Genomic DNA, 230686 nt, shown 5'->3' with positions numbered 1-230686 from the left:
GCCCCGGCTCAGGTCAAGATCGACCCGGACAGCGAGTTCGTCCTGGTGTCGACGAAGGCCGCCAACGTCATGTTCAGCTACGAGATCGGTCGCCACGGCGAGCTGTCCCGCAACCCCGTCATCAGCGACGCGGGGAACGCCCCGTTCGGCTTCACCTTCGACACCAGGGACTCGCTGCTGGTCACCGAGTCGGGTGCGAACGCGGTCAGCCGGTTCGAGCTGGAGGACGACGGCGCGCTCGACCAGGTCGGGCCGTCGGTGCCCAACGGTCAGCAGGCGCCGTGCTGGATCCAGCGCGTCGGCGACTACTTCTACGTCGCCAACGCCGGTAGCTCCACCATCAGCTCCTACCGGGTCAACGACGACGGCAAGCTCGAACTCGTCAAGGCCGTCGCCGTCGACACCGGCGGCGGCTCGATCGACATGACCACCAGCGACGGCTTCCTGTACGTGCAGAACGCCACCGCCGGCAACGTGCAGGGCTACGAGGTGGACGAGGACGGCTCCCTGAAGCTCGTCACCACCGTGGAGGGCCTGCCGAAGTTCGCCGACGGCATCGGCATGGAGGGCATCGCCGCCTCCTGAGCGCACCACCCGCTGGTCCCGGTCGTTCGTCGATCGGGACCAGCGTCGTCTGGTCGGTCGCCGGCCGACGTCGTCGTCTGGTCGGTCGCCGGTCGACGGGTCGTGCTGCGCCGGCGGCGGTCGAGACTACGAGGCCAGCCGCTCGCGCGTGGTGCGAGCTGGGCGGGGGAGTTCGGCGCCGCCGTCCGACGTGTTGATCTCCGACCAGACGGCGTCGAGGGAGAGGCCGAGAACGTCGGCGATCGCCGCGATCGTCGGAAAGGCGGGGGTGGCGATCCGGCCGGACTCGATCTTTCGAAGGGTCTCCGGTGAGACGCCCGCGTCCAGCGCGGTGAGGAGCATCGAACGCTCTCCGCGGGCTCGCCGCAGGAGAGCGCCGAGGCGCTGTCCGCGTTCGACCTCTGCGGGGGTGAGCGGCAACCTGACCATGCCCCGATTCTAGTACCGGGATAATATGGCCGGGATACTTATTGGTCGCCGAAGGAAGGCGCTGCATGATCGAGATCCTGAGCCCCACCGACGTGCTGCGAGCGAAGGACACCGGCGCTCTGGTCGCCGGCATCCTGCAGACGCTGAAGAGCCGCTGCGTGGTCGGCACCAACCTCCTGGACATCGACAGGTGGGCGCAGGCCATGATCACCGAGGCCGGGGCGCAGTCCTGCTACGTCGACTACGAGCCATCCTTCGGGCGCGGGCCGTTCGGCCACTACATCTGCACGTCGGTGAATGACGCAGTGCTGCACGGGTTGCCGTACGACTACGCGCTCGTCGACGGCGACCTGCTCTCGCTCGACCTCGCCGTCTCCCAGGGCGGCGTCGTCGCGGACTCGGCCATCAGCTTCATCGTGGGCGACGTACGGCACCCGGAGAGCGTCGCGCTGATCGACGCGACCGAACGCGCGTTGCAGGCGGGAATCGCCGCCGCCGGCCCCGGCGTCCGCATCGGCGACATCTCCCACGCGATCGGCTCGGTCCTCAACGCCGCGGGATATTCGGTCAACACCGAGTTCGGCGGCCACGGCGTCGGATCGACGATGCACCAGGACCCGCACGTCTCCAACACCGGGCGTCCCGGTCGCGGATACCGGCTGCGCCCGGGGCTGTTGCTGGCGCTGGAGCCGTGGGTCATGGCGGACACCGCGTCGCTCGTCACCGACGCCGACGGCTGGACCCTCCGAAGCGCGACGGGCTGCCGGACGGCGCACAGCGAGCACACCATCGCCATCACCGACGACGGCGCGGACGTGCTCACCCTGCCGGCATCCTGATTCGCGCGGCACGGTCACCGTCCCTGCGGTCGGCCGGGCGGCGAACTGTGCCCACGGTGGACGAATAACCGGCCGTTCCAGGGGCACGTCCCTCTGTGACACCCGCGGGGTCGCGTTCAGAATGAACCGATCGGTCATATTTTCCGTGATGACGGTCAGGGTCACCCACCAGAGTCACGGAGGCACGATGTCAACGGTTCGAACTGGTCCGGTCATCGGACTGCTCGTGCAGATCGTCCTGCTGGCGGTGCTGGCGGAGACAGTCGGTCTGGGCGCGGCGGGCTGGCTGGCGGGGCTGGCGTACGGTGTGCTCCTGTGCGCCCTGCTCAGTCGGGGGATGTCCCGCTCCGGCGCGCGTGCGCTGAGCCCGGCCGACCGGGTGACCCTGAGCAGGGCGATCCTTGTCGGCGGTGTGACGGCCCTGGCCGCCGACTCGTTCGGCCGGCCGGCGCCGATCACGCTGATGGTCGTCCTCACCAGCGTGGCGTTGGCCCTCGACGCCGTGGACGGGTACACGGCCCGCCGCACCGGGACCACCAGCGAGCTCGGCGCGCGCTTCGACATGGAGATCGACTCCTTCCTGGTCCTGGTGCTCTGCCTGCACGTGGCCCCCTCGGCGGGTGCCTGGGTGCTCGCGATCGGCGCCATGCGGTACGTCTTCGTCGCCGCGAGCTGGGTGCTGGGATGGATGCGCGGATCCCTGCCGCCGCGCTACTGGCGCAAGGTCGTCGCCGCCATCCAGGGCGTGGTGCTGACGGTGGCGATGGGCGACGGGCTGCCCCGGGCACTGACGACAGTGGTGCTGGTGGCGTCACTGGCGCTGCTGGTCGAGTCGTTCGGGCGTGACGTCGCCTGGCTCTGGACGACCCGTCACCTCCGCGACACCGTCATCCACGACGCCCCGACCGCGATGGTCCACGCGGCCAGCCCGGTGAGCCACAGCGCTCCGAGCGCCACAGCGGCGCTGGGCCAGAACAGGACGGATGGGCGGCCCTGGGCGGACCGCTCCACGGTCTCCGTGGCCCGGCGCGGGATCGCCCGCGTCTGAGCCGCCCGGATGCCGCGCACAACAAAGATCATGGAAGGATGCCCGGGTTGTCGCTCTTGACGCGCGTACGTCAGCTGCCGAGCCAGGGACGGAGGGCGATGAGGGACGAAGTCCCGGACGTCACCACCACCGACGGCGGCGAGGCCGAGGGCCGCCCTAAGCGCACCATCGTGGCCCGGCTGGCGACGGTCCTGGCCGCGCTGCTCGTGCTGCTCGTCCTCACCGTGCCGTACGACTTCGGCCGGCTCAGCCCGGCGGGGTTCGTACGGATCCCACTGGAGGCGCTGGTGGTCGTGGCCCTCCTGCTGGCCCTGCCGTCTCGTGGTAGCCGACTGGTCGCGACGCTCGCCGGAGTGGCGCTCGGTCTGCTCGGTCTGCTGAAGCTGCTCGACCTGGGGTTCTCCGCCTCGCTGAGCCGGGCGTTCGACCCGGTGCTCGACTGGGCGCTCCTCGACGAGGGGTTCGCCTTCCTCAGCGAGTCGTACGGTCGGCCCGCCGCCATCGGCGCCGCGATCACCCTGGCGGTGGTGGTCGTGGGTCTGCCCACACTCGTCACGCTGTCGATGCGGCGACTGCGGCGGCTGGTGGTCTGGCACCGCACCGCGACCACCCGGATCGTGGCCGCGCTGGTGGTCGTCTGGGTGGCCTGCGCCGCGTTCAACGTGCGGGTGGTCGAGGGCGTCCCGGTCGCCGACACGTCCGCGACCACCCTGGCCAACGGGCACGGCTTCCAGGTCCGCCTGCGCCTCGACGACCGCGAGACGTTCGGCGCCCTGATCGAGGCCGACAAGTTCGGCGACACCCCGGGTGATCAGCTGCTGACCGCGCTGCGCGGCAAGAACGTGGTCGTCGCCTTCGTGGAGAGCTACGGCCGCGACGCCGTCGAGGACCCGGAGTTCGCGCCGCAGGTCGGTGCGGTCCTCGACAGTGGCGCCGGCGAGCTGAGCGCCGCGGGTTTCGCGGCGCAGAGCGGCTTCCTCACCTCGCCGACCTTCGGTGGCGGTAGTTGGCTCGCGCACGACACCCTGCTCTCCGGCCTCTGGATCGACAACGACCAGCGCCACTACACCCTGCTGGCCAGTGACCGGATGACCCTCAACGGTGCCTTCCGGCGGGCGAGCTGGCAGACCGTGGGCGTGATGCCCGCCGTCACCAAGGCGTGGCCGGAGGGCTCCTTCTTCGGCTACGACCGCTTCTACAACGCCAAAACGCTCGCGTACCGGGGCCCGAAGTTCAGCTTCGGCACCCCGCCCGACCAGTACACACTGGCCAGCTGGCAGCGCCTGGAGCAGGCGAAGCGCGACGGCAACGTGATGACCGAGCTGGCGCTGGTGTCCAGTCACGCGCCCTGGACCCCGGTTCCGCCGCTGCTCGACTGGGCCGACGTCGGCGACGGCGCGGTCTACCGCGGGGCCGGCGCGGGTAGGTCGGACGACAAGCGCCGCAACACCACCCAGATCCGGGCGGACTACCGCAAGTCCATCGAGTACACCCTCGGTACGCTCATCTCCTACGTGCGGACCTACGGAGACGACGACCTGGTCTTCATCTTCCTCGGTGACCACCAGCCCGCCGCTGTCGTCACCGGCGAGAACGCCAGCCGCGACGTCCCGATCTCGATCATCACCCGGGACCGGGCCGTGTTGGACCGGATCTCCGGGTGGGGCTGGCAGGACGGGCTGAAGCCCGGCCCGCAGGCGCCGGTCTGGCGGATGGACGCCTTCCGGGACCGGTTCCTGACCGCCTTCGGACCGTAACCCCGGCCACCTCTCTCACGGACTGGACCCAGACAGATGACGGCTACCACCGCCACCCGGATCGCCGCGCTCCGGACCGATCCGGCCCTGTCCCTGCTGCACCGGTCACTGGACGTCTACTACGGCGACCCCGAACGGGACGCGCGAATGGACGCCTTCTACTCCCGCTTCGTCAGCAGCGGAGACCTCGTCTTCGACATCGGCTCCCACGTGGGCGACCACATCGGCAGCTTCCGTCGCCTCGGCGCCCGGGTCGTCGCCGTCGAACCGCAGCCGCTGTGTCTGCGCGCCCTGCGGGCGATCTACGCCGAGGACGACCAGGTGACCCTTGTCGACGCCGCGTGTGGCGCGCTGCCCGGGCGCACCCGGTTGCACGTCAACTCCGCAAACCCCACGGTGTCGACCGCCTCGCCGGAGTTTGTGCGGGCGGCGAAGGGCGCGGGCGGGTGGGAGAGCGAGGTGTGGGATGCCGACATCGAGGTCCCGGTGGTCACCGTCGACGCGCTGATCGAGACGTACGGCGTGCCGACCTTCGCCAAGATCGACGTTGAGGGCTTCGAGGCCGAGGTGCTGGCCGGCCTGAGCCGCCCACTGCCCGCGCTGTCGTTCGAGTTCACCACCATCGCGCGTCCGGTCGCCTACCGATGCCTCGATCGCCTGACCGCGCTCGGCTTCGACGGCTTCGACGTCGCGTTGGGCGACGACAAGTCGATGACCTTCCAACGCCTGGTATCCGCTACCGACCTGGCGACGTACCTCCACGACCTGCCGCACGCCGCGAACTCCGGCGACGTGTACTGCGTGTCCGGAAACGGGGTGGCCACCACCGACTGATCGGGTGCTGGCGGTGGTGCGGATCCGCGCGGGATGATCGATGTTCGTCTCGACGCCGAGCCGAGCCACGCGATCGGGCGGGGAGAGGTGACGCCGATGACCCCGACGCAGCTGCGCGCGTACGTCGCCGTGGTCCGGTTGGGCTCGGTCAAGCAGGCCGCCGCGGAGCTTCAGGTCTCCGAGCCGGCGGTGTCGCTGCACATCGCCCAGTTGCGCAAGGAGTTCGGCGACAAGCTCTTCGCCCGGACGGCGGCGGGCCTCGCGTTCACCCCGGGTGGGCTGCGGCTGGCCAGTCGCGCGGCGGAGCTGCTGGGCCTGCAGGACCGCACGATGTTGGAGGTGAGCGCCGCGAAGCGGGGCCGACGGTTGCTGCGGGTCGCCGCGTCGAGTCTGTTCGCCGAGTTCGCCGCGCCGGGGCTGATCGAACTCTTCGCGAAGCGGGCCGCCGACCTCGACGTCGAGTTGAGCGTGCGCAACCCCGGAACGTTCGGGTCGCTGCTGTCGACCCGCGCCGCCGACATCGCGATCGGGCCGCAGCCGTCGGTCGTCGACAGCGCCATCGGCTGCCGGCCGGTGATGAACTACCGACTCGTGCTCGCCGTCGGCCCGGAGCACCCACTGGCCGGCCTGGCGGCGTCCCCGGGGCAGCTACGGGAGCAGACCTGGCTGCTCGGGCCGTCGGCCGCCACCGAGTGGGGCGCGGTCCCGGCGCTGCTGCGTCGGCTGGCCGTACCGGACGAGCGCCAGCAGATCTTCCAGAGCCACGCGGCCGCGCTGGGGGAGGCCAAGCGGGGCAGGGGGGTGGCGCCGGCCCTGGCGTTCACCGTCGCGCCCGACGTGCGTCAGGGCCATCTCGGGCAGGTGATGGGGCCGCACGCGACCACCGAGGCGGTGTGGCACGCGCAGGTGCTCGCCACCCCCGACGCGATGTCGGCCGCCGAGGAGCTGTCGCGCTTCTCGTCGACGCCGAGGGCGATTCAGGCGATGATGCGCGGCGCGGGAGTCAGCGTCGGCCACTTCCGGCCGTCGGTGCACGTGACGCTCTGGAGCTGACGGGCGACGACCAGCAGGTCCTGGAAGGTGCCGGCCGGCAGCATCCGATCGCAGTAGGGGAGTGCGGCGGCCATGCCGCCGACCCGGGGGGCGAAGCCGGGCGCTCCGGCGCGGGGATTCAACCAGACGATCCGGTACGCGCGGCGGCTCAGCCGGGCCATCACCGCCGCCAGGTCGGCGGGTGGATCGCTGTCCCAGCCGTCCGACCCGATCACCACCACCGCCCCGCGTACGGCCTCCGCGTGGTGGGAGGTGAGCAGGGCACGCAGGTTCGTGGCGATCCGGGTGCCCCCGTACCTGTCGGTCACGGCGGCACTTGCCTGCGCGACCGCCTCGGCCACCGAGGTGTGCCGGAGCACCACGGTGAGTCGGGTCAGCGTCGTGGCGAACGCGAACACCTCCGCGTCGGCGACCACCGCGAACGCCCGCATCAGCTGCAGGTACGCCGTTGCCTGCGCCCGCATCGACTCGCTGACGTCGCAGAGCAGCACGACCCGGCGGGGCCGCCGTACCGGGCGCGCGCGGACGACCTCGACGGGCTCCCAGCCGGTGCGCCGGGCCCGGGCGATGGTGGCCCGCAACGCGATCCGGGCACCGGCCGGGCCGACGGTGTGCCGACGGGTGCGTCGGCTCGGCCAGTCGGTGACGGCCGCGTGCAGGGCGTCGCCGAGCTGCGTGACCTGTGCCGTGTCGAGTTCGTCGAACGGGCGGTCGGCGAGCCCGGTGTGGGCGCTCGGCCGCCGCTGCGGCAGTCGCAGCGCGGTGTCGTGTTCGGATGTTTCCGCGACCGCCGGCGGCAGGGTCGCCCACGGCAGGCCACCGCCCGATCCCGCGTCGTCGGTGTCGGCCGGCACCCGGACGTACACGTCGTCGTGGCCGTTGGTGGGGGGCGCGGACCGCTGTGACCGGGGCAACGGTGGGGGGTCCGCGAAGACCGCCGCGAAGACCCGGTCGAACGCGGGCAGGTCGGTGTGTCGGCGCACCAGGCTGATCCGAGCGCTCCAGTAGAGCGACGACATCGAGTCGGGCGGGCTGGCGGCGAGCGCCCGGACGAAGTCGTCGACGTCTGTCAGTCCGGCCGGGACGCCGGCTCGGCGCAGCCGGCCGGCGAGCGCCACCGCGAACGCGGCCCGGTCGACACCGCGCAGCACGCCCGTGCTCACCGGCGCGCAACCAACCAGGCGATCACCGCGCCGACCGCGACCAGACCGACGAGCACCGGTACAAGGCGCCTGGTGACCGACCCGCCGGCGATGCTCAGCAGGTCGAGCGCCTCCGGCTCGACGGGCGAGGGTGCGACGGGCGAGGGCGCGACGGCAGCGGTGCTGGGCGTGGGTGCGACGGCAGCGGTGCTGGGCGTGGTCGCGACCGCCGTGGCGGGCGCGGCCGGCATGGGTTCGGCGTTCGGCTGCGGGCTCGACGGCTCGGCGTTCGGCTGCGGGCTCGACGGCTCGGCGTTCGGCTGCGGGGTCGGCGGCTCGGCGGCCAGCTTGGCCTCCAGGTTCGCGACGAACTGGGCCAGCAGCTTGCCCGACACCTCCTTGATCATGCCGCTGCCGAACTGGGCCAGCTTGCCGGAGATCTTCAGATCGGTGTCCACACTGACCACTGTCCGTTCGCCGTCCGGCCGCAGGTGAGCGGTGACCAGCGCGGACGCGGTGCCAGTCGAGCGGGCGTCCCGGCCCTTCGCGTCGATCACCCCGCGCCACGCGGTGTCGTCCTTCTCGACGAACCGGGCGGTGCCCGCGAACTCCGAGACGACCGGACCGACCTTGACCCGCACCCGGCCCTGGTAGACGTCGCCGTCGACGCCTGTCAGTTGGGCTCCGGGCAGGCACGGCGCGAGCCCTTCCAGGTCGGTGAGCACCGCCCAGGCCCGGTCGATCGGGACGGTGACCGCGAACTCGTTGGTGATCTTCATGGCTGACTCTCCTGGTAGGCGCCGAGCGCGGCGGCGACCACGGCGCGGTCGTCGGGGGTCTTGGCGATGGTGCCGACGGTCTGCGCCACGCCGTCGGCGGCCAGGTCGGTGACGCCCAGCACCGACAGGGCGCCCACCCAGTCGATGGTCTCCGCCATCCCCGGCGCCTTCTCCAGCTCCCGGTGGCGTACGCCGCCGATGAACTGCACTGCCGTCTGGATCAGCGGCTCGGTCGCCCCCGGTACGGCCCGGCGGACGATCTCCACGGCGCGGGCCGGCTCGGGGAAGTCGATCCAGTGGTACAGGCAGCGGCGGCGCAGCGCATCGTGCAGTTCCCGGCTGCGGTTCGAGGTGAGCACCACGACGGGTGGGGTGCGGGCGGTGAAGGTGCCGAGTTCGGGGATCGTGATGCCGGCCTCGCCGAGGAACTCGAACAGCAGCGCCTCGAACTCGTCGTCGGCCCGGTCGATCTCGTCGATCAGCAGCACCGGCGGGACCGGCCCACTGTGGCGTACGGCCCGCAGGATCGGGCGTTCCTGGAGGTACTCGGCGCTGAACAGGTCCGCGTCGGTGAGCCGCGTGTGGTGCGCCTCGGCGAGTCGGATCGCCAGCAGTTGCCGCTGGTAGTTCCACTCGTAGAGCGCCTCGCCCGCGGTGAGCCCCTCGTAGCACTGCAACCGGATCAACTGTGTCTCCAGCGCGCGGGCCAGCGCCTTCGCGGCGGCGGTCTTGCCGACCCCCGGCTCACCCTCCAGCAGCAGGGGCCGACCGAGACGCAGGGCCAGGAACAGGGCCATCGCCATGCCGTCGTCGACCAGGTAGTCGACGGCGTCGAGGCGGTGCCGGACAGCCTGGGCGTCCTTCATGCCTCGCCCGCCAGCAGGCGCTCGTAGTCGGCCCGGGTGTCCACGTCGATCGGCACCGGCCCGTCGACTGTCACCTCGGTCACCGGGTGCCGCCCGGAGTGCAGGAGCTTCCAGACGGCCTTGTCGCCGTGCAGGTCGTACAACTCGGGCAGGACTTCACGGCCGAAGCGGAAGGGATGGCCCAGGCCGTCCGCGTACCGGCAGACGGCCAACGGGGTGGCCGCCGCGGCGACCCGGCGGACGTCCGCGGCGCGGACGCCGGGCTGGTCGCCGAGGAGCAGCACGAGCGCGTCGGCGCGCGGATCCACCGCGCGGGCGGCGGTGCGCACCGACGACCCGCAGCCGGTGCTGAACGCCGGGTTCTGCACGACCTGGCACCCGGTCAGGTCCACCCGGTCGCGGATGCCGTCCGCCGCACCGCCCACTGTGACGAGCAGTTGGTCGAAGCCGCACGAGCGGGCCAGGTCGAGGGTGGCGTCGAGCAGCGTCCGCCCCCGGTACGGGAGCAGTTGCTTGGCCTCGCCGAGTCGCGCCGACGCGCCGGCGGCGAGCACCACACCGGTCAGGAACACCTGTCACGCAGCCGTGTAACTCGCGAGGCAACCGGCGCAGCAGAACCAGAAGTCCTGACCGTCGACGCGCGCGTGCGGGGTCTCCGCCCCGACCAGCACGGTCATCCCGCACACCGGGTCGACTGCCTGCTGCGGTCGGGCAGCCGACGCGCCGGCGGCCGGCGCCAACCCGTCCACCCGGATGGCCCGGACCACCTCACCCATGATCGCCAGAGCGATCTCGGCCGGCGTACGCGCGCCGATGTCCAGCCCGGCCGGGGTGTGGACGCGGGCGCGTTCGGCGTCGGTCAGGCCCAACTCGTCGAGCAGGGCCGTGCCGCGCCTGCCGCTGGCAACCAGCGCGATGAACCCCACGCCGTCGTCGAGCGCCGCCCGGATCGCCTCCTGTTCGCCCCTGCCCAACCCGGCCACCACTGCCGCGGTGCAGCCGATGGTGTCGTCGGCCGCGACGACGTCGAAGTCGAGGAACGCGGCCAGCGTCGCCACTGCGGCGCTGATCGGGGTGTCACCGACCACGCGCACTGCCGGTGCCGGCAGCATCGGTCGGAGGAACACCTCGATCGCGCCACCGGAGTGGCACGGGTTGACCACCACCCGCGCCCCCGGGGTGTCCGGGAACGGGGTCGCGCCCTCCGGCAGCACCCGCAGCAGCAGGGCGGTGCCGTCGCGCAGGGTGTCCAGCGCGGCGGCCCGCACCGAACTCTCCGCGCACACCCCGCCCACGAAGCCCTCGATCGAGCCGTCGAACCGGATCACCGCGTCGTCGCCCGGTCGGGCCGACGTCGGGTCCTGCGCGCGGACCACTGTGGCGTGGACGAACGGCTCCCGGGTGTCGGTCAGCTCCCGGACGCGCTCCGCGATGGTCGTCATCTCGGCTCCCTCAGACCGGCGGCCGGGCCTGGCCGCGCATCGCGTCCCAGACCCGCGACGGCGTCAGCGGCATGTCGGCGTGTCGGACGCCGAAGGGCTTCAGGGCGTCGATGACCGCGTTGACGATCGCGGGCGGCGAACCCACCGTCGCCGATTCGCCGACGCCCTTCGCGCCGATCGGGTGGTGCGGTGACGGCGTGACGGTGAAGCCGGTCTCCCAGTCGGGCACCTCCAGCGACGTCGGGATCAGATAGTCCATCAGGGACGCGCCGAGGCAGTTGCCGTCCTCGTCGAACGCGATCATCTCCATCAGCGCCATGCCGACCCCGTCGGTCAGCCCGCCGTGCACCTGCCCCTCGATGATCATCGGGTTGATCCGGGTGCCGCAGTCGTCGACCGCGATGAACCGTCGCACCGTCACCTGCGCCGTGCCGGGATCGATGTCCACCACGCAGATGTACGCGCCGTGCGGGTAGGTCAGGTTCGACGGGTTGTAGCAGATCTGCGCCTCCAGGCCACCCTCAATGCCCTCGGGCAGGTCGCCCGCGCCGTGCGCACGCAGGGCGATGTCCTGGATCGTGACGGACCGGCCCGGGTCGCCGGCGACGTGGAACGCGCCCTTCTCCCACTCCAGGTCGGCAACCGACACCTCGAGCATCCCCGAGGCGATGATCCGGGCCTTGTCGCGGACCTTCCGGGCCACCAGGGCCGCCGCCGCGCCCGAGACGGGCGTCGAGCGGCTGCCGTACGTGCCGAGGCCGAACGGGGTGTTGTCGGTGTCGCCGTGCAGCACCTCGATGTCCGCCGGCGGGATCCCGATCTCCTCGGCGACGATCTGCGCGAACGTCGTCTCGTGCCCCTGACCCTGCGACTGCACGCTGAGGCGTACCACTGCCTTTCCGGTCGGATGGACACGCAGCTCGCAGCCGTCCGCCATGCCCAGCCCGAGAATGTCCATGTTCTTGCGCGGCCCGGCGCCGACGGCCTCGGTGAAGAACGCGATGCCGATGCCCATCAGCTCACCCCGGGCCCGCTTCTCGGCCTGCTCGCGGCGCAACTCGTCGTAGCCGGCCATCTCCATCGCCAGCCGCATCGTCGGCTCGTAGTTGCCCGAGTCGTACACCCAACCGGTCTTCGTCGTGTACGGGAACTGCTCCGGCTGGATGAAGTTCTTCAACCGCAGCTCAGCCGGGTCCATGCCGAGTTCGTCGGCGAGGCAGTCGACGATCCGCTCGACCAGGTAGACCGCCTCGGTGATCCGGAACGAGCAGGCGTACGCGACGCCACCGGGCGCCTTGTTGGTGTAGACCGCCGTCATCCTGCAGTACGCGGCCTCGATGTCGTAGCTGCCGGTGAAGACCCCGAAGAAACCGGCCGGGTACTTCACCGGGGCGGCGGTGCCGTTGAACGCGCCATGATCGGCCAGCACGTTGGTGCGGATGCCGAGGATCCGGCCGTCGCGGGTCGCGGCGATCTCCCCCCGCATGATGTAGTCGCGGGCGAACCCCGTGCTGATCAGGTTCTCCGAGCGGTCCTCCATCCACTTCACCGGCTTGCCGGTGACGATCGAGGCGACGATCGCGCACACGTACCCGGGGTAGATCGGCACCTTGTTGCCGAAACCGCCGCCGATGTCCGGCGAGATCACCTGGATCTTGTGCTCGGGCAGGCCCGCCACGATGGCGTAGAGGGTGCGGTGCGCGTGCGGGGCCTGGGTGGTCGACCAGAGCCGCAGCTTGCCGTCGACCGCGTCGTAGTCGGCGACCGCCCCGCACGTCTCCATTGGCGCCGGGTGTACCCGGGGGTAGACGAGATCCTGGCTGACCACGACGTCGGCGCGGGCGAAGACCGCCTCGGTGGCGGCCTCGTCGCCGGTCTCCCAGTCGAAGCAGTGGTTGTTCGTCTTGCCGTCCAGGTCGTCGCGGATCAGCGGGGCGTCCGGCTCCAACGCCCGCCGCGCGTCGATCACCGGGTCGAGGACGTCGTACTCGACGTCGATCAGCTCCAGCGCGTCGCGCGCCGCGTACCGGTCCTCGGCGACGACGAACGCCACCTCCTGGCCCTGGAAACGGACCTTGTCGGTGGCGAGCACGGCCTGCACGTCGTTGGAGAGCGTCGGCATCCAGGCCAGGTTCTGCTGTGCCAGCGCGGCCCCGGTCACCACCGCCCTCACCCCGGGCGACGCCTCGGCGGCGCTCGTGTCGATGCTGACGATCCGGGCGTGCGCCACGGGCGACCGGAGGATCGCGAGGTGCAGCATGCCGGGCAGTTGGACGTCGTCGACGTACCGGCCGCGCCCACGCAGGAACCTCGGGTCCTCCTTGCGCAGCATCCTCCCGTACCCGACGGGCTTCTGGTCGTTGTCGTGGAACGTGTCCACGCGCTCGTGCACAGTGGTCATGCGACAGCCTCCGCGGGCTGACCGGCGTTGTCGATCTCGCCGGCCTCTGTCGATTCGGTGGTCTCGGTGACCTGGGCCCCGGCCTGCGCCTCGGCCACGGCGGCCCAGCGGACCGAGCGCACGATGGTGGCGTAGCCGGTGCACCTGCAGATCTGACCCGAGATCGCCTCCCGGATCTCCGTCTCGCTCGGGTCCGGGTTGCGATCGAGCAGCGCCCGCGCGGTCATCATCATCCCCGGCGTGCAGAAGCCGCACTGCAGTCCGTGGCACTGCATGAACCCCTGCTGGATCGGGTCCAGTTCGGTGCCCTTGGCGAGACCCTCGACGGTACGCACCTGATGGCCGCCGGCCATCGCGGCGAGCACCGTGCACGACTTCACCGGCTCGCCGTCCAGCCAGACCACGCAGGTGCCGCAGTTGCTGGTGTCGCAGCCCCAGTGTGTGCCGGTCAAACCCAGCACGTCCCGCAGGAAGTGCACCAGCAGCAGCCGGGCCTCGATCTCCCGGGTGACCTCGACGTCGTTGACGGTCATGGTGACCTGCATGCTCAGCTCCTCGCCCGTTCGACGGCCCGGCGCAGGGTCCGTTGGGTCAGCTCGGCGGCCAGATGCCGCTTGTAGTCCGCGCTGCCGCGCTGGTCGGTCACCGGGTCGCAGTTGTCCGCAGCGATCGCCCCGGCCTGCTCGTAGAGACTTTCCGAGGGTTCCTGCCCGCGCAGCGCCGCGGAGATCGCCGGGATGCCCGTCGTGTTGGGGCCCACCGCCGCGAGCCCGACCCGGGCGTCGACGATCGCGCCGCCGTCGAGCCACACCGCCGCGCCCGCCGACACCACTGCCCAGTCGCCGGCCCGGCGTTCGACCTTGGCGTACGCGCTGCCGCAGCCGGGTCGCACCGGTAACCGGATCTCGACCAGGATCTCGTCGTCCGCGACGGCCGTCTCGTACGGCCCGACGTGGAACTCCTCCATCGACACGACCCGTTCCGCGCCGCCCGGACCACGGATCACGCACCGCGCGTCAAGCGTCGTGCAGACCGCCGACAGATCCTCGGACGGGTCGGCCTGGCACAGCGAGCCGCCCAGCGTGCCCCGGTTGCGCACCACCGGATCGGCGATCACCCGTTCGGCGTCGGCGAAGATCGGGAACGCCGCCGCCAGCACCGGCGACTCGAGTAGCTCCCGATGTCGGGTCAGCGCACCGATGCGGACCTCGTCGGGGCCCGCCTCGACGTAGCCCAGCTCGGCGTGCAGGTCGTTGATGTCGATCAGATAGTCGAAGTTGGCCAGCCGGAGCTTCATCATCGGCAGCAGGCTGTGCCCGCCGGCGATCAGGCGGGCCGTCCCGCCCAGCCGCTCCAGCAGGCTGATCGCATGGTCCACACTGGTGGCTCGCTCGTACTCGAACGGTGCCGGCACCTGCATGTCGCACCTCCGCAGTCCGGCAAAATCTCTGCCCGACGGTGGCCAAAGTCAACGGCGACCTAAGCAACTGCTTAGGTCGCCGTTGACGGTGCCGCCGGGGCTCCCGGATCGTGCGACCATGCGGGACATCGTCGACGGGCTGGCCGGCTGGCGTGCTGCGGGCGTCGCGTTCGCCGTCGCGACCGTCGCGCGCACCTGGCAGTCCGCGCCCCGGCAACCCGGCGCGGCGATGGCCGTCTCGGCGCACGGCGACGTGGTGGGCAGCATCTCGGGCGGCTGCGTTGAGGGCGCCGTCTACGAACTCTGCCGGAGTGCGGTGCAGAGCGGCACGGCCCACACCCAGACCTTCGGCGTCAGTGACGACGACGCGTTGGACGTCGGCCTCACCTGCGGCGGCACCATCCAGGTCCTGGTCCAGCCGAGCGTCGCGATGACCGAGTTCGACGAGGTCCTCGCCGCGATCCGCGACGGCCGCCCGGTCGCCACCGCATCGGTAGAGAACGCCCAACTGGTGATCTGGGCCGACCGGGTCGCGGGCAGCCTCGGCGCACCCGACCTGGACGACGCGGTGTCCCGGCAGGCGACCGGAATGCTCGCCCTCGGCGTCACCGGCACGATCCACCTGGGCCGGCAGGGGCAGCAGCGCGGCGACGAGGTGGCCGTGTTCGTCCAGTCGTACGTGCCACCTCCCCGGATGATCATCTTCGGTGCGATCGACTTCGCCGCCGCGATGGCCCGGATCGGCACGTTCCTCGGCTACCACGTCACGGTCTGCGACGCCCGCCCGTTGTTCGCCACCCGCGCGCGTTTCCCGGACGTCGACGACCTCGTGGTCCGGTGGCCGCACGTGTACCTGGAGTCGACGACAGTCGACGACCGCACCGTGCTCTGCGTCCTCACCCACGACCCCAAGTTCGACGTGCCGCTGCTCCAGGTCGCCCTCGACACGCCCGCCCGTTACATCGGTGCGATGGGCAGCCGGCGTGCGCACGACGATCGGATGCGCCGGCTGCGCGAGGCGGGCGTCCCGGAGCGCGCGCTGGCGCGCCTCCGCTCGCCGATCGGGCTGGACCTGGGGGCGCGGACACCGGAGGAGACGGCAGTGGCGATCGCCGCCGAGATCACCGCCCAGACCTGGGGTGGCTCGGGTCGCCCGCTCAGCGACCTGGCCACCCCGATCCACCACACCTGACCGACCTGGCACCTCCGACCATCCGGGTACCCTCCGCGGATGGACCTCGATGATCTTCCACTCGCCGAGTTCGCGTTCCCGGGGCTACTGCGGGACAAGCTCGTGGGCGCGATCCTGTCCGGGGCGAAAACCTCGACGACCGGCCTGCTGATCGGTTACGAGTGCGCCAACGAGCCACTGCCCGAGGCGGGTCAACTGTCCGCCGTGGTGGACTCCGCCGGCCGGCGGGTCGCGGCCATCGAGCTGACCGAGGTACGGGTGATCCGGCTCGCCGACGTCGACCTGCCACATGCGGTGGCCGAGGGGGAGGGCGACGAGTCGGTGGCCCAGTGGCGTGCGGGGCACGAGTCGTTCTGGCACAGCGCCGAGGTGCGCGACGAGCTGGGCGACCCCGACTTCACAGTGGACGACGACACCCTGGTCGTGACCGAGCGCTTCCGGCTGGTGCACGTCGTCTGAGTGTCACGCGGCCCACCCGCGCCCTGGATGACCGGCTGCGGAGTGCGGGATCGCCATGTCGATCGGTGGCAGCTCAGAAGGGCACGGCTCGGCGTGTCGAACCGCTGAGCTACCAACGATCAAGCAACGAGCGTCGCCTACAGCAGCGCGAGCTGGCCCTCGACCTCATCTGTGTGCGGCTCCCGTAACTGCCAGAGCCGGACCACCCCGCCTGCGGCCTCGTCTATCTGGTAGTCGTCGGAGTCGCCGAATTCCGGAATGTCGTCGTGACGGCACTGACCCCGCGATGTCGGTCGGGGTCTGCGCTCGGAAAGGCCGTTCTGATTCGACTGGAGGTGGCTTAACCTCGGCTCGTGGATGACGGACTCCTTCGCCGACTCCGGGCCGAACAGGCCCGAGCGCTGCTCGACGACGCCGACCCGCACCACGCGGTGATGCTGGCCTGCGACCTGTTGATCGCCGGCGTCACCGGTGACGCCGTGGTGGCGCTCGCAGCGGAGTCAGCTCGGACACTGCCGGCGCATGACGCCAGCCGGCGCCTGGCGGCAGTCGTTGCCGAACTCGGGCTTCCGGAGCCGGACCTGCCAACCGCAGTGGCGTTGATCGCGGCCGACACCTGCGAGCGGATCCTCGACGGAAGCATCCCGGCCGAGGTGGGAACACACCGTCTCTACGTTGTCGGAGATGAGGGCAGCCGACTGGACGACCTGCTCCCGGCGGTCGCCGCCCTGGCCAGGCATCTTGAGGACGACCTCGGTGGGCGGTCCGACGACGACCTGCGCACCCGGCTCGCCGCGCTGGCGCGGACCATCCTGAACAGGCTGGCCAAAGATCCAGCTTGAGGCCGCGACTGTCGGCTTGCGCGGCTTCCGGCACGCACGTGCGGAGTAGTCAGGATCGCGGTGCCGGGGCTGGTCTTCGTAACCTTGGTCCGCCAGACTGCGCGGTATGCGTGATCGCTGGCGCCGGTGGGCGTGGGTCGTGGTGCTCGTTGTCGGGCTGATCCTTTACATGGCGGTGCTGCGAACCCTGGTCAGCACCAAGAATCCGAACTTCGTGCCGGCGTTGATCCTGCTCGGGGCGACACTGGTGCCGTTGACGTTCCTGACGTTCGCGCAGGCCCGTACCGGTCGGTGGCAGGTGCCGGCATCGGTGTTGGTGACGTCGGCGTTCTTCGGCGGTGTGATCGGCACGGTGGTCGCCGGGACCCTGGAGTACGACACCCTGCGCGGCCTCGGCACCCTGCCGATGGTGTTCGTGGCGCTGATCGAGGAGTCGGCGAAGCTGATCGTCCCGGTGGTGCTGCTGTTCACCGTGGTGGCTCAGCATCGGCGTCGGGTGCCCTCGGACGGGTTGATCATCGGTGTCGCGGCCGGCATGGGTTTCGCCGCGTTGGAGACGATGGGCTACGCGTTCAGCGCGCTGCTGAGTTCGCAGGGCAACATCGGTGCGGTGGAGCAGACGCTCTTCATCCGGGGTCTGACGGCGCCCGCCGGTCACACCGCCTGGACGGGGCTGACCGCCGGTGCGCTCTGGGCGTTGTTGGCGAGCCCCAGCGTCCGCCGGCTGGTCGGGTTCATCGGCACGTTCGTGGGTGTCGTCGTCCTGCACACGCTCTGGGACACGTTCTCCGGCTCCCTGGTCTTCGTCGTGGTGGCGATCATCAGCATCGGCTGGTTGTTCTGGGAGCTGCACCGCTACCGGACCTTCAATGATCACCCCGTCGGCCAGTTGCCACCGCGCTGACCATCGCCGTACTCCATGCCTCTTCCGGCCTGCACGAAAGGCCGGGGGGAGGCATGACTGTTGGTGATCCCGCTGCGACCGGGCCGGCACCTCATCTACCGTCAGAGTGTTCATATTTGGCGGGATTGGTCGGGAAGGTGCGGCGATGGGGGTGCGGAGCTGGTTCGAGGGTTGGCCGGTCTACCGCCAGCTCACCGGCACCGACCCGCTGGGCCGGGGCGCTGCGGCGAAGTCTGACGGGTCCCGCGCGCTCACCGCCCGCACCGATGCCGCCGATTCGGTGGCCCGGTCGGTCTGCCCGTACTGCGCTGTGGGTTGCGGCCAGCGGGTGTTCGTGAAGGACGGGCAGGTCAGTCAGATCGAGGGTGATCCGGACAGCCCGATCTCGCGGGGTCGGCTCTGCCCGAAGGGCTCGGCGAGCAAGAGCCTGGTCACCAGCCCGTTGCGGCAGACCACGGTCCGCTACCGCCGGCCGTACGGCACCGAGTGGGAGGACCTCGACCTCGACACGGCACTGAACATGATCGCCGATCGGGTCTTGGCCGCCCGGGACGAGACCTGGGAGGACGTCGACGCCGAGGGCCGACCGCTCAACCGGACGCTGGGTATCTCCAGTCTGGGTGGGGCGACGCTGGACAACGAGGAGAACTACCTCATCAAGAAGTTGTTCACCGCGATGGGGGCGCTCCAGATCGAGAACCAGGCCCGTATTTGACACTCCTCCACCGTCCCCGGTCTGGGGACCAGCTTCGGCCGTGGCGGCGCCACCCAGTACCAGCAGGACCTGTCGAACTCCGACGTCATCGTCATCCAGGGTTCGAACATGGCCGAGGCACACCCGGTGGGTTTCCAGTGGGTGATGGAGGCCAAGCGCCGGGGCGCGAAGGTCTTCCACGTCGACCCGCGGTTCACCCGTACCAGCGCGCTCGCTGACTCGTACCTGCCGATCCGGGCGGGCACCGACATCGCGCTGCTCGGCGGGGTGATCCGCTACATCCTCGACAACGAGCTGGACTTCCGGGAGTACGTCGTCGCCTACACCAACGCCGCGACCATCGTGACCGAGGAGTACGCCGACACCGAGGACATGCACGGCCTCTTCTCCGGCTTCAACGACGACAACGCCACCTACGACCAGGCCAGTTGGCGCTACGAGGGCCACCCACAGAGCCAGACGACCCGCGACAGCGAGACGCAGCGGGAGACGGCGGCCGGGCTGGAGAACGAGTCGCACGGCGCGCCCGTCGGCGGCGAGACCGAACGTGACGAGACGTTGCAGCACCCGCGCTGCGTCTACCAGATCCTCAAGCGGCACTTCGCCCGCTACACCCCGGAGATGGTGGAACGGGTCTGCGGCATCCCGCAGGAGAAGTTCCTCGAACTGGCCCAGGCGTGGACGGAGAACTCCGGCCGGGACCGGACCGGCATGCTCGTCTACTCGGTGGGCTGGACGCAGCACAGCGTGGGGGTGCAGTACATCCGTACTGGCGCGATCATCCAGCTCCTGCTGGGCAACGTGGGCCGCCCGGGTGGCGGGGTGATGGCGCTGCGCGGGCACGCCAGCATCCAGGGGTCCACCGACATTCCGACGCTGTTCAACCTGCTTCCGGGCTACCTGCCGATGCCCCACCACGCCGAGCACCCGACCCTCAAGAAGTGGGTGGACAGTATCGCGCACCCCGGGCAGAAGGGCTTCTGGGGCAACGCCCGCACCTACGGCGTCAACCTGCTCAAGGCGTACTGGGGCGACGCCGCCACCGCCGAGAACGACTACTGCTACGGCTACATGCCCCGAATGACCGGCGACCACGGCACCTACCAGCAGGTGCTCGACATGATCGACGGGAAGATCAAGGGGTACTTCCTGCTCGGTCAGAACCCGGCAATCGGCTCCGCGCACGGCCGCGCGCAGCGGCTCGGCATGGCGAACCTCGACTGGTTGGTGGTCCGGGACCTGTTCATGATCGAGAGTGCCACCTTCTGGAAGAACGCGCCGGAGATCGAGACCGGCGAGATCATGCCCGAGGAGTGCCGCACCGAGGTGTTCTTCCTGCCTGCCGCGTCGCACGTGGAGAAGGAGGGGACCTTCACCCAGACGCAACGCCTGTTGCAGTGGCGGGAGAAGGCCGTCGAGCCGCCGGCCGACGCCCGCTCCGAGCTGTGGTTCTTCTATCACCTCGGACGCGTCATCCGGGAACGGCTCGCGTCGTCGACCGCGCCGCGCGACCGGGCGCTGCTCGACCTCACCTGGGACTACCCGACGCACGGTCCGCACGCGGAGCCGAGCGCCGAGGCGGTGCTGCGCGAGATCAACGGGTACGACGTGGCCACCGGCCGCCCGCTGTCGTCGTTCACCGAGATGAAGGACGACGGCTCCACCGTCGGCGGCTGCTGGATCTACACCGGGGTGTACGCCGACGGCGTCAACCAGGCGGCCCGCCGCAAACCCGGTTCAGAGCAGTCCCTGGTGGCGCCCGAGTGGGGTTGGGCATGGCCGGCGAACCGGCGCATCCTCTACAACCGCGCGTCCGCGGACCCGGACGGCAACCCGTGGAGTGAGCGCAAACGCTACGTCTGGTGGGACGCGGACAAGAGCGAGTGGACCGGCTACGACGTGCCGGACTTCGAAAAGACCAAACCGCCGTCCTACCGACCGGAACGCGACGCCTCCGGCGTGGCGGGCATCGCCGGCGACGATCCGTTCATCCTTCAGGGCGACGGCAAAGGCTGGCTGTACGCGCCCACCGGTGTGCTCGACGGCCCGATGCCCACCCACTACGAGCCGGTCGAGTCGCCGGTGCGCAACCCGCTCTACCGACAGCAGGCCAACCCGACCCGCAAGGTCTACACCCACCCGATCAACACGCTCAACCCGAGCCCGCCGGAACCGTACAGCCAGGTGTTCCCGTACGTGTTCACTGTCAGCCGGCTCACCGAGCACCACACCGCAGGTGGGATGAGCCGGACCGTGTCGCCGCTGGCGGAGCTGCAACCGGAGATGTTCGTCGAGGTGTCACCGGAGCTGGCGGCCGAACGCGGGCTCGATCATCTGGGCTGGGCGCACCTGGTGACCGCCCGCGCGGCGATCGAGGCGCGGGTGCTGGTCACCGACCGGCTCACCCCGTTGCGGGTGGACAACCGGATCATCCACCAGGTGTGGTTGCCGTACCACTTCGGTTTCGAGGGTCTGGTGACCGGTGACTCGGCCAACGACCTGTTCGGCATCAGCCTGGACCCGAACGTCCTGATCCAGGAGAGCAAGGTCGGCACCTGCGACATCCGGCCCGGACGCCGCCCCAGGGGACTGGAGCTGCAGGAACTCGTCATCGACTACCGGCGGCGGTCCGGGGATCTCAGCCCGCACTACCCACCGCAGGTCACGACCGACTCCGCCGACAGCGGCCCGGACCAGGAGGTCTGACCCATGCCCCACGCCAACGCCCTGTACGGCCCGCTCGACCCGGCGCCCGACGCCGGTTACGAGGACGCGCCGCCGAGGATGGGGTTCTTCACCGACACCAGCGTGTGTATCGGTTGTAAGGCCTGTGAGGTGGCCTGCAAGGAGTGGAACGGTGTGCCGGAGAGTGGTCTGGACCTGCTCGGCATGTCGTACGACAACACCGGGGCGTTGACCGCGAACTCGTGGCGACACGTCGCGTTCATCGAGCAGCCCCGCCGGGCTGGCCTGGCGACCCCGGCGTTCGAGGAAAACCCGGACGGGCCGGCGATCAGCCCGGTGACCGCGGCGATGGGCGCGCGCACCCACGCCGACACCGGCACCGACCCCGGCCTGCCCCCGGGCTCGCCCGCTGCGGCGGCCCGGATGTCGGCCGGCCCGGAGTTCCTGGGGATGCCGGGAGCGCAGCCGCCGGGGCGGGGGTCCGGTGCGGAGGGTCGTACTGATTTTCGGTGGTTGATGATGTCGGATGTCTGTAAGCACTGCACGCATGCGGCGTGTCTGGATGTGTGTCCGACGGGTTCGTTGTTCCGGACGGAGTTCGGCACTGTGGTGGTGCAGGAGGACATCTGCAATGGGTGTGGGTACTGCATTTCGGCGTGTCCGTACGGGGTGATTGATCAGCGTAAGGATGATGGTCGGGCGTGGAAGTGCACGTTGTGTTACGACCGGTTGGGTGCGGGGATGACGCCGGCGTGTGCGCAGGCGTGCCCGACCGAGTCGATCCAGTACGGGCCCCTCGACGAACTGCGGGAGCGGGCTGCGACCCGGGTGGCGACCTTGCGGGGGCGGGGGGTCTCCGAGGCGCGTCTGTACGGGCACGATCCGAACGACGGCGTGGGTGGTGATGGGGCGTTCTTCCTGCTCCTTGACGAGCCGGAGGTGTACGGGCTGCCGCCCGACCCGATCGTGACCACCCGCGACCTGCCGGCCATGTGGAAACACGCAGGCCTCGCCGCGTTGGCGATGACCGCCGCCACTGTGGTCGCGTTCCTGGGCAGGCGGTCATGACCCGCGGCGGCGAGCAGCTCACCGTGCCGGCGGCCGACTTCGCCTCCTACTACGGCCGGCCGATCCTCAAGCCGCCGGTGTGGAAGCGCGACATCGCCGGCTACCTGTTCACCGGGGGTCTCGCCGCCGGGGGAGCGTTGATCGGTGCCGGCGCCCAGCTGACCGGCCGGCCCGGTCTGCGCCAGGTGGGACGGTGGACGGCCCTGGGCGGTGTCACCGTCAGCGCGTACCTGCTGGTGCACGACCTCGGCCGTCCGGACCGGTTCCACCACATGCTCCGGATCGCCAAGCTGACCTCGCCGATGTCGGTCGGCACCTGGATCCTCACCGCGTTCGGCCCGGCCGCCGGTGTGGCCGCTGTCGCCGAGCTGGCGCCGCGGCTCCCCGAGCACGGTGTTCTCGGCCTCGCCCGCCGGCTGGCGCCACCCGTCGGCGACATCGCCGGCCTGGCCGCCGCTGCCGCTGCCCCGGCGCTGGCCACGTACACCGGGGTGCTGCTCGCCGACACCGCCGTACCTGCCTGGCACGAGGCGTACCCCTATCTGCCGTTCGTCTTCGGTGGCAGCGCGCTCGCGGCCGCCACCGGGGTCGGCCTCATCGCGGCGCCCGCCGCCCAGGCCGCTCCGCTGCGGCGACTCGCCGTCGTCGCGGCGACCATCAAGTACCTCGGTGGTCGCCGGATGGAGCGGTTGGGCCTGATCGGTGAGCCCTACCGGCAGGGTCGCAGCGGTCGTCTGGTCCGTGCTGGCGACGTGCTGCTCGGCGTGGGCACCGTCGCCGCGCTGTTCAGCCGCCGCAGCCGGATCCTGTCCGCGATCTCCGGCGCTGCCCTCGTGGCATCGTCGGTCGCCACCCGGTTCGGCGTCTTCGAGGCGGGAGGAGTGTCGGCACGCGATCCGAAGTACACGGTCGTGCCACAACGGGAGCGGCTCGACGAGAGTCGGTCGACGACCCGGCCCTGAGCGGATCGGCGAAACGGAAGACGCCCCTTCAAGGAGCGCCTTCCGTCGCTGGCGCGACACGTCAGCCGGTGAACAGCTTCGCGGCGGTGATGGCGGTCTGGACGATGCCGTACCCGAGTAGCACCGCGACCAGCAGCCACGACAACCAGAGCCGCCCGGTCTGACTACCGACGCGCGGCGGCGCGGGCGGCTGGCTGTCCCGCCCGAGAGCGACGGGATCGGTGACGGTGGCCTTCGCCACGGGCGAGGTCGGACCTCGGTTCGGTTCGTGGAACCGCTCGGGCACGGAACGGACCAGCAGGTTCGCGATGAACCCGATGGCGAGGATGCCGACCATGGTGAACAGCGCGGGCCGGTACGCCGCAGCGGTGAGGGTGCCGGGCTTGCCCTGCGTGTCGAGGATCCCGTTGACGATCAGCGGGCCGGCGACACCCGCGGCCGACCAGGCGGTCAGGATGCGGCCGTGGATGGCCCCGACCTGGAAGGTGCCGAACAGGTCACGCAGGTAGGCGGGCATGGTCGCGAAGCCACCGCCGTAGAAGGAGATGATCGCTGCGGCGATCAGCACGAAGACCGCGGTCGCGGAATGGCCGGCCACGGCGAGCAGGACGTACAGCACCATGCCGACGCCGAGGTAGACCATGTAGATGGGCTTGCGGCCGATGAGGTCGGACGTTGTCGACCAGACGAACCGCCCAGCCATGTTGAACAGCGACAGCACCCCAACGAACCCGGCCGCCGCCGTCACCGAGACCGTGGTGGTGGTCCCGTTGTCCCGGAAGAAGTCCTGGATCATCGGGCTTGCCTGTTCCAGGATGCCGATGCCCGCGGTGACGTTGCAGAACAGCACGATCCACAGCAACCAGAACGACCGGGTACGCACGGCGTTCGACGCGGACACGCTCGCTGTTGTCACCAGAGGTCGGGCGGCGACACTCGCGGGGTCGAAACCGGCGGGGCGCCAGTCCGGCGCCGGAACCCGGACGTTGAACGGGCCGAACATCATGATCACGAAATAGCCGATGCCGAACGTGACGAAGAGCGCCACGAGGGCGGATCCCGATGCGATGGCGGCGGGGTTGTCGGGGTTGTAGCCGGAGTCGTAGAGGGAGAGCAGTTGGCGCGCGAGCGGGCCGGCGACCAGGGCGCCACCGCCGAACCCCATGATGGCCAGCCCGGTGGCGAGGCCGGGGCGGTCCGGGAACCACTTGATCAGTGTGGAGACGGGCGAGATGTAGCCGATGCCGAGCCCGATGCCGCCGATGACGCCGTATCCGAGGTAGAGGAGCCAGAGTTGTTGGGTCGCGATGCCGAGCGCGCCGACCAGGAACCCGACGGCCCAGAAGCAGGCCGAGGCGAACATCGCCCGGCGTGGTCCGTTCCGCTCCACCCACCGGCCACCCACCGCCGCGGACGAACCCAGCACGACGATGGCGATACTGAAGATCGCTCCGATCGCCGTCTGGCTGGCGTCGAAGTGCGCGATGAGGGAGTTCTTGTAGACACTCGTCGCGTAGACCTGGCCGATGCAGACGTGCACGGCCAGTGCCGCGGTCGGGATCAGCCAGCGGCTGTAGCCCGGGGGAGCGACCGTGTGCCGGGGATCGAAGACCGACAGCATGGGCATCGTCCACACCTCCTGCGGCTGAGTAGGCCGCGACGCTACCGAGCTGTCCGACCCGGTAGTTGGCCGAGCGGCGCCGCCGCAGTGGCGGCCCGGCGCACGTCTGGCGTCAGCCGTTCACCGGCTCAATCTCACGTTACGTGGCGACGGGTTCACACTTTGTCGTTACCGAGAAACGCGGGTAGGCGCACAACGGGGGGCGGGCCAACCGGCCCGCCCCCCGTTTGTGCTGGCGTACGGCTCAGTGAATCGCGACCTTTGCGGCCGCCTCCTCCTGGGCGCGTCGTTCGTCCCCGCTGAGGGTGTGCAGCGGCTTCTCCTTGATGAACAGCACGACGATCAGTGCGAGCAGCGCGATCGGCGCGCCGACCAGGAAGAGGTCCGCGGTGGCGATGCCGTACACGTCCTGCACGATGCGCAGCACCGGCTCGGGCAGGGTGGACAGGTCGGGCACCTCGGCGGAGCCGCCTCCGGCGGTCGCCGCCGGGCCGAGCCGGTCGGTCGTCAGCGAGGTCACCCGACTTGCCAGGACCGCGCCGAGGGCGCTGACTCCGATCGCGCCACCCATGCTGCGGAAGAACGTCAGCACTGAGGTGGTGGCACCGAGTTCGTGGGCCGGCACGTCGTTCTGCGCGGCGAGCACGAGGTTCTGCATGAGCATGCCGACGCCGACGCCCAGCACAGCCATGTAGATCGACAGCACGACGACGCTGGTGTTGGCGTCGATGGTGCCCAGCAGCACCATCCCGACGGTCATCACCGCTGCGCCGGCCACCAGGTACGCCTTCCAACGGCCGTACTTCGTGATGAGCTGACCGGCCACCGTCGACGAGACGAGCAGACCGAAGATCATCGGAAGGCTCATCAGGCCCGCCACGGTGGGCGACTTGCCCAGCGAGATCTGGAAGTACTGGGACAGGAAGACGGTGCCGCCGAACATCGCGACACCGACCAGCACGCTGGCGACCGTGGCCAGGGAGACCGTGCGGTTGCGGAAGATGCTGAGCGGGACGATCGGCTCCGCCGCCCGCGACTCGACGACCACGGCCAGCGCCAGCAGAACCAGACCGCCGATGACCATCAGGGCCGTCCAGCCGGAGGCCCAGTCGAACTTGTTGCCGGCCAGGGACGACCAGATCAGCAGCGTGGAGACGCCCGAGGTGATGAGCAGAGCGCCCAGCCAGTCGATCTTCGCCTTGCGGCGGACGACCGGCAGGTGCAGGGTGCGCTGGAGCAGGGCGATGGAGATGATGCTGAACGGAACGCCGATCAGGAAACACCACCGCCAGCCCAGCCACGACGTGTCGACGAGCAGGCCGCCGATCAGCGGGCCGGCGATGGTGCCCACGCCGAAGACCGCGCCGAAGATGCCCGCGTAGCGGCCCAGCTCACGCGGCGGGATCATCGCCGCCATGACGATCGTGGCCAGCGCCGTCATGCCGCCGGCGCCGATGCCCTGGACGACCCGGCTGAGCAGCAGCACCTCGACGTTCGGCGTGAAGCCCGCGATGAGTGAACCCACCACGAACAGTCCCAGCGACAACTGGATCAGCAACTTCTTGCTGTACAGGTCGGCCATCTTGCCCCACAGCGGCACCGTCGCCGTCATGGCGAGCAGTTCGGTGGTGACGATCCAGGTGTAGACGGTCTGGCTGCCGTTCAGGTCCGCGATGATCCGCGGCAGCGCGTTCGCCACCACCGTGGAGGCGAGGATGGACACGAACATGCCGACCATCAGGCCGGAAAGGGCCTGGAGAACCTCCCGACGCGACATGCGCGTGCCGACGTCGGCGGTGTCGGCGGGCGGGACGGTGGTGGTCATTGACGCTCCCTTGTCGGGTCTGTAGCGGGGTGCTGGCCCCGGCGCTGATGCGGCGGGGCGGGGATTTGCGGGTCAGGAGGGGGACGGCGGATCCGGCAGGCCGGCGGCGATCGCGGCGAACGCCTCGTCGACGAAGTCGTGCAGGGGCCGGGCGTCGTCGTCGGCGGCCCAGCGCAGCATCGCGGTGCGGAAGGCGGCACCGGTAACAGCGATGACCAGCGGTGGGTGGCCGTGGTCGAGGCCGACGCCGAGGCGGGTGGCGACGACCGCGACCATGGCCTGCTCGGTCGCGCTGTTGCCGGCCACCAGCCGGGGCAACAGCGCGGGGTTCTGGGCGATGACCGTCAGCCGCAGCCGCCACAGTTCCCGGTCGGCCTGGATCGAGTCGATCGACTCGTCGAGGGCGACCCGCACGGCCTGCAACGCTGACACCTGCGCGGGGACGGCCGCCAGTCGCGCCACGACCGGGTTGCCGTCGAGCGCCGGATCGTCGGTGAGCGCCTCGTCCTTGCAGGTGAAGTAATTGAAGAAGGTCCGGGAGGAGACGTCCGCGGCCTCGCTGATCTCCTCGACCGTGACGTGCTCCAGGCCGCGTTCCGCCACCAGCCGCAGCGCGGCGGCGGTCAGCGCGGCCCGCGTCTGCGCCTTCTTGCGGTCGCGACGCCCGGGCGCAGCTTGGTCGGTGTCGGTCACGCGGGCGAGGTTAGGAGCAATCTTGCACAGCCTGCAAGTTTTTAGAGTGTGAAGTGATTTTCCTGACCAGGAACGGCGTGGAGCGGGCCGAATCCGACCCGGCCCCACGCCGCCCGTGTTGGCTCACTCGCTGCGGGCGAAGCCGCCCTTCGGCGAGATGATCTCCAGGTTCGTCCCGTCCGGGTCGTTGAAGTACGCGACCTCGGTACCGAGCGCCGCCGCCGGCTCCACCTCGCCGGACGCGAACGTGTACGGCTGACCGAGGAACTCGAACCCGGCCTCGCTCATCCGGTCGTAGACCGCGCGCACGTCGTCCACGTGGAAGCACAGGTGCATCGTGCCGGGCCGGTTGGCCGCCACCTGGGCGGCGTCACCGACCGGCTCCTGGAACTGGATCAGGTCGATCCCGAGGTTGTCGAGGTTGAACGTGGCGTACCGCAGCTTCGTCGTCGGCAATCCCTGCGACTGCGCGAACCCGGCGCCGTGCATGCTTTCGTCCCGGACGACCGGTTCCGCGCCGAGCAGGGCCTGGTAGAACGCGACCGAGCGGTCCAGGTCACTCACCGCGATCCCGACGTGCGCGGCCTTCTTCAGCCCGATGGACACGGTCGAGGGGTTGGGGAATGCCATGCTGACTCTCCTTACCAGCGTTCTTCGTCGCCTGTGTTGGTGCTGATCTTCAGGTCCTACCCCGGCCGAGATCAGTTCATGCGACGTTGCTGTCAGGCCCGTTCGACCCGCACCTGCTGGTGGTCGGTCAGCCGCAGCCCCACACCGCGAACGACATCGATGGCGGCCCCGGTGCCCAGCTCGTGCAGCTTGCGGCGCAGCCGCTTCACCAGCGACTGCACGTCCGCCTTGCGTTCGCGCCCCTCGTCACCCCAGACCGACCGGTGCAGCTCGGCGTAGCTCCACACCCGGACCGGCTCGGTGATCAGGCAGGTCAGCAGGTCGTGTTCCAGGCGGGTGAGGTCGATCTCGCGTTCACCGCAGCGGGCGGTGGAGCGGGCCGAGTCGATCACCAGAGCGGCGACCGGCGCCGGTTCGGACGGGGCGGCGACCTGCTGCGGAGCGGCGATCAGCCGGCGCAGCTCGTCGAGGTCGGCGACCAGCAGCAGCGGTGCGATGCCGTCGAGAAGCTCCGCGAGCCGGATGCGCTCGGCCGGCGACGGGGTCACCGCGATCAGCAGTGGGAACGGCTCGCCGGCCGAATCACCCCTGTTCACCGTTGCCTCGTCCTCGGCCACCGCACCACCCGGGATCGATGGGCATCCCTGCCCAACTCTCGTCACGGTCCTGACAATGATTGGCAAGCGCGCCGCCAGCCAGGGCAACTCTTAGCGACAAGTTGCTCACGGCAAGTTCTTGATCGTCCGTTCTTCTCGATCATAGTGTCCACTCGGGCAACCGGCGTGACCCGCGCGGTGCATGGGGGAGGTCCACCATGGCCCATTACACCCTGGGTCGTTCTGAGGGAGGCAGCACCGATGTTCAGACGTCCACAATGGCGGCGCGCAGCCAGATCACTGGTGAGCGCCGGTGCGGCGACGGTCCTCGTCGCGACATGCTTGGCCACGATCGGCTCGGGCGCGCAGGCCGCGCCGGGCGGTGCGATGGGGGCGGGCGCCCCGAGCGGGGACAAGATCCGACCGGAGCTCGCCAAGCAGCTCCAGGCCAAGAGTGAAGGGGACTTCTGGATCCGGTTCAAGGACCGGGCCGACCTGAGCAAGGCCAGCGCCATCAAGGACTGGTCGAAGCGTGGAACGGCAGTGGCGGACGCGTTGCGCAAGACCGCCGCGGACAGCCAGGGCAAGATCCGGGCCGACCTCGACAGCTCGGGTACCAAGTACCAGACCTTCTGGGCCACCAACGCCATCAAGGTGAACAGCGGCTCGCTGGCGATGGCGCAGAAGTTCGCCGGGCACTCGGAGGTCGAGGGCCTCTACGCCCCGGTCGTGTACAAGGTGCCGGAGACGATCAAGGGCTCCGACGAGAAGACAGTGAACGCCCTGGAGTGGGGCGTCGCCAACATCAACGCCGACGACGTCTGGTCCCAGTACGGCGTCAAGGGCGAGGGCATCACCATCGCGAACATCGACACCGGTGTGCAGTTCAACCACCCGGCGCTGGTGAACTCCTACCGGGGCAACAACGGCGACGGGACGTTCGACCACAACTACAACTGGTTCAACGCCGCGGAAGCCACCGGGGCCTGCGCGACCGCCCCCTGCGACGGCGATGGCCACGGTACGCACACCATGGGCACCATGGCCGGCTCCGACGGCGCCAACCAGATCGGTGTCGCCCCCGGGGTCAAGTGGATCGCGGCGAACGGGTGCTGCCCCAGTGACGCCGCTCTGGTCGAATCCGGTCAGTGGATGCTCGAGCCGCTGGACCTCAACGGTCAGAACGCGGACGCGAGCAAGCGACCCAACATCATCAACAACTCGTGGGGCACCCGGGACCCGTCCAACGAGCCGTTCATGGAGGACGTGACGGACGCCTGGGCCGCGTCCGGGATCTTCGGCACCTGGTCCAACGGCAACAGCGGGCCGGCCTGCCAGACCAGTGGCTCGCCGGGCAGCCTGGCCAGCAACTACTCGACCGGCGCGTACGACGTCAACAACAACGTGGCCGGCTTCTCCGCCCGCGGTGTCGGTCAGAACGGCGAGATCAAGCCCAACATCTCGGCACCGGGTGTGAACATCCGGTCGAGCATCCCGGGCAGCGCCTACGGCAGCATCAGCGGCACCTCGATGGCCGCACCGCACCTCGCGGGCGCGATCGCGCTGCTGTACTCGGCGGCGCCGTCGCTGGTCGGCGACGTCAACGCGACCCGCGCGCTGCTCAACGGCGCCGCGATCGACAAGGCCGACGACCAGTGCGGCGGCACCGCCGCCGACAACAACGTCTACGGCGAAGGCCGACTGGACGCCCTCGCGTTGCTCAACGCCGCCCCGACCGGCGACATCGGCACGCTGGCCGGCACGGTCACCGACGCGACCTCCGGCGCCCCGATCGCCGGCGCGACCCTGACGCTCACCGGCCCGTCCGAGCGTGAGCTGACCACCGGTGCCGACGGCAAGTTCTCGACCCAGCTCCCCACCGGCGACTACCAGGTCGCCGTCGCCGCGTTCGGGTACGGCAGCACCACCAGGACGGCAACGGTCGCCAAGGGCGCGACCACGACGCTCAACGTCGCCCTCACGGCGGTGCCGAGTGTCAACGTCACCGGCGCGGTCACCGACGGCTCCGGCCACGGCTGGCCGCTGTACGCGAAGGTGACAGTCACGGGTGTGTCAGGCGTCTACGACTACACCACCCCGTCGAACGGCCGCTACAGCATCAAGCTGCCGGCCGGGCAGACCTACACCCTGAAGTACGAGCCGCAGTACCCGGGCTACCAGACCGTCACCAAGCAGGTCGTGGTCGGCTCGGGCAACGCCACCGCCAACGTCGCCGTGCCGGTCGACAACACCGTGTGCACCACCGCGCCCGGATACACGTTCGGCTCCGACGGTGAGTACGAGACCTTCGACGCCACGACCACGCCGGCCGGGTGGACCGTCGTGGACAACGCGGGCAGCGGTCAGGTCTGGAAGTTCACCGACGACGGCGACCGGGGCAACCTGACCGGCGGCAGCGGCAACTTCGCGATGATCGACAGCGACGCCTACGGAGCGGGCACCAGCCAGGACACCTCCCTGGTCAGCCCGGTGGTCGACCTGACCAGCGTCACGGCCCCGGTCATCCGGTTCAACCAGGACTTCAACCAGCTCAACGACGACACCGCCGACGTCGACCTGAGCATCGACGGCGGTGCCACCTGGACCAACGTGCTCCGGCAGGAGACCGACGTCCGGGGACCGAAGCTGACCGAGATCCCGATCCCGCAGGCCGCCGGTAAGGCGCAGGTGCAGGTTCGCTTCCACTACTACGACGCTTCGTACGAGTGGTGGTGGGAGGTCGACAACGTGCTGATCGGCAGCCAGGTCACCTGCGTTCCGGTCGACGGCGGTCTGGTGGTCGGCAACGTCCGCGACAAGAACGACGACAGCTACGTCAACGGCGCGACCGTCACCAGCAAGGACCGGCCCGCCGAGAAGGCCGTCACCGTGGCGACCCCGGACGACCCGGGCCTGCCCGACGGCTTCTACTGGATCTACTCGTCGCTGACCGGCGAGCACCCGTTCACGGCGACCGCCGGCAACTACGTCAGCCAGACCAAGTCTGTCGACGTCGAGGCCGACTGGGCGACCACCGCGAACTTCCAGCTCGCGGCCGGTCGGCTGTCGGTGACGCCGACGCAGCTGAGCGCGACGCTCCAGATGCCCAACGGCAAGACCAGCAAGACGTTCACGGTGACCAACACCGGCGGCGCGCCGGTCGAGGTCAAGTTCGGCGAGCGGGACAACGGTTTCGAACTCCTGCGGGCGGACGGCTCCAAGGTCACCCGTCAGCAGGTGCTCGGGTCCAGCGGCGCGCCGGAGCAGCGGCTCACCGTACCGACGTCGTTCGCCGCCAAGGCGTCCGGCAAGGAGACCAAGGCCGCCGCCGCAGCGGCCGGTCCGCAGGCGGCGCCGTGGACCGACATCGCCAACTACCCGGCCACGATCATGGACAACCGGGTGGTGAACCTGGACGGCAAGGTGTATTCGCTCGGTGGTGGCGACGGTGAGGCCTCCACCACCAAGAACTACGCCTACGACCCGGCCGCGCAGACCTGGACGGCGATCGCCGACCTCCCCGGCGCGCGCAACGCCCTGACCGCGGGCGTGGTGAACGGCAAGATCATCGTCACCGGTGGCTGGGCCGACGCCGGCCCGGACTCCGCCACCTGGTCGTACGACCCGGGGGCCAACACCTGGACGGAGCTGGCCGACAACCCGGCACCGCGGGCCGCGGCCGGTCAGGCCGTCGTCGACGGCAAGCTGTACGCGGTCGGTGGCTGCACAACGGCGGCCTGCCTGCCGATGTCGAACAGCGTCGTCCGGTACGACCCCACCGGTGACAAGTGGGAGACGCTGGCCAACTACCCGAAGTCGGTGGCCTTCGCCTCCTGCGGCGGGATCGACGGCATCCTCTACTGCACCGGCGGCAACGACGGTTCCGTCGCGCAGAAGTCCACCTACGCCTTCGACCCGGGTGCCAACACGTGGACCGCCGTCGCCGACGCGCCGACCGACAACTGGGCCAGCTCGTACGCCGTCGCCAACGGCAAGCTCCTGGTCGTCGGTGGTTCGCAGGGTGGGGCCATCAGCAACGCCGGCTTCGCCTTCGACCCGGCCGCCGGTTCGTGGTCCAACCTGCCGAACGCCAACACCGCGCGGTACCGCGGCGGCGCGGCGTGCGGCTTCTACAAGATCGGTGGCTCGTCCGGCAGCTTCAACGCGGCTCCGGACAGCGAGGTGCTCCCGGGCTTCGAGGGGTGCGCCGAGTCGGCTGCCGACGTCAGCTGGATGACCATCGACAAGACGGCGGCCACCCTCGCGCCGGGTGCGAAGGTCACGGTCACCGTCGGTCTGACGGCGAACGTGGACCAGCCGGGCACCTACTCCGGCGGGGTCGCGATCTCCGAGAACACCCCGTACGCGGTGGCGCCGGTCGCGGTGACCATGACCGTGAACCCCCCGAAGACCTGGGGCAAGCTCATGGGTACGGTCACCGGCACCAGCTGCCAGGGTGCGACCTCGCCGCTCACCGGCGCGGTCGTGCAGGTCGACTCGTGGGCGGCGTCGTACACCTTCGCCACCGACGCCGAGGGCAAGTACGCCTACTGGGTGGACCGCCGCAACAACCCGCTCACGATGATCGTGGCCAAGGACGGCTGGAAGCCGCAGACCCGTCAGACCAGGATCGACACCGCCACTCCGACGGTGGAGAACTTCGCGTTGGCGCCCATCAAGTGCTGACGCCTGAGCGCTAGACGAAGAAGTCCGGCCCGCCTGGTCACCGACCGGGCGGGCCGGACCGCGTCCGGGGTGATCAGACGGGGGCGAGCCGGAAGCCGACGCCGCGCACCGAGTGGATCGTCGCCGCGGCGTTGAGCCTGGCGAGCTTGCCGCGCACCCGGCGGACCACCGAGTGCATGTCCGAGCCCCGGCCGAGGTGCCGGTTGCCCCAGACCTCAAGGTGCAGGCGCTCGTAGGTCCAGACCTGTCCGGGCGCGTGCACCAGGCAGAGCAGGACGTCGTGCTCCAACCGGGTCAGGTCGATCTCCTGGTCGCGCCACCGCAGCACCCGGCGGTCGGAGTCGACGGCCAGATCCGGTGGCGGTGGCTGCGGGCTCGGCGCGACCTCGGCGAGCGCCGCCCTGGTCGGGGGAGCCGGGGTGGGAGACGCCTCGACCACCCCGAGGAACTCTCGTGCCTGGTCGACTGTCGAGACGATCAGGAAGGCGTCACTGCCGCCGAGCAGCCGGGCCAGGTGTCGCCGCTCGGCCGGCGAGGATGCGATGCCGATGACCAGGCTGGCGACTGGAATTCCCTGCATGTGCCAACACCTTCCGGTTCCCCAACTCACTCCGGATGGATTTTTCGCGCCACCGACCGAAACATCGATCGGCGTCCTGACCCTAGTGGTGGCTGATCTCGGCTGGGTAAAACATAGTTGCATGTAAGCATGTGAATCCCGCCGTGCCGTCCAGGCCCACCGCCGACGATGCGCTTTTCCGGAAGCGGTGGGGGTGGTTGTGACAGAACCAAGACAATTCGAGGACGGCGTACGGACCTGCCGGGGCGAGCATGGTCGCCATGTCCATCGGATCGTTGTACTCCGTCGGGCGGTCGACGCCCGGTCCGGCGCGACCGCTGCCCCACGCCCGGGCGGCGGTGCCGCTGGGGCTCCGGCTGCTCGCGGCGGCGCTGTGCGGCCTGTTCGCAGTGATCCTCACTGCGGCCGTCTTCGTGCGGACGTACCCCGGGCAGTGGTTGGACGGGGCGCTCCTGCCGCGCGCCGAACGGGGCGGAGGGTACGAGCAGCAGACCGTGCTGGTGGGCCCGGCCAAGACCGTGCTGGCCACCTTCGGCAGCCCGACGCTCATCGCGGCCCTGCTCGGCCTGGTGCTGCTGGTGGGTGTGCTGCGCCGACGGCTGGTGGCGGGGGTGGTCGGCGTGGGCATGGTCGTCTGCGCGGTGCTGGTGGCCGGCGCGGTGAAGTCGCAGTTGCCCCGCCCGGATCTGCAGATCGAGAGTTCCACCACCCACAACAGCTTCCCCAGCGGTCACGTCGCGGCGGCGACCGCCCTGCTGCTGGCGTTCATGCTGGTCCTGCCCGGGTGGGCCCGGCGCTGGCTGGCGGTGCCGGGCGCGGCGGGTGTCTCGGTGATCGCCTCCGCCACGATGATCGCGGGCTGGCACCGGTTCAGTGACGTGCTCGGTGGCGTACTGCTGGGGGTCACCCTGTTCTGCCTGGCCGCGGCCGCGTTGGCGGCCTGCCGGAACGACCGCGACGCGGCCGGTGGTTCGCACGGCGGCGGCCTCTGGCGCAGGCTGGCCGAGGCGGGGGTCGGGCTGGTCGTGCTGGTCTGGGCGCTGGTGGTGGTCGTGCCCGGTCTGGCCGCGTCGGTGCAGCGTGGGGTGCTGGCCGCCATCGTGGCCGCGGCCGCGTCGACGATGTTCCTGGTGGGCGCGGTGGTGTTCCTGGTGCGTTCGACGGATTTCGCGGTCCCGCTCTCCACGCGGAGCCCCGAGCAGCCGCAACCGTCGACCGAAACCCGAAACATCTCATGATGGGATACTTGACGACATGTCCCAGGTGCTGCTGATCGAAGACCACCAGACGGTGCGCGACGGACTGCAGTTGGCGCTCACCCGACAGGGCCACACGGTGCACGCCGTAGGCACCGGTGAGCAGGGGTTGGAGCGGCTGCGCACGACCCCGTCCGATGTCGTGGTCCTCGATCTCATGCTGCCCGGCATGGACGGGTTCGAGGTCTGCCGCCGGATTCGGCAGCTCGGTGACCTGCCGATCATCATGCTCACCGCCCGCAACGACGACATGGACGTGGTGGCGGGCCTGGAGGCCGGCGCCGACGACTACGTGGTCAAGCCCGTGCAGGCCCGCGTCCTCGAGGCCCGCATCCGCGCGGTGCTCCGCCGCACCGGCGGCGACTCGCGGCGCGGCGGCGACCGCGCCGGCCTGGAACAGCACGGCGCGTTGACCATCGACCGGGCCGCGCTGGTGGTCAGCAGGGACGGGACACCGGTCAGCCTCGCCCCGACGGAGCTGCGGCTGCTGCTCGAACTCTCGCACACGCCGGGTCAGGTGCTCAGCCGCCAGCAACTGCTCGAGGCCGTGTGGGAGCACGGATACCTCGGCGACTCGCGACTCGTGGACGCGTGCGTCCAGCGGGTACGCGCCAAGATCGAGGCCGACTCGTCGGCGCCGGTCTTCATCCAGACCGTGCGGGGTTTCGGATACCGGTTCGGGCCGCTGTGAGGTTCTGGCGCTCGGTCGCCGCCCAGGTCTCGGGCCTACGGGTCCGGCTGCTCCTGGCGTTCGCGCTGCTGGGGGTCACCACCACGGCCGTCGTGGCCAGCGGCAGCTACGTCCAGGCCCGGACAGTGATCCTCCAGCAGGCGCAGGACGCCGCGGTGATGTCGCTCACCGATCAGCTCACCAAGGTCTACCCGATAGCCCAGGTCCCGCCGACCCAGGACGACCTTGGGCTGTTGGCTCAGCGCCTCAGCGACCGGGAGAGCTTCGGGGTGGTGGTCTACCGGGACATGCGGGCACAGGGCGGCTCCACACTCGCCGACCCGCTCACCCCCGAGCTGCGGCAGGAGGTCCGTGACGGTCGCCTCGCCTGGCAGCGCGTCTCGCTGGGCGGACAACCCTGGCTGCTCATCGGTACCCAACTGAAGCTCGACCGCCCGGACGGCACGTCCCGACCGTCCGGGCTGGAGGTCTACTCGGTGCGCAGCCTCGTGCCCGAGCAGCAGAGCATCGACCGGCTCGCCACCAGGGCGTGGCTGACCGGCGGGTTGTCCCTGTTCCTCGCCGTCCTGCTGGCCCTGCTGTCCGCCCGCGGAGTGCTGCGACCGGTCCGCGACCTGGGCCGGGCGGCACGCCGCCTCGGCGAGGGCGACCTGACCACCCGGCTGACCGTCCGGGGCGTCGACGAGCTGGCCGACGTGGCGCGAACCTTCAACGACACAGCGGGCACGCTGGAGCGGCAGGTCGGTGAGCTGCGGCGGATGGAATCCGACGCCCGCCGCTTCGTGGCCGACGTCTCGCACGAACTCCGTACGCCGCTTGCCGCGATGACGGCGGTCGCCGACGTGCTCGACGAGGAGGCCGACCACCTGCCCGGGGACGCGGGCCGGGCCGCCCGGCTGGTCAGCCGGGAGACGCAGAACCTCACCCACCTGGTCAACGATCTCATCGAGATCAGCAGGTTCGACTCCGGCACGGCACGGCTCGCCCTCGACGACGTGGACGTGGCCGCTGCGGTGACCGCGACCCTGCGGATCCGCGGTTGGGCCGATCGGGTACGCGCGGACCTGCCGCCCGGTGTGGTGGCCCGGCTCGATCCCCGCCGGTTGGACGTCATCGTCGCCAACCTGGTCGGCAACGCCTTCCGGCACGGCGCCGAGCCGGTGTCCGTGCGCCTGAGCGCCGACCCGGACTGGGTCACCATCGAGGTGGCCGACCAGGGGCCGGGGCTGGACCCGGAGGTGTTGCCGCACGTCTTCGACCGCTTCTACAAGGCCGACACCGCGCGGACCCGCTCTGAGGGCAGCGGCCTCGGCCTCGCCATCTCCTGGGAGAACGCGCGGCTGCACCGCCACGGCGAGCGGCGGGGGGTCCTCGTCGCCGGCAACGGCCCGGGTGGCGGCGCGGTCTTCACGCTCCGGCTGCCCCGCGAGACGACCGACGCCGCAGGTGCCCGGTGACCGGCCGGCGCACCGGTCACGCGCTGCTCGCCGGCGGACTGCTGCTCGGCACGCTGCTGGCAGCGGGTTGTGGGGTACGGCCGAGCGCCGTGATCACCGGTCGTCCCGCGGTCAGCGGCCCAGGGCAGGGCGTCGCGCTCTACCTGGTCGGGCAGGGTGAACTCGTGCTGGTCCTGCGGTCGGCGACGGCGGAACCCGCACCCGCCAACGTCCTCGCCCTGCTCGCGGCCGGCCCGGAGGAGACCGAACGCCGCCAGGGCCTCACCAGCGAGGTGCCGGCCGGGCTCGACCCGGTCACTGTGACGTCCGCAGCCGATCAATCCGGTGGCCTCACCGTGCGGACGACCACCGCGGCGCGGGCGTTGTCGGTGAACGCGGTCAACCAGATCGTCTGCACGGTCGCCGACGCCGCGGCGCAGACCGGCTTCACCAACAGCTCCGCCCCGGTCACCATCGTCGGGCCGGACGGCGCCCGGCCGCCTCAACGGTGCCCGATCAGCTGACCGGGCACCGGCCACCGCCTCAGACCAGGTCGACCGCCCGGGCCTGCCGGGGCAACCCGCTGTGGTGGCCGTGATCCTGGTCGGCCAGCGCGCCGGCGATCAGGATGTCGATCAGGGCGGCGAACCCGATGCCGGCCTTCTGCCAGATCTGCGGGAACTGTGACGCGGCGGTGAAACCGGGGAACGTGTTGACCTCGTTCACGATGGGCTCGGGCGACCCCTCGGCGGGCAGGAAGAAGTCGACCCGCAGCAGCCCGCGGCAGTCGAGGGCCTGGAAGGCGCGGATCGCGCGGTCCTGGAGCACCTCGGTGGTCGCCGCGTCGAGCGGGGCGGGAATCTGGAAGATCGCCCCGCCGTCGTACTTCGCGTCGTAGTCGAAGAAGCCGGCGCCGGTCACCCGGATCTCCAGCGGCGGGCCGGCCTGCACCCGGCCGTCCGGGTGCTGCAGGACTGCCACGTCGATCTCGCGCCCCCGCGCCCCCTGCTCGACGAGCACCTTCGGGTCGACCTGGCGAGCCTGCTCCAGCGCGGCGGGAACCCCCGCCCAGTCGGCCACCTTGAGAACGCCCAGGCTCGACCCGGCCCGGGCCGGCTTCACGAAGACCGGCAGCTCCAGCCGACGCTGGTCGTCGGGCGACAGGTCCTCGCCGGGGCGCAGGGTCACCCCCGGGCTGACCCGTAGGCCCTCCGCCGCGAGGAGCCGCTTGGTGACCCCCTTGTCCATGCCGGCCGCGCTGGCGAAGACGCCGTTGCCGACGTACGGCACGCCGAGCCACTCCAGCAGCGACGAGACGGTGCCGTCCTCGCCGTACGGGCCGTGCAGGGCCGGGAACACCACGTCCTGGGCGCGCAGCACGCGCAGCGCCGCAGGAAGGGGCGTCGGCCGGCCGCCGACATGCCATCCGCCGTCGCGGTCGATGAGCACCTCGGTGACCTGGTACCGCTCACGGTCCAGGTGGGCCAAGATGCTCGCCGCCGAGCGGCAGGACACCTCGTGCTCGCCGCTCTGCCCGCCGTACAGCACTGCCAGTCGGATCGTCATGAAACCCGTGCCCTTCCGTGGAGGTGGTCGCGGGCCACCCGGGCCCCGATGCCGGTCAAGATCTCGTGTGGGTTGGTGTCGGCCCAACGGGCCCACTCGACGACCGTCGGAGGGCGCTGGTCACCCTCGGCCGGGCCGAACACCACGACCGGGTCGCCGACCGTCACGGGAAGATCCCCGACGTCGACAACGCACTGGTCCATGGCGATGCGTCCGACGATCGGGCACCGCCGGCCGGCGAGCCACACCGAGGCGCGGCCACCCGCGGCCCGGGGCAGCCCGTCGGCGTAGCCGAGCGGCAGCAGCGCCAGCGTGGTCGGTGCGCCGGTCACGTGCTCGGGCCCGTAGGAGACTCCCGTGCCGGCCGGCACCCGCTTGACGTTGACCACGCTGGTGCGCAGGGTCATCGCGGCGTGCAGCCCGAACTCGCCAGGACCGCTCGCGCCGAACGGGTCCACGCCGTAGAGGGCGATCCCGATCCGGCACAGGTCGTAGCGGGTCCGTGGTGCGGACAGCGCGGCCGCCGAGTTGGCGAGGTGGACGAGATCGGGGTCCAGACCGGCCGACCGTGCGATCCGCAGAGACTCCTCGAAGATCGCCACCTGCCGGGTGAGCGCGGGGGCACCCGGCAGGTCCGCGTCGGCGAGGTGGGACCACACCCCGCGCACCCGGATCCCGCCCTCTCGTTCGTACTTGCGGGCCCAACCGACCAACTCGGGCCAGTCGTCCCCGGCGGCCCCGTTGCGGGACAACCCGGTGTCCGCCTTGAGCTGCACCATCGCCGGTACGCCGAGCAGACGGGCCGCGTCGGCGACCGCGTGCAGGTGCGTCGTCGTGGACACGCCGACGTCGACGCCACCCTTGATCAACATACCGAAGTCGTCGTTCGGGCCGTGCAGCCAGCTCAACGTGGGCGCGGTCACACCCGCGTCGCGCAGGGCCATCGCCTCGGCCGTCGAGGTCACCCCCAACCAGGCGGCACCGGCGCGCAGCGCGGCTCGGGCCACCTGGACCGCACCGTGGCCGAACCCGTCGGCCTTCACCACGGCCATCAGCCCGGTGCCGGTGACCGACGCGATCGTCCGCACGTTGCTGGCGATCGCTTCCAGGTCGACCAGGGCTTCGGCGAGCGTGCTCATCCGGCCGCCTCCACCCGACGCGGGCCGGGGAGCGCGAACAGCCAGCCGGCGTGAACCGCCTGCAGCCCGCGGTGGACGGCCAGGCTCAGGCCGATCACCAGGCAGGTCAGCAGAATCGGATAACCGAGCACGATCACGACCTGAGCGGACCGACCCAACCCGGAAACCGGTACGAGCAACAGCCGGTGCAGCAGGGCCAGGACCGGCATGTGAACGACGTAGATCGGCAGGGTGATGCGGCCGAGCCTAGCCAGCGGTTTGCTGAGCGCCGACCATCGGACCAGCCGCGCAGCGGCGGTTATGCCGAAGATCACTGCCAGCACGGAGACCGCCGGCCACACCCCGAACCACTGCTGGGCGCCGGTCACCGCCATCGCGGCGAGCGCCAGGCCGTACGCGCCCGAGGTCAGCAACAGCCGGCGGCGGCTGGCGGTGGCAGCCCACTGCTGGATCTGCGGCCGCAGGTACAGACCGGCGAGGAAGAAGACCAGGTTCTGGTAGAGCCCGGCGCGGTTTCCCGGGGTGTCGAGCAGGCCGGCGGCGGCGACGGCGGACAGCGCGGCGGCGGGGACCAGGACCAGCGCCCGCGGCACCCGACGGGTCGCCTTGGCGATCGTGAAGTACACCGCCAGGGCGTACAGGTACCAGAGGTTGGACGGCGTGATGGTGAGCTGCTCCAGCAGGCCGAGAGCCGAGGTGGCACGGTCGGTCGGCAGTCCCGGGGCGGCGGCGAGGGCCACGGTGTGGATCAGCAGCCAGACGGCGTACAGGTAGAGGAACCCGGCGATCCGGCTGCGCGCGACCACCCGCCACGGCCGCTGTGCGGCGTTCGCCGCGAAGACGCCCGAGAGAACGAAGAACAGTGGCATCCGCAGCGGAAGGAACTGCTCACCGAGCGTTCCCCAGAAGCCCGGCACCGGCACACCGACGTGCCAGTCGATCTGGAGGTAGTCCTTCACGACGACGTGCCACAGGACGACGAGGATGATGCAGACGCCCTTCGCGGCATCGGCCCACTCGGCCCGCTGTGGTCGTCCCACGGCGGGGGTGTTCCCGGCCCGGTGACGGAATCGGACGCGCGTCACGTCGGACTCCACGTCGGCGGGCCTGGACTCGGTGCGGGACAGCTGTTGGATCACCCGTCAGAAGCTGCCAGCCGCATATCCGCACGTGATCCACGAATTGTCATGGTCCGGTAATGGACGCCGTCGGACCCGATCCGTCGGCAGTTCCGAGCCGCCTCCGGCGGACGCCGGACGGCACTAGGCTCGCTGTGGAGGTGCCGAACATGAAGCTCGGGCTGCACTACTGGAACTACTCGACCCCGGCCGACCCGGCCGCGATCGCACCGACGCTGGCGCAGACGGCGACCACCGCCGAGCAGGCCGGCGTCGCGTCGTTCACGGTGATGGACCACTTCTTCCAGATGGACGCGGTGTTCGCGGCCGAGGAGCCGATGCTGGAGGCGTACACCACGCTGGGCTACGTCGCGGCGGCGACTCAGCGGATGACGCTGGGTGTGCTGGTCACCGGTGTGATGTACAGGTATCCGGGGTTGCTCGCCAAGACCGTGACGACCCTCGACGTGCTCTCCGGCGGCCGGGCCCGCCTCGGCATCGGCGCCTCCTGGTACGAGCGGGAGCAGCTCGGGCTGGGTGTGCCGGTCGTCCCGGTGGCTGAGCGGTTCGAGCGGTTGGAGGAGACGCTGCGCATCTGCCGGCAGATGTGGAGTGCCGACGACGGCCCGTTCAACGGCAAGCACTACCAGCTCGCCGAGACCATCAACTCGCCGCAGCCGTTGAGCCGCCCCCACCCGCCCATCATGATCGGTGGCGGGGGCGAGAAGAAGACACTGCTGCTGGTGGCCCGGTATGCCGACGCCTGCAACCTGTTCGGCCGCGGCGGCATCGACGACGTCGCGCGCAAGCTGGATGTGCTGCGCGGGCACTGCGCCGCCGAGGGCCGTGACTACGACACCATCGAGAAGACGGTGGTCGCCTCCCAGGCCCCGCTGGACGACACCGACGCGTTCCTCGCCGAGGTGTCCGAGTACGCGGCGCTCGGTGTGAGCGAGGTGCAGGTGACGCCGGATCGGCACCCGGTGGAGTTCGCCCAGCGGCTCGGCGACGAGGTGCTGCCCCGATTGGCCGACATCGGCTGATTCCACCCGACGGGTGCGGGCGGCACTGTGAACAACTGGCCAATTCCAGGTGGATCAATGGTGCGCCCGCACCGCGTCGGGCTCCACAAACGACGGCTCCGGCGAGGATGAGCCGGATCACAAACGGTGATTCGCCTCGACTGCCGGAAATTGTTCGGCGGCGTGCCAGGTAGCCTCTCCGGGTGCCGCAGATGTTACCGCTTCTTGTTACCGATCGGTACGACGTTGTCCAGCTCATCGGCCAGGGCGGAATGGGTCGAGTGTGGAAAGCCCGCGACCGAATGCTGCAACGGGACGTCGCCATCAAGGAAATCGTTCCACCGCCCGGTCTGACCAATGAGGCGCGACAGGAATTGCGGGTCCGGTCACTTCGAGAGGCCCGGGCTATCGCGCAACTCGACCACGTCAACGTCGTCCGGGTCTTCGATGTGCTGTTGAGTGCCGACGGTGACCCGCAGATCGTCATGGAGTACGTGCCGTCCCGGTCGCTGCACGACACCATCACCACCGACGGCCCCATACCGCCGGTGCGGGCGGCCGAGATCGGGCTGGCCGTGCTCGGCGCGCTGCGCGCCGCCCACCGCGCCGGGATCATGCATCGCGACGTCAAACCGGCCAACATCCTCGTCGGCGTTGACGGCCGGATCGTGCTCACCGACTTCGGTCTGGCCACCGCCGTCGAGGACGTCAACCTCACCCTCAGCGGTGTGGTGCTCGGCTCACCCGCGTACGTCTCTCCCGAGCGGGCCATGCGGGGCACGGTCGGTCCGGAGGGGGATTTCTGGTCGCTCGGCGCGACCCTGTACGCCGCCGTCGAGGGTCAGTCGCCGTACGCGCGACCGTCGAGCCTGATGAGTCTCACCGCGCTGGTCACCGAACCACCACCCCCGGCGCGACACGCCGGACCGCTCGAGCCGGTGCTGGCCGGTCTGCTGCGCAAGGACCCGGCCGAGCGGATGGACGCTGACACGGCCGAGCAGTTGCTCCGAGCGACGCTGGACGGTACACCGAGGCCGCCCATCGCGGTGACGTGGCGTCCGGCGCCCACCGCGCCTGCGGCAGCGGCGATCATGTCCCATCCGGTCGGCGCGCGCGACGTACCCCGGTCGCCGATCGCAGCGGCGGCGAACGGTGCCGGTCCGGGACCGGCCCGCCGACGGCGGACCTGGCTCCTCGGTGGCCTCGCGGTCCTGGTCGCGCTCGGCCTGGCGGTCGGGGTTCCGCTGGCCACCCGCCGTGCCTCGGGGCCGACCCGCGGCGCGGCCGAGCTGGTGGACGCCGCCGTGCCGGGTGCGCCGTCGACGCCCGGTGCCGCACCGACGACCGCGACGCTCCGGCCGATCTCCTGGACGGTCTACCGGGACAGCAGCGGCTTCTCGGTGCCGGCGCCACGCGACTGGCAGATCGTCCGACGCGGCCAGCAGGTCGAATTCCACGAGCGGGACGGCGAACGGATGCTCGTCGTCAGCCAGACGGACTCGCCGCGCAGTGACCCGCTGGCCGAACTGGGCGGATCGGCAGTGAGCGAGCGGTACCGCGACTACCGCCGGGTCGAGCTGCTCGCCGTCAACTACCAGCTCAAGGCCGCTGACCTGGAGTGGGTCTACAGCAGTGACGCGGGTACGGCGATGCACGCCCGTCAGCGCACGTTCACGACCGGGAAGCGTCAGGGCTACAGCATCGTGTGGCTGACGCCCGAGTCCGCCTGGGCGGGGGCCGACGCGTTCCGGGAGATCACCACTGGCTTCCGGCCGGCGTCGCCCACGGGCGGGGCCACCCCGTCCGCCACGCCGGACCGTCCCGTGTCACCGACGCCGAGCGCGCCCCCGACGCGGTCGGGCACCCAGCTCATCGGGGTGGCGAGCAACAGGTGCCTGGACGTCAGCGCGCCGGACTCACCCGACCCGGTCCGGCTTCGGATCTGGGACTGCCGGGACGACCGCGCCTCGCACCAACTCTGGTCGATGCGGTCGGACGGGAGCGTCCAGTTGGGTGGGCGCTGCCTGGACGTGCTCGTCGCGTCCAGCGACGCCGGGGCGGCGATCCAGCTCACCACCTGCAACACGACCCCGGCTCAGCAGTTCACCCTGAACGAGGCCCGGCAACTCGTCAACGCGCACAGCGGGATGTGCCTGGGTACGGTCGGCCAGAGCACCGCGAACGGCGCGCTGATCGAGCAACGTAGCTGTAGCGCCGGCACGAACCATCTGCAGTGGACCCGGCGATAGCGCCATGACCCCGGCGAGGGCCGTCCTCCCGCTGCGGCGGAGGACGGCCCTCGTCACTGGCTGGGTCAGGCGACCGAGGCGGGGAACCGTTCCCACACCCGGTGCGCGGCCATCAACTGCTGCACCGCCGTCAGGGCCTCGGCCCCCGAGCCCGCCACCACGACGCCCGGGGTGCCGGCGACGCCGGCCTGCTCCAGCACGCTGACACCGGCGCCCCAGGCGCCGATCGCCTTGGCGTGCCGCCAGCACTCCTCGACGAGCAGCCGCACGCGGGGATCCACGGCTGCCGCGCCGGGCCTGCCCGCCTTGTCGTCGCGGGCGGGCAGAGCGTCCGGTGCGGGTGCCGGTGCCCCGGCCAGCAGGACCGCGTCGAACTCGACCGACCGGCCGGTGGCGAAGGTGCGCTGCACCGGCAGGTCGCCCACCAGGCCTCCGTGCGGGGCGATCAGCAGCGGCACCATGCCGGCCTCGAACACGGCCCGGCGGACCTCGTCGACGCCGTCCAGGTCGCCGTCCGGGTCGACGACGATCCCGATGGTGCGACCGTCGCTCGGCCACTCCCGACCGACCTGCGACAGCGCCGGGCTGGGCGTGACGTCGGCGAGCGGCACGGTCGGCTGCGGCGCGGGCAGGCCCAGGCCGTTGGCGACCTGCTCGCACAGCACCGGGTCGATGTTGGCGAGGCTCTGCAGCTGCCGTTCCTTGATCGCCTGGTGGTAGCACTTGCCCAGCTCGAAGGTGTACGCCCGGATGATGTGCTCCTTCTCGACCGGCGACATGCTCAGCCAGAACAGGCGGACCTGGCTGTAGTGGTCGTCGAACGACGCCGGGTTGGCGCGTACCTTCGGTGCCTGCGCGACGGTGACCGGCACGTCGACGACGGCGTGTTCGGCGTCCCCGGCGGGGAACGGGTTGCCGCCGTCGAGCGAGTTCGGTCGGTACGGCGCGACGCCCGCGTGTACGGCGTGCTGGTGGAAGCCGTCACGCAGCATGTCGTTGACGGCGGTGTGCGGGCGGTTGATCGGGATCTGCGAGAAGTTGGGCCCGCCCAGGCGGGTGAGCTGGGTGTCGACGTACGAGAAGAGCCGGCCCTGCAGCAGCGGGTCGTTCGTGACGTCGATGCCCGGGGGCAGGTGACCGAGGTGGAAGGCGACCTGTTCGGTCTCGGCGAAGAAGTTCGTCGGCGTCCGGTTGAGCACCAACTTCCCGATCGGCTGCACCTCGGCCAGCTCCTCCGGCACCATCTTCGTCGGGTCCAGCAGGTCGATCCCGTCGAAGGTCTCCTCGGGAGTGTCCGGGAAGACCTGGATACCCAGCTCCCACTCCGGGTACGCGCCGGCCTCGATGGCGTCGTAGAGGTCGCGGCGGTGGAAGTCCGGGTCCATGCCGCTGAGCAGTTGAGCCTCCTCCCAGGTCAGCGAGTGCACGCCCAGCTTCGGCTTCCAGTGGAACTTGGCCAGCACCGTCTCGCCCGCCTCGTTGACGAGGCGGAAGGTGTGCACGCCGAAGCCCTCCATCGTCCGGTACGAACGCGGAATGCCCCGGTCGGACATGTTCCAGATGGTGTGGTGCTGCGCCTCGGTGTGCAGCGACACGAAGTCCCAGAAGGTGTCGTGGGCGCTCTGCGCCTGCGGGATCTCCCGGTCGGGGTGCGGCTTGCCGGCGTGGATGATGTCCGGAAACTTGATCGCGTCCTGGATGAAGAAGACCGGCATGTTGTTGCCGACCAGGTCGAAGGTGCCCTCGTCGGTGTAGAACTTCGTGGCGAAGCCACGGGTGTCGCGGACCGTGTCGGCCGAACCCCGCGAACCGAGCACGGTGGAGAACCGGACGAAGACCTCGGTCTCACGCCCCTTCTTGAGGAGGCCGGCTCTGGTGACCGCCTCGGCGGCGCCGTACGCGGTGAACACGCCGTGTGCGCCGGCGCCCCGGGCGTGCACGACGCGCTCAGGGATGCGTTCGTGGTCGAAGTGCGTGATCTTCTCGCGGAGGTGGTGGTCCTGCAGGAGCACCGGGCCGCGCGGCCCGGCCTTGAGCGAGTGGTCGGTGTCGCGCAGTCGCGCCCCGTTCGCGGTCGTGAGGTAGGCCCCCTGCTGACCGTTCGCGGTCGTCGGCGCACCGGTCTCCGCGCCGGTCGGCGTACGTGTCTGCGGTGCGCCCTGTTCCGGCTTCGGCGGCAGCGGGTCGTGCGGCGTCGTCGGCTCCTCGACGGTCGGTGGCGCGCTTCCCGGCGCACCGGGGACGTCCGGGGTGAGGGCGTCGGCGATCTTTTCTGAGGCGGTCTTCACAACGTTCTTGACCGCCTCGGCGGGCTTGCTGGAATCCACTGAATGAACCTCTCCATGGCGCGTGGGCGGGCCGGCGCCTGGCCTGCTACCCCTGGTCAGAGGGTCGAAACACGACTCATCCCGGCATCCTGCGTCGGGACTGGTGATTTCGCCGATGCCGGGATCGGGGGCCGCAGCCAAAACTGACACACGTCGATATCCCTCGACTCTAGGGAGTGCCCGACGTGTCCTCACCAACCACCACCCGCCCCCGTTCCGTCGCAGCCCGCGCCACCCGGCTCGCGCTGGCCGCCGTCCTGGCCGCCGGCGGCGTCCTGGCCGGATCGTCCGGCGCCGCCCAGGCCGCTGGCCCGTACGAGCGGGGCCCGGACCCGACCACCGCGATCCTGGAGGCCAGCCGCGGCCCGTTCTCGACGTCCTCGCAGAGCGTGTCCTCGCTGAGCGTCACCGGTTTCGGCGGCGGCGTCATCTACTACCCGACCAGCACCAGCGAGGGCACCTTCGGCGCCATCGCCATCTCGCCCGGTTACACCGCCGCCTGGTCCAGCATCAGCTGGCTCGGACCGCGCATCGCCTCGCACGGCTTCGTGGTGATCGGCATCGAGACCAACACCCGCCTGGACCAGCCGGACAGCCGGGGCCGGCAGCTGCTCGCCGCGCTGGACTACCTCACCCAGCGCAGCTCGGTGCGCACCCGGATCGACAGCAGTCGACTCGCCGTGGCCGGCCACTCCATGGGTGGCGGGGGCAGCCTGGAGGCGGCCTCGTCGCGGCCGTCGTTGCAGGCCGCGGTGCCGCTCGCGCCGTGGAACACGGACAAGAGCTGGTCCGAACTGCGGGTGCCCACGTTGATCATCGGGGGTGAGAGCGACACCGTCGCGCCTGTCGCATCGCACTCCGTGCCCTTCTACAACAGCATCCCGGCCTCCGCCGAGAAGGCGTACCTGGAGCTGAACGGGGCGAGCCACTTCTTCCCGCAGACCACCAACACGCCGACCGCGCGGCAGATGGTGGCCTGGTTGAAGCGGTTCGTCGACGACGACACCCGCTACGAGCAGTTCCTCTGCCCCGGCCCGAGCGGTTCGCAGATCGAGGAGTACCGCAACACCTGCCCCAGCGCCTGACGGCGGTCACCGGGGCGGTCGCCGCTGGCGGCCGCCCCGTCCTCGTGTGCACAGGGGCATTGAAGGTCTTGACGCCAAACCCGAGAAACGTACACTGCGAGTGTAAATAAACACCCGCCAAGACAGAGGGATGGGTGATGGAGCGCGGCCTCGAACTGCACCACATCGGCGTCCGTTTCGGCGGCCTCACCGCCCTCGACGACGTGTCCCTGCGGGTGCCACCCAACCAGGTGGTGGGCGTCATCGGGCCCAACGGCGCCGGTAAGACCACGTTGTTCAACGTGATCTGTGGCTTCGTCACACCGGAGACGGGTTCACTCACCCTCGACGGCCGGCCGCTGCGGCCACGACCGCACCGGCTGACCCGGCTCGGCATCGCCCGGACGCTGCAGGGCACCGGGCTCTTCGCCGGGCTCAGCGTGCTGGAGAACGTGATGACCGGCGCCTCGCACACCGCCCGTGCCGGCTTCGTCCCGGCGCTGCTAGGCCTGCCGGCCAGCGACCGCGACGAGCGCCGGCTGCGCGGCGACGCCCTGGCCCTCCTCGACGAGCTGGGCATCGCCGAGCACGCCGGGGCCGCGCCGACCACACTGCCCTTCGCCGTACGCCAGCGGGTCGCCCTGGCCCGCGCGCTCGCCGCCCGACCCCGGCTGCTCCTGCTCGACGAGCCGGCCGGCGGCCTCGGCGCCGACGACATCGCCGAGCTGGCGGAGCTGGTCCGGCAACTGCCCCGGCGGGACACCGACCCCTGCGCCGTGCTCCTGGTCGAGCACCACATGGACCTGGTGATGGCCGTCTGCGACGAACTCGTGGTGCTCGACTTCGGCCGGGTCATCGCCGCCGGCACCCCGGACGAGATCCGTGACGACCCCGCGGTCACCGACGCGTACCTCGGCGCCGCCGTCGAGGAGGTCAACCCGTGAGCGGGACCGACATGCTCGTCGTGCGGGGGCTGGTCGCCGGTTACGGCGCCGCGCCCGTGCTGCGGGCCATCGACCTCACCGTCCCGGCCGGCACGATCGCCGCGGTCGTCGGCGCGAACGGCGCCGGGAAGACCACCCTCCTGCGCGCGCTCTCCGGCATGATCCGTCCGGCCGCCGGCCAGGTGCTCCTGGCCGGGGAGGACCTTCGCGGTACGCCGGTGGAGCAGCTCGTCCGGCGCGGCATGGCGCACGTCCCGGAGGGCCGAGGCGTGATCAGCGAGCTGACCGTCGACGAGAACCTGCGGCTGGGCGGGCTGTGGCGGCGCGACCGGGCCGACGCGGGGCGTGCCCTCGACGAGGTCTACCAGCTCTTCGAGCCCCTAGCGCGACGCCGCCGGCACCTCGGTCACCAGCTCTCCGGCGGCGAGCGGCAGATGCTCGCGCTCGGTCGGGCCCTGGTCGGTCGCCCCCGTCTGCTGCTGCTGGACGAGCCGTCCCTCGGCCTGGCGCCACGGGTGGTCGCCCGGACCATGGCCCTGCTCCGCCAACTGCGCGACCGCACCGGCCTGACCGTCCTGCTGGTCGAGCAGAACGTGCGCAGCGCGCTCGCCGTCGCCGACCAGGGCGTCGTGATGTCCCTCGGTCGGGTGGTGATCGCCGCCCCGGCGGCGCAGCTACGCGACGACGTCGACCTGCGCCACGCGTACCTCGGTTTCTGACCACCACCTCGTCCCCCGGAGGGAGGACTGTTGGACCGCTTCGTCTTCCTCACCGTCGACGGCCTGTCCCGGGGCGCGGTGTACGCCGCGTTCGCGCTGGCCCTGGTGCTCATCTGGCGGGCGGCGCGGGTCGTCAACTTCGCCCAGGGGGCGATGGCCGTCGCCGCCGCGTACGTCGCCTACACCGTCAGCACCGCTACCGGCTCCTACTGGCTCGGCTTCCTGGTCGCGATCGTCGGCGGCCTGCTGCTCGGCGCGCTGGTGGACCGGGTGGTGATGCGGCACGTCGATCACGCCTCGCCGCTCAACCCGGTGATCGTCGCGCTCGGGCTGGTACTGCTGATCCAGGCCGTGCTGGGGATGGTGTACGGCAGTGAGTTCCGCCCCGCCGAGGCCCCCTTCAGCCGGTCCGCCCTCACCGTGGGCGGGGTTGCCGTGCTGTCCCCGTACGACCTGTTCGTCTTCGCCACGATCGGGGTGGTGGTCAGTGGGCTGGCCTGGATGTTCGCGCGTACCCCGGTGGGGTTGCGGATGCGCGCGGCGGCCTTCGCGCCGGAGGTCTCCCGGCTGCTCGGGGTCAACGTCGGCGGCATGCTGACCCTCGGCTGGGCGCTCGCCTCCGGGGTGGGCGCGCTGGCCGCCATGCTGGTCCTGCCGACCGAGCTGGGCCTGCACCCGCACGCGATGGACCTGGTGTTCGTCTCGGCGTTCACCGCGGCGGTGGTCGGCGGGCTGGACAGTCCACCGGGGGCGGTGGTCGGCGGCCTGGTGGTGGGGCTGCTGCTCTCCTACGTGAGCGGCTACGCCGGCAGTGACCTCACCCCGCTCGCGGTGCTGGTCCTGCTGCTGGCGGTGCTGCTGGTCCGACCCGGTGGGCTGTTCGCCCCGGTCGCGGCGAGGCGGGTGTGAGCGCCACGAGGGCGGCAGTGCCGCCGAAACACCAGCTCGACGCCCCGGGCGGCCGACCGGCCGACCGGCGACAGGGCTCCACCCTGCTGCGCCACCTCGCGGTGGTGCTGGCCGCCGGGTTGCTGCTGGTGGCGGTCAGCTACTCCGTCGAGCCGTTCCGCAACTTCCAGCTCGCCACCGTGGCCGCCTACCTCTGTGCGACCGCAGGGCTGACCGTCCTCACCGGGCTCAACGGTCAACTGTCGCTCGGGCACGGCGCGCTGATGGCCACCGGGGCGTACACCGTGGCGCTGTGCCAGAACGCGTTCGCCGACCGGGGGATGACCGGCGGCTGGCTGTTGCCGCTCTCGCTGGCTGCGGCGATCGTCAGCACTGTCGCGGTCGGCGCGGTGGTCGGTGTGGCGGCGGCCCGGCTGCGCGGCCCCTACCTGGCCGGGGTCACCCTCGCGGTGGCCGTGGTGGTGCCGGCGTTGGCCGTCACCTTCGACGGCGTGTTCAACGGCGAGCAGGGGCTGTCGGTGCCGGTGGAGCCGCCGCCGCTGTCGCTCGGCCCATACTTCCCGTACGAGCGGTGGCAGCTCTGGGTCACCGGCGCGGCGACCCTGCTGGCCCTGCTGCTGTTGGCGAACCTGGTCCGCAGCCGCTACGGGCGTACCTTCCGGGCGGTCCGCGACGACGAGGTGGCCGCCCGCCTGGCGGGCATCCACGTGGCCCGCACCCAGGTCCTCGCGTTCGTGGTCAGCGCCGCCACCGCCGGGCTCGGCGGGGCGCTGCTGGCGGTGCTCGCGCAGAGCGTGTCCCCCGGGGCGTTCTCGCTGACCCTGTCGCTGTTCCTGCTGATGGCCGTGGTGATCGGTGGCCTGGGTCGACTGACCGGCGCGCTGTGGGGGGCCGTCCTGCTGGTCGCCCTGCCCGACCTCACCCACTCGCTGACCGAGATGCTCACGCTCTCGCCAGCGGTGGCGCAGCGGCTGGAGGGCAACCTTCCTCTGGCGATCTTCGGACTCACCCTGATCGTCGTCATGATCGCCGCCCCCGGCGGTGTGCAGGGTCTGCTGTCGCGTCTCGGCCGGGCTTTGCGGGCCAGGCGGCCGACCCGGCGTTCCTGAGCTGTCCTCGGTCCGGCCTCGGCCGGGCGCCCCACCACCACACCGTTCCCCAGAAAACCGGACCGAGAAAGGTCGGTGTTTCCCATGCACCGTAAAGCGCATCGCGGCCTCGCGATCGCCAGCACCATTGCCCTACTCATCACCGCGGCCGGCTGTAGCGGCGACGACGGTCCCGGCTCCGGCGGGGCGTCGGTGCCGGGCGTCACCGACACCGAGATCACCGTCGGTACCCACATGCCGCTGACCGGGCCGGCCTCGGCCGGCTACTCGAAGATCGCCCCGGCGACGAAGGCGTACTTCGACTACGTCAACGCCAACGGCGGAGTGCACGGCCGGAAGATCACCTACAAGATCATGGACGACGGCTACAACCCGGCGAACACCCAGCAGGTGGTCCGTCAGCTCGTCCTGCAGGACAAGGTCTTCGCCATCCTCAACGGCCTGGGCACTCCGACGCACACCGGCGTGCTCGACTTCCTCAAGAGCAACCGGGTGCCGGATCTGTTCGTCGCCTCCGGCAGTCGCAGCTGGGACCAACCGGACAAGTATCCGGGCACGTTCGGGTTCAACCCGGACTACACGGTCGAGGGCAAGATCCTCGCCAACTACGCGAAGCGGGACCTGGCCGGGCAGAAGGTCTGCTTCCTCGGTCAGGACGACGACTTCGGCCGGGACAGCCTGGCCGGCGTGGAGAAGGTGCTCGGCGCCTCGGCCGTGGCGGTCAAGCAGACGTACGTCACCAGCAACACCAACGTGGCGCCGCAGATCGGCGCGTTCAAGGCGGCCGGCTGCCAGGTCGTCGTGCTCGCCACCGTGCCCGGCTTCACCGCGCTCTCCATCGGCACCGCGGCACGGCTGGGCTTCAAGCCGCAGTGGCTGGTCTCCAACGTCGGCGCCGACCACCCGACCCTGGCCAAGCAGCTCGGCGCTGCCGCGCCCCTGCTGGAGGGCGTGGTCGGCACCAACTACCTGCCGATGCAGAACGACACCGCGAACCCGTGGATCCAGCTCTTCATGAAGGTCAACAAGGAGCACAACGGGGACGCGCCTTTCGACGGCAACACCGTCTACGGCATGTCGGTCGGCTACCTCTTCGTCCAGACGCTCCTCGCCGCCGGCAAGGACCTCACCCGGGAGAAGGTCATCGACGCCGTGCAGAAGGGCGGCTTCCAGGGCCCCGGGCTGGTGCCGCTGCGCTTCTCGGCGAAGGACCACTCCGGGTACGGCGGCCAGCGGTTGAGCCGGGTCACCGGGGGAGTGCAGAGCTACTTCGGGCCGGCGTACGAGACGGACGAGGCGGACGGGGCTGTCAACGAGTACACCGCCACTCCGGCCGCGCCGCCGGCGAACGGGGTGCCGACCGTCTCCTGAGGCCCCGTACCCCCGACGTCCGACCGGGCGTGGCCCCGCGTGGCCGCGCCCGGTCGGACGGCTGCGCGCGTGCTGCTGGCGCGGCCTGCCGGCCGATCGTCCGAGGCGTTGACCGATACCGATCGACGCTCCTACTATCTGCACCGTGAATGCATATTCGGGCCGGCTCGCGGGCCGGGTCGCCATCGTCACCGGTGCCAGCCGGGGGATCGGTCTGGCCGTCGCCCAGCGCCTGGTCGCCGAGGGCGCACGGGTGGGTCTGACCGCCCGCCGCCCCGAGGGGCTGGCCGAGGCGGTCGCCAGCCTGGGCGGTCCGGCACACGCCCTGGCGGTGCCGGGTCGGGCCGACGATGCCGGGCACCGGGCCGCCGCGGTGCGCCAGGTGAGCGCGGCGTTCGGGCCGGTGGACCTGCTGGTGAACAACACGGGCATCAACCCCGTACACGGCCCGCTGGCCGAGCTGGACCTGGCCGCCGCCCGCAAGATCCTCGACGTGAACGTGGTCGCCGCGCTCGGCTGGGTGCAGGAGGTCTGCGCCGCCGGCATGGCCGAGCGCGGCGGCTGCGTCGTCAACGTCTCGTCGATCGCCGGGCTCGGCCCGTCACCCGGCATCGCCTTCTACGGGGTCAGCAAGGCCGCGCTCAACCACCTCACCGCCGGCCTCGCCGTGGAGCTGGGGCCGACGGTCCGGGTCAACGCGGTCGCCCCCGGCGTGGTGAAGACCCGCTTCGCCGCCGCCCTCTACGAGGGGCGAGAGGGCGAGGTTGCCGAGCGGTACCCGCTCGGGCGCCTCGGTCTGCCGTCGGACGTGGCAGGCGCGGTCGCCTTCCTCGCCTCCGACGACGCCACCTGGATCACCGGGCAGACCATCGTCTGCGACGGCGGCGTCTCGCTGACCGGCCGGGCCGGATGACGACGTCGGCCGAGCGTCCGGGACCGCTGATCAACGCCTGTCTAGACTCGGCGGTGCGTCGGGGGACGCCATGGCGGTGAAGGGGCGGGGGCGGATGGACGGGGTCGATGTGGCGGGCCGGGTCGACGGGCGCACCGCCCGCGCCGAGCGGACCCGCGCGGCCATCGTCGAGGCGCACCTCGCGCTGATCTCCGAGGGCGACCTCCGCCCGACCGGGGAGCGCATCGCCGAACGGGCCGGCATCTCGCTGCGCACCCTGTGGACCAACTTCAAGGACATGGAGACGCTCTTCGAGGCGAGCGGCGCGGAGGTGCTGCGCCAGCAGGACGCCGCCCACCGGCCGATCTCGCCCGGGCTGCCGTTGGCGAAGCGGGTCGACGCGTACTGCCGGCAGCGGGCTCGGCTGCTCCAGCTCATCGCACCGTCGGCGCGGGCCGCCCAGATGCGCGAGCCGGTCTCCGAGCAGCTGCACCGCAACCGTCTCAAGCACATCGAACGGGTCCGCGACGAGGTCGAGGAGCTCTTCGCCGTCGAGCTGGCCGAGGCCGGGCAAGGTCGGGAGCAGTTGCTCAACGCCCTGGTGGCGGCGAGCACGTGGCAGGCCTGGTCGATGCTGCGCTACGGGCTCGGTCTGGGCGTGGACCAGGCCCGCGCGGTGATGTCCCGGACCGTGGGCGCCCTGCTGGCCGAGGTCGCGCCCGACTGATTGCGGCCCGGCCCGATATCGCCCCCTCTTTCCATTCGGTTTCCGATGGGTAACACTGGCAGGCATGGTTACTGCATCAAGAGTGCAACTAACCGTGCTGCGTGGCCGGGACGACGAGTGCCGGGCTGTCCGGAGCCTTCTCGACGGAATGACCAGCGCCGGCGGTGCTCTGCTGTTGCGTGGAGAGCCCGGATCGGGCCGGACCGAGCTGATCGGCTACGCCCATCGGCACGCCGAGGGCTGCACCGTGCTCGCCGGCAGCGGGCTCGCCGAGGAGGCCGCGCTGCCGTACGCCGGCCTGCAACGTCTGGTCGACCCGGTGCTCGACCGGGTCGCCACCCTGCCCACCGAGCAGCGCCAGTTGCTGCGGCGCGCGCTGGCCGGCGAGGGTTGCCCTTCCGACCGGCAACTGACGCTGTCGATGGCGGTGCTCGGGCTGCTCGCCGCCGCCGCCCGGGACCGGCCGATGCTCGCCACCATGGACGACATCGACCGAGGTGACCCGCAGACCGCGCAGGTGCTGGCGTTCGTGGCCCGCCGACTGCGGCACCTGCCGCTCGCCGTCCTGCTCACCGCGGACGTCACCGCCAACCTGGACGGGATACCGGCACACCGTCTGCGCGCGCTGACCGAGCACGAGAGCACAGGCGTCCTCACCGACCGGCTCCGTCGGCTGACCGAACGCGAGGCTGTCGACCGGCTCCCCGAGCGGCCCGCCGCATCGGCCCTGGCCGCGGTGGCCACCATCGGCGGCGGCAACCCGCAGGCCCTGGTGGACCTCGCCGAGGTGCTCAGCGCGGGGCAGTGGCGGGGGGAGGAGTCGTTGCCCGCCGCGCCGCCGGCGGACGGAGCGCTGGCTCGCGCGTACCGCGCCCGACTGGACCGGCTGCCACCGGAGACCCGACGGGTGCTGCTGCTCGCCGCGCTCGACGAGGACGGCGAGCCGGGCACCCTGATCCGGGCCGCGGCGGCCGCCGGCGCCGAGGTCGAGGCGCTCGCCCCGGCGGAGGTCGCCGGGCTGGTCCGCGTCGAGCAACGGGGTGTCACCTTTCCGCAGCCGCTGGTGCGCACGATGATCGCGGCCAGCGCGCCGCTCGCGGAGCGCCGTGCGGCGCATCGACTGCTCGCCGAGGTGCTGGTCACGGACGGGCAGCGGCTCCGCCGGGCGATGCACCTCGCCGCCGCGACGGCCGGTGCCGATCCGGCCCTCGCCGCCGAACTGGAACAGGCGGCGGTCGGCGGTTCCGACGGCTGGTCCGCCGCCTCGGTGGCCCTGCGGTGGGCCGCCGAGTTGAGCGATCATCCGAAGCTGGCCGCCGCCCGTCTGCTGACCGCCGCCCGGTACGCCTGGGCCGGGGGACAACCCGACGCGGCCCGGCTGCTACTCGACCGGCTGCGCGCGGTCTGCGCCGACCCGGTCGTTCGCGGGGCCGCCGACCTGCTCCGCGGTGAGCTGGAGCTGCGCTGTGGTACGGCGTCGAATGCGTCGGTCATGCTGCTGGCGTCCGCCGCGACGGTGTCCAGCACTCACCGCGCCCTGGCGCTGTCCGGGTTGGTCCGGGCCGGCGAGGCCGTCTGCTTCGCCGGTGACCAGTACCGGTACGCCGAGGTCGGCCGCCGGGCGCTGGCGTTGCGGCGGGCGAACGACCCGCCGGCCCTGGAACTCATGGGCTGTCTGATCTCCGGGGTGGCGGCGACCCTGCGGGGCGACCACGAGCGAGCCGGCCCCGCGCTGCGCCGCGCCGTGGTGCTGGGGGGCCGGCTGACCGGTTCGGCGTTGACCCCCACCGCGCTCAGCTGCGCCGCGACGGCCGGACTGCTGGTGGCTGTGGACGGCGCGGCCCACCGGCTCGCCGAGCGCGCCGTCGAGCTGGCCCGGGAACGGGGCGAGCTGTCCATGCTGCCGCGCGCGTTGGAGTTGCGGGCGGTCGCCGAGTACTGGCTGGGTCGACACGAGGCGGCGGCAGAAACCTCCCGCGACGGGCTGCGCGTCGCCCGTGCCACCGGCCAGGTCAACTACGCCAATGTCCATCTGGGCATGCTCGCCGTCCTCGCCGCGATCCGGGCCGACCGGGACACCAGCCTGCGGCGGATCCGCGAGATCGGCGAGTCACCGACGCCGGGCAGCCGTCCGCACGCGCTCGCCGCGTGGGCCCTCGCGGTGCTCGACCTGGTCGACGGCCGGCACGCCGAGGCCGCGGACCGGTTGGCGTCGCTGGCCCGGCTCGGCACCGGTCGAGGTCAGGTCCTCGTACAGGTGATGGCAACCCCGTACCTGGTGGAGGCGGCGGCGCACCTGGCGCACCGGCCGGCGGCGACGGCCGCGCTCGCCGCGTTCGACAGGTGGGCCAGCAGCACCGCGAGCCCGCTGCGCCGGGCCCTGTCCGCGCGGTGCCACGCGCTGCTCGCCCCCCGGGGCGGCGCCGAGGCGGAACGGGACTTCCGGGCGGCGCTGCGCCTGCACCCCACGGAGGCCGGCACGTTCGAGCGGGCCCGCACCGAACTGCTCTTCGGCCAGGAGTTGCGCCGCAGTCGACGCCCTCGCGACGCACGGGCGCACCTGCACCAGGCCCGCGAGATGTTCAGCCTGCTCGGGGTGGAGTGCTGGGCCGAGCAGGCCACCACGGAGCTGCGGGCGGCCGGGGAGTCGATAGGTCCGCCCGACCTGCCCGCGGCACGGTTGCTGACCGGCCAGCAACTGCGGATCGCCGAGCTGGTCGCCGAGGGCGCCACCAACCGGGAGATCGCCGCCCGGATGTTCCTCTCCACCCGTACGGTCGACCACCACCTGCGCAACGTGTTCCACCGGCTGGGCATCCGTTCGCGTACCGAGCTGGCCCGCGCGTTCACCGCCGAACGGCACGTCGGTCTGGCCTCCGACAGGTGACCGTCCGGTCTGGACGCGTTAAACTATCACCGCTAGTTTGAGCGTCATGGACCTCACCCTCTCCGCCGAGCAGGCGGCGGTCCGCCAGTTGGCCGCCGAGTTCGCCGACCGCGAGCTGCTGCCGCACGCGGCCGCCTGGGATCGCCGCGAATCGGTCGACCCCGCCATCGTCGGCATGCTCGGTGACCTGGGCTTCCTGGGGCTGACCATCGCCGAGGCCGACGGCGGTTCCGGCGGCGACCACCTCGCGTACTGCCTGGTGCTGGAAGAGCTTGGCCGGGGCGACTCCGCGGTGCGCGGCATCGTCTCGGTCTCCCTCGGCCTGGTCGCGAAGTCGATCGCCGCGCACGGGACAGCCGAGCAGCGGGCCGAGTGGCTGCCGCAGCTCTGTGCCGGCAGCGCGCTCGGCTGCTTCGCGTTGACCGAGCCGGACAGCGGCTCGGACGCGGCGGCACTGCGTACCCGCGCGGTCCGCGACGGCACCGACTGGCTGCTCACCGGCACGAAGACGTTCATCACCAACGGCACCACCGCCGATGTCGCGCTGGTCTTCGCCCGCACCGGAGGCCCCGGGCACCGGGGAATCAGCGCGTTCCTGGTGCCCACCGACAGCCCGGGGCTGACCCGACGGGAGATCCACGGCAAGCTCGGCCTGCGCGGTCAGGCCACCGGCGAGCTGGGCTTCGACGAGGTGCGTGTGCCCGACACGGCCCGCCTCGGTGCCGAGGGCGGCGGATTCCGGCTGGCCCTGGCCACCCTCGCCAAGGGTCGGATGTCGGTGGCGGCCGGGTGTGTCGGCATCGCCCAGGGCTGCCTCGACGCGGCTGTCGGTTACGCCGGGCAGCGCACCCAGTTCGGCAAGGCGATCGCTGGGCACCAACTCGTCCAACAACTGCTCGCCGCCATCGCGGTGGACACCGCCGCCGCCCGGCTGCTGGTGTGGCAGGTGGCCGACCTGATCGACCGCGACCAGCCGTTCGCCACCGAGGCGTCGATGGCCAAGCTCTTCGCCAGTGAGGCCGCGGTCCGCGCGGCCAACAATGCGGTCCAGGTGTTCGGTGGGTACGGCTACATCGACGAGTACCCGGTCGGCAAGTACCTGCGGGACGCCCGGGTCGCCACGCTCTACGAGGGCACCAGTCAGATCCAGCAACTTCTCATCGGACGCGCGCTCACCGGCGTCAACGCCTTCTAGCTGCAGGGAGACCCGGCATGAGAGTGTTCACCTCATTCGAGGAGTTGGCCGCCGCGACCGGTGAGAGCCTCGGACCCGGTCCGTGGCAGCGCATCGAGCAGAGCCGCGTCGACCTCTTCGCCGACGCCACCGACGACCACCAGTGGATCCATCTCGACCCGGTTCGCGCCGCGGCGGGGCCGTTCGGCGGGACGATCGCACACGGGTATCTCACCCTGTCGCTGCTGCCGGCGTTGGCCGGCGGGCTCTACCGGGTCGAGGGGGTGGCGATGGGGGTCAACTACGGGCTGAACCGGGTGCGTTTCCCCGCGCCGCTCCGGGTCGGCGCCGCCGTACGCGCCACCGCCACCATCGCCGACGTGTCGCCGGTGAGCGGCGGCGTGCAGTTGGTCGTGACGGTCACCGTGGAGAGCGACAGCGGCGGCAAGCCCGTCTGTGTGGCCGAGACCGTGAGCCGGCTCTACCACGCCGTGGAGCAGTGACCAACCAACTCGCCGAGGGCTGGCCGCGCTGCCGCGCCACTCGATAAGCGTTGCGAGACAAGTTCCGGAACTTGCGGTGCCCTGCTGCTCGATGGATCTATCCGACGATGCGGCAGGGCACGCTGCTGTGTGCCAATAAACCGCCGTCTGGGCAGCCACATCCTGCGCCGCTACCCGGCCCGGCCCGCTTCTCGAAATTCTTCCGGAAATTCTTGCTCGTCGATCAATGGCGCTGACATACTCCACATCCACCAAGGTCGATTACCACAGTTGTCGCCGCCCCGTTCGGTTCGGTCTGCGGGATCAGCGGGGCAGCGGGGCGGTCCGGGTCCGAGAGCCCGCGGGAGCGGCGACGCGCACATCGGAGCCGGCCCCGCGGTGGTGGACGCCCGCCGAGGGTCGGCGTTGGCGGGCGTCCACCGTCCCGCGCCGCGCCCGGTCCGGCCGGCGTCGGTCAGCGTTCACCTCCGCGCTCCGGGTGCAGCACCGTGCCCAGCCAGCGCAGCTGACGTCGGACGTGGACGGCCTCGCCGCCCTCGTGGCCGTTGAACGGGTAGACGTGCATCTCCCGCTCGGGTGGGACCGGCCTCCCGTTCGCGGCACCGTAGTGGTTGTAGGCGGCGAAGGCGGTTCGCGGTGGGCAGACGGTGTCGCGCCGGCCGACCCCGAAATGCGCCGGTGCCGTCGCGCGGCGGGCGAAGCTCACCCCGTCGACATAGGGCAGGGTGCGCCACACCGCCTCCTCGGCTTCCCGGTGCACGGCCAGGTACCGGGCGATCTCCCCGTACGGCGCGAGGTCGGTGAGTGCGACGGCCCGGCGCATGTCGCAGAGGAACGGGGCGGTGGTCAGCACCGCGCTGAGATCGTCGACGAGACCGGCCACCGCCAGGGCGATGCCGCCACCCTGGCTGTTACCGACGACGGTGACCCGGTCACCCGCGACCCCCGGCAGCGCGCGGACCGCCTCGACCGCCCGCACCGCGTCGGTGATCAGACGGCGGTAGTGGTAGGTCCGCGGATCGAGAATCCCCCAGGTGACCGGCGAAGGCCCGCCGGGCGCGCCGTGCGGGTCGGCGGTGTCCCCGGCGCCGTACTGCCCCGCCTGACCCCGGTTGTCCATCAGCAGGTGCGCGTACCCGGCCACCGGCCAGGTGAGCCGTTCGTGGGGCAGGCCGCGGCCGCGGCCGTAGCCGGCGTACTCGACCACCGCCGGCAGCGGCTCTCGAACGCCGGCCGGCCGGGTGTACCAGGCGCGTACCGGGTCCCCGCCGAAGCCGGCGAACGTGACATCCCAGGAGTCGAGCAGCCGCAGGTCGGTGGGCTCGGGATGGACGTCGACGAGCACCGGCACGTCGGCCGCCTCGGCGAGCGTGTCCCGCCAGAACTGGTCGAAGTCGTCGGGCTCGGCGATCTCGGGCGCGTACCGCTGGAGCTCGTCGAAGGTGAGGGCGGAGTGGGGCACGGGTCCTCGCAGGGGCCGGGTCAGTGCGGGTTGGCGGGCGGAGCGGTGCTCTCCCGGACGACCAGCTCGGTCACCAGGTCGATCCGGCTGGTCGCCGGCTCGTTGCCCCTGGTCAGGTCGAGCAACATCTGGGTGGCGATGCCGGCCATGTCACGCAACGGCTGGTTGATCGTGGTGAGGGCCGGGTCGGTCCAGGCGGAGACCGGCAGGTTGTCGTACCCGATCACTGAAAGGTCCTCGGGCACCCGCAGGCCACACTGGCGTGCGGCCCGGAGCACCCCCATGGCCTGGATGTCCGACCCGGCGAAGATCGCCGTGGGTCGGTCCGGCCGCTGGAGCAGTTGCAGTCCGTGGGCGTGCCCCGCTCCGGCGGAGAAACTGCCGTAGCGGATCAGCTCGCGGTCGACGGCGATCCCGGCTTCGTCGTGGGCCGACTGGAAGCCGGCGGCGCGGGCGCGGCTGCACAGCACGTCGGGTGGCCCGGAGATGATGGCGATCCGGCGGTGCCCCAGCTCCAGCAGGTGCCGGGCGGCGAGTAGGCCGCCGTTCCAGTTGTTCGACCCGACGGTGGGCACGGAGGCCGAGGTCGCGCTGTCGGTGTCGACGACGACGAACGGTATGCCCTGCCGGCGCAGGTGCTGCTGTTGGGCCTCGGCGAGGTGGGAGAGGACGAACACCACGCCCAGGGGACGGTCGGCGAGTAACGCCTCCAGCCAGCGTGCCGGCGGGCGGTGCGCGCCGTCGAGCTGGGCGACCGGCAGCCCGATGCCGGCAGCGGAGGTCACCGCCTCGACGCCCCGCAGGATCTCCATCGCCCAGCCCGTGTCGAACTCGTGGAACACGAGATCCACCCGGCCGCCGCTGGTCGCGTGTCGCCGGGCACGGCGCTGGTACTGGTGGCGATCGAGACTCGCTTCCACGCGGGCTCTGGTGCCGGGGGCGACATCGCCGCGTCCGTTGAGGACCTTGGACACGGTCGCGACCGAGACGCCGACATCGTTGGCGATGGTCGCGATGGTGGTGGAGGCGGGTGGGTCGAGCGGGCGGTGCTCTGTCATCGCAGCCTCATACAACATCCGAAAGTTTCGGCGACCTTAACACGATGAGACGTTCACGCCAGCCGGTGTCGCAGTCGGCTTGCCCATTCGCGGGTCCCCGGGCGGCTCATCGGCGACCGAGCGCTGATTGTGGAGTCACCGTGTGCAGGAAACACCCCCTGGCAGTCCGATTGAGACTCTTGACAGGCATCGATGGGGCACTTAGGTTGCCGAAAAGGTTACGCAGGTTTCCGGAAAGTTTCGGATCGTGAGAAACGTCCGCCACGGAGCTGGTTCCACGAGGGCACGGGGATGTGGCCGGAGCTAAGGGGTCATGGCATGAGAAGTCAGTCGCTCGGGGACGGCGGCGTCGCGCCGTGGCGTGATCAGCGGCTGTCGCCGATTGAGCGGGCCGAGGCGCTCCTGCCATTGATGTCGCTCGAAGAGAAGATCGCCCAGCTCGTCGGGGTCTGGGTCGGTGCCGAGGCCAGCGGCGAGGGCGTCGCACCGCACCAATCGGACATGATCCGCGAGTTGCCGCAGTGGAGCGCCGTCATCCAGCACGGGTTGGGCCAGCTCACCCGCCCGTTCGGCACCGCACCGGTCGACCCGGTGCTCGGTGCCCGGTCGCTGGCGGCCTCGCAGGCGCAGATCGTGGCCGCCAGTCGGTTCGGCATCCCGGCGCAGGTGCACGAGGAGTGCCTCACCGGGTTCGCGGCGTATCGGGCCACCGTCTACCCGACGCCGCTCAGCTGGGGCGCGTCCTTCGACCCCGACCTGGTGGAGGCGATGGCCGACCGGATCGGGCAGTCGATGCGCGCCGCCGGAGTGCACCAGGGTCTCGCCCCGGTCCTGGATGTCACCCGGGACTACCGCTGGGGCCGTACCGAGGAGACGATCGGCGAGGACCCCTACCTGGTCGGGACGACAGGTGCCGCGTACGTGCGGGGCCTGGAGCGGGCCGGCGTGGTGGCCACGCTGAAGCACTTCGCCGGCTACTCCGCCTCCAGGGGCGGACGCAACCTCGCGCCGGTGCCGATGGGCCGCCGCGAACTGGCCGATGTCATCCTCCCGCCGTTCGAGATGGCGCTGCGCCTCGGCGGCGCCCGCTCGGTGATGAACTCCTACGCCGAGATCGACGGCCTGCCCGTCGCGGCCGACCGTGGGCTGCTGACCGGGCTGTTGCGCGACGTGTGGGGCTTCACCGGCACCGTGGTGGCCGACTACTTCGCCGTACGGTTCCTGCAGACCCTGCACGGAGTCGCCGGGGACGCCGCCGACGCGGCCCGGCTCGCCCTGCGGGCCGGGATCGACGTCGAACTGCCCACTGTGGACGCCTTCGGCGAACCGCTGGTGGAGGCGGCGCGCCGCGGCGAGGTCGACGAGGCGTTGATCGACTGCGCGCTGCGTCGGGTGCTGATCCAGAAGATCGAGGTCGGCCTGCTCGACGAGGGCTGGCAGACGCTGCCCGACGACGTGGCGTCCCTGCGCTTCGACGACGAGGCCAGCCAGGACATCGCCGTACGCCTGGCCCGGGAGTCCGTCGTCGTACTGCGCAACACCGGCGTCCTGCCGCTGCCCGTGGGCAGCCGGGTCGCCCTGGTCGGCCCGGCCGCCGACGACCCGATGGCCATGCTCGGCTGCTACTCGTTCCCCAACCACGTGGGCGTCCACCACAGCGAATTCGGGCTCGGCCTGGACATCCCCTCACTGCGCGACGAGTTGGCCCGACGCGTCCCGATGCTCACCCACGAGCCGGGGTGCGCCATCACCGGCGAGGACACCTCGGGGATCGCGGCCGCGGTCGCCGCGGCCGCCGCCGCCGACCTGTGCGTGCTGGCCGTCGGCGACCGGGCGGGAATGTTCGGCCGGGGCACCTCCGGTGAGGGCTGCGATGCCGTCGACCTGCGACTACCCGGCGTGCAGGCCGACCTCGTCCGGGCTGTCCTCGCCACCGGCACGCCAGTCGTCCTGGTGTTGATGACCGGCCGCCCCTACGCGCTCGGCCCGGAGTTCGACGGCGCGGCGGCCGTGGTGCAGGCGTTCTTCCTCGGTCAGCTCGGCGGGCAGGCGCTCGCCGAAGTGCTCACCGGCGCGGTGAACCCCTCCGGGCGGCTGCCGGTGAGTGTTCCCCGCGACGCCGGCGGCATGCCGAGCACCTACCTCGCACCACCGCTCGGTCAGCGCAACAAGGTCTCCTCGATCGACCCGACCCCGGCGTACCCGTTCGGCCACGGCCTGAGCTACACCGCCTTCGAGTGGTCCGACGCGACGGTGGTCGAGCCGGCGGACGAGACGCGCGACGCACCGGCGAGGTGGCCGGTAGACGGCGAGGTGCGGGTCCGGATCACCGTCGCCAACACCGGCGAGCGGGCCGGCACCGAGGTCGTGCAGCTCTACCTGCACGATCCGGTCGCGCAGACCACCCGTCCGGTGGTCCGGCTGATCGGCTACGCCCGACTGCCGCTGGCGCCCGGCGAGGCGGCGCACGTGACGTTCGGCGTACCGGCCGACGTCGCGTCGTTCACCGGGCTGTCCGGCCGGCGGATCGTCGAGCCCGGCGACGTCGAGCTGCGGTTCGGCCGGTCGAGTGGCGATGTGGCGGCGGCCCTGCCGCTGCGGCTGGTCGGCACCGAGCGCCAGGTCGGTTACGACCGGGAACTGCTCACCTCGGTGCGGGTCGAGCCCCTCGTGGCTGTTCGACAGTCGGCATAGGAGGTCGAGGATGACATCCACCCTGCGCCCTCCACCGCCGGCGCCGCCGCGTTCTCCGCAGGAGCCGCACAGCCCTGCCCCGCGCTCACCCCGGCGCGGTCGCAGCTGGCGGCAGGCACTGCGCCGGGACTGGCAGCTCTACTCCCTCGCCATCCTGCCGCTGCTGTTCTTCCTGGTCTTCCGGTACCTGCCGATGCTCGGCAACATCATCGCCTTCCGCCGGTTCAAGCCGGGCGGCAGCATCTTCGGTGAGTACTGGGTCGGGCTGCGCTACTTCCGGATGTTCCTCACCGACCCGACGTTCTGGGAGGTGTTCACCAACACCCTGGTACTCGGGACGCTGACCCTGCTGTTCTGTTTCCCGCTGCCGATCGTGCTGGCGCTGATGCTCAACGAGGTCCGGGCCCGCCGCTTCAAGCGGTTCGTCCAGTCGGTGTCCTACCTGCCGCACTTCCTGTCGATCGTGATCGTGGCGGCGATGGTCATGCAGTTGACCTCGATCGACGGCACGGCCAACCAACTCGTCAACCTGTTCGGTGGCGACCCGGTGGCGTTCCTGCAGAAACCTGAGTGGTTCCGCACCATCTACGTCTCGTCCGAGGTCTGGCAGACCGTCGGGTGGGGCACGATCCTCTACCTCGCGGCTCTCACCACCATCGACGAGGACCTGTACGAGGCCGCCCGGATCGACGGCGCCAGCCGACTGCGGCAGACCTGGCACGTCACGTTGCCCGGCATCCGTCCGACGATGGTGACCCTGCTGATCCTCAACATCGGCAGCTTCCTGGCGGTCGGGTTCGAGAAGATCCTGCTGCTCTACAACCCGTTGACGTACCCGACCGCCGACGTGGTCTCCACCTATCTGTTCCGGATGGGCTTCCAGTCGAGCAACTTCAGCTACGCGGCCGCCATCGGCCTCTTCGAGGCGGTGATCGGGCTGATCCTCGTCCTGTCGGCGAACGTCATCTCCCGTCGCACGGTGGGGACGAGCCTGTGGTGACCCTCGGTACGAAGATCGACGCCCCGAAGACGCGCGGGCCGGTGGACAGCCGGGGTTACCGGATCTTCCGGGTGGTCAACACGGTCGTCCTGCTCGGCGTCGTGGTCGTGACGCTGTACCCGTTCCTCAACATCGTGGCCCGCTCGCTCAGCGAAGAGGCGTACATCATCGCCGGCAAGGTGAGCGTCGTCCCGCGCGGGTTCGACCTGACCGCGTACAAGCTGCTGATGTCGGACGCGATGTTCTGGACGAACTACCGCAACACGGTGGTGTACACGGTGGTCGCCACTCTCATCTCGATCGTGCTGACCACGTGTTACGCGTACGTCCTGTCGAAGCCGCAGCTCAAGGGGCGCCCACTACTCATCGGTGTCGCGCTGTTCACCATGTTCTTCTCCGGCGGCCTGATTCCCAACTACGTTCTGGTCACCAGCCTGGGGATGAAGAACACCATCTGGGCCGTGGTGATCCCCAATGCCATCAGCGTGTTCAACCTGCTGGTCATGAAGGCGTTCTTCGAGAGTCTGCCGAGCGAGTTGGAGGAGGCCGCGGCCGTCGACGGGCTGAACACGTACGGCATCCTGCTGCGGATCGTGCTGCCGCTGTCGAAGGCGATCATCGCCACGATGGTGCTGTTCTACGCCGTCTCCTTCTGGAACTCGTGGTTCACCGCGTTCCTCTACATCGACCAGCAGGATCTGCTGCCGGTCACCGTCTACCTCCGCAACCTCATCGCGGGCGCCACGAGCGCCGAGTCGGCTGCGGCCGACGCCGACAAGGTCCAGGCGGCGGCCACCCTCCAGGCCGTGACGATCGTGCTCACCACCCTGCCGATCCTGGCGATCTACCCCTTCGTCCAGCGGTACTTCGTCCGCGGCGTGATGCTCGGCGCGGTCAAGGGATGACGCCGGCGCCGCACCGCTTCCCCTTCGAATCCCCACCACCACCGAAAGGACGAGCCATGCTCCACAAGACGTGGCGCCGCGTGGCGTTAGCCACCGCGGGTCTGCTTGCGCTCTCCCTCGCCACCGCCTGTTCCGAGGACCCAGGTGAGTCGACCGACCTCTCCGAGAACCGGGTCGGCGCGATGGCCAACTACGGCGTCGGTGACCAGTTCAAGGCCACCGAGGCGCTCTCGTTCTCCACCCTCTACAACAACCACACGTTCTACCCGCTCAAGGAAGACTGGCTGTTCTGGTCCGAGCTCACCAAGCGGACCAACGTCAAGATCGATCCGGTGGCCGTGCCGCTGAGCGACTACGAGCAGAAGCGCAGCCTGCTGATCGGTGCCGGAGACGCTCCGCTGATCATCCCGAAGACGTACCACCCGCAGGAGAACGCGTTCGTGTCCTCCGGGGCGATCCTCCCGGTGAGCGACTACCTGGACCTGATGCCCAACCTCAAGGACAAGATCGCCAAGTGGAACCTCAAGCCGGAGATCGACAACCTGCGGCAGTCCGACGGTAAGTTCTACCTGCTTCCCGGCGTCCACGAGAAGCCCACACAGGACTACACGGTGCTGGTGCGCACCGACATCATGCAGGAGCTCAACCTGGCCGTGCCGAAAACCTGGGACGAGCTGTACACGGTGCTCAAGGCCATGAAGGCGAAGTACCCGAACGTCTACCCGTACTCCGACCTCTTCAGCAAGCCCAACCCAACGGGCGCCCTGCTGAACATCCTCGGCTCGGCGCACGGCACCCAGGCGGGCTGGGACTACCAGCACGCCACCTGGGACTCGGCGGCGAAGAAGTTCAACTACACCGGCGGGTCCGAGCAGTACAAGCAGATGCTCACCTACCTGCACAAGCTCGTCGCCGAGGGGCTGCTCGACCCGGAGAGCTTCACCCAGACCGACGACCAGGCACGCCAAAAGCTCGCCAACGGCAAGTCCTTCGTGGTCACCGGCAACGCGCAGACCCTTGTCAACAACCACCGGCCCGACCTGGCCAAGACCCTGCCGAACGCCAAGATGGCCAAGATCCCGCTGCCGGTCGGCCCGGCCGGTGAGGTCAACCCGTTCCCCCGGCTGGAGAACGGAATCATGATCTCCACGAAGGCCCGCGAGAGCAAGAACTTCGTGGCCATGATGCAGTTCATCGACTGGTTGTGGTATTCGGACGCCGGCCTGGAGTTCGCCCGCTGGGGCATCGAGGGCACCACCTTCACCAAGGACGCGTCCGGGAAGCGCTCGCTCAATCCCGGCGTCGACTTCCTCGGCCTCAACCCGAAGGCGCCCAAGCACCTGCAGAAGGACTTCGGCTTCCAGAACGGCGTCTTCGCCTACGGCGGAGCCCCCGACCTGGTCCGTGGGTTCTTCTCACCGGAGGAGCTGGAGTTCCAGAAGGTGATGGACGCCCGCAAGCCGAGGGTGGTGGCCCCGCCCGCTCCGTTGAGCGACGAGGAGCGCGAGCAGGTGTCGCTCTGGGAGACCCCCTTGAAGGACTTCGTCACCCAGAACACGCTGAAGTTCGCCCTGGGCCAGCGCCCGCTCAGCGAGTGGGACGCGTACGTGGCCGAGCTGAAGGCCAAGAACTCGGACCAGTACATCGACCTGGTCAACAAGGCGTACGAGCGGTTCCAGAAGAACAACGGCTGATCAGCGGGGATCCGGTCGGGCGCCCTGTCGCGGCCCGACCGGACACCCCGCGACCACGGGTCAGCTACGTCGACCGGAGGGAGCGACAGTGGGGGGCGCGGCCCAGACCTGGCGACAGTTCGGCGACGGCCCACTGTCGCGGATCACCTCGCGCGTCTACATCCTGCTCGTGGTCGAACTGCTCCTGCTGCTCACCACAGTGCCCGCCCTGCTCCCGCTGCTGTTGCTGGGCCGCGACCCCAGCAACCTGCCGCTGGTCGCGCTCTTCCTGGTACCGGTCGGCCCGGCGATTTCCGCGGCCCTGTACGCAGTGCGCCACCAACGAACCGACCTGACCGACCTGCGGCCGGCCGCCCTGTTCTGGCGTGGCTACCGGGCGAACGTGTTCGGCGTGCTGCGCATCTGGGTGCCGACACTGCTGTGGTTGACAGTGCTCGCCGTGAACCTCGCCTACCGGGGCGCGGTCGGCCTGGCGAGCTGGTGGGCGGTGCCGCTGGTGCTGATCGGAGTGGGCGTGACACTCGGCGCGGCCAACGCCCTGGTGATCACCTCGCTGTTCGACTTCCGCACCCGCGACGTGCTCCGGCTGGCGGTGCACTTCCTCGTGCGTACGCCCGGTGTTCCCGTCGGCAACGCCCTCCTGCTGGCCGCGGCGGCCGGGATCACCGCGGTCTTCTCCGAGGCGGTGCTGATGCTGTTCGCGTCGGTCGCGGTGCTGGCGTTCCTGCGCATCAGCGATCCGATGATCCACCTGATCCGGAAGGAGTTTGTCGCATGAGCCTGCCCCTCAGCGCCAAGGTGCCCTTCGGGGGCGACTACAACCCGGAACAGTGGCCCGAGGACGTGTGGAAGCAGGATTACCGTCTCTTCGACACCGCACGGATCGACCTGGTCACCCTCGGCGTGTTCGACTGGGCGCTCACCCAACCCGCCGAGGACACCTACGACTTCGCGCTGCTGGACAGGATCGTCGAGCGGGCCAGCGCCGAAGGCCGCGGAATCTGTCTGGCCACCGGCACCGGGGCCCACCCGCCGTGGTTGGCGAAGGCGTACCCCGAGGTGACCCGGACCGACTTCGAGGGCCGCAAGCACCGGTTCGGTCAGCGGCACAACTCCTGCCCCAGCTCGCCGGTCTTCCGCCGGCTCTCGACCGAGCTGGCCCGCCGGGTCGCCCGCCGCTACGCCGACACCCCGGCGGTGCTCGCGTGGCACGTCGGCAACGAGTACGGCGGCGCCTGCTACTGCGCGCTGTGCGCGGCCGGCTTCCGGAACTGGCTGCGCCACCGCTACGGCACGCTCGACGAGCTGAACGAGGCCTGGTACACCACCTTCTGGTCGCACACCTTCACCCACTGGGACGAGATCGAGCCGCCGTCGGCGCTGACCGAGCACTGGCGCGGCCCGGACCACACCGCGTTCCAGGGCATCACACTGGACTACCTGCGGTTCACCTCCGACGCGATGCTCACCAACTTCCGCGACGAGAAGGCCGCCATCCGGGAGTCCAGCCCGACGCTGCCGGTGACCACGAACTTCATGGGCATGTACCGGCCGATCGACTACCATCGCTGGGCCCCTCACCTGGACTTCGTCTCCTGGGACAACTACCCGCCCGACGACGGGTCGGCGGCCCGGATGGCACTGACCCACGACCTGATGCGCGGGCTCAAGGACGGCCAGCCGTTCTGGTTGATGGAACAGACCCCGAGCTTCACCGCGTGCCGCGACGTCAACCCGTTGAAGCGCCCCGGTCTCATGCGTCTGTGGAGTTGGCAGGCCGTGGCACACGGTGCCGACGCGGTGCTCTTTTTCCAACTGCGGGCCTCCCGCGGGGCGAGCGAGAAGTACCACGGAGCGGTCATCGGCCATGCCGGGCGCTCCGACACACGGGTGTTCCGGGAGGTCGCCGAGCTGGGCGCCGAACTGGAACGGCTCGGCGACGCGTCACTGGGCGCGCGGACCCCGGCCCGGGTGGCGCTGCTGTTCGACTGGGACAGTTGGTGGGCGTTGGAGTTGTCCGACGGCCCGTCCCGACTGGTCCGCTACCAGCAGGTCGTGCTCGCGTACCACCGGGCGCTCTGGGACGCCGGTGTGGATCTGGACGTCGTCGCGGTGACCGCCGACCTGTCCCGCTACGACGTGGTCGTCGCCCCGGCCCTGCACCTGCTCAAGGGTGACCTGCCCGAGCGCCTGGAGGCGGTGGCGACGCGCGGCGGGTCGGTACTGTCCACCTACCTGTCCGGCCGGGTGGACGAGAACGACCAGGCGTTCCTGATGGACGTGCCGGGTCCGCTCGGGCAGCTCATGGGTGTCCGGGTCGACGAGTGGGACGCGCGCGGCCCGGAGGTGGTCAATCCGGTGCGTCTCGGCGACGGCGCGGACCAGGTCGACGTGGGCGCGCGGCTGCTGTTCGAGCTGGTGATCCCGCAGGGCGCGCAGGTGATCGGCACCTACCAGGCCGACTTCTACGCGGGCACCCCGGCGGTGACCCGCAACTCCTTCGGCGCGGGCGACGGCTGGTATGTGGCCGCCGGGCTGGACCAGGCCGGGGTGTCCTGGGTGGTGCGGCAGGTGCTCGCCCGGCACGACCTGCTCGGGCCCTACCCGGACGTACCGGACCTGGAAGCCGCCGTGCGGGTGGCGGCGGACGGGTCCCGGCTGCTGTTTCTGCTCAACCACCGTGCCGAGCCGGTCGAGGTGACCGCCCGGACCGGCGGCGTCGACCTGCTCACCGGCGACCGTACGGTGGCCGGCGCTGCCCTGCGGCTGCCGGCGTACGGAGTTGTCGTGCTGGAGGAGGACCTGTGAACGCCGAAGAGTCCGTGGAGTTGGAGCAGCTGATGTTCGTCGAGGAGCCGACGGATGGTGACGAGCCGCGCGTCCATCCGGCTTGGCTGCCACCGGAGGCGTTCCGGTCGCTCGGCGCACGTCGCATCCTCCTGCACGGTGAGGGATTACTCGTCGACACCGTCCTCAACGAGGTCTCGCGTGCCTGCGCGCGTTACGGAGGCCGGGTGTGGCATTCCCCGTCCTGGGACGTCGACGTCGACCTGGTGCTCGCCCTGCGCGACGCCGGTGAGCTGCCCAACCCGGCGGTGGAGGCGGCGCGCGCCGCCGGAGAGGCGGCGCTTGTCGAGCTGGGCGACGGCAGGACGCTCGGCGACGAGGGTTTCGTGTTGGCGCGGGCCGGAGACGTGACGGCGGTGCTGGCCGACGCGCCCGCCGGCCTGCTGTACGGGCTCTTCCACGTGGTCCGGCTCTGCGCGGCGGCCTTCGACCCGGCCCGCCCCCCGGAGTGGCACCGGCCGGCACTGCGCCGGCGAATGCTGAACCACTGGGACAACGTGGCGGTGCACCCGGTGATGGGCCAGGTCGAACGGGGGTACGCGGGCGGCTCGATCTTCTGGCAGGACGGCCGTCCGCGCGGCGACCTGGCCCGGGTGCGGGAGTACGGGCGGCTGCTGGCGTCCTGCGGGGTCAACGCGATCTCGGTGAACAACGTCAACGTGGCGCGCACGGAGGCGCTGCTGCTCACCGACCGGCTCGGCGACGTGGCCGAGATCGCGGACGTGTTGCGCCCGTACGGCATCCGGGTGCACCTGTCGGTCAGCTTCGCGGCGCCGGTGGTCCTCGGTGGCCTGCCGACCGCCGACCCTCTCGACGAGACCGTGCGGGTCTGGTGGGCCGCGACCACCCGGCGCGTGTACGACCGCATCCCGGACTTCGGCGGTTATCTGGTGAAGGCCGACTCGGAGGGGCAACCCGGCCCGTTCACGTACGGCCGTGACCACGCCGACGGGGCGAACCTCCTGGCCGAGGCGCTCGCCCCGCACGGGGGAGTGGTGCACTGGCGGGCGTTCGTCTACAACCACCGCCAGGACTGGCGGGACCGGTCCACCGACCGGGCTCGGGCCGCGTACGACCGCTTCACCCCGCTCGACGGGCGGTTCCGCACCAACGTGGTCGTCCAGGTGAAGTTCGGCCCGGTGGACTTCCAGACACGTGAGCCGGTCTCACCGGTGCTCGCCGCGATGCCGGGGACCCGGTTGGCGGTGGAGTTGCAGGTCACCCAGGAGTACACGGGCCAGCAGCGACACGTGTGCCACCTCGGCCCGTGGTGGAGTGAGGTGCTGCGCTTCGCCCCCTGGGGGCCGGGCGGGCGGACGATCGCCGACGTGGTCACGGGAGAGGCGGCAGCGGGTGGCGGGATGGTCGCCGTCGCCAACGTCGGCGACGATCCCTTCTGGACCGGGCATCCGTTGGCGCAGGCGAACCTGTACACGTTCGGCAGGCTGGCCTGGGACCCTCGGCAGGACCCGACGGAGATCCTGGACGAGTGGATCACGCTGACCTTTCCGCCGTCGGCGACCGCCGACGCGGAGCTGGTGCGGCGGACACTGCACGAGATCATGGACGACTCGTGGCGCACCTATGAGCGCTACACCGCCCCGCTGGGCGTCGGCTTCATGGTCAACCCCGGCGACCACTACGGTCCCGGCGTCGACGGGTACGAGTACACCAGGTGGGGCACCTACCACTTCGCCGACCGCGACGGTGTCGGCGTCGACCGTAGCCGCGCGTCGGGCACCGGCTTCACCGGCCAGTACCCGCCGTACTGGGCCCAGGTGTACGAGTCACCCGAGAGCTGCCCCGACGAGCTGCTGCTCTTCTTCCACCACGTGCCGTACGGGCATGTGCTGCACAGCGGCTCGACAGTCATCCAGCACATCTACGACACCCACTTCGCGGGGGTGGAGGAGGTGACGGCGATGCGGCGGAGGTGGCAGACGTTGAACGGCATGATCGACCCGAGCGTGTACGAGCGGGTCGCCGAACGCCTTGAGGAGCAGGTGCGCTGCGCCACGGAGTGGCGCGACCAGATCAACACGTACTTCTTCCGCAAGTCCGGGGTGCCGGACGAGCGAGGGCGGGACATCTACTGAGTGGCGGCGAGGGCGGCCCGGCCGTCCGGTCGGGCCGCCCCTCACGCCGTGCTCACCAGAGGTCTGGCAGGTTCCGAAAACGTCCCGATAATTTCTCGGGACCCATCGCCGCCAGCGATACCCGTTGACGCCCATCACTGCGCAGGTGACCGCCGGAACCGTTGCGGCGAAAGGTTTCCGGAAGCCTTGACAATCGAGTGTGCTCGATTGAAGCTGGCATGGTCACGCGAGCCGCGGTCAAGGTCGGGCGAAGGGCAGTCCTCGACTTAAGTCCCCTTCCACGCGCCTTTTTCGCAAGGGATCGCGACGATGACACTGAAGACAAGGACGCTTGGCGTCGTCATGGCGGCCGTGACGCTGGCCGCCGCCGCGTTGACGTTCGCCACCCCCGCGTCGGCGGCGACGCTCACGCAGGTGACCAACTTCGGCACCAACCCCACCAACCTCCAGATGCACCTGTACGTCCCGGACCGGGTGGCGACCCGACCGGCGATCCTCCTGGCCATGCACTACTGCACCGGGACGGGTCCCGCGTTCCACTCGGGCACCCAGTACGCGTCGCTCGCGGACCGGTACGGGTTCATCGTGATCTACCCGTCGGCGACCCGCAGCAGCAAGTGCTGGGACGTCTACTCGCCGCAGGCGTTGCGTCGTGGCGGCGGCAGCGACCCGGTCGGGCTGATGTCGATGGTCGACTACGTGAAGCAGCGTTACTCCGCCGACCCCGCGCGGATCTTCGCCACCGGCACCTCGTCCGGGGCGATGATGACCAACGTCATGCTGGGCGTCTACCCGGACGTGTTCGCGGCGGGCGCCTCGTTCGCCGGGGTGCCGTTCGCCTGTTTCGCCACCGGCGGCACCTCGGAGTGGAACAGCCAGTGCGCGAACGGGCAACTCATCCGGACCGCGCAGCAGTGGGGTGACCTGGTCCGGGAGGCGTACCCCGGTTACACCGGCCAGCGGCCCCGGATGCAGATCTGGCACGGCACCAACGATGAGACGCTGCGCTACCCGAACTTCGGTGAGCAGGTCAAGCAGTGGACAAACGTGCACGGGCTGAGTCAGACCCCGACGTACACCGACTCCCCGCAGTCCGGCTACACCCGCACCCGGTACGGCAGCAGCGGCCCGATGGCGCCGGTCGAGGCGGTCAGCATGCAGGGTGTCACGCACAACCTGCCGGTCGACGCCGCGCAGGTGATCCGTTTCTTCGGGCTGGACGGCACCACGCCGCCGACGACCCCACCGCCGACGACTCCGCCGCCGACCACCCCACCTCCGACGACCCCACCGCCGACGACTCCGCCGCCCACCGGGGGCGCCTGCCGGGTCGGCTACACGGTCAACGCCTGGAACAGCGGTCTCACCGCGAGCGTGGCGATCACCAACACCGGTGCCACCGCCGTGAACGGCTGGGCCCTGACCTTCACGCTGCCCACCGGGCAACGCATCACCAGCGGCTGGAACGCCCAGTACTCCCCGGCGAGCGGTGCGGTGACCGCCCGCAACGTCTCCTACAACAACACCATCGCACCGAACGCGTCGGTCGAGATCGGCTTCCAGGCCACGCATGAGGGCGGCACCGGCAAGCCCTCGTCGTTCGCCCTCAACGGTGCCGCCTGTTCGGTGTCCTGATTTTCCTTTCCACTCCACCACCCAAAAAGGAGTCACACGATGAGAAACGCGAGATGGAAGGCGGCGTCCAGAGCCGCCATCGCGTTGACCGGCGCGGGCACCCTCGTCGCCGGTATGGCGCTGTTCCTGACGGCGCCGGCCGCCGCCGGGACGACGCTCGGCGCGTCCGCCGCCGAGAAGGGTCGCTACTTCGGTACGGCGGTGGCGGCGGGCCGGTTGTCCGACAGCGCCTACACGACGATCCTGAACCGTGAGTTCAACTCGGTGACGCCCGAGAACGAGATGAAGATCGACGCGACCGAGCCGCAGCAGGGTCGGTTCAGCTACGGCGCTGCCGAGCAGATCGTCAACCACGCGCGTAGCCGCGGTATGACCGTGCGGGGCCACACTCTGGCGTGGCACTCGCAGCAGCCCAGCTGGATGCAGGGCATGAGCGGCAGCGCGCTGCGCTCGGCGATGCTCAACCACGTGACGCAGGTGGCCACACACTTCCGTGGTCAGGTCGTGGCCTGGGACGTCGTGAACGAGGCGTTCGCCGACGGCAGCTCCGGCGGACGCCGCGACTCGAACCTCCAGCGCACGGGCAACGACTGGATCGAGGCGGCGTTCCGGGCAGCGGATGCCGCGGACCCGAACGCGAAGCTCTGCTACAACGACTACAACACCGACAACTGGACGCACGCCAAGACCCAGGGCGTCTACAACATGGTGCGCGACTTCAAGGCTCGTGGCGTGCCGATCGACTGCGTCGGGTTCCAGTCGCACTTCAACAACGACTCCCCGTACGTGAGCAACTACCGCACCACGCTGTCGAGCTTCGCGGCGCTCGGTGTGGACGTGCAGATCACCGAGCTGGACATCCAGGGCGCGTCGGCCAACACCTACCGCAGTGTGGTGGAGGACTGCCTGGCCGTGTCCCGCTGCACGGGCATCACGGTCTGGGGCATCCGCGACAGCGACTCGTGGCGGGCGTCGCAGACCCCACTGCTGTTCAACAGCAACGGCTCGAAGAAGGCGGCTTACGACGCGGTCCTCGCCGCGTTGAACAACGGCACCACGCCGACCGACCCGCCTACCGACCCGCCCACCGACCCGCCGACCGACCCGCCCACCACGCCCCCGCCGGGCACGGGTGGCTGCACGGCGACGGTCTCGGTGAACCAGTGGACGGGTGGCTTCGTGGCCACAGTGAGGGTGACGGCCGGCTCGTCGGCGATCAACGGTTGGACGGTCACGATCGGCCTGCCGTCCGGCGCGACGGTCACCAACGCGTGGAACGCCAACCGCAGCGGTAGCACCGGCACGACGAACTGGACGAACGTGGCCTACAACGGCCAGGTCGGCGCCGGACAATCCACCGAGTACGGCTTCCAGGCAAACGGCACCGCCGGTAGCCTCAGCCCAACCTGTTCAGCCGGCTAAAGCCCCACCGGCCGGTCCTCAGCCCTCGGTGATCAAGAGGTTTGCGTCATGACACGCCAGACAGGGTGACGCAAACCTCTTGGTCACCAGGAGGGGGGGTGGGTCAGCCGTCGATGCGGGTGATGTTGCGGATCTTGTTGGACGCGTCCAGGGCGGCGACCTTGTACGCCTCGGCCAGCGTGGGGTAGTTGAACACCGTGTCGACCAGGTAGTCGATCGTGCCGCCGCAGCCCATCACCGCCTGACCGATGTGGACGATCTCGGTGGCGGCGGTGCCGAACACGTGCACCCCGAGCAGCCGGCCGTCCTCGGGGGAGACGAGCAGCTTCAGCATGCCGTACGAGTCGCCCACGATCTGGCCCCGGGCCAGCTCGCGGTACCGGGCGATGCCCACCTCGAACGGAGTGGAGCTCTCGGTGAGCTGCGCCTCGGTCTGCCCGACGAAGCTGATCTCCGGGATGGTGTAGATGCCGATCGGTTGCAGGCCGTGCATCTCCCGGATCGGTTCGCCGCAGGCGTGTTGTGCGGCCAACCGGCCCTGCTCCATCGAGGTGGACGCGAGCGCGGGAAAGCCGATCACGTCGCCGACGGCGTAGATGTTCTCGACCGAGGTGCGGTAGTTGGCGTCGACGGTGATCCGGCCGCGTCGGTCCGCCTCCAGCCCGGCCGCCTCCAACGCCAGGTCGTCGGTCTGACCCTGCCGCCCGGCCGAGTACATCACCGTGTCCGCGACGATCTTCTTGCCGCTCTTCAGGATGCACAGCGCCGCCGTCTGGTGCTTCTCCACGGCGGCGACCTCCTCGCCGAAGCGGAACGCCACGGACAGATCGCGCAGGTGGTACTTGAGTGACTCGACGACCTCGTCGTCGCAGAAATCCAGCATCCGCTCGCGGCGCTCCACCACAGTCACCTTCGTGCCCAGGGCGGCGAACATCGAGGCGTACTCCATGCCGATCACGCCGGCGCCGACCACGACCATGCTGCGGGGTACGGCCTGGAGGTTGATGACGCCGTCGGAGTCCACGATCGTCCGGTCGTCGAAGTCGACGCTGTCCGGGCGGGCGGGGCGGGTGCCCGCAGCGATGACGATCTTGTCGAAGGTCACCTTGGACTCGCGACCGGAGCCACCGTCCACCCAGATCGCGTGCGCATCGGCGAAACGCCCGGTGCCGGTGATCATCGCGACCCGGTTGCGGGCCAGTTGGTTACGGATGACGTCGGTCTGCCGGGTGATGACGTGCTGGGTCCGGGCGGCCAGGTCGCTGACCGTGATCTCCTCCTTGACCCGGTAGCTGCTGCCGTACAGGTCCCGCTGGCTCAGGCCGGTCAGGTAGAGCACGGCCTCGCGCAGTGTCTTGGAGGGGATGGTGCCGGTGTTGATGCACACCCCACCGATCATGTCGCGGCGGTCCACGATGCCGACCCGCCTGCCGAGCTTGGCGGCGGCGATCGCGGCCTTCTGACCGCTGGGTCCGGAACCCAGCACCAACAGGTCGTAGTCATACACGAGCGTTAGCGTCGCAAGATGTCGCGGCCCGCGCCAGACTTCGTACGCGAGTGTTACTCGTCTGCCACCGCGCAGACACCACCGTTGACGGTGACCTCCTGCGGTGTCTGCGAGCCGCTGGCGACGACTCCCAGCGACACCGTCCCGCCGGGCGGGATCAGCGCGTTGTGGCGCACGTCGCGCACCCGCAGATAGCTGCTGTCGCGGTCGACGACCTCCGCGCCCCACAGGCTGCGCAGCTGCTGGCCCGCGTAGAACCGCCACCTCATCGTCCACCCGTCGATCGGGGTCGTGCCGGTGTTAGTGACCGCGAGGCGCGCCACGAAACCGTCGGACCACTGCCCCACTGTCGACCGGACCGAGCAGCTCGGCGGTGGCGGCAGGGTGGTCACGGTGACCGACGCGGACAGTGGCGACAGGTGGCCGGCCTCGTCCCGGGCCTGGACCACGAAGGTGTACGTGGTGTTCGGTGCCAACCCGCTGATCTGGGTGCTGTTCCGTCCGGGCGGATACTGGTAGACCTCGCTGACCCGGGTGAGAGCGCCGCCGGCGTCGACCCGGAACACCTCGTACCGCTCCAGGGCGACGTTCTCCACCGAGTGCGCCCACCGCAGCCACACCAGCGTGGCCGCGACGTCGTACGCCACCGGTTGACCCGGTGCGCTCGGCGGTTGGTCGTCCCCCGGTGGCATGGTCAGCCGCAGGGTCGGGTTGGACACCGAACTGTTGCCGGCCGCGTCCAGCGCCCACACCGAGAAGGTGTACGTGCGCGACGGCCGCAGGCCGGTGATCCGGATGCTGTTCGTGTCGGTCGAGTACTGGGCGCCGAAGTCCTCGAATCGCGCGCCGACCGGGTAGCGGACCACTCCCACGTTGTCGGTGGAGGCAGCCCAGGTCAGCTCGATCCAGGTGGTGTCGACGGCGACGACGGTGATCGGGCCGGGGGCGGTGGGTCGCTCGGTGTCGTCGACGGCGTACGCCGGGGTCGCGCCGACGGCGACCAGGGTTGTCGTCAGTGTGCAGACGGCTAGCGCGGCGGCCCTGGACCGAATTCCTCGGAACGGATGATGCACGATGAATTCCTCGCTTCCGACATCACCGCAGCGGACCAGCCATAGACTCCCATTGATGCTAAGGCAGTTGCGGCCAGGTCGGTGTCCCGTCAACCGACCACACGGCGTTCCCAGGCCCAGGCGGCGATCTCGACCCGGTTGCGGGCCTTGAGCTTCATCTGCACGCTCGCCAGGTGGGTCTTGACCGTGCCCACGGCGATGAAGAGCTGGCTGGCGATCTCGGCGTTGGTCAGACCCCGGGCGACGAGCTTCACGACGTCGAGTTCCCGCGGTGACAGGCCGCCGTCGTCGCGCGCCGGGGCCGGTGAGCTGAGGTGCTCCAACAGCCGTACCGTGATCGAGGGGCTGATCAGCGCGTCGCCGGACACGGCCGCGCGGACCGCCTCCACCAGCAGGGCCGGGCCGGAGTCCTTGAGCAGGAAACCGCAGGCGCCGTTGGAGAGCGCGGTGTGCACGTACTCGTCGAGGTCGAAGGTCGTCACGACGACCACCCGGATCGGGTCGGCGACGCCCGGCCCCGCGAGCAGCCGCAGTGCCTCCAGACCGTCGAGGCGGGGCATCCGGATGTCCAGCAGCACCACGTCGGGGCGTAGTCGTCGGGCCAGTTCGACGGCCTGGACCCCGTCGGCGGCCTCGCCGACCACCTCCATGTCCGACTGGGCGCCGATGATCATGCCGAAGCCGGTCCGGACCATCGCCTGGTCATCGGCGATCAGCACCCGGATCACCTGGCCACCGCCACCTGCAGCGGGAACGCCGCGTCGAGCACCCAGCCACCGGCGACGCCGGGCCCGGCGGTGATCGTGCCGCCGAGAGCACGTACCCGCTCGGTGAGGCCGATCAGGCCGAAGCCGTGCCCCCGGGCCGGCGCGGTGCGCGGCGACGCGCCGTCGTCGGCCACCCGGACCAGCAACCAGTCCGGGGTACGCCGAACGGCCACGTCCACGGCCCGCGCGTCCGGTGCGTGCTGGCGGGTGTTGGTCAGCCCCTCCATCACCACCCGGTACGCCGACGTCGAGACCTCCACCGGCAGTCCGTTCAGGTCGCCGTCGACGTGCAGTCGTGCCGGCGCGTTCGCCGCGCCGTTGAACCCGGTCAGCAGCGGCTCCAGCTCGGTCACCCCGGCCAGTGGCGCCAGCGGCGCGTCCGGCGGGGCGTCCGGGTTGCGCAGGATGCCGACCATCCGTCGCATCGAGGCCATCGTCTCCGCACCGGCCCGCTCGATCTGCTCCAGGGCGACGATCACCCGCTGCGGGTCCTGCTCGGCGACGAACCGGGCACCCTGTGCCTGCACCACGATGCCGGTGACGTGGTGGGCGATGAAGTCGTGCAGATCCCGGGCGAACTCGGCGCGCTGCTCGGCCCGGACCAGCGCGATGGCCCGCTCCCGGCCGGCGGCCACGATGCGCAGGTAGAGCCCCACCCCGGCGGCGCCGGCCGCGGCGAGGACCTGGAGCAGGCCGAAGATCACCAGGAGGCTCTCGGTGCCGGCGCGCAGCGGCAACGCGGCGACGGCGAGCCCGGCCGCGACCGCCGCCCACGGGGCGAGCCGGGGCGCGCCCCACCGGGCCACCACGAAGACCACCCCGATCAGGCCGGCCGACTCGGCGAGCCCCCAACTGCCGCCGATCAGATAACTGCCCTGGGAGAGGACAAGGATCGCCGCAGTCACGGCCAGTGAGGCGCAGGCGAGCACCAGCGCGGCCAGCGGCAGTACGCGGGAACCGAGCCGGTGCACCGGCAGCCAGAGCGGCACCGTCGCCACCGCGAGGCCCATCCGCACCAGCAGGAGCAGGAGGGCGGCCATGCTCTCCGGCGCGCCGAACCGCAGGTCGAAGAGGGCGAGCAGCCCGATGGCCACCAGCCCGGCGGCCTGGGCCAGGCGTACCCACCATCGTCGAAGATCCGGCGTGCTCATGGTGACCCAGCGTAGCCAGCCGGGTGGAGGTGACGGATCGGCCGAAAGGCAGACCCGGCGTCGGCGATCCCCGGCCCCGGGCCGATGCGCCGGCCCGTCGGTGGCGGCGACGCTCTCCGGGTCACCACGCAGCCACTGGAGGAACGATGACAACCCACGCCCCGCCGCAGACCAGCCACGCCGCAGTCGCTGCGGTCGACCTGGTGAAGGTGTACGGCAGCGGCGACACCGCCGTCCGTGCCCTGGACGGGGTCTCGGTCGGCTTCGGCCGGGCCGAGTTCACCGCGATCATGGGCTCGTCCGGGTCCGGCAAGTCGACCCTGATGCACTGCCTCGCCGGCCTCGACACGGCCACCTCCGGTCGCGTCCTGCTCGGCGGCACGGAACTGACCGGCCAGTCGGACCGGACGCTGACCCGGGTACGCCGGGAGCGGATCGGGTTCGTCTTCCAGTCCTTCAACCTGCTGCCGCAGCTCACCGCCGCGCAGAACATCACCCTGCCGCTGGACCTCGCCGGTCGGCACCCCGATGCTGAGCTTCTCGCCCACCTGACGCGGGTGCTGGGCCTCGGCGACCGTCTGAACCACCGGCCCAGCGAGCTGTCCGGCGGCCAGCAGCAGCGGGTCGCGCTGGCCCGGGCGCTGGTGGCCCGCCCCGAGGTGGTCTTCGCCGACGAGCCGACCGGCAACCTCGACTCCCGCTCCGGCGCGGAGGTGCTCACCATCCTGCGCGACTCGGTACGCGACCTCGGCCAGACCGTCGTCATGGTCACCCACGACCCGATCGCCGCCGCCTACGCCGACCGGGTGGTGCTGCTCGCCGACGGGCGGCTGGCCGGCGAGATCGACAAGCCGGACCAGGTGTCGGTCACCGACGCGCTGCGTGATCTGGCGGCCCGGGCATGAGGGCGACGGTGCTGCGTACCCAGACGGCCGCCGCGGCCCGGCGGCCCGGCCGGCTGATCCTGACCGGCCTGGCGATCCTGGTCGCGTCGTTCGTCGTTTTCGGCACCGTGCTGGTGCAACAGATCACCGAACGGACCGTGCGGGACAACCTCAGCGGCACCCCGGCCGTCACCGACCTGGTGATCGGTAGCACCGACGTGCCGCCACCCACCGTGACGGACGTTCAGCGGGTCCGGACCGTGCCCGGTGTCGCCGAGGCGGTGGCCCGGGCCTCGACCGGGGTCGCCATCGGCGAGGGGTATCTCAACCTCCAGTCCGATCCGGGCACCGGCCCGCTGACCACGGTCCGGGTGATCGAGGGCAGCTACCCGGACCAGCCCGGCGAGATCGCGATCACGCCACGTACCGCCGAGCGGCTCGGACTCTCGGTCGGCACCACCACCAGCGGTACCGGAGGTGAACTCACCACGCCCGCCCCACTCACCGTGACCGGCATGGTCGAGACCGGCGCCGACGCCGGCTACGACGCGTACGCCCCGGACAGCGCCGTGATCGCGTGGGCGCACCTGACGGCCGTGGAGCGAGTCGATGTGCGGGTCGCTCCCGGCACCTCGACGCAGGCCGTCCGCCAACGGGTGACCGCAGCGGTCGCCGGCCAGCCGATCCGCTCCGGCGCCGAGGTGCGCGAGGCCGAGGCCAACGCCGCGGCCGAGGAGGTCGGGAAGCTCTTCATCCTGGTCGGCATGTTTGTCTCCATCGCGGTCGTCGCGGCGGCGCTGGTGGTCACCTCGACCTTCCGCATCGTCTTCGCCCAGCGGATGCGGCAGCTCGCGCTGCTGCGGGCGGTCGGCGCGAATCGGGGCACCCTGGTGCGGGCCCTGATCGCCGAGGGAGCCCTGACCGGGCTGGTCGCCGGCGTCGTCGGGGTCGCCAGCGCCCTCGCCCTCGGCTACGCGCTGCCGGCGATCCTGCGCGCCACCGGCCACGCGGTCTCCTCGCCGGGCCTGCCACTGCCGGCGGCGGTCACTGTGGTGATCGGCGCCGTCGTCATCACCGTGCTGGCTGTGCTGGCACCGGCGCTCTCGGCCGCCCGGGTCTCCCCGCTGGAGGCGCTACGGTCGGCGAGCACCACCGCCGGCCGGCGCGGCATCGGGGTGCTGCGGCTGGTCTGCGGGCTGCTCCTGGCCATCGGGGCGATCCTGGCGGCGGTCGCGACGATCAGCCAGTTGCCGAAGCCGGACCAGTTGAACTACGACCCCTCGATGCCGCTGCTCCTGCTTGTCGGGTCCGGCGCGCTGGCCTTCTTCGCGCTGGTGGCCCTCGGTCCGCTGCTGGTGCGCCCGGTGCTGGCCGTGGTGGGTTGGCCGCTGCGCCAGCTCGGGCCGCTCGGGCGGATGTCGGTCGGCGGAATCGGCGGGGCGCCGCGCCGCGCGGCAGCGGTCTCCGTCGTGGTCGCGCTCGGCGTGACCCTGATCTCCGGGGTGGTCATCGGCGGCGCGTCGTTGCAGATCCTCGCCGACCGCGAGATGGCGCTCTCGGCCCCGACCGACTTCGAGGTCACCAGCAACGGTGGGACGTTGCCGCCGGCCGTCGTGACCCGGGCCGAGGCCGCCCACGGCGCGCTGGCCCGGGTGGTGCCGTACCGGATGGTCGGCGACGCCGTGCTGCTGCGCGGCGTCGACAAGCTCGGCGACGTCGAGTCCGGTTACCCGACGAGCGACCTGGACCTTGCGGCGTTGCCGAGCACCGGTGACCTGGACGTGGCCCAGGGCGCCCTGGCCGATCGCGGCCCCGGTCGGATCGTGCTCAACAGCTGGGTCGCGCGGGACGCGGGTCTGCGGGCCGGAGACACCGTCACGCTCGCCGTCGCCACCCGCACTGTCGACGTGCGGGTGGCCGCTGTCCTGCCCGGCGACGGGCCGCTGCACGCGGGCATCCTCGCCGATCCGGCCGACCTGGACCGGCTCGGCGTGCCGGCCGCGTACACAGGTCTGCTGGCCGACGCAGCCGGCGCCGGCGAGGACGGTCGTACCGCAGGCGTGCGGGCGCTGCGGCAGGCGATCGGGGGCAGCGACGGGGTGGGTCTCGCGGTGCTCGCCGACGAACGGGACCGCAACGACGCGTTGGTGCGCACCCTGGTGTGGATCGCGGTCGGCCTGGTCGGCCTGACCGTGCTGATCGCGGTCGTCGGCGTGGGCTCCACGACCGCGCTCTCGGTGGTCGAGCGGGTACGTGAGTCCGGGTTGCTCCGGGCGATCGGGCTGTCCCGGACCGGCCTGCGCACCATGCTGACCGTCGAGTCCGGTCTGTACGGGGTGATCGGCGCGACCATCGGCCTGGTGCTCGGCATCCCGTACGCCTGGTTGGCGGTCCAGACCCTCGGGATCAACGCACCGCTGACCGCGCCGCCGCTGCCGCTGGCTGGGCTCTTCGTGGCCCTGGTCCTGCTGACCGCGCTGGCCGGGGTGCTGCCGGCCCGTCGGGCGTCGCGGGTCAGCCCGGTGGTGGCACTGGGCTCCGACAACTGAGCACCGTCGTGGGGTGGCGCCGCGCATTCGGCGCCGCCCCACGACGGCCTGGTCAGTTGGGGTTGCTGGCGTGGGTCAGCGTCTCCCAGGCGACGAAGAGGTTGTTGGTCCCGGCCGGACGTTGTTGCAGCGTGAGGGTCTGGGTGTTGGTCATGACGTTGCCCAGCCGGTTGCTCATCGCGTTGAAGCCGACCTCGGTGATCGGGCCGAGGCCCCGGGTGAGGCTGCCGCCGCAGAGCCAGGAGGGCGCCGCCTCGCCGAGCTGGTAGCGCGAGTGGAAGCCGAGCGCCTGACGCAGCCGCTCACCGACCTGTGGGTACAGGTCCCGTCCCTGGATCCGGGAGGTCTCCGCGACGTGCGAGATGGCGGAGATCCCGTACCCGGTGTGGACGAAGTCGCGGCAGGTCTCCTGGGCCAGGCCGGCGACGAAGGTGGACTGACCCTGCCAGTACCCGATGATCTCAGCGCTGGTGTCCAGGCCACTGCCGGGCATCGTGTACGGCAGCGCGCCGTCGCTGGGCAGGTAGACGAAGGCCCTGGTGCGATTGAGGAACCGGGTGACCGCCGCGTCGTAGGCGGTGCGGTCCTCCAGGAACACCGCGATGCCGACGGTGGCCTCCATCATTGTCAGTTCCCAGTTGCCGTTGCTGTTCGAGCCGTTTCGCACCACCGGCAGGTAGACGTTGCGCAGCATGGTGGCGAAGCGGTTGGCGTTGGGCCAGCTCGTGTAGGTGTACTTGATGATCTCGGCCGCCCGGGGCCAGACCGACGCCGCCCAGCCGGTCTGCAGCGGGGCGTTGCTGCCGGTGTGCGCGGTGATGGTGGCAGACCAGGCGTCCATGATCTGGATCGACTTCTGCGCGTACCGGGCATCGCCGGTGAAGTACCAGGCCAGCGCGTCGGTGTACGCGGCGATCGCGTCCTCACGCTCGTCGGTGCAGCCGTTGTTCGGGTTGGAGTAGGAACCGCACTCGACCACCGAACGGGGCGCCGGGGTGCGCGAGAGTGAGGCGTACCGGCTGCCCATCATCTGGTTGTAGGCCGCTGCCCACGGCTGCGCGCCGGCCTGCACCCGGCCTCGCACGAAGTCGAGCTGGCCTCGGCTGACCAGCACGCCGGGGTGGGTGAAACCACCCGATGGCGGCGGTGTGGTGCCGCCGCCGGGCAGCGCCCAGGTCTGGTTGGCGGCGCCGGTGCAGCTCCAGATCTGCAGCGGCGTGCCGTCGGCCGAGCTGGTGCCGGTCGCGTCGAGGCACTTGCCCGAGGCCGGGTTCACCACCTGCCCGGCGTTGGGCGACCACTGCTGCGCCCCGGTGCCGTTGCAGTCGTAGATCTGCACCCGGGCGCCGTTGGCGGTGCCGGCGGCGGCGATGTCGAGGCACTTGCCCAGCGACCGGATCGTGCCGTCGTCGGCCACCGTCCACTGTTGCGCGGTGGAGCCGTTGCAGGTGTAGAGCTGGACCGGCGTGTTGTTGGCCGGGTTCGCGGCGGCCACGTCCACGCACTTGCCGCCGTACCCGGTGATGGCGCCCGTCGTGGCGGCCAGCGCGGGCGATGTGCCGACGACCAGACCGGTCGGTACGGCGAGCAGGGCCGCGGCGAGCGCGGAGATCAGTCTGATGCGGGGACGGCGGGGCGCGGGCCCGGCCAATCGTCGCGCCATGTGGGGGTCCTTCCGGGCGGCGAAACAACTGTAAAGTCTGTTAATCATTACAGCCATAGACACCGATATCAATGTCTTCGTCGCCACGGATGCCGTTACGGGTGCATGGAAGCACCCTTGAGCACCTTGTCCACCACGTTGCGTGGCGCGTGCAGCGCCAAGCCCACCAGGTCGAGCTTCTCCCGACCGACCGCCTGCACGGCGGCGCGATTGTCCCGGTCGTTGCCCGTGGCGAACAGCTCGGACGTGAAGATCGCCAGCCGCAGACCGCGGCCGAGAGCGCGCGAGTGCGCGCCGACCAGCGCCGCCCGGTCCCCGGCGAAGATCAGCACCGGTTGGCCGAACATCGGCAGGTAACCGGTGCCGTCGGCGTCGCGGTACTCCTCGCCGAGCAACTCCGGTAGCGCGTTCGCGATGCCGCTGACCAGAAAGGCGGTGACGTTCAGCCGTTGCCAGCTCGCCAGGTCGTTGCGGAGCAGTACGGCGATCTTGGTGGGGAAGCGGATCGGTTCGGTCATGGCGTCGAGCCTGCCGGCCCCCACGCCGCCCGGTCTTGTACGTTCTTAGCGTGGCCACCCGCCCGGCCGGCTCGCACGTCAGCGCGTGGCGACCCGCGGTAGCCGGGATCGCCGAGGTCTTCCACGCCCATTTCGTGGACCACGCCTACCCTCGGCACATCCACGAGGTGTGGACGCTGCTGATCGTCGACGACGGCGCGGTCCGCTTCGACCTGGACCGCCACCGGCACGGCGCGCTACGGACGTCGGTCACCCTCCTGCCGTCGTACGTGCCGCACGACGGCAGCTCCGCCACGCCCGACGGCTTCCGCAAGCGGGTCCTGTACCTCGACACCTCGGCGCTCGACGCCGACCTGGTCGGCCGTGCGGTCGACGAGCCGGACCTGGCCGATCCGCAGCTACGCGACCGGATCCACCACCTGCACCGGGTGCTCGCCGCACCTGGCGACGAGTTCGAGGCCGAGAGCCGACTCGCGCTCATCCTGGACCGGCTGCGCCGCCATCTCCGCCAGCGCTCCCCGGCCGGTGGCCAGCTGGCCGGCCGGGGCCTCGCGGTGCGACTGCGGGAGCTGCTGGACGCCCGGATCGTCGCGGGCGTAACGCTGGGGGAGGCCGCACTGCTGCTGCACGCCCACCCGACCCACCTGGTCCGGACGTTCACCCACGTGCACGGGGTGCCACCGCACTCGTACCTGACCGGCCGCCGGGTGGAGCTGGCGCGTCGACTGCTCCTGGAGGGGCAGCGGCCCGCCGAGGTCGCCGTCGCGGCCGGGTTCTTCGACCAGGCGCACCTGACCCGCCACTTTCGGCGGTACCTGGGCGTCAGCCCGGCCCGCTATCCCGCCCGGAGCTGATCGCGGTCAGACGAGTTGGGCGCCGATGACGGAGAGCAGCCGCAGTTTGTCGTCGCTCGGCGACCCGGGCACGGCGGTGAAGACCAACAGTGTCTGTGACTGGTCGGGGTCAACAAGCGTCTGGCAGTGCAGCTCCAACGCCCCGACCTCGGGGTGCACGAAGTGCTTCGCTGGGCAGTAGCCGGCCGGCACCGGGTGCTCCCGCCACAGCTGCGCGAACTCCGGGCTCCGGGCCAGCAGGTCGTCGACGAGCGCCGCGGCCCGCGAGCCGCGCCCGTCACGGGTGTACGCCGCGTGCAGGTGCGCCACGAGCAGGCGACTCTGCGTCTGGTGGTCCTCGGCCGGGTGCAGCTGCCGCGCCGTCGGGTCGACGAACCAGCGGTGGTGGGCGCTGCGCGCCAGCCCGGTGTACCGGGTCTCGTCGCCGAGCAGGGCGACGGCCGGCGCGGTCTGCGCCAGGGTCTCGCCGAGGTGGTTCACCACCTGGGCGGGAGTGTCGTGCATCCGGTCGAGGATCCGCATCATCCCGGGGTTGACGTGGTCGGCCCGCACCGCGCGGTGTGGAACGGCGTGGCCGGCGAGTCGGAACAGGTGGTCCCGTTCGGCGAGGGAGAGCCGCAGGCCACGGGCCAGCGCGGCGAGCATCTGCTCCGAGGGGTGCGGCCCGCGCTGCTGCTCCAGCCGGCTGTAGTAGTCGGTGGACATTCCGCTCAACGTGGCGACTTCCTCGCGCCGTAGCCCACCGGTGCGTCGACGCGGGCCCCGGGGCAACCCGACGTCCTCGGGCTGGAGGGCCTCGCGTCGGGTGCGCAGGAAACTGGCGAGTTGGGCGCGGTCCACGGTGTCTCCGATCACTGCGTGCCGGCAGAGGCCGGCCTGTTCACTGCAACAGGCCGGCCCGGGGGCGGTGTTCCGGCTCCTCAAGATTCTGAGGAGAGCGGGGCGGGTGGGGCGGGTGCGTACCGCCTGGTGCGGTCAGCGCTGGATGGACTTGGTCTCCAGGAACTCCTCCAGGCCCATCCGGCCGAACTCGCGGCCGTTGCCGGAGTGCTTGTAGCCGCCGAACGGGGCGAGCGGGTTCCAGTGGCCGGCGTTCACGTCGACCTGGCCCACGCGCAGCCGCCGGGCGACCGCCAGCGCGTGCTCCGGCTCACCGAAGACGCCGCTGGTCAGGCCGTACAGCGTGCCGTTGGCGATGGCCACGGCCTCCTCCTCGTCCGCGTAGGGGATGATCGTCAGCACCGGGCCGAAGATCTCCTCCTGGGCGATCGCGGAGGCCGGGTCGACGTCGGCGAAGATCGTCGGCTGGACGTAGGCCCCGACGGTCAGCCCCTCGGGCCGATCCGGGCCGCCGAACACGAGCCGGGCGCCGTCGGCGATGCCGCGCTCGATGTAGCCGACGACCTTCTGCCGGTGGGTCTCGGACGCCATCGGGCCGATCCGGGTTGCCTCGTCGCCGGGGTCGCCGACGGTGTAGTGCTTCGCGGCCTCCACTGCCAACGCCACGACCTCGTCCTGACGGGAGGCGGGCACCAGCATCCGTGGCCACGCGCCGCAGACCTGACCACCGTTGGTGAACGCCATCATGAGGCCCCGCTCGACCGCGGCGGGCAGGTCGGCGTCGTCGAGGATGATGTTCGCGCCCTTGCCGCCCAGCTCCAGCGCGACCCGCTTGACGGTCGCAGCGGCCACCGAGGAGATGCGCTGCCCGGCGCGGGTGGAGCCGGTGAACGAGATCATGTCGATGTCCGGGTGGGCGGAGATCGCCTCGCCGACGGTCGCGCCGGTGCCGTAGACGACGTTGAAGACGCCCGCCGGTACGCCGGCCTCGGCGGCGACCTCGGCGAGGATGCGCGCGGTCAGCGGGGCGTTCTCGGACGGCTTGAAGACCATCGTGTTGCCGGCGAGCAGGGCCGGTGCCAGCTTGGAGACGATCTGCTGAAGCGGGAAATTCCACGGCGTGATCGCGCCGACCACGCCGATCGGCTCGCGGACGATCAGCGAGTTGCCGATCTCCTCGGTCCAGGCGAAGTCGTCGGCCAGGCCGGCGATGGACTCGACCACCGCCGCCGGGAACGCCACCTGGGCGGTCCGGGACATACCGATCGGAGAGCCCATCTCGGCGGTGATGGCCTGGGCGATCTCCTCCGTACGGGCGGCGAGGCCGGCGCCGAGGCGGCGCAGCACGTCCGCCCGGTGCTGCGGGGTGGTCGCGGACCAGGCCGGGAAGGCCGCGCGGGCGGCGGCGACGGCACGGTCGACGTCGGCGGCGGTGCCGGCCGGGGTCTCGGCGACGACCTCGCCGGTGGCCGGGTTCACGACGGGGAGGGTGCCGGCGGAGCCGGTGACGGTCTCGCCGCCGATCCAGTGGCCGGCGACGGTGTGGGTGGAAGGTGTCATGGACCGACCGTCGCACCGCTCCGGAACCCCAACCAGGTGCGGTTTATCCAGGGTTCGGTGATCCCTGGCTGGGGCCCGGACCGGTCAGAGCGCGAGGACGATCCGCCCGGCGGTGGTGCCGGCGTCCTGCCGCGCCCAGGCGTCGCCGATGCCGTCGAAGGGCACGATCTCGTGGTCGACGGTGAGCCGACCGGCCGCCGCGTGCCCGGCCACCACGGTCAGCGCAGCGGCCCGCTCGTCGGTCGACAACCCGTTGTTGGTGTAACCGATCATCCGCAGCGCGTTGCTGCGCAGCACGGCGGACTCGATGGGCGCGGTCGCGCCGGCCGCGCTGCCCAGGTTGACGAGTCGCCCGCCCGGTCGCAGCACCCGCAGCGCCGCTGCGGCCGGGACGCCGAAGACCGGGTCGAGGACGAGGTCGACCGGCCCGTCGGCGGCGTGGCGCAACCGGTCGGCCACCGACGTGACGTCGTCGTCGGGGAGCAGCGGGATCGCGACGGCGGCGCCCAACTCCTCGGCGCGGGCCCGTGCCGAGGCCGAGCGGGCCACGGCGATGACCCGGCGGGCGCCGCCGAGCAGGGCGAGCTGGACGGCGGCCTGGCCGACCACACCCCGGCCCCGAGCACGATGACCTGGTCGCCGGCCGCCAGGCCGCCGGCGTGGGTCAGCGCCGCGTGCGCGGCGACCGCGGAGAGACCGAGGGCCGCGAGCAGGGTCAGCGGTACGCCGGCCGGCAGCGCCACCACGTCGGCGGTGGGCACCGTGACAGTTGTCGCCATGCTGCCGTCGACACCGGACCGCATCCCCGCCGCCGTCCCGAACCAGACCGGGGAGCCGTCGGCGAGCCGACCGACCCCCTGTACGCCCGGCACGTACGGGGTGGTCGGCCTGCCGAAGTAGCTGGTGCCGCTGGCGCAGAGCACGTCCAGCGGGGTGATCGGCACGGCTTCGACGGTGACCGCCACCTCGCCGTCGGCCGCCACGGGCTCCGGCCGCTCGGCGATCGTCGGTCCGGTGCCGCAGGTGGTGAGCAGGGCCGCGCGGATCACGTCGCGATGTCCGGGTAGGGCATCGAGAAGTGGGCCAGCCGCGCGCCGAAGGACTTCTGGTATTCCAGTGGCTCGGTGTTGTCCCGCTCGAAGAGGGCGATGAAGAGGGTCAGGGTGAGGAACGGGTGCGCGCCCAGCTCGAAGAGCTTCACGTGGTCGTGGGTGGCCAACGCCTCGCGCTCCACGTCGTCGAGGCGCAGCCAGGTGCTCGCCTCGCCGGTGTGGCAGTTCAGCACGGTGTTGGCGCACTCGGCCTCCCACCAGGCGACCAGCTCGCGCGGCTCGCTGCGGTAGCGCTCGACCAGCTCCGGGTCCCGGTCGACCATGAAGAGGAACTTGTTCAGCAGATATTTGCTCATGCCGTCGGCGCTCCGTTCGGGTACCAGGTGAAGTACGCCTCCATGGTGTGGAACAGATCGAGGGTGTCCACGTAGTCGGCCTTCACACCGGCGCCGGCCACGCCCATCATGAGCATGAAGTCCATGAAGCCGTGGGTGGCGTTGCCCGGTGAGTGCAGGCTGTCCAGGGTGACCTCGCGCAGGCACTCGTCCAGGTCGCCGTTGGCGATCCACTCGACGGCCCGCCTGTCGAACTCCGGGTCCGGGCCGTGCGGGCCGAACTGTCGGGGGCCGCCCAGCTCCAGCGAGAGGTGGCCGGTCCCGATGACTGCCACCCGCAGGTGCGACGGCCACGACTCGACGATGTCCCGGATGCTCTGGCCGAGCTGGACGAAGCGCTTCGGCTGCGGCAGCGGCGGCGCGAAGATGTTCGTGTAGATCGGCACGATCGGCAGGTCGGCCTCGGGCCGCAGCGTGATGATCGGGCAGGTGATGCTGTGGTCGATGCGCAGCTCGTTGCTGAACGCCAGGTCGAACCCGGCGTCGAGCCCGGCCCGCAGGATGTGCCCGGACAGGTCCTCCTGGCCCTTGAGCAGCATCCGGGGCAGCCCGAACTCGCGCTCCTCGTTGTACCAGTTGGCGTCGTAGAGGGGCGCCTTGCCGACCAGGAACTGCGGCATGTTGTCCAGCCAGAGCTGGTGGAAGTGGTCGGACCCGACCATCACCAGCACGTCGGGTCGGGCCCGGGTCAACGTCTCCCGGAACGCCAGGATCTTGCGGGTCCACTCGTCGGCGAACGGTGGTCGCTCCTCACCGGTGGCGGTGCTGGCCCGGTAGTAGAAGGGGTGGTGGGTGGAGGCGATGACCGCGACGATGGAGGCCATTCCCGCTCCTTTCGGGGGTGCGGAGGGGATCAGGGTTCGTAGACGGCGTTGCGGTCGACGGTGCGGTAGATGTCCATACCGAGCGGCCGTCGTCGCTCCTCGGCGAGGTGCCCGAGCAGCCCCGCCGCGCGGGCCAGCAGGGCGAAACCGCGCAGCATCTCGACGGGGAGTCCGAGGTCCGCGAGGGCGGCGCCGCAGACCCCGGCCCCGTTGAGCGGCAGGGTGCGACCGAGCACCTGCGGGTGTACGCGTCCGATCGCCTCGAAGAGCCGCAGGTGCGGGCCGTGCAGACCCTCCTCGGTGGCGATCCGGACCAACACGGGGGTGCGCGGGTCCTGCTCCTTGTGCACGGGGTGTCCCAGCCCGGGGACCAGCCGGTGCTCCTGCTTGACTCGGGTGACCGCGTCGAGCGCCACCGCGTCGTAGTCGGTCACCGCGCCGGCCCGGGCGAGCGTGTCGGCGAGGAAGCGTCCACAGTCCTCGGTGACGCCGAGGAAGCGGGAGCCGCCGCCCAGCAGCCCGGCGGCGAGCGCGCCCTGCAACGACTCGGGCGCGGACAGGTACGTCAGCCGGGCGGCGATCGCCGTCGGGGTGAAGCCGTGGTCGGCGAGTGCCACCAGCACCGCCTCGAAGACCCGTACCTCACCCGGGGTGGGGCGGCGGCCGGCGACCAGCCAGTACGCCAGCTCGCCGAAGCCCACAGTGCCCATCAGGTCGGCGGCCAGGTCCTGCCCGAGCAGGGAGATGGTGGTCGGGTCGGAGGTGCCGATCCCGGTCGGGAAGCTCAGTTCTTCAGCCACGCGCGGATCTCCTCGCCGTGTTCGTCGAGCCCCGGCGGCGGCAGGTCGTACCGGGCCGGGGTGTCGGAGAAGGTGATGGGGTTACGGACTCCGGGCACGTCACCGACGGTGACGACCGGGTCGAGCCCCAGCTCCTCGGCGAGCGCCACGCCGCCGTCGATGGTGTTGATCGGCGCGCACGGGACGCCGGCGGCGAGCAGGTCACGGAACCACTCGTCCTTGGTCCGCTTGGCGAGGCGTTCGACGAGCAGGGGCCGCAACTGTTCGCGGTTGGCCGTGCGGTCCTGGTTGCGGCCGAAACGGCTGTCGTCCGGCAGGTCGGGCAGGTCGAGCACCTGGCAGAGCTTGCGGAACTGCCCGTCGTTGCCGGCGATGACGATCAGCTCGCCGTCGGCGGTGGGCAGCGGCTCGTACGGGAAGAGGCTGGGGTGCGCGTTGCCCATCCGGAAGGGGACGGTGCCGCCGGCGACGTAGCCGCTGGAGTGGTTGACCAGCCCGGACAGCGCCGAGCTGAGCAGGTTGACCTCGACGTGTTGACCTCGTCCGGTTTCGCCGCGGTGGTGCAGCGCGGCGAGGATGCCGATGCTCGCGTGCAGCCCGGCCATGACGTCGAAGACGGAGATCCCGGCCCGGTACGGCGAGCCGTCCGGGTCGCCGGTGAGGCTCATCAGGCCCGAGATGGCCTGCACCATGAGGTCGTAGCCGGGGAAGTCCTTACCGGCGCCGGTGCCGAAGCCGCTGATGCTCGCGTACACGATCTTCTCGTTGTTCGCGGTGACGCTGTCGTAGTCGAGGCCGAACCGGGCGAGGCCACCGGGCCGGAAGTTCTCGATCAGCACGTCGGCGCGGCGGGCCAGCTCCTGCGCGGCGGCGAGGTCGTCGGGTTTCTTGAGGTCCAGGGCGACGGACCGCTTGTTGCGGTTGATGCCGAGGTAGTACGTCGAGACCCCGTCGCGGGTGGGCGGCATCCAGGTGCGGGTGTCGTCGCCACCGGGGCTCTCCACTTTGATCACCTGGGCGCCCAGGTCGGCCAGGAGCATCGTCGCGTACGGCCCGGCGAGGATCCGGGAGAAGTCCGCGACGAGCAGGCCGGCCAGGGGGCCGGTCGAATGCAGCACCATGTTTCCGCCCGTTCTGCGGACACCTGTCCGCCGGGACAGCTTGCGATACCGCAGGGTGCCTGTCAACGGGCTGTTTCGTGAGCGGGATTGCGCTCTTGACACCAATGGTGACCGGGACCACACTTGCGCCACTCGGGCTGGCCGCACAGCGGACAACAGTCCGTACACCCCTCGTACCCCGAAAGGAATGGGTGGCGATGAGCGCAACCGACCGGCCGGTGGTCTTTCGTAACGGCCTCGTTCTCACCATGGACGACGCGCACACGGTCCTGCCCGGCGCCGACGTGCTGGTCATCGGCGGCCGGATCGCGGAGGTCGGCGTCGGCCTCACCGCACCCGACGACGCCCTGGAGATCGATGCCACCGACGGCATCCTCATGCCCGGCATGGTCGACACCCACCGGCACCTGTGGCAGACCGCGATGCGTGGGTACGGCGCCGACTGGACCCTGACCCAGTACTTCGTCTGGTACTACCTCGAGTCGGGCAAGCTGTTCCGGCCCGAGGACGTCTACGCCGGTAACCTGCTCGGGGCCATCGAGGCGATCGACGCGGGTGTCACCACCACTGTCGACTGGTCGCACGGGTTGCAGACGATCGAGCACGCCGACGCCGCCGTGGACGCCCTGGAGGCGGTGGACGGGCGCTTCGTGCTCGCCTACGGCAACATCCAGCAGGGGCCATGGGAGTGGGCCACCTCGCCGGAGTTCCGCGACTTCCACCGCCGCCGGATCGACGCCGGCAAGCTGGCCGGCTTCCAGATGGCGTTCGACGTCACCGGCGACCCCGCCTTCCCGGAGCGGGCCGCGTTCGAGGTGGCCCGGGAGTTGGGCGCCGCGGTGACCACCCACGCGGGCGTGTGGGGCGCCACCAACGACGACGGCATCCGCCTGATGCACGAGAACGGGTTCATGAACCCGTCGACCGTCTACGTGCACGCGGCGACACTCACCCACGACTCGTACAACCGGATCGCCGCGACCGGCGGCTCGGTTTCCGTCTCGACCGAGAGTGAGCAGAGCGCCGGCCAGGGTTACCCACCCACCTGGCAGCTACGCCACCACGACATCCCGGTGTCGCTGTCGATGGACACCAGCGTGTGGTGGAGCGGCGACCTCTTCTCCGCGATGCGGACCACGCTGGGCGCGGACCGCTCCCGCGAGCACCTGGAGGCGCACGCCAAGCAGGAGACCATCACCCACTGCCACCTGCGTGCCGAGCAGGTCGTCGAGTGGGCCACCCGGGGCGGCGCCCGCGCCCTCGGCATGGATGCCACGATCGGCGCGCTCACCCCCGGCCGGCAGGCCGACGTCGTCCTGATCAAGAACGACGCCTCGCCGGTGATGTTCCCGATCCTGAACCCGCACGGCCACGTCGTCTTCCAGGCCCAGCGTGCCGACGTGCACACAGTGCTGGTGGGTGGCCGGGTCGTGAAGCGGGACGGCCGCCTCGTCGGCGTCGACCTCGCCGCCGCACGGGCCAGTGTGGCGTCGACCATCGACCACCTGCGCGAGACGATGGGGGAGCAGGCGTGGCAGCGGGGCATGAACCCGGACATCCCCGAGACCGCGATCCTGGAGAACCCGTACCAGTACACCGAGTGGGACGCCGGCTCGGCGCAATGGAAGCATTGAGGAATGAGTGACAACGGAAGGGGCGCCGGGCCCGACTTCATCGAGGCCCTCGCCCGTGGCCTCGACGTCCTGCGCTCCTTCCGTCCCGCCTGCCCCTCCATGACGCTCAGCGAGCTCGCCGCCGCCACCGGCCTGGCCCGCCCCACCGTCCGGCGCATCCTCATCACGCTCGAATCGCTGGGCTACGTCCGCGCGGTCGGCCGCGGCCACACCCTCACCCCGCGTGTCCTGGAGCTGGGGATGGCGTACGTCAACGCGCTGAACATGTGGGATGTGGCCCGGCCGCACATGGAGAAGCTCGTCGCGCAGACCAACGAGTCGACCTCGATGGCGCAGCTCGACGGCAGCGACATCGTCTACGTCGCCCGGGTGGCCGTCCCCAAGATCGTCACACTCGGTGTCACCATCGGCACCCGCTTCCCGGCCCCCGCCACCTCGATGGGCAAGGTGCTGCTCGCGGCCCTCCCACCGGACACACTGGAGGCCGTCCTCGCCGAGCCCAGCCGCTCCGGCATCACGCCGCGCTGGCAGCCCGCGCCGGGTGACCTCGACGCCGTGCTGCGCGAGGTCCGGGCGAAGGGCTGGGCGCTCGCCGACCAGGACCTGGCCCCGGGAATCCGGTCCGTCGCCACCGGCGTACGCGACGGCGACGGGCGGGTCGTTGCCGCCATCAATGTGACGGTGCACGCCGCCGAGACCTCACTGGAGACCCTGCGCGAGGAGCACCTTCCGAGGCTGCTGCGCGCGGCGGCCGACATCGGGCACGACTGGGCGCTCACCGCCGCCGTGCCGGTGGTCACCGTCGGAGGCTGATCGCCACCCCGACGAGCGGCTGTAATTGGGCGGCCGTTCGGATACGCGGCCGGGCGGTCACGAAATCCGGCGGCGAATCGTCACAACTGGCGGTTAGTCTGCCTCCGCGCGTCGCTGCCCCGGCACGTCGCGCCCCGCGCCCGGTAGGCGCGGCATCGCCGCCACCGCCCACCCTCGGCCGGCTCAATCGACTACGGGAGAGTTAGTGACACAGCAATCCGTCGCGACATCGGACAAACTCGACGGCGCGGTGCTCAAGGTGGCGGGCGTCGTCGTCCTTGGCGCGATCATGTCGATCCTCGACGTGACAGTGGTCAGCGTGGCGCTGCCCAAATTCCAGAGCGAGTTCGACGCGTCCTACGCCCGCGTCGCCTGGACCATGACCGCCTACACCCTCGCGCTCGCCACCGTGATCCCGCTCAGCGGGTGGGCGGCGGACCGGTTCGGCACCAAACGGCTCTACATGGTGGCGCTGGCCCTGTTCACGATCGGGTCGGGGCTCTGCGCCATGGCCGACACGATCGGCGAGTTGATCGGCTTCCGGGTCCTGCAGGGCCTCGGTGGCGGCATGCTCATGCCGCTGGGCATGACCATCATGACCCGGGCGGCCGGCCCGCACCGGATCGGCCGGTTGATGGCCGTCCTCGGCATTCCGATGCTGCTGGGGCCGATCGGCGGCCCGATCCTCGGCGGCTGGCTGATCGACACCGCGAGCTGGCACTGGATCTTCCTGATCAACCTGCCGATCGGCGTGATCGCCCTGATCTACGCGCAGTTCGCGCTGCCGAAGGACGCGCCCGAGCCGTCCGAGTCGTTCGACTTCGTCGGCATGCTCATGCTCTCGCCGGGTCTCGCCCTCTTCCTCTACGGCGTCTCGTCACTGCCGGAAACCGGCACCTTCGCCGAGGCCAAGGTCTGGGCCCCGATGCTGGTCGGCGGCGCGCTGGTGGTGGCGTTCGTGCTCTACTCGTTCAAGCCCCGGCACCCGCTGCTCGACCTGCGGCTGTTCCGTAACCGCAGCCTGACCATCGCCTCGGTGACGATGTTCGTGTTCATCATCGCGTTCATGGGCGCCGGCCTGCTGTTCCCGAGCTACTTCCTGCAGGTGCGCGGCGAGTCGACGCTGGCCGCCGGCCTGCTGATGGCCCCGCAGGGCATCGGCGCGATGATCACCATGCCGATCGCCGGCACGCTCGCCGACCGGGTGCCGATCGGGCGTACCGTCCCGTTCGCGCTGGGGCTCATCGTCGTCGGGTTCTTCGGCTTCACCCAGGTCGACCCGCAGACCCCGTACTGGCTGCTCGGTGGGTCGCTGTTCGTGATGGGTCTGGGCATGGGCGGCACGATGATGCCGATCATGACGTCGGCGCTGCGAACGTTGCAGGCGCAGGAGGTGGCGCGCGGCTCGACGCTTGTCAACATCCTCCAGCAGATCGGCGGATCAGTCGGCGCCGCCGTGATGTCGGTGATCCTCACCAACGAGCTGAACGGCTCCCGGCCGATTCCCGGCCTGGTGGACGAGAGCGGCAAGCCGATCACCGAGGCCGGGCTGGCCATCGCCTCCCAGCAGCGGCCGGAGCTGCTTCAGCAGATGCCGGTGGACCCGTCGCTCATCGAGCGCGGGCTCGACTTCGCCGCCAAGTCGTTCGCCACCACGTTCTGGGTCGCGTTCGCGCTTGTCGTGCTCACGTTCATCCCGGCCGCACTGCTGCCGCGCCGACGTCAGCCGGCGCAGCTCGACGACCCGCAGGGCGAGCAGGCCCGCACGCCCGTCGTCATCCACTGACCGACCCCGCCGCGCTCGGCACCCCGTGAGGTGCTGAGCGCGGCGGGTACGGGGTCAGCGCAGCGGACCGTCGCCGGGCCCGTCCGGGTCCTCGACCACGTGGATCGCCGCTTCCTCCGCGCTGGCGGCACCCGCGTCGATGCCGGCGTCCCACGCCACCGACTCGGCCTCGTCGTCCTCGCGGACGCCCTCGTCATAGGCGACGAGTCGGCCGGCGCGCGCCTCCGCCTCGTACCCCCGGCGGGTCAGCTCGTCCTCGTCGTCGCCACCCTCGGCGTACGGGTCGACATCCGGCACCTCCTGGGCGAGGTGCTGCTCCAGGGACTCGCCGGCCCGCTCCTCGGCGGGCGTGGTGCCGAACCGGTTTGCCGCCGTCCAGTGGTCCTCGGCGATGATGCCGGTGTCGAGGGGGTCGCCGACCCGGTCGTCGTCGAGGGTGTCGGAGGCGTCCAGCACCCCGTCGTCCTCGGCCACGTTCCACTCGTCGACGGAATCCATCCGTTCGGTCTGGCTCACGGCGGTCTCCTCTTCGTCACGGTGCAGCAAAGTGCTCAGCCTATGACCGTGCAACGCAACCGCATCCCGAGCCCTGCCCGTTGTGACGAACTGACCTTGCGGCACGCCGCGCCGAGGTGGGTCACCGCTTCAGCAGCTCCGCCACGGCGTCGGTGAACTCCACCGGCTGCTCGATGTGCGCGAAGTGTCCGCTCCGCTCCAACGTCACCAGCCGCGAGTCCGGAAGGCCCGCGTGCAGCTGCTCGGCCCACCGGGGCCCGCAGATGAAGTCGTACGCCCCCACGATCACCACGACGGGCACGGTGATCTCACCGAGGTTCTCCCGTACGTCGAAGGGCGTCGGGTCCTGCGCGCCGGCCGGCGTCGACCAGATCCGGACGGCCGCCTGAAACGGGGCGAATTCGTGCTGTCGACCCCAGAAGTCCGCGAAGTACACCGGCAGGGCGGCGCGCAGCGCGGCCCCCAACGACTCGTCGTCAGTCGCGCCGCCGATCTGCGCGAACGCAGCCGGGACCGCCGCCGCCTCCGGCCGGTCCGGGTGCCGCTGCGGGTAGGCGGCGAGGCCGGCCATCGCCTCGGCCCAGAACTCGGCGCCGGTGACGGGTGAGGTGTCGTACAGGGCGAGGCCGGCGATCCGGCCCGGGTGGGTGAGCGCGTACCGCTGGACGACGAAACCGCCGTGCGAGTGCCCGAGGAGGTACACGCGAGGTTCGCCGAGGTGCTCGACAACGGCGTGCAGGAACCGGACGTACGTGTCGAGACGGTAATCGCCGGGGGTGTCGAGCTGTCCCGACGCACCGGTGCCCACCGGCTCGACGTAGACCATGGTGAAGTGCGCCTCCAGGCTGGGCATCCGCAGGTACGCCCACTCGATGCCCGGGCCGCCGGAGTGCGCCACGCAGACCGGGCCGGTGCCGGCGACGTGGTAGACCTGCCGAACGCCATCGACGGTGAACGTGTGGGCACCCGGTGCGAGGGCGCTGACGTCGTGGCTGATGGAACCCATGAACTATCTCCCGATCCGAGACCCGCGCGGCGTCTGCCGACACGGCAACTGGTGCATGACGCGGACCAGATGCGCGGGCCGAGGGAAAAGTTCGCTCGGTCGGAGAGGTTTTTCAGACCAGCGCGGGGACGGGGTGGAAGAGGGTGAGTTGGCGCACCCGGCCCTCGCGCAGCACCTGTAACCACAGCGCCGCGGGTGGGCAGTGCTCCGGGTCGTCGGGCGGGCTGATCAGGTCGGTCTCCCAGATCAGCACGTCGCCGCTGGCCACCACGTTGCGCAGCCGCTGACGTACCCCGGCGGCCAGGTCCCGGTTCATGCCGTTGATCGCCAGGTCACGACCGCCGCGCGGGCCTCCCGGCACGATCATTTCGGCGTCCGGCCACCAGCTTTCGCGGACCACCCGCTCGAAGTCGCCGTCCATCGCCGTGGTGATCATGTCGCGGCCGGCACGCCACTGCGAGTCGTTCGCGGCGGCGACGTCCGTGTGCGCCGTGGTCGCCGCCGTGCGGAGGCCGCCGGCGAGCGCACGGCGGGCGTGGCTGAGGCGGCTGCGGACGGTGCCGACCGGCACGCCACACACGGCCGCGATCTGCTCGTACGAGGACGCGTCGCTGAAGTACCGCAGCAGGGTGACGAGCCGGTCAGTTTCCGACAGTTGCCCGATCGAGTGCCACACCCAGTCGCGCATCGCGGCCCGGTCCAGCGCCTCCTCCGGGGTGGGTGTGTCGGCAGGGCCGCTGAACCATTCGGGTTCGGCGACCGCAACGGCTCTCGGCCCGCGCAACGCCATCCGGCTGTTGTTGCGGACGATGGCCCGCAACCAGCCGCCGACGGCGCTCGGGTCACGGACCTCGCCGATGCGACGCAGGGCGACGACCATGGCGTCCTGCACCGCGTCCTCGGCGTCCGGCCCGTAACCGAGGACGCCCAGCGCGACGGCCCGCATCCCGGCCTCGTGCCGGGCCAGCAGCGCCCCGAGCGCAGCGGCGTCTCCCGCCTGCGCGAGCACCACCAGCTCCGCGTCGCTCTGCGTCACGCGTACGTCCTCCTGTAGGTCCCGGGAATGCGAGTGGATCATGCTCCTTGCGGGCGGACCTGCGGTGCCGGCCCGTGGAGAGGAGTGCGTCCGGGGGCGCGCATGCCGTCGAGCAGAACCATGACGACTCGACGCCACCCGTCGGGCCCCGCGTCGACGCCGAGGCAGTGGTCGGTGTCCAGCGCCGCGCGTGAGCAGAGCAGGACGTCCTGCCAGGTTACGTCCGCGCGGAGATCACCCGCCGCGTGTGCTCGCTCAGTCAGTCGGGCGATGGCCTCCTGCAACGCGACGGTGCGCTGCGCGAGTTCGGGTGTCGGCGGCCTTTCGCAGGCCGCGGTCACCTCGGCCAGGCCGCGGCTGTCCCGGTGGGCACCGGCCAGCTCCAGCACGAACTCCGCCATTGCGTCCCACGGATCCGGGCGCTCCAGGCAGGCCCGCGCGATGTCGCACAACTCGTCGTAGAGGCCGAGCACCACGTAGTCGAGCAGCGCTTCCTTGGTGCCGAAGCGCCGGTACAACGTGCCGACCCCCACGCCGGCCGCTGTCGCGATGTCCAGAGCCGAGACGTCGAGCCCGCGGGCGGCGATAGCCTCCCTGGTCGCGATGATCAGTTGGCGTCGGTTCTGTCGGGCGTCCGCGCGGACGCCCGACGCCGGATCCAGATCAGGCATCCGGAAAGCGTAGCACAAGCGGACGCAGCTCGTCCGATTGTTCTCCGCGGCGGCCGAACGGACGCGGATCAGCTCCCGCCCCCAGGAGAGCCGGGAGCTGACGCGGCGGCTACCTCTGCGATCGCCGGGCCGTCCCTCAGTGGGCGGGCACCGGGACGTCGGCCGGCACAGTGTCGTCCGACACCGAGGTCGGCACAGACTCCGGTGCGCCCGCGTTGACCAGGATCGCGGAGACCAGCGCTGCGGCCACGACGAAGATGGTGGCCAGCCAGTACGCGGCCGAGTAGCCGTGCATCAGCGCCTGGTTCTGGACGTGGACGGGGGCTGCCGTACCGCCGTGGGCGAGCAGGTAGGAGGCGGTGGAACTGGTCGCGACGGTGTTGAGCAGCGCGACGCCGATCGACCCCCCGACCTGTTGCGACGAACTGATCATCGCGGAGGCGACACCGACGTCCGTGGGCGCGACGCCGTGGGTGGAGATGCTCATCGCGGGCATGAACGCGGCGCCGACGCCAATTCCGACCACCGCCTCGGCGATCGCGATCTCCAAGAAGCCGCTGTCGGCGTCGAGGAGGGCGAGCAGGACGAGGCCGGCGGCGCTGACGAGGTAGCCGCCGACCATGATCGGTCGCGGGGCGATCAGGTGCGCGAGTCGGGCCCCGACCTGCGTGGCCCCGAGAGCCTGCAGCACCGCCATCGGCATGAACGCCAGGCCGGCCATGACCGGCGACCATCCCTTGACCTGCTGGAAGTAGTAGCTCAGCAGGAGGAACATCCCGAACATGCTGACAATGGCGAGACCCACCGACAGGTAGGCGGCTGCCCGATTGCGTTCGTTCAGCACTCGAAGTGGGAGCAGCGGAGCCTTCACCCGTGACTGCACCACGATGAAGGTCGCCAGAAGCAGCACGCCGGCGACGAAAGATCCGATGGTCGGGGCCGCCGACCAGCCGTGGCTCTCCGCGGCGCTGAAACCGTAGACCAGGCCGACGAGACCGAGGCTGGCCAGCAGCACACCGGGAATGTCGAGCCGGGAACGGTGTCGCTCACCGTCGTCGTGCACCGTGGAGATTGCGCCCACAATCCCGACGACCGCGATCGGAACCAGAATGAACATCGCGAAACGCCAGTTCAGGTACTGGGTGAGCAGACCGCCGGCGACCAGACCGACGGCGCCACCGGCGATCGAAACCGCGGCGAACACGCCGAAGGCCTTCGCTCGTTCCCGCGGTTGTGTGAACAACAGGGAGATCAGCGACAGCGCGGCCGGCGCGAGCAGGGCCGCGAAGGCTCCCTGCAACGCGCGGGCGACCAGCAGCATCTCCACGTTTACCGCCAGGCCGCCGATCGCCGAGGCGATCGCGAAGCCCGCCAGGGCGAACAGGAAGACGCGCTTGCGGCCCACCATGTCACCGACCCGGCCGCCGACCAGCAGGAGGCCACCGAAGGCGAGACCGTACGCGGTGACCACCCACTGACGACTGCCGTCGGTGAAGTGCAGCGCCTGCTGCGCCGAGGGGAGCGCGATGTTCATGACCGCGCCGTCGAGAACGACCATCAGTTGGGCGATCGAGACGAAGAACAGGGCTTTCCACCGGTGCGAGTCCGGGGCCTTGTGACGAGTGGGCATCATGGTTCCTTCAGGGAAAGTGATGGGCGGCGGGCCGTCATGCAGCGGTCAGGCCGCCATCGATCGCGAGCGCGGCGCCAGTGATGAACGGGGCTTCGTCGCTCAGCAGGAAGGCCGCGAGCGCGGCGATCTCGTCGGGCCGTCCGATCCGGCCCACGGGGTGCATGGCGTTGCCCATCTGGAGGGCCTCGTCCGGGTTCGGGCCCAGGTTGCGCCGTAGTAGTGGGGTGTCGACGCCGCCGGTGACGAGCGCGTTGATCCGTACACCCGTGGCGGCCACCTCGAGTGCCGCCGACCGGGTGAGCCCCACGACGCCGTGCTTGGCGGCGCTGTAGGAGGCCAGGCCGGCAGATCCGGTGACACCACTGACGGAGGCGTTGTTCACGATCGAGCCGCCGCCGGAGGCCTGCAGCGCGGGGATCTGGTGCCTGAGCCCGAAGAAGACGCTGCTCAGGTTGAGCGCCATCTCGGCGTCCCACGCGTCCGGGCTGATCCCGGTGATCGGACCGAGCGCGGTGGCCGCGCCCACGTTGTTGAACACGCCGTCGAGCCGGCCGTAGTGGTCGACCGCCCGCTGCACCAGCTTCGCCATCTCGGCTCCGACCGTCACATCTGTCGGCACGAAGATCGCGTCCGCGCCGGCCGAGTGCAGGGTGGCCGCGAGTGCCTCGCCGGCCTGCTTGCCACGTGCCGCCAGGACGACCTTCGCGCCTTCGGCGGCGACCCGTTCCACGAGGGCCTGACCCATGCCGGAGGTGGCACCGGTGACCAGAATGACCTTGTTTGCGAAGCGTTCGGACATGGTTGATCCTTCTCTGGGCGTAGAGGCTGGGGTGTCTGCGCGGGTGGGCGTGGGCCGGCCGCGAATCAGCGGTACGGCCCGGGCGGCAGGCAGCGCTCCGGGGCGCTGTCGACTGGCCGCATCCGGTCACCCGCAGCGGACGACCATCGTCCGCATCAGCGAAGTTAGCCCAAGGGGACGAGTGTCGTCCACTTCCGCTGGCGGTCGGCGGAGTGACCCTGACCATCCCCGTACCAGGAACAAAACCTGGCCCGCCACCAGCGGGACGTCTCGCCTGAAGGGTGCGCGCCCGGGAAGGGCCGTCGGCGTGGCCGACGTCGAGCCCAGACCGACCGCCCCGAGTCACCCGAAGGCGACGACGATCGCCGGAAAGTGACACACGTCGGTCGTAGCGTGGCCGCCATGACGACCTGTGCTGTCGAGGCCCTCCGATCGTGCGCGGTCAGCGCCCGCGCGTGCGACGGGCGCCGGCGATGACCGCGCTGAGCTGGGCTCAGGTGTCCGCCCGACGTCTTGCGCGGCACCGGCTCTCCACGCCGACACCGGACGCGGAATCGGCCCCGGCACCGGACGCCGGCCGCGTCGCCGACGTGGTGTCGGCGATGTGCGGTGCGCACGCCCAGATCGCGTCGGCCGCCGAGCTGTCCGTCGGGCTGCGGGTGCCGGGCGCGACACGCGCCCTGGTGCGCCAGGCACTGTGGACCGACCGCACCCTTGTCAAGACCCGTGGGCCGCGTGGCACCGTGCACCTGCTCGCCGCGGCCGACCTGCCGATGTGGGTCGGCGCGTTGACCGCGATGCCGGCGCCGCCGTGGGAGCGCAGCGTGGTCCTGCTGACGCCCCGGCAGAGCGAGCAGGTCCTCGCGGCCATCGCCGACGCGGTCGCCGAGGCCGACCTGACCACCGCCGAGCTGACCGAGGAGATCGTCGCCCGTACCGGCCCGTGGGCGGGCGACCTGGTGATGGAGGCGTTCCAGGACAAGTGGCCCCGGTGGGTCGCCGCGATGACCGCCGCCACCCGGGGCGGTGTGGTCTGCTTCGGCCCGAATCGCGGTCGGGCCACCACGTACACCAGTCCGACCCGGTGGCTGCCCGACTTCGCGCCGATGCCCGGTCCCGCCGCCCTGGCCGCCCTCGTCCGCAGCTACCTGCACGCGTACGGGCCGGCCACCCCGGCGCAGTTCGCCAGGTGGTTGGGGGCGCCGCCGACGTGGGCGACGTTGCTGTTCGACTCCCTCGACCTGACCGAGGTGACAGTGGAGGGCACCCGGGCCTGGGTGGGCGCCGACGACACCGGGTTCCCGGACGACCAACCGTCCGGGTTGCGGCTGCTGCCCTACTTCGACGCGTACGCGGTCGGTTGCCACCCCCGCGAGCGGCTCTTTCCCGGCGCGGCCGCCGAGCGGGCGCTCAACGGCGGCCAGGCCGGCAACTACCCGGTGCTGCTGGTCGACGGTGTGGTCGCCGGTGTGTGGCATCAACGCCGATCCGGCCGCTCGATCCACGTCACCGTCGAGCCGCTGCGGGCGCTCGGCACCGCCCGGCAGCGGGCGCTGGGGGAGGAGGTCGAGCGAATCGGCGAGATCCTGGAGGGCAGGGCGTCGTTGACGATCGGCACCGTCAGCGTCGGTCCGCACGCCTGAGACCACGCCGGCCCACCGCCTGGGCCAGGATGAGAGCATGCACCCCGAACCGGTCGACCACGCGCCCCGGCAGGCGTTTCCCTGGGCGCTCCTGCGCCAGCGCTGGGAGGACCTCACCTTCCTGCACTGGGCCGTCGCTCCGGAGGTGGTCGCGCCGTTGCTGCCCACCGGCACCCGTCCGGACACCGTGGACGGCGTCAGCTACGTGGGCCTGATCGGTTTCCGGATGGTCGGGCTGGGCTTCGGCCGTGGCCCGGGGGTGCCGTACTTCGGCACCTTCTGGGAGACCAACGTCCGGCTCTACTCGGTAGACGACGCCGGCCGGCGAGCTGTCGTGTTCCGGTCGCTCGACGCGTCCCGACTGCTGCCGGTGCTTGTGGCGCGGGTGACGCTGCGCCTGCCGTACCTCTGGTCGTCGATGCGGTTGGATCGCGACGGCGACCGTCGCACCTACAGTTGCCGGCGGCGCTGGCCGGGGCCGGCGGGTACGACGAGCCGGATGGCGGTGCGGGTGGGGGAGCGGATCGTCGAGCCGACCCCGCTCGAACACTTCGTCACCGCCCGCTGGGGGCTGCACACGCGGGCGTACGGGCGCACGCTGCACCTGCCGAACTGGCATCCGAGCTGGCCGCTGCACCGGGCCGAGGTGCTGCACCTGGATGACGAGTTGGTCGCCGCCGCCGGGCTGCCGACCCCGGTCGGGCCGCCGGTCAGCGTGCTCTACTCGCCAGGCGTCGGGGTCAGGTTCGGCCCGCCGGTGGCGGCCCGGCCACGCGGTGCCGGGCCGCCGGAGCCTCAGTAGCGGCCACCCTCGGGTGCGGGTAGCGCGTCCAGGTCGGCCAGGTCCTCGGCGCTGAGCCGCACGTCGCCGGCCGCGCAGTTGTCCACCAGGTACCTCGGGGTCTTGGTACCGGGAATCGGGATGACCTGGTCGCCCTGGGCGACCACCCACGCGAGGGCGACCTGTGCGGGGCTGAAGCCCGCCCGGTCGGCGATCTCCCGGACCCGGGCGACGATGGCGAGGTTGGCGCGCAGCGCGTCCTGCTGGAAGCGCGGCAGGCCGCGCCGGAAGTCGTCGGCGGGCAGATCGTCGAAGGAGGTGAACCGGCCGGCGAGGAAACCGCGACCGAGCGGGGAGAACGGAAGGAAGGCGATGCCCTGCTCGGCGCAGTACGGCAACACCTCGGTCAACGGGTCGCGGGTCCACAGTGACAGCTCGGACTGCACCGAGGCCACCGGGTGCACCGCCTGGGCCCGCACGATCTGTGTGACAGTCACCTCGGAGAGCCCGATCTGCCGTGCCTTGCCGGCCGCCACGACCTCGGCCATCGCGCCCCAGGACTCCTCAATGGGCACCTCCGGGTCGACCCGGTGCAACTGGTAGAGGTCGACGTGGTCGGTGCCGAGCCGGCGCAGGCTCTCGTCGATGGCCGCGCGGATGTGCTCCGGACGGCCGTTGTTGCCGATCTTCGGTGAGTTGCCCGGGCCGCCGGTGGGGGAGGTGGCGACCAGGCCGGCCTTCGTGGCCAGCACTGCCCGCTCCCGGTGGCCGCCGGCCAGCGCTCGCCCGACCAGCTCCTCGTTGGTGAACGGCCCGTACACGTCCGACGTGTCGATGAGCGTCGCGCCCAGGTCCAGTGCCTGTCGGATGACGGCGATCGACGTGTCGTCGTCGCGAGGGCCGGTGATGTCGTAGCCGTGGCTCATGCCCATGCAGCCGAGGCCGATGACGCCGACCTCGGGTCCGGTGCTGCCCAGCGTGGTGGTTCGCATGCGCCCCACGCTACGACGGATCTCCCCGGGCGAACGTCGTAAGGAAACGGTAAGCGGGTCGGAGCACTGTGAGACACGACGCTTCGCACACCAGCCGTTTCCGAAGGGACACCTCCCATGTCGTCGTCGACAGGTCGCCTACTCCCCGTACTCACCGCCCTGTGCCTGCTGGCACCGGCCGCCCCCGCGAGCGCCACGACCACCGGGCGCGACAGCCCCGGCAGTTGGTCGACCGCCTGGTCGGCGGCGCACCACCACCCGGTGCCCGGCAATGACTGGGACGGCCCGAACTGGTCCGTCCCGGGCTTCGCCAACCAGTCGGTACGCCAGGTGGTCCGGGTCAGCGCCGCCGGTGCCCTGATCCGGATCCGACTCTCCAACCGGTACGGCAGTGAACCGCTGCGACTGACCGGTGCCACCATCGGTCGTCCCACCTCCGGAGCCGGGGTGCGGCCCGGCACCCTGCGTCCGGTCACCTTCGACCTCCGGCGGTCGACCACCGTGCCCATCGGCACCGAGACCACCTCCGACGCGGTGCTCCTGCCGGTACGGGCACTGGAGGCGTTGACGGTCACGCTGTACTTCGCCGGTCCCACCGGCCCGGCGACCTTCCACCAGGGCGGGCTGACCAGCACGTACCGCGCCACCGGCGATCACCGCTTCGATCACCGCGCTGCCGCGTTCAGCGGCGAGACCAGCCAGTCCTGGTACCACCTGGCCGGCGTGGAGGTTGCCGGGTCACCCCGAGCCCGGGGCACGGTGGTGACGTTCGGCGACTCACAGACCGACGGCTACGGTTCCACACCTGGCGCCGACAACCGTTACCCGGACCAGTTGGCCGAACACCTCGTCGCCGCCGGCCGCCCGCTGGCCGTCGCCAACGCCGGGATCAGCGGCAACAAGCTGCTCGCCGACTCACCGTGTTACGGCGAGCAGGGCGTGACGCGGTTCCGGCGCGACGCGCTCGGACTGCCGGGCGTACGCGTTGCGGTCGTCCTGATCGGCATCAACGACATCGGCGGCGGTGGCTACCCCGATTTCGGCTGCGGCGCCTCGCCCGTGGTGACCGCCGCCCAGCTCATCGACGGCCACCGGGCACTGATCCGGGCCGCCCGCGCCGACCGGGTGACCGTCATCGGTGTCACGATGCCGCCGATGAAGAACGCGGCCGGCTACGACACAGTGCAGAACGAGGCGCTCCGCGACGAGGTGAACCGATGGATCCGCGACGGTGGCGAGTACGACGCCGTCGTCGACCTGGACCGGATACTTGCCGATCCGACTGACGCGGACGCCCTGCGGCCCGCGTACGACCACGGCGACCACCTGCACCTCAACGACGCCGGGGCGACCGTCGCGGCTGCCGCCGTCGCCGCGCGGATCCGTTGAGAACACGCCGTCGGAAAAGTTTGGCGAACGTGTCGAGGACGGTCGCGCTGGCTTCGACCATGGGTTGAGGGCCGGGGACACCGGGTCCCGCCAACGAGCCGACACGGCACGGACCAAGGAGTGGATCGATGACGAAGGTGACGACCGGGGCGACCATGTCGTTGGACGGCTACATCGCGGACGCGTCCCACGGCGGCTTCGAGTACCTCTTCCAGTGGTACGAAAACGGCGACGTCGAGACGCCGACGGCCAACCCCGAGATGACCTTCCGGACGTCCGCCGCGAGTGCCCGGCACCTGCGGGCTCTCAACGAGCGGACCGGCGCGCTCGTCGTCGGCCGACGGCTCTTCGACATCACCAGCGGGTGGGGTGGTCGGCATCCGATGGACGTGCCCGTCGTGGTGGTCACGCACAACGTGCCGGAGGGCTGGGCACCCGAGAACGACTCCTTCGTCTTCGTCACCGACGGCATCGAGAGCGCCATCGCCCGGGCGAAGGCGATCGCCGGCGACAAGGAGGTCGGTGTCAACGGCGGCACCATCGCCGCCCAGGTCGTCGAGGCCGGTCTGCTCGACGAGGTGCACGTCGACCTCGTCCCGGTAGTGCTCGGTGCCGGCATCCCGCTCTTCGCGGACCTGAAGATCGCACCACTGCAGCTCGACGGCCCGTTCAGCGTCGTCGAGGGCGACGGCGTCACCCACCTGGCCTACCGGGTACGCCCAGCGGCCTGAACGCCTCGGGGGCCGGCCCGGCAGGGTCGGTCCCCGTTGCGCCCGCCTTGCTTGCATCGGCGTCGATCGATATTGTGCGCGGAGGCGCCGCCCCGCCTCAGACCACCACCGTCGATCCGAAGCGGGTTCCGCATGCGCACACTGAGACTTGTCACGACCCTGGCCGTCGCCGGCCTGCTCGCCGGTGGGGTGGCCCTGGTCGCCGCCACACCGGCCAGCGCGGCGACCGCGGTGTTCTCCGTGACGAACAACTGGGGCAATGGCTACCAGGGGCAGGTCACCGTCACCAACGACACCTCCGCACAGATCACCGGCTGGCGGGTCGAGTTCGACCTGCCGTCCTCCTCGACCGTCAGCCAGTCGTGGAACGCGCAGCAGACCACCTCGGGCAGCCACTACACCTTCGCCAACGTGTCCTGGAACGGCACCCTCGCCGCCGGCGCCTCGACGTCGTTCGGCTTCCTCGTCAACGGCTCCGGCACCCCGGTCAACTGCACGGTGAACGGCGCCGCCTGCGCCGGCGGCCCGCCCCCGACCACGCCGCCCCCGACCACGCCGCCCCCGACGACGCCGCCCCCGACCACGCCGCCGCCCACCACGCCGCCGCCGACCACCGGCACGCCGGTCGAGCGGTACGGGCAGCTACGGGTCTGCGGCACGACGATGTGCGACAGATCCGGGGCCCGGGTGCAGTTGCGGGGCATCAGCAGCATGTGGCTCAACTGGGAGACCGCCCCGTACGCCGAGAACCTCTCCGCGCTGCGCTGGATGCGGGACAACTGGAACCTCCAGGTGATCCGCGCGGCCATGGGAGTGGAGCCGGCCGGCGCGTACCTCAGCGACCCGAACAAGGCACGTGCGCAGGTGGAGACCATCATCAACAACGCGGTCACCGCCGGGGTGTACGTGATCGTCGACTGGCACGCGCACGAGGCGCAGAACAACCAGTCCCAGGCGGTGGCGTTCTTCGGTGACCTGGCCCGCCGGTACGGCAACCTGCCCAATGTCATCTGGGAGCCCTACAACGAGCCACTCCAGGTCAGCTGGACCAACGTCATCAAGCCGTACCACCAGGCCGTGGTGTCCGCGATCCGCGCCGCCGATCCGGACAACATCATCGTGCTCGGCACCCCGACCTGGTCACAGGACGTCGACGTCGCGGCGGCCAGCCCGGTCAGCGGCACCAACCTGATGTACACGCTGCACTTCTACTCGTGCACGCACGGGGCATCGCTGCGCGCCAAGGGTGACGCGGCGATCCGCGCGGGTCTGGCGCTGTTCGTCACGGAGTGGGGCGCCAGCAATGCCGACGGCGGCCTCGACGGCCGGGCCTGCCTGCCGGAGGCGCAGTCCTGGATCGACTGGATGAAGCAGAACGGCATCTCCTGGACTGCCTGGAAGCTCGACGTCGGCACCGACACCACCAACCTGCTCAGCCCGGGAGCGCCGGTGACCGGCGGGTGGACCAACTACCTGCACGGCCATGCGCCGTTCGTGGTGACGAATATGAGGTGACCCCGGCCCCGACCTCGGCGGGGCGGACGCGTCGGTGGCCGGTAGGGGTGGTGGCGAAGGCCCGTCGAGTACCGGGCTGCACGTCGCTGAGCAGCCCGGACAGAACGGGCGCGTCACCTTAACGCGCCGGAAACACCCCCGGTACCAACCCTGGGAACGCTCGTCGGACAGTCGAGACCACCGACACGCGAACCGGGGTGACCATGGCCGACAACACCACGAACGCGCCGACGTACGACGGGCCGGTGGGCCGGTCCGGCAACGGCCGGACGCTGCCCACCCCTCGTACGAACCCGGTCCTGTCGCTGGACGACGGCGACCCGGCGGACCTGGCCACGATCGGGGTCGAGGAGGAGTTCCACGTCGTCGACCTGCACACCCGGGAGTTGGTGCCCCGCGCCGGGGAGTTGCTCGACCGCCTGCCGGCGACGTCGTTCACCGCCGAACTGCACCGCAGCGTGGTGGAGACCAACACCGCGGTCTGCCGCACCCTGGACGAGATCCGCGCCGAGCTGACCGGGCTGCGTCAGGCCGCCGTCCAGGTCGCCGACCGGGCCGGGCTGGGCATCGTGGCGGCCGGTACGGTGCCGCTGCGCGCCGACGGCGACCCGAGCGTCACTCCGACCTCCCGCTACCGGCGGATGCTCGACGAGTACCAGATGCTCGCCCGGGAGCAGCTGATCTGCGGAGCGCAGGTGCACGTCGGCGTCTCCGACCGGGACCTGGCGGTGGCGGTCACCCGCCGGGTCCAGCCGTGGCTGCCGGTGCTGCTCGCCCTCTCCACCAGTTCGCCGTACTGGATGGGTCAGGACAGCGGCTACGCCAGCGTCCGGTCGTTGGTCTGGCAACGCTGGCCCACGGCCGGTGACCCGGGCGAGGTGACCAGCGCCGCGGACCACGAGGCGCTGGTCGCCGAGCTGATCTCCTCCGAGACCATCACCGACCCCGCCATGATCTACTTCGACGTCCGGCCGTCGGCGCACGTGCCCACAGTGGAGCTGCGGATCACCGACGCCAACGCCGACGTGGAGACCATCGTCCTGCTGACCGGCCTGTTCCGGGCGCTCGTCCGGCGGGAGGTCGCCGCCCTGCGCGCCGGGGTGGAGCGCACGGCCGTCCGACCACCGGTGCTGCGCGCCGCCGTGTGGCGGGCGGCCCGCTCCGGGCTGGAAGGTGACCTGCTCGACCTGCCCCGGTCGGCCCGACCGGTGCCGGCCGCCCAGGCCGTCCGCCGCCTGGTGACCGACCTGCGCCCGCAGTTGGAGGCGACCGGGGACTGGGAGCAGGTGAGCGAGCTGACCCGGTACACGCTGGAGCACGGCAGCTCCGCGGCGCGGCAGCGGCGGGCGTACGAGCGACGTGGCCGGTTGGCCGACGTGGTCGACCTGCTGCTCGACGAGACCCGGGGCCGGGTTCGAGGGCCGCTGCCGGGTGCGCCGACACCGCCGGCCCTGCCCACGTACGCGGACGCCGGCGACGAGGTCTTCGGACCGGCCGGACCACAGCCGGCGTACGCCCCGATGCTCGCGGCCCTGCGCCAGCTCGGCGCCGGCGCCCTGCGTCAACGCGAGCACGACCGGGACGAGGAACAGCGGGCCCGGGGGGTGACGTTCAGCGTGGCCGGCGAGGCGAGCACCCGGCTCTTCCCGGTCGACCTGGTGCCCCGGGTGGTACCCGCCGCCGACTGGCGGACCCTGCGTGCCGGCCTGGTGCAACGCGCCCGTGCCCTCGACGCGTTCCTGCGCGACGTCTACGCCGACCGGGCCGTGGTGGCCGACGGTGTGGTGCCCGCGTGGGTGGTGGAGTCCTCACCCGGGCTGCGCCCGACCGGTGCGTTGATGGGCCGGCGGGGCACCCGCGCCCAGGTGTCCGGCACCGACCTGGTCCGCGATCCGGACGGCGGCTGGTACGTGCTGGAGGACAACCTGCGGGTGCCCTCCGGGATCGGCTACGCGGTGCAGAACCGTCGGCTGACCCGGGCGGTGTTGCCGGAGCTGCCGGTGCCGGAGGATCTGCTTCCCGCCGACGAGACGCCGGCGATGCTGTACCGGGCGTTGGTCGCCGCCGCGCCCGCAGCCGCCGACGACCCCGCCGTGGTGGTGCTCAGCAGCGGCCCCGGTGATCCGGCGTGGTTCGAGCATCGGCTGCTCGCCGACGAGATGGGTGTGCCGCTGACCGAAACCAGCGACCTGCTGGTGGAGGAGGGCCGGGTCCGGCTGGTCCGCGAGGGCTGCCGCCGCGAGGTGGACGTGATCTACCTGCGGATGGACGAGGAGGCGCTGCTGCACGCCCCGGGCGCGGACGGGGTGCCGTTGGGGTGGCCGCTACTGGCCGCGGTGCACGCCGGGCGGCTCACGCTGGCCAACGCGCTGGGCAACGGTGTCGGTGACGACAAGGCGCTGTACGCGTACGTGCCCCGGCTGATCGAGTACTACCTGGGCGAGAAGTCACTGCTGGGGGACGTGCCGACGTACCTGTGTGGGCTGCCCGAGCAGCGGGCCGAGGTGCTGGGCCGCCTCGACGAGCTGGTGCTCAAGCCGGTCGACGGGTACGGCGGTGACCGGGTGGTGATCGGCCCCCGGGCCGAGGCGGAGGAGCTGGACGCCGTCCGGGAGCAGATCCTCGCGGCCCCGCACCGGTGGATCGCCCAGGAGATGATCGCGCTGACCACCCACCCGGTCTTCGACGGCACGGCGCTCGCTCCCCGCCACGTCGACCTGCGGGCGTTCGTGTTCCTCGGCGACACCGCCGAGGTCGCGCCGGTGGCGCTGACCCGGGTGGCGCCGGCCGGCAGCATGATCGTCAACTCGTCGCGAGGTGGCGGGTCGAAGGACACCTGGCTGCTCGGCGGAGCCGACGAACCGTCGGCGTAACCCACGCTTGACCCACACGTCATCGGGACGCAACCCGGCCCGCCAAGCCTGGACCGGTCAGCGGCCCCAGCGGATCCAGCCGATGAGAGGTGCGTGCCATGTGCGGTATCGGAGGCGAGTTCCGCCTCGACGGGGCACCACCGGATCTGGCCGCCGTCGAGCGGATGCTCCCCGACCTGAGCCCCAGGGGTCCGGACGGTGAGGGCCGGTGGCAGCAGGGGCCGGTGGCCCTGGTGCACCGCCGGCTGCGCATCATCGACCTGTCCGACGCCGGCGCCCAGCCGATGGTCGACCCCGAGCTGGGTCTGGCAATGGTCTTCAACGGCTGCATCTACAACTACCGGGAGTTGCGCGACGAGCTGACCGCCGCCGGTTACTCCTTCCGGTCCACCTCGGACACCGAGGTGATTCTCAAGGCGTACCACCGCTGGGGGACGGCCTGCGTCGAGCGGTTCTACGGGATGTTCGCGTTCGCCCTGGTCGAGCTGGCCACGCACACCCTGGTGCTGGCCCGGGACCGGCTCGGCATCAAACCGCTCTACCTGGCCGAGGGGCCGGGTCGGGTCCGTTTCGCCTCGACCCTGCCGGCGTTGCTCGCCGCCGGTGACGTGGACACCGACCTCGACCCGGTGGCGCTGCACCACTACATGAGCTTCCACTCGGTGGTGCCGCCGCCGCGCACGATCCTCGCCGGGGTCCGCAAGCTGCCCCCGGCCACCGTGCGGGTGGTCACCGCGGACGGCCGGAGCACCGACACCACCTACTGGCGGCCGGACTTCAACCGGGCCGCCGCCCCGGCCATGTCCGCCGACGAGTGGCAGGAACGGCTCATGGCGGCGTTGCGCACCGCCGTACGCCGGCGGATGGTCGCCGACGTGCCGGTCGGTGTGCTGCTCTCCGGCGGTCTCGACTCCAGCCTGATCGTCGCCCTGCTGGCCGAACAGGGCCAGACCGGGCTGGCCACCTTCAGCATCGGCTTCGAGGCGGCGGCGGGGGAGAGCGGCGACGAGTTCCACTACTCCGACCTGATGGCCCGCCACTTCGACACCGACCACCAGCAGATCCGCATCGGGGCCGAGCGGTTCGTCCCCGCCGTGCACCAGGCCATCGCGGCGATGAGCGAGCCGATGGTCAGCCACGACTGCGTCGCGTTCCACCTGCTCTCCGAGGAGGTCTCGCAGCGGATCACTGTGGTGCAGTCCGGGCAGGGCGCCGACGAGATCCTGGCCGGCTACGACTGGTACCCGCCGATGGCCAACGTGGCCCGCGCCGACGCCGTCGAGGCGTACGCCCGGGTGTTCTTCGATCGTCGCCACGACGCGCTCGGCGGGCACCTCGCGCCCGAGTGGATGCTCGACCACGACGCCAGCCTGGAGTTCGTCGCCGCGCACTTCGGCGCGCCCGGCGCGGACACCGCGCTGGACGCGGCGCTGCGTCTGGACAGCCTGGTGATGCTCGTCGACGACCCGGTAAAGCGGGTCGACAACATGACGATGGCCTGGGGGTTGGAGGCGCGCGTGCCGTTCCTCGACCACGAGGTGGTCGAGCTGGCCGCCGCCTGCCCACCCGCCATGAAGCTGGCGCAGGGCGGCAAGGGCGTGCTGAAGGCGGCGAGCCGGGGCATCGTCCCGGACGAGGTGATCGACCGGCCCAAGGGCTACTTCCCGGTGCCCGCCATCCGGCACCTCTCCGGCCCACTGCTCGACGACGTGCGGGATGCGCTGACCGCCCGACCGGCGCGCGAGCGGGGTCTGTTCCGCAAGGACTACCTGGAGGAGTTGCTGGACGCGCCGAACGCCCGGCGGACCACGCTGGGCTCCAACGCGCTCTGGCAGTTCGGGCTGCTGGAGCTCTGGTTGCAGCGGATCGGGGTTTAGATGAGCGTACGGACCGAGGCGCCGCGCACCACCCGGCGGGCCCGACCGGCGAGCCACCGGCCGTCGCCGCCGGCACCCGCCGGCGAGGACTTCGCCCCCGCGCCGTCCCCCGACGGCCGTCGGGTGGCGTTCCTCTCCGACCGGGCTGGAACGCCAGGCGTCTGGGTCGCCGAGGTCGGCGGGGGTGCGCCCGTCGCGCTGCCCGTGGGAGACGAGCCGGTCCTCGCGCTGAGCTGGTCACCGGACGGCCAGTGGCTGGCCTGCGTCGTCGCCCCCGGTGGCGCGCCGCGCACCGAACTGTGGGTGCTGCGCCCGGACGGTACGCGGCGCCACCAGGTCGCCGGGTTCGGCCGCCGCAGCGCCGCGTTGGCCGGTTGGTTGCCCGACGGCGCGCTGATGGCGGTCACCGAGACCGACGAGCACGGCCAGGCCCTCCTGGTCGACGCGGGCACCGGGCACCGGCGGGTGCTCGCCCAGGGCGACCTGCTCACCCTCCTGGACGTCACCCCGGACGCCGGGGTGGCGCTGCTGCGTCGCGGCCCGCGCAACGCCCGCTGGCTGGAGCTGCTCGACGTGGCGACAGGCGTACGGCGGCGGCTGCTCCCGGACACCGGGCGGGGCAGCACCGACCAGGGCTGGTTCGGCCCGGACGGCACCAGCGTGCTGGCCCGCACCGACGCGTACTCCGAGCTCGCCGCGCTGGTGCGGGTCGACCTGACCCGACCGGAGCAGCCGCCGACCCGGCTCGCCGGGCGGCCGGACGCCGAGCTGGAGCACGTCACGCCGAGCGCGGACGGGCAGCGCGGCGCGCTGCTGTGGAACACCTACGGCGGGCGCAGCGAGCTGAGCCTGCTCGACTTCGACAGCGGTGTGCAGCGGGCCGTCACCGCCCCCGGCGAGGTGCTCGGCGACGCCGTCTTCGCCGCCGACGGTGGTCTGCTCTGCCTCACCGCCCAGGGGCCGGTGCAGCCCCGGGAGGTGTGGCTGGTCGACCCGTCGACCGGGGCGCCGCGCCCGCTGCGCTCGGACGCCGCCCCGCGTACCGACGACGCCGGTGTGGCGCCGCAACTTGTCGACCTGCGTGCCCGTGACGGGCTGCCACTGTCCGGCTGGCTCTACCGCCCGGCCGGGCCGGGCCCCTGGCCGACCGCGATCAGCCTGCACGGTGGCCCGGAGGCGCAGGAGCGTCCCGGCTACAACCCGCTGTTCCAGGCCCTCGTGGCGCAGGGCGTCGCGGTCTTCGCGCCCAACGTCCGGGGGTCGTCCGGGTTCGGCCGTACCTTCGTCGCCGCCGACAACCTCGCCGGCCGGTACGGTGCGATCGCCGACGTGGCGGCCTGCGCCGACTTCCTCGTCGACGCTGGCATCGCCCGGCCCGGTCAGCTCGGCTGTCTGGGCCGCTCCTACGGCGGTTACCTGGTCCTCGCGGTCCTGGTGAACTTCCCCGGGCTGTTCGCCGCCGGGGTCGCCGAGTGCGGCATCTCCGACTTCCGGACCTTCTACGCCGGCACCGAGCCGTGGATCGCCGCCGCCGCCGTCAGCAAGTACGGCGACCCGCACCGGGACGCCGACCTGCTGCGCGACCTCTCCCCGCTGACCCACATCGACCGGCTGGACGTACCGGTGCTGCTGATCCACGGCGCCAACGACACGAACGTGCCGGCGGGCGAGTCGGCGCAGGTCGCCGAGGCCCTCGCCGCCCGGGGCGTGCCGCACGGGCACCTGGTGCTCGACGGGGAGGGGCACGACTTTCTGACACGGGCCAACGCCGAGGCGGCCCGGACGGCCACCACCGCCTGGCTGACCCGGCACCTCGCCGCCACCGCGACCGTCGTCGGCTGAGGCGTTATCCTGCGCCGGTGGAGGTCGCGGCGCAGGACGAGCGGTTGGCCGCGGACCTGGGTCGCTGGCTGGCCGAGGTGACCTTCGTCGACCTGGACACCGACGAGGTCACCGCGCGGTTGATCGACTCGGTGGTGCGCTGGGCCGAGGCCCGGGGCTGGCGGGTCTACCGACGCGCGCCCAGCGTGCTGCCGTTGCCGCCGCCGCTGGAGCAGCGGCACTCGGTTCTCGACGTGGCGTGTGCCCGCCCCGACGGTCCGCCCGTCGTGGTGGAGGTCGACCACACCGACCGGGCCCGTACGGTGCAGAAGCTGCGCGCGGAGGCGGACGCCGGCCGGATCCCGATCTGGGTGCGCTGGGGCGTCGGGCGTTTCACCGCGCCGCCACCGCCGGTGCGGATGGTGACCGTCGAGGTGACCAGGCGGGCCGGGCCGGCCGGGCGCGGGCGTCTGCACAGCCGTGGCGGTGACCGGCCCGCCCCGGCCCACTCGACCGGCGGCGGCACGGTGACCCCGCAGGCGCTGCCGATTCCCTTGACCGACCCGGCGCCCGGGCCCCGCCGGGGACACGGGTAAGGGCACCTGAAGGAAATCGTAAGCGGGGGCCGGCAGAGTTCTGGGTGTCACCGGAGAGCACCACCGAACAACCAGGAGATCGCGATGCGCAAGCTCGTCAACTCGACCTACATCACCCTCGACGGCGTCATCGACAACCCGATGTGGACCATGCCGTACTTCGACGAGGAGGCCGCCAGCCTCGCCGGTGCCCAGACGGAGGAGGCCGACGCGATGCTGATGGGCCGGGCCACCTACGACGGCATGTCCGCCGCCTGGCCGACCAGGGACGAGAGCGACCCGACCACGGGCGCCGCGTACTTCAACAACGTCAAGAAGTACGTCGCCTCGACGACCCTGACCAACCCCACCTGGAACAACACGGAGGTGCTCCAGGGCGATCTGGTCGAGGCGGTCACCGCGCTCAAGGCCCAGGAGGGCAAGAACATCATCCAGTACGGTTTCGGCTCGGTCACCGCCGAGCTGATCCGCGCGGGGCTGGTGGACGAGGTCCGGTTCTGGATCCACCCCGTGCTGGAGGGCGGCCCCAGCCTCACCGCGCCGCTGACCGACGTCAAGGGGTCGTTCGACCTGATCGACACCCGGGTGCACAAGAGCGGCGTGATCGTCGCCTCGTACCGGCCGAAGACGACGGCCTGACCAGATCAGAGCTGGGCCCGGGCCTCACTCGGGCTCAGCTTCGCGCCCTCGGCGAGCAGCGCGTCGAAGCGCTCCGGCCCGAGCTCGGCCCGCAGTCGTTCGGTCACCCGGTCGGTGTCGTCGCGTTCGGCGGGTGCGGCAGGGGACCGCGTGGCGAGCCGGGCGGCGGCCGCCGCGCCCAGCAGCCGGGCGGCGACCTCGGGGGAGCGCACCGCCGCCGCCATCCCCTCCAGGGGGCCGACCGCGTCGCGCATCGTCGCCATCGCCTCGGCGGCCTCGAACGCCTCGATGTGCAGGGCCAACGCGGCGTCCGGGTCGCCACCCAACTCGACCGCGTAGCCCAGCTCCACCAGGATCATCGGCAGGTAGAGCGCCTGTTGACTCTCTCCCCGGCCCAGGTCGGCGAGGCGGCTGAGGTGGGTGACAGCCAGGTCGAGCTTGCCGTCGCGGCGGGCGGCCAGTCCAAGGCTCATCTCCGCGAAGATCACCGCCCCGGGCGAGCCCTGCTCCACCGCCAGGTCGTACGCGCGTTCGGCCAGTTCCCGACCCTGGGCGTAGTCGCGGGTCTGCACGGCGAGCCAGGCCAGCCAGGACAGCTCGGCGCAGACCTGCGGCCACAGCGCCAACTCCTCGGCCCAGCGCAAACCCTCCCGGTGCAGCGCGGCGGCACGCTCGTGCTCGCCGCGCATGTCGGCCAGCCCACCCACCCACTCGGTCGCCCGGAGCCGACCCCACCTGTCGCCGAGGTCGGCGAAGAGCGCGGCGCTGCGGGTCGCGGTGCGCTCCAGGGTGGTCTGGTCACCGTTGGCGTGGGCGATGTGGGCCAGGGAGGTGAGCACCGCGGCCTCGGTCCACCGGTCGGCCGGGGTGGTGGGCAGCAGCTCCGACACCAGGGCCAGGTCGCCGTGTTCGATCATGGCGTTGGCCGCGAACCACGCGGCGTGGCTGTCCGGGTCGGCGGCGATCGCGGTGCGTACGTCGTCGGGTGCGATCACCTCGCCCTGCGACAGGGCGAAACCGACCCGCCAGGGGGCCGCGCGGACCTCCTGTTCCGGATCACCGGGCAGGGCCAGCGCCCGCCGTGCCTCGGTGAGTCGGCCGCGCAGAAACCAGTACCAGCTCAGCGCGACCGCCAGGCGCAGCCCGCCGCCGTGCATCAGCGCCGACCGCAGGTTCGCCAGCTCGGTGTCGAGCAGCGTCAACCAACGCTGCTGGTCGGCCCCGCGCAGCCCGGGGTCGGCGCGCTCGGCCAGCTCGGTGTAGTAGGCGGCGTGCCGTGCGCGCACCTCGTCGGCGTCGGTCAGGCGTTCCAGGCAGAACGCGGCCACCGATTCGAGCAGCCGGTAGCGGGGGGCCGCGCCCGAGTCGTCGAGCACCACGAGCGACCGGTCCACCAGCCGGGCGAGGGCGTCCAGGTCGGTCTGGCAGACGTGTTCGGCGGCCTGCGGGGTGCACCCGTCCGGGAACACCGCCAGTTGGGCGAGCACCACCCGGTCGGGCTCGTCGAGGAGGTCCCAGCTCCAGCCGATCACCGCGGTGAGCGTCCGCTGCCGGGGCGGCACGTCCCGCTGCGCGGTGGTGAGCAGCCGGAACCTGTCGTCGAGCCGGTCCACCACCCCGCGTACGCCCAGCGCGCGGACCCGGGTCGCGGCCAGCTCCAGCGCCAGCGGCAGGCCGTCGAGGCGGCGGCAGAGCTGCGCCACCGCGGTCGCGGTCTGCTGGTCGAGGTGGAAACCGCGCTGCTGCGCGGCGGCGCGGGCGACGAACAGCCGGGCCGCCGCCGAGCGCCGGACCGCGTCCAGGTCACCGTCGTCCGGCACCGGCAGTGGGGGTACCTCCCAGAGCAGCTCACCGGTCAGCCCGAGTGGCTCCCTGCTGGTGGCGAGCACGCACACCCCGGGCACGTCGCGCAGCAGCCGGGCGACCAGCTCGGCGACCGGTTCGATGACGTGTTCGCAGTTGTCCAGCACGAGCAGCAGCTGCCGGTGCCGCAGGGCCGTGACCACCCGGTCGGCGGGGGACAGGGTCAGGCCGGCGGCCTCGTGGGCGCCCAGAGCGCCGAGCACCTGTTCGGCGACGCGTGCGTCACCGGCCGGGAGCGGGGCCAGCTCCACCAGCTGGACGCCGTCCGGATAGGACGCCGCGCGGGCTGTCTCGGTGGCCAGTCGGGTCTTGCCGACGCCACCGGGCCCGACGAGCGTGACCAGCCGCTGCCGGGGCAGCAGCGCCCGCAGTTCGGCCAGCGCCTCGCCCCGCCCGATCAACTCGTCGAGCGGGGCCGGCAGGCTGCTCCGGATGATCACGGCCTTCGGCGGGGCGCTCAGGTCGGCGTCCTGTTCGAGGATCCTGCGGTGCAGGGCGACCAGCTCCGGACCGGGGTCGAGGCCCAGCTCCTCGGCGAGCCGGCCCCGCAGCTCGGCGTAGCTGTCCAACGCCTCGGACTGGCGGCCGGCCGCGTACAACGCGCGCAACTGCACAGCCCGCAGGCCCTCGCGCAGTGGATGCCGGGCCACCAGCTCGGCCAGGTCGGCGGCCACCAGGTCGTGCTCACCCCGAGCCAGCCGGGCCTGCGCCAACCGCTCCTGGACGACGAGGCGCTGTTCGGCGAGTCGTCCCGCCTCGGCGCGCACGAACTCGGCGTCGGCCACGTCGGCGTACGCCTCGCCACGCCACAACGCGAGAGCCTCGGTCAGCGGCTCGACGTCGGCACTGCGGGCCAGCTCGTCGAAGCGGCCGACGTCGACCGTGTCGACCCGCAGCAGGTAGCCGGGTGGCCGGGACTCGACCAGCTCGCGGGCGCCGGGCTCGGCATCGTTGAGCGCCTTGCGTAGCTGCGACACCCGCACCTGGAGGGCGCCGGCCGGGTTGGCGGGGGCGTCGTCACCCCACAGGTCGTCGATGAGGCGGTCCGCCGAGACCACCCGGTTGCGGTTGGCCAACAGGTCGGCCAGCAATGCCCGTACCTTCGTGCCGGGCACCACCACCGGCTCGCCGGCGTCGGTGGTCACGGCGAGCGGCCCGAGCACCCCGAACTGCACGGCGGTCATCCTAGTCGCGCGGCTCCGACCCGAGGCCGACCCGGAGCGTGTCCGCCGGTCGCCGCCGCACCGGTGTTCAGCCGGCCGATCGCAGCAGCGGCACCGGCTCGGCGTCGCCGAGCAGAGCACGGGCCTGCCGGGCCAGCAGGTGGTGCTGGGCCGCGTCGGCGAGTTGTTCGGCCATCCGGGCGTGCCGCGCCGCCTCCTGGTGCCGGTCGGCCGCCCGGTACGCGCCGGCCAGGCCGAGGTGCGCGTTGACCTCGGCCCGGCGGTAACCGATCTCCCGGCCCAGCCGCAACGCCTGGTGCAGCAACTCCAGTGCCGATGCCGGGCCGTGCAGGCCGAGCGTGGCGGTGCCGAGGGTAGCCAGGGCCTCCGCCTCGACCCGGCGTCGACCGATCGCCCGGGCGATGCTCAGACACTCCTGGGCGAGGCCGTGCGCCTTGGCGTGGTAGCCGAGGTCGACGTACGCGGCGGCGAGCTGGTCAAGGTCAGTCGCGACGCCGTAGCGGTTGCCCACCTGTCGACGGAGCACCACGGCCCGGGTGAGGTGCAGCACCGCCAGGCCGGGCCGGCCGAGCGCGCGCACACCGACCGCGAGGTTGTGCAGGACGTTGGCGATGTCGTTGAGCGGCTGCTCGGCGACCTCGAGGGACGTGTAACCCTCCATCGCCGCCTGCTGGGCCCGGACGGCGTCGTGCACCTGGCCCAGCTCCAACTGCACGACGCCGAGGTTGCCCAGGCAGCTCCACTCGGCGTGCCGGTTGCCCACCTCGCGGTAAAGCCGCAGCGCCTGCGCGTAGCACTCGCCCGCCTCGGTCAGCTGACCCTCCTCCCGGTGCACGATGCCCAGGTTGTTGAGAATGGACGCCTGCCCGGCACGGTTGCCCAGACGCAGCTGGATGGTCAGAGCCGTCTGGAACCGCCGCCGCGCGTCGGCGTAGTCGGCCCGGCTGGCGCTCAGTGTCGCCAGACTCGACTGCATCGCGGCCACCCCCGGGTCGTCGCCCTCACGTTGGGCCTGAGCCAGACCCAACTCGACGACCTCGCGCCATTCGCCGTGTGCCCCGGTCTCCTGGAGGTAGCCGCGCATCCGGTCGGCGAGGTGCCAGGCGATCTCACGTGGGCCGTGCTGTGCCACGTGCCGGATCGCGCTGAGCAGATTGGCGTACTCGGCGTGGAACCAGCTCGGCTGCTCGGGTTGCGCGGCCACCGCCGTGCGTCGGACCGAGCCGGCGGGTCGGGGGAGGAACGCCATCCGGGGGTAGTTGCGCCGCGCCAGCGCGTCGGCGATGGCCAGGTACCCGTGGAACAGCCGCCCCAGGGCTTCGGCGCGCTGGTCGACGGTGTCCTCGTGCTGGGACTGCTCTGCCGCGTACAGGCGGATGAGGTCGTGGGTCACGAACCGACCGCCCTGGGCGGCGGGGCGGACCAGGTGGCTGCTGGTCAGGGTGCGCAGCATGGCGTCGGCCGTGGACCAGTCGACGTCCGCCAGCGCAGCCAGATCCTCGGTGGTGAAGCAGTCGGTGGGGGTCGACCCGAGCAGTCGCAGCGCCCGCCGCTCGGCACCGCCGAGCCGTTGATAGGACGGTGTGATCGCAGCGCGCAGCGCCACTCGGGGGTCGCCGGGCACCGAGAGGCCGCCGAGCCGGTCTCCGTCCCGCAGTCGCCGCACGTACGCTCGGGCGTCGTCCGGACCGGTCGTGGACAGGTTGGCCGCCGCGATCCGCAACGCCAGCGGGAGATTTCCGCAGAGCGCGGCAAGGTCGTGGACGACATCCGGCGCCACCGTGAACCCGTGGTCCTGGAACACCGCGATGAGCAGGTCGGCCGCGGCATCCGGGCTGAGCGGGTCGAGACCGACGGCCCGCCCGCCGTGCAGCGCCACCAGCGCGCCGAGCGTGCTCCGGCTGGTCACGATCACCGCGCATCCGCCGGCGCCCGGCAGCAGCGGCTCGACCTGCTCCGCCGAGGCAGCGTCGTCCAGGACGATGAGGACGCGGCGACCGGCCAGCGCCGCCCGTAACGCGGCGGCACGGGCGTCGGTGGTGGCCGGTTGGGCTGCTGGGGGCACGCCCGAGTAGGTGAGCAGCTCGGACAGGACGTCGAAGGGGCGGGCCTGATTCCTGTGCTGGCCGCGCAGCCGCACGTACCACTGGCCGTCGGGGAACTCGTCTGCGAGTCGGTGACCCAGGTGGACGGCGAGGGCCGTCTTTCCGATGCCCGGAGCGCCCGACACGGACACCAGGGGTAGGCGACCCTCGCTGGCGGCGGCGACGATGGAGCGCCGGATGGCCTCGACTGTCGCGACTCGGCCGTGCAGCACGCCGATATCGGCCGGGAGCAACGACATCGGTGGCACCGCGGGGGTCGCCCTGGCCGCCGCCGGAGGTGGTCGCCAACTCAGCGCGGGGTCGGCGCGAAGCACGCCGTCGCGCAGCTCCCGCACCGCCGGCCCGGGGTCGACGCCCAGCTCCTCGGCGAGGATCGCGGCGAGCCGGCGGAAGGCGTCGAGGGCTTCGGCCTGCCGTCCGTCGCGATACAGCGCGAGCATCAGCTGCGCCCACAGCCCCTCGCGCAGCGGGCTGCGCCTGGTCGCCCGCCGTAGCTCCGCGAGGATTTCGGCGTGCCGACCGAGGGTGAGCTCAGTGTCGAAATAGACCTCGGCGGCGCGCGCCCACCGCTCGCTCAGCGCCGGCACGTCCTCGCGGTGCAGCACCTCGGAGTCGACATCCGTCAACGGCTCGCCGCGCCACAGCGCCAGCGCTTCCCGGAGCAGGTCGGCTCGGCGTCGTGGGTCGGCGGTGTGGCCGGCCGCCACGAGCGCGTCGAAGCGGGAGAGGTCGAGGGCGGCCGGGGGAAGCTCCAGGAGGTAACCGCCGGCGCGCGTCTCGATCAGCTCACCCGGGGGGCCCTCGATGGTCAAGGTGCTGCGCAGCCGCCGAACCAGCGAGTGCAGCGCGGCGCGCGCGTGGGCGGGCGCCCCGGTGCCCCAGACCCGGTCAACAAGCGTGGGGACGCTCACCGTCTCGCCCCGGTTGAGCAGGAGCGTGGCCAGCAATGCTCGCTGGCGGTTGGCCGGGACGGGGATCGGGCGGCCGTGTCGAGCGACGCGCAGCGTGCCGAGCACGGCGAAATCCCACTCCACAACGGCCCCCAGCATCGGCCGACCAGACGCCTCGCGACGTCGACCGACAGCGACGGTAACACGACGGTCCGACACGGCGGTGTCGTCGTTGACGCAGGGTGATCACCCAGATGCGGGGCGCGTGACAGCGCGATGACAGCGCTTCGACGATGGCCGCTGCGACGGTGCTCCGGGGATGAGGAGGAGCAGGTGACGCAGCTGGAGTTTCGTATTCTGGGGCCGATCGAGGCCGTCCGCGCCGGTCAGCCGGTGCGCCTGGCGGGCCCACAGCAGCGCTCGGTGCTGGCGGCGCTGCTGCTGGCACGCGGCCGGATGGTGCCGGTGGGCCGGCTGGTACGCCTGCTCTGGGCCGAGCAGCCACCGGCGACGGCGCGTACCCAACTGCGCAAGCGGGTCTCCGAGCTGCGCGCGGCGCTCGGGGCCGACCGCATCCGCTCCTGGCGCGACGGTTACGCGGTCCGGTTGGAGGCAGGTGAGCTGGACCTCGACCGGTTCGTCGACGAGGTGCGACGGGCCGCTGTGCTGCGCGACGCGGGCCGGCCGGCCGAGGCGTCAGCCGTGTTGACGGCGGCTCTCGGCTGGTGGCGCGGGCCGGCGTTGGCCGACGGCACCGAGGAGCTGACCGACGCGGAGGCGGCGCACCTGGAGGAGGCGCGGCTCGCCGCGATCGAGCAGCGGATGGCCGTGCGGTTGGACCTGGGCCACCACCCGCAGGTGATCGGTGAGCTGATCACGTTGGTACGCCGGCACCCGTTCCGAGAGCGGCTGCGCGGACAGCTGATGCTGGCGCTGCACCACAGTGGACGTACGGCCGACGGCCTGGGTGTCTACCGGGACTGGCGGGCCGAGTTGTCGGCGCAGCTCGCCATCGAACCGGGACGGGAGCTACGCGAACTGCACCGCGCCCTGCTGTCCGGGGATGTCTCCCGCTGAAAACGGTGGTGCCGGGCGAGGGCTGGATGGCCCCCGCCCGGCTGGCCGTCATACGCAGGAGACGCCCCAGTAGTGCGAGCTGATCTGGTTGTCGGCGGGGGTGCCGTCCCTGAACGACTGATAGCCGAGGGTGAAGTCAGCCCAGTAGTCGCCGCGGGAGAGGCACATGCTGGATCCGCTCAGGAACGTCCCGGCGTGCATCCGTACCGCGTCGTAGGTGTGGGGGACCCCGTTGTTCCAGACCGACGTGGCGATGTCGTCGAAGCCGTAGTCGCCGCCGCAGCCCCACTGGCCGGTCGTGGCGGCGCCGCCCGGGTTGATCCAGTTTCTGGCGTTGCCCGCCCAGGCGCACCAGCGGCCACCCCACCAGGCGTGCTCGTAGGCGTAGAAGTAGCCGTCAGCCGCTGCCGCCGTTCGCACGCCGTCCGACGGGGTTCTCCGGGGCACGTCGACCCGCTCAGCCCGGCCGTCGCGGTCCGACGGCGCAGCCTGGCTGGCCGACCCGGCCGGCCCGGGTTGCGCGGGGGAGGCGGCCGCCGGCGTGCCGGACAGCAGCGTGGCGAGCATCGCGCCCCCCGCCATGACCAGGTGGATACGTCTCATCTCGTCCTCCTTCTCGCCGGGCGACCATCGCCTCGGCGTTCATTCGTGCTCGGCGGCGGCCATGGCCCGGGCCCGGGGGAGAGCCCCGTGCTCCAGCCGGTTCCTGGCCGCCACGTCCTGGTGGTACGCGGCCGTCAGCTCGTCGCCGTGGCGGGCGTCCAGCGCCCGTGTCGCCGCGGCGAGGCCGTTCTGGGCGCACCGCGCCTCGGCGACCGCCGCGGCGATCTCGTGCGCCCGCCCCCGGGTGCCGACGCTCTCCCGCAACCGCTCGGGAGTGTCCGCGGCGTACCCCTGTTGCCGCAGGCACCGCGCCCAGGGCCGGAGCGCGGCCGTCCAGGCGGGATCGGCGAGGACCCGCCGCTGCCGCAGGTACGTCAGGTCGGCGACCACCTTGCTCGACCGGTACCACTCGGCCAGGTCGCCGTAGAGCAGTCGCTGCGCCTCTGACGTGCACCCCTCGGCGCTGCGCCGCATCACGCCGCCGGAGGGGAGCCGCGCCTCCAGCCCTTCCGGGCGGGCGCCGTTGAGCGCGGCCAGGAACGCCTCCCGGCGCTCGGGGGACAGGCCGCTGACGTAGCGCTGGTTGGGGTCGGCGCGCCGGCGGGCGTCGACCGCCTCCACCAGGTCCGAGCCGAAACCGTGCTTCCGCGCCCACGCGACGTCGTCGACGACGTACGGGAAGGAGAGCAGCTCATCGGCGGGTGGCGACGTGCCCAGCCACATCTGGAATCCGGCGCGGATCATGCACTCCCGGGTGAGAAGTGACTCGGCGCGGATGAGGATCCGCCGATCCTCGGCCCCGACGGGTCCGGCCGGTGCCGGGTCGGTTGACGGTGTGCTGATCGGCGCCGTTCGGGCCGACGTCGAGCCGGGCCGGGCTCCGGCGATCGACGACGCGGCCAACGGCAGTGCCACGGCGAGGGTGACGATGACGACGATCGCCCGCCGACCGGGCCGGAGGGCTCCGGGTGTTCCGGGTACTCGCATGGGCCGAGCAGACCAGCGCGGTGTTCCCTTTTCGTACCGTCGCCGTACCGCGTGCGTGCGGCTCGCCAACATTCGCGGTGCGGCGCTCGTGGCGTGCGGACGGATTAACGGGTAGAAACATGTCAACCCCTTCCGGTCCGGCCCAACCTCCGGCGGCAAGGGTCAGAGAGCGCTCTCACAGCCCCCAGCTGTGCCGGGGAACACGTCCGGCCAGCGGAGAGGACGAACCACATGACAGCCCCGTCCCCAGCCGTGCGTCGGAGATCCGGTCGCACCCTCCTGCTCGCCCTGGTGTTGACCACCGCCACCACGATGACCAGCACGGCGGCCACCGCCGGCCGCCCGACGCACGGCGCACCCGACTTCGGTCCGAACGTGACGATCTTCGACCCGTCGATGCCGGTCGGCGAGATCCAGCAGACCCTCGACGCGGCGCACGCCCGGCAGGTCGACAACGAGATGGGCACCGCGCGGCACGCCTACCTGTTCAAGCCGGGCACGTACGGCACGGCCGAGCAGCCGTTGCAGGCCAAGGTCGGCTACTACACCGAGGTGTCCGGCCTGGGCGCCTCGCCCACCGACGTCGCGATCAACGGCAAACTCGAGGTCTACAACCGCTGCCTGGCCGACGGCGGCACCGGCAACTGCCTCGCGCTTGTCAACTTCTGGCGCACCCTGTCCAACCTCTCGCTCACGATCAACGCGGCCGGTCAGGACGGCTGCCGGTCGTCGGCGAACTTCTGGGCGGTGTCCCAGGCGGTGTCGATGCGCCGGCTCAACATCGGCGGCGGCGGTCTGTCGCTGATGGACTACTGCACCGCCGGCCCGCAGTACGCCAGCGGCGGGTTCATCGCCGACTCGCGGCTGCCCGCGACCACGAACGGCTCACAGCAACAGTGGTTGACCCGCAACAGCGAGGTCGGCGGCTGGTCCAACGCGGTGTGGAACCAGGTGTTCGCGGGGGTCGAGGGCGCGCCTGACGACGCCACGTTCCCCGATCCGCCGTACACCACCCTGGAGACGACCCCGGTCAGCCGGGAGAAGCCGTACCTCTTCGTCGACGGCAAGGGTCGCTACCAGGTACGGGTGCCCGCCGCGCAGCGCGACAGCCGGGGCGTCTCCTGGGCCGACGGCATGACGCCGGGGCGGACCATCGGGATCGGGGACTTCTTCATCGCCAAGCCGTCCGACTCGGTACGGGTCATCAACAGCCAGTTGGCGCGCGGCAAGCACCTGCTGCTCACCCCCGGCACGTACGACATCGCCCGCAGCATCGAGGTCAGGCGGCCGGACACCGTGGTGCTCGGTATCGGGCACGCCACGCTCACCGCCGTGAACGGCGCGATCCCGCTGGACGTGGCAGATGTCCCCGGGGTGATCGTCGCCGGTGTCACGATCGACGCCGGCACCGTCGAGTCGCCGGTCCTGTTGCGGGTCGGACGCCAGCACGGCCGCGACGCGAGCAACCCGCGCAACCCGACCACGCTGTCCGACGTGTACTTCCGGGTCGGCGGCCCGCACATCGGGCGGACGAACACCGCGCTGGAGGTCAACAGCGACAACGTGCTCATCGACCACACGTGGGTGTGGCGCGGCGATCACGGCGTGGAGGGCTTCACCGAGGGTGTCAACGGTGACACCGACCGCTGGCGTACCAACACCGGTCGGTACGGCGCCGTCATCAACGGCGACCACGTGACCGCGACCGGCCTGTTCGTCGAGCACTTCCAGCGCTACAACACGGTCTGGAACGGCGAGCACGGCACCACGATCCTCTACCAGAACGAGCTGCCGTACGACCCGCCGACGCAGGCCGACTGGATGAACGGCGCGGTCGAGGGCTGGGCCGGGTACAAGGTCGGTGACCGGGTGCGTCACCACACCCTGTACGGCGGCGGGGTGTACGTCTTCAACCAGAACAACCCGTCGATCCACACCGAGAACGGCTTCGAGGTGCCGAACCGACCGGGGGTGCGGCTGCACCACATCATGACCGTCAACCTCAGCGCCGGAACGATCGACCACGTGGTCAACGGTGTCGGTGACGCGGCCGACATGACCAGGGTCGGCGCTCCGGTCTACCTGACCCAGTACCCGACCTCATAGCGGTTCGGGCGTAGCGACGGTGCCGGAGCCGGCGTTGGCTCCGGCACCGTCCTAGGTGGCGAGAATCCCCGTCAACGGTCTTGAATTCCTATCGTGTCGGTAGGAAAATATGGGAATGCCGGTTGGTCCGTTCCTCACCTCGCGTCGGGTCGTCGACCTGATGCGGACCGCCAGTGAGCTCTGTCCGGGCGCACCGACCACCCACTGAGCACCGCAGCACCGCACTCCTCCTCCGGCCGCACGGCCGGATCGCGCGTCGGCTCGTGACCTCCGCTCACCGGCGCGGCTCCGCACGCTCGTCACCGCACGCCCGACCGATCCGGCACCGCCGGATCGGTTCACAACCATGGAGTACGCCATGACATCCGACCAGTCACCGCCCACCCCACCGACGGCCGGCGAGTCCCGGCTCGCGTTCAACGAGGACTGGGTGGCGACCATCCTCGGCCTGGCCCTGCTCGCGCTGGTCCTGCTCGGTGCCATCCCCGCCGGGCTGGTGCCCTGATGACCGCCGACGCGACCCGCACGGGCAGTGAGGCCGACACGGCCGACGCCACCGGTGTCGACGACGCCACCCGCGCTGACGACGCGCAGGCCGACGACCTGGTCGAGCCCGCCAGTTCGGCGACCACCGCCGATCCGGTGGAGCCGACGAGCGTGGCGCGTGACGGGGCGTTCTGGGCCTGGACGGCGCTCGGTCTGCTGATCGTGGTCGGTCTCGCCGCGTTCACCCGCTACCTGGAGCAGAACGTCCCGGCCTGGGCCGAGGGCACGGCCGTCGAGGACATCGGGGCGGCGATCGAGTACCCGGTCTACGCGATCCTGCTCGGCCTGCTCGGCAACGTCGCCGTCACGGTGCTCGGGTGGCGGGACCGGATCGCCGCCGCGTTCCGGACCGAGTTCTTCATCAAGACGGGTCTGGTGCTGCTGGGGGCGTCGATCAACCTGGCCGTCATCGCCAGCGCCGCCGGACCGGCGATCGCCCAGGCGATCCTGCTGATCAGCGGGGTCTTCCTGTTCACCTGGTGGTTGGCCGGCAGGTTCGGCCTCGACGACAAGCTGCGGGCGCTGCTCGCGTCGGCGGTGTCGATCTGTGGGGTCAGCGCGGCGATCGCCGCCGCCGGTGCGGTGCGGGCGCGTCGTGAGCAGTTGGCCTACACGGCGAGTCTGGTCATCGTCTTCGCGCTGCCGTCCATCTTCATCCTGCCCTGGTTGGCCGACGTGTTCGGGCTCTCCGACGCGGTGGCCGGCGCCTGGATCGGTGGCAACATCGACACCACCGCCGCCGTCACCGCCGCGGGAGCCCTCGCCGGTGAGGAGGCGCTCCAGATCGCCAGCATCGTCAAGGTCACCCAGAACGCCCTGATGGGTGTGGTCGCGGTCGCGCTGACCGCGTACTTCACGCTGCGGGTGGAACGACGGCCCGGCGCGGCCCGACCGGGCCTCGGTGAGCTGTGGACGCGGTTCCCGAAGTTCGTCCTCGGCTTCATCGCGGCCTCGGTCATCGCCACCTGGTACCTCGACGGGGCCGGTGCGGACGGCAAGGCCACCATCGCCATCGTCAACGACCTGCGCGTCTGGTTCCTGATCCTGGCCTTCGTCAGCATCGGTCTGGAGGTCCGGGTCGCGTCGCTGCGGGAGGCGGGCTGGCGACCGGTGGCGGTGTTCGCCAGTGCCACAGTGTTCAACCTGGCGTTGGCGCTCGGCCTGGCGTCCCTGCTGTTCCGCAACTTCTCGGCCTGAGTCGGCCGGCCCGCCGCCCCTGCGGACGGTGGTGGGGCCGGAGCCGCGTTGGCTCCGGCCCCATCGCGATCAGCGGGGTGGAGTCGTCGAGGTGGTCGGAGCGCGGTGCGACCGGCCCGATCGGGTGTGCGAGGTGGGTGTCTTCACCGGCTCGAACGGAAGGTCCTTCCTGGTCCGTTCCGGGATCGCCAGGAACGACGCCGCCGTCTGGTTGTGCCGCTTGGCGCGACGAGGTGTGGACGCCGCGGCCGGGGTGTTCTTCGTCGAGCGGCTGTGCCGGGCACCGGCCTTGTGCCGGCCGGTGCCGCTGGCGCCGGTGCGCGCCTCGGCTCCCGCGACGGTCACCGGGCTGGGAATCAGCACGGGGCGTGCGCTGGTGGCGCGGCCCGCGCGCCGGTGCCGTGCGCGCCCGCTGCCGGTCTTGAACCCGAGGGCGGGACGTTCCACCAGGTGCCAGGATCCGACGGCGAACAGGAGGGCGCCGAGCAGGCTCAGCACGATGTAGCCGAGCATCCCGAACCGGGTTCCGCCGAGCAGGGCGATCATCTGCTGCACGGGGAAGCCGTAGATGTAGATGCCGTACGTGTAGTCATGTCGGCGGCTGATGCCGGACAGCCGCTTCGGCAGCGCGACGGCCGCGAAGAGCACCAGGTAGGCGAACGCCGGCAGACCCACAGCGAAGAAGCCGCCCAGCCAGAGCGAGCCGACCAGCGCGACGCCGGCCAGCACGGCCAGCTCCCTGGTCACCGGAATCCGGTGTGCGTACAGGCGGGCGGCGGCGCCGAGCAGGAACAGGAAGCCGAGCATCAGCGTCCAGTCGGCGGCGAACGCGCCGAGCAGCGGGAACGGCCCGATCGCACCGTGTTGCGGCGGGCGGGAGCTCCAGGTCGGTGCCGTGAAGAAGTCCCGCAGGATCAGGGCGTAACAGATGGCGGTCAGGACGAGCACCGCACGAGGGGCCCGGTGCAGCACCGAGGTCAGCACGAGGATGGCGACGATGCCGTAGAACGCCAGGTCGTACCGCAGAGTCCACAGTGAGCCGTCGAACGCGCTCGGTCCGCCGACGATCAGGCCGTACGGGGTGTCGGCCAGCAGCCCGGAGATGGGGAACTGCTCCATCGAGGCGAGGAAGTTCGTCGTGACGTAGTCGAAGGGCCCCTCGGGGTGCCCCCAGAACCCGTCGAGGTTGCCGTTCTCGTACAGCGCCGCCAGCGGCGCGAAGACGAACGCGGTGACCAGCAGGCAGGCCCACAACCCGGGGAAGACCCGCAGTACGCGGGCGCGGACGTACTGGCGCAGCGTGGAGCGCAGGGCGCTGTCGGTGATGAGGAATCCGGAGATCAGGAAGAATCCGTACAGGCACATGGTGCCGAGGTCGCTCTGCCGGCCGAAGGTGGCCGCCCCGAGGTTGTGCTGGCCGAAGCCGAGCGGGCCGGCGTGCGCGATGATCACGCCGCACGCCATCGCCAGCCGAAGTACGCCGAAGGCGTTGTGCTGGGCGGAGTATCTGCCCTGCAGCGTCGCGGAACGCTGCTCGTTTAACCTCGCCTGCACCTGACGACTCCTCTGATCACTGAACTGTTCGGACGACAGATCGGAGCGCTGCCGATCGATGTGCCAATTATCAGTGGGTCAAAGAGCTTTGTCCGGATTTTGGGTTGATTGTCCCTATCGGTCAGGGTTCAGGTGACGGCAGCGGCGGCGCGGCGACGCTGCACGACACGACGGGCCGGAACGTTCAGGAGCCCCGCAAGGGCGACGACGGAGCGGTCACTCGCCCGCCCGTCGCCGAACGGCGAATCGACGACGGCGGCCCGACCGCTGGCGAGGTGGCGCAGCCCGGCCGACAGGAGCCGTTCGGGGTCGGTGCCCACCAGCTCGCCGCGGCCCGGCGTCAGGGCCTCCGGACGTTCCGTGGTGTCCCTGGTGACCAGCAACGGCACCCCCAGTGTGGCGGCCTCCTCCTGGAGCCCGCCCGAGTCGGTGACGACCAGGTCGGCTGCGCGTAGCAGCCCGACCATCTGCGGATAGGGCAGCGGCGGCGTGACCCGGGCATTGGTGATTCCCGCGAAGCCCGCGGTGACCTCCGCGCTGAGCTGCGGATTCGGATGGGTGACCATGACGATCTGAACGTCGGGGCACGCGCGTGCCAAGCGGCGAAGCCCGTCCACTGTGGCGGCGACCCCGTGGCCCCAGTTCTCCCGGCGGTGCACGGTGGCGACGACGAGCTTGCGGGCCGGCTCGACCCAGTCCGGTGCCTGCGCCGTGCCGCGCGCGACGAGGTCCTGGAGGGCGTCCACGACGGTGTTGCCGGTCACCACTATCGCCTCGGAGCGAATGCCCTCACCGATGAGGTTCGCCCTGGCCGCCTGGGTGGGTGCCAGGTGCAGTGCGGCGATCCGGGCGAGCATGGCCCGGTTGGCCTCCTCCGGGAACGGCCGGTCCAGGTCGTTGGTCCGCAGTCCGGCCTCCAGGTGGACGACCGGGACGTGCCGCCAGAACGCGGCCGTCCCGCCGGCCAGGGCGGTCGTGGTGTCCCCTTGCACCACGACCGCCGCTGGACGGTGGTGTGTGAGCAGCTCGTCGATTCCCGTGATCAGTGCTGCCGCCAGTTCGGCAAGCGAGCCGGTACGCCGTTGCGGGCGCATGCTCACCTCCGGACGGAGACCGAACGGAGCGAGTGCCTCGGCGACGCGTCCCGGCTGTTGACCGGTATCCGCCACCCGTACCGTGAACCTCGGATCATCGAGGAGACGGCGGACCAGAGGCGCGGTCTTCACTCCTTCCGGCCTGGTGCCGGCCAGGATCAGGACCTCTCGCGGTGTCGACCTGCTCGCACACATGTGGGGGTCAGCTCCGGGCAGCCGCGCGGCGACGCCGGTAGAGCGAGAACCCGCCGGTGGTGCCGGCCACGAGCGCGCCGATACCGAGCGCGAGCGGTGCCCCGGCGAGCGGGATCACCGGAATGGGGGGCGCGACCGCGTTGGCCCCGCAGCTCGACGTGCCGATGGTGACCCCGGCCAGCGCCCCACCGAGCGCCGTCAGGTTCAGCGCCGTGACGGTGAGCTGACCCACGCCGGAGCTGGACTGGTCGTTGAGGGTCAGGTCGAGAAGCCCCGGGATGCTCAGGCCCGTGTCCGGCGCCGGGTTGGCCGGCAGGCTGAGCAGGGTCGTCTCGATGCCCAGGACCGTCGAGACGATCCGGGCGTTGACCAGACTCGCGGTGCCCGTCGCCGACGGGCTGCTGGTGGCGGTGCACGACGAGTAGATGGCGTCGGCGACGAGTGAGATCGAGGCGAGGCCGCTGGTCCCGAGGGTCAGGGTCACCGCGGCGCCCGGCGTGACGAGGCACGATCCACCGGGGCCGATGGTGATCGAGCCGCCGGTGCCGAGCACACCGGCGCAGGCCGCCGACGTGCCGTCGTTGAACGCCCGGACGCTCTGGCCCAGCACGCCGGCGGTGATGACGGTCTGCGCGCCGAGCACGGCCAGCGGGGGATTCTGGTTACCGGAGATCGACTCGGTCGTGCCGTCGTTGGTGGCCGACGCCGTGCCGGAGCTGGCGAGGCCACCACCGAGCAGGCTGATCTGAAGCGCCGAGGCGGAGGACTGGGAGGTGTCGGCCATCGCCGGAGAGGCCGCCAGGACGACCATGGCGAGGCCACCGGCCAGCACCGCGGCGGTGCGGGCGAGACCGGATCTAACTCGTGGCATAGATGTCTACTTTCTGATGTGGGCGATTGCGGGGCGGTCTGTGGTGGGGGTGGTGAGGTGTGTGAGGTGACTGAGGTGCCGGGGCGGCCGGATCGACCGGGGTCCGTCGCTGCGGCCCTTCCGGCGGCGCCCCCCGTCCCGGTCCCGAGCAGGAACGTCGGCAGGTGGTTGCACCCGGCTCGGCTGGGTCGGCACGGCGGCCCGCCCCACGGCCGTCAGGCCGACGGCCACTCGGCCCACGGCCCGAGCCGGGGCCGGTTGGGGCTGCGGATCGCCGGCACGGGCGGTCTTCTGCCAGTCCGTGCGGGCCGTCAGCATGCGGGCGAAGGCCAACCAGACCGCCAGCGACTGGGCGTAGCTGTACAGCCAGTGGCAGACACCGAGCAGCAGGGCCTTGGACATCGACAGCTGCGGCTCACAACGGATCCGGTAGACGATGCCCCACAGGGCGAACGGTCCGATGCCGAAGACGAGCACCAGCGGGGGTACGCCCCAGCCGCCACTGCTCCACCAGCCGCGAAGTCCGCCCATGGTGTTGTCGATGTAGTACGACATCACCACCAGGCAGGCGACGTAGATCGGTGTGCCGAGCAGTTGGGCCCACGGTGCGGCCAGGAAGTGGGCGATCTCCAGGGTGGCCGAGTTGCGGATTCGCGGCGAGCGCAGCACCTTGCCCAGATAGCGGCCACACTGCATCGACCCCTGGGCCCAGCGGGTGCGCTGCCGCACCAGCGGGCGGATCCGGGTCAACGCCTCCTGCGCCACCCAGCTCTCCGGGCAGTACTCGGTGCGCCCGCCGGCCAGCAGGATGTGCAGGCCCAGCTCGAAGTCCTCCAGGAGGGCGCCGTGCCACGGTGTGCCGTGCTGGTCGGCGATCTCGTTGAGCAGGGACAGCCGGGTGAACTGCCCGTTGCCGCCCATCGCCACGCTGCCGGTGCGCCGACGTAGCGACTGCATGGCGGCGATCGGGGCGCGGAACTCCATGTCCTGCAGTCGGATCAGCAGCCGTCCCCAGCCACTGACCTCGGTCGCCGGCGCGTACCGGCGCGGTGCGCACTGGAGCATCCGCACCTCCACCTGCACGGCGCCGACCTCCGCCGAGCCGAAGTACTGACGGCCGGAGAGGGCGACGGGACCCTGGGGGTCGAGTCGGCTGTCCGCGTCCAGGACGCCGACGATCACGCGCGTACGGTCCGCGTTGGCGGGCAACGACTGCTCGATGCGTCGCCAGGCGGCGTTGAGCGCGGCGCCCTTGCCCTGCCGTGCGTCGGGCAGCTGACGCTGGACCACGTGCACCCGCGGCTGGTCGGCGAAGGCTGCCAGCTCAGTGAGGGTGCCGTCGTCGGACGCGTCGTCGACGCACCAGACGGTCGCCTGCGGGAAGTCGCACAGTAGACGCCGCACGGTGTCGCCGACGACCGACGCCTCGTTGCGGCACGGCACGATGATGTGCCAGTCGAAGCTGTCCGGGCTGCCGCCCCGACTACGCACGCTCTTCAGGTGGAACACCAGGATGCTCAGCACGTACGCGCAGAAGCTGACGCACAGCAGGAACGCCGCCGTGTTGAGCAGGGCGAGGGACTGCGTCTCAGTGGACACCGGCGACCGTCCCGGAGATCCGCTTGGTCCGGCTGACCAGGACCACGAAGAGGATCGTGACGGCGATCAGACCGGCGGTCGTGATCACTGAGCCGATCAGCACGTGGCTGCGTTCGTAGCCCAGCTTGAAGCCCCAGGTCTGCATCGAGAGCACCACTGCGCCGAGTCGGAGCTGGTTGACCGTGACGAGCAGCACGACGGCCATCGCCAGGGCGTTCAGTCCACGTGTCAGTGAGATGCGGCGGAACCCGATCAACGTCGACGCGAGCACGATCGGCGGGATCAGCAGCATGGCGACCGAACAGCCGCTGGAGACCATGAAGCCGACCCAGCGCTCGTCCAGCGGGAAGATCACGGCCGCCCCGATGGATTTGGTGTCCGCCAAGCCGACGGCGTTGACGAGACGAGCGTTCAGCCAGGCCTCCGCGCTGGCGATGTCGTGCCACCGCCAGAGGGTGGCGACGGCGACGGCGACTCCGATCAGGCCACCCGCGCCGGCGCGCAGCCACGACCCGCGTCGGGGACCTGTCATCGCTCGCGGCCCAGCATGGCGACGAGCCACAGTGCCAGACCCAGCACGACCAGCCCGACGCCGACCAGCAACCAGGACTGAACGGCAACCCCGGTGGCGGCGAGGCCGCCACCGATGTGTGGCCCCTTGGTGGGTACTCCGTACATGCCAACTCCCTCGCTAAACCTGAAGGCCAGAATGGCACCGGCTAATCGGGCAAAGAGGATAAAGCGGCATACAGACCCTAAAGAGTGATTAAATGCTTCATGAGGGTGAGGTGGACAGCTGGATCCCTTGCCCCGCAACAGGTTCAGCGTCCCGAGAGTCGTGCAGAGGTGGTCAAGATGGTGACCGGTATCCCCGGCCGCACGGTCACGCCGGCGCCGTCGAGGTGGCGGGCGACGGCGGGCTGGAAGAAGGCGGGCCTCGCCCTGCTCCTGATGTTCGGCGTGCTCTGCGCGGGCCTCGTCACCGCCGGCTTCGGCCTCAAGCACCGGTACGAGAGCCGGGTGCAGCGCGAGGACATCCTCGGCGAGGGCACCCACGACGACCGCCGGTGGGAGTCCGGACCGCTCAATCTCCTGCTGCTCGGGTCGGACTCCCGCGACGGCGAGCCGGACCAGGCCCTCTACCCGGGGCAGCGGTCGGACACCATCATGCTGGTGCACGTCAACGCCGCGCGGGAGGCGGCAAGCGTCGTCTCCATCCCCCGGGACAGCTACGTCGACGTGCCCGCGGCGGGGCAGACCTGGGCCGGCGGCCCCAACAAGATCAATGCGGCGTTCGCGTTCGGCGGGGCCGCGCTGGCCGCCCAGACGGTCGCCAAGCTCACCGGGCTGCCACTCGACGGCGTGCTGGTGGCCAACTTCGCCGCCGTCCGCAAGCTCGTGGACGCGGTGGAGGGGATCAACGTCTGCCTGCCGTACACCGTCAAGTCCTCGGACACCGGCGTCACCTGGCCTGCCGGCTGCCACGACCTGGACGGCAAGGCGGCCGACGACCTGATGCGGCAGCGGCACGGCGTGCCCGGCGGCGACTTCGGCCGCATCCACGACCAGCAGCTCGTGGTACGCGCCCTGGCCGAGCGGGTCACCGCGACGAGTCTGCTCACCAGCCCGACCCGACTCGACCGGGTGCTCACCACGGCGGCCGAGTCACTCATCGTCGACCGCGACCTGAACCTCACCGACCTCGCTCTCGCCCTGCGCAAGGTGAAGCCGGAGACGGTCCAGTTCGTCACCGTCCCGTTCAGTGACGCGAACCTGCAGACCCCGGCCGGGTCCGCGGTGCGGCTGGACGAGGTCCGGGCCCCGGCGCTCTTCGCCGCTCTGCGCGAGGACCGGGTGGCGCAGTGGCTCGCGGCGAACCCGCAGGCACCACCGGCCAACTGAGCTGACTGAGCACGGGCACGAAGACGGCGGGTGGGAGGTCCTCGGACCTCCCACCCGCCGAGCCGGTCGGCGCAGCCCTAGCGCGACCGCCGCCAGTAGCGGCACGTCCAGTCCACCTGGTGCAGCTCGTCCTCGATGCCGTGCTCGGCACGGAAGTCGTCGACGGCCTGCTTGCAGCCGCGTACCGCGTGGTAGTCGTCGATGATCACGTAACCGCCGACGGAGAGCTTCGGGTAGAGCGAGCGCAGCGCCACCATCGTCGAGTCGTAGAGGTCCCCGTCGAGACGCATCACCGAGATCTGCTCCACCGGCGCGGTCGGCAGGGTGTCCGAGAACCAGCCCTTGAGGAACCGGACCTGGTCGTCGAGCAGACCGTACCGCTCGAAGTTCGCCTTCACCTGCTCCAACGACACCGCCAGGAAGGGCACCTGCCAGAGCGCGTCCTCGACGTCCTCGACCCGGTGCGCAGCCGGCTTCGGCAGCCCGCGGAACGAGTCGGCCACCCACACCGTCCGGTCCCGGTCGCCGTAGGCGCGCAGCATCCCACGCATGAAGATGACCGCCCCGCCCCGCCACACGCCGGTCTCGATCAGGTCGCCCGGCACGCCCCGCTCCAGCACGTCCTTGACGCACCGCTCCAGGTTGTCCAACCGGCGCAGCCCGATCATGGTCTCGGCCTCCGGCGGCCAGTCCCGGCCGGTGGCCCGCGCCTCCTCGTCGAAGGGGAACTGGAGCACCAGCTCCAAGCCCTTGCGTTGCAGCAGGTGTCGGCCGCGCTGGAGGATCCGGCCGTGCAGGGACCCCTGGCGTGGCTGGTAGGGCATCCACGTCTCGCGGAAGACGTACCGGGTCAGCGCCTTCTTGAGCAGATCGCAGTAGAGGGCGCGGGGGTCGTCCAGCGACGGCTCGGACGTCTGTGTCGGTACCAACATCTCACTCATCGGCCTATCTCCTTGTCAGTGTCGTAAGTAGCCAGCTGGGCGGGCCGCCGATCGCGGGCGGGCCGCCGATCGTCGTCAGCCCCAGCGCTCGGCGTCGCCGACGGCCACGGCCCGCCGCAGGACGACGGACCCGGTGGAGGGCTGTTCCGCGCTCGACCGCCCGGCGGCCAGCAGCTCCTGCCCGAAGACCGGCCAGCGGTCCGCCAGGCTGCCCATCGGAGCGTCCGGGGACGGCTCCGGCGGCGCTGCCTCCGCGACCGGCGGCCTCCAGAGCGTCTCGGGCCGGGCCAACGGCCGGCCGAGAACACTCACCGCCGCGGGAGCGCCGCCCCAGGCCGGAGCTGTGGGCTCGGGCTGGGCTGCGGGCTCGGCCTGGGCGGTGGGCGTCGGCACCTGCTCGGGCCGTTCCGGGACATCCGTCACCACCGGGTTCGGCTGGGTGACGGCGTCCTCGATCCGGGTCGGCTCGGCCGCTGCCTCGACGGGCGCCGGCACGCTCCCGGCCGGCTGACGATCGGCCGTCGTCCTGTCGACAGGCTTGCGCTCGGCCGTCGCACTCTCGGCTGGCTTGCGCTCGGCCGGCGCACTCCGCTCGACGGGCTTGCGGTCGATCGTGGTGCCGTCGACAGTCCTGCCCTCGACCGTCCTGCCGCCCGCCGCCGGCTCACCCGCGCTGTGGCTCTGCCGGCGATGCCGTCCGGGTGGCCCGGACTTGTCCTCGACGAGGGCGCTGACCAGCTCACGGATGACCGCGCCCTGGGCACCCGCCTTCGTCGCCGGCAGCGCCAGGGCGTCCTGGGTCGCGGTCGGCACCAGGGCCGGCTGCTCGCTGCCCGGCCGGTGGTCCGTCCGGGACACCGCCCCGATCACCACGACACCGGCCAGCGGAAGCCCGAGCTGTTGCACGAGCCGGGCCGCCCGGGTGCTGTCGTCCAGGTTCGTCCGGCCGGCGCGTACGACCAGCAGCACGCCGTCCGCGTGCTGGGCGAACGCCGAGATCTCCCGTCCGGCCAGGATCGGCGGCGCGTGGACGATCACGCAGTCCTCGTCCTCGCCCAGCGCGTTGAGCAGCCCACCCAGCTCGTGCAGGGCCTCCGTGTCGGCGCCCTCGCGGGGCTCGGCCGGCAGCACGGTCAGGGTGGGGAAGTCGACCAGGCGCACCGGTGGGCACTTCTGGGCCAGTACCTGCTGCCAGGTGTGCGGAGCGTCCGGGAAGTGGCCCGACAGCACCGGATCCCGTACCGCGCCGTCGACAAGCGTGGCCCGACAGTGCTCATCGGCCATGCCGAGACCGAGCAGAGCCGTCACCAGCGCCTTGCCGTCGTCGTCGTGGGCGCTGGTGACCAGCAGCCGTCGACGGGGCAGGGGAGCGGTGAGCACACTGAGCGTGGAGATCGCGGCGCGTACCGCGTCGGCGACGTCGGTGCGGGCGTACAGCGCGGCGGCGTGATGGCGGGCGAAACGGCGCGGCAGCTTCGGCAGCACCCCGACCACCGGAAGGCCCAGGCGCGCTTCGATCTGGCCGATGTCGCGCAGCCGGCTGTCGAACCGGTCGCGCAGAATTGTCGCGCCCCAGCCGGCCAGCAGCCCGGCCAGGGCCCCGAGCACGCCGTTCAGCAGCGGCTTCGGGAAGGCCGGCCGGGCCGGCGGGCTGGCGGTGTCGAGCACGCGTGCGTTGATGCTCGTGGAGCCGCCCATGTCGAGGCGGCCCAGCTGTTGGCTGACGGCGCGGGAGGCCGCGTTCGCGATCGCGGCGGCCTGCGTACCGGTGCTGGCGCTCGCGTGCACGGTGATGATCTGAAGACCGAGTTCGTACTCGCCGCTGACGTGGCCCACCACCGCCCGCTCGGGCAGTTGCAGCGACCGCGCCGCTTCCAGCGCGACCTCCCGCGACCCGACCAGTCGGGCGATGGTCGGCGTGAGGTTCTGCGCGAGGGCCAGATCCACAGGTCGGTCCTCGTCGGTCTGCTCGGCGCTGACCAGCACGGAGGCCTCCGCCTCGTAGCGCGCCGGGAGGAGCTGGGTGACTCCCTGGGCGGCGGCCAGGCCCGCGCACAGGCCGAGCAGCGGTACGCCCACCCGGCGCCAGGAGGCACCGAGCAGACCCTTGACATCTATCGACGCGCTCATCAGGCGATCGCCTCTCTGGTTGGGTGCCCGGCCTCGGCGGGCGATGTGCGGAGGGACCGGGCCGGGGACCGTAGTCCGCGCCAGGTCGTGCAGAGGGTGTCGGCGATGCGGTCCCAGCCGAACTCTGCGCCGGCGCGGGCCAACCCTCGGTTGGCCAGTTGGCCGGCGAGCGCGGGATCGTCGCGCAGTCGCGCGAGGCGGGCGGCGAGCGCGGGGACGTCGCCGGCCGGGAAGACGAGGCCGGCGTCGCCCACCACGTAGGGGATCTCGCCGACGTCGCTGCCCACGACGGGTACGCCACAGGCCATCGCCTCGACCAGCACCCGGCCGAACTGCTCGCGCAGCGGGATGCCGATCCACGGCAGGGTGTTGCGCTGCACGACCTCGACCGACGGCATCGCCAACACGTCCATGCCGTTGAGCAGCGTGGGCAGCTCGGCGTGCCCGGCCCAGCCGTGCCGGTGCACCCGGCCCGGCCGGCGCGCGGCGGCCCGCGCGATCTCGTCGCCGAGGCTGCCGTCTCCGACCAGCGACACGTCGCAGTCGATCAGCTCGGCCGCGCGCAGCAGGTCGACCACGCCCTTGTGCGGCTCGAACCGACCGACGAACCCGACGGTGAACGGGCGCGCGGCCGGATCGGTGGGCAGCGGGCGGAACATCCGGGTGTCCACACCGAGCGGCACGATCGTGGCCGCGCCCCGGTAACCCTTGATCCGCAGCACGTTCAGCGCCGCGGGCGTGATCGGGAAGGCGTGGTTGACCGACAGGTAGGACTGCCGCTCGATCCGGGGGAACGGCACCGGAAACCGGGTGACCACGTTCTGGGCGGCGTAGAGCGTGGTGGGCACCCCGGCCCAGCAGCGTTGACGCAGCCGCAGGGCCTGCCAGGTGGTGAGGTACGCGGCCTCGCCGATGACGTGCAGGATGTCCGGGCGGGCGGTGGTCACGTCGTGCTGGCCGGGCAGCCGGAACAGCACCGAGGCCATGTGCCCGGTCAACGACTCACCGAGCAGGTGCGGAACGATGTGGTACCGCAGCCTCTGGTGTCGGCGGGCCAGCCGGGCCAGTTCGCGTCGGGTCGCCGGGGACACGTCCGCGGCGAGCACGGTGAGGGTGACGCCCGGCTGTTCGCACAGGACGTCGAACAGGTCGGTCCAGTGCTCGGTGCGCTTGCCGACGACAGTTGTCAGGACGTGCATCACGCTCCTCCTCTCGTTTCAGGTCGGGTGACCGCGATTCGGCCGACGCGCGTCCAGGCCCGCAGTCGGGCCGTCCCGGCTCGGGGTTGCAGTGGCATCCGCGCCCCGGCCAGTCCGATACCGATCAGCGCGCGCAGCAGTACCGCACCGCGTACGGCACGCAGGGTGCCGGCTCGGTGGCGGGCGAAGAACCGCAGCATGCTGCGGTACAGGTGTGGCCAGATCCAGGCCGGGTCGGAGCTGCTCGCCCCGCCGGTGTGCACGGCGGTCACCGAGGGCACGTACAGCACCTCGGCGCCGCGCCGGGCCGCCTGGAGGCACAGCTCCTCGTCCTCGTAGTACAGGAAGTAGCCCTCGTCGAGGCCGCCGATGGCCACGAACAGCTCGCGACGCACCGCCAGGCAGGCACCGGAGAGCCAGTCCACCGCCACCGGCTGCGCTCCACGCACACAGGCGTCGTACGCGGCCCGGCGCTGTCGTCCGCTGAGCAGCCGTCGCAGCGAGACCGGCACCAGCGCCCCACCGAACCGGCTGGCCAACACGGTGACGAGGGATTCGAACCGGTGGGCGCTGATCGCCACCCGGCCGTGCGCGTCGATGAGCCGGGGTCCCGCGATGCCCACCGACGGCCGGTCGCGGATGACCCGGACCAGTTCCGCCACCGTGCCGGGGGCGACCACGCAGTCCGGGTTGACCAGGAGCACGACGTCGGTGTCGACTCCGGCCGCGGCCCGGTTCACGGCGGTGGCGAACCCGGTGTTCGTGGAGCTGGCGAGGACCGTCACCTCCGGGAAGCGGTGCCGGACGAGGTCGAGCGTGCCGTCGGTGGAGGCGTTGTCCACCAACCGCACCGGCACCTGGGCCTGCCGCAGCGCGGTCAGGGCGGCGACGATCTGTCGTTCCGAGTTGTGGGTGACCACCACGGCGGTGGCGTCCGCTGCTCTCATGCCGCCACCCCGGTTCGGGTCAGGGCGCCGCGCAGCAGCGGCGGGCGGGCGAGTCGTCGCAGTCGCGCGCCCTCGTGGTGTGCCGTGAGGAGGGTCAGCGCCGGCAGCAGGCCCAGCTCCCAGTGCCCGTCGGTCGGCGCCGCGAAGAGGGCGGCGGCCAGGAAGCCGCAGGACAGTGCCGCGAACGGCAGTGCGATCCCGTCCCTGCTGCGCAGGCCGACGCGGATGCTGCGCAGGATCGGCCACAGGACCAGCAGGAGGCCGACCAGCCCGAGGTTGGCAAGCACGGTGACGTAGAAGGCGTGGTACACCGGCCCGACGTCGGTGAAGGTGAAGCCGGACAGGTAGATGTCCGGCGTGGTCTGTCCGAGGCCGGCCCCGACCAGCGGCTGGTCGGCGAAGACGCCCAGGCCCACCTCGGATTCGACCCCCCGGTAGCCGGCGGACTGCTCGAACCCCTTGGTGATTTCCTCGGCCCGCTCCCGTACCCCTGGTTGCAGGGCGAGGATCCCGGCCACCGCGACCGCGGCCGCGGCGGTGGCGGCCAGGCCGGTCCGGACCGTGCGACCGCCGCGCACCAGCATGATCAGCGCGGTCAGTGCCGCGGCGAGCCAGATACCCCGGTACGACGCGAGGAGCACGTCGACGGCGAAGAACCCGCCGAGTAGGAGGGCGCCGGCCCGACGCCAACCCCGCACCCGGCCGGCGATCCAGATCAGCGCCGGGATCGCCATGAGGGTGATGAGCCCGCCGTGCCGCCCCGGCGCCGCCACCGAGATGGCGGTGAAGACCCCTGCCAGCACCACGTACAGGATGCCGGCGGCCAGGATCCGACGGGCCGTGGTGAGGGTGTGGGTGGCCACGAAGAAGTACACCGGGATCGTGGCCACCTGGTACGCGGCGACCAGCACCTCCGCCGGGAGGTTGCCGACGGCCAGACCGTAGGTGGCCGCCACGACCGTCAACCCGACCAGGACCAGCATCCCCACGTCGGCGACGGTGCGGCGGCTGCCCGTCTCTGCCCCCAACCAGTGGCGCGCGGCCAGCGCGGCGCCGCCAGCGGCCAACAGCAACACTTTCACCGCGATGTAGCCGCGCACGTCACCGCCGCTGAGCAGTGCGCCGACCACGGCGCCGCCGATGACGCCGACCGGCAGCACGGCCCAGGGCCACAGCAGGAACGCACCGAAACACAGCACTCCGATGGCGGCGGCCAGACCGACCGGCCCGGGGAGCAGGGTGACCACTGTCACCACACCGCCCAACGCGGCACCGGCGAGCACCACACCGGGCGCGACGATCGGCACTCTCATCGCGGCAACCCCGCCAACAGGGAACGCAGCTGGACGCCCCGTGCCGACCAGCTGTTGCGGGTGGCGACCTCCCGGCGTCGGGTGGCGTCCTCCGGCGCGCTCGCGCGCTCCAGCGCGTCGGCCAGCGCCGCGCCGAAACTCGCCGGGTCTCCGGCGAGGGCGATGGTGCCGGACAGCTCAAGCAGCGCCGGCAGCGGCGTCGCGACGACGGGCTTGCCGAGGGCCAGGTATTCGTAGCACTTCTTCGGGTGTACGTAGTCGATCAGCCCGCCCACCCGGTAGGGGATGATGGTGACGTCGCAGGCCCGCAGGATGCGCGGGACGTCGGCGAAGCCGACCGCGTCGACAAGCACCACGTTGGACAGGCCGGCGAGCGGGGCACGGCCGGCCCGGGTGGACGGCCCGATCAGGACGAACGTCCACTCGGGGTGGGCCCTCGCCACCGCGGCGACCAGGTCCGCGTCGAAGGCCCTGGTGTCGACCGCCCCGCTGTAGCCGATCAGTGGCCGGCGCAGGCCCAGCAACCAGGGCGCGACCGGCCCGTCCGGCGAGAAGCGGTCCGGGTCGCACCCGTTGGCCAGCACCACAGGCGCCGGGTCGGAGGCGGGCATCCGGTCCGGTAGCGCGGCGGAGGAGGCGAGGACGAGGTCGGCCGCGCCGACGGCCGAGCGCAGCGCACGACGCAGGTGCCAACGGTTCCAGCGTCGGGTGAACGTCCAGTCCAGGTCGGTGGCGTCGTAGACGACGGCGGACGCGTCCAGCCGGGTGGCGACCGGCGCGGCCAGGTCCTCGTCCAGCCACAGCAGTCGTACGGCTGCCGACCGCCGCCGGAACCACCGGCGCAGCAGACGCGCGGCGAGCCAGCGGTTGGCCCGGTTGACCGGGGGCAGGTGCCGGCCGAACGGCAGCAGCGCCGGGCCGGCGCACTGCCACAGACCGTCGGCCACCTGTGTGATCTGGACGCGCCAGCGCGGGAGGTGCCCGGCCGGGTCGACGAAGAGCACCCGGTGGTCAACTGTCAGCTCGCGGGCCAGCGCGTGCTGCCGGTGAGCGCCGTTCGCCCACTGTGTGCCGCTGAAGATGACCACCCAGTCCCGGTCGTCGGCGGGCGGGACGACAGTCGCTGCCGCCGGTCGCAGCATGCTGTGCTCAGCCACGGCCCGACCGTTCCATCGGCCGTGGCGCTCCGGCGGGCAGCAGCTCGTCCTCGCCGAGGCGGCCGAGCACCGGGCGAGCGCGCTCGTCGTCGAGCCGCAGCAGGCGGGCGCCGGCGTGCCGGTCCAGCCAGCCGCGCAGCGCACCTGCCGCGATCCGCCGGTTGATCCAGTTGACGAGCGGCACCGAGTCGCCGAGCGGCAGCGCGGTCGGTGCGACGGCGTGCCAGGCCGCCGAGCCGATCGGGGTCACCTCGCACCTCCAGCGCGGCCGGCGTCCCGGCGGGTCGACGAAGAGCAACCGCTGCCCGGGCGCCAACTGCCCCAGCACCGTCGAGTGCCCGTCGACGGACCATCGGGTCCGGCTGAACAGCACCACCCAGTCGCGGGTGTCACCGTCGGGCAGCGGACCGACGTCACCGCGCAGCGCGGCCAGCAGGTCGCCCAGGCCGAGCTGGACGGATCGACCGAAGAGTCGCTTGACCAGGTGGTCGGCGAGCAGTGCGGCCCGGAACACCGGCATCCGGTACCGGGGCTGGGTCATCCGCAGATACCCGACCAGGCTTCCCAGCAGGTGTCGGAAGCGGATGGTCGGCCCGAGCAGCCGACAGGACGCGCCACGGCTGTGCGTCACCACCGCGTCCGGGAGCATCCACAGCTGGTGCCCGGCCTGGTCGAGCTGGCGCGCGAGGACCGCGTCGTTCCAGTAGACGGGGAACGTCTCGTCGAAGATGGTCTGCTGTCCGAGCACCCGTCGGCGCAGCAGCATGCAGCTGCCCGAGGCGAGTTGCCGGGGTCGGCTGAAGTCCTCGCCCCGCATCTGGAACCGGTGCAGCGCCTGGCGGAACCCGGGCAGTCGGCGCAGCGCGGTCACCAGCGCGATGGTGGCGGTGAAGCTGGGCTGTTGGACGTAGTGCTGCTGGAAGGTGCCGTCCGGGTTGAGGTACAGCGGGCTGACCCCGGCCACGTCCGGCCGCTCCCGCAGGTGGTCGACCATCCGGGTCAGCGCGCCCGGGTGGAACCGGATGTCGCTGTTGAGCAGCAGGATGAGCTGCCCGTTCGCCCGGCGGTACGCCTGGTTCACGGCGGCGGCGAACCCGGTGTTGTGGTTGTTGCGGATCAGTCGGACCCGGGGTTGGTCGGCGAGCAGGTCCGCCGAGCCGTCGGACGAGCCGTTGTCGACGGCCACCACCTCGTAGTCCAGATCGGGGTCGGCGGTCGCCGCCAGCGACTCCAGGCACTGCCGGGTCTGCTCGCGGGTGTTCCAGCTGACCAGCAGCACCGACAGCAGCGGAGCGGCCATCACGCCACCGCCCGGTCGTCGCGGCGGGCGAAGATCCGCAGCAGGTCGCCGAGCTGTGGGTGCGTAACCCGGGGCGAGCGGCTGGCCGCGACATCGGCGACCAGCAGATCGCGCGCGTTGCGCAGCCGCGCCGCCGGTTGCCAGTAGAACCGGGAGAAGACCGTGTCGTGCGAGATCACCCGGAACCCTGACTCCACGAGCATCCGGCTCAACGTGTCCGGGGTGAAGTGCCAGCGGTGGTACGCGGGAGCGATCGCAGGCCAGTCGGTGCCGAGTCGGTTCGCGGCGGCGGAGGCGATGTTGGGTACTTCGAGGGCGAGCCAGCCGCCGGGGGTGAGGGCGTTGTGGGCGGCGTGCAGGAAGGCGCGGGGGTCTTCGACGTGTTCGAGGACGTGGAAGGCGCAGACGACGTCGGCGGTGAGGGTGGGTGCGATGGTTTCGAAGTAGCCCTGGCGTACGGGCATGTGGAGGTGGTCGCGGGCGAAGCTGGCGGCGGCGTGGCTGACCTCGATGCCGCTGGCGGTGATCCCGGCCCGGTGGGCGGCTTCGAGGAAGTAGCCACCGGCGCAGCCCGCTTCGAGCAGGACTGTGGGACGGACGGCGGAGAGCAACCAGCGCAACCGTCGGCTCGCCTCGAACCGGCGCTGACCGGCGGAGGCGAAGTAATCCTGGTACCCGTCCGTCGTGTAATACGCCTCGTCGTACAGGTCCTCCGGGGCCGGGGCGCTGCCCGCGGTCCAGACGAAGCCGCAGTCCGGGCAGCTCCACAGCAGCTCGCCGAGGGTCGGCGAGTGCCCACCGGCGCGGCCGCAGAGCTGGCAGCGGACCAGCTCGATCCCATCGAGTTTCATCAGGTGCTCCGTCCGGTTCGTGGCGCCCGGGCGATCACCCGGAGCAGGTCGCCGAGGCGTGGGTGGGTCAGCCGCGGTGAGCGGAGCCCGAGCACGTCGGCGGGGAGTAGGTGTCGTGCGTGCCGCAGCCGGTAGGCGAGCGGCATGTAGTAGCGGAAGACAGTGGTGTCCTGCCGGACCACCTCGAAGCCGAGGTCGGTCACCAGCCGGACCAGGGTGTCCGGGGTGAAGTGCCAGCGGTGGTAGCGCGGTTGCAGGCCCGGCCAGTCGGTGCCGAGTCGGTTCGCGGCGGCGGAGGCGATGTTGGGTACTTCGAGGGCGAGCCAGCCGCCGGGGGTGAGGGCGTTGTGGGCGGCGTGCAGGAAGGCGCGGGGGTCTTCGACGTGTTCGAGGACGTGGAAGGCGCAGACGACGTCGGCGGTGAGGGTGGGTGCGATGGTTTCGAAGTAGCCCTGGCGTACGGGCATGTGGAGGTGGTCGCGGGCGAAGCTGGCGGCGGCGTGGCTGACCTCGATCCCGCTGGCGGTGATCCCGGCCCGGTGGGCGGCTTCGAGGAAGTAACCGCCGGCGGGGCCGGCTTCGAGCAGGACTGTGGGACGGACGGTGGAGAGCAGCCAGCGCAGCCGCCGCCGTGCCTCGAACCTGCGCGGCGCGGCCCGGAAGTAGTCGTCGTAACCACCCTCGGCGAAGTAGTCCTCGTCGTAGCGTCCGTCCTCGGCGGCCTGCTCCTGCGCGGTCCAGCTGAAGCCGCAGCCCTCGCAGCGGCGCAGCAACCCACCGAGTTCCGGTCGGTGGGCCTGCCGCGGCCCACACAGCACGCACCGTGCGGTGCGGTGGTCGACGCTCATCGCGGACCGCCGGTGCTCGGTGACAACACGGCCGCCGGCGCGCGCAGCAGCCGGTGCAGCCGCATCCGGTCGCTCGCGCCCAGGTGACCGCCGGCGATCAGCAGCGTGCCGGCGACGAGCACTGTCAGACCTGCCCGGGAGGACACGGCGAGGGCGGCGTCCAGTCGTCCCGGGCCGTCCGGCAGGAACTGGCTTGCCGCCGCGGTGACCAACCCGGCCGCGACGGCCGCGGCGAGCGGCGGCCAGATCGCCCGCACCAGCGGGGCCAGCGGCCGGGCCGTGGCGGTGTGGAAGTGGACCAGGAAGTACCCGGTGCTGAGCACCACCGCCAGCGCGGTCGACAGCGGTACGCCGAGCGGCCCGCACAGCAGCAGCATCGGTACGGTGAGCGCCAGGTTGAGGACGACGGAGAGCAGCACGTACCGCGTCTCCAACCCGGGTCGGCCCTCGGCGCGGGCGGCGATCGTCGCCGCCCCGGTGATCAGGTTGAGGGCGTACGCGGGCGCGAGGATCATGATGTTCGCGGCGGCCCAGGGGACCTGGTGCCCCAGCCACAGCCGGACCAGCGGATCGGCGCTGACCATCAACGCCGCGGTGGCCGGGGCGAGGAACAGGGCGAGGTACCGGGTGGCGGCCAGGTAGAACCGGTCCAGCCAGCCGGTCCCCCGGGTCACGGTGCGGGCGACCGCCGCGGGGAACAGCACGATGAGGGCGAAGCCCGGCGGCAGGCGGAGCAGGTTGAGCAGGCGGCTGCCCAGGTCGAAGCCGCCGGCCACGGCGGGGCCGAAGGCGGCACCGAGGACGAGGCGATCGAGCTCCACATTGACCATGCCGGCGCCACTGGAGACCTGGACCCGCATGCCGTAGCCGCCGATCCGGCGGATGTCGGCCAGGTCCGTGCGTCCCCAGCGGGGGGACAGGTCCGGGCACTGCCGGTGGGTGGTCGCGGCGAGCAGGAGGGTACGGATCGCGCCGGTCGCGGCGGCCGAGGCGGCCAACGCCACCAGGCCGCCGCCGAGGCGTACCACCAGGATGGCCAGCGCAGCACCGAGGATTGCGGTGCCGGCGGTGATCGCGGCGAGTGACCCGTACCGTTGGCCGCCTTCGAGCACGGCCCGCCACGGCAGCTCCACGGCACCGGCCACGAGGCCGACGACCAGCCAGAGGGTGGCCTGCCACGCCTCGTCGGCCAGGTCGCCGAGGCGCAGCAGCCCGGCGAGCCACGGCCAGCAGGCACCGAGCGCACCCACTGTGAGCAGGCCCAGCAGCACGGCCCAGCCCAGCCCCAGCCCGAGCAGCCGTCGTACCAGGTCCCGGTCCGCCGCGCTCTCGGCGCGGGCCACCTCGCGGACCAGCGCGGAGCCGAGTCCGAGGTCGATCATTGCGGCCATCGCCAGCAGGCCGGCGAGCACGACCCAGATCCCGAACTCCCGAGGCCCGAGCCGTTGGTAGACGATCGGCACCGAGACCAGCCCGGACACCGCCATGACCACCCGCGCGGCCAGCATGCTTGCCGTGTTGCGGGTGACCCGGGTCTCGACCGCGTGGGCCGCACTAGCCACGGGGGAACCCCCGGAACAGTTCGACGACGGTCAGCAGGAGCAGGGTCAGGTCGACCCGCATCGAGCGGCAGTTGAGGTAGAGCAGGTCACACCGGAGCTTGTCCTCGACGGTGGCCGCGTACCCGCCGGTGAGCTGCGCGATGCCGGTCAGCCCCGGTCGGATCAGGTGCCGCAGGTCGTAGTCGGGCAGCCGGGCGAAGCCGGCGATGAACTCCGGTCGTTCCGGGCGGGGCCCGACGAGGCTCATGTCGCCGCGCAGCACGTTCCAGAGTTGGGGCAGCTCGTCCAGCCGGGACCGTCGTAGCCAGCGCCCCAGCCGGGTGATCCGGACGTCGTACGGCAGGGCCAGGACGGGGCCGGTGGCCTGCTCGGCGCCGACCCGCATGGTCCGGAACTTGACCACCCGGAACAGCCGGCCACCCGCGCCGACGCGTTGCTGGAGGTAGAACGGGGGGCCGGTGAACGACACGACGGCGGCGATCACCGCGATCAGCGGGATCACCACGACGGCACTGAGCAGGATCATGCTGAGGTCGACGAACCGCTTCAGCCGCTCGCCACGTGGTCGGCCGGTGCCCGATCCCAGCCGGATCCAGGGCAGCCCACCAAAGCGTGCCATGGCGGGTGCCCGCAGCAGCCCGTAGACGGGTCGGGCCAGCACCATGATCTCGACGCCGGCGCTCATGCAACTGGTGATGATGCGGTCGTCGATGCTCTCCAGGGAGTGCTTGAGCAGCAGGAGCCGAGGGCGGACGCCGGCCAGCACCCTGGCGAGCTCCTCGGCGCATCCCGGCACCGGGAGTCGGACCGCCACGTCGAACTCCTCGTCGAGGCGGTCGGGCGTCGTGGCCGCGTCGTTGGCCTCGAGCACCACCACGCGGGCCCGTCGTCGGTGCTGGTCGGAGCGGGTGGCCTGCTCGTGGCGGTCGAACAACTCCTGGAGCTGCAACGGGATCTCCGGGCGTTGTCGCGCTTCGGACAGCGGTGTCGTGGTGAGGTCGTACGGGGTCGCGCTGTCGTTGCCCGGCGGCGGAGCTGAGTCCGCGGTTACGGGTCCCGGGGTCTTTCTCAACGCGCCGACCTCCTTCTCCGTCAGGTGCTTCGAGGGCATGCAGGCGAGCACCCCGGGAGAAAGCTACTAGTCACAAATGCCCCAATAGCCCCGGATTGGCAAAAACGGGACTTCTTGCCCTGAACCCCCCAAATCTGCTTAGGGCATTGGGTGAAACGTCCGTTTGGTGGTTGTTTGGTGGGTTACGGTCGTGCCCGGCCGTCTGGTTCCCGCAGCGGGCCGACAGCCCCGTCGTTCCAAGGAGTTCCACATGGACCTGCCAGTTGTTGCCGTCGGTGTCGATCCGCCGACGGACCTGACTCCCGGGCGCGTGCTGGTGACCGGAGGCGCCGGCTTCATCGGCAGCCACGTGGTCGCCCGGCTGATGCTGATGGGCAGCCAGGTCCGGGTGCTCGACAACTTCTCCACCGGCCGGATCGAGAACCTGGCCGACGCCGCGTACGGCGGACTGACCGAGGCGGACGTCGTCTCTGGTGACATCCGCACGCCGGAGGGCGTCGAGGTCATCCACCAGTGGCAGCCGGACGTGGTGGTGCACCTCGCCGCGCAGCCGAGCGTCCCCGCGGCCCGTCGCTCACCCCTGTACGACGCCGACGTGAACGTCTTCGGCACCGTCAACGTGCTGGACGCCTGCGCCCGGGGCGGCGTACGGCTGGTGATCAACGCGGCCAGCAGCGCCATCTTCGGCAACGTCGCCGCCCACGAGTTGCCGGTCCGCGAGGACCACCCGATTGCCCCGGTGAGCCCGTACGGCGTCAGCAAGGCCGCCGGCGTGCACTACCTGGACTGGTACGGGCGTCAGCACGGCCTGCCGTACACCTCGATGGTCTTCGGGAATGTCTACGGGCCTCGGCAGGAGGGCAGCGACTGCGGCGTGGTGTCCCTGATGGCCGATGCGCTGCTCGGCGGCCGGCAGGTGGTGATCTACGACGACGGCACCCAGACCCGGGACTTCATCCACGTCAGCGACGTCGCCGAGGCGATCGCCGTCGCCTGTCACCACCCCGGGGTGGGTATGGTCAACATCGCTTCGGGTCGGCAGACGAGCGTCAACGAGGTGTACGACACGGTCCGCGAGGCGTCCGGCGTCGGCAACGCGGCCCGTTACGAGCCGCTGCCCTGGCCGGGCGAGGTGCGCAACATGGCGCTGGACACCAGGAAGGCGCGCGAGCTGCTCGGGTGGTACCCGAAGATCGGCTTCACCCAGGGCGTACGGATGACGGTGCGCGACGCCCGCCGCCGCCAGGCCGGCGGCCAGATCCTGTCTCCGGTGCGGGCGCTGGAGCAGGCCATCAGCCACTGACGGCGCAGCGCGTAATTCCCGTCATCTGATCGGGAATTTCATCGATCAGTCTAACTCTTGCGGGTCGGCATCCACTGCTGCCACGATGGCCGTCAATGCCTTCCGTCCCGAAGGAGTGGTCGTCATGGCGGTCTCCCGCCGCAGGTTCGTCACATCGGTGCTGGCCGGGTCCGCCCTCGCCACCGCCTCCACCACCGAGCTGCTCACCACCCTGGCCAGCCCCGCACAGGCCGCCAGTCCCCCCGGGGACGTGGTCGGCAAGGTGACCGTCGGCTACCAGGGCTGGTTCAGCGCGCCCGGCGACGGGGCACCGATCGGCGGGTGGTGGCACTGGGGCCGCGACCGGTTCCAGCCACCCTCGCCATCCAACACCACGATCGTGTCCTGGCCGGACATGCGCGAGTACACGCGCAGCTATCCCACCGCGTACCCCAACCTGGGCAACGGCCAGCCGGCCACCCTCTTCTCCTCCTACGACCAGCAGACGGTGGACACCCACTTCCGCTGGATGCAGGAGAACGGCTGCGACACCGCCGCGCTGCAACGGTTCAACCCGATGGGCGACGAGGGCCCGACCCGCGACGCGATGACACAGAAGGTCCGCTCCGCCGCCGAGCGCTACAACCGCAAGTTCTACATCATGTACGACGTCACCGACTGGCTGACCTTCCAGGCGGACATCAAGACCGACTGGACGACGAAGATGGCCGCGCACACCGCGTCCTCCGCGTACGCCCGCCAGAACGGCAAACCGGTCGTCTGCATCTGGGGGTTCGGCTTCAGCGAGCCCAGCCGACCCTTCACCCCCGGGCCCTGCCTGGAGGTCATCAACTGGTTCAAGGCCCAGGGCTGCTACGTCATCGGCGGCGTACCCACCTGGTGGCGGCAGGGCATCGAGGACTCCCGCCCCGGCTTCCTCGACGTCTACCACGCGTTCCACGCGATCTCGCCGTGGATGGTCTACCGGGCCAGGACCGTCGAGGAGCTGGACTCGTACTACAACAACGTCAACGTCGGCGACATGGCCGACTGCGCGGCGCGCGGCATCGACTACCTGCCCTGCGTCATGCCCGGAGACCTCGCCGGAGGGCACCGCAAACACGGCGACTTCTACTGGCGACACATCTACAACATGGTCCGGCTCGGCTCCCAGGGCCTCTACGTGTCCATGTTCGACGAGTACAACGAGGGCAACCAGATCGCCAAGACGTCCGAAACCCAGGCCACCACCCCGGCCGGCGCGAACATCCGCGCCCTCGACGAGGACGGCGTGGCCTGCTCCGCCGACTACTACCTGCGAATCACCGCCGACGGCGGCCGGATGCTCAAGGGGCAACTCGCGCTCACCGCGGTCCGCCCCACCCCACCGATGGTCGGCACCCCGCCCCCGACCGGCGGTGACCTCGCCGCCGGCCGGTCCACCTCGGCCAGCAGCCAGAACGGCCCGTTCCCGGCCTCAAACGCGGTGGACACCGACGCCGGCAGCTACTGGGAGAGCGGCGGCGGCGCGTTCCCGCACTGGTGGCAGGTCGACCTCGGCGCCAGTCACCAGGTCAACCGGCTCGTGGTGCGGCTGCCCGCCGGTTGGGGCGCGCGCACCCAGACCATCACCGTGCAGGGCAGCGTCAACGGCAGCTCCTTCTCCACCATCGCCGCGGCCTCCGCGTTCACCTTCGACCCGGCGACCGGCAACACCGTCAGCCGCACGCTGACGACCACCACGGCCCGCTACGTCCGGCTGAGCATCGCCGGAAACACCGGCTGGCCGGCGGGCCAGCTCGCCAAGGTCGAGGTGTACGCCGGCAGCACCACCCCGGACAACCCACCGACCGCGCCGAGCGGCCTCACCGTGACCGGCAAGACGTCGACGAGCGTGTCCCTGTCCTGGACGGCCTCCACCGACGACACCGGGGTGACCGGCTACCAGGTACGCCAGGGCGGCAACGTCGTCGCCACCGTCACGGGCACCACGGCGACCGTGAGCGGGCTCAGCCCGTCCACCGCGTACACCTTCACGGTCACCGCCCGCGACGCCGCCGGCAACACCTCCGGCGCGTCCAACGCGGTCACCGCCACCACGGACGCCGCAGCCAACTCGGACCTCGCCCGGGGTCGGCCCACGTCGGAGAGCAGCCACGTCCAGAGCTACGGGTCGGGCAACGTGGTGGACGGTGACGCGAACAGCTACTGGGAGAGCAACAACAGCGCGTTCCCACAGTGGGTACAGGTTGACCTGGGCTCCTCGCGCACTGTCGGGCGGGTGGTGCTGAAGCTGCCGCCGTCGTCAGCCTGGGGTGCTCGGACGCAGACGCTGTCCGTGCAGGGCAGCACCGACGGGGGGAGCTTCAGCACGCTTGTCGGATCGGCGGGGCGGATCTTCGACCCGGCCAGCGGTAACCAGGTGGCGCTGACGTTCAGTGCCGCGCAGGCGCGTTACGTGCGGATCGCCGTCACCGGCAACACGGGGTGGCCGGCCGGGCAACTGTCGGCACTGGAGGTCTACGCCAGCTGACCGGGCGTGGGGCGGCCACCGGGGGAGCGGTGGCCGCCCCACCGGAGGGCGGCACACTTCAGACCAGAACGGAATCTTCGGCCAGGATGAAACTCCCTGCCGTCGACGAATGTCGACTTGAGGCCGCCGCCAGGCGGAATTCCGGACGGCCTCTGACCTGCGTCGAGACGGCCCGGATCCGAACCGAGGACCCCTTGACCCCCAGAGATCGGCAATCCGATGTGGTTCGGCTCGTACGACTGGTCGCCGGTCTGATGGTGGTTACCGTGGTCCCGCTCGGTGTCGTCGGTTGCTGTACTTCGCTGCTGTACCGACACTCCCGGGACCTCACCCGCCTGGAGCCACAATCCCTCCCGGTCCAACTACCATCTGCAGCTTGGAAAGTACGGGAAGAGACTCCAGCGACGCCTTGGACGGTTCCGACTAAAGCTCGATAGATAAGCCATAGAAAGAGACACTTTGGCGGAACGCGTGGTTCAACCGGGCCAAGCTTCGCTGGTGCTCAGGCCGGATCGGGCTTGCTAGACGGAACCGACCTCCGGTACCCGCCACGATCCAGACAACGACATCGGCCGAAGACTCCGACGCGTACGTCATAACTTTCGCAAAGTGGTCGTGGTCACTAGGGCCGAGCTGAAGCTCAATCACAACAGATCGCCCTTGATCATCTTGAACGACAAGATCCGCACGGAAGGACCCGAGCCGTACTTCACGACGGATAGTTTCCGCCTGCAGCCGGAGCCCCAGCGCTTGCCCCACCTCATCGAGATGTTAAATCACCCACGGAGTGACGTCCCTGACCTCGTCTGGCCAAAGTATCCTCGCGTCTGGCTGAACGATCGACACCTCGAGGTCCGCCCAGTCGAACGGTTCGGTCGGTTTTGAGCTCGTCACAACGAACAGGATGACATGGTCAACATCGTCGAACCGGGGGGATCTGAACCCCATAGACCTTCGCTTCTGATAGCTCATCTCCTGTTGGACGTATTGCCTGGCTGAGCTGGACAACCGTCGCCAACGCCCTCTCGACGTTTGACACGGCTTCCGGTCCGGGTTGTGCCGGATCTGTGCCCGATGATCTTTGCCCTTCGCTGACCACCACCGGCGCACCCTCCAGTCATCCCCGGAAGCCACGCCGGAGGTGACCTGACCAGCCGGGGCCTAGTGATGGCTACCGTGATCGCGCTTCGGGTTGTTGCCTGCGGCGCTTCGCTGTTGTGTTGGTTTACCCGACCTGCCTGCGTCCGGACGCTCGTCGTCGTGACTCACGACCTTCTCGACGATCCTTTCCTTCTTGATCAGCCGCTCGATCATCGCTTCAGCTACGCGCGCCCTTAGCGGTGGCCGGATTTTGTCTTACCTGATGCGACCGGTGAGTCGGTTAGCAGGCGGAGCATGGTCGACCGGCCGCCGAGTAGGCGTCAGTCGGCCGTGCGTGTCCCGCTGCCACGCGTTCCCCCGCTTGTCGCGAAAGGTCATGTAGACGCGCGGATTACCTTCTGGCTGGTCCCCGAACCACGTGGGAAAGAAGTCCCAGGTGGTGTCGGGCGGGAGTAGCGAGATGAACTCAGGCATGGACGCATCCAAGTCCTCCCTGTCACGGGTGACGTAGAGGACGTCATAGACAGGGGACTTCGATCCATTCCGGACGTAGGCTTTCCACTCGACCTCCTGGTGCTCGTTGCACATCTCACGGGCCAGCCAGCCGGCGACTTCTTCGGCTTGAGATCGCGCTTGATCTTCCCAGGCATAGCGCTTGTCACGAAGGTTTAGTCGGTAGGTCGCGATGCTCACCGCGAGTGCAAGCAAGGCGATCGCCCCAGTGACTACCTGCGATGGAATGATCGACTCGCGGTAGTCGATGCCCTGCTAGCTGCTGCCCGCTAGCTATCCCAGAGCGCCTGAGCGCCCCGCCGGAGGCACGCCCTTCGGTCGTAGCTCAGCTTCAGCGGCTTGCTGGCCCAGGTCCGACCGCGACCCGCGAACTGGTTTCGTCTAGGGAGCAACCACGTGTAATGATCGCCGATGTGACCATGCCTCTGACCTCTCGAACCGTGGAGACGCTTGCTCATATCCGGCTCCTGCACGCCCAAGGCGTGGAGCTGGCTGGACAGCCGGAGCCTTTGTCGGCCCCTGCCGTGCTGTCCTTCCACGACGGGGTCGAGATGTTTTATGTTCTGGCCTGCGAGCACCTCGGCCTCCAGATCTCCCCCAAGGCCGATTTCAACGAGTATTGGCGCAAGATTGCCGAGCGGGTGCCTAGCTTGGTTCAGCGTCGCGGCATGGAGCGCCTCAACCGGATACGCGTCGACTATAAGCATCATGTACAGATTCCCGGTGCGCGAAACGTCAACCAGGCTCGAGTGGACGTAGACGAGTTCTTCCTCGGCAATACTCCACTGATATTCGGGGTGGATTACTCGTCCGTGTCCATGGCCGACGTCGTTCCGCAGGCCGACACAAGGAAGCGGCTCAATGGGGCCATCGCTGCGGATCGAGACGGCAAGCGGACCGAAGCCATGGGGCTCCTGTTGCTTGCGTTTCACGAACTGTTTGACCCGCACCAGCGCCCAGCGTCTAGGGCGTTCGGCCAACAGGGGCCGATTCGTCCGTTCGAGCTTGGGGGAAAGGTTGACTGGCCTCTATCTTCAGGTGATCTCGAACGCGTACTTTCCAATCTGTCCGATCAGTCGCGGCGGTCACCTGTGCGTGGAGGGGAAAGGCTGGCGTCTCAGATCAATCAGGTGACCAAGGTTGCCACGGCCACGCAAACCGCAGTTCGGATGATTGCACTAGGTATCGACTTCTACAGGTTCGCTCGGTTTGAGGCGTTAACCCCCATCTACATTCCAACCTTTGGCAATCCAGATGGATGGCGGGCGCCGGACAACTACGCTCCGAACGACGAAGAGCTTCAGTATTGTCTTCAATTCGTCGTTGATGTTGCTTTGAGATTGGCGGTCATAGAAGGGCACTTGGCGGCCCCATCATGGGTCGGGACGGCTGAGGTCAGGCCAGGATAGCCCTTTGCGGAGACGGGGGACCACGGGGCTTCTGATGCTTGTCGACACAGCACGCAAACCGCTCGCGGGTCGCTCGGGTGTTACCGATGGCGGCCCGGGGCTTCGTCGTATGTCGCGCCGCGGGTGGGCTGCAACCGACGCGCTGGCGGCCGAAGGTCAGAGGCGCGGCGGCGGGCCATCGGCCGGGCCCAGGTTCGGCGGCGCGAGCGGCCCGCGACGCGGGTCGTTGATCGGTTGTGATTGATTCACGAGTGACCCTTTGCGCCTGATTGTGTTCACGCAGTCCGCGACCGAGTCCATGGGACGTGTTCTGCGCTATCACGGTGGGACGACGGAGCCGCCAGCAAGGTACAGAGGAGCGTGTAGGTCACGAGCGCTCATCGCCGTATGAACTCGTGCGGCGACGTTGTCGGGAAGGCGTTGCTGGGCCCCTCGGGGTGAGAAGAAGGCGGCGTCTTCCAATTCCTGTCCCGGCAGGACTAGACCGTCGAGACTGGCGATAGACCCGCAGTCGAACGTGAAGCTGATAATCGCGCGTGGCCGCTGCCCGGCGGCTGGCGCCCAGTCCACTACGAGCAGGTCACCTACCGCCAACGAGATCCCCAACTCCTCTCGGATTTCACGGGCGCAGGCATCATGTGGGTACTCGCCCTCGTCGACGTAGCCGCCGGGGAAGGCCCAGTGGTCGCGGTAGGTGGGTTTGACGAGCAACACGTTACCGGCCGGATCAGTGATAAGAGCCGCGGCGGCGGCGTAGAAGGAAGCCAGGTTGGCGTACCACGCGGCGGGCTCCGTCCAGGTCATCTCGGTGACGCTAGTGCCCAGAGGTGCGCGTCGAGCAGGATGGTCGCACGTGACCCGAGTAGACCTTCGGCCTGGCCACCGGTAACCGGGTGACGCTCATCTTCACTGCCGCCCGGATGCGCCACGTGCTGATTTCCTCCACCGGCAACGCCATGTTGGTAGGCCGTAAGATCGGCTAGTGGGTGAAGCTCATCTCGACCGGGCACCCCGGGTTGCCGAACATCAACTTGCTACTGCCTTGCCTCGCCGGTGGCGGCATGTGCAGGCAGTGGCCGCGAAGGCTGGACGAATCGCTCCGCTAGCGGAGGCGGATGTTGAAGTCGCAGTTGCCGCTGCGTGGCTTCATGACATCGGGTACGCACCCGACATAGTGAACACGGGCATGCACGCCTTAGACGGGGCGCGATGGCTACTGCGGGAGGGCTACTCCCGTCGAGTTGCTGGCTTGGTTGCACACCACTCATGCGCCTCCTACGAGGCGGACGAACGCGGCTTGGCCGAGGTGCTATCAATCGAGTTCATGCGTGAGGAGTCGCCCACGTCCGATGTGCTGTGGTTCGCCGACATGACGACCGGCCCAGACGGTCAAGATCTGACGGTGGAGGAGAGACTTGCCGAAATCCGCGAGCGGTACGGCCCCGAAGACCTTGTCAGCAAATTCTGGGCGAGGGCAGAGCCCACGCTGATGGATGCCGTCCGGCGGGCCAGAGGCCGCATGCGAACTCAGCCGATGTAGGGCTTGCTTCTTTCCCCGATGCCATGGTCAATGCGTAGCCGCATCGACGGATGGGTCGAGAGCTTGTCCAACTCGTCCTGCGCTACCCACCGCGCCGCCGACGATTCGTCGCTGGTCGTCGGTTCGCCGCCTACGTACTGGCCCCGGAAGCAGATCGAGAACTGCTGCCGAACTTCGCCGTCGCTGTACTCGACCAGATGGTTCGGGTTGGTGTAGATCCCGATCACACCAGTTACCTTGACTTCGACTCCGGTCTCCTCGCGCGTCTCACGGACCGCCGTCTCGGCGATGTACTCGCCGAAATCTTGGGCGCCGCCGGGCAGTGCCCACAGGCCGTTGTCGGTTCGCTGGATGAGCAGAACCCGTTCCTGCTCGTCCTGAACGAAGACAGTCACTGCTACGACGATGCTGTTCGCCTTCGGGGCGTTCGGGTCGTTGAAGTGCTCGATCCGGGCCATGTTTCAGCCTCTCACCGCTTGCGGCTCAGTGTTCAGGCCAGACGGCCCGCTTCTTGCCGAGGACTCGGTTGAAGCTGGCGACGTAGTTGTCGAACAGGTCCCCGCCACCGAGCCGGCGCAGGTGCAGCACGGGGGCGTAGGCGGCCGGCGTGCCGTAGAGGTGAGTGTTGACCAGCATGTCGTCGTCGAAGCGGTAGATGGAGTTGTACAGGATGGTGTCGTGGTAGTAGATCCCGACGTTGTCCAGGTCCCGAAGGTCTTTGTAGAACGCCAACGCGTTCAGGATCTTGTTGGACATCGCTGGGCCGATGCCCTCGGCATCTCCACGCTCAGTGATGTGCTCGCCCTCCGGGTCGCCGAAGAGCAACTCCACCTGCGCACCGGCCGACGCCTTCTCGCGGAGCGTTGCGATCCAGCGGTGGTTGAACTCGGGTAGGAACAGTCCTCCGTAGAACAAGACGCCGACCTGTCGGGTGGCTTGTTCCAGGAGCCGCTGCCAGAGGTCGGTGGGAACGGCCCCGCGGCGCGGGTAGATGTGGACGAGTTCCGATTGGCTGATCTGCACGGCTCGCTGCGTCGGGAGTGCGTCCGGCCACAGGTACGACTCGCTCTCGTTCAGCAGCTCGGCAATGGTGTGTCGATAACGCGGGTACGGATTGCGGGTCTGTGTCACCCACCGCTCGACAGTCTTCGGGTCGACACCGAGCTTTTCGGCCAGTGCCGATGCCGTCAGACCGTTCCTGAGCATGCCGTTGCGAAGACGATCGTTCGGCATCACTTCTCCAGCTCAGTGGGCTTGGGGGACGGCATGGGGACGACTCAGCCTAACAAGGACGTTCCCAGTCGTCCGTGACTCGCGGTGAAGTTGTAACTACCAGTCGGCGGAGCCTGTTTCCACAGAACAGCTCATCCAGACAGGACGCGAGAGCCCCAGCCAAAGTTCGGCGAGTCCAGGCGTCGGCACCGGCTGACGGAGGTGGGAATGCAAGGCAACGAGCCGACGGGCAAAGGCGAGCAGAGTGAGGATGCCGAGCGGGAGGCTGCCAAGCAGCGTCTCCTCGCACAGGCCGAGGCGGAACGCGTACCCGTGGAGGACACGACCCGTGCGGTCCCGGACCGGCGGTGGCGGCGTGACCAGCGATGACGTGCCGATCGGTCGCCGCGTGGCCCGCTGGCGGGTGCGGCGGTCGATGACGCAGCAGATGCTCGCGGACCGGTTGCGCAGGTCGAAGAGTTGGGTGGACAAGGTGGAGCGGGGCGTGCGGGTCCTGGACCGGTACTCGGTGATCCAGGAGTTGGCCCACGTCCTGCGGGTCGACCCGGAGGTGCTGCTCGGCCAGCAACGCAGCACGCCGCCGGGCACGCCGGACGGGGTGGACGACATCCGGGCCGCGCTCGCCCGCTACAACACCCCGCGAGCCCCAGAGCAGACGGACGAGCTGAGACGGCAGGTCGGGTACGCCTGGCTGAGCTACCAGCACGCGCAGTACGGCCAGTTGGTGCGGGTGCTGCCGGGTCTGCTCGACGCCGCCCAGGGCGCGCGATCACCGGAGTTGCTGGTGCAGACGTACCGGATCACCTCGTCGCTGCTGGTCAAGCTCGGCGAGGCCGACCTCGCCTGGTTGGCCGCCGACCGGGCGATGTCCGCCGCCGGCGACGACCCGGTGCTTGCAGCGACAGCGGCCATCTCGGTGGGCCAGGCGCTCCGCGCGTCAAATCGCGACCGCCTGGCCCTAACCGCGACCCTAAGCGCCGCGAACCGCATCCTCCCGGCCCCCGCCCACCTGGCTGATCATGAGGTTGACGGGCTTCGTGGAGATCAAACCGCCCGTCAACCCCATGATCAACGGGGCGAGAGTAAGAGCGAGGGCGAGGGCGAGGGCGAGGGCGAGGGCGAGGGCGCGGCCGCGCGACAGCGACCGCCGGGGGAGTGGGCGGTGGGTGGGACGCTGCTACTCCAGGCCGCCCTGGCCGCTGTCGGCTGCGGCGAGCACCGCCGCGCCGACGAGCTGACCGACCGGGCCGCGGGGATCGCGGTCGGTTTGAGGGGGTACGACGATCCGCACCGCACCAGTTTCGGACCGGTCGCCGTTGACGTGGCGCGGGTACTCGTGGCAGCGCAGCGGGGTGACGCCGTCGAGGCGTTACGACGGCACTCGACAGTGATTCGGCGGGAGGCATGGCGGCGGTTGCCGGCCGAGTATCGGGGGGCGTACCTGGTGGACGCCGCGCGGGCGTACCTCCAGGTGGGTGACCTGCGCGGCGCTGCTCGCGCCCTGGTCGACGCGGACAGTGTCGCGCCGGCTGAGGTTCGGTGCCGGCCGTTGACGCGTACCGTGATCGCCGATGTCGCCCGTGCGCAGCCGGCGCCGGCCGGCGTGGCGCGACTGGCCGTGTTGGTCGGCCTCACCCGTTGACGGACGAGCGTCGGCGCAGGTCGTCGGCGGGGTGGATGGTGTGCACCGTGTTGGGCACCGGCCCTCGGCGCTGCCACTCGCGGGGGTCGCCGAGGAAGATTTTCTCGAAGCGCACCCCGTCGTGGAAGGCGAGCGGGGCGTCGCTGAGTTGCGAGGATCCGCCCGCCTTCTGAATCGCTGACGGAAGTCTCATCCCTGCTGAATACTGGTGCTGTGTCGCACCGGGGCGCGGGATTGCCGGTCGCCACGCGGGCCGCCATCCAGACGCACCCATTTAACGTTTCCGCCGATTACGGTCGTGCTTTCACCGTCCGGCGGCATTGTGACTTCCGGAAGGTAATGCTGAATGAGCGCTACTCCTATATCGGCAGGCCAGAAGGCAGGACTGCCCACCGTTGTGCTCGTACACGGGGCGTTCGCCGACTCGTCGAGCTGGAATGGCGTGATCGCTCAGCTCAAGCGTCAAGGCTACCCGGTCATCGCCGTTGCCAACCCGCTGCGCGGTGTGCAGGAGGATGCCGCCTACGCTCGCTCAATTGTGGACGCGGTAGGCGGTCCGGTCGTGATGGTCGCTCACTCGTACGGCGGAGCGGTGATAACCGAGGCTGCGGATGGTGCTGCCAACGTGAAGGCTCTGGTGTACGTCGCCAGCATCAGCCCGGACGTCGGCGAAAGTGTGCTCGACCTGGTCATGAAGTATCCCGGGAGTCAACTCGGCACCTCCATCAAGATGATTCCGTATCCTCTCGCCGACGGTGGTACGGCCATGGACCAGTACATCGATCAGGACAAGTTTCCGGCAGTGTTCGCTGCCGACGTGGACCCTGACCTCGCCGAGCTGATGGCCCGCACGCAGCGTCCGGCTGCCGAAAGCGCCCAGACAGGGTCCGTGACCAAGGCCGCCTGGAAGACCATCCCGTCATGGACCCTGGTGAGCACGCAGGATCAGGGCATTCCGCCGGACTTGCAACGCTTCATGGCGCAAAGGGCCAAATCCACCACCATCGAGGTCGACGGGTCCCACGCCGTGGCAGTCTCGCAACCCGGCCCTGTCGCAGACTTCATCGACACCGCCGCCCGCGCCACCATGGGCTAGTTCGCCGGATCGGGGTCACGCCGTTGGGGACCTGGTTGCCCGTGCGCAGCGGGTGCCGGCCGGCGTGGCGCGACTGGCGGCCTCACCCGCTGACGGACGCGCGCCGACGCCTGTCGTCGGCCGGGTGGATGGTGCGCACCGGGTCGGGCACCGGCCCTCGGGGCTGCCACTCGCGGGGGTAGCCGAGCGAGACCTCCTCGAAGCGCACCCCGTCGTGGAACGTGGTGCGGGGGATGTGCAGGTGCCCGTAGACGACGGTGGCCGCGTCGAAGCGCAGGTGCCAGTCGCTGGTGCGGACGGTGCCGCACCACTGGGCGAAGACCGGGTACCGCAGGACGTCGGTGGGTTCCCGCACCAGCGGGTAGTGGTTGACCAGCACCGTCGGCAGCGCCGGGTCGCGCTCGGCCAGCCGGCGTTCGGTCTCGGCGACCCGGGTCGCGCACCACGCCTCCCGGCTCGGGTACGGGTCGGGGTGCAGCAGGGCCTCGTCGGTGCAGACCACCCCGGCCGCGTACGCCAGGGCCAGTGACTCCTGCTGGGTGCGGGCCTCCGGCACCCGGAACGTGTAGTCGTAGAGCACGAAGAGCGGCGCGATGGTGGCCGGGCCGCCGTCGCCGTCCCACACCGGGTACGGGTCCTCCGGGGTGACGACCCCCAGCCGCCGGCACATCCGGACCAGCTCGCGGTAGCGCTCCTCGCCGCGCAGCGTGATCGGGTCGCGCGGTGGTGTCCACAGCTCGTGGTTGCCCGGTGCCCAGACGACGCGCGCGAACCGGCTGCTCAGCAGCCCGAGCGCCCACTCGATGTCGGCGAACCGGTCGGCGACGTCCCCGGCGACGAGCAGCCAGTCGCCGGGGTTGTCCGGGTGCAGCTCCTGGACGAACGCGCGGTTCTGCGGGTGCCCGATGTGCAGGTCGCTGACAGCCCGCAACCGGGGCGGAAGGCTCACCACCCGAGGCTAGGCCGTCGCGGGCCGATCAGGACACCCCTGTCGCGTCGGCACTGTCAACAGAACCAGCCGTCCTGCACCCAGCCGCGCCGGTTGATGTGCCCGTAGGCGAAGCCGTAGACGTAGCCCCCGCTGCGGGGACCCTCGACCAGGAACGTCTGACCCTGGTAGAGGGTGCCCATCCAGGCGCCGACGGGTTGGGTGCGGACGAACAGGTCGCTCGCGCACACGGTCTCCCGTTGGCCGATGGTGCCGTTGGCGGCCTGCGCGGGAGCCGGCAGGGCGACTGTCGCGGCGGTGACCCCGGCGATCAGGCCGGCGAGTGCCCGACGCCGTCTCACCATGAGTCGTACCCGCCGATGCACTCGGCACGCAGGTAGCCCCAGTCGTTCGGGCCGAAGTCGAACGACGCCGCCCACCCGTTGTAGACCGGATGTGCCCCCGGGGTGTGGCCGATCTTGTTGCCGTAGGCCAGGGTGCGCTTGAGGCCGGTGGGCCCGCCTGCGGAGTCGTAGTTGGCGTAGAAGCTGGCGCTCTGGCAGACCACTATGGCGTGCCGCGGCACCACCGGGTCGGCCTGGGCCGGCGTGGCGCCCAGCGCGACAGTGGCCGCTCCGATGGCCAACGCAGCGACCCTCGCACGCTTCCGTCGAGGCATGCCCACCTCCCGTACGCCGAAACTTTTCTACCGGCGAGCGTACCGATGAGGTTGATAAATGTCGATGGGGAGGGTGGCCGACAGGCGCTCGCGGTGGCCCGCATATCCCGCGACCCGACGGGAAAGCGCGGGACGTCCGACAGCCCGAAACCGGAGCAGGAGACAAACATGCCTTTCATCACCGTGGGGACGGAAAACTCCGCGCCCATCGACCTGTACTACGAGGATCACGGTTCCGGTAAGCCGGTGGTGCTGATCCACGGCTTCCCGTTCAACGGCGCGACCTGGGAGAAGGTGACCACCCAGCTGCTCAACGCCGGATACCGGACGATCACCTACGATCGGCGCGGTTTCGGTAACTCCGCCCAGCCGACCTTCGGGTACGACTACAACACGTTCGCCGCTGACCTGGACGTGTTGATGACCGAGCTGGACCTCAACGAGGTGACCCTGATCGGTCACTCGATGGGCACCGGTGAGGTCATCCGCTACCTGGGCAACTACGGCTCGCAGCGGGTCGCCCGGGCCGTGGTGCTCAGTCCGCTGCAACCGATGCTGGCCAAGGCCAAGGACAACCCGGAGGGCGTCGACACGAGCCTGTTCAAGGGTTTCCAGGACGCCATCATCAAGGACCGGTTCGCCTACCTGACCCAGTTCTGCGACGCGTTCTTCAACTACAGCGAGAACAAGGGCAAGCTGGTCAGCGAGGAGGCGTACCGGGCGCACTGGCAGATCGGCGCGATGGCCTCCGGTAAGGGCACCTACGACAGTGTGACCGCCTGGCAGGAGGATTTCCGCCCCGACCTGCCGAAGATCGACATTCCGGTGCTGATCGTGCAGGGCGACAAGGACAACGTGCTGCCCTACCCGGTGACCGGCCAGCGACTCGGGCCGATGATGCCGACCGCCCAGCTCATCACGCTCAAGGGCGCGCCGCACGGCATCCCGTGGACCAACGCCGACGACGTCAACAAGGCGGTCCTGGACTTCATGAAGCAGCCGGCCAAGGCTCGCGCCTGACCCGTACCGGTAGCCGATCGGACGCCAGCGCCGTGAGGCGTTGCGACACCCGGCCCACGGTTCGCACCGGGGCCGGGTGTCGTCGTCGGTCAGGCCCGGCGGGCCACCACCGCGCCGTTGGCCCCGGGCGCGTCGAACGGCACGGTACGCACGTCGACGAAGCCGGCGTCGGTGAGCCAGGCCGCGTACTCGGCGCCCGAGTAGTTCCGGCCGCCCTCGGTCTCCACAAGCATGTTCATCCCCATCAGGGCCGCCTCCGGCGGTCCGGTGCGCTCGTCGTTGAGCAGTAGCTCGCAGACGACGATCGCCCCGCCGGGCGGCAACGCCGCGTGGCACCGGGCCAGCAACGCCCGGTTCGTCGGCTCGTCCCAGTCGTGCAGGATCATGCTGAGCAGGATGACGTCGTGCCCGCCCGGCAGCTCCGGGTCGGCGAGGAAGTCACCGGCCACCGCGTCGATCCGCCCGGTCAGGCCTGCCTCCGCGATCCGCTCCCGGGCCCGGACGCAGACGTGCGGCAGATCCAGGACGGTGGCCCGCAGCTCGGGCAGGCGGCGGCAGAACTCGATCGGGAACGCCCCCGCCCCACCGCCCACGTCGAGCAGTCGGCGGTGCGCCGAGAAGTCGTACGCCTCGGCCAACGCGCTGGCGGTGAAGCTGGACGTGGAGAACATCGCGTCCCAGAACTGCGCCAGCATCTCCGGGTCGGCGGTGTCGAACATCGACTGTTGGGATTCCGGGTCCCACGTCAACGGCCGATCCGTGCGCAGCGCCTCGCCGATGCGGTGCCACGGCAGGTAGGTGCGCAGGTCCGAGTAGCGCACCTGCGCGCCGAAGTAGTACGGGCGACCCTCGACCAGGAACTGCTCGGCCAGCTCGGAGTTGCGGTACCCGTCGCCGGCCTTCTCCAGCAGACCGAGCGACGCACTGGCGGCCAGCAGCAGGTCCGCGGGCCGGTCGGGCAGCCCGAACTCGGCGGCGGCCTGCTCGACGGTCATCGTCCGCCCGCCGGCCAACCGGGTGAAGAGGCCCAGCTCGACGCCGGCCGCGAGGGTCTTGAACCCCCACACACCGGCCACCAGGCGCATGAGGGGAGTGGGGGTGATCATGCCGACATGAGATCACACATCAGACGTTTCCACGATGGATGGTCACGCCCGGATCAACGTCACCAACCCGGCGGCCACCAGCACCCCGGCCCAGAGCCGGTCCACGTTGAACCAGGCCCGCCGCAGCACACCCACCCCGAGCACCTGGTAGACCAGGATCGCCACGGCCAGGGCGACGCCGAGCATGGCCACTGTGTGCACCCCGGCCGCCGCGAGGCCGGACAGCGCGCCCACCGGTGCGGCGGCCAGGTGCCCGGAGTGACCCCCGGGCACCGGCTCGGCCACCAGCACCGGCAACAGCATCAGCCCCGCGCCGTGCGCTGACGACATCAGGAACGACCAGCCGGCGAGCTGCGCCGCGGACAGCCGCATGCCCGCCCAGCGGAAGTGCCGCTCGGAGAGCAGTCGCCACAGCCCGAAGGCGACGAGCAGCACTCCGCCGACCACCGCGAGGGCGGTGCTCGCCGTCACCGAGCGGGTGGCGGCGACCAACGCGGCGACGATCGCCACCGAGGCGAGATGCCCCGCCGCGATCGGCGGCAGGGCGCGCAGCAGGGCCAGCCGGCTGCGCTCCTGCAGGCCCCGGGCCACCGCGAAGAGCCACCCCATCGCCGGGTTCAGACCATGGAACGCGCCGAGCGCGGCGAGCGTCGCGAGGGTGGCGACGGTCACGGAAAGCAGTACGAGTCGGAGGAGGCGTCCCCGCCCTGCAACCGGGTCTGGTGCACCCGCAGGCCCCGGAACTCCTCCCCGTGCGGGAAGAACCGCTCGTCGGGAGTGAGCCCACCGGCGTCCACGTCCACGTCGAGCTTGGCCAGCCAGGCGCCCACCCCGTCGGGGTAGAACTGGTCGTCCCACGCGCCGTAGAGCGAGTTGCTGACGTAGACCCGCCGGCCGTCCCGGCTGACCTCCACCATCTGCGGGCCACCGGCCAACGCCTCGTCCGGCGCGGACGGGTGCGCGGTCCGGCGGACGATCCCGCCGAGGTGCACCGAACCCGTCTGCACCGGGTGCAGCGGGTCGCTGACGTCGTACTGGCGCAGCTCCCCGGTGCCCCAGCAGGAGACGTAGAGGAACCTGTCGTCCACCGACAGGTCGATGTCGGTCACCAGCGGCGGCACCGCCCCGAACGGCTTGAGCAGGTCGGGCAGGTCCGCCGGGTCGGCCGGCTCGGCCGGGATGTCGATCACCTTGGTGACCGCCCAGGCGTCCCCGTCGCGGTGCCACAGCCAGATCGAGGCGGACAGGTCCTCGACGCTGATCACCACCCCGACGAAGCCGTACGACTTCGTCGGATCGTGCGCAGGCCGCAGCTCCAGCGGCATCTGGTACTGGTCGCCGAGATCGACCCGCTGGACGTGCCGGCGTTTCGCGAGGTCCCAGAAGTGGATGGCGTGCCCGTAGCGCCGACCCAGCAGCAACTCACCGATGATGCCGTCCTCGATCATCGACGGGGTGCCCCACTCGCTGGTGACGAGCACGTCCTGGGTCAGGTGCCACCACACGTCGTACGCCAGGAACTGCGGGCCCCGGTCGGCCTCCCACGCCCCGCGTACCTCGAACGTGGTGTGGTCGAGGATGGCGATGCCACCGGGGCCCTCCGCGCCGTCCGCGCCGCCGAGAGCCGAGAGGTAGATGCCGTCCGGGCCACAGTGCACGGTGTGCGGCCGCGAGTAGCCGGCCCGCTTCGCCAGCTCCTCCGGCCCGATCACCTTGACGATCTGCGGCTGGCGCGGGTCGGGCTGGGTGTCGAGCACGTGGATGCGCGACGACCGCAGGCCGGGAACGATCAGGTAGCGCCGCTCGACGTGCGGGTGCGGGGCGGTCGGGCAGAGCGCGCTGCTGCACGCGTTCCAGCCGAAGTGGTGCAGCTCGTCACCGACGAACGGCAGGTCGGTCCAGCCGACGACCCGACCGTAGTCGGGGGAGTCGGGATCGGTGTCCAGCACCACGATGGCGTCCGGACGGCTGGCCGTCCGGTCGAAGGCCGCCACGTAGGCGAGCTTCTCGGCCGGTGCGGTCACCGCCTCTCGGGGCGAGGGGTAGAACGTGGGGTCGGGGGTCCAGCGGGTCATCACAGCTCCGCTCGTCAGGTGGTGGGAACGCCGAGTCGGTCGAGCAGGTGGCGGCGCAGCGCGCCGAAGGCCGGGTCGTCCGGCGTACGGGTGGGGCCGAGGTCGACGGGTAGCTCCGCGGCGATGCGGCCCTCGTCGAGGAGCAGGATCCGGTCGGCGAGCAGCAGCGCCTCCTCCACGTCGTGAGTGACAAGCAGGGCGGCGAAGCCGTGCTCGGCGCGTAGCCGGCGCAGCAGGATCTGCATCCGCAGTCGGGTCAGCGCGTCCAGGGCGCCGAACGGCTCGTCGAGCAGCAGCAGGTCCGGTTCGCGGACCAGGGCCCGCGCCACGGCGACCCGCTGCGCCTGCCCGCCGGACAACTCGGCCGGCCAGGCGCGGTGCCGCTCGGCCAGCCCGACCTCGGCCAGCGCCCGCCGGATCCGCCCCGGGCCGTCCGCGCCGGACAGCCCGAGCCCCACGTTCTCCGCCACGCGTTTCCACGGCAGCAGCCGGTGTTCCTGGAAGACCACGGCGGCGGTGCCGTGCACGACGCTCGTCCCGCTGGCCTCGCCGTCCAGCCCGGCGAGAATCCGCAGGAGCGTGCTCTTGCCGGACCCACTGCCGCCGAGCAGGGCCACCACCTCACCGCGTGCGATGGTCAGGTCGACCCCGGCCAGCACGACCGTCGGCCCGAATGCCCGGCGCACCGCGTGTGCGGTCAGCACCGGCTCGGCGCCGCTCAGGTGGCCCGCAGTCCGCGACGCCATGTCAACATCCTCCTCTCCAGGACGCGCAACGCAAGGTCGGATATCAGCCCGAGCAGGGCGTAGACGAGCAGGCCGAGAACCACCACGTCGGTCTGGCTGAACTCCCGCGCCTCCATCATCAGGAAGCCGATCCCGGTCTGGGCATTGACCTGCTCGCCGACGACCAGGCTGAGCCAGGCCGCCCCGATCGCCAGTCGCAGGCCCAGGAAGAGGGACGGCAACGCACCGGGCAGCACCACGTGGCGCAGTCGGGCGGCATGCCCCAGCCCACAGGTACGGGCCGCCTCCACCAGCCGCTCGTCGATGTCCCGGATGCCGGCGTAGGTGTTGAAGTAGATGGGGAAGAAGGCGCCCAGCGCCACCAGGCTGATCTTGAGCGACTCGCCGATGCCGACCCAGATGATCAGCAACGGCACCAGCCCGAGGTGCGGCAGCATCCGGGCCATCTGCACCGGCGGGTCGACCAGGTCGTCACCGAGCCGCAGCAGCCCCGCCACGGTGCCCAGAGCCAGGGCCAGGAGACCGCCGATGAGCAGGCCCGCCCCGGCCCGGGTGAGTGAGTCCAGCAGGTGGATGCCGAGCGTCCCGTCCCGGCTCAGCCGCCACCCGGTGGCCAGGACGTCGCTGGGCGCCGGCAGCTTCTCGGCCGCCAGCAGCCCGGTCCGTGCGGCCAACTCCCAGGCCAGGACCAGCACCACCGGGCTCACCACCCGCCGCCAGCGCCGCGCCGGCCGCTGACGACGGGGTACGACAGGCGCCGCCGCCGTGACCTCGTCGGGCGCCTCGACGAGCGTCGTACGACTCACTGGAACACCGCGCTGAACCGGTCGTCGACCCGGGATCGCAGGTCGACCGGCCCCGGGATGAGTTCCAGGGCGATGAAGCTGTCGGTGATCGCCTGAAGCTCGTCGCCGATCGCCGGGGTGACCGGGGCGAGGGGTCTGGCGCTGCGGGCCAGGGCGCGGCTGGTGACGTCCTGCGGGATCTTCAGCTCCGGCGCGAGGGTGCTGGCCCGCTCCTCGGGATGGGCGATGCCCCAGTCGGTCACCTCGCGGTAGCGCTGGAGGAACGCCCGGACGTCGTCCGTGCGCTTCTCGACCGCCTTGGGCGCGGCCAGGACGTACTCGCGGTTGCTGGCCAGACCCGTCGCGTCGGCGAGCACCTGGACCCCCGGCTGCTCGGCCAGGGCGAAGTACGGGTCCCAGATCACCCAGGCGTCGATCTGGCCGCCGTCGAACGCGGGCCGTCCCTCGGCGGGCTTGAGGTACTTGACCTGGATGTCCTTCAGGGTCATGTTGTTCGCCTCCAGCAGCCGGACCAGCAGCCAGTGCACGTTGGACCCCTTGTTGAGGGCCACCGTCTTGCCCTTGAGGTCGGCGAAGCTGCGGTAACCCCGGTCGGCCTTGACCAGCACCGCCTCACCCTGCGGGATCGGTACCGAGGTGCCGATGATGGAGAACGGGATCTTCCCGGCGGCGGCGAATACCGGCGGCGCCTCCCCGACCTGCCCGATGTCGATGGAGCCGGCCTTGAGCGCCTCGGTGAGCGCCGGCCCGCTCTCGAACAGCGACCACTCCACATCCGGTGCGGCGTTGCGCGCCTTGACCAGGCTCAACCCGCCGAAGCGCTGGTAGCCGATCCGGAGCTTGCCCTCGGTGCCGCCCGCATCGGCGGACCCGCCGCACGCGCTCACCGCGGCCGTGGCGAGCAGCGCCACGGTGGTGAGCGCGGCCGTCAGGAGGCGGCGATGCGGGGGGCGGCTCGTCGACGGGGTGGGCATGGCGGCTCCTCGGGTCGGGGCATGCGGGTAGCGGCGCATCGACAGGCGTCGGCACCGGCAGTAGCCTACTAACCCGATAGGTTTTATGGGTAGGCTGTCGGTGGGATCGTCCCACCCCTCAGGAGGTGCCCGCCTCGCCGCGTGCGCCGACCGCCCCCGCTGGAGGAAAGAGCCCCGATGACCCTCACCTTCCACTGGTTCCTGCCCACCAACGGCGACAGCCGGGACATCGTCGGCGGCGGACACGGCGTACCGACAGGTGCCGCCGGAGGCGCCCGCCCGGCCAGCACGGCGTACCTCGGGCAGATCGCCCGCAGCGCCGAGCAACTCGGCTTCGTCGGCGCGCTCACCCCCACCGGCGCCTGGTGCGAGGACGCCTGGCTCAGCACGGCGATGCTCACCGAGGTGACCGAGCGACTCAAGTTCCTGGTCGCCTTCCGGCCCGGGCTGATCACTCCCACGCTGGCCGCCCAGATGGCCTCCACCTTCCAGCGGCTGTCCCGGGGCCGTCTGCTGCTCAACGTGGTCACCGGCGGCGAGTCGCAGGAGCAGCGGGCCTACGGCGACTTCCTGGACAAGGACGCCCGGTACGCGCGGGCCGACGAGTTCCTGCACGTGGTGCGGGCGCTGTGGCGCGGCGAGACCGTCGACCACACCGGCGAGCACGTCCGCGTCGAACAGGCGCGGCTGCACCGGCTGCCCGACCCGGTGCCACCTGTCTACTTCGGCGGGTCCTCCGCCGCCGCCCTCCCGGTGGCGGTGCGGCACAGCGACGTCTACCTCACCTGGGGCGAGCCCCCGGCCCTGGTCGCCGACAAGCTGAACCGGGTCCGGGCGCTGGCCGCCGAGGCCGGGCGGGAGCTGCGCTGCGGCATCCGGCTGCACGTCATCGTGCGGGACACCGCCGAGCAGGCCTGGGCGCAGGCCCAACGCCTGCTCGACGGGGTCTCCGAGGCCGACATCCGGGCCGTGCAGGAGGGGCTGCGCCGCAGCGAGTCCGAAGGGCAGCGCCGGATGCTCGACCTGCACGGCGGCTCCCGCGACGGCCTGGAGATCGCCCCCAACCTGTGGGCGGGGGTCGGGCTGGTCCGTGGCGGGGCCGGCACCGCGCTCGTCGGCAGCCACGCCGAGGTCGCGGACCGGATCGCGGAATACCACGCGCTCGGCATCGACGAGTTCATCCTCTCCGGCTACCCGCACCTGGAGGAGGCGTACTGGTTCGGTGAGGGAGTGCTGCCGATCCTGCGCGAGCGGGGGCTGTGGCGGCACCCCGACGGGACGCCCGGGGTGGCGGAGAACGTCGACGTCCCGTTCGCCGGTGTGCCCGCGCCGCAGCCCGCCGGAGCCCGCTGACCGGCCGTCCGGCCCCGACGGTGGCCGCGGTCAGGTGGGTCAGCCGGCCATCCGTCGGCCGATCCGCCGCCCGGCGAGGCTCACCAGGGTGCTGCCGACCGCCATCCCGACCAGCACCAGAATCGCGCCGACCGCCCACAACCCGCTGTCGTCGGTCGACGCGGCGCGCCACGACCAGGCGGCCGTGAACGCCACGGTCATCACCGGTGCCACCAGCCACGGGCTGAGCCGCGTCCCGGCGAGCGCGGCCAGCAGCACGAGCGTCACCACGCAACCGATCACCTGCCACGGCTCGTACGGGCCGCTGCTCGCACCGGTCTGCGCGTCGACCGTGTACTCGTCGTCCCAGCCCAGCCAGAGCAGCCACGCCCCGATCGTGGCCGCCGCCAGGAACAGAACACCGAGCAGTGCGCGCGTACCCCTCGTCGCCGTCATCCGGCGATCATCCCTCGCGCGTCGCTCCACCGGAATAAGTACCGGTACCCAGCACGATCCCCAATGGACTGTTGCCCCGGCGGGTGGCGATCCTCTACGGTCTGCTCAGCGGTGGGCGGTGCGGTCCGCATCCGACCCGACACCGCCGGTAGCCCGTCGTGCGGGCCGGGATGGTGGAGTCCCGGGTCGCCCCGTCGACGGTGATCCGGCGGTCGTGTGACTCCCAGCTCGTTCCCCTGGCCCTGCTGCCCGGGGTGGCTCCCGTGGAGCCGACGGCGAGCCGGGGCACGCCGACCCACCGGGAGAGCCCCGTGTTCCTCAGCCCGCACGAACAGGACCGCCTGCTCGTCCACGTCGCGGCCGATGTCGCCCGCGCCCGCCGCGAACGCGGCCTGCGCCTCAACTACCCCGAAGCCGTCGCGGTGATCACCGCGTTCCTCCTCGAAGGGGCCCGCGACGGACGGTCGGTGGTCGACCTGATGTCGGCCGGCCGGGCGGTACTCGGCCGCGACGACGTCCAGGACGGCATCCCCGAGCTGCTGAGGGAGGTGCAGGTGGAGGCAACGTTCCCGGACGGCACCAAGCTGGTGACGGTGCACCACCCGATCCCGTGATCCCCGGGGAGATCCTGCCGGCTGCCGACCCGGTCGAGATCAACGCCGGTCGTCCGGTGACCACACTGCTCGTGGTCAACACCGCCGACCGCCCGGTGCAGGTCGGCTCGCACTACCACTTCGCCGAGGCCAACCCGGCGCTGTCGTTCGACCGGGGCGCCGCCTGGGGGCAGCGGCTCGCCGTACCGGCGGGCACCTCGGTCCGGTTCGAGCCGGGCATCAGCCGCAGCGTCGACCTCGTGCCGCTCGGCGGCGCACGCGTCGTGCCGGGTCTGCGCGGAGAGTGCGCCGGACCGTTGGACCCGTCGCCGCACCCGCTCACGGCCGACGGGTCGCCGCGGTGAGCGCGGTGCGGCGGGACCGCTACATCGACCTGTACGGCCCGACGACAGGTGACCGGATCCGGCTGGCCGACACCAACCTGCTGATCGAGGTGGAGACCGACCACTGCGTGGGCGGAGACGAGGCGGTCTTCGGTGGCGGCAAGGTGATCCGCGAGTCGATGGGACAGGCCCGGGCCACCCGCGCCGAGGGGGCACTGGACACCGTCATCACCGGCGCGGTGGTGCTCGACCACTGGGGCGTGGTCAAGGCCGACGTGGGGCTACGCGACGGACGCATCGTGGCGCTCGGCCGGGCCGGCAACCCGGACACCATGCCCGGTGTCCACCCCGACCTGGTCATCGGCCCGTCGACCGAGGTGATCGCCGGCAACGGCCGGATCCTCACCGCCGGCGCGGTCGACACCCACGTGCACTTCATCTGCCCGCAGATCGTCACCGAGGCACTGGCCAGCGGCATCACCACGATGGTCGGCGGCGGCACCGGGCCGGCCGAGGGAACCCGCGCGACGACTGTCACCCCGAACGCCTGGCACCTGGCCCGGATGCACGAGGCGCTGGACACGATGCCGGTCAACGTGCTGCTGCTCGGCAAGGGCAACACCGTCTCCAGCGAGGCGCTGTGGGAACAGTTGCGGGCCGGCGCGGGTGGTTTCAAGCTGCACGAGGACTGGGGCACCACGCCGGCGGCGATCGACGCCTGCCTGCGGGTGGCTGACGCGTCCGGGGTCCAGGTGTCGATCCACACCGACACGCTCAACGAGGCCGGGTTCGTCGCCGACACCCTGCGGGCGATCGGTGGGCGGGCGATCCACTCGTACCACACCGAGGGGGCCGGCGGCGGGCACGCACCGGACATCATCACCGTGGCCAGCGAACCCAACGTGCTGCCGTCGTCGACCAACCCGACCCGGCCGTACACCGCCAACACCCTCGCCGAGCATCTGGACATGCTGATGGTCTGCCACCACCTCAACCCGTCCGTGCCGGAGGACCTGGCCTTCGCCGAGAGCCGGATCAGACCATCCACCATGGCCGCCGAGGACCTGCTGCACGACCTCGGCGCGATCTCGATCATCGGGTCCGACGCGCAGGCGATGGGCCGGGTCGGCGAGGTGATCATGCGGACCTGGCAGAGCGCCCACGTGATGAAGGACCGGGTCGGCGCGCTGCCCGGCGACGGGGCCGCCGACAACCACCGGGCCCGACGGTACGTGGCGAAATACACCATCTGCGCGGCGATGGCCAACGGGCTGGAACGGGAGATCGGCTCGGTCGAGCCCGGGAAACTCGCCGACCTGGTGCTCTGGGACCCGGCGTTCTTCGGCGTCCGACCGCACCTGGTGCTCAAGGGCGGCATGATCGCGTACGCCCAGATGGGTGACGCCAACGCCTCGATCCCGACCCCGCAGCCGATGCTGCCGCGGCCGATGTTCGGGGCGTACGGCGCGGCGGCGGCGGCCACCAGCCTGGCCTTCGTGGCCCCGGCGGCCCTGGACGCCGGGCTCCGCCTGGACGTGCGACGCCGGGTGGTGCCGGTGAGCGACGTCCGGTCGCGGGGCAAGGCTGACCTGCCGGAGAACAACGCGATGCCGCACATCGAGGTGGACCCGGACACCTTCACCGTGCGGATCGACGGGCAGGTGGTGGAACCGGACCCGGTGACCCGGCTGCCGATGGCCCAGCGGTACTTCCTGTTCTGATGGCGACGCCGAGCCTGCTGCTGCTGTTGGCCGACGGGCGCTTCCCGGCCGGGGCGCACGCGCACTCCGGTGGCCTGGAGGCGGCCGTCGCCGCCGGTCGGGTCACCGACCTGACCTCGTTGGAGGCGTTCCTGGCCGGACGGTTGGCCACCGCCGGTCTGGTCGGCGCGGCGTTCGCGGCGGCCGCACACCGGGCGGCGTTGGCCGAGACCGCCGTACGGTCCGGATCGCTGGCTCGGCTCGACGCGGAGTTGGACGCGCGTACCGCAGCTCCGGCGTTGCGGGCGGTCTCGCGCCGACAGGGCCGGGCGCTGCTGCGTGCCGGCCGGGCCATCTGGCCGGACGCTCCCTTCACCGACCTGCCCGCGACGCCCGGTGGGGCACACCAACCGCTGGTGCTCGGGCTGCTCTGCGCCGCAGCCGGGCTGTCCCGCGTCGAGACCGCCACCATCGCCGCGTACGGGACGGTGACCGGGGCGGCCAGCGCCGGCGTACGCCTGCTCGGCCTCGACCCGTACCGGGTGCAGACCCTGCTGGTCGGCCTGGCCGACGCCTGCGACGGCACCGCCGCCGACGCGGCGCGGGCCGCCGACGACCCACCGGAGCGGCTGCCGGCCGCCGCCGCTCCACTCGCCGACATCCATGCCGAAATCCATGCCACCTGGGAGGTGCGTCTCTTTGCGTCCTGACACCGTTGTGCCGAACGCTGTGCCCGCCGTCGAACCGACCACGCCGCCACCGGCCACCCCACCCCACGACGAGACCGTTCCGCACACCCATCCGGAGCCGGGGGTGGACCCTCACCCGCCGTTGGCGCGCGCCGGCCGTGCCCTGCGCGTCGGCATCGGCGGCCCGGTCGGCTCCGGCAAGACAGCCCTGGTCGCCGCGCTCTGCCGCGCCTTCGCCGACGAGCTGCGGCTCGGCGTGGTGACCAACGACATCTACACGACCGAGGACGCCGACTTCCTCCGGCGGGCCGGCGTACTGGACCCGGCCCGGATCCGCGCGGTGGAGACCGGCTGCTGCCCGCACACAGCGATCCGGGACGACATCGGCGCCAATCTGGACGCCGTCGACGAGCTCGCCGAGGCGGTCGGCCCGTTGGACCTGGTCCTCGTGGAGAGCGGTGGGGACAACCTGACCGCGACCTTCAGCCGAGGACTGGTCGACCGGCAGATCTTCGTGGTCGACGTGGCGGGCGGGGACAAGGTGCCCCGCAAGGGCGGGCCCGGGGTCACCGCCGCCGACCTTCTCGTCATCAACAAGACCGACCTGGCACCGATGGTGGGTGCCGACCTCGCCGTCATGGACCGTGATGCGCGGGCCCGGCGCGGCGACCTCCCGACCCTCTTCCTGTCCATCGTGGGGGACCCCACGGCAACGTCGGTCGCGGCCTGGATCCGACACGAGCTGGCCCACCACGCCGCCCTGCACCCGCTCGCCGCGCCGGTCGGCCCAGCCTGATGCGAGCACGCGCCCGGCTGGTCGCCCGCGCCGACGGTCGGGGCGGCACGGCAGTGGTAGAGCTGCACGGTGAAACGCCGTTGCTGCTGCGCCAGACCCCGACCGACGGTGGTGTCGCCACGGTGCACCTCGTCGGCGGGGCCGCCGGACCGCTGGCCGGGGACGATCTGCGCCTGGAGATCGAGGTGGGTCCGGGCGCGGCGGTCCGGGTGCACAGCGTCGCCGCGTCGATCGCCCTGCCCGGTCGCGTGGGTGCCGTGTCCCGGATGGCGGTGCGGGCAGTCGTGCACGCCGGTGCCACGCTGCACTGGCTTCCGGAACAGCTGGTCGCGGCGGCCGGCTGCGCGCACCTCGCCGAGTCCCGGATCGAACTGGCCACCGGTGCGAGCCTGCTGTGGCGCGACGAGCTGATCTGCGGCCGGTACGGCGAGGCGCCCGGCGGGGCCGTCGTGCACACCCAGGTCGACTACGCGGGTCGACCACTGCTGCGCCAGTCCCTTGCGGTGGGCCCGGGCGCGCCGGGCTGGGCCGGCCCGGCGGTGCTCGGCGGCGCCCCGGCCACCGGATCGCTGCTGGTGGTCGACCCGTCGCAACCCGCCGAACCTCCGACGGCCGAGGGCAGCGTCGCCCGGCTGCCGTTGGCCGGCGGCCCGGCAACACTGTGGACCGCCACCGCTCCCGACGCGCACACCCTGCGCGCCCACCTCACGGCCTAGGTGTTCTGTTCGTGGACGATGCGCACGCGCGGCACCGACGGGGGGACCGGGCGTCACTCTTTGTAGATCCGACGGTGCCACCATGGCAGCGGCCCGCCACTCCAGCTCCTCCTGGGGCTGGAGTCGGCAAGGGTACGGCGTCGGAACTCTCTGTCGAGGCTGCGCAGGAGGCGGCGCATCTCGCCGCGTGCTTCCGACGGCAGGAGACGGGTCACAGCCTCCAACGCGTCCCGCACGAGCGCCAGATCCGTGTATTGGCAGCCGGGGCAGGCGGGACAGGACGAGGCCTGTAGGCGGAGCCTCCGTCCGGGCCGGCGGAGAAATGCTCGATATTCCGACAGGAAGGCCGCAGTGCGTCCGGGTCGGACGTGTTCATCGAAGGGGTCGGGGTCGTAGCACTCCCCGCCGTGTGCGGACGGACCGAAACGGCCGCCGTATTCGACTACCCGGACGGCGGCGGTTGTCGCAAGAGAAAGTCGGTCGACAGGGCCAACGCCCTCGTAGGTCCACCTGCGGACGTCGCGTCCGGCGGCTTGCGATGTGGCGCGGATCGCGCCGGGCCGTTTACGCGGCATGACCCTTTCGGTTGGTCGTCATGGTGCGATGCTCGCACCGTGGCGACGACCGCGCAACGCGTTCACCTCGGCGGGCGCTGTGGGGCCCGGCAGGGTGAGGTGTCGGGGAGGCTCAGCGATGAGGGGCACCGACGGCACCGGCATCGACGCGAACGTCGCGGCGGGCGGGGTCGAGGCGACTGACCAGGTCGTCGAGCTGGCTCACCAGGTCGCTGGCCGGTGGATCGCCCAGCTCCGCGATGCCCAGCTCGGCGATGCTGGCCCGGACCCGCTCGTCCAGGCGGGCGTGCTCGCGGCGGCCCCGAGCGGTCAGGTACGCCCGGATTCGCCGGCGGTCGATCGGATCGATCCGACGGAAGACGAGGTTGCGGTCGACGAGCTGGTCGACCAGCTTGGTGAGGGTGCCCGGCGGCAGCGACGCCTCGGCGGACACCTCGCTCATCGGGTGACCCTGCCCGTCGGCGAGCAGGCAGAGCACCCGCCACGCCTCGATGCTCAGCGCGTCGTCGGCCAGAACGGCGCCCAGCCGGCGGGAGAGCAGCCGTTCGGCGCGGGTGAGTGAGCGCAGCAGGTCGGCTGGCGCCCCGGGCACGTCTGACATGAAACTCCCTGGTCCGGTGGCCCTGTCATGGTAGCGAGTCGTCCCGGTCAGTGGTGAGCGCTGGTCTTCGGTCGTGAGCCGGGCAATCATGTGCTCATGTCCGCGCCGGCACCGCCGTGGCTGACCGTCGACCGTGCCGTGGTCAGCATCGCGCTGGTCTACCCGATGCGCGGGCCGGCCGGCATGTTCGGGCCCACCTGTGAGCTCTGCGCGCAGCTCGCGGTTGAGGAGATCAATCGGTGCGGCGGCGTGCTGGGCCGGGAGGTGCGGCTGGTGCCGGTCGACGGTGGCGCACCGCCGGCCGAGGTTGCCGCCGAGGTCGAGGCGTTGGTGTCGGTGGGGGCCGTGCAGGGGGTGACGGGGTGGCACATCTCGTCGGTGCGCCAGGCGTTGGCGCCCCGCGTCGCGCACCGGGTGCCGTATGTCTACACCGCACTCTACGAGGGCGGCGAGCGCACCGAAGGGGTCTTCCTGACCAGCGAGACGCCGGATGCCCAACTGTGGCCCGCGATGCGGCTGCTCGCCGGGGAGCAGGGGGTCCGCCGCTGGTTCGTGGTGGGCAACGACTACGTGTGGCCGCGCCGTACGTCGCGGGCGGCCCAGCGGTACGCGCTGCGCGGCGGCGGGCAGGTGGTGGGCCGGCACTTCCTGCCGTTGGACGCGCACGACTTCACCGAGGTGCTGCGCCGCATCGAGCACAGTGACGCGGACGCGGTGTTGATGCTGCTGGTCGGTGCTGACGCGGTGCGGTTCAACCGGGCGTTCGCCCGATCCGGCCTGGATCAGCGCTGTCTGCGGCTGAGCACCCTGATGGACGAGAACATGCTGCTGGCCAGCGGTGCCGGCGCGACCCGGCGGCTGTACAGCACGGCGGGCTTCTTCGCCGGGCTGGTGACCCAGGAGAATCTCGACTTCCACGGCGAGTTCGCGCGGCGCTTCGGGGTGGAGGCGCCGCCACTGGGCAGCCTGGGGGAGTCCTGCTACGAGGGCGTCATGCTGCTCGCCGCGCTGATCGGCCAGGCCCGCACTCTCGACGTGCGGGCCATCGAGACGGCCGCCGACACCGTCGCCTACCACGGGCCACGTGGTCGGTTGCGGCTGCGTCAGCGGCACGTGCGTCAGCGCATCTACCTGGCCGAGGCCGACGGGCTGGACTTCACAGTGCTCGCCCAGCTCTGAGGCGGGCACCGGCACCCGGCTGACCGGACCCTTGACAGCGCCACCCGATCCCGTCCTAAAATGCTTCCTGCGTGAAGTATCTGGCCGCGGGGTCAGATGTCACCATTGCGTGCCCACCGTCGGCGGATTCGTCCGTCGACCATTGTGGTGGCACTTATCTTGCGTCTTTCCGAACGGCCGGCACCGTTTCCTCCCAACGGTGTCGGCCGATTTTTCGTGCGCGCCCGGCGGGCCCTTCGGAAACAGTCAATTAAGGACCGGGAAACAACCGCGCAATCATGTCGGTCGACGCTTTCCCTGCCCATATCCGATCCGGTGCCCCGCGCGGCGTCCACCCGTCGACCTCGGCATCGCCCACGTCAGCTCCATCGGACCGCACCGACCGTCCTTTCGCCACTTGAGTGCACCGCAGGGAGAGTAGATGTCATTATTCCGGGGCCGCCGCATCCTGGCGGGTGCCATGACCCTGGTCGCCGCGGCCGCGATGACCGCGTGCGGCAGCAAGACCACCGACGAGGGCGGCGCGACAGGCGTCACCGCCGACGTCTCCGGCGACACCGTCAAGGTCGGCCTGCTCAACTCGCTCTCCGGGACCATGGCGATCAGCGAGGTCACCGTCCGCGACTCCATCATGCTCGCCGTCGAGGAGATCAACGCGGCAGGTGGTGTCCTCGGTAAGAAGATCCAGCCGGTCGGAGAGGACGGCGCCTCGGACTGGCCGACCTTCGCCGAGAAGGCCGAGAAGCTCATCTCCGAGGACCGGGTCGCCGCCGTCTTCGGCTGTTGGACGTCGGCCAGCCGCAAGGCGGTCAAGCCGGTGTTCGAGAAGAACAAGGCGTTGCTGTTCTACCCGGTGCAGTACGAGGGTCTGGAGCAGTCGCCCTACATCTTCTACACCGGAGCGACGACCAACCAGCAGATCGTTCCCGGGCTCGACTACCTCAAGTCGCAGGGCGCGAAGTCGGTCTATCTGGTCGGCAGCGACTACGTCTTTCCCCGTACGGCCAACAAAATCATCAAGGCGTACGCGACCGCGAACGGGATGACCGTACTCGGCGAGGATTACGCGCCGCTCGGCTCCACCGAGTTCGGCACCATCGTCAACAAGGTCAAATCGTCCGGGGCGGACGCCGTGTTCAACACGCTCAACGGTGACAGCAACGTGGCCTTCTTCAAGGAATACAAGTCGGCGGGCCTGACCGCCGCCGCGATGCCGGTGGTGTCGGTGTCGATCGCCGAGGAAGAGGTCAAGGGCATCGGCACCCAGTACCTGGAGGGCCAACTGACGGCCTGGAACTACTACCAGACCACCCCGGGCGCGGCGAACTCGAAGTTCGTGGCCGCGTACAAGGCCAAGTACGGCGCGGACAAGCCGACAAGCGATCCGATGGAGGCCGCGTACGTCGGCGTCCACCTGTGGAAGGCGATGGTCGAGAAGGCCGGCGCCTTCGACGTGGAGAAGGTCCGCTCCGCCTCGGACGGGATCACCTTCGACGCGCCGGAGGGCCTGGTCACGGTCGACGGCAAGACCCAGCACATCGCCAAGACCGCCCGGATCGGCAAGATCGGCGCGGACGGTCTGATCACCGAGGTGTGGAACTCCGGCAAGCCTGTCGCGCCGGACCCGTACCTCAAGACCTACCCGTGGGCGAGCGGCCTGAGCTGACGACGCCGGCCCGGGCGGGCTGCGCGACGACGCGCCCGCCCGGGCCACCCGACCAGCAGTTCGGAGTACCCACCGTGACAGTCCTCTTCGGTCAACTCTTCACCGGCATCAGCATCGGCGCGGTGCTGCTGCTCATCGCGCTCGGCCTGGCGCTGACCTTCGGCCAGATGAACGTGATCAACATGGCGCACGGTGAGTTCATCATGGCCGGCGCGTACACCACCTACGTTCTGCAACAGAGCATCACCGGCGCCGGCCTGTCGCTGGTGGTCGCGCTGCCGGTGGCGTTCGTGGTCGCCGGCACCATGGGTGTCCTGCTGGAGGTGCTGCTCATCCGCCGGCTCTACGCCCGGCCACTGGACACCCTGCTGGTCACCTGGGGTGTGTCACTGATGCTGCAACAACTGGCCCGGGACATCTTCGGCAGCCCGAACGTGCAGACCCGCGCGCCCGAGCTGCTCACCGGCAACGTGGCGCTGCCCGGCGGGCTGACCATCGCCAACAACCGGCTGTTCATCCTGACCCTGGCGCTGGCGGCCGTCGCGGCGCTGACCCTGGCGTTGCGACTCACCCCGCTCGGGCGTCGTATCCGGGCGGTGGTGCAGAACCGTGACCTCGCCGCGGTGTCCGGCATCGCCACCGCGCGGGTCGACCGGACGACCTTCTTCCTCGGCTCCGGCCTGGCCGGGCTCGCCGGGGTGGCCCTCACCCTGCTCGGCCCGATCGGCCCGACCATGGGCACCAACCTGATCATCGACGCCTTCCTGGTCGTCGTGGTCGGCGGGATCGGCCAGCTCAAGGGCAGCGTGATCGTCGCCTTCGCCCTCGGTGTGCTCCAGGCCACCGGGGAGTACCTGACCACCCTCAGCGTCGCCAAGGTGATCGTGTTCGTGGCGATCGTCGCGTTCCTCCAGTGGCGGCCACAGGGCCTGTTCACCCTGCGGACCAGGAGCCTCGCATGACCGCCGTCACCCCCGCGCCGCCCGACACCGCCGTCCGCCCGGCGCCCGCCGCCGCCGTGCCGCCCGGCCGGCCCGCCGGCCGCTCGCGGCTGCGGACGGCGGCCGGCTTCACCTTCGGCGCGGCGCTGTTGTTCGCCGTCGCGCCGCTGGTGCTGTCGGACTTCCGGCTGGCCCTTCTCGCCAAGTACCTCTGCGTCGCCATGGTCGCGGTCGGCATCGGGATCGCCTGGGGCCGGGGCGGGATGCTCACGCTCGGCCAGGGCGTCTTCTTCGGCCTCGGCGGCTACGCGATGGCCATGCACCTCAAGCTCGCCGACGCGGGCCCGGGTGGGATGCCCGACTTCATGCAGCTGTACGGGCAACTCGACGAGTTGCCCCTGTGGTGGCGGCCGTTCGCCAGCCCGTGGTTCGCGCTGCCCGCCACGGTGCTGCTGCCGATGGCTGTCGCCTTCGGACTCGGCTCACTTGTCTTCCGCCGCCGGGTCCGCGGCGCGTACTTCGCCATCCTCAGTCAGGCACTCGCCGCCGCGATGGTGATCCTGCTGATCGGCCAGCAGGGCACCACCGGCGGCACCAACGGGCTCACCGACATCAAGGGCTTCTTCGGCTACGACCTGGACGACCCGGTCAACCAGCGGATGGTGTACTTCATCATCGCCGGGACGCTGCTGGCGTTGCTCGCACTGACCCGTCAGCTCATCCACAGCCGCTACGGCGAGCTGCTGGTGGCGGTCCGCGACGGTGAGGAACGGGTCCGCTTCCTGGGCTACGACCCGGCGACGGTCAAGCTGGTGGCGTACGTGGTCGCGGCGGGCATGGCCGGGCTGGCCGGTGCGCTGTTCGTGCCGGCGGTGGGCATCATCTCGCCCGCGCTGATCGGCATCGTCCCGTCGATCGAGTTCGTCATCGGCGTCGCGGTGGGCGGCCGGGCGACCCTGCTCGGGCCGGTGCTCGGCGCGGTGGCGGTGGCCTGGGCGCGTACCGCCCTCTCCGAGCGCTTCCCGGGCACCTGGACGTACCTGCAGGGGTTGCTCTTCGTGGTCGTGGTGGCGTTCCTTCCCGGCGGCCTGGCGTCGCTGTGGGCGCTGGCCCGCCGCCGTGAGGTCGGCGCTCAGCCGCGGCGGCGCGGGTGGTTGTCGCTGGGCCGACGACGCGTCGAGCGGACGGAGGTGCCGGCGGCATGAGCGAACGCACCGAGCGCAGCGAGGGCCGTGAGCGCATGCCCGGCCAGCACGGCATGAGCGGCGAACGGTTGGACGGGTTGTCCGTCCGTGACGTGCGGGTCAGCTTCGACGGTTTCACCGCCGTGGACGGCGTCTCGCTGGAGGTGCCCGCCGGCGACATCAGGTTCCTGATCGGGCCGAACGGCGCCGGCAAGACCACTCTGGTCGACGCGATCACCGGCCTGGTCCGGGCCACCGGCTCGGTCCGGTTCGGTGACGAGGAACTGCTCGGCCGGCCGGTGCACCGGATCAGCCGGCTCGGCATCGGGCGGACCTTCCAGACCTCGACGGTCTTCGAGGAGCTGTCGGTGCTGCAGAACCTCGACATCGCGGCGGGCGCCAGGCGTAGCTGGGCGACACTGGCCCGCCGACGCCGGGGTGTCCCCGACGAGGTCGCCGCCGCGCTGGAGACCATCGGTCTGGCCGAGCGTGCCGCGCACCTCGCCGGGACGCTCGCGCACGGCCAGAAGCAGTGGCTGGAGATCGGCATGCTGCTGGTGCAGGACGCGCGGTTGCTGCTGCTGGACGAGCCGGTCGCCGGGATGAGTCACGAGGAGCGCGACGCGACCGGCTTGCTGTTGGAGACGGTGAGCCGGGACCGCACGGTGGTGGTGATCGAGCACGACATGGACTTCCTGCGTCGGTTCGCGCGCAGCGTCACAGTGCTGCACGCCGGCCGGGTGCTCAGCGAGGGCACGGTGGCGCAGGTCCAGGCGGACCCGCGCGTGCAGGAGGTCTACCTTGGCCACCCGGTCGACGCCGGGTCGGCCCGTACCGGCCTGGAGGCATGATGCTGACGCTGCGCGGGGTGCACGCCGGATACGGGCGCTCTCGGGTGCTGCACGGGGTCGATCTGGCGGTCCCGCCCGACGGGGTGGCCGCCGTGCTCGGGCACAACGGCGCCGGCAAGAGCACCCTGCTGCGGGTCGCGGCCGGGCTGCTGCGCCCGAGCGCCGGCACCGTCGAGTTGGACGGCGAGGACGTCACCCGCGCCGGGCCGCACGAGCGGGTGGCGCGGGGGATGGCGTACGTCCCGCAGGGTCAGCAGTGCTTCCCGCACCTGACCGCCGCGGAGAACCTGCGGTTGGTCGCCGACGGCCGGCGCGACGGGGCGGTGGCCACGGCGGAGGTGCTGGATCTGTTTCCGGCGCTGCGCCCGCTGCTGCGGCGTCGGGCCGGGCTGCTCTCCGGCGGTCAGCGCCAGCAGTTGGCAGTGGCCCGTGCCCTGATCACCCGGCCACGGCTGCTGATGCTCGACGAGCCGACCGAGGGCATCCAACCGTCGGTGGTCGCGGAGATCCAGGAGCGGATCGTCGAGCTGACCCGGCAGTCGGGGTTCAGTGTGCTGCTCGTCGAGCAGCACCTGGGGTTCGCGCTGCGCGTGGCGGACCGCTACCACGTCCTGGAGTCCGGCCGGGTCACCTCGCACGGCGACGGGGGTGTCACGGCGGAACGGGAGGTCCGGGCGGCCCTGGCGGTCTGAGCCGGCGAGGCGGTCGAGCGGTCAGGGCCTCGGTACGGGGCCTGTCGAGTCGCGGACGACCAGCACGTGCCCGGTGGGGCGGCGGCGGGGGCGCGCCGTGCGCGGCTTGAGCGCGAGGGTGAGTGCGGTGCGGCCCATCTCGGTCATCGGCAGACGGATGGTGGTGAGGCTGGGCGCGAGGTCGGCCGCCACGGAGACGTCGTCGAAGCCGACGACGGACATTCGCGCGGGCACCGGCACGCGGCGCGACCGCAGCGTCGACAGCACGCCCATGGCCATCGCGTCGTTGAGCGCGATGATCGCCGTCGTCTCGGGATGCGCGTTGAGGATCTGCTCGGCGGCGGCCCGCCCCCCGTCGCGGGTGAAGTCGCTGTGCACCACGGCGAGGTCGGCGGGGGACCGCCCGCGCTGCCGCAGGGCCGACGTCACTCCGGCCAGCCGGTCGGCGACGGTGGTGAGGCCGGCGCTGCCCGCGGCGACAGCGATCCGTCGGTGGCCGAGGTCCATCAGGTGCTGGGCGAGCGCGAAGCCGCCGGCCTCGTTGTCCGGCAGGACGGCGTCGACGCCGAGCGCGTGCCGTCCGATGGCTGCGGCCCGTCCGCCGTGGTCCTGGAACGCGGCCAGCTCGGCGCGGGCCGCGCTCTCCATCCGGGGGTCGTCGTAGCCGGAGCCGCTGATCAGGACGATGCCGACCCGTTGGGCGATCAGGTGGCGCAGCTGTTGCAGCTCGTAGTCGGGGTCGCGGCCGGACTGGCAGATCTGCACGAGCAGCCCCTGCTCGGCGGCGAGCTGGATGACCCCGGCGGCGATCTCGGAGAAGTACGGGTCGTCGACCTGATGGACGATCAACCCCACCGTTGAGGTCGCCCCGCTGGCCAGGGTACGGGCGTACGGGTTGGCCACGTAGCCCAGCTCACGGGCGATCTGCCGGATCCGGTCGGCGACCTCCGCGCTGACCCCCTCGCGGCCGGCCAGGGCTCGGGAGGCGGTCGCCAGCGAGACGGCGGCGTGTGCGGCGACGTCCACGAGGCGCGGCCGCCGGCTGGCCCTGGGCATCCGCAACCCTCCGGAAACATCCATGTCACCCGATCTATTGCGGGCGACATTGATCGAAGCCTAGGGTACGTAAGCGCTTACGTAAGCGCTTACGTGACCCGGCATCCGGCATGCCGCGAAACGAGGTGACAGCCATGTCCAGGGCCCGACGAGCGGCCGTCTCCCTCCTGGCGATCGGCGCACTGACCGCCGCCGCCACGCCACCGGCGCAGGCGGACCGCAGCCCCACGCACGACGTCCACCCGGCGCTGCGCGCCCACCTGGTCGCCGCGTACGACTTCGACCACCCGGTGCCCGGCGACCCCGCCCTGGAACGCGACCAGGGGCGTTCCGGCACCGAGATCGAGCTGATCAACGGCGGTGCCGCCATGCGGGTGCCGGACCGCGCCTACCGGGGCAGCCGCAACGCGGTGCAGACCCGGCAGGTCGCCCCCGCCGTCGCCGGCAACGACGACTGGAAGGCCGGCGCCTGGTCGGCCAGCGGGGTACGGACGCTGCGCGCCTTCAGCGCCACCGCCGGCACCACTGTCATGGGCTGGTTCAAGCTGAACATGGCCAGCCCGCTGCCCAACTCCACCACCGCCGACCCGGACGACAGGTACAACGCGATAGGGCTGGCCGGGGTGCTGACCGGCGACTCCGACGGCCACGGCGTGCGCGCCCTGCTGGAGCTGATCGACGTCGACGGGCAGTTGCGTCTCGTCGCGCTCGGCCGGCGGCTCGACGGCGGCAACTCGCAGACCTTCGCCGCCAACCAGGACTGGCGCGAGCTGTTGCCGGTGGGGGAGTGGGTGCACCTGGCCGCCACCTTCGACTTCGACACCGGCGCGCTCGCCCTCTACCGCAACGGCGACCCGGTGGACGGTTTCTACACCCGCACCGACGATCCGTGGCTCGTGTCCGGGCCCGGCCCGCACGTGACCACCGCGTCCGACCCTCGGGGCATCAAGATCGGCGGCAGCTTCCCGCAGGACACGCTGGAGCGCAACCCGTGCGACTGCCGCATGGACGGCCTGATGTTCCTCGACAGTGTGGTCTCCGCGAACGACGTGCGGAGGCAGTACCGCCACCTTGCCCGCTGACCACCCTCGGCACCGTCCCACCGAGAAGGAGACACGCGTGCGCACCCTGCACCGCCGCGCCGGCGGAGTCCGCCGGCCCACAGTGAGGGCCGGCCTCACCGCCCTCGTGCTGATCCTGTCCACACTGATCGCCACGCCCGCCCGGGCCGCCGACGCGGTCGCCGACCCGATTCCGGAGATGCCGGTCCAGTCCCGACTCGGGCTGGTCCTCAGTGAGTACGCCAGCTTCCCGCAGTCGTACCCCACGCCGGCGCCGACTGATCCTCGGCTCATGCGTACCGCGCGGATCAACACCATCATGGAGCTGCCCGACGGCTCCGGCCGGCGGGCGGTGCCCGACCTCAACGGCAACCTTTACCTGGTCGAAGGTGGTGTGCCGCACGTCTACCTGGACGTGGCGGCGACGTTCGCGCCGCGGTTCTTCTCCGGTCGTGGGCTCGGCCAGGGCTTCGGGTACGTCGCGTTCCACCCGGAGTTCGGGGTGAACGGCAGGTTCTACACCATCCACACCGAGTTGGCGTCGACGACGACCGCCATTCCGGACTACGCCCAGCCCAACACCCTCTTTCACGGTGTCATCACCGAGTGGACGGCCACCGATCCGGCTGCCGCCACCTTCGCCGGCACGCACCGGGAGGTGCTGCGCATCGGCTTCGGTGGCCAGGTGCACGGCATCCAGGAGATCAACTTCAACCCCACCGCCAAGCGCCACGACCGCGACTACGGCCTGCTGTACCTCGCCGTCGGCGACGGCGGCCAGGGCGCGCGCAACACCGACCCGCAGAACCTGGCCCTGCCCCACGGCAAGCTGCTGCGGATCGACCCGCGTGGCACCAACTCCGCGAACGGGCGCTACGGCATCCCACCCGGGAACCCGTTCGTCGGCCGGGCCGGCGCGCTCGGCGAGCTCTACGCCGTGGGTTTCCGGGACCCGCACCGGTTCAGCTGGGACCGGGCGACCGGCCGGATGTACCTCGGGCACATCGGCGAACACGCCGTCGAGGCGATCTACGAGGTCCGCGCCGGGGACAACTTCGGCTGGAGCGAGCGCGAGGGCTCGTTCGTCTTCGACAAGACGGCCACGAACCCCTGCGACCGGCTGCTCCCGCTGCCCGCCGACGACGCCAGCTACGGCTACACCTACCCGGTCGCCGCGTACGACCACGACCCCGCCGCCGGCTGGAACTGCACCGACGACGTCGGTGTCGCGGTGGCCGGCGGCTTCGTCTACCGCGGCCGGGCGCTGCCCGCGCTGCGCGGCAAGTACGTCTTCGGCGACCTGGTCGACGGCCGGGTGCTCTACACCGAGGCCAACGAGATGCGTCGGGGTCGTGATCTGGCCACGATCCACCAGCTCGCCCTCTTCGACACGGCGGGCACCCCGGTCCGGATGCGCGACCTGTCCGCCCCGGGCGCGCCCGGTGACCCCAATCGGGTCGACCTGCGCTTCGGCACCGATGCCGCCGGCGAGCTCTACGTCGTCGCGAAGGCCAACGGAAAGGTCTGGAAGGTGACCGGCACCAGGGAGTTCGCCGGCGGCGACGTCGGGGACGCCACAGTGCGCCGCACCGCCGGCGCCTCGAACTGGGCGCCGGTGACGCCGGCGAAGTGGCAGTTCACCCGCGACCAGGTCATCCTGGCCGAGGCCGGGGAGAGCCGGCCGGGTCCGCGCCGGCCCTTCGAGTACGCCGTGCTGACCGCCGGCCCGGCGTGGTCGTCGGTGCAGGTCGACGCTCAGGTACGACTCGACACACCGGTCGAGGTCACCAACCGGGACGTGATCATCGTCTTCGGCTGGCGCTCGGACACCGAGTTCTACTACGCCCACCTCTCCACCGACAACACGATCTATCCGCACAACGGCATCTTCAAGGTGAACAACGCCGACCGGGAGCGCATCGACCACCAGTGGAACGGCCGGTCCCGGGGCGCCAACCCGGCGATCACCGACGCGAGGTGGCACCGCGTGCGGGTGGTGCACCTGCCGACCACCGGCGAGATCGCCGTCTACGTCGACGGGCACCGGGACCCGCTGCTGACCGCGAAGGACAACACGTTCGGCTCGGGTCGGGTCGGCTTCGGCTCGTTCGACAACGTGGGCCGATTGCGCAACCTGACCGTCACCGGCACACCCGCCTGAACCGGGTCGCGGTGGGGACGGTGGCGTTGCGCCGCCGTCCCCACCGAGCATCCGTCGACCTGGCCCGGGGGACCCGGTCCGCTTCGTAGAATTCCTGCCATGCCGGAGATCGTCGAGTTGCTGGCCTCGCCCGTGCACCGCTTCCTGGGCCGGCCCGCCGACGGCCCGGCACCGGCCCCACCCGGCGAGATGGTCGACGTCGTCCAGATCCGAGCAGGCCTCGGCATCGTCGGCGACAGGTACTTCGGCCAGCAGGCACACCGCGACGCCAGCGTCACCGTCATCGCCCAGGAGTCGCTGCCGGCCGGCATCGGCCTGGCCGAGGTGCGGCGCAACATCCTCACCACCGGGATCGCCGTGGACGAGTTGATCGGCAGAGTGCTGGTGCTGGACTCCGGCGACGGCCCGGTCAGCCTCCGGGTCAACCGGGCGGCCCGGCCGTGCGCCTGGATGGACGTCACCGTCGGCCCTGGGGCGTGGAAGGCACTGCGCACCACCGGCGGCATCCGCTGCACGCCCCTCACCGACGGCACCCTGCGCATCGGCCCGATCGACGCCGTCGTGAACTGAGGAAAGGCCGCCTTTTGGTACGGGCTCCCGTCCACCGACTCGGACGCCCGGCTGGCGGATTTCGCGAGGTGACGCCCCGGCGGGCTGATGCGTGGTAGAACCAAACCGCGCATCGGCTCGCGGGTCTCCGGGGGCCTTGCCGGACGGGACCTCATCCGAACAGAGGTGGTGCAGTGAACCTCGAGCTGCGGCAGCTCATCGAGGAACTGCGGGCTGACCTGGCCGATCTGCCAGAGAGCCTGGCGTTCGCCGAGTTCGGCGAGGGCGCGGCCATCGACGCCGTACCGGCGGGGATCCCGGCCGACCTGCGGGACCTCCTGCTGGTGGCTGACGGGCTGCGGGCGGGTCGGGTCGAGCTGGCGTCCGCGTCGACCCTCGCCGGGATCCAGTACCACCTGGACTACACGCCGGACTTCTCGTCCATCCCGCAGGACCGGGCGGGCTGGCTGGTGGTCGGCACCCGCAGCGACGAGCCGATCTTCATGGATCGGGGCACCGGAGCGATCTGGTACTTCCCGCCGAACGGCACCGAGTGGTTCATGTCCGACGCGTTCGAGGAGCTCGCCCCCGACGTGGAATCCTTCGTGGACTACTACCTGCTCGGGCCGGGCTACGCCGACCTGACCCCCGCCGACGACAGGTGGTTCGCGTTCCTCGACGAGCAGGGCCTGCTCGACGAGGACGACGAGGACGGGAGCTGAGTCAGACCACGCTGATGTGCGCGGCCAGGACCCGCCAGCCGTGCGGGTCGTCGTGGACCCAGGTCCGGGTGTAGCGCATCCGCGCCGAGAACGGCGCCCCCTCGGAGACGCCGGACAACCGGCCCAGGAAGAACGTCACCCCCGTCGTACCGACGACGAGCAGATCCAGCTCCTCCTCGACCAACTCCTCAACGACCAGGCGGCGCTCCCGGTGGGCGGCCAGGTCATCCTGCTTGGTCTGCGTACGCCCGTCCGGGCCGATGGCGATCAGCTGATCGACCAGCAGCTGATCGAGGGCCGCGACGTCGCCGGCCCGTTGGGCGGCCTGCAGGGTGCGCTCGGCGTCGAGCAGCTCAGCCTCGCGTGCGCTGTCCGGCATCGTGCCGTCCTCCCGTTCGGGTCCGGCCCGGTGTCTCCGTCGATCCGGGCTGTCCGCATTGTGGCAGCCCCCGTGGGCCAGGCGGGCGGGGATCGCCGCCGACATTCACAGGGTCAGGCGAATCCGTACGACCGTCTCCCCGGGGCTGGTGAGCACGGCGACCTCGTCACAGATCTGCTCCACGATCGCCAGCCCGCGACCCCGTACCGAATCGGCGGCCGGCATGCTCCGGCCGAGCGCCCGCGTCGGCCCGTGGTCGACCACGTCGCAGAACAGCTGACCCGGCTCGGCCCAGAGCCGGACCCAGCCGCCGCCGGTGGTGTGCTGCAGGGTGTTGGTGGCCAGCTCGCTGACCGCCAGTGTCAACAGCTCCACCCGCTCGGCCGACAGACCGCGGGCCAGCGCACCGGCGCTGACGAACGCGCGCAGCGCTCGTACGTCGGTCGCGACCTGATACCCCATGGTGTCCGCGGCGTGGGTGGGGACACTCTGCTCGGCCACGGCCTCCCGTCGCTCGCCCGGCATCAGCCCGCCCGATGCGGCTGCCCGACCAGCGGCACCGCGATCCGCGCGGGTGTCGTGGGCGTGCGAGCATCGAAGTGCGGCATCGGGCAGCCGGAACCCTTCTGAGGCGACAGCAGTTGTCGCCACATCATGTCACCCACTGACCCCTTGGCCGTCTCGTCCGTTCGGTGCTTGATCACCTGCGGGCCGGCCCGCCCAGCCCCGCCGGTTCGGCAGGGGGACCCGACCGGCCTCGCCGGGCCGGCAGGGGAGTCAGGGCGTCGCGTCGAAGGCGATCGACTCGCTCAACTCCCGCCACCGCGCGTCGGACGCGGCGAGGGCCTCGGCGGCCGCTTCGGCGGCCGCCACGGCGTCGGCGCCGAGCAGCAACCGCAGCGGCGGGTCGTCGACCCGGGTGATCCGGATGATCGCCTGGGCGGCGCGGACCGGATCGCCCGGCTGCGCGCCGTTGGCCTGACGCAGCCGCTGCACGGCCGGGTCGATGACCGGCCGGTACGGTTCGCTGATCGGCAGCGCGCTCATCGACGAGCCGGCCCAGTCGGTGCGCAGCCCGCCCGGCTCGACGGTGGTGATCCGGATGCCGAACGCCGCGACCTCCCGGGCGAGCACCCCGGAGAAGCCGCTGACCGCCCACTTGGCGGACTGGTACGCGCCCAGACCGGTGCTCGCGACCCGGCTGCCGACACTGGAGATCTGCACGATGTGCCCGCGCCCCTGCTCGCGCATCACCGGCAGGGCGGCCCGGGACAGGTTGACCACTCCGAAGAAGTTGGCCTCGATCTGCGCCCGGAAGTCGTCGTCCGACATGTCCTCGATCGCGGCGACGTCGGCGTACCCGGCGTTGTTGACCAGGATGTCCAGCCGGCCGAACGTGTCCACGGCGGTGCGCACGGCGGCGCGGGCGGCGGCGGGGTCGTTGACGTCGAGGGCCACCGCGCGGACCCGGTCACCGTGCCGGTCGACCAGGTCGTCGAGGTGAGCCGGATTGCGGGCGGTCGCCACCAGGTGGTCGCCGTCGGCCAGGACGGCCTCGGCGAGGGCGCGGCCGAGACCACGCGAACAGCCGGTGATGAGCCAGGCTCGCGCCACGGCGATCCCTTCGTGTCGGTGGGCCAGCTCGCCGTCAGGGACGGATGTCCAGGGCGCCGATCAGCCCGTCGCGCAGCGTGAACCGGTACCGCAGCTCGATCGGGCTGCCGGGGAAGTCGCCGGACACCCGGGTGAGGGCCAGGTACGAGTCGCCCGCCTGCGGTGTGACCCGCACGGGCTCGGCGGTGTACGAGTAGGCGTCCATCGTCTTCTGTCGCCAGGCGCGGATCGAGGCCCGCCCGTCGTACAGCCGCTCCTCGTCGGCGACGCTCGCGGTGTCCGCGAAGCAGGCGACGAAGGCGTCCAGGTCACGGTCGTTGACGGCCCGGAAGTACCTGTCGATCACGTCGGGCAGGTCGAGGGCCATCTGCTCCTCCTGCGGCACGGGCCGCCGGAGGGCAGCCGTCGGGTTCCCGGTCCGACCTCACCGTACGAGAAGCGGGAGGCACCGCGCGGAGCAACGAGCAGAACCATCCCGCTCCGGCTGCCGGGTTTGCTGCCGGTGGGCCCGGGTAGCCACGCGTTTCCGAAGGCGAAGGGCGGGGGCATGGCCGAGCTGGCGTTCGTCGACAAGGTTGCGGCACGGGCGGGCCTCCCGCCGGAGCAGGCGCGCACGCTCACCGAGGCGGTCCTGCGGACCCTCACCGAGCGGCTCAGCGGCGGGGAGGCGGGCGCGTTGGCCCCCCACCTGGCCGACGAGCTGAGCCCGCTGCTGGTCAAGGCCGCCGAGCCGCCGGAAACGTTCGGCTACGACGAGTTCCTGCGCCGGGTGGCCGACCGCGCCGGGATCGACCGTCCGGCCGCCGAGCGGGGCACCCGCGCGGTGCTCCAGACGATGCACCGGGTGGTCGGGCACCGGGAGTTCGAGGACGCCCTGGCCCAGCTCCCGGCGGATCTGCGGGCGCTGGCGCAGCCGCTGCCGCACGGTCCCTGACCGACGCGGCCCACCGCCGGACGCCCGCACCTCGATGACCGTTCGGTCCCTGGTGCAGCACTGCGCCACCGGGTCTACTGTGCGTTACCGATCGAACGCGCAGTGGTGGTGTCCCGCCGTGCCCGCCCGCCGGGTCGTCGCCGCTCCGATCCGAGGAGCGTCCCCCTTGGCGTCCATGGTGTCCCCGCGTCCCCTGCTGACCGCGGCGACGACAGTCGTCGCGCTGATCACCCTTGCCCCCGCGCCCGCCGCCGCGTCCCCGCACACCTACCAGGTCGTCGACCTCGGCACCCTGGGTGGAGGCGACGGCGCCGCGACGGCGATGAACGACCGAGGCGACATCGTCGGGTGGAGCACCGTCACCAGCGGCGCCCGGCATGCGGTGCGCTGGCGTCACGGCGTCATCACCGACCTCGGCGTGCTGCCGGGCGACACCGATTCGACAGCCGTGGACGTCAACGAGTTCGGCGACGTGGCGATCACCTCCTTCGGCGCGGACTACCTGACCCGCGCGGTGCTCTGGCGCGACGGCCACCTCCGCGACCTGGGCACCCTGGGTGGGGAGAACAGCGTGGCGATCGGCGTCAACGACCGGCGGCAGGTGCTCGGCACCAGCGAACCGGCCGGCGAGATGCCGCACCGCTTCCTGTGGCGCAACGGCGTCTTCACCGACCTGGGCCGGGAGTACTTCTACGAGTTCACCAGCGACGTCAACAACGCGGGCGACGTGGTGGGCGGGTTCAACGTGCCGCCGCAGGACTACCCGTGCACCTGCGTCGGTGGCCGGTTGCGCGACGGTGTGTTCACCCAGATCGGCAGCGAGGCCGTCGGCGTCAACAACCGGGGCCAGGTGGTGGGCGCGGCGAACGGGCGGGCGTTCCGCTGGCAGAACGGGACGCTTACCGACCTGGGCACCCTCGGTGGCGACTGGAGCCGCGCCATCGCGATCAACGATCGCGGCGTGGTGGTGGGCCTCAGCACCACCACCGCCCAGTGGCACCCGTTCCTCTGGCGCAACGGCGTGATGACAGACCTGACCACCCGGGGCGTGCTGGAGACCGACACGATCGAGGACATCAACATCCGGGGTCAGCTCGTCGGCGCCCGGGGGAACCGGCCGGTGCTGTTCCGCTGAGCGGTGGTATTTCGCGCAACGGACGGGTCGGGGCGTGGCCTGACCCGCCGGTCAGACCACGCCCCTTCGTCAGAGGTCAGCCGGTTACCCCGCTACTGACCACCCACTTCTGGTGCGCGCCGCCCGCGTACGTGCCGAGCTGGATCTGGGTGCCGTTGGCGGTGCTACCGCCGGCGGCCTCCAGGATCTTGCCGGACTGCGGATTGCGGATCGACCCGTCCGATTGCGGCTGCCAGACCTGCGCGCCGCTGCCGTTGCAGGTCCAGAGCTGGACCTTCGTGCCGTTGGCGGTGCCACCGTTGTCCACGTCCAGGCACTTGCCGAGCACCCGGTACGTGTCGCCGACCCGCGTCCAGGACTGCGCCGCGGTGCCGTTGCAGGTGTAGAGCTGGATCTTCGTGCCGTCGGCGGTGCCGGAGTTGTCGACGTCCAGGCACTTGCCGCCGGTGCCGGTGATGGTGCCGCCGACCGGCGGCGGGGGGCTGCCCGGGATCGAGTTCAGCGTGTACCACGCCTCGGTGCTCCACAGTGACTGGCCGCTGGTGGAGGTGAACGGGCGCGGCGAGCGCAGGTGGACCACCCGGCCGGCCTTGCGACCGGGCACCGTGAGCGTGACCTTCTTCCCGTCGGCCGAGAGGGTGGCCGAGGTGACGGTCAGCGTCTCCTCGTCGACCTTTGGCCCGCCGTAGGCCGACGTCGCCACGTACCGCCACTGCTTGATCTTGTAGCGCGCGGCCAGCTCGGCAGCGGTCGTTGCCGAGACGGGCTGGGTGTACTCCACCTCGAAGCCGGTCGTGGTGGCGCGCATCGCGAGCATCTCGAACGTGGTGGCGGTGTTCGGGGTGAGCTTCTGCAGGCCGTACGACAGCTTGCCGGTCTGGCCCCAGTTGCCGCCCGCGCCGAGCCCGCCGACGTAGATCGCGCCGTCCGGGCCGACGTTGACCTCGGAGACGCCCGCCTCCAGGCCCTGGGTGAGCCGGAACAGGGCGCCCTGGTACTCGCCGTTGACCTTCTCCACATTCGCCCGCTGCAGGCCGCCGTACGTCACGTCGCCGATGACGAACTGGCCGGCGTAACGGCCGCTGGTCAGGTACATCGGCGTGCTGGGCGAGTTGGCGATCTCGTTCTGCGGCATCCAGAGGACCGGCGGGGTGACCGCGGCGGTGTCGAACGGGCCGGCGGGGTTCATGTAGTGGTTGAAGAACCGGCCCTGCTTGACGTGCACCAGCTTCGACGAGGGCAGCCAGCCGCCCTGGTTGTCGGTGACGAAGATGCCGCCCTCCGGGCCCCAGCCGATGCCGTGCGGCGTACGCAGGCCACCGGCGACGTAGCTGACCGCGCCGGTGTCCTTGTTGACTTTGAGGGTGGTGCCCCGGTTGGTGGCGGGCTGCGGGTTGGTGGTGGCGCCGCCGGAGTTGATCGACACCGACAGGTTCAGATAGAAGAACCCGTCCTGGTAGAGCAGGCCGAACGCGAACTCGTGGAAGTTGCCGCCGTACGGCCAGGTGGCGACGGTCTCCAGCCGCTCGGCCACCTCGTCACCGCCGGTGTTCACCAGCCGGGTCAGCCGCTGCTTCTCCGTCACGTAGACCACCCCGTCGACGACCTTGAGCCCCATCGGTTCCTTGAGGCCGCCGGCGATCTTCTTGGTGGTCACGTTGCCCGGGCTCGTCGATCCGCCGGTGTTGCCGAGGATCCAGACCTCGCCGTCCTGGGAGGTGCCGGACTGGTCGCTGCCGCCCCAGGTGCTGATGACCAGCCGGCCGTCGGCCAGCCAGTCCATGCCGGTGACCTTCGGCTGGAAGCCGCTGGGCCGCAGGTTGGTCAGTGTGTAGCCGGGGTGCACACCGGTCAGCGGAAGTCCGTCGCCGGGGGAGTCGGAGACCCCCTCGCACTCCTTGCGCCCGGGCGCGGTCACCCGGACCACTCCCGCGTCGGTGCTCAGCGCCGAGTTCGGTACGACCGCGAAGGTCGACGAACCGGGGGTCTTCCACTCCAGGGTGATCTGCTGCCCGCCCCCGCGCTCGAAGTGGTCGATGCGCAGCGCGTGCATGCCGGCGGTGAGGGTGACAGTGCCCTCCTTGGGCGGGGTCGCGCCGTGCAGACCGTCGTGGTTGATCACCACGGAGTTGTCGATCGTCAGCTTGGATCCGTCGTCACTGCTGAGCCGGAAGGTGTAGCTGCCGGCCTGGGTGGTCGTGATGTTGCCGAGCACCTGCGAGACGAAGTTGTCCTCGAAGCCGAAGTCGGCTGCCGAGGTCCAGTTGATTGTGGACATCAGCTTGTCCACGTTCGGAGTCTGGGCGGGCTTGAGTGTGCACAGCTCGGACAGCGGCACCTGCACGTCGAAGACGCGCAGCGTGACGCCCGGTTCCTGCGCGGGGGCGGCGGTGGCGGGGACGGCCCAGAGGCCGGCGGCGAGGACGAGTGCCAGCGCACCCAGGACGGGATGGTGGAGTCGGCGTAGCAGGCGTGTGCCCATCGTTCCTCCAGGAGGCAGTGGAGTGTCCGACGGCCCGCGTGGATCAGCGGTAGGGGTGACCGTCGGCCCGGCTCCGTAACGTCCTCGACGCCGACGAGTGACATTGCGGAAACACCGGGTTGATGGGTCGAGACATTAAGGCGTTTCGATTGGACTGTCCATGGCTTCGCCTCGATACATCAAAAGTTTCCAATGTCCGTACGAAAGTTCGAGACGGTGCGCGAAGAATGCCCGGATAACAAGTCCGGCTACCGCCCTCCACGCCGCGTCGGACCGCCGGTCTTCCGAGTCGGCTTGGCGGCCTTGCGGGCCGGGGTTCCACCCTTGCCGGCGGGCCGGCGGCTCGCAGTGCCGACGCCCCGCGCCGCAGGCCGGCGGCGGGCCGCCACCAGCACGATCGCCGAGACCACGACGACGATCAGGGCCGGCACCAACCAGGCCGGGAACCCGCCGCCGCGCTGCTCCTGCGTGGCGTCGGCCGGGTCGTCCGCCACGGCGCCGGTAGGGGCGTCCGGACTGCCGGTGGCCCCGGGGCTGGTCGAACCCTCGCCCTTGCCCTCGGCCTGGGCGACGAGCGCCGGATCCGGTCCCGCCGTGGGGGCCGACCAGCCGGCCGGTGCCGCCGTCCCCGGCCCCTGGTAGTCGAAGGTCACCTCGCCCCGCACCGCCTCACCGTCGGAGGCGACGGAGAGGTAGCTGGCGGTGTAGCGGCCCTTCGCCGGCCAGTGCGCGACGGTCACCATGGCCGGGAAGCCGGTGTGGTAGAGCCGTGGCTCGAAGACGCCGTTGACCATGAAGTACTCGGTGACCGGCTTGTCCAGTCGCTTCGGCTCGCCGTAGGACCAACCATTGTCCACTCGCGACCCGTCCGGCCCGCTGATGGTGAAGTGCGCGTTGGAGGCCGGCTTCTCGGTGAAGTACAACGCCAACTGCGGCAGCGGCTCGCGTACGACGGTGCCCTTCAGCGGAGTGGAGGTCGCCAACTGGCCGTGCGCGGACGCCGGGGCGACCGGCAGCAGCAGAGTCACCACCAGGGTCGCCGCCAGCGCCGCCACGGCACGACTCAGGACCTTACGCACAGTGACCAGCTTCGATCGCATCCGTTCATCATGGTCATTTCCCCGGCACCGAACAAGACGTAGAGTTCTCCTCCCCGACGATCAACCCGACACCCGCCCCCCTCGCGTCGTTCGGAGTCCGCCCGTGTTCGTCCGTACCCCCGCCGCCCGCACCTCCGCCACCCTCGCCGCTGCTGCCCTCGCCGCCCTGCTCCTCGCCGGTTGCGGGCAGGACGACGACCCCTCGGTGGCCACCCCCTCGACGACGCCGACGTCCGCCGCGCCGTCGAGCGGCACCCCCGCCGCGCCCACGTCGACGGCCACCAGCACGCCCAGCGCCTCCGCCAGCACCCCCGCGGTGGACCAACAGATCACCGTGACGATCGCGAAGAAGCGGGTCGATCCGCCGACCGGACGGATCACCGTGAGTAAGGGCCAGCTGGTCCGGATCACTGTCACCTCCGACGTGGCCGACGAGTTGCACGTGCACGGCTACGACCTCGGCGCTCGGCTGCCGGCCGGCACGCCCGGCTCGGTGGAGTTCCGGGCCGACAAGACCGGGCTCTTCGAGGTGGAGACACACGAGTCCGAGCTGGTGCTCTTCCAGCTCGTCGTCCGCTGAGCGGCATGACGGCCGCTCCCACGCTGCTGGCACACGGCGTCGGTGGCCGCCAGGACCTGCCGATCACGCTGCCGCAGGTGGTCGTCGCCGCCGCGCTGACCCTCGTCGTCACGTTCGTGGCGCTGGGCCTGCTCTGGCGCGAACCCCGGCTCGACCGGGACGCCACCGGCGGCCGCCCGGTGCCGACCTGGCTCGCCCGACTCGTCGACGCGCCCGCGTTCCGGTGGGCGCTGCGCGGGCTCGGCCTGCTCGCCGCCGCCTGGTTCTGCCTCGGTCTGCTGGGTGGGCCGGACACCGCGGACAACCCGACCGCCGGTGCGCTCTACGTGCTGCTCTGGGTCGGGCTGGCACCGCTGTCGCTGCTGCTCGGCCCGGTCTGGCGGGCGGTCAACCCGCTGCGTACGGTGCACCTGCTCGCGGCGCTGGCGGCGCGGCGCGACCCGAACCGTGGGCTCCGCGAGCTGCCCGACGGCGTCGGGTGGTGGCCGGCTGCCGTCACAGTGTTCGGGTTCGTCTGGCTGGAACTCGTCGCACCCGACCGGGCCACCCTGCCGGTCATCACCGCCTGGCTGGCCGCGTACGCGCTCGTCATGCTCGTCGGCGCGGCGTTGTTCGGCGCCGGCTGGTTCGACCACGCCGACCCGTTCGAGGCGTACAGCACCCTGATCGGTCAGCTCGCCCCGCTCGGCCGGGCCGCGGACGCCGTCCTGGTCTGGCGCAACCCGCTCGACGGGATCGCCGGCCTGCGACCCCGCCCCGGGCTGGTCGCCGTGGTGATCGTGCTGCTCGGCTCCACCATGTACGACAGCCTCTCCAACGCACCGGCCTGGTTGCGCTTCAGCCAGGAGAATGGCCTGCACCCGGCGGTCACCGGCAGCGCCGGTCTGAGCCTCGTCATCGCCGCCGTCGCGGTGGCGTACCTCGCCGCCACCGGCGCCGCGGCGCGCATCGGTCGCGCCGACGCGGCCGACGCCCGTGGGGTGCCGGGCGAGATCGCCCACTCCATCGTGCCGATCGCGGTGGGGTACGTGGTGGCGCACTACTACTCGCTGCTGATCCTGGAGGGCCAGCGCACCATCGCGTTGCTCTCCGACCCCCTGGGCACCGGTGCCAACTGGCTCGGCACCGTCGACTGGGAGCCGCACACCGGGCTGGTCACACCCTCCGGGGTGGCCACCCTGCAGATCACCGTCATCATCCTCGGGCACCTGCTCGGCACACTGCTCGCCCACGACCGCGCCCTGTACCTGTTCCCCCGGGCCCGGGCGGTGGCCGGCCAACTACCCCTGCTGGCACTGATGGTCGCCTACACCGTCGCCGGTCTGCTGCTGCTCTACGCGGGGTAGTCCCGCCCGGCTCCGACCCGTGCGTCATGATGGCGCGTGGACTCCGATCTTCAGCGGTACCTCGATGACCTGGTCACCACCGCCTGCGACGTGCTCGGAACCGACCTGGTCGGCGCGTACGCGGCCGGCTCGGTGGGGCTCGGGGCGTACCAGGCCGGCCGCAGCGACGTGGACGTGGCGCTGCTCAGCGCCGGGCCGCTCACCGAGGCCGCCAAGCAGACGTTGGTCGCCCGGTTGCGACACGAGGCCCTGCCCTGCCCGGCGCGCGGGCTGGAACTGGTCGTCTACGACCGGGCGGTGGCCGCCTCCGGCACCCCGCAGCCCGGCTTCGAGGTCGAACTGAACACCGGGGCCGGCATGCCGTTCCGCAGTACCCTCGACCCCGCCGACCGCCCGGCCGCCGACGGCCGATTCTGGTACGGCCTCGACCGCAGCATCCTGCACCAGAGTGGACTCGCGCTGCTCGGACCACCGGCCGGGGAGGCCTTCGCCGACCTCGCCCCGGCCGACCTGCGCCGGCTGCTCATCGAGGCGCTGTCGTGGTGGCTGGCCCTGCCCACACCGCCGGCCGACCAGCCCGCACCCGGCACCGAGGACGCCGTCCTCGGCGCCTGCCGGTCGCTGGTACGCCACCGCGACGGCGTCTGGCTCGCGAAGGTGGCCGCCGGTCAGCGGCTGATCGACGCCGGCGACCCGGCCGAGGTGATCCGTCAGGCGGTCGCCGCGCGGCACGGCGGGCCACCGCCCACCGGTGCGCAGGCCCGAGCCTTCCAACAACGGGTACGCGACGAGATCGCCGGATAGCCGTCGACTGGGTGGACCTGCGGCGCTCAGCGGACCGGGCGGGACTCCAGCGAGGCGAAGAGCAGGTTGAGGCCCTCGGTCATGGTCGGGTGGGTGATGACCGCGTCCCGCAGGGCGGTCCACGGCATCCCGGCGAGCATGGCCAGCTGCACCGAGGTGATCACCTCGCCGGCCTCGGCGCCGAGCAGCGCCGCACCGAGGATCCGGTCGGTGCTGGTGTCGATGACCGCCTTCCACATGCCCTGGGTCTGGCGCAGGGTGCGTGCCCGGGGAATGGCGGCGACCGGCAGGTGGGCGACCTGGACGTCGTACCCGGCGCGGCGCGCCTCGGTCTCGGTCAGCCCCACTCGCGCCAGCTCCGGGGTGGTGAAGACGGTGTACGGGATCAGCCGGTCGGCGGTGCTGCGCCGGCCTCCCGCGAGGTTCGCCCGGATGATCCGGTAGTCGTCCAGCGAGACGTGGGTGAACTGCGGGCTGCCCGCGACGTCCCCGGCCGCCCAGGTGCGCTCGGCGCTGGTCCGCAGGTGCTCGTCGACCGCCACGAAGCCCCGCTCGCTGAGGCGTACGCCTGCCACGTCCAGGGCGAGCCCGTCGGTGACCGGTTCCCGGCCGGCAGCCACCAGCACGTCGTCCCCGATCACCGAGCCGCCGTCGTCAAGCGTCACCCGGAGCGAGCCGTCGGCGTCGCGGTCGACCCGCGAAACCGCGACACCCACGCGTACGTCGATGCCATCGTCGAGGAAGACGCGCATCACCGCGTCGCTCACGTCGGGATCCTCCCGGGTGAGCAGCCGTGGGCCGCCCTCGACCAGCGTCACCGCGCTGCCGAACGACGCGAACATCTGCGCGAACTCCACCCCGACGGTGCCGCCGCCGAGCACCACCAGCCGGGCTGGCAGCCGATCCAGGCGCAGCAACTCGTCGCTGGTGAGCACCCCGGCCTCGGCCATCCCGGGCACCGACGGCAGATGGGGACGGGTGCCCGTGTTGATCACCACGTCGGTGCCGCGCAGCAGCCGCTCGCCGCCGTCGGCGAGTGCCACCCGTACGGTCCGTGGGCCGACGAACCGGGCCTCGCCGATCACCAGGTGCAGGCCGGAGTCGAGGAACTGCTGTCGGTTGGCGGCAACCATCCCCTCGACCACGTCCTGCTTGTGCGCGCGCAACAGGTCCACGTCGACCCGGGCACCTTCCACCGCCAGGCCGAGCGCCGACGCGTCCCGTAGCTGGCGGGCGGCCCGCGCACTGGTCACCAGCGCCTTCGTCGGGATGCACGCGACGTTGATGCAGCTGCCGCCGATCATGCCGCGCTCGACCATGGCGACCCGCTGCCCGGAGCGGGCGACGTCCATGCTCAACGTCTTCCCGGCCTTGCCGCCACCGACGACGAGCAGGTCAAACTCCTCGGGCTGGTCGGCCACCGGGCGCTCCTCTCGGTCACCGGCCAGGCCGGCGGCCACCGCTGGTGCGCGGCGGTCAGCCCAGCCTGCCAGCTCAAACGAGCCCGTCGACCCGCTTCGGCGCAGAATCCGCCCGGACCGCCCGCATTCCGCGATCTTGCACTTACTGTCCCGACCGAGAGGGCATTCCGCGCATCTCGGCGACCGAAACTGCAAGATCGGCGCGGGCGGGGGCGAACCTAGTGAGGGATCATTGATGGATGGCTGACAGTCCGCTGCAGTTCCGTGCTCGGGTCCGCCATGAGCCGGATCGCTCGTACGCAGTGCTGGTCGACGGACCTGAAGGGGAGGTGCTGGTCGGCACCACCCGCAGCATGAGAGAGGTGGGCAGGATGGCCCGCGAGGGTGCCGCTCGCCTGTTCGGGGTGACGACGGAACAGATCGCCGGGGATTACCTGGACGTGGTGATCCCTCAGCCGCCGTACGGGCGCGACGGGCAGTGGGTGCGGATCGTCTCGGCAGGCGAATCCGCCGATCCGGACGACTCCGTCGACCTCGGTGTAGCCGGCCAGGCGCACTGGTTCGACCACGAGGGCGCCTGGTTCGTCACGGTGGCCGGCTCCGGCACAGCCATCTACCCCAGCGAACACCTCGACTTCGCCCCCGTCCTCACCGACGACGAGGTCGCCGAGCTGCAGAGGTACCTCGCCCGGTCAGCCCAGCCTCCCTCTTGAGCGGCTGAGTCTTTGAACGACGACCGGGCGGTCGGTCCGGGCCCGTGCGGGTTCGCTGCGGGCCTGGATCCAACCGCTGCTGAGGTCAGTGCCGGGCGGCGCCGTTCTCGCTGACCGGCTGCCCGAAGGCCAGGAACGGTACGGGCGTCGGGGCGTCGGTGCCGATGTGCCGGGGGAAGGTCGGCTCGGCGTCGTCGGCGCTCACCTCCCGGGCTGCCGTACGGTCGGGCGCCGACTCGTCCGCCACCGCCGGCGCGCCACCGTGCTCGCCGTTGACCTGCTCGGCCGGGGCCCGGTCGGCAGGGCCACTGTCGACCGGGGTGCGGTCGACAGGTGCGGGGTCGAACGGGGCACGGTCGGGCGTGGCGCGATCGGCGTCCGCATCGTCCAGGTTGGGCCGCTCCGGGGAGGGGGAGTGCCGGTCGACGCCGACGCGGTCGACGGTGAGCCGCTCGACGACCGGCCGCTCGGGGGTGGGCCGGTCGGCGTTGGAGCGGGAACCCACCATCGGGTACTCGGCGGTCTCCGTACCGCCGGCTGCCGCGGCCATGACCGCGGCGGCGGCGAGGTCGGCCACCCGCTTCGCCTCCCGTTGTACGCGGGCGCGAACATCCTTGGCGTGCCGTTCGGCGGAGTCCCCGGCCCGGCGTGCCTCCTCCAGACGGGCGCTTTCGGCGGTCAGGTCCCGGCGGACCTCATTGAGCCGCTGTTGCATCCGGGACAGCTCGTTCTCCAGCGTCTCGCCCTCCTGGCGGATCTCGGCGAGCTGCTGGCGGCCCGTGTCCAGCTCGGCGTTCAGCTCAGTGGCCTCCTGCCGGCGCTCCTCAAGCTCCTGTTGCAGGGCGGCGATCTGCTGTTGCTGGCTGGCGGCCTGCTCGTCGGCGCGGTTGCGCAGCTCGGTCACGTGCTGCTGCGCCTCGGCCAGCAGTGCGGCGATCTGCTGCTCGGTCGCGCTGCGCTGCTCGGCCAGTTCCTGTTCAGCGGCGGCCTGCTGTTCGGCGATGTCCTGCTCGGCGGCGGTGCGCCGTTCGTTGACCTCGCGCTCCACGTTGGCCTGCCACTGGGCCATCTCCTGCTGGTTCTTGGAGCGGGCCGACTGGAGTTCCTGCTGGATCTGGGTACGGGCAGACTTCATCAGCGCGTCGGCGGCTACCCGGGTCTGGTTGAGCTGCTGCGCGCTCTGCTCGGTGATCCGCTTGGCCTCGTGCTGGGCGCGCTCGTGCGCGGCCTCACCGTCGGCCCGCAACTGCTCGGCGTGCTCGCGGATCGCTGTCAACTCGGCCTCGGCCAGCGTGCGCCGTTCCTCGTGCGCCTGCTCCTGCTCGGCACGCCGGGAGGCCAACTCCTCGGCCAGGTCCTGACGTGCCTGCGCGGCCCGCTCGCGGGTGTCGGCGAGGATCCGCTCGGACTCACTGCGCAGCTCGTTCGCGCGGTCGGTGGCCGATTCGGTGATCATCCCGGCCTGCTTTTCGGCGAGGGCCATGATTTCGCCGACCATCGGGCCCAGATCGTGGAACGAGGCGCGGTCCACCTGCACAGGTTGCTCCTGAAGCTCGGCCAGTTCGGCACGGAGTCGCTGCACCTCGGCGGTCAGCTCACGGACGCGGACAGCGGAGCGCCCGTGCTCCCCGCTCAGCATCGCGATCTGACCGTCGAGCTGCTCCAGGTGCCGGTCCACCTGGCGTTTGTCGTATCCGCGCAGGGTGAGCTCGAAGCTCGGCCGGGAGGCCGCATCGTCGCGTGCTGCGTGCGGCTCAGCGCCGATGGACATGCACCATCCTCCGTACGATCGGGGCGTCAGGGTCGGCGGTCGCCTGCCCCACGGGCCGTCAGTGTGGCGCAACGCTACCGCCGAGCGGACCTCATGCGAAGTCCTGCCCCACCACCTCTCACGTTGTCGCCCCGCGTTCCCCCGTTACCGCGCCGATAGTGGACTCGTGGTGCCGGAAAGGTGGTGCTCCACCACCTTTGTCGCACGGCACAACTCCATGATCGACGCAGGTCAACGTGGGGGACGCGGGGCGAAGTGGTCGGCGCGAGGTCAGCGGCGGCGGGCGACCAGGACCGCGTCGTGGAGGGTGATGTCCTCGCCGTCGGGGTTGGTGGCGGGGCGGGAGCGTTCCTCCGCCGCCAGCACCTCCCAGTGGGCCGGGTCCAGATCGGCGGCCACATCCTGCGCGGTGTACATCATGTCCGGCATGTGCATGCGGTGCGCCGACCCCCACAGATCCGACGGGTGGTGGCCGACGATCAGCAGGACACCGCCCGGTGCCACCGCCGCGGCCAGCCTGCCGAACAACTCCCGCCGCTGCTCCGGAGGCAGGTGCATGAACTGCGCGGACACCAGGTCGTACGCCTCCTCGGTGGGCGGCTTGTCCCGCAGGTCGGCGTGGGTGAACTCGATCCGGTCGCCCACGCCGGCGGTCTCGGCGTGCGCGGCGGCCCGGCCCAGCGCCGTGCTGGAGATGTCCACTGCCGTCACCTGCCAGCCGCGCTCGGCCAACCACACCGCGTCGGCGCCCTCGCCGCTGCCCACGTCCAGCGCGCGCCCCGGGGCCAGGTCGGTGACCTCGGCGACCAACTGCGGGTTCGGCCGGCCGCTCCACACCGAGGGGCGGGACTGGTAGCGCTCCTCCCACGCCGGCTCCTCGAACGTCGTGGCCACCAACTGCCGGTACGCGGCCACCGCGTCGCGGGTCTCCTCGGCGATGAGATCGGCGTTGATGGCCGCCGCGGCGTTCAGGCCGGCCCCGGCGGACGTGATCACCTGACCCCGGATGTCGGCCACGTTGCCCGCCACCCAGACACCCGCGACGGTGGTCGCGCCGGTGGCGTCGGTCGGGATCTGGGCACCGATGACGTGCTCACCCATCATCACCTCCTCCGGGGCCAGACCCAGCCCCACCAGCACATCGGCGCGAGGGGTCAGCCGCGTCGCCACCACTATCGCGTCGAGCGCGACCACCCGGCCGTCAGCGAGCCGTACGCCGCTCAGCGCGTCGTCGGTCACCTCCACCGCGGCGACCGGGCCGGGCACCACCGCGATGCTCCGGGCGGCGAGCCGCTCGGCGGTCTCCGCGTCCGGCGCCGGGGCGTCGTGCAGCAGGAGCAGCACGCTGGGGCTCCACTGTCGCCACATCTCGGCCTGGTGCACGCTCAGCGGGCTGGCCGCCAGGATGCCGATCCGACGGTCCCGCACCTCCCAGCCGTGGCAGTACGGGCAGTGCAGCACGTCGCGACCCCACCGCTCGGCCAGGCCGGGCACGTCGGGCAGCTCGTCGGTCAGCCCGGTGGTCACCAGCAGCCGACGGGCACGCACCGACCCCCCGCCGTCGAGGCTCAGCCGGAACCCGTCGTCGTCCCGGGTCGCGGCCTCCACCCGTCCGGTGCGGAACTGCCCGCCGTACCCGGCCACCTCGGCCCGCCCGACCGCGAGCAGCTCGCCCGGCGGCGTCCCCTCCCGGCCCAGGTAGTTGTGCACCCGGTCGGCCGGCGCGTTGCGCGGCTCACCGGAGTCGATCACCAGCACCGACCGGCGGGCCCGGCTCAGCGCCAGGGCTCCGCTGAGCCCTGCCGCGCCGCCTCCCACCACCACCACGTCGTATGTCTCGTCCACCGCTGTCTCCCTCTTACTCTGTCGCCTGCGCCCACCATCCGTCGCCGCCGGCAGAGCGGCAACTATCCTTGCCGTTATGGCAAACGAGGACAGTGCCGCGCTGGCGGCCGTCGGCCCCCGGCTACGTGCCCTGCGTCACCAACGCGGGACCACCCTTACCCAGCTCGCCGACCTGACCGGCATCTCGGTGAGCACGCTGTCCCGGCTGGAGTCCGGTAGCCGTCGGCCCACCCTGGAGCTGCTCCTCCCGCTGGCGAGGGCCTACCAGGTGGCGCTCGACGAACTGGTCGACGCCCCCGCCACCGGCGACCCCCGGGTACGCCCCAAACCGATAGTCATCCATGGCGTGACGCACCTGCCGCTGACTCGCCGACCGGGCGGTGTCCAGGCGTTCAAGCAGATCTTCCCGCCGGACCCGTCCGCTGGGGGCCGAACCCCGCAGGTCCACGAGGGGTACGAGTGGATTTACGTGCTCTCCGGCCGGCTACGCCTACTGCTCGGCGACCGTGATCTGACGCTGGCCCCGGGGGAGGTGGCCGAGTTCGACACCCGCGTCCCGCACCTCTTCTTCAACCCCGGCCCCGGCACCGCCGAAGCCCTCAGTCTCTTCGGGCCGCAGGGGGAGCGGCTGCACGTGCGCGCCCGCCCCGCCAAGCCCGAGTGACCTGGGCGTCGGGGTGGAAGGCGGCGCGCGGCGTGTGAGGGGTTCGAAGGCGGCAGGCAGGCCGGTAGCGTTGGGTGGCACGGCGGCCTGGGAGCCGACGAGGTATTCCGCGCTACGAGGAGGTCCGGGATGGATTCCTTGCCGGAGTTGACTTTTGGGCAGCGGTTGAAGGTCTACCGGGAGCGGTCGGGGAAGACCCGGGCGGTGCTCGGGGGGTTGGTGGGGCGCAGCGCCGAGTGGGTCAAGGCAGTGGAGACCGATCTCATCCTCCCGCCGCGCATTCACATGCTGGATCGCATCGCGCGTGCTCTCAAGGTCGAGGTGTCTGTCTTGGCCGGGGAGTTGGGGCCCCGGTCTGCTGTGGTCAACGGGCCGGAGCATCCGGCGCTGGCGTCCGTCCGGGATGCCGTGAACCGCTTCGCAATGTCCGACGAGGCTTCCCCGGAGGCGTTGACGAGCCTGAGGGAACGGCTTGCGATGGCATGGCGGGCACGCCATCAGGCGTCCGATCACCGCACCGTGCTGGGCGGGTTGTTGCCGGGGCTGCTGCGCGACGTGCAGCGCGCCGCGTTGGCGTACGAGGGTGACGAGCGTCGGCAGGCGCAGGCCCTGCTGGCGGAGACGTTCGGCCTGGCGCAGATGTTCCTCGCCTACCAACCTGCCGCAGAGTTGCTGTGGCGGGTCGCCGACCGGGCGATGGTCGCGGCGCAGGAGTCTGGCGACCCGGAAGCGGTGGCATGCGCGGGATGGTTCCTGTGCCAGGTGCATCGCGATGCCGGTGACTGGGACACCGCTATGGCGGTGACCCTGGACCTGTTGTCGGCGCTGGAGTCGCGTACGGCCGACGGGAACACGAACCTGTTGGCGCTCTGGGGTGCACTGAACTTCGAGGCTGCCTACACCGCCGCCCGTGCAGGCGAGGAAGGTCGAGCCTGGCGGTACTGGGACCGCGCGGACCGGGTGGCGCAGCGCCTGCCCCAGGGCTTCTATCAGCCGCAGACGTCGTTTTCGCAGGTCGTCATGGGCGCTCACGCGGTGACCGTGGCGGTGGAGTTGCAGAAGTCCGGTGAGGCGGTGCGGCAGGCACGCCGTCATGACTCCGCGGCGATCCCGTCGAGGCCGCGCCGGGCACGCCATCTCATCGAGGTCGCGCGGGCGCACTACGGCAAGGACGACAAGGAAACGGCCGTGCTGACCCTCCGGCAGGCGTACGAGTCGGCCCCGGAGACGATCCGCTTCAACGGTTACGCCCGCCAGATCACCCTGGACCTGCTCGACGGCCCGCGTTCCACTCGTGACGACGCCCGTGACCTCGCAATCAAGGTCGGGCTGCTCGCGTGATCCAGGGGTAGGAAACTTACCCATTACGCTCCGCGACCCACCGTAGCTTCTTGCTCACGGGGCGCGGCGGGCGGTGCGGGTGTCGCCTGGTCGCCGCGTCCCCCTCAGCTTTGAGGGCAGGAAGCCGTCCTCGTGCCCGAACGAGGGAGGGTCCGTGCGCCGCGTCTCGTATGACGAATACCTCTCGGCCACCGCGTTGACTCTCGCCCGCAGGCATCGGCCGGTGTGGTCGTGGCGGCTCTGGCGGTATACCTGCCGCTGCGGAGCTGACCTGCCATGCCGTGTCCGGCACCGGATTCCGATCAGTCGTGGCCACTGGCCGCAGGAAGGTGAGCAGTGAGTAGCGGGCAGCAGAGGGCGATCACCGCTCGTTTCCTGGCGGGGGTGCGGTGACCGTCCACGGCCCGGTCATGCCGATCTGGAGCTGCGGTGGCTGCGGCCTGCCCTGGCCGTGCCTGACCCGGAAGCGCGAGCTGCGCGCGGAGTACGCGGATGCTCCCGTGTCGCTGGCCCTCTACCTCGGGTCCTACCTCGTCCAGGCAATCGAGGACATGCCCTGGACACCGGCCGGCGTGCTACATTGCCGGTTCGTTGGATGGACCAGGGCGGTTGAACCGTCGCAGACCGAGGAGGTCACTGGCCGTCGTCCAAGCAGTCACCACGATCAACGCTCTTCACATGAAGGTGCCGGGCCAGTTCGTTGATCTCGCGTTGGAGCGGAACGCCTGCCGTGCCGTGGTGGTGGCGTGCCGCGAGGGCCGGACCGGTTCCCCTCCGGTCCGACCCTCGCGATCATGCCCGCGCTAGGCGCGGAGCCTGCGCTGCCGGACGACCAGCAGCAGTGCCGCACCGAGGAGCACCGCCAGCACGCCGGCACCCATCCACAGCCCGGCCGGGAACGACGTACCGGTCACCGGGAGCTTGCCCTTCACCGGGATGGTGATGGTGGACTCGGGTGCGACGGGCGCTGGGCCGTCCGGCGGGGTGCCGGTCGCCGTCGCGGTGTTGCGCAGCGACCCGTGGTGGTAGTCGGCCTTGCTGACCGTGTACGTCGCCGCGCAGGTCACGGCGGCGCCGGCCGCGAGGGTCACGGCACCGTTCGGGGTCCGTTCCGGACCGCAGGTGATCGGGCCGAGGTTGGCCGCCGAGGCCGGCGCGGTCAGCGCGTCGGTGATCGTCACGCTGGTCAGCGGCACCTGGCCGGTGTTGGTGACAACGAACTGGAACGGCACGTGCTGCCCCGGTCGGACGATCTTGTCGGTGCTGCTCGACTTCACCACTGTGATCGCCGCGCCCCGGGTGGCGGTGACCTCGGCCGAGGCCGGCGCGGAGCGTACCGGCGCGGGCGGGTCCTGGCCGGGGATGGTCGGTGGCGTACCGGCCGCGACGGCCGTGTTGGTGATCCGACCGGCCTCGATGTCCGCGGCGGTGACCGCGTAGGTGGACGTGCAGGTGGTGCTCGCCCCGGCGGCCAGGGTGACAGTGCCGTTGGCGACCGGCGGGGTGCCGCAGGTGATCGCCCCCGGTGTCCCGGTGCCGGAGAAGTCGGTCTCGTCGACTGTCACCGCGCTGAGCGAGGTGGTTCCGGTGTTGCTCACCACGAACCGGTAGGTGACCACGTCACCGGCCGCGGACACCACGGTGGGCGTCACCGACTTGGTGATGGCGATCGCCGGGTGCGGGATCGGGATGTCCACGGGCGACGGTGGTGAGACCGGCGGTGGCCCGAACGGCGGCGTACCGGTGGCTGTCGCGACGTTGCGCAGCGACGAGCCGGTGAAGTCCTCAGCGGTCACCGTGTACGTCGTCCGGCACTGGATGGATGCGCCCGGTGCGAGCGTCACCGCGCCGTTCGGAATGTCCTGCGGGCCGCAGGTGATCGGCCCGAGCACACCGCGCTCGGACGGCGGCAGCACTGTGTCGTTGACTGTCACGTTGGTCAAGGTGAAGCCGCCGCTGTTGACGACCAGGAAGGTGTAGGGCACCTGCTGGCCCGGCGCGGTGATCGCCACCGTGGTCGTCGACTTGATCACCTCGATGATGGCGACGAGGCCCGACTCCGGGATGGTCAGCGTCGAGGGCGGCGAGTTCACCGGCGTACCCCCGCGCGGCGGTGTGCCGTGTGCGGTGGCGACGTCGGTGACACCACTGTTGTCCAGGTCGGCCTGGGTGATCGTGTAGGTCGCGGTGCAGGTAGTGCTCGCGCCGGGTGCGAGGGTGGTGGCGGCGCAGGTGATCGGGCCGAGGTCGGCGTTCGACGACGGCGGTGTCTGCACGTCCGTCACGTTGACGTTCGTCAGCGTGAGCCCACCGGTGTTGATCACGTGGAACCGGTACGGGACCTGCTGTCCGACCATGTTGATCGCCACCGTCGTGGAGGTCTTCACGATCTGGATGGCGGCGACGATTCCGGCGTCCGGGATGGTGAGCGTCGCCGGTGGTGAGTCGATGGGTGTGTCGGTGCCGGGCGGTGTGCCGTGTGCGGTGGCGACGTCGGTGACCCCGTTGTTGTCGAGGTCGGCCTGGGTGACGGTGTAGGTGGCGGTGCAGGTGGTGTTCGCGCCGGGTGCGAGGGTGGTGGCGGCGCAGGTGATCGGGCCGAGGTCGGCGTTGGACGACGGCGGTGTCTGCACGTCTGTCACGTTCACCGAGGACAGCGTCACGGTGCCGGTGTTGGCCACCAGGAACCGGTAGGGCACCTGCTGCCCGACTGTGTTGATCGAGACGGTGGTGGACGACTTCAGCAGCGAGATCGACTGAATCAGGTCGGCCGCCGGAATGGTGAGCGTCGAGGGCGCCGAGTCGATCGGGTTGTCACTGCCGGCCGGTGTGCCGTGTGCGGTGGCGACGTCGGTGACCTCGTCGTTGTCGAGGTCGGCCTGGGTGGCGGTGTAGGTGGCGGTGCAGGTGGTGTTCGCGCCGGGTGCGAGGGTGGTGGCGGCGCAGGTGATCGGGCCGAGGTTGGCGTTCGACGACGGCGGTGTCTGCACGTCGGTGACGTTCACGTCGTTGAGCGTCACGCCGCCGGTGTTGGCGACCAGGAACCGGTAGGGCACCTGCTGTCCGACCGAGGTGATCGACGTGGTGGTCGACGACTTCACCAGGGAGATGCCGGGGATGACCACGTCGCTCGGGATCGTCAACGTCGCCGGCGGCGACTGCACGGGCGGCCGGCCGCCGGGTGGCGTGCCCTGCGCGGTCGCGCTGTCCCGGACCGAGCCGAAGTCCAGGTCGGCCTGGGTGACGGTGTAGGTGGCGGTGCACAGGGTCTGTGCGCCGGGGGCGAGGGTGGTGGCGGCGCAGGTGATCGGGCCGAGGTTGACGTTCGACGACGGTGGCGTCTGTACGTCTGTCACGTTCACGGCGGTGAGGGTGAACCCGCCGGTGTTGACGACGTGGAACTGGTACGGCACCTGCTGCCCGACGGTGGTGATCGACGTGGTGGTGGAGGTCTTCAGGATCGCGATGGAGGCGACCAGGCCGGTCTCCGGAATGGTCAGCGTCGCGGGCGTCGAGTCGACAGGTGTGCCGCTGGGCGGGGTGCCGTGCGCGGTGGCGACGTTGGTGACGCCGTCGTTGTCCAGGTCGGCCTGGGTGACGGTGTAGGTGGCGGTGCACAGGGTCTGCGCGCCGGGGGCGAGGGTGGTGGCGGCGCAGGTGATCGGGCCGAGGTTGGCGTTCGACGACGGTGGCGTCTGCACGTCTGTCACGTTCACGCCGGTGAGGGTGAAGCCGCCGGTGTTCAGCACGTGGAACTGGTACGGCACCTGCTGCCCGACAGTGGTGATCGACGTGGTGGTCGAGGTCTTCAGGATCGCGATCGACGCGATCAGGCCGGCCTCGGGGATGGTCAGCGTCGAGGGCGGGGAGGTGACCGGCGTACCGCCGCCGGGCGGGGTGCCCTGTGCGGTGGCGACGTTGGTGACGCCGTTGTTGTCGAGGTCGGCCTGGGTGACGGTGTAGGTGGCGGTGCAGGTGGTGTTCGCGCCGGGCGCGAGGGTGGTGACGGGGCAGGTGATCGGGCCGAGGTTGGCGTTCGACGACGGCGGGGTCTGCACGTCGGTGACGGCCACGTTGCTCAGGGTCAGACCGCCGGTGTTGGCCACCAGGAACCGGTAGGGCACCTGCTGTCCGACCGTGTTGATCGAGACGGTGGTGGACGACTTCACCACAGTGACGGCGGCGGTGAGCCCCTGCGCCGGAATGGTCAGGCTGTTCGGGTCGGAGACGACAGGTGGACCGGTGGGTGGGCTGCCCTGCGCGGTGGCGACGTTGGTGACCCCGTTGTTGTCGAGGTCGGCCTGCGTGACGGTGTAGGTGGCAGTGCAGGCGGTCTGCGCCCCTGGCGCGAGGGTGGTGGCGGCGCAGGTGATCGGGCCGAGGTTGGCGTTCGACGACGGCGGGGTCTGCACGTCGGTGACGGAGATGTTGGTCAGTGGGACGCCGCCGGTGTTGACCACGTGGAACGAGTACGGCACCTGCTGACCGACGGTGTTGATCAGCGTGGTGGTCGACGACTTGATCAGGGCGATGTCGGCCGGGGTGGCGCCCTCACAGGCGAGCGTGGTGCTGAACGGGAAGTAGTGGATCTCGCCGCCACGGTGGTCCAGCCTACGGGTGATGACGCTGCCCTCGGTGTTGCTGGAGGAGAGGTCGGTGAGGCTGGCGTTGGGGGCGTAGATGGTGCCCTCGACGGTGGCCGCGTTCGGGGTGAGGGTGAGCGCGGTGGCGGTCGGGAAGTTGAACAGGATGTAGCGCGCCTGCGGCCCGCCGATCCCGGCGAAGTTCGGGGCGGTCCAGGCGAACGTGTTGCCCACGCCGCTGGTGTCCACGTTGACCAGCAGCGGGGTGTCGGCGGTCGGCTGGCTCGCGAAGGTCAGGATCTGGATGTTGGCCAGGTCGGCGGCGCTCAGGTTGAGCACGTTCGTCACGCCCGGCGTCAACGTGACGACGGCGTTGCTGCCCGGCGGGATCGGTCGGGGCAGCACGTCACCGTTCGGCGTCCGCAGCACCACCGTGTTGTCGCAGGTGGCCAGGCCGGCGGTGGTGTCCCGGAAGGCCGCGAACGCACCGGCGAAGTTGATCGGCGAGGTCGGCCCGACGCTGGGGACCGGCTGCCGGGTGACCAGCTCCACCCGGGGTGAGGCGTCGTAGTCGTTCGTCGGCAGGATCCGCGTGTTGACCTGTGCACCGTTGTTGTCGGTGTTGCGGACGAAGGCGCCGGTCAGGTTGCCGACCTTGGCGTAGCCGTTGGAGAGCACCTGGAGGCGGGTGCCGCCGACGCTGCCGGCGAAGTTCACCCGCCCACCCACGACCAGGGCGCTGGGGTTGGCGTCGCCGGGCACTACGAACGATCCGGCGGTTGCCCCGGCCAGCTGGTAGTTGCCGAAGGTGAGATCACCGCCGACGGCGAGCGTTCCCTCGTTCTCGTCGTTGTTCACAGTGGCGTCGCCCTCGGTCATCACGCCGAAGCTCAGCGCCTCGGCGACCGGGTCGACCGGCCCGATGGCCTCGTCGACGGCGGCCAGTACCGGGTTGATCTGGGTGGGCGCGGCGGGTGCCGGCACCAGCAGACCGTTGATCGCCAGCACGCCCGCGACGGCGGCCAGCGCCGTCGCCCGTGAACTGCGGCTACCCCACCACGAAATCCTCATCACGCCCCCGTTGGTTCGAATGTGCCAGGGGAGCCTATCGGGACAAAAAACACAACATGTCGGGTTTGTCCGAATAGAGATCAGGCCGGGTGGGCTTCGAACTGTGCGCGCCGTACCTCCGTGTTTATGATCGACAACCCCGACCGGGGGACCCCGACATGGCCGATCGGTTTGGCCCGGAGCAGAGGTGAGGTGCGCGACGGTGAACCGCGAGGCGTACGCCTGCTGGGTGCGTGAACCCGGAGCGGCCGAGATCCGGCCGGTGTCGCTGACCGCCCCGGGCCCCGACGAGGTGCTGGTCCGAGCCAGTTACTCAGGGGTCAGCCGGGGCACCGAGACGCTTGTCTTCGCCGGCCGGGTGCCCACCGACCAGTACGCCGCGATGCGCGCCCCGTTTCAGGAGGGCGACTTCCCCGGCCCGGTGAAGTACGGCTACCTCAGCGTCGGCGTGGTCGAGCAGGGCCCGCCGGAGCTGCTCGGACGGACGGTCTTCTGCCTGCACCCGCACCAGAGCGCGTACGTCGTGCCGGTGAGCGCCGTGGTGCCGGTGCCGGAGGGGGTGCCGGCCGCCCGAGCGGTGCTCGCCGGCACGGTGGAGACCGCCGTCAACGCGCTGTGGGACGCGGCGCCGCTGCTCGGTGACCGGGTCACAGTGATCGGCGCGGGCATGGTGGGCTGCTGCGTCGCGGCGCTGGTCGCCCGGTTCCCCGGGGTGGAGGTCGAGTTGGTCGACACCGACGCGCGCCGGGCCGGCGTGGCCGGGGCGCTCGGCGTCGACTTCGCCAGCCCGGCCGACGCCCGCGGTGACCGGGACCTGGTCGTGCACGCCAGCGCCACCGCCGCCGGCCTGCAACAGTCGCTGGACCTGCTCGCGCCGGAGGGCACGGTCATCGAGCTGAGCTGGTACGGCGACCGCCCGGTGCAGGTGTCGCTGGGCGGGTCGTTCCACTCCGGCCGACTCACCGTACGCAGCAGTCAGGTCGGCATGGTGGCGCCCGCCCGGCGGGGACGGCGCAGTTACACCGACCGCCTGGCACTCGCCCTGGACCTGCTCGACGACCCGGCCTTCGACGCGTTGATCACCGGCGCGTCCCGGTTCACGGAGCTGCCCGACGTGCTCGCCAGACTCAGCTCGGGTGACCTGCCCGCCCTCTGCCACCTCATCACCTACGACGACGGGGAGTGACAGTGTTCAGCGTGACCGTTCGGGACCACATGATGATTGCCCACAGTTTCCGAGGCGAGGTGTTCGGTCCCGCCCAACGCCTGCACGGCGCGACGTTCGTGGTGGACGCGACGTTCCGCAGGCCCGACCTGGATGCCGACGGGATCGTGGTGGACATCGGCCTGGCCACCGAGCAACTGCGGGCCGTGCTGAGCGAGCTGACCTACCGCAACCTCGACGACGAGGCGGCCTTCGCCGGGGTGAACACCACCACGGAGGTGCTGGCCCGTACCGTCGCGGACCGACTCGTCGAGCGGGTGCACGCCGGTGAGCTGGGCGCGGGGGCGCGCGACCTGACCGGCATCACTGTCACCCTGCACGAGTCGCACATCGCCTGGGCGAGCTACGAGCGGTCGCTGTGACCGATGCGGGCCGGGCGGTGCACGTCGTCCTGCCCGGTGACATCGACGACCCGACGACGCCCAGCGGCGGCAACTCCTACGACCGGCGGATCTGCGCGGGGCTGGCCGAGCACGGCTGGTCGGTCCACGAGCATCCGGTGCCCGGCGCGTGGCCGCACCCCGAACCGGCCGACCGGGCGACGTTGGGCGGGGTGCTCGCCGCCGCGCCCGACGACGCCGTGGTGCTGATCGACGGCCTGATCGCCTCGACCGTGCCGGACCTGCTCGCCCCGCACGCCAGCCGGCTGCGCCTGGTGGTCCTGGTGCACATGCCGCTCGACGACGAGCCGGAGGCCCGCGCGCTGGCCACCGCCCGGGCCGTCGTCACCACCAGCGAATGGACCCGCCGCGCCCTGCTGGCCCGTCACCCGACGCTCGCCGACCGGGTCACTGCCGCGCCGCCCGGGGTGCGGCCCGCGCCGCCAGCCGCCGGCTCGGCCGCCGGCGACCGGTTGCTCTGCGTCGCGGCGGTCACCCACCACAAGGGGTACGACGTGCTTGTCGACGCGTTAGCCACGCTGGCCGGGCGGTCCTGGACGATGGTCTGCGCGGGCACGCTGGCCCGGGAACCGGACCTCGTGCACCGGTTGCGCGACAGGTTGACCGGAGCCGGCCTCAGCGAGCGGGTGCGGCTGGTCGGCCCGCTGACCGGGGCGGCGTTGGACGACGCGTACGCCGCCGCCGACCTGCTGGTGCTGCCGTCCAGAGGCGAGACTTACGGGATGGTCGTCACCGAGGCGCTGGCCCGCGGCCTGCCGGTGGTGACCACCGAGGTGGGCGGGCTGCCGGAGGCACTCGGCCACGCGCCCGGCGGCGACCGACCCGGACTGCTGGTCCCGCCCGGCGACCCGGCGACGCTGGCCGCCGCGCTGATCCGCTGGCTGGACGACGACGCGCTGCGCGCCCGGCTGCGGCGTGCCGCTCTCGCCCGGCGCGACACCCTGACCGACTGGCCGGTGACCACCGCGCTGCTGGCCGGCGTGCTGAAGGAGGTGGCGGAATGACCGTCGAGGAGACCCTGCCGTTCGCCGACTGGCTGCGGTTGCGTGAGCCGGCCGACGCGGCGGCCCGCGCCGAGGACCTGCTGGACGCTGTCCGAGCCCGGTTGACCGGGGACGGCCCGACGGTGATCCACGACCTGGGCAGCGGCACCGGCTCGATGAGCCGCTGGCTGGCGGCCCGGCTGCCCGGAGCACAGCACTGGGTGCTGCACGACCGGGACGCCGACCTGCTGGCCCGGGCCGCCGAGGGCATGACCGGGGTGACCGCCGCCGACGGCGCCCCGGTCACCGTGCACACCCGCTGCGGTGACCTCACCCGGCTGACCGCCGCCGACCTCGCCGACGGCTCCCTGGTCACCGCCTCCGCGCTGCTGGACATGCTCAGCGCCGAGGAGATCGAGCGAGTGGTGGCCGCCTGCGTCGGCCGGCCCGCCCTGTTCGCCATCTCGGTGACCGGGCGGGTCCGGTTCACCCCGGCCGACCCGCTGGACGAGGCGGTCGAAGCCGCGTTCAACGACCACCAGCGGCGCACCGTCGACGGTCGGCGGCTACTCGGCCCGGATGCCGCCGCCGCCACCGCCGCCGCGTTCGCCCGGCACGGCGTCGACGTGCGGGAACGGCCCAGCCCGTGGCGTCTCGGCCCGGAGCAGGCCGACCTGGCCGCCGAGTGGTTCCGGGGCTGGCTCGGGGCGGCCTGCGAGCAGCGCCCCGACCTGGCCGGCCCCGCCCAGGCGTACGCCCGCCGTCGGCTGGCCGACGCGGCAGCCGGCCGACTCACCGTGGTTGTCGAACACAGTGACCTCCTCGCCGGTGGATGAACCGTTCACGCCCTGGGTACGTGCACTAGGGCAAGTGGACGATCTTCAAGGGGAGGGCCGGCGCCGATGTTCTGGGCCTGGGCACGAGTGGTCGGCGGGGTGGGTCTGCTCGCCGTCCTGCTGTGGCAGGTGGGCACTGGCCCGTTCCTCGCCGGAGTACGACTGATCGACGCGCCGGCGTTGGCCGCGGCGCTTGTCATCGGGGTGCTCACCACGGTCTGCGCGGCGTGGCGGTGGAGCCTGGTCGCCGGTGGCCTCGGCGTCCGCCTGCCACTGGCCACCGCGGTGGCGCACTGCTACCGGGCCATCTTCCTGAACGCCACCCTGCCCGGCGGGGTGCTCGGCGACGTGCACCGGGCCGTACGCCACGGCCGCGACGCCGGTGACGTCAGCCGGGGCATCCGCGCGGTGGTCTGGGAGCGTACCGCCGGGCAGGTGGTCCTGGTCGGAGTCGCGCTGGTGGTGCTCGCGGCCTTCCCGTCCCCGGTACGGCCGTACCTGCCGGCCGCCGCCGCGCTACTCGTCGCCGGTGGGCTGGTCGCCGTGCTGGTGGCCCGAGCCCTTCCGAACGGCGGCGGGTCGCGCTGGGCGACGGCACTGCGCACCGCCGTGGCGGACGTACGGTCGGGGCTGCTGGCGCGGCGCACCTGGTTCGGTGTGCTTGTCGCCTCCGCCGTGATGGTCGCCGGGCACCTGGCCACCTTCCTGGTGGCGGCGCGCACCGCCGGATCGGACGCCCCGCTGTCCCGACTGCTGCCGTTGACGCTGCTCGCCCTGCTCGCCATGGGCCTGCCGTTGAACGTGGCCGGCTTCGGGCCGCGCGAGGGGGTGGCGGCGTGGGTGTTCGGCGCGGCGGGCCTCAGCGCTGCCGAGGGCGTCGCCACCGCCACCGTCTACGGTGCCCTGGTGCTGGTGGCCAGCCTGCCCGGGGCCGCCGTGCTGCTGGCCCGTCGGCGTCGAATTCCGGTCGCCGCCCGGGAAGCCGCCTCCGGCGGCGGCTGTTGAGTCGGTTGTGAGACGGTACGCGTCGCCGGACGGCGGTGGCGCCGGACAGAGGAGTCCCATGCCCGAAGCATTGCCGGTTGCCACGATCCGCACGCAGGTCACGGTGCCGCTGACGTTCCCGGACGGCTACACCACGACCGCCCGGGTGTTCACGTTCAAGGGCCTGGTGGACGGGCGGGAGCATCTGGCCCTCGGCCTGGGTGACTGGGCCGGCGCGCTGGACCGGCTCGCCGCCGGGGGAGCAGCCCCGCTGGTCCGTCCGCACAGCGAGTGCCTGACCGGCGACGTGTTCGGCAGCCAACGGTGCGACTGCGGGCCGCAACTGCGCGAGGCGGTGCAGCGGATCGCCGAGACCGGAGGTTTTCTGCTCTACCTCCGGCAGGAGGGCCGTGGCATCGGCCTGTACGCGAAACTCGACGCGTACGCGTTGCAGGACGCCGGGCTGGACACCTACCAGGCCAACGTCGCGCTGGGCCGGGGCGAGGACGAGCGGGACTACACCGCCGCCGCGCAGATGCTTGCCACGTTGGGCGTGCCGCGGGTCCGACTGCTGAGCAGCAACCCGGACAAGGCCGAGCAGTTGACCCGGCTGGGCGTGGACGTGGCCGAACGAGTGCTCACCAGCGTCTTCCTCTCGCCGGCCAACGCCGACTACCTGGCGGCCAAGGCGGCCAAGGCGGCTGAGGTCGAGGCAGCCGAGGCGGCGGATGCGCTCTCCGGTCGTCCCTCCGAGCGGCCTCTCTCCCGATGAGTCGGCGACCGGAGCCGACGCGGCCGTACGTGCTGCTGAGTTGTGCCACCTCCATCGACGGGTACATCGACGACGCCTCCGAGCAGCGGTTACTGCTGTCGAACGAGGAGGACCTGGACCGGGTCGACGCGGTCCGGGCCAGCTGCGACGCCATCCTGGTCGGCGCCGGCACCGTCCGACGTGACGACCCTCGGCTGCTGGTGCGTTCCCCGAGCCGCCGGGCCGAGCGGGTGGCGGCCGGTCGATCCGCCTCGCCCACCAAGGTCACCCTGACCGCTCAGGGTGACCTCGACCCGACCGCCCGCTTCTTCACCGCCGGTGATCCGGCCCGGCTCGTCTACTGCGCCACGGGTTCGCTGGAGAAGACCCGGGAACGGGTCGGCCGGCTGGCCACCGTGATCGACGCGGGTGAGCCTGTCGACCCGGGGTGGCTGCTGACCGACCTGGCCGCGCGGGGCGTACAGCGGTTGATGGTGGAGGGCGGCGGGACGGTGCACGCCCAGTTCCTCGCCGCCGGTCTCGCCGACGAACTGCACCTGGTGGTCGCCCCGTTCTTCGTCGGTGACGGTCGGGCGCCCCGGTTCGTCGGCGAGGGTCGCTTCCCCTGGCACCCGGGCCGCCGCGCCCGCCTGGCGGAGGCCCGCCAGATCGGCGACGTGGTCCTGCTCCGCTACGCCCTCTCCACCCGCTGCCCCGCCACCCCCGCCCCCGACACCGCCGGGCGGCCTGGGTAGGAGGACGGGGTCGGGGCGGGGTTATTTGTGTGGACGGTGGTGCTGCGCCGCGACAGAATCCCCGGATGTCCGTAGCGCCCCTCGCCCTCCTGCGCTGGCAGTTCGACCTGACGTGGTCGCTGTTCGAGTACCACCTCGAGCGACTCGATCCCACGGACTTCCTCTGGGAGCCGGCCGCACACTGCTGGTCGCTGCGGCAGAGCACGGACGGCACCTGGACCCCGGACTGGGCCGACACCGAACCCGACCCGGTCCCGGTGCCGACGATCGCCTGGCTGACCTGGCACGTCGGCTGGTGGTGGACCGTGACGATGGACCATCTCCGGGGTGAATCAGCGCGGCAGCGCACGGCCGTCGCCTGGCCGGGCGCGGGGGAGCCGACTGTCGCCTGGTTGCGTGGACTGCGTACCGAATGGCTGGGTCTGCTCGACCAGCTCGGCGACAGCGACCTCGACCGCATCGCCACATTTCCGTGGACGGACCAGACCGACCACACCGTCACGCACACGATCGGCTGGGCCAACTCCGAGCTGATGAAGAACGTCGCGGAGATCGGCCAGCTCCGGCTGCTCCGCGCCGCACTGACCGAACGGGACCGCGCGGCTGCTCGACCGTAGGCCGACGCCGAGAAGGCATCGGGCGCGGTCATCGGCCGGGTGGTCGTACCGACAGGTCGTGGTGGAAGACGTTGCGGGGGTCCCAGCGGGCCTTGACGTGTTGCAACCGCCGGTAGTTGGGCCCGAAGTAGACCTCCGGCCACGGTCGCGTCGCCGTGCTGAGGTCGACGTCGGGGTAGTTGATGTAGGCGCCGTCCGCGGGCACGCCGCCGGTGTCGGCGTACATGTCCCGGTAGAACTCGCGGATCCAGGCCAGGTGGCGCGGGTCCGCGGCCGGGTCGCCCCAGCCGGCGAGGTAGAACAGCAGCATGGACGCGTCGCGCCGGACGGCGGCGGTGGCGGTCGGTGCCACGGCGTTGATCGCCCCGCCGTAGGTGTTGAGGCTCAGCGAGCCGGCCGGCAGGTCACTGTCGCGGGTGAGGTGGCGGTAGGCCACCTGCAACTGCCGCTCGGTCAGGGGCGCGCGGTGGAAGGCCGACTTGACCTTCAACCGCCAGCCCTTGCCGTCGTCGTTGTCGCCGCCGAGGGTCGCGGTCAGCCAGGGCAGCGCCTCCGCCGAGATGGTCGGCGTGACGCCGACACCGTCGCCGAGCGCGCTGAGGAGTTCGTCGAGCAGGTGTCGGCTGCCGTGCGGGACCTGACCGGCGAGGGTGTGACCGCCGGCCTGCGGGCGGGACAGGATCAGCTCTCCGTACAGATGGATCCCCCGGGAGTCGGGTGCGCTGTTGCGGGCGCACCAACGGCCGAAGTTGCCGGCGAGTCGGTGGAAGCCGGGCTCGTCCATGCCGGCCCACGGCCAGGTGACGGTGAAGTCGAGCACCCGCGCGGGCGGTGTGGGGAGCGAGCGGAACCAGTAGCGCGTGACGACGCCGAAGGTGCCCCCGCCGCCACCGGTGTGCGCCCACCACAGGTCGCGGTGCGGGTCGGCCGGCTCCCGGGTGGCGACCACCGCACGGGCGGTGCCGCCACGGTCGACCACGACCACCTCCACCGCGTACAGGTGGTCCACCACGAGTCCGTGCAGGCGGGAGATCCGACCGTAGCCGCCACCCGCGATGTGACCGCCGACGCCGACCCCCGGACACGACCCACCGGGAAGGGTCACCCCCCACCCCAGAAAGAGCCTGCGGTACGCCTCGCCGAGCGTGGCGCCTGCCTCGACCGCGAAGCCGAACCGTCGGGGGTCGTGGTAGACCTCGGTCAGGCCGGACAGGTCGATCACCATCCGGACCGCCGGGTCGTCCACGAACCCCTCGAAGCAGTGCCCGCCGCCGCGTACCGCCACCCGCCGGCCGCTGCGGACGGCGTCCTGCACGGCGGCGACGACCTGGTCGGTCGAGCCGACCACACGCACCTCGTCCGGCGTGCCCACGAACCGTCGATTGCCGCGGCGGACGAGGTCCGCGTACCGGGGGTCGTTCGGCCGCACCCGGACCGGGCCGAGTGGGGGCGATCCACCCGCCGACGGTGCGGCGGCGGAGACCGGGGACGGACAGAGGGCGGCGGTGGAGGCGACTGCGCCGACGCGGAGCAGATTTCTGCGGCTGGGCGGATTCATGCCCCCGATCCTGTCGACGCCGGGGGGACGACGTGCAGTACTTTCGTCACACGGAGTGCCGTGACGAAACTGGAGGCTGCGTGCTCACTCTCCGGTGTGTCGAGTGCGAGGCGGAGTTGCCCGTCGGCTCCGGCCGGGGGCGCCCGCGCCGCTACTGCTCTCGGGGCTGCCAGGCCCGCGCGTACCGCAGGCGTCGCGAGCACGGCCCCACCAGCACGCCGCGTCGCCTCCGGGATCTGCCCGCGCCGGCCGGCGGCGATCCGCACCACCGGTTGGTCACCCTCGCGGTCGAGCTGGCAGACGCCGGCGGCCTGAACGCCGTCTCCATGCGGGTCCTCGCCCAACGCGCAGGCATGCCCGCCCACGCCGTGTACCGGCACGTCCGCAACCGGGCCGACCTTCTCGCCGCGATGGCCGAGCAGATCACCGCCACCCACCGGCCCGGCCCCGCACCGCTACCGCGCGACCCACGCCAACGGCTCGAACGGCTGGCTAGCGACGAGTGGGCGATGTACCGCCGCCATCGGTGGCTGCTGGCCGTCCTCGCGACCGACCGCCCGCCGACCGGGCCGGCGGTACTCGCCATGGTCGACCGGGTCGTGGCGGCGTTCACCAGCGCCGGGTACGACCCGGCCGAGGCGTTCCGCGCCTACCTGGCGCTCAGCGGCTACATCCAGGGCATGGCCCTCCTCATCCGGCGCGATCCCGTCGACGCCACCTACCACGCCTGGTGGTCGGCGACCCGCACCCGGCTGGAGCGGACCGGCCGTACCCGGGAGCGACAGTGGCTGGCCGTGGCCGGGCAGAGCAGACCCGACACCAATCTCGACACCTGGTTCCAGTTCGGCCTGCGCGGGCTGCTCGACGGCCTGTTGGGCGACGCCGCTCGGTAGGGTGGGCTGCGTGCCGCGACTGGTGAAGATCACTCAGGACAATGTGGAGCTCGGGTTCGAGCTGACCGGGGAGACCAGCGACGACGAGGTGGTCGGCGTCCACTCCACCCACTGACCGAGTGATCAGCAGTGCGGCGGGGCCTGCGTACGATGCGGGGTCGAGTTCCCCTCGTCGCGGCGGAGGTATCGGGCAATGGCAGGCCAGCACGAGGGTTTCGCCCTCGGCATCGACCTCGGTACGTCCAACACGGTCGCGGTGCTGCGCTGGCCGGACGGGCGGACCCGTCCGCTGCTGATGGACGGCCAACCGCTCAGTCCGTCCGCCGTCTACGCCGACCCGGACGGCACCCTGCACACCGGCTGGGACGCGCGCCGGTTGGCACAGGCCGACCCGGCCCGGTTCGAGGCGAACCCGAAGCGTCGGGTGGACGAGCCGACGGTGCAGCTCGGCGACCGCGCGTACCCGCCGGCCGACCTGCTCGCCGCGGTGCTGGCGACGGTCGCGCGGGCCGCGGTGGGCGCTGTGGGTTTCCTGCCGCCGGCCGTGGTCACCTGCCCGGCCGCCTGGGACGCGACGCGGCGGCAGGTCCTCGCCGACGCGCTGCTGCGGGCGGGCTGGCCGCAGGCGGCCGAGCACACCCTGGCCGGGCCGACACCGCCGGGCACCCGGCTGCTGCGGGAGCCGGTGGCCGCCGCCCGCTACTACACGCAGGTGCTGCACCGTCCGGTGCCGGTCGGCGAGGCGATCGCGGTGTTCGACTTCGGTGGCGGGACGCTCGACGTCGCGGTGCTGCGCAACGAGGGCGCGGACCCCTGGGGTGACTCCGGCTTCAGCGTCGTCGCCGACGGTGGCCTGCCCGACCTGGGCGGTCTGGACCTCGACGCCGCGCTGGTGCGGCGGGTCGGCGAGTTGATCGGTGAGCGGCACGCCGCGCAGTGGGCCCGGCTCACCGGACCGGCGGATGCGGCGCAGCGCCGCGACCAGATCCGGCTCTGGGACGAGGTACGAGGGGCGAAGGAGACCCTGTCCCGGTCAGTTGTCGCCCCGGTCGCGGTGCCGGGAGTGGCCGAGACGGTCCAGCTGACCCGGGCGGACGTCGAGCGGGTGGCCACGCCGCTGCTACGGCGGGCGGTGCAGCGGGCCCGGGAGGTGATCGCCGCCGCCGGCCTCAGCCCCGATCAGCTCGCCGGGCTGTTCCTCGTGGGCGGGTCGTCACGGATTCCGCTGGTGGCCCGCATGCTGCACGCCGAGCTGGGGATCGCGCCGACCGTGCTGGACCAGCCGGAGCTGCCGGTGGCCGAGGGCGCCCTGACCGACCTGCCGCTGCGCAAGCCGCTACCCGCTCCGGCGTACGCGGGAGCCCCCGCTCCGGTCGTACCGTCGCCGCCCTGGCCCGGATCGACCCCGCCGGCGGGCCCGCCGCCCGGGCCGGGTCTGGCCGGTGCCACCCCGACGCCGTCGGGCGGCGCGACCCCCTGGCGGCGGGCGCGCTGGGTGGTGCTCGGCGCGGTGCTGGCCCTGGCCGGGGTGGCCACCGCGGCGACGCTCTACCTGACCCGGGACCGCTACCCGGATCTGGAGTTCACGTTGCTGCGCGAGCTGTCCCGGCCGTCGGCCGGCGCCGAACGGCCTGTCGACATGTGGACGGCGGTGCTCGACGACCGGGCCTACCTCGCGTTCCCGCTGCCCGACGACCGGCTGGAGGTGGTGGCAGTCGACGCGGGCAACGGCCGCGAGTTGTGGCGCGAACAGACCGACGTGCGGGCCAACGACTGGGAGACGATCATCGCCGTCCCCGGGGCGGTCGCTGTCCTCGCCGACGCACCGGGCGACAGCACCCCCCGACCGCTGGCCGTCCTCGACGGTCGGACCGGTGAGCAGCGCTGGCAGCGCGTGCTCCGTGGCGACGACGATGTCTACTTCGCCGACGACACGGCGGTGCTGGTGGACCGGGCCGCGGACGAACTGGTCGGCCTGCGCCTGACCGACGGATCGGCGAAGTGGACCCAGCCCAACCCCCGCGACCAGTACGCCGGTGGCCGTACCGTGGTCCGGCCGGTCGGCACCGACGCGGCGGCGGGCGGGCCGGCCTTCCTCGACGGCGCACCCCGCGACCCGTGGACGAGCAAGGGCCGGCGACTCGTCCAGGTGGGTGCGGACCGGTCGGTGCGGCTGCTCGACATGGCATCCGGCGCGGTGCTGCGCCAGTGGGGCAGCGTGGCCGACCTCGACGACCTGGTGGTCGCCCACGAGGACCGCCTGTACGTGGCCGCCAACGAGGGTGGTTACCAGCTGCTCGCGTACGACCTGGGCTCCGACGCCGAGCCGGTGGTGCTGCACAGGTCCGGGAATGACGAGTACCGCCCGAAGGAACTCATCGCCTGCGGTGCGCGGCGGGCCTGCCTGTTGCAGGTGCCGAACAATGACGTCGCGCGCACCGAGGTGGTGGCGGCCACCGAGGGTGAGCGCACGATCAGCTGGTCCGCGCCGGGCGTGACCGGCCTGCTGCCGCTGGGTGAGCAGGTGCTCGCCCAGCGAGAGTCCCCGGAGCCGACCGTCACGGTCTTCGACGCCGCCGGCAAGCCGGTGCTGCGGGACCGGGGCGGGGTGGCGGTCCGCCTCGACGCGGGCAACCTGCTGGTCTTCGCCAAGGCGCCCAGCGTGGTCGCGGACAACCGGGTGCTGGCCGGGGTGTGGGCCGAGTCCGGGGAAATCGACGAGTTGGGTGAGCTGAAGGACGTACGCAGCTCGTCCTGCTCGTGGAACACCCACGTGATCGCCTGCGGCGCGGAGAAGGACTTCGTGCTGTACCGCTTCACCGACGACTGACGTCAACTGCCGAGGAGCCGGCTCGTACGATGCTCCGGTGAATCTTCGAGGTACGGTCCGCGCCGATCGTCCGTTGGTGGTCCTCGCCGTGGGGGAGGAGGCCCGCTACCTGCCGCCCGAGCTGCCGGTCCTGCTCACCGGCATGGGCAAGGTGAACGCCGCCAGCGCGGTGGCCGCGGTGCTGGCCGCCGGGCCGCGCCCCGCGCTGCTACTCAACCTGGGTACGGCCGGCGCTCTGCGCCCCGGGTTGGCCGGCATCCACGAGATCGCCACCGTCCTCCAGCACGACCTGGACACCGAGCTGCTGCGCACCCTCACCGGCGAAACCTACGGAGCGCCGCTCTCGCTGGCCACCGAGGGCGCGGTGCTGGCCACCGGTGACACCTTCGTGGCCGACGACGCGGAGCGGGACCGGTTGGCCCAGCGCGCCGACCTGGTCGACATGGAGGGGTACGCGGTGGCCTGGGCCGCCGCCCAGGCCGGTGTGCCGTGCCGGCTGGTCAAGCAGGTCAGCGACGAGGCGGGGGATGGCGCGGCCCGGACCTGGCAGGAGTCGGTGGACGCGTGCGCCCGGGACCTCGCCGAGTGGGCCGCTCGACACGTCGGCTGAGCGTTGCCGTCAGTCGTGGGACTGCCGCATCCGCAGGCCCGGCGTGGTCTCCCGGGCCGCTGTCGGGGACAGGACGTGACCGGCCAGCCCGAGCGCCACGACTGCGGTGACCAGCAGCGGCGGCCAGCTCCCGGCCCACGGCAGCGCCAGCAGTGGTAGGGGCAGCCAGAACATTCGCCGCCACGGCACGAACTTGGACACCAGCAGGGTGAACAGGATCCGACCGAGCACGAACAGCGCCGGACCGCCCATGATCAGTAAGAGCCACCCCACCGGCGTCGTGCCGGTCGGCCGGGTGACGACCAGGTCGAACGACGCCGCCGTACCGACCACGCCGGCCAGCATCACCAGATGGGTGTACGGGGCCACCCGCGCCGGCCGACCCGACTTCGGCCCGGCCCCAGCCTCCAGCAACTCGCCCGCCCGGAAGACGTAGACCTGCCACAGCAGCAGCATCACGGCGAACGCGCAGAACAGCGCGGTGACCCGGAGCCCGGCCAGCGGGCCCCGGCTGACCTGCAACGTGGGCACCAGGATGATGTCGCCGAGGGCCAGGATGATGAACTGCTGATACCGCTCGCCCAGGTGCCCGGTGGTGCGCTCGTACTGCTCGAGCGGCACCCGGCCCAGCCCGGGCGTCGGATAGCGGGCCCCCGCGGAGATCAGGTCGATCACGATGGCGATGGTCCAGAGTTCCCAGTTCACCGTGCCGGACACCGCGCCGGTGATCCAGAAGACGCCGGACACCACGAACCAGAAGAAGAACCGGGTGGCCCGGACCATGGCCGCCCGGTGTCGCTGCCGGTACAGGGTCGTGACCAGCACGATGCCGCGGATCACGTGCGTGCCGACGTAGGAGATCGCGAAGATCAACGCGTGCCCGTCGGCGACCATCGGCAACGACGCCGCCATCCCCACCGAACCGACCATGGCGACCATCAGGATGGCCTGGATCGGGCGCTGCTGCGGATCGTAGAACTCGGTGGTGGTGGAGGTGACCGACCACGTCCACCAGATCGCGGTCAGCATCAGCAGGACCATCGCGGCGCCGGACCAGGTGTGGCGTTCCGCGAGGAGTGTCGAGGTCAGCGCGAGCGAGGCCACGAAGACCACGTCGAAGAGCAACTCCAGTAGCGTGGCCCGGGTCGACCCGTCCGGCCGGCGTACCAGCGCCGCGGTGCCTCCGGTGGTCATGCCCGGCCTCCCGCCGTGTCTCCGAGGATTATCTGCGTTTTCGGCGCGGCCCGTCCCCGGATCGGCGATTCCCGCCGGTCGGAGAAGAGGGCGGCCGGAGGTTGCCACGGCATCGGACGCCGGGCGATGCTTGACAGCATCCATCGATCTCGATCTCTTCGGAGGTTCGGATGCGCCGCTACCCGCTGGCCGCCCTCGCCCTGACCATCCTGCTGCTCGTCGCGCCCGGCGCGGCGCAGGCCGCCGTCCCCGACCGGGTCGCCGCGCCCGCCGCCGGCCCGGCGGCCCTGCTGACCGGGGTACGCACCCCGGGCACCGCCTGGGGCCTCGACCCCGCCACCGGCCGGATGACCCTCACCGTCGACGACACCGTGGCCCCCGGCGAGCTGACCGCACTGCGGGCGGTGACCGACCGGGCCGGTGTGCTGCTGCGCCGCGAACCCGGAACGCTGCGCCCCCTGATCGCCGGCGGGCAGGGCATCTACGGCAGCGGCGCGCGCTGCTCGCTCGGCGCGAACGCGCGCAGCGGCAGCACCTACTACGTGATCACCGCGGGGCACTGCACCGCCGCCGCGGCCACCTGGTACGCCGACAGCGCCCAGACCACGGTGCTCGGCACCCGCACCGCCACCAGCTACCCCACCAACGACTACGGGCTGATCCGCTACACCGGGCGGATCGCCCACCCGAGCGCCGTCTACACCTACCCCGGCCTGGTGACCATCAACGGGCCCGGCAACGCGTACATCGGTCAGGCGGTGTGCCGCAGCGGCAGCACCACCGGGGTGCGCTGCGGCACGGTCACCGGCCTCAACCAGACCGTCAACTACTCCACCGGTGTGATCTACGGCCTGATCCGCACCAACATCTGCGCCGAGCCGGGGGACAGCGGCGGACCTCTCTACGTGGCCTCCACCGGCACCATCCTCGGCATCCTCTCCGGGGGCACCGGCAACTGCACCGCCGGCGGCACCACCTACTACCAGCCGATCGCGGAGGTGCTGGCCGCGTACGGGCTGACGCTGCCCTGACCGGCGGGACACCGCTTGCCCGCCCCGCGCGGGACACCTAGGCTCGGCGACGCCCAGCACCCCCGCCGCGAGGACGTGTGCCCGATGCCGACCGACCCCCGACCTGACCAGGCGAGCGTCCCGGCCGGCTCTCCGTCGGTCGAGGTGGCCGCGGTGGGGGAGACGATGGTGGTGCTCTGCCCCGCGCCGGGTGAGCCGCTGGAGAGCGCCGAGCGGGTCGCCGTCTCGGTCGGCGGGGCCGAGTCCAACGTGGCCGGTTACCTGGCCCGGCTGGGACACCTGACGACCTGGGTGAGCCGGGTCGGCGACGACCCGTT

Annotated in this window: 198 protein-coding genes and 4 pseudogenes (2 of these 202 only partly in view); 108 read left to right on the top strand and 94 right to left on the bottom strand. The window is 71.3% G+C overall.

What is annotated here, in order from left to right:
* Positions 1-585: the 3' end of a lactonase family protein gene (locus tag ACQP0U_RS18180; RefSeq protein WP_433308559.1), read on the top strand. It extends 588 nt beyond the left edge of the window; the window shows 585 of its 1173 coding nt (coding positions 589-1173); the start codon falls outside the window, past its left edge; its stop codon occupies positions 583-585.
* A 126-nt stretch (positions 586-711) separates the two neighbouring features.
* Here the strand turns inward: ACQP0U_RS18180 and ACQP0U_RS18175 are convergent, their stop codons facing one another.
* Positions 712-1014: a helix-turn-helix domain-containing protein gene (locus ACQP0U_RS18175; protein WP_433308557.1), complete on the bottom strand. Its 303-nt coding sequence runs from the start codon at positions 1012-1014 to the stop codon at positions 712-714.
* 65 nt (positions 1015-1079) lie between these two features.
* Between ACQP0U_RS18175 and map the strand changes: the two genes are divergently transcribed.
* From map to ACQP0U_RS18150, 5 genes and pseudogenes are all read left to right on the top strand, one after another.
* Positions 1080-1853: a type I methionyl aminopeptidase gene (gene map, locus ACQP0U_RS18170; protein WP_433308555.1), complete on the top strand. Its 774-nt coding sequence runs from the start codon at positions 1080-1082 to the stop codon at positions 1851-1853.
* Between the two features lie 187 nt (positions 1854-2040).
* A pseudogene (locus tag ACQP0U_RS18165) lies at positions 2041-2733 on the top strand (CDP-alcohol phosphatidyltransferase family protein); the annotation flags it as partial.
* Positions 2734-2999: 266 nt separating this feature from the next.
* Positions 3000-4658 (top strand): sulfatase-like hydrolase/transferase, encoded by a 1659-nt coding sequence (locus ACQP0U_RS18160; protein WP_433308553.1) that lies wholly within the window; start codon positions 3000-3002, stop codon positions 4656-4658.
* Between the two features lie 36 nt (positions 4659-4694).
* On the top strand, positions 4695-5492 hold the full coding sequence (locus ACQP0U_RS18155; protein WP_433308551.1) for an FkbM family methyltransferase: 798 nt from the start codon (positions 4695-4697) through the stop codon (positions 5490-5492).
* A 96-nt stretch (positions 5493-5588) separates the two neighbouring features.
* On the top strand, positions 5589-6545 hold the full coding sequence (locus ACQP0U_RS18150) for a LysR family transcriptional regulator (RefSeq protein WP_433308549.1): 957 nt from the start codon (positions 5589-5591) through the stop codon (positions 6543-6545).
* Here ACQP0U_RS18150 and ACQP0U_RS18145 read toward each other — a convergent pair.
* The 8 genes from ACQP0U_RS18145 to ACQP0U_RS18110 are packed head-to-tail and all read right to left on the bottom strand — an operon-like array spanning position 6470 to position 14595.
* Complete coding sequence (locus ACQP0U_RS18145; protein ID WP_433308547.1) at positions 6470-7708, bottom strand: vWA domain-containing protein; 1239 nt, start codon at positions 7706-7708, stop codon at positions 6470-6472. The genes ACQP0U_RS18150 and ACQP0U_RS18145 overlap by 76 nt on opposite strands.
* Positions 7705-8466 (bottom strand): SRPBCC domain-containing protein, encoded by a 762-nt coding sequence (locus ACQP0U_RS18140; protein ID WP_433308545.1) that lies wholly within the window; start codon positions 8464-8466, stop codon positions 7705-7707. Before ACQP0U_RS18140 ends, ACQP0U_RS18145 begins: the two co-directional genes overlap by 4 nt.
* The gene (locus ACQP0U_RS18135; protein WP_433308543.1) at positions 8463-9332 is read right to left on the bottom strand and encodes an AAA family ATPase; all 870 of its coding nucleotides are present in this window, start codon (positions 9330-9332) and stop codon (positions 8463-8465) included. Before ACQP0U_RS18135 ends, ACQP0U_RS18140 begins: the two co-directional genes overlap by 4 nt.
* The gene (locus ACQP0U_RS18130) at positions 9329-9904 is read right to left on the bottom strand and encodes a nucleotidyltransferase family protein (protein ID WP_433308541.1); all 576 of its coding nucleotides are present in this window, start codon (positions 9902-9904) and stop codon (positions 9329-9331) included. Before ACQP0U_RS18130 ends, ACQP0U_RS18135 begins: the two co-directional genes overlap by 4 nt.
* A 3-nt stretch (positions 9905-9907) precedes the next feature.
* Positions 9908-10774 carry an XdhC family protein gene (locus ACQP0U_RS18125; RefSeq protein WP_433308539.1) on the bottom strand — a complete coding sequence of 289 codons (867 nt, stop codon included), beginning with the start codon at positions 10772-10774 and terminating at the stop codon, positions 9908-9910.
* A gap of 10 nt (positions 10775-10784) precedes the next feature.
* Positions 10785-13175 (bottom strand): aerobic carbon-monoxide dehydrogenase large subunit, encoded by a 2391-nt coding sequence (locus ACQP0U_RS18120; protein ID WP_433308537.1) that lies wholly within the window; start codon positions 13173-13175, stop codon positions 10785-10787.
* On the bottom strand, positions 13172-13720 hold the full coding sequence (locus ACQP0U_RS18115) for a (2Fe-2S)-binding protein (RefSeq protein ID WP_433308535.1): 549 nt from the start codon (positions 13718-13720) through the stop codon (positions 13172-13174). Before ACQP0U_RS18115 ends, ACQP0U_RS18120 begins: the two co-directional genes overlap by 4 nt.
* A 2-nt stretch (positions 13721-13722) precedes the next feature.
* A complete protein-coding gene (locus ACQP0U_RS18110) occupies positions 13723-14595 on the bottom strand; it encodes an FAD binding domain-containing protein (RefSeq protein WP_433308533.1) in 873 nt (290 codons plus the stop codon).
* Positions 14596-14713: 118 nt separating this feature from the next.
* On the opposite strand from ACQP0U_RS18110, the gene ACQP0U_RS18105 reads away from it, so the two are divergent.
* From ACQP0U_RS18105 to nrfD, 7 genes are all read left to right on the top strand, one after another.
* Positions 14714-15787: an XdhC family protein gene (locus ACQP0U_RS18105; protein WP_433308532.1), complete on the top strand. Its 1074-nt coding sequence runs from the start codon at positions 14714-14716 to the stop codon at positions 15785-15787.
* A 39-nt stretch (positions 15788-15826) separates the two neighbouring features.
* The gene (locus ACQP0U_RS18100) at positions 15827-16246 is read left to right on the top strand and encodes an ASCH domain-containing protein (protein ID WP_433308530.1); all 420 of its coding nucleotides are present in this window, start codon (positions 15827-15829) and stop codon (positions 16244-16246) included.
* 353 nt (positions 16247-16599) lie between these two features.
* Positions 16600-17088 carry a hypothetical protein gene (locus tag ACQP0U_RS18095; protein WP_433308528.1) on the top strand — a complete coding sequence of 163 codons (489 nt, stop codon included), beginning with the start codon at positions 16600-16602 and terminating at the stop codon, positions 17086-17088.
* Positions 17089-17194: 106 nt separating this feature from the next.
* Entirely contained in the window at positions 17195-17992 is a 798-nt protein-coding gene (locus tag ACQP0U_RS18090) for a PrsW family intramembrane metalloprotease (RefSeq protein ID WP_433308526.1), read from the top strand.
* Positions 17993-18137: 145 nt separating this feature from the next.
* Positions 18138-21413, top strand: a complete 3276-nt coding sequence (gene fdh / locus ACQP0U_RS18085; protein WP_433308524.1) for a formate dehydrogenase — start codon at positions 18138-18140, stop codon at positions 21411-21413.
* Between the two features lie 3 nt (positions 21414-21416).
* Positions 21417-22460 carry a 4Fe-4S dicluster domain-containing protein gene (locus ACQP0U_RS18080; protein WP_433308522.1) on the top strand — a complete coding sequence of 348 codons (1044 nt, stop codon included), beginning with the start codon at positions 21417-21419 and terminating at the stop codon, positions 22458-22460.
* Positions 22457-23422: an NrfD/PsrC family molybdoenzyme membrane anchor subunit gene (nrfD, locus tag ACQP0U_RS18075; protein WP_433308520.1), complete on the top strand. Its 966-nt coding sequence runs from the start codon at positions 22457-22459 to the stop codon at positions 23420-23422. The genes ACQP0U_RS18080 and nrfD overlap by 4 nt, the downstream gene beginning before the upstream one ends.
* Before the next feature lie 61 nt (positions 23423-23483).
* Here the strand turns inward: nrfD and ACQP0U_RS18070 are convergent, their stop codons facing one another.
* The 5 genes from ACQP0U_RS18070 to ACQP0U_RS18050 form a co-directional block, all read right to left on the bottom strand.
* Positions 23484-25043, bottom strand: coding sequence for an OFA family MFS transporter (locus ACQP0U_RS18070; RefSeq protein ID WP_433320934.1), 1560 nt, complete (start codon positions 25041-25043; stop codon positions 23484-23486).
* Positions 25044-25287: 244 nt separating this feature from the next.
* Positions 25288-26868, bottom strand: coding sequence for an MDR family MFS transporter (locus ACQP0U_RS18065; RefSeq protein WP_433308519.1), 1581 nt, complete (start codon positions 26866-26868; stop codon positions 25288-25290).
* 72 nt (positions 26869-26940) lie between these two features.
* Positions 26941-27561, bottom strand: a complete 621-nt coding sequence (locus ACQP0U_RS18060; protein ID WP_433308517.1) for a TetR family transcriptional regulator — start codon at positions 27559-27561, stop codon at positions 26941-26943.
* A 123-nt stretch (positions 27562-27684) separates the two neighbouring features.
* Entirely contained in the window at positions 27685-28191 is a 507-nt protein-coding gene (locus ACQP0U_RS18055; RefSeq protein WP_433308515.1) for a VOC family protein, read from the bottom strand.
* Positions 28192-28283: 92 nt separating this feature from the next.
* On the bottom strand, positions 28284-28787 hold the full coding sequence (locus ACQP0U_RS18050; protein WP_433308513.1) for a winged helix-turn-helix domain-containing protein: 504 nt from the start codon (positions 28785-28787) through the stop codon (positions 28284-28286).
* 303 nt (positions 28788-29090) lie between these two features.
* Between ACQP0U_RS18050 and ACQP0U_RS18045 the strand changes: the two genes are divergently transcribed.
* Positions 29091-33473 carry a S8 family serine peptidase gene (locus tag ACQP0U_RS18045; protein ID WP_433308511.1) on the top strand — a complete coding sequence of 1461 codons (4383 nt, stop codon included), beginning with the start codon at positions 29091-29093 and terminating at the stop codon, positions 33471-33473.
* Positions 33474-33546: 73 nt separating this feature from the next.
* Here ACQP0U_RS18045 and ACQP0U_RS18040 read toward each other — a convergent pair whose 3' ends face one another.
* On the bottom strand, positions 33547-34053 hold the full coding sequence (locus tag ACQP0U_RS18040; protein ID WP_433308509.1) for a winged helix-turn-helix domain-containing protein: 507 nt from the start codon (positions 34051-34053) through the stop codon (positions 33547-33549).
* Positions 34054-34313: 260 nt separating this feature from the next.
* Between ACQP0U_RS18040 and ACQP0U_RS18035 the strand changes: the two genes are divergently transcribed.
* From ACQP0U_RS18035 to ACQP0U_RS18020, 4 genes are read left to right on the top strand one after another with little or no spacing between them, the layout of a single operon-like run.
* Positions 34314-35291 carry a phosphatase PAP2 family protein gene (locus ACQP0U_RS18035; protein ID WP_433308507.1) on the top strand — a complete coding sequence of 326 codons (978 nt, stop codon included), beginning with the start codon at positions 34314-34316 and terminating at the stop codon, positions 35289-35291.
* 16 nt (positions 35292-35307) lie between these two features.
* The gene (locus ACQP0U_RS18030; protein WP_433308505.1) at positions 35308-36000 is read left to right on the top strand and encodes a response regulator; all 693 of its coding nucleotides are present in this window, start codon (positions 35308-35310) and stop codon (positions 35998-36000) included.
* Positions 35997-37457 (top strand): ATP-binding protein, encoded by a 1461-nt coding sequence (locus tag ACQP0U_RS18025; protein ID WP_433308504.1) that lies wholly within the window; start codon positions 35997-35999, stop codon positions 37455-37457. Before ACQP0U_RS18030 ends, ACQP0U_RS18025 begins: the two co-directional genes overlap by 4 nt.
* On the top strand, positions 37454-37960 hold the full coding sequence (locus ACQP0U_RS18020; protein WP_433308502.1) for a hypothetical protein: 507 nt from the start codon (positions 37454-37456) through the stop codon (positions 37958-37960). The genes ACQP0U_RS18025 and ACQP0U_RS18020 overlap by 4 nt, the downstream gene beginning before the upstream one ends.
* 19 nt (positions 37961-37979) lie before the next feature.
* Here the strand turns inward: ACQP0U_RS18020 and ACQP0U_RS18015 are convergent, their stop codons facing one another.
* The 3 genes from ACQP0U_RS18015 to ACQP0U_RS18005 are packed head-to-tail and all read right to left on the bottom strand — an operon-like array spanning position 37980 to position 41226.
* On the bottom strand, positions 37980-39002 hold the full coding sequence (locus ACQP0U_RS18015) for a D-alanine--D-alanine ligase family protein (RefSeq protein ID WP_433308500.1): 1023 nt from the start codon (positions 39000-39002) through the stop codon (positions 37980-37982).
* The gene (gene alr / locus ACQP0U_RS18010; protein ID WP_433308498.1) at positions 38999-40141 is read right to left on the bottom strand and encodes an alanine racemase; all 1143 of its coding nucleotides are present in this window, start codon (positions 40139-40141) and stop codon (positions 38999-39001) included. Before alr ends, ACQP0U_RS18015 begins: the two co-directional genes overlap by 4 nt.
* A complete protein-coding gene (locus tag ACQP0U_RS18005) occupies positions 40138-41226 on the bottom strand; it encodes an acyltransferase family protein (RefSeq protein ID WP_433308496.1) in 1089 nt (362 codons plus the stop codon). The genes alr and ACQP0U_RS18005 overlap by 4 nt, the downstream gene beginning before the upstream one ends.
* Before the next feature lie 203 nt (positions 41227-41429).
* Between ACQP0U_RS18005 and ACQP0U_RS18000 the strand changes: the two genes are divergently transcribed.
* Together ACQP0U_RS18000 and ACQP0U_RS17995 are read left to right on the top strand one after the other, a co-directional pair.
* Entirely contained in the window at positions 41430-42302 is an 873-nt protein-coding gene (locus ACQP0U_RS18000; RefSeq protein ID WP_433308494.1) for an LLM class F420-dependent oxidoreductase, read from the top strand.
* 191 nt (positions 42303-42493) lie between these two features.
* Positions 42494-44530 carry a protein kinase domain-containing protein gene (locus tag ACQP0U_RS17995; RefSeq protein ID WP_433320931.1) on the top strand — a complete coding sequence of 679 codons (2037 nt, stop codon included), beginning with the start codon at positions 42494-42496 and terminating at the stop codon, positions 44528-44530.
* Between the two features lie 65 nt (positions 44531-44595).
* On the opposite strand, the gene ACQP0U_RS17990 is transcribed toward ACQP0U_RS17995, so the two are convergent.
* Positions 44596-46857, bottom strand: a complete 2262-nt coding sequence (locus ACQP0U_RS17990) for a catalase (protein ID WP_433308492.1) — start codon at positions 46855-46857, stop codon at positions 44596-44598.
* A gap of 185 nt (positions 46858-47042) precedes the next feature.
* Here ACQP0U_RS17990 and ACQP0U_RS17985 point away from each other — a divergent pair, with 185 nt between their 5' ends.
* The 11 genes from ACQP0U_RS17985 (at position 47043) to ACQP0U_RS17935 (ending at position 59156) form a co-directional block, all read left to right on the top strand.
* On the top strand, positions 47043-47942 hold the full coding sequence (locus ACQP0U_RS17985) for an alpha/beta hydrolase family protein (RefSeq protein WP_433308490.1): 900 nt from the start codon (positions 47043-47045) through the stop codon (positions 47940-47942).
* Positions 47943-48079: 137 nt separating this feature from the next.
* Positions 48080-48865 carry an ABC transporter ATP-binding protein gene (locus tag ACQP0U_RS17980; protein WP_433308488.1) on the top strand — a complete coding sequence of 262 codons (786 nt, stop codon included), beginning with the start codon at positions 48080-48082 and terminating at the stop codon, positions 48863-48865.
* Positions 48866-48876: 11 nt separating this feature from the next.
* Complete coding sequence (locus ACQP0U_RS17975) at positions 48877-49584, top strand: ABC transporter ATP-binding protein (RefSeq protein ID WP_433320928.1); 708 nt, start codon at positions 48877-48879, stop codon at positions 49582-49584.
* A 30-nt stretch (positions 49585-49614) separates the two neighbouring features.
* Complete coding sequence (locus tag ACQP0U_RS17970; RefSeq protein ID WP_433308486.1) at positions 49615-50493, top strand: branched-chain amino acid ABC transporter permease; 879 nt, start codon at positions 49615-49617, stop codon at positions 50491-50493.
* Positions 50490-51602: a branched-chain amino acid ABC transporter permease gene (locus tag ACQP0U_RS17965; protein ID WP_433308484.1), complete on the top strand. Its 1113-nt coding sequence runs from the start codon at positions 50490-50492 to the stop codon at positions 51600-51602. Before ACQP0U_RS17970 ends, ACQP0U_RS17965 begins: the two co-directional genes overlap by 4 nt.
* Before the next feature lie 84 nt (positions 51603-51686).
* On the top strand, positions 51687-52973 hold the full coding sequence (locus tag ACQP0U_RS17960; protein WP_433308482.1) for an ABC transporter substrate-binding protein: 1287 nt from the start codon (positions 51687-51689) through the stop codon (positions 52971-52973).
* 145 nt (positions 52974-53118) lie between these two features.
* The gene (locus ACQP0U_RS17955; RefSeq protein ID WP_433308480.1) at positions 53119-53886 is read left to right on the top strand and encodes an SDR family oxidoreductase; all 768 of its coding nucleotides are present in this window, start codon (positions 53119-53121) and stop codon (positions 53884-53886) included.
* A 94-nt stretch (positions 53887-53980) separates the two neighbouring features.
* Positions 53981-54592, top strand: coding sequence for a TetR/AcrR family transcriptional regulator (locus ACQP0U_RS17950; protein WP_433308478.1), 612 nt, complete (start codon positions 53981-53983; stop codon positions 54590-54592).
* 64 nt (positions 54593-54656) lie between these two features.
* Positions 54657-57479: a LuxR C-terminal-related transcriptional regulator gene (locus ACQP0U_RS17945; RefSeq protein WP_433308476.1), complete on the top strand. Its 2823-nt coding sequence runs from the start codon at positions 54657-54659 to the stop codon at positions 57477-57479.
* A gap of 46 nt (positions 57480-57525) precedes the next feature.
* Complete coding sequence (locus ACQP0U_RS17940) at positions 57526-58674, top strand: acyl-CoA dehydrogenase family protein (RefSeq protein ID WP_433308474.1); 1149 nt, start codon at positions 57526-57528, stop codon at positions 58672-58674.
* A gap of 17 nt (positions 58675-58691) precedes the next feature.
* Positions 58692-59156 (top strand): MaoC family dehydratase, encoded by a 465-nt coding sequence (locus tag ACQP0U_RS17935; protein ID WP_433308472.1) that lies wholly within the window; start codon positions 58692-58694, stop codon positions 59154-59156.
* 454 nt (positions 59157-59610) lie between these two features.
* Here ACQP0U_RS17935 and ACQP0U_RS17930 read toward each other — a convergent pair whose 3' ends face one another.
* Both ACQP0U_RS17930 and ACQP0U_RS17925 read right to left on the bottom strand, forming a co-directional pair.
* A complete protein-coding gene (locus ACQP0U_RS17930) occupies positions 59611-60618 on the bottom strand; it encodes an acetylxylan esterase (RefSeq protein ID WP_433308470.1) in 1008 nt (335 codons plus the stop codon).
* A gap of 20 nt (positions 60619-60638) precedes the next feature.
* Positions 60639-61676 carry a LacI family DNA-binding transcriptional regulator gene (locus ACQP0U_RS17925; RefSeq protein WP_433308469.1) on the bottom strand — a complete coding sequence of 346 codons (1038 nt, stop codon included), beginning with the start codon at positions 61674-61676 and terminating at the stop codon, positions 60639-60641.
* 318 nt (positions 61677-61994) lie between these two features.
* Between ACQP0U_RS17925 and ACQP0U_RS17920 the strand changes: the two genes are divergently transcribed.
* The 9 genes from ACQP0U_RS17920 to ACQP0U_RS17880 all read left to right on the top strand — a co-directional run bounded on the left by ACQP0U_RS17920 (position 61995) and on the right by ACQP0U_RS17880 (position 75969).
* Entirely contained in the window at positions 61995-64370 is a 2376-nt protein-coding gene (locus ACQP0U_RS17920; RefSeq protein WP_433308467.1) for a glycoside hydrolase family 3 N-terminal domain-containing protein, read from the top strand.
* Positions 64371-64380: 10 nt separating this feature from the next.
* Positions 64381-65370 carry an ABC transporter permease gene (locus tag ACQP0U_RS17915; protein WP_433308465.1) on the top strand — a complete coding sequence of 330 codons (990 nt, stop codon included), beginning with the start codon at positions 64381-64383 and terminating at the stop codon, positions 65368-65370.
* Positions 65367-66275, top strand: coding sequence for a carbohydrate ABC transporter permease (locus ACQP0U_RS17910; protein ID WP_433308463.1), 909 nt, complete (start codon positions 65367-65369; stop codon positions 66273-66275). Before ACQP0U_RS17915 ends, ACQP0U_RS17910 begins: the two co-directional genes overlap by 4 nt.
* Positions 66276-66331: 56 nt before the next feature.
* Positions 66332-67969, top strand: coding sequence for an ABC transporter substrate-binding protein (locus tag ACQP0U_RS17905; protein WP_433308461.1), 1638 nt, complete (start codon positions 66332-66334; stop codon positions 67967-67969).
* An 88-nt stretch (positions 67970-68057) separates the two neighbouring features.
* Positions 68058-68747, top strand: coding sequence for a DUF624 domain-containing protein (locus ACQP0U_RS17900; protein WP_433308459.1), 690 nt, complete (start codon positions 68058-68060; stop codon positions 68745-68747).
* Entirely contained in the window at positions 68744-70777 is a 2034-nt protein-coding gene (locus tag ACQP0U_RS17895; RefSeq protein WP_433308457.1) for a beta-galactosidase, read from the top strand. The genes ACQP0U_RS17900 and ACQP0U_RS17895 overlap by 4 nt, the downstream gene beginning before the upstream one ends.
* Complete coding sequence (locus tag ACQP0U_RS17890) at positions 70774-72912, top strand: alpha-glucuronidase (RefSeq protein WP_433308455.1); 2139 nt, start codon at positions 70774-70776, stop codon at positions 72910-72912. The genes ACQP0U_RS17895 and ACQP0U_RS17890 overlap by 4 nt, the downstream gene beginning before the upstream one ends.
* Positions 72913-73221: 309 nt before the next feature.
* Positions 73222-74547 carry an extracellular catalytic domain type 1 short-chain-length polyhydroxyalkanoate depolymerase gene (locus tag ACQP0U_RS17885; protein ID WP_433308453.1) on the top strand — a complete coding sequence of 442 codons (1326 nt, stop codon included), beginning with the start codon at positions 73222-73224 and terminating at the stop codon, positions 74545-74547.
* A gap of 39 nt (positions 74548-74586) precedes the next feature.
* A complete protein-coding gene (locus tag ACQP0U_RS17880; RefSeq protein WP_433308451.1) occupies positions 74587-75969 on the top strand; it encodes an endo-1,4-beta-xylanase in 1383 nt (460 codons plus the stop codon).
* 103 nt (positions 75970-76072) lie between these two features.
* On the opposite strand, the gene sthA is transcribed toward ACQP0U_RS17880, so the two are convergent.
* The 4 genes from sthA to ACQP0U_RS17860 all read right to left on the bottom strand — a co-directional run bounded on the left by sthA (position 76073) and on the right by ACQP0U_RS17860 (position 80467).
* Positions 76073-77476: a Si-specific NAD(P)(+) transhydrogenase gene (gene sthA / locus ACQP0U_RS17875; RefSeq protein ID WP_433308449.1), complete on the bottom strand. Its 1404-nt coding sequence runs from the start codon at positions 77474-77476 to the stop codon at positions 76073-76075.
* Positions 77477-77529: 53 nt separating this feature from the next.
* On the bottom strand, positions 77530-78549 hold the full coding sequence (locus ACQP0U_RS17870) for a cellulose binding domain-containing protein (RefSeq protein WP_433308447.1): 1020 nt from the start codon (positions 78547-78549) through the stop codon (positions 77530-77532).
* An 89-nt stretch (positions 78550-78638) separates the two neighbouring features.
* A complete protein-coding gene (locus ACQP0U_RS17865) occupies positions 78639-79277 on the bottom strand; it encodes a response regulator (protein ID WP_433308445.1) in 639 nt (212 codons plus the stop codon).
* Complete coding sequence (locus tag ACQP0U_RS17860; RefSeq protein WP_433308443.1) at positions 79274-80467, bottom strand: sensor histidine kinase; 1194 nt, start codon at positions 80465-80467, stop codon at positions 79274-79276. The genes ACQP0U_RS17865 and ACQP0U_RS17860 overlap by 4 nt, the downstream gene beginning before the upstream one ends.
* A gap of 146 nt (positions 80468-80613) precedes the next feature.
* Between ACQP0U_RS17860 and ACQP0U_RS17855 the strand changes: the two genes are divergently transcribed.
* Positions 80614-81372: an ABC transporter ATP-binding protein gene (locus tag ACQP0U_RS17855; RefSeq protein ID WP_433308442.1), complete on the top strand. Its 759-nt coding sequence runs from the start codon at positions 80614-80616 to the stop codon at positions 81370-81372.
* On the top strand, positions 81369-83900 hold the full coding sequence (locus tag ACQP0U_RS17850; protein WP_433308440.1) for an ABC transporter permease: 2532 nt from the start codon (positions 81369-81371) through the stop codon (positions 83898-83900). The genes ACQP0U_RS17855 and ACQP0U_RS17850 overlap by 4 nt, the downstream gene beginning before the upstream one ends.
* Before the next feature lie 52 nt (positions 83901-83952).
* Here the strand turns inward: ACQP0U_RS17850 and ACQP0U_RS17845 are convergent, their stop codons facing one another.
* On the bottom strand, positions 83953-85563 hold the full coding sequence (locus ACQP0U_RS17845) for a ricin-type beta-trefoil lectin domain protein (protein ID WP_433308438.1): 1611 nt from the start codon (positions 85561-85563) through the stop codon (positions 83953-83955).
* 95 nt (positions 85564-85658) lie between these two features.
* A complete protein-coding gene (locus ACQP0U_RS17840; RefSeq protein ID WP_433308436.1) occupies positions 85659-86081 on the bottom strand; it encodes a DUF2000 family protein in 423 nt (140 codons plus the stop codon).
* Positions 86082-86131: 50 nt separating this feature from the next.
* On the opposite strand from ACQP0U_RS17840, the gene ACQP0U_RS17835 reads away from it, so the two are divergent.
* Positions 86132-86935, top strand: coding sequence for an AraC family transcriptional regulator (locus ACQP0U_RS17835; RefSeq protein WP_433308434.1), 804 nt, complete (start codon positions 86132-86134; stop codon positions 86933-86935).
* Positions 86936-86941: 6 nt separating this feature from the next.
* Here the strand turns inward: ACQP0U_RS17835 and ACQP0U_RS17830 are convergent, their stop codons facing one another.
* The 3 genes from ACQP0U_RS17830 to ACQP0U_RS17820 form a co-directional block, all read right to left on the bottom strand.
* Positions 86942-87775, bottom strand: a complete 834-nt coding sequence (locus ACQP0U_RS17830) for a helix-turn-helix transcriptional regulator (protein WP_433308432.1) — start codon at positions 87773-87775, stop codon at positions 86942-86944.
* Positions 87776-87910: 135 nt separating this feature from the next.
* Entirely contained in the window at positions 87911-89335 is a 1425-nt protein-coding gene (locus ACQP0U_RS17825; RefSeq protein ID WP_433308430.1) for an aldehyde dehydrogenase family protein, read from the bottom strand.
* Positions 89336-89419: 84 nt separating this feature from the next.
* Complete coding sequence (locus ACQP0U_RS17820; protein ID WP_433308428.1) at positions 89420-89944, bottom strand: zinc-binding dehydrogenase; 525 nt, start codon at positions 89942-89944, stop codon at positions 89420-89422.
* Between the two features lie 153 nt (positions 89945-90097).
* On the opposite strand from ACQP0U_RS17820, the gene ACQP0U_RS17815 reads away from it, so the two are divergent.
* On the top strand, positions 90098-90235 hold the full coding sequence (locus ACQP0U_RS17815; protein WP_433308427.1) for a hypothetical protein: 138 nt from the start codon (positions 90098-90100) through the stop codon (positions 90233-90235).
* A gap of 145 nt (positions 90236-90380) precedes the next feature.
* On the opposite strand, the gene ACQP0U_RS17810 is transcribed toward ACQP0U_RS17815, so the two are convergent.
* From ACQP0U_RS17810 to ACQP0U_RS17795, 4 genes are read right to left on the bottom strand one after another with little or no spacing between them, the layout of a single operon-like run.
* Positions 90381-90743 carry a hypothetical protein gene (locus ACQP0U_RS17810; RefSeq protein WP_433308425.1) on the bottom strand — a complete coding sequence of 121 codons (363 nt, stop codon included), beginning with the start codon at positions 90741-90743 and terminating at the stop codon, positions 90381-90383.
* Complete coding sequence (locus ACQP0U_RS17805) at positions 90740-91606, bottom strand: extradiol ring-cleavage dioxygenase (protein ID WP_433308423.1); 867 nt, start codon at positions 91604-91606, stop codon at positions 90740-90742. The genes ACQP0U_RS17810 and ACQP0U_RS17805 overlap by 4 nt, the downstream gene beginning before the upstream one ends.
* A gap of 29 nt (positions 91607-91635) precedes the next feature.
* On the bottom strand, positions 91636-92406 hold the full coding sequence (locus tag ACQP0U_RS17800; protein ID WP_433308421.1) for a citryl-CoA lyase: 771 nt from the start codon (positions 92404-92406) through the stop codon (positions 91636-91638).
* Positions 92391-93527, bottom strand: coding sequence for a CaiB/BaiF CoA transferase family protein (locus tag ACQP0U_RS17795; RefSeq protein ID WP_433308419.1), 1137 nt, complete (start codon positions 93525-93527; stop codon positions 92391-92393). The genes ACQP0U_RS17800 and ACQP0U_RS17795 overlap by 16 nt, the downstream gene beginning before the upstream one ends.
* A gap of 197 nt (positions 93528-93724) precedes the next feature.
* Here ACQP0U_RS17795 and ACQP0U_RS17790 point away from each other — a divergent pair, with 197 nt between their 5' ends.
* The 3 genes from ACQP0U_RS17790 (at position 93725) to ACQP0U_RS17780 (ending at position 97760) form a co-directional block, all read left to right on the top strand.
* The gene (locus ACQP0U_RS17790) at positions 93725-95161 is read left to right on the top strand and encodes an amidohydrolase family protein (RefSeq protein WP_433308417.1); all 1437 of its coding nucleotides are present in this window, start codon (positions 93725-93727) and stop codon (positions 95159-95161) included.
* A 3-nt stretch (positions 95162-95164) separates the two neighbouring features.
* The gene (locus ACQP0U_RS17785; RefSeq protein WP_433308415.1) at positions 95165-95974 is read left to right on the top strand and encodes an IclR family transcriptional regulator domain-containing protein; all 810 of its coding nucleotides are present in this window, start codon (positions 95165-95167) and stop codon (positions 95972-95974) included.
* A 205-nt stretch (positions 95975-96179) separates the two neighbouring features.
* Positions 96180-97760 (top strand): DHA2 family efflux MFS transporter permease subunit, encoded by a 1581-nt coding sequence (locus tag ACQP0U_RS17780; RefSeq protein ID WP_433308413.1) that lies wholly within the window; start codon positions 96180-96182, stop codon positions 97758-97760.
* A gap of 54 nt (positions 97761-97814) precedes the next feature.
* Here the strand turns inward: ACQP0U_RS17780 and ACQP0U_RS17775 are convergent, their stop codons facing one another.
* From ACQP0U_RS17775 to ACQP0U_RS17750, 6 genes are all read right to left on the bottom strand, one after another.
* On the bottom strand, positions 97815-98276 hold the full coding sequence (locus tag ACQP0U_RS17775; protein WP_433308411.1) for a DUF5709 domain-containing protein: 462 nt from the start codon (positions 98274-98276) through the stop codon (positions 97815-97817).
* Between the two features lie 121 nt (positions 98277-98397).
* Positions 98398-99282 (bottom strand): alpha/beta fold hydrolase, encoded by an 885-nt coding sequence (locus ACQP0U_RS17770; protein ID WP_433308409.1) that lies wholly within the window; start codon positions 99280-99282, stop codon positions 98398-98400.
* A gap of 112 nt (positions 99283-99394) precedes the next feature.
* The gene (locus tag ACQP0U_RS17765; protein WP_433308407.1) at positions 99395-100318 is read right to left on the bottom strand and encodes an RNA polymerase sigma factor; all 924 of its coding nucleotides are present in this window, start codon (positions 100316-100318) and stop codon (positions 99395-99397) included.
* Between the two features lie 38 nt (positions 100319-100356).
* Positions 100357-100989: a TetR/AcrR family transcriptional regulator gene (locus tag ACQP0U_RS17760; protein ID WP_433308406.1), complete on the bottom strand. Its 633-nt coding sequence runs from the start codon at positions 100987-100989 to the stop codon at positions 100357-100359.
* Positions 100990-101125: 136 nt separating this feature from the next.
* Positions 101126-102619: a DHA2 family efflux MFS transporter permease subunit gene (locus ACQP0U_RS17755; protein ID WP_433308404.1), complete on the bottom strand. Its 1494-nt coding sequence runs from the start codon at positions 102617-102619 to the stop codon at positions 101126-101128.
* Positions 102620-102656: 37 nt separating this feature from the next.
* Positions 102657-103421: an SDR family NAD(P)-dependent oxidoreductase gene (locus ACQP0U_RS17750; RefSeq protein ID WP_433308402.1), complete on the bottom strand. Its 765-nt coding sequence runs from the start codon at positions 103419-103421 to the stop codon at positions 102657-102659.
* 455 nt (positions 103422-103876) lie between these two features.
* On the opposite strand from ACQP0U_RS17750, the gene ACQP0U_RS17745 reads away from it, so the two are divergent.
* Both ACQP0U_RS17745 and ACQP0U_RS17740 read left to right on the top strand, forming a co-directional pair.
* A complete protein-coding gene (locus ACQP0U_RS17745; RefSeq protein ID WP_433308400.1) occupies positions 103877-105064 on the top strand; it encodes a winged helix DNA-binding domain-containing protein in 1188 nt (395 codons plus the stop codon).
* A 37-nt stretch (positions 105065-105101) separates the two neighbouring features.
* Positions 105102-105866 (top strand): YqjF family protein, encoded by a 765-nt coding sequence (locus ACQP0U_RS17740; protein WP_433308398.1) that lies wholly within the window; start codon positions 105102-105104, stop codon positions 105864-105866.
* On the opposite strand, the gene ACQP0U_RS17735 is transcribed toward ACQP0U_RS17740, so the two are convergent.
* Positions 105860-106837, bottom strand: coding sequence for an aldo/keto reductase (locus tag ACQP0U_RS17735; RefSeq protein ID WP_433308396.1), 978 nt, complete (start codon positions 106835-106837; stop codon positions 105860-105862). The two genes, ACQP0U_RS17740 and ACQP0U_RS17735, sit on opposite strands and share 7 nt — an antisense overlap.
* 117 nt (positions 106838-106954) lie before the next feature.
* Between ACQP0U_RS17735 and ACQP0U_RS17730 the strand changes: the two genes are divergently transcribed.
* The 8 genes from ACQP0U_RS17730 (at position 106955) to ACQP0U_RS17695 (ending at position 118278) form a co-directional block, all read left to right on the top strand.
* Positions 106955-108226 carry a GDSL-type esterase/lipase family protein gene (locus ACQP0U_RS17730; protein WP_433308394.1) on the top strand — a complete coding sequence of 424 codons (1272 nt, stop codon included), beginning with the start codon at positions 106955-106957 and terminating at the stop codon, positions 108224-108226.
* A gap of 128 nt (positions 108227-108354) precedes the next feature.
* A complete protein-coding gene (locus ACQP0U_RS17725; protein ID WP_433308392.1) occupies positions 108355-108957 on the top strand; it encodes a dihydrofolate reductase family protein in 603 nt (200 codons plus the stop codon).
* Positions 108958-109089: 132 nt separating this feature from the next.
* The gene (locus tag ACQP0U_RS17720; RefSeq protein ID WP_433308390.1) at positions 109090-110472 is read left to right on the top strand and encodes a cellulase family glycosylhydrolase; all 1383 of its coding nucleotides are present in this window, start codon (positions 109090-109092) and stop codon (positions 110470-110472) included.
* A 203-nt stretch (positions 110473-110675) separates the two neighbouring features.
* Positions 110676-113345 carry a glutamate--cysteine ligase gene (locus ACQP0U_RS17715; protein ID WP_433308388.1) on the top strand — a complete coding sequence of 890 codons (2670 nt, stop codon included), beginning with the start codon at positions 110676-110678 and terminating at the stop codon, positions 113343-113345.
* 98 nt (positions 113346-113443) lie between these two features.
* A complete protein-coding gene (locus tag ACQP0U_RS17710) occupies positions 113444-115222 on the top strand; it encodes an N-acetylglutaminylglutamine amidotransferase (protein WP_433308386.1) in 1779 nt (592 codons plus the stop codon).
* Positions 115223-117064: a prolyl oligopeptidase family serine peptidase gene (locus ACQP0U_RS17705; RefSeq protein ID WP_433308384.1), complete on the top strand. Its 1842-nt coding sequence runs from the start codon at positions 115223-115225 to the stop codon at positions 117062-117064. It begins immediately after the preceding gene.
* Between the two features lie 17 nt (positions 117065-117081).
* Positions 117082-117639: a hypothetical protein gene (locus ACQP0U_RS17700; RefSeq protein WP_433308382.1), complete on the top strand. Its 558-nt coding sequence runs from the start codon at positions 117082-117084 to the stop codon at positions 117637-117639.
* A gap of 84 nt (positions 117640-117723) precedes the next feature.
* Entirely contained in the window at positions 117724-118278 is a 555-nt protein-coding gene (locus tag ACQP0U_RS17695) for a dihydrofolate reductase family protein (protein ID WP_433308380.1), read from the top strand.
* A gap of 5 nt (positions 118279-118283) precedes the next feature.
* Here the strand turns inward: ACQP0U_RS17695 and ACQP0U_RS17690 are convergent, their stop codons facing one another.
* Together ACQP0U_RS17690 and ACQP0U_RS17685 are read right to left on the bottom strand one after the other, a co-directional pair.
* On the bottom strand, positions 118284-121325 hold the full coding sequence (locus ACQP0U_RS17690; RefSeq protein ID WP_433308379.1) for a BTAD domain-containing putative transcriptional regulator: 3042 nt from the start codon (positions 121323-121325) through the stop codon (positions 118284-118286).
* Between the two features lie 67 nt (positions 121326-121392).
* On the bottom strand, positions 121393-124479 hold the full coding sequence (locus tag ACQP0U_RS17685) for a BTAD domain-containing putative transcriptional regulator (protein ID WP_433308377.1): 3087 nt from the start codon (positions 124477-124479) through the stop codon (positions 121393-121395).
* A 174-nt stretch (positions 124480-124653) separates the two neighbouring features.
* On the opposite strand from ACQP0U_RS17685, the gene ACQP0U_RS17680 reads away from it, so the two are divergent.
* On the top strand, positions 124654-125397 hold the full coding sequence (locus tag ACQP0U_RS17680) for an AfsR/SARP family transcriptional regulator (protein WP_433308375.1): 744 nt from the start codon (positions 124654-124656) through the stop codon (positions 125395-125397).
* A 48-nt stretch (positions 125398-125445) separates the two neighbouring features.
* Here the strand turns inward: ACQP0U_RS17680 and ACQP0U_RS17675 are convergent, their stop codons facing one another.
* Together ACQP0U_RS17675 and ACQP0U_RS17670 are read right to left on the bottom strand one after the other, a co-directional pair.
* On the bottom strand, positions 125446-126000 hold the full coding sequence (locus ACQP0U_RS17675; RefSeq protein WP_433308373.1) for a hypothetical protein: 555 nt from the start codon (positions 125998-126000) through the stop codon (positions 125446-125448).
* 39 nt (positions 126001-126039) lie between these two features.
* Entirely contained in the window at positions 126040-126987 is a 948-nt protein-coding gene (locus tag ACQP0U_RS17670; RefSeq protein ID WP_433308371.1) for a hypothetical protein, read from the bottom strand.
* A gap of 231 nt (positions 126988-127218) precedes the next feature.
* Between ACQP0U_RS17670 and ACQP0U_RS17665 the strand changes: the two genes are divergently transcribed.
* The 3 genes from ACQP0U_RS17665 to ACQP0U_RS17655 all read left to right on the top strand — a co-directional run bounded on the left by ACQP0U_RS17665 (position 127219) and on the right by ACQP0U_RS17655 (position 130836).
* Positions 127219-129093, top strand: coding sequence for an adenylyl cyclase (locus ACQP0U_RS17665; RefSeq protein WP_433308369.1), 1875 nt, complete (start codon positions 127219-127221; stop codon positions 129091-129093).
* 358 nt (positions 129094-129451) lie between these two features.
* The gene (locus ACQP0U_RS17660; protein WP_433308367.1) at positions 129452-129598 is read left to right on the top strand and encodes a hypothetical protein; all 147 of its coding nucleotides are present in this window, start codon (positions 129452-129454) and stop codon (positions 129596-129598) included.
* A complete protein-coding gene (locus tag ACQP0U_RS17655) occupies positions 129598-130836 on the top strand; it encodes a YeiH family protein (RefSeq protein ID WP_433308365.1) in 1239 nt (412 codons plus the stop codon). The genes ACQP0U_RS17660 and ACQP0U_RS17655 overlap by 1 nt, the downstream gene beginning before the upstream one ends.
* Positions 130837-130905: 69 nt before the next feature.
* Here ACQP0U_RS17655 and ACQP0U_RS17650 read toward each other — a convergent pair whose 3' ends face one another.
* From ACQP0U_RS17650 to ACQP0U_RS17625, 6 genes are all read right to left on the bottom strand, one after another.
* Positions 130906-132390 carry an acyltransferase family protein gene (locus tag ACQP0U_RS17650; protein WP_433308363.1) on the bottom strand — a complete coding sequence of 495 codons (1485 nt, stop codon included), beginning with the start codon at positions 132388-132390 and terminating at the stop codon, positions 130906-130908.
* A gap of 128 nt (positions 132391-132518) precedes the next feature.
* Positions 132519-133679, bottom strand: coding sequence for a non-hydrolyzing UDP-N-acetylglucosamine 2-epimerase (wecB, locus tag ACQP0U_RS17645; RefSeq protein WP_433308361.1), 1161 nt, complete (start codon positions 133677-133679; stop codon positions 132519-132521).
* Between the two features lie 7 nt (positions 133680-133686).
* Positions 133687-134550: a choice-of-anchor P family protein gene (locus tag ACQP0U_RS17640; protein WP_433308359.1), complete on the bottom strand. Its 864-nt coding sequence runs from the start codon at positions 134548-134550 to the stop codon at positions 133687-133689.
* 6 nt (positions 134551-134556) lie between these two features.
* The gene (locus ACQP0U_RS17635) at positions 134557-136149 is read right to left on the bottom strand and encodes a glycosyltransferase (RefSeq protein WP_433308357.1); all 1593 of its coding nucleotides are present in this window, start codon (positions 136147-136149) and stop codon (positions 134557-134559) included.
* Positions 136139-136681 carry a hypothetical protein gene (locus tag ACQP0U_RS17630; RefSeq protein ID WP_433308355.1) on the bottom strand — a complete coding sequence of 181 codons (543 nt, stop codon included), beginning with the start codon at positions 136679-136681 and terminating at the stop codon, positions 136139-136141. Before ACQP0U_RS17630 ends, ACQP0U_RS17635 begins: the two co-directional genes overlap by 11 nt.
* Positions 136678-136827, bottom strand: coding sequence for a peptidase (locus ACQP0U_RS17625; protein ID WP_088989215.1), 150 nt, complete (start codon positions 136825-136827; stop codon positions 136678-136680). Before ACQP0U_RS17625 ends, ACQP0U_RS17630 begins: the two co-directional genes overlap by 4 nt.
* Positions 136828-137004: 177 nt before the next feature.
* Here ACQP0U_RS17625 and ACQP0U_RS17620 point away from each other — a divergent pair, with 177 nt between their 5' ends.
* Complete coding sequence (locus ACQP0U_RS17620) at positions 137005-138051, top strand: LCP family protein (protein ID WP_433308353.1); 1047 nt, start codon at positions 137005-137007, stop codon at positions 138049-138051.
* A 77-nt stretch (positions 138052-138128) separates the two neighbouring features.
* On the opposite strand, the gene ACQP0U_RS17615 is transcribed toward ACQP0U_RS17620, so the two are convergent.
* From ACQP0U_RS17615 to ACQP0U_RS17565, 11 genes are all read right to left on the bottom strand, one after another.
* A complete protein-coding gene (locus tag ACQP0U_RS17615) occupies positions 138129-138992 on the bottom strand; it encodes a TylF/MycF family methyltransferase (RefSeq protein ID WP_433308351.1) in 864 nt (287 codons plus the stop codon).
* 75 nt (positions 138993-139067) lie between these two features.
* Positions 139068-141122, bottom strand: coding sequence for a hypothetical protein (locus ACQP0U_RS17610; protein WP_433308350.1), 2055 nt, complete (start codon positions 141120-141122; stop codon positions 139068-139070).
* The gene (locus ACQP0U_RS17605) at positions 141122-142321 is read right to left on the bottom strand and encodes a glycosyltransferase family 4 protein (RefSeq protein ID WP_433308348.1); all 1200 of its coding nucleotides are present in this window, start codon (positions 142319-142321) and stop codon (positions 141122-141124) included. The genes ACQP0U_RS17610 and ACQP0U_RS17605 overlap by 1 nt, the downstream gene beginning before the upstream one ends.
* A complete protein-coding gene (locus ACQP0U_RS17600) occupies positions 142321-143268 on the bottom strand; it encodes a glycosyltransferase family 2 protein (RefSeq protein ID WP_433308346.1) in 948 nt (315 codons plus the stop codon). The genes ACQP0U_RS17605 and ACQP0U_RS17600 overlap by 1 nt, the downstream gene beginning before the upstream one ends.
* The gene (locus ACQP0U_RS17595) at positions 143265-144581 is read right to left on the bottom strand and encodes a hypothetical protein (protein WP_433308344.1); all 1317 of its coding nucleotides are present in this window, start codon (positions 144579-144581) and stop codon (positions 143265-143267) included. Before ACQP0U_RS17595 ends, ACQP0U_RS17600 begins: the two co-directional genes overlap by 4 nt.
* Positions 144578-145738 carry a glycosyltransferase gene (locus tag ACQP0U_RS17590; protein WP_433308343.1) on the bottom strand — a complete coding sequence of 387 codons (1161 nt, stop codon included), beginning with the start codon at positions 145736-145738 and terminating at the stop codon, positions 144578-144580. The genes ACQP0U_RS17595 and ACQP0U_RS17590 overlap by 4 nt, the downstream gene beginning before the upstream one ends.
* The gene (locus ACQP0U_RS17585; RefSeq protein WP_433308342.1) at positions 145731-147038 is read right to left on the bottom strand and encodes a glycosyltransferase family 2 protein; all 1308 of its coding nucleotides are present in this window, start codon (positions 147036-147038) and stop codon (positions 145731-145733) included. The genes ACQP0U_RS17590 and ACQP0U_RS17585 overlap by 8 nt, the downstream gene beginning before the upstream one ends.
* Complete coding sequence (locus ACQP0U_RS17580) at positions 147038-147889, bottom strand: class I SAM-dependent methyltransferase (protein ID WP_433308340.1); 852 nt, start codon at positions 147887-147889, stop codon at positions 147038-147040. Before ACQP0U_RS17580 ends, ACQP0U_RS17585 begins: the two co-directional genes overlap by 1 nt.
* Positions 147889-148737 carry a class I SAM-dependent methyltransferase gene (locus ACQP0U_RS17575; protein WP_433308338.1) on the bottom strand — a complete coding sequence of 283 codons (849 nt, stop codon included), beginning with the start codon at positions 148735-148737 and terminating at the stop codon, positions 147889-147891. The genes ACQP0U_RS17580 and ACQP0U_RS17575 overlap by 1 nt, the downstream gene beginning before the upstream one ends.
* Entirely contained in the window at positions 148734-150299 is a 1566-nt protein-coding gene (locus ACQP0U_RS17570) for a lipopolysaccharide biosynthesis protein (protein WP_433308336.1), read from the bottom strand. Before ACQP0U_RS17570 ends, ACQP0U_RS17575 begins: the two co-directional genes overlap by 4 nt.
* Complete coding sequence (locus ACQP0U_RS17565; RefSeq protein WP_433308334.1) at positions 150292-151410, bottom strand: sugar transferase; 1119 nt, start codon at positions 151408-151410, stop codon at positions 150292-150294. Before ACQP0U_RS17565 ends, ACQP0U_RS17570 begins: the two co-directional genes overlap by 8 nt.
* Before the next feature lie 211 nt (positions 151411-151621).
* Here ACQP0U_RS17565 and ACQP0U_RS17560 point away from each other — a divergent pair, with 211 nt between their 5' ends.
* Entirely contained in the window at positions 151622-152674 is a 1053-nt protein-coding gene (locus ACQP0U_RS17560; protein WP_433308332.1) for a GDP-mannose 4,6-dehydratase, read from the top strand.
* Positions 152675-152798: 124 nt separating this feature from the next.
* Positions 152799-155186 (top strand): galactose-binding domain-containing protein, encoded by a 2388-nt coding sequence (locus ACQP0U_RS17555; protein WP_433308330.1) that lies wholly within the window; start codon positions 152799-152801, stop codon positions 155184-155186.
* 1161 nt (positions 155187-156347) lie between these two features.
* Here the strand turns inward: ACQP0U_RS17555 and ACQP0U_RS17550 are convergent.
* Both ACQP0U_RS17550 and ACQP0U_RS17545 read right to left on the bottom strand, forming a co-directional pair.
* Positions 156348-156500 (bottom strand): hypothetical protein, encoded by a 153-nt coding sequence (locus ACQP0U_RS17550; RefSeq protein WP_433308328.1) that lies wholly within the window; start codon positions 156498-156500, stop codon positions 156348-156350.
* A gap of 42 nt (positions 156501-156542) precedes the next feature.
* Positions 156543-156980, bottom strand: a complete 438-nt coding sequence (locus ACQP0U_RS17545; protein WP_433308327.1) for a hypothetical protein — start codon at positions 156978-156980, stop codon at positions 156543-156545.
* A 221-nt stretch (positions 156981-157201) separates the two neighbouring features.
* Between ACQP0U_RS17545 and ACQP0U_RS17540 the strand changes: the two genes are divergently transcribed.
* Positions 157202-158209, top strand: a complete 1008-nt coding sequence (locus ACQP0U_RS17540; protein ID WP_433308325.1) for a hypothetical protein — start codon at positions 157202-157204, stop codon at positions 158207-158209.
* Between the two features lie 318 nt (positions 158210-158527).
* Here the strand turns inward: ACQP0U_RS17540 and ACQP0U_RS17535 are convergent, their stop codons facing one another.
* Complete coding sequence (locus ACQP0U_RS17535) at positions 158528-159013, bottom strand: NUDIX domain-containing protein (RefSeq protein ID WP_433308324.1); 486 nt, start codon at positions 159011-159013, stop codon at positions 158528-158530.
* 268 nt (positions 159014-159281) lie between these two features.
* Here ACQP0U_RS17535 and ACQP0U_RS17530 point away from each other — a divergent pair, with 268 nt between their 5' ends.
* Positions 159282-159749, top strand: coding sequence for an HD domain-containing protein (locus ACQP0U_RS17530; protein WP_433308322.1), 468 nt, complete (start codon positions 159282-159284; stop codon positions 159747-159749).
* Here the strand turns inward: ACQP0U_RS17530 and ACQP0U_RS17525 are convergent.
* A complete protein-coding gene (locus ACQP0U_RS17525; protein ID WP_433308320.1) occupies positions 159737-160207 on the bottom strand; it encodes an NUDIX hydrolase in 471 nt (156 codons plus the stop codon). The two genes, ACQP0U_RS17530 and ACQP0U_RS17525, sit on opposite strands and share 13 nt — an antisense overlap.
* 25 nt (positions 160208-160232) lie before the next feature.
* Positions 160233-160982: a helix-turn-helix domain-containing protein gene (locus ACQP0U_RS17520; RefSeq protein ID WP_433308318.1), complete on the bottom strand. Its 750-nt coding sequence runs from the start codon at positions 160980-160982 to the stop codon at positions 160233-160235.
* A 355-nt stretch (positions 160983-161337) separates the two neighbouring features.
* On the opposite strand from ACQP0U_RS17520, the gene ACQP0U_RS17515 reads away from it, so the two are divergent.
* Positions 161338-162624 (top strand): helix-turn-helix domain-containing protein, encoded by a 1287-nt coding sequence (locus tag ACQP0U_RS17515; protein ID WP_433308316.1) that lies wholly within the window; start codon positions 161338-161340, stop codon positions 162622-162624.
* Here ACQP0U_RS17515 and ACQP0U_RS17510 read toward each other — a convergent pair.
* A complete protein-coding gene (locus ACQP0U_RS17510) occupies positions 162614-162817 on the bottom strand; it encodes a hypothetical protein (RefSeq protein ID WP_433308315.1) in 204 nt (67 codons plus the stop codon). The genes ACQP0U_RS17515 and ACQP0U_RS17510 overlap by 11 nt on opposite strands.
* Positions 162818-162970: 153 nt before the next feature.
* On the opposite strand from ACQP0U_RS17510, the gene ACQP0U_RS17505 reads away from it, so the two are divergent.
* Positions 162971-163720 carry an alpha/beta fold hydrolase gene (locus ACQP0U_RS17505; protein WP_433308313.1) on the top strand — a complete coding sequence of 250 codons (750 nt, stop codon included), beginning with the start codon at positions 162971-162973 and terminating at the stop codon, positions 163718-163720.
* Positions 163721-163802: 82 nt separating this feature from the next.
* On the opposite strand, the gene ACQP0U_RS17500 is transcribed toward ACQP0U_RS17505, so the two are convergent.
* The 3 genes from ACQP0U_RS17500 to ACQP0U_RS17490 are packed head-to-tail and all read right to left on the bottom strand — an operon-like array spanning position 163803 to position 165294.
* Complete coding sequence (locus ACQP0U_RS17500) at positions 163803-164669, bottom strand: metallophosphoesterase family protein (protein ID WP_433308311.1); 867 nt, start codon at positions 164667-164669, stop codon at positions 163803-163805.
* A 56-nt stretch (positions 164670-164725) separates the two neighbouring features.
* Entirely contained in the window at positions 164726-165013 is a 288-nt protein-coding gene (locus ACQP0U_RS17495; RefSeq protein ID WP_433308309.1) for a hypothetical protein, read from the bottom strand.
* Positions 165007-165294 carry a hypothetical protein gene (locus ACQP0U_RS17490; RefSeq protein WP_433308308.1) on the bottom strand — a complete coding sequence of 96 codons (288 nt, stop codon included), beginning with the start codon at positions 165292-165294 and terminating at the stop codon, positions 165007-165009. Before ACQP0U_RS17490 ends, ACQP0U_RS17495 begins: the two co-directional genes overlap by 7 nt.
* 201 nt (positions 165295-165495) lie before the next feature.
* Here ACQP0U_RS17490 and ACQP0U_RS17485 point away from each other — a divergent pair, with 201 nt between their 5' ends.
* Complete coding sequence (locus tag ACQP0U_RS17485; RefSeq protein ID WP_433308306.1) at positions 165496-166347, top strand: alpha/beta fold hydrolase; 852 nt, start codon at positions 165496-165498, stop codon at positions 166345-166347.
* Between the two features lie 89 nt (positions 166348-166436).
* Here ACQP0U_RS17485 and ACQP0U_RS17480 read toward each other — a convergent pair whose 3' ends face one another.
* From ACQP0U_RS17480 to ACQP0U_RS17455, 6 genes are read right to left on the bottom strand one after another with little or no spacing between them, the layout of a single operon-like run.
* Positions 166437-167453, bottom strand: a complete 1017-nt coding sequence (locus ACQP0U_RS17480; protein ID WP_433308305.1) for a methyltransferase — start codon at positions 167451-167453, stop codon at positions 166437-166439.
* A 42-nt stretch (positions 167454-167495) separates the two neighbouring features.
* Entirely contained in the window at positions 167496-168125 is a 630-nt protein-coding gene (locus ACQP0U_RS17475; RefSeq protein WP_433308303.1) for a hypothetical protein, read from the bottom strand.
* A complete protein-coding gene (locus ACQP0U_RS17470) occupies positions 168122-169528 on the bottom strand; it encodes a selenium-binding family protein (RefSeq protein WP_433308301.1) in 1407 nt (468 codons plus the stop codon). Before ACQP0U_RS17470 ends, ACQP0U_RS17475 begins: the two co-directional genes overlap by 4 nt.
* A gap of 14 nt (positions 169529-169542) precedes the next feature.
* Positions 169543-170274 (bottom strand): ABC transporter ATP-binding protein, encoded by a 732-nt coding sequence (locus ACQP0U_RS17465; protein ID WP_433308299.1) that lies wholly within the window; start codon positions 170272-170274, stop codon positions 169543-169545.
* The gene (locus tag ACQP0U_RS17460) at positions 170247-171080 is read right to left on the bottom strand and encodes an ABC transporter permease subunit (RefSeq protein ID WP_433308298.1); all 834 of its coding nucleotides are present in this window, start codon (positions 171078-171080) and stop codon (positions 170247-170249) included. Before ACQP0U_RS17460 ends, ACQP0U_RS17465 begins: the two co-directional genes overlap by 28 nt.
* A complete protein-coding gene (locus ACQP0U_RS17455; RefSeq protein WP_433308296.1) occupies positions 171077-172054 on the bottom strand; it encodes an aliphatic sulfonate ABC transporter substrate-binding protein in 978 nt (325 codons plus the stop codon). Before ACQP0U_RS17455 ends, ACQP0U_RS17460 begins: the two co-directional genes overlap by 4 nt.
* Positions 172055-172231: 177 nt before the next feature.
* Here ACQP0U_RS17455 and ACQP0U_RS17450 point away from each other — a divergent pair, with 177 nt between their 5' ends.
* The gene (locus tag ACQP0U_RS17450) at positions 172232-173407 is read left to right on the top strand and encodes an LLM class flavin-dependent oxidoreductase (RefSeq protein ID WP_433308294.1); all 1176 of its coding nucleotides are present in this window, start codon (positions 172232-172234) and stop codon (positions 173405-173407) included.
* A 39-nt stretch (positions 173408-173446) separates the two neighbouring features.
* Here the strand turns inward: ACQP0U_RS17450 and ACQP0U_RS17445 are convergent, their stop codons facing one another.
* Entirely contained in the window at positions 173447-173842 is a 396-nt protein-coding gene (locus ACQP0U_RS17445; RefSeq protein WP_433308292.1) for a hypothetical protein, read from the bottom strand.
* 311 nt (positions 173843-174153) lie between these two features.
* On the opposite strand from ACQP0U_RS17445, the gene ACQP0U_RS17440 reads away from it, so the two are divergent.
* From ACQP0U_RS17440 to ACQP0U_RS17415, 6 genes are read left to right on the top strand one after another with little or no spacing between them, the layout of a single operon-like run.
* Positions 174154-174456: an urease subunit gamma gene (locus ACQP0U_RS17440; RefSeq protein ID WP_030335444.1), complete on the top strand. Its 303-nt coding sequence runs from the start codon at positions 174154-174156 to the stop codon at positions 174454-174456.
* Positions 174453-174800, top strand: a complete 348-nt coding sequence (locus ACQP0U_RS17435) for an urease subunit beta (protein ID WP_433308290.1) — start codon at positions 174453-174455, stop codon at positions 174798-174800. The genes ACQP0U_RS17440 and ACQP0U_RS17435 overlap by 4 nt, the downstream gene beginning before the upstream one ends.
* Positions 174797-176500, top strand: coding sequence for an urease subunit alpha (locus ACQP0U_RS17430; RefSeq protein WP_433308288.1), 1704 nt, complete (start codon positions 174797-174799; stop codon positions 176498-176500). Before ACQP0U_RS17435 ends, ACQP0U_RS17430 begins: the two co-directional genes overlap by 4 nt.
* Positions 176500-177189, top strand: coding sequence for an urease accessory protein UreF (locus tag ACQP0U_RS17425; protein WP_433308286.1), 690 nt, complete (start codon positions 176500-176502; stop codon positions 177187-177189). The genes ACQP0U_RS17430 and ACQP0U_RS17425 overlap by 1 nt, the downstream gene beginning before the upstream one ends.
* Complete coding sequence (ureG, locus tag ACQP0U_RS17420) at positions 177179-177964, top strand: urease accessory protein UreG (RefSeq protein WP_433308284.1); 786 nt, start codon at positions 177179-177181, stop codon at positions 177962-177964. Before ACQP0U_RS17425 ends, ureG begins: the two co-directional genes overlap by 11 nt.
* Positions 177964-178680, top strand: a complete 717-nt coding sequence (locus ACQP0U_RS17415; protein WP_433308282.1) for an urease accessory protein UreD — start codon at positions 177964-177966, stop codon at positions 178678-178680. The genes ureG and ACQP0U_RS17415 overlap by 1 nt, the downstream gene beginning before the upstream one ends.
* Positions 178681-179367: 687 nt before the next feature.
* On the opposite strand, the gene ACQP0U_RS17410 is transcribed toward ACQP0U_RS17415, so the two are convergent.
* Positions 179368-179856 carry a MarR family winged helix-turn-helix transcriptional regulator gene (locus ACQP0U_RS17410; protein ID WP_433308280.1) on the bottom strand — a complete coding sequence of 163 codons (489 nt, stop codon included), beginning with the start codon at positions 179854-179856 and terminating at the stop codon, positions 179368-179370.
* A 96-nt stretch (positions 179857-179952) separates the two neighbouring features.
* On the opposite strand from ACQP0U_RS17410, the gene ACQP0U_RS17405 reads away from it, so the two are divergent.
* The 6 genes from ACQP0U_RS17405 to urtE all read left to right on the top strand — a co-directional run bounded on the left by ACQP0U_RS17405 (position 179953) and on the right by urtE (position 186369).
* On the top strand, positions 179953-181035 hold the full coding sequence (locus ACQP0U_RS17405; protein ID WP_196926391.1) for a substrate-binding domain-containing protein: 1083 nt from the start codon (positions 179953-179955) through the stop codon (positions 181033-181035).
* Between the two features lie 421 nt (positions 181036-181456).
* The gene (gene urtA, locus ACQP0U_RS17400; protein WP_366341026.1) at positions 181457-182701 is read left to right on the top strand and encodes an urea ABC transporter substrate-binding protein; all 1245 of its coding nucleotides are present in this window, start codon (positions 181457-181459) and stop codon (positions 182699-182701) included.
* Entirely contained in the window at positions 182680-183663 is a 984-nt protein-coding gene (gene urtB, locus ACQP0U_RS17395) for an urea ABC transporter permease subunit UrtB (RefSeq protein WP_433308278.1), read from the top strand. Before urtA ends, urtB begins: the two co-directional genes overlap by 22 nt.
* The gene (gene urtC, locus ACQP0U_RS17390; RefSeq protein ID WP_433308276.1) at positions 183660-184847 is read left to right on the top strand and encodes an urea ABC transporter permease subunit UrtC; all 1188 of its coding nucleotides are present in this window, start codon (positions 183660-183662) and stop codon (positions 184845-184847) included. Before urtB ends, urtC begins: the two co-directional genes overlap by 4 nt.
* Positions 184844-185677: an urea ABC transporter ATP-binding protein UrtD gene (gene urtD / locus ACQP0U_RS17385; protein ID WP_433308274.1), complete on the top strand. Its 834-nt coding sequence runs from the start codon at positions 184844-184846 to the stop codon at positions 185675-185677. The genes urtC and urtD overlap by 4 nt, the downstream gene beginning before the upstream one ends.
* Complete coding sequence (gene urtE / locus ACQP0U_RS17380; RefSeq protein WP_355423989.1) at positions 185677-186369, top strand: urea ABC transporter ATP-binding subunit UrtE; 693 nt, start codon at positions 185677-185679, stop codon at positions 186367-186369. The genes urtD and urtE overlap by 1 nt, the downstream gene beginning before the upstream one ends.
* A 21-nt stretch (positions 186370-186390) precedes the next feature.
* Here the strand turns inward: urtE and ACQP0U_RS17375 are convergent, their stop codons facing one another.
* Positions 186391-187425 (bottom strand): LacI family DNA-binding transcriptional regulator, encoded by a 1035-nt coding sequence (locus ACQP0U_RS17375; RefSeq protein WP_433308272.1) that lies wholly within the window; start codon positions 187423-187425, stop codon positions 186391-186393.
* Between the two features lie 134 nt (positions 187426-187559).
* Between ACQP0U_RS17375 and ACQP0U_RS17370 the strand changes: the two genes are divergently transcribed.
* The 4 genes from ACQP0U_RS17370 (at position 187560) to ACQP0U_RS17355 (ending at position 191918) form a co-directional block, all read left to right on the top strand.
* The gene (locus ACQP0U_RS17370) at positions 187560-188507 is read left to right on the top strand and encodes a LamG-like jellyroll fold domain-containing protein (protein WP_433308270.1); all 948 of its coding nucleotides are present in this window, start codon (positions 187560-187562) and stop codon (positions 188505-188507) included.
* A 37-nt stretch (positions 188508-188544) separates the two neighbouring features.
* Complete coding sequence (locus tag ACQP0U_RS17365) at positions 188545-190647, top strand: PQQ-dependent sugar dehydrogenase (protein WP_433308269.1); 2103 nt, start codon at positions 188545-188547, stop codon at positions 190645-190647.
* Positions 190648-190746: 99 nt separating this feature from the next.
* Entirely contained in the window at positions 190747-191217 is a 471-nt protein-coding gene (locus ACQP0U_RS17360) for a molybdenum cofactor biosysynthesis protein (RefSeq protein ID WP_433308267.1), read from the top strand.
* A 173-nt stretch (positions 191218-191390) separates the two neighbouring features.
* A complete protein-coding gene (locus tag ACQP0U_RS17355) occupies positions 191391-191918 on the top strand; it encodes an SUKH-4 family immunity protein (RefSeq protein WP_433308266.1) in 528 nt (175 codons plus the stop codon).
* 1 nt (position 191919) lies between these two features.
* On the opposite strand, the gene ACQP0U_RS17350 is transcribed toward ACQP0U_RS17355, so the two are convergent.
* The 4 genes from ACQP0U_RS17350 to ACQP0U_RS17335 form a co-directional block, all read right to left on the bottom strand.
* Positions 191920-192297: a nuclear transport factor 2 family protein gene (locus ACQP0U_RS17350; RefSeq protein WP_433308264.1), complete on the bottom strand. Its 378-nt coding sequence runs from the start codon at positions 192295-192297 to the stop codon at positions 191920-191922.
* A 105-nt stretch (positions 192298-192402) separates the two neighbouring features.
* On the bottom strand, positions 192403-192822 hold the full coding sequence (locus ACQP0U_RS17345; protein ID WP_433308262.1) for an ATP-binding protein: 420 nt from the start codon (positions 192820-192822) through the stop codon (positions 192403-192405).
* Between the two features lie 252 nt (positions 192823-193074).
* The gene (locus tag ACQP0U_RS17340) at positions 193075-193911 is read right to left on the bottom strand and encodes an oxidoreductase (RefSeq protein ID WP_433308260.1); all 837 of its coding nucleotides are present in this window, start codon (positions 193909-193911) and stop codon (positions 193075-193077) included.
* A gap of 34 nt (positions 193912-193945) precedes the next feature.
* Positions 193946-194278 carry a nuclear transport factor 2 family protein gene (locus tag ACQP0U_RS17335; RefSeq protein ID WP_433308258.1) on the bottom strand — a complete coding sequence of 111 codons (333 nt, stop codon included), beginning with the start codon at positions 194276-194278 and terminating at the stop codon, positions 193946-193948.
* Positions 194279-194458: 180 nt separating this feature from the next.
* Between ACQP0U_RS17335 and ACQP0U_RS17330 the strand changes: the two genes are divergently transcribed.
* On the top strand, positions 194459-194845 hold the full coding sequence (locus ACQP0U_RS17330; protein WP_433308256.1) for a DUF2267 domain-containing protein: 387 nt from the start codon (positions 194459-194461) through the stop codon (positions 194843-194845).
* Positions 194846-195020: 175 nt separating this feature from the next.
* Positions 195021-195980, top strand: coding sequence for a hypothetical protein (locus ACQP0U_RS17325; RefSeq protein WP_433320924.1), 960 nt, complete (start codon positions 195021-195023; stop codon positions 195978-195980).
* A 76-nt stretch (positions 195981-196056) separates the two neighbouring features.
* Here ACQP0U_RS17325 and ACQP0U_RS17320 read toward each other — a convergent pair whose 3' ends face one another.
* Both ACQP0U_RS17320 and ACQP0U_RS17315 read right to left on the bottom strand, forming a co-directional pair.
* Positions 196057-198462, bottom strand: a complete 2406-nt coding sequence (locus ACQP0U_RS17320; RefSeq protein WP_433308254.1) for an RICIN domain-containing protein — start codon at positions 198460-198462, stop codon at positions 196057-196059.
* A 248-nt stretch (positions 198463-198710) separates the two neighbouring features.
* Positions 198711-199562, bottom strand: coding sequence for a copper resistance CopC family protein (locus tag ACQP0U_RS17315; protein WP_433308252.1), 852 nt, complete (start codon positions 199560-199562; stop codon positions 198711-198713).
* Between the two features lie 103 nt (positions 199563-199665).
* Here ACQP0U_RS17315 and ACQP0U_RS17310 point away from each other — a divergent pair, with 103 nt between their 5' ends.
* Genes ACQP0U_RS17310 through ACQP0U_RS17300 form a run of 3 tightly spaced genes read left to right on the top strand, consistent with a single transcriptional unit; the run spans position 199666 to position 202292 of the window.
* Entirely contained in the window at positions 199666-200142 is a 477-nt protein-coding gene (locus tag ACQP0U_RS17310) for a hypothetical protein (protein ID WP_433308250.1), read from the top strand.
* Between the two features lie 5 nt (positions 200143-200147).
* Positions 200148-201488 carry a hypothetical protein gene (locus tag ACQP0U_RS17305; protein ID WP_433308249.1) on the top strand — a complete coding sequence of 447 codons (1341 nt, stop codon included), beginning with the start codon at positions 200148-200150 and terminating at the stop codon, positions 201486-201488.
* Between the two features lie 36 nt (positions 201489-201524).
* Positions 201525-202292: a nucleotidyltransferase domain-containing protein gene (locus tag ACQP0U_RS17300; protein WP_433308247.1), complete on the top strand. Its 768-nt coding sequence runs from the start codon at positions 201525-201527 to the stop codon at positions 202290-202292.
* A 26-nt stretch (positions 202293-202318) separates the two neighbouring features.
* Here ACQP0U_RS17300 and ACQP0U_RS17295 read toward each other — a convergent pair whose 3' ends face one another.
* The gene (locus ACQP0U_RS17295) at positions 202319-203713 is read right to left on the bottom strand and encodes a dihydrolipoyl dehydrogenase family protein (protein WP_433308246.1); all 1395 of its coding nucleotides are present in this window, start codon (positions 203711-203713) and stop codon (positions 202319-202321) included.
* 239 nt (positions 203714-203952) lie between these two features.
* On the opposite strand from ACQP0U_RS17295, the gene ACQP0U_RS17290 reads away from it, so the two are divergent.
* The gene (locus ACQP0U_RS17290) at positions 203953-204426 is read left to right on the top strand and encodes a hypothetical protein (protein WP_433308244.1); all 474 of its coding nucleotides are present in this window, start codon (positions 203953-203955) and stop codon (positions 204424-204426) included.
* A gap of 85 nt (positions 204427-204511) precedes the next feature.
* Here the strand turns inward: ACQP0U_RS17290 and ACQP0U_RS17285 are convergent, their stop codons facing one another.
* The 3 genes and pseudogenes from ACQP0U_RS17285 to ACQP0U_RS17275 form a co-directional block, all read right to left on the bottom strand.
* A complete protein-coding gene (locus tag ACQP0U_RS17285) occupies positions 204512-206197 on the bottom strand; it encodes a hypothetical protein (RefSeq protein ID WP_433308242.1) in 1686 nt (561 codons plus the stop codon).
* 270 nt (positions 206198-206467) lie between these two features.
* Positions 206468-207010, bottom strand: a pseudogene (locus tag ACQP0U_RS17280) (SAM-dependent methyltransferase); the annotation flags it as partial.
* 87 nt (positions 207011-207097) lie between these two features.
* Positions 207098-208042: pseudogene (locus ACQP0U_RS17275) on the bottom strand (NAD(P)/FAD-dependent oxidoreductase); the annotation flags it as partial.
* A 76-nt stretch (positions 208043-208118) separates the two neighbouring features.
* Here ACQP0U_RS17275 and ACQP0U_RS17270 point away from each other — a divergent pair.
* From ACQP0U_RS17270 to ACQP0U_RS17260, 3 genes are all read left to right on the top strand, one after another.
* On the top strand, positions 208119-208706 hold the full coding sequence (locus ACQP0U_RS17270; protein WP_433308240.1) for a helix-turn-helix domain-containing protein: 588 nt from the start codon (positions 208119-208121) through the stop codon (positions 208704-208706).
* A gap of 129 nt (positions 208707-208835) precedes the next feature.
* Positions 208836-210047: a helix-turn-helix domain-containing protein gene (locus tag ACQP0U_RS17265; protein WP_433308238.1), complete on the top strand. Its 1212-nt coding sequence runs from the start codon at positions 208836-208838 to the stop codon at positions 210045-210047.
* Between the two features lie 389 nt (positions 210048-210436).
* A complete protein-coding gene (locus tag ACQP0U_RS17260; RefSeq protein ID WP_433308236.1) occupies positions 210437-210751 on the top strand; it encodes a hypothetical protein in 315 nt (104 codons plus the stop codon).
* A gap of 99 nt (positions 210752-210850) precedes the next feature.
* On the opposite strand, the gene ACQP0U_RS17255 is transcribed toward ACQP0U_RS17260, so the two are convergent.
* Positions 210851-214171 (bottom strand): DUF7507 domain-containing protein, encoded by a 3321-nt coding sequence (locus ACQP0U_RS17255; protein WP_433320921.1) that lies wholly within the window; start codon positions 214169-214171, stop codon positions 210851-210853.
* Between the two features lie 153 nt (positions 214172-214324).
* Positions 214325-215701, bottom strand: a pseudogene (locus ACQP0U_RS17250) (choice-of-anchor A family protein); the annotation flags it as partial.
* A gap of 202 nt (positions 215702-215903) precedes the next feature.
* Between ACQP0U_RS17250 and ACQP0U_RS17245 the strand changes: the two are divergent.
* From ACQP0U_RS17245 to ACQP0U_RS17210, 8 genes are all read left to right on the top strand, one after another.
* Complete coding sequence (locus ACQP0U_RS17245) at positions 215904-216887, top strand: dehydrogenase (RefSeq protein ID WP_433308234.1); 984 nt, start codon at positions 215904-215906, stop codon at positions 216885-216887.
* 2 nt (positions 216888-216889) lie between these two features.
* On the top strand, positions 216890-217288 hold the full coding sequence (locus tag ACQP0U_RS17240; RefSeq protein WP_112590267.1) for a 6-pyruvoyl trahydropterin synthase family protein: 399 nt from the start codon (positions 216890-216892) through the stop codon (positions 217286-217288).
* A complete protein-coding gene (locus tag ACQP0U_RS17235; protein WP_433308232.1) occupies positions 217285-218331 on the top strand; it encodes a glycosyltransferase family 4 protein in 1047 nt (348 codons plus the stop codon). The genes ACQP0U_RS17240 and ACQP0U_RS17235 overlap by 4 nt, the downstream gene beginning before the upstream one ends.
* Positions 218328-219146, top strand: a complete 819-nt coding sequence (locus ACQP0U_RS17230) for a class I SAM-dependent methyltransferase (RefSeq protein ID WP_433308230.1) — start codon at positions 218328-218330, stop codon at positions 219144-219146. The genes ACQP0U_RS17235 and ACQP0U_RS17230 overlap by 4 nt, the downstream gene beginning before the upstream one ends.
* A gap of 66 nt (positions 219147-219212) precedes the next feature.
* On the top strand, positions 219213-220151 hold the full coding sequence (locus ACQP0U_RS17225; RefSeq protein ID WP_433308228.1) for a lysylphosphatidylglycerol synthase transmembrane domain-containing protein: 939 nt from the start codon (positions 219213-219215) through the stop codon (positions 220149-220151).
* Positions 220152-220209: 58 nt separating this feature from the next.
* Positions 220210-220902 (top strand): GTP cyclohydrolase II, encoded by a 693-nt coding sequence (locus ACQP0U_RS17220; RefSeq protein WP_433308226.1) that lies wholly within the window; start codon positions 220210-220212, stop codon positions 220900-220902.
* Positions 220899-221636 carry a RibD family protein gene (locus ACQP0U_RS17215; RefSeq protein WP_433308225.1) on the top strand — a complete coding sequence of 246 codons (738 nt, stop codon included), beginning with the start codon at positions 220899-220901 and terminating at the stop codon, positions 221634-221636. The genes ACQP0U_RS17220 and ACQP0U_RS17215 overlap by 4 nt, the downstream gene beginning before the upstream one ends.
* A 65-nt stretch (positions 221637-221701) precedes the next feature.
* On the top strand, positions 221702-222253 hold the full coding sequence (locus ACQP0U_RS17210; protein WP_433308223.1) for a DinB family protein: 552 nt from the start codon (positions 221702-221704) through the stop codon (positions 222251-222253).
* Between the two features lie 28 nt (positions 222254-222281).
* Here the strand turns inward: ACQP0U_RS17210 and ACQP0U_RS17205 are convergent, their stop codons facing one another.
* Entirely contained in the window at positions 222282-223811 is a 1530-nt protein-coding gene (locus ACQP0U_RS17205) for an FAD-binding oxidoreductase (RefSeq protein ID WP_433308221.1), read from the bottom strand.
* An 80-nt stretch (positions 223812-223891) separates the two neighbouring features.
* Here ACQP0U_RS17205 and ACQP0U_RS17200 point away from each other — a divergent pair, with 80 nt between their 5' ends.
* From ACQP0U_RS17200 to ACQP0U_RS17190, 3 genes are all read left to right on the top strand, one after another.
* Positions 223892-224704 (top strand): TetR/AcrR family transcriptional regulator, encoded by an 813-nt coding sequence (locus ACQP0U_RS17200; RefSeq protein ID WP_433308219.1) that lies wholly within the window; start codon positions 223892-223894, stop codon positions 224702-224704.
* Positions 224705-224897: 193 nt separating this feature from the next.
* On the top strand, positions 224898-227534 hold the full coding sequence (locus ACQP0U_RS17195) for an Hsp70 family protein (RefSeq protein ID WP_433308217.1): 2637 nt from the start codon (positions 224898-224900) through the stop codon (positions 227532-227534).
* A 37-nt stretch (positions 227535-227571) separates the two neighbouring features.
* The gene (locus ACQP0U_RS17190; RefSeq protein WP_433308215.1) at positions 227572-228144 is read left to right on the top strand and encodes a nucleosidase; all 573 of its coding nucleotides are present in this window, start codon (positions 227572-227574) and stop codon (positions 228142-228144) included.
* A 9-nt stretch (positions 228145-228153) separates the two neighbouring features.
* On the opposite strand, the gene ACQP0U_RS17185 is transcribed toward ACQP0U_RS17190, so the two are convergent.
* Positions 228154-229338, bottom strand: a complete 1185-nt coding sequence (locus ACQP0U_RS17185; RefSeq protein ID WP_433308213.1) for a low temperature requirement protein A — start codon at positions 229336-229338, stop codon at positions 228154-228156.
* Between the two features lie 170 nt (positions 229339-229508).
* Here ACQP0U_RS17185 and ACQP0U_RS17180 point away from each other — a divergent pair, with 170 nt between their 5' ends.
* Both ACQP0U_RS17180 and ACQP0U_RS17175 read left to right on the top strand, forming a co-directional pair.
* Positions 229509-230369, top strand: a complete 861-nt coding sequence (locus ACQP0U_RS17180) for a S1 family peptidase (protein ID WP_433308211.1) — start codon at positions 229509-229511, stop codon at positions 230367-230369.
* 84 nt (positions 230370-230453) lie between these two features.
* A protein-coding gene (locus tag ACQP0U_RS17175) for a sugar kinase (RefSeq protein WP_433308209.1) crosses the window boundary here: on the top strand, positions 230454-230686 show its 5' end (the start). 793 nt of this gene lie beyond the right edge of the window; the window shows 233 of its 1026 coding nt (coding positions 1-233); the start codon lies at positions 230454-230456; its stop codon lies beyond the right edge, outside the window.

Origin of the sequence: Micromonospora sp. CA-269861, from assembly GCF_050948505.1 — a bacterium.
Lineage (GTDB): Bacteria > Actinomycetota > Actinomycetes > Mycobacteriales > Micromonosporaceae > Micromonospora.
The sequence above is the reverse complement of the archived record's forward strand: the minus strand, read 5'-3'. Positions and strand labels throughout refer to the sequence as shown.

What these genes read in the sequence shown, in the direction of transcription:
- ACQP0U_RS17605 (WP_433308348.1), bottom strand. Translation starts at nt 142,321, where the DNA reads ATGCACGTCCTGACAACTGTCGTCGGCAAGCGCACCGAGCACTGGACC.
- ACQP0U_RS18065 (WP_433308519.1), bottom strand. Translation starts at nt 26,868, where the DNA reads ATGACCACCACCGTCCCGCCCGCCGACACCGCCGACGTCGGCACGCGC.
- ACQP0U_RS17480 (WP_433308305.1), bottom strand. Translation starts at nt 167,453, where the DNA reads ATGATCACCCCCACTCCCCTCATGCGCCTGGTGGCCGGTGTGTGGGGG.
- ACQP0U_RS18040 (WP_433308509.1), bottom strand. Translation starts at nt 34,053, where the DNA reads ATGCAGGGAATTCCAGTCGCCAGCCTGGTCATCGGCATCGCATCCTCG.
- ACQP0U_RS17205 (WP_433308221.1), bottom strand. Translation starts at nt 223,811, where the DNA reads ATGAATCCGCCCAGCCGCAGAAATCTGCTCCGCGTCGGCGCAGTCGCC.
- ACQP0U_RS17485 (WP_433308306.1), top strand. Translation starts at nt 165,496, where the DNA reads ATGCCTTTCATCACCGTGGGGACGGAAAACTCCGCGCCCATCGACCTG.
- ACQP0U_RS17850 (WP_433308440.1), top strand. Translation starts at nt 81,369, where the DNA reads ATGAGGGCGACGGTGCTGCGTACCCAGACGGCCGCCGCGGCCCGGCGG.
- ACQP0U_RS18035 (WP_433308507.1), top strand. Translation starts at nt 34,314, where the DNA reads ATGTCCATCGGATCGTTGTACTCCGTCGGGCGGTCGACGCCCGGTCCG.
- ACQP0U_RS17620 (WP_433308353.1), top strand. Translation starts at nt 137,005, where the DNA reads ATGGTGACCGGTATCCCCGGCCGCACGGTCACGCCGGCGCCGTCGAGG.
- ACQP0U_RS17670 (WP_433308371.1), bottom strand. Translation starts at nt 126,987, where the DNA reads ATGCGAGTACCCGGAACACCCGGAGCCCTCCGGCCCGGTCGGCGGGCG.
- ACQP0U_RS17810 (WP_433308425.1), bottom strand. Translation starts at nt 90,743, where the DNA reads ATGAGCAAATATCTGCTGAACAAGTTCCTCTTCATGGTCGACCGGGAC.
- ACQP0U_RS17210 (WP_433308223.1), top strand. Translation starts at nt 221,702, where the DNA reads ATGTCCGTAGCGCCCCTCGCCCTCCTGCGCTGGCAGTTCGACCTGACG.
- ACQP0U_RS17465 (WP_433308299.1), bottom strand. Translation starts at nt 170,274, where the DNA reads ATGGCGTCGCGGACTGCGGGCCACCTGAGCGGCGCCGAGCCGGTGCTG.
- ACQP0U_RS17960 (WP_433308482.1), top strand. Translation starts at nt 51,687, where the DNA reads ATGCACCGTAAAGCGCATCGCGGCCTCGCGATCGCCAGCACCATTGCC.
- ACQP0U_RS17305 (WP_433308249.1), top strand. Translation starts at nt 200,148, where the DNA reads ATGACGGCCGCTCCCACGCTGCTGGCACACGGCGTCGGTGGCCGCCAG.
- ACQP0U_RS18015 (WP_433308500.1), bottom strand. Translation starts at nt 39,002, where the DNA reads ATGACGATCCGACTGGCAGTGCTGTACGGCGGGCAGAGCGGCGAGCAC.
- ACQP0U_RS17405 (WP_196926391.1), top strand. Translation starts at nt 179,953, where the DNA reads ATGTCCGCGCCGGCACCGCCGTGGCTGACCGTCGACCGTGCCGTGGTC.
- urtE (WP_355423989.1), top strand. Translation starts at nt 185,677, where the DNA reads ATGCTGACGCTGCGCGGGGTGCACGCCGGATACGGGCGCTCTCGGGTG.
- ACQP0U_RS17540 (WP_433308325.1), top strand. Translation starts at nt 157,202, where the DNA reads ATGATCGCCGATGTGACCATGCCTCTGACCTCTCGAACCGTGGAGACG.
- ACQP0U_RS17625 (WP_088989215.1), bottom strand. Translation starts at nt 136,827, where the DNA reads ATGTACGGAGTACCCACCAAGGGGCCACACATCGGTGGCGGCCTCGCC.
- alr (WP_433308498.1), bottom strand. Translation starts at nt 40,141, where the DNA reads ATGAGCACGCTCGCCGAAGCCCTGGTCGACCTGGAAGCGATCGCCAGC.
- ACQP0U_RS17520 (WP_433308318.1), bottom strand. Translation starts at nt 160,982, where the DNA reads ATGCCGAACGATCGTCTTCGCAACGGCATGCTCAGGAACGGTCTGACG.
- ACQP0U_RS17855 (WP_433308442.1), top strand. Translation starts at nt 80,614, where the DNA reads ATGACAACCCACGCCCCGCCGCAGACCAGCCACGCCGCAGTCGCTGCG.
- ACQP0U_RS17710 (WP_433308386.1), top strand. Translation starts at nt 113,444, where the DNA reads ATGTGCGGTATCGGAGGCGAGTTCCGCCTCGACGGGGCACCACCGGAT.
- ACQP0U_RS17580 (WP_433308340.1), bottom strand. Translation starts at nt 147,889, where the DNA reads ATGAAACTCGATGGGATCGAGCTGGTCCGCTGCCAGCTCTGCGGCCGC.
- ACQP0U_RS17320 (WP_433308254.1), bottom strand. Translation starts at nt 198,462, where the DNA reads ATGGGCACACGCCTGCTACGCCGACTCCACCATCCCGTCCTGGGTGCG.
- ACQP0U_RS18135 (WP_433308543.1), bottom strand. Translation starts at nt 9,332, where the DNA reads ATGAAGGACGCCCAGGCTGTCCGGCACCGCCTCGACGCCGTCGACTAC.
- ACQP0U_RS18120 (WP_433308537.1), bottom strand. Translation starts at nt 13,175, where the DNA reads ATGACCACTGTGCACGAGCGCGTGGACACGTTCCACGACAACGACCAG.
- ACQP0U_RS17495 (WP_433308309.1), bottom strand. Translation starts at nt 165,013, where the DNA reads ATGGTGAGACGGCGTCGGGCACTCGCCGGCCTGATCGCCGGGGTCACC.
- ACQP0U_RS17740 (WP_433308398.1), top strand. Translation starts at nt 105,102, where the DNA reads ATGCACCCCGAACCGGTCGACCACGCGCCCCGGCAGGCGTTTCCCTGG.
- ACQP0U_RS18030 (WP_433308505.1), top strand. Translation starts at nt 35,308, where the DNA reads ATGTCCCAGGTGCTGCTGATCGAAGACCACCAGACGGTGCGCGACGGA.
- ACQP0U_RS18140 (WP_433308545.1), bottom strand. Translation starts at nt 8,466, where the DNA reads ATGAAGATCACCAACGAGTTCGCGGTCACCGTCCCGATCGACCGGGCC.
- ACQP0U_RS17455 (WP_433308296.1), bottom strand. Translation starts at nt 172,054, where the DNA reads ATGCCCACCCCGTCGACGAGCCGCCCCCCGCATCGCCGCCTCCTGACG.
- urtA (WP_366341026.1), top strand. Translation starts at nt 181,457, where the DNA reads ATGTCATTATTCCGGGGCCGCCGCATCCTGGCGGGTGCCATGACCCTG.
- ACQP0U_RS17220 (WP_433308226.1), top strand. Translation starts at nt 220,210, where the DNA reads ATGCCCGAAGCATTGCCGGTTGCCACGATCCGCACGCAGGTCACGGTG.
- ACQP0U_RS17750 (WP_433308402.1), bottom strand. Translation starts at nt 103,421, where the DNA reads ATGTCCGAACGCTTCGCAAACAAGGTCATTCTGGTCACCGGTGCCACC.
- ACQP0U_RS17935 (WP_433308472.1), top strand. Translation starts at nt 58,692, where the DNA reads ATGAGAGTGTTCACCTCATTCGAGGAGTTGGCCGCCGCGACCGGTGAG.
- ACQP0U_RS17575 (WP_433308338.1), bottom strand. Translation starts at nt 148,737, where the DNA reads ATGAGCGTCGACCACCGCACCGCACGGTGCGTGCTGTGTGGGCCGCGG.
- ACQP0U_RS18110 (WP_433308533.1), bottom strand. Translation starts at nt 14,595, where the DNA reads ATGCAGGTGCCGGCACCGTTCGAGTACGAGCGAGCCACCAGTGTGGAC.
- ACQP0U_RS17510 (WP_433308315.1), bottom strand. Translation starts at nt 162,817, where the DNA reads ATGAGACTTCCGTCAGCGATTCAGAAGGCGGGCGGATCCTCGCAACTC.
- ACQP0U_RS17230 (WP_433308230.1), top strand. Translation starts at nt 218,328, where the DNA reads ATGACCGTCGAGGAGACCCTGCCGTTCGCCGACTGGCTGCGGTTGCGT.
- ACQP0U_RS17335 (WP_433308258.1), bottom strand. Translation starts at nt 194,278, where the DNA reads ATGGCCCTCGACCTGCCCGACGTGATCGACAGGTACTTCCGGGCCGTC.
- ACQP0U_RS17315 (WP_433308252.1), bottom strand. Translation starts at nt 199,562, where the DNA reads ATGCGATCGAAGCTGGTCACTGTGCGTAAGGTCCTGAGTCGTGCCGTG.
- ACQP0U_RS17195 (WP_433308217.1), top strand. Translation starts at nt 224,898, where the DNA reads ATGGCAGGCCAGCACGAGGGTTTCGCCCTCGGCATCGACCTCGGTACG.
- ACQP0U_RS17535 (WP_433308324.1), bottom strand. Translation starts at nt 159,013, where the DNA reads ATGACCTGGACGGAGCCCGCCGCGTGGTACGCCAACCTGGCTTCCTTC.
- ACQP0U_RS17785 (WP_433308415.1), top strand. Translation starts at nt 95,165, where the DNA reads ATGAGTGACAACGGAAGGGGCGCCGGGCCCGACTTCATCGAGGCCCTC.
- ACQP0U_RS18100 (WP_433308530.1), top strand. Translation starts at nt 15,827, where the DNA reads ATGGACCTCGATGATCTTCCACTCGCCGAGTTCGCGTTCCCGGGGCTA.
- ACQP0U_RS17895 (WP_433308457.1), top strand. Translation starts at nt 68,744, where the DNA reads ATGAGCCTGCCCCTCAGCGCCAAGGTGCCCTTCGGGGGCGACTACAAC.
- ACQP0U_RS17790 (WP_433308417.1), top strand. Translation starts at nt 93,725, where the DNA reads ATGAGCGCAACCGACCGGCCGGTGGTCTTTCGTAACGGCCTCGTTCTC.
- ACQP0U_RS18115 (WP_433308535.1), bottom strand. Translation starts at nt 13,720, where the DNA reads ATGCAGGTCACCATGACCGTCAACGACGTCGAGGTCACCCGGGAGATC.
- ACQP0U_RS17770 (WP_433308409.1), bottom strand. Translation starts at nt 99,282, where the DNA reads ATGGGTTCCATCAGCCACGACGTCAGCGCCCTCGCACCGGGTGCCCAC.
- ACQP0U_RS17585 (WP_433308342.1), bottom strand. Translation starts at nt 147,038, where the DNA reads ATGGCCGCTCCGCTGCTGTCGGTGCTGCTGGTCAGCTGGAACACCCGC.
- ACQP0U_RS17470 (WP_433308301.1), bottom strand. Translation starts at nt 169,528, where the DNA reads ATGACCCGCTGGACCCCCGACCCCACGTTCTACCCCTCGCCCCGAGAG.
- ACQP0U_RS17860 (WP_433308443.1), bottom strand. Translation starts at nt 80,467, where the DNA reads ATGAGCACGCCGGATCTTCGACGATGGTGGGTACGCCTGGCCCAGGCC.
- ACQP0U_RS17370 (WP_433308270.1), top strand. Translation starts at nt 187,560, where the DNA reads ATGTCCAGGGCCCGACGAGCGGCCGTCTCCCTCCTGGCGATCGGCGCA.
- ACQP0U_RS18175 (WP_433308557.1), bottom strand. Translation starts at nt 1,014, where the DNA reads ATGGTCAGGTTGCCGCTCACCCCCGCAGAGGTCGAACGCGGACAGCGC.
- ACQP0U_RS17415 (WP_433308282.1), top strand. Translation starts at nt 177,964, where the DNA reads ATGCGAGCACGCGCCCGGCTGGTCGCCCGCGCCGACGGTCGGGGCGGC.
- ACQP0U_RS17290 (WP_433308244.1), top strand. Translation starts at nt 203,953, where the DNA reads ATGGCTGACAGTCCGCTGCAGTTCCGTGCTCGGGTCCGCCATGAGCCG.
- ACQP0U_RS17805 (WP_433308423.1), bottom strand. Translation starts at nt 91,606, where the DNA reads ATGGCCTCCATCGTCGCGGTCATCGCCTCCACCCACCACCCCTTCTAC.
- ACQP0U_RS17550 (WP_433308328.1), bottom strand. Translation starts at nt 156,500, where the DNA reads ATGATCGAGCGGCTGATCAAGAAGGAAAGGATCGTCGAGAAGGTCGTG.
- map (WP_433308555.1), top strand. Translation starts at nt 1,080, where the DNA reads ATGATCGAGATCCTGAGCCCCACCGACGTGCTGCGAGCGAAGGACACC.
- ACQP0U_RS17600 (WP_433308346.1), bottom strand. Translation starts at nt 143,268, where the DNA reads ATGAGAGCAGCGGACGCCACCGCCGTGGTGGTCACCCACAACTCGGAA.
- urtC (WP_433308276.1), top strand. Translation starts at nt 183,660, where the DNA reads ATGACCGCCGTCACCCCCGCGCCGCCCGACACCGCCGTCCGCCCGGCG.
- ACQP0U_RS17705 (WP_433308384.1), top strand. Translation starts at nt 115,223, where the DNA reads ATGAGCGTACGGACCGAGGCGCCGCGCACCACCCGGCGGGCCCGACCG.
- ACQP0U_RS17655 (WP_433308365.1), top strand. Translation starts at nt 129,598, where the DNA reads ATGACCGCCGACGCGACCCGCACGGGCAGTGAGGCCGACACGGCCGAC.
- ACQP0U_RS17880 (WP_433308451.1), top strand. Translation starts at nt 74,587, where the DNA reads ATGAGAAACGCGAGATGGAAGGCGGCGTCCAGAGCCGCCATCGCGTTG.
- ACQP0U_RS17675 (WP_433308373.1), bottom strand. Translation starts at nt 126,000, where the DNA reads ATGAGACGTATCCACCTGGTCATGGCGGGGGGCGCGATGCTCGCCACG.
- ACQP0U_RS17845 (WP_433308438.1), bottom strand. Translation starts at nt 85,563, where the DNA reads ATGGCGCGACGATTGGCCGGGCCCGCGCCCCGCCGTCCCCGCATCAGA.
- ACQP0U_RS17685 (WP_433308377.1), bottom strand. Translation starts at nt 124,479, where the DNA reads ATGCTGGGGGCCGTTGTGGAGTGGGATTTCGCCGTGCTCGGCACGCTG.
- ACQP0U_RS17185 (WP_433308213.1), bottom strand. Translation starts at nt 229,338, where the DNA reads ATGACCACCGGAGGCACCGCGGCGCTGGTACGCCGGCCGGACGGGTCG.
- ACQP0U_RS17525 (WP_433308320.1), bottom strand. Translation starts at nt 160,207, where the DNA reads ATGGCCCGGATCGAGCACTTCAACGACCCGAACGCCCCGAAGGCGAAC.
- ACQP0U_RS17690 (WP_433308379.1), bottom strand. Translation starts at nt 121,325, where the DNA reads ATGACCGCCGTGCAGTTCGGGGTGCTCGGGCCGCTCGCCGTGACCACC.
- ACQP0U_RS18000 (WP_433308494.1), top strand. Translation starts at nt 41,430, where the DNA reads ATGAAGCTCGGGCTGCACTACTGGAACTACTCGACCCCGGCCGACCCG.
- ACQP0U_RS17345 (WP_433308262.1), bottom strand. Translation starts at nt 192,822, where the DNA reads ATGCCGGGCGAGCGACGGGAGGCCGTGGCCGAGCAGAGTGTCCCCACC.
- ACQP0U_RS18150 (WP_433308549.1), top strand. Translation starts at nt 5,589, where the DNA reads ATGACCCCGACGCAGCTGCGCGCGTACGTCGCCGTGGTCCGGTTGGGC.
- ACQP0U_RS17285 (WP_433308242.1), bottom strand. Translation starts at nt 206,197, where the DNA reads ATGTCCATCGGCGCTGAGCCGCACGCAGCACGCGACGATGCGGCCTCC.
- ACQP0U_RS17730 (WP_433308394.1), top strand. Translation starts at nt 106,955, where the DNA reads ATGTCGTCGTCGACAGGTCGCCTACTCCCCGTACTCACCGCCCTGTGC.
- urtD (WP_433308274.1), top strand. Translation starts at nt 184,844, where the DNA reads ATGAGCGAACGCACCGAGCGCAGCGAGGGCCGTGAGCGCATGCCCGGC.
- ACQP0U_RS17560 (WP_433308332.1), top strand. Translation starts at nt 151,622, where the DNA reads ATGGACCTGCCAGTTGTTGCCGTCGGTGTCGATCCGCCGACGGACCTG.
- ACQP0U_RS17640 (WP_433308359.1), bottom strand. Translation starts at nt 134,550, where the DNA reads ATGCCACGAGTTAGATCCGGTCTCGCCCGCACCGCCGCGGTGCTGGCC.
- ACQP0U_RS17735 (WP_433308396.1), bottom strand. Translation starts at nt 106,837, where the DNA reads ATGCGAACCACCACGCTGGGCAGCACCGGACCCGAGGTCGGCGTCATC.
- ACQP0U_RS17445 (WP_433308292.1), bottom strand. Translation starts at nt 173,842, where the DNA reads ATGACGGCGACGAGGGGTACGCGCGCACTGCTCGGTGTTCTGTTCCTG.
- ACQP0U_RS17755 (WP_433308404.1), bottom strand. Translation starts at nt 102,619, where the DNA reads ATGCCCACTCGTCACAAGGCCCCGGACTCGCACCGGTGGAAAGCCCTG.
- ACQP0U_RS17720 (WP_433308390.1), top strand. Translation starts at nt 109,090, where the DNA reads ATGCGCACACTGAGACTTGTCACGACCCTGGCCGTCGCCGGCCTGCTC.
- ACQP0U_RS17980 (WP_433308488.1), top strand. Translation starts at nt 48,080, where the DNA reads ATGGAGCGCGGCCTCGAACTGCACCACATCGGCGTCCGTTTCGGCGGC.
- ACQP0U_RS17610 (WP_433308350.1), bottom strand. Translation starts at nt 141,122, where the DNA reads ATGAGCGCGTCGATAGATGTCAAGGGTCTGCTCGGTGCCTCCTGGCGC.
- ACQP0U_RS17725 (WP_433308392.1), top strand. Translation starts at nt 108,355, where the DNA reads ATGACGAAGGTGACGACCGGGGCGACCATGTCGTTGGACGGCTACATC.
- wecB (WP_433308361.1), bottom strand. Translation starts at nt 133,679, where the DNA reads ATGTGTGCGAGCAGGTCGACACCGCGAGAGGTCCTGATCCTGGCCGGC.
- ACQP0U_RS17905 (WP_433308461.1), top strand. Translation starts at nt 66,332, where the DNA reads ATGCTCCACAAGACGTGGCGCCGCGTGGCGTTAGCCACCGCGGGTCTG.
- ACQP0U_RS17925 (WP_433308469.1), bottom strand. Translation starts at nt 61,676, where the DNA reads ATGACAGAGCACCGCCCGCTCGACCCACCCGCCTCCACCACCATCGCG.
- ACQP0U_RS17425 (WP_433308286.1), top strand. Translation starts at nt 176,500, where the DNA reads ATGGCGACGCCGAGCCTGCTGCTGCTGTTGGCCGACGGGCGCTTCCCG.
- ACQP0U_RS17975 (WP_433320928.1), top strand. Translation starts at nt 48,877, where the DNA reads ATGCTCGTCGTGCGGGGGCTGGTCGCCGGTTACGGCGCCGCGCCCGTG.
- ACQP0U_RS17360 (WP_433308267.1), top strand. Translation starts at nt 190,747, where the DNA reads ATGCCGGAGATCGTCGAGTTGCTGGCCTCGCCCGTGCACCGCTTCCTG.
- ACQP0U_RS17505 (WP_433308313.1), top strand. Translation starts at nt 162,971, where the DNA reads ATGAGCGCTACTCCTATATCGGCAGGCCAGAAGGCAGGACTGCCCACC.
- ACQP0U_RS17825 (WP_433308430.1), bottom strand. Translation starts at nt 89,335, where the DNA reads ATGACACCTTCCACCCACACCGTCGCCGGCCACTGGATCGGCGGCGAG.
- ACQP0U_RS18090 (WP_433308526.1), top strand. Translation starts at nt 17,195, where the DNA reads ATGCGTGATCGCTGGCGCCGGTGGGCGTGGGTCGTGGTGCTCGTTGTC.
- ACQP0U_RS17325 (WP_433320924.1), top strand. Translation starts at nt 195,021, where the DNA reads ATGGTGTCCCCGCGTCCCCTGCTGACCGCGGCGACGACAGTCGTCGCG.
- ACQP0U_RS17715 (WP_433308388.1), top strand. Translation starts at nt 110,676, where the DNA reads ATGGCCGACAACACCACGAACGCGCCGACGTACGACGGGCCGGTGGGC.
- ACQP0U_RS17920 (WP_433308467.1), top strand. Translation starts at nt 61,995, where the DNA reads ATGAGAAGTCAGTCGCTCGGGGACGGCGGCGTCGCGCCGTGGCGTGAT.
- ACQP0U_RS17270 (WP_433308240.1), top strand. Translation starts at nt 208,119, where the DNA reads ATGGCAAACGAGGACAGTGCCGCGCTGGCGGCCGTCGGCCCCCGGCTA.
- ACQP0U_RS18055 (WP_433308515.1), bottom strand. Translation starts at nt 28,191, where the DNA reads ATGGCATTCCCCAACCCCTCGACCGTGTCCATCGGGCTGAAGAAGGCC.
- ACQP0U_RS17265 (WP_433308238.1), top strand. Translation starts at nt 208,836, where the DNA reads ATGGATTCCTTGCCGGAGTTGACTTTTGGGCAGCGGTTGAAGGTCTAC.
- ACQP0U_RS17555 (WP_433308330.1), top strand. Translation starts at nt 152,799, where the DNA reads ATGGCGGTCTCCCGCCGCAGGTTCGTCACATCGGTGCTGGCCGGGTCC.
- ACQP0U_RS17915 (WP_433308465.1), top strand. Translation starts at nt 64,381, where the DNA reads ATGACATCCACCCTGCGCCCTCCACCGCCGGCGCCGCCGCGTTCTCCG.
- ACQP0U_RS17565 (WP_433308334.1), bottom strand. Translation starts at nt 151,410, where the DNA reads ATGCCCTCGAAGCACCTGACGGAGAAGGAGGTCGGCGCGTTGAGAAAG.
- ACQP0U_RS18105 (WP_433308532.1), top strand. Translation starts at nt 14,714, where the DNA reads ATGCGGGACATCGTCGACGGGCTGGCCGGCTGGCGTGCTGCGGGCGTC.
- ACQP0U_RS17595 (WP_433308344.1), bottom strand. Translation starts at nt 144,581, where the DNA reads ATGAGAGTGCCGATCGTCGCGCCCGGTGTGGTGCTCGCCGGTGCCGCG.
- ACQP0U_RS17450 (WP_433308294.1), top strand. Translation starts at nt 172,232, where the DNA reads ATGACCCTCACCTTCCACTGGTTCCTGCCCACCAACGGCGACAGCCGG.
- ACQP0U_RS17660 (WP_433308367.1), top strand. Translation starts at nt 129,452, where the DNA reads ATGACATCCGACCAGTCACCGCCCACCCCACCGACGGCCGGCGAGTCC.
- ACQP0U_RS17410 (WP_433308280.1), bottom strand. Translation starts at nt 179,856, where the DNA reads ATGTCAGACGTGCCCGGGGCGCCAGCCGACCTGCTGCGCTCACTCACC.
- ACQP0U_RS17615 (WP_433308351.1), bottom strand. Translation starts at nt 138,992, where the DNA reads ATGAGTGAGATGTTGGTACCGACACAGACGTCCGAGCCGTCGCTGGAC.
- ACQP0U_RS18070 (WP_433320934.1), bottom strand. Translation starts at nt 25,043, where the DNA reads ATGCTGTCGGTCTTCGATCCCCGGCACACGGTCGCTCCCCCGGGCTAC.
- ACQP0U_RS17350 (WP_433308264.1), bottom strand. Translation starts at nt 192,297, where the DNA reads ATGCCGGACAGCGCACGCGAGGCTGAGCTGCTCGACGCCGAGCGCACC.
- ACQP0U_RS17375 (WP_433308272.1), bottom strand. Translation starts at nt 187,425, where the DNA reads ATGCCCAGGGCCAGCCGGCGGCCGCGCCTCGTGGACGTCGCCGCACAC.
- ACQP0U_RS17940 (WP_433308474.1), top strand. Translation starts at nt 57,526, where the DNA reads ATGGACCTCACCCTCTCCGCCGAGCAGGCGGCGGTCCGCCAGTTGGCC.
- ACQP0U_RS17950 (WP_433308478.1), top strand. Translation starts at nt 53,981, where the DNA reads ATGGACGGGGTCGATGTGGCGGGCCGGGTCGACGGGCGCACCGCCCGC.
- ACQP0U_RS17215 (WP_433308225.1), top strand. Translation starts at nt 220,899, where the DNA reads ATGAGTCGGCGACCGGAGCCGACGCGGCCGTACGTGCTGCTGAGTTGT.
- ACQP0U_RS17760 (WP_433308406.1), bottom strand. Translation starts at nt 100,989, where the DNA reads ATGCCTGATCTGGATCCGGCGTCGGGCGTCCGCGCGGACGCCCGACAG.
- ACQP0U_RS18125 (WP_433308539.1), bottom strand. Translation starts at nt 10,774, where the DNA reads ATGACGACCATCGCGGAGCGCGTCCGGGAGCTGACCGACACCCGGGAG.
- ACQP0U_RS18155 (WP_433308551.1), top strand. Translation starts at nt 4,695, where the DNA reads ATGACGGCTACCACCGCCACCCGGATCGCCGCGCTCCGGACCGATCCG.
- ACQP0U_RS17995 (WP_433320931.1), top strand. Translation starts at nt 42,494, where the DNA reads ATGTTACCGCTTCTTGTTACCGATCGGTACGACGTTGTCCAGCTCATC.
- ACQP0U_RS17840 (WP_433308436.1), bottom strand. Translation starts at nt 86,081, where the DNA reads ATGACCGAACCGATCCGCTTCCCCACCAAGATCGCCGTACTGCTCCGC.
- ACQP0U_RS17665 (WP_433308369.1), top strand. Translation starts at nt 127,219, where the DNA reads ATGACAGCCCCGTCCCCAGCCGTGCGTCGGAGATCCGGTCGCACCCTC.
- ACQP0U_RS17330 (WP_433308256.1), top strand. Translation starts at nt 194,459, where the DNA reads ATGGCCGAGCTGGCGTTCGTCGACAAGGTTGCGGCACGGGCGGGCCTC.
- ACQP0U_RS17795 (WP_433308419.1), bottom strand. Translation starts at nt 93,527, where the DNA reads ATGGTGCTGCATTCGACCGGCCCCCTGGCCGGCCTGCTCGTCGCGGAC.
- ACQP0U_RS18080 (WP_433308522.1), top strand. Translation starts at nt 21,417, where the DNA reads ATGCCCCACGCCAACGCCCTGTACGGCCCGCTCGACCCGGCGCCCGAC.
- ACQP0U_RS17885 (WP_433308453.1), top strand. Translation starts at nt 73,222, where the DNA reads ATGACACTGAAGACAAGGACGCTTGGCGTCGTCATGGCGGCCGTGACG.
- ACQP0U_RS17630 (WP_433308355.1), bottom strand. Translation starts at nt 136,681, where the DNA reads ATGACAGGTCCCCGACGCGGGTCGTGGCTGCGCGCCGGCGCGGGTGGC.
- nrfD (WP_433308520.1), top strand. Translation starts at nt 22,457, where the DNA reads ATGACCCGCGGCGGCGAGCAGCTCACCGTGCCGGCGGCCGACTTCGCC.
- ACQP0U_RS18160 (WP_433308553.1), top strand. Translation starts at nt 3,000, where the DNA reads ATGAGGGACGAAGTCCCGGACGTCACCACCACCGACGGCGGCGAGGCC.
- ACQP0U_RS17180 (WP_433308211.1), top strand. Translation starts at nt 229,509, where the DNA reads ATGCGCCGCTACCCGCTGGCCGCCCTCGCCCTGACCATCCTGCTGCTC.
- ACQP0U_RS17945 (WP_433308476.1), top strand. Translation starts at nt 54,657, where the DNA reads ATGGTTACTGCATCAAGAGTGCAACTAACCGTGCTGCGTGGCCGGGAC.
- ACQP0U_RS17225 (WP_433308228.1), top strand. Translation starts at nt 219,213, where the DNA reads ATGTTCTGGGCCTGGGCACGAGTGGTCGGCGGGGTGGGTCTGCTCGCC.
- ACQP0U_RS17695 (WP_433308380.1), top strand. Translation starts at nt 117,724, where the DNA reads ATGCGCAAGCTCGTCAACTCGACCTACATCACCCTCGACGGCGTCATC.